Consider the following 230,686-nt stretch of genomic DNA (forward strand, 5'->3'; position numbering starts at 1 on the left):
ATGTTATTTAAAAAAAAATTTGACGTTATAGTAGTAGGAGGAGGTCATGCAGGTACTGAAGCAGCATCAGCTTCTTCTAGGATGGGGAGCTCTACTTTATTAATTACCCAAAAAAAAAATACCATTGGTACTCTATCTTGTAATCCAGCTATTGGAGGTATTGGAAAAAGTCAATTAGTAAGAGAAATTGATGCTTTAGGAGGAATTATGGCAAGATGTATTGACAAATCGGGAATTCAATTTAGAATTTTAAATTCTGCAAAAGGTCCTGCTGTTCGTTCAACTAGAGCACAAGCAGATAGAAAAATTTACAGTCAAAATATTAAAAATTTTTTAAAACAACATAATAATTTAACGATAATAGAAGAAGAGGTGAAAGATTTTATAATAGACAATTTTCACATAAAAGGAGTTATAGTAAATAATGGAATTAAATTTTTTTCTAAGTCAGTAGTTTTAACTGCAGGAACTTTTCTAAAAGGAAAAATTTGTATTGGATTAAACAATTTCAGTGGAGGTAGAATAGGAAGTAATGCTTCCACTAACTTAGCTTTGAAACTCCGAGAACTTTTTCCTATGAATATATCTAGATTAAAAACAGGAACTCCTCCTAGATTAGATGGAAGAACAATCAATTTTGGTATATTAAAACCCCAATATAGTGATAATCCTTTACCAATATTTTCATTTATTGGAAATATACAGGAACATCCCAGACAAATTCCTTGTCACATTACATATACTAATGAAAAAACTCATGCAATTGTTAAAGAAAAATTAAATTTCAGTGCAATGTATTCAGGTATAATAAAAAGTATTGGTCCTCGGTATTGCCCCTCTCTTGAAGATAAAATAGTAAATTTTCCAGATAGACTAAAACATCAAATTTTTTTAGAACCAGGAAGTTTATTTGGAATTGAAATATATCCTAATGGCATTTCGACTAGTTTACCTGAAAATGTTCAGGTTGAATTAGTAAGATCAATAAAAGGATTAGAAAAAGCTAAGATAATTTGTCCCGGATATGCTATTGAATATGATTATTTTGATCCAAAATGTTTAAAATTAACTTTAGAAACTAAACTCATTTCAGGTTTATTTTTTGCTGGACAAATTAATGGTACTACGGGATATGAAGAAGCAGCTTCGCAAGGTTTATTATCTGGAATAAACGCGTCTTTACATGCATCAGATAAAGAAGAATGGTTTCCTAAACGTAATGAAGCTTATTTAGGCGTTCTTATTGATGATTTATGTACTAAAGGAACAAAAGAACCTTATCGAATGTTTACCGCACGATCTGAATATCGTTTAATGCTCCGAGAAGATAATGCAGATTTACGTTTAACAGAAATAGGAAGAAATTTAGGTTTAATAAATGAAGAAAGATGGAAACGTTACAATCAAAAATTGAAAAGTATCAAAAATGAATCATTACGTTTAAAAAATTTTATAATAAATCCTATTTCAATAAATATTGAAAAGTTAAATAAGTTTTGGAAACTAAAATTAAATAAAAAAATTAATGCAAGGGAATTATTAAGACGTCCAGAAGTTACTTATAATGATCTAATGAAATTAAATGAATTAGGTCCAGGTATAGAAGATTTAGAAGCTATACAACAAATAGAAATTCAAGAAAAATACAAAGGTTATATTTCTCGACAAAAAAAAGAAGTTATACGATATTTAAATAAAGAAAATATAACATTATCTAAAATAAAAAATTATCATGAGGTAAAAGGTTTATCTCATGAAGTAATCTCAAAATTAAATTTTTACAAACCGTATTCTATTGGTCAAGCTTCTCGAATTTCTGGAATCACTCCAGCTGCTATTTCAATTTTACTAATTTATTTAAAGAAAACTATAATACAAAATGTTTTATAATTTTTAAAATAAAATAAATTTAATTCATATTTTAGTAAATATTTTAAAAAATAAAATACTTGTATTTTATTTTTTAAATTATAAACAATATTATAGTTAAGATTTTAAAATTTAAATAATTTTATAAGGTAATATTTAAAATGGTTTTAGAAAAACAACTTAATTTCCCTCAATATATTAATCATCATTTACATCATTTGCAATTAAATTTACGCACTTTTCAGTTATCTAATGAAAATGAAAATTTTACTAATTTTTGGTCAATAAATATTGATTCAATATTTTTTTCTTTTATTTTAGGAATGGTATTTTTGTTTTCTTTCTTTAAAATATCAAAGAATTGTATTATTAACCATGTACCTAATAAATTTCAAATAGCTGTTGAGTTAACTGTTAATTTTATTAATAAAAGCGTTAATGATGTCTTCAAAAATACACATCAATTAATTGCTCCTCTATCTTTAACTATTTTTTCTTGGATTTTTTTAATGAATTTAATGGATTTATTACCTATTGACTTCATACCTTTTCTTTTTCAGTTTTTTTTTGGACTATCAAATTTTAAAATTGTTCCTACAACTGATATTAATATCACTATTTCAATGGCGTTAGGTATTTTTGTTTTAATTATTTATTATGGAATTAAGGTACAAGGAATAAAAAACTTCTTAAAAAATTTTATAGTACATCCATTTCAGAGCCCTGTTTTTTTTATTTTTAACATTTTTTTAGAAAGTATAGAATTATTATCTAAACCTATTTCTTTAGGATTGCGTTTATTTGGAAATATGTATTCTGGGGAAATGATATTCATATTAATTTCAGGATTATTGCCATGGTGGATACAATGGGTTTTAAGTCTTCCTTGGGCTATCTTTCATATTTTAATTATTTTTCTTCAATCTTTTATATTTATGATGTTATCAATAGTATATTTATCAATGGCTGTTAAAAATCATTAGTATATATCCATTCTCTAAAAAATTATAAAGGAAGATAATATATGCAAGGTATAAATTCAGATATGATTTATATATCAGTTTCTATAATGATAGGACTAGCTGCAATAGGCGCAGCAATTGGAATTGGAGTGTTAGGTAGTAAATTCTTAGAAGGAGCAGCTCGTCAACCTGATCTTATACCTTTATTACGTACTCAATTTTTTGTAATCATGGGTTTGGTTGATGCAATTCCTATGATTGCTGTAGGATTAGGGTTATATATGTTGTTCACAATAGTATAATATTTTTATATATTTGTATATTATATCTTTACGTTATTCTAAAATAACGTAAAGATACATGTCGTTAAAAAAGGAAATATAATATGAATCTCAATGCAACAATATTAGGTCAAGCAATTTCATTTTTTTTATTTGTTTTTTTTTGTATGAAATACATATGGCCTCCTATTATATTTGCAATAAATAGCAGACAAAAAGAAATATCAAACTCTTTATTACATGTAAAAATTAAAAAACAAGAATTAGATTCCTATCGGGAGAAAATAAATAATGAGATTAATATTATAAAACTCAATATGAAAGAAATTATCAATCAAACTAATCAAAAAAAAAATAATATTTTAAAAAAAGCTAACATACAAGCTCAAGAAGAAAGAAAAAAAATTTTAAAAAAAACTGAAGATGAAATAAAGATAGCATATCAAAAATTAAAACTTCAACTCAATAAAGAAACTAGTAAAATAGCTATTAAAATTTCTGAAAAAATAATAAAAGATAACATTAATAATAAAAATGCAAAAAATATTATTGATAATTTAATTAAAGTATTAAATAGCAGGACATTATACTAATGATTATAAACAAAAGTATATCGAAACTGTATGCTCAAGCAATTTATAAATTTTCTATTATTAATAATTCACTTAGTTCTTGGAAAATCATGTTAAAGTATATGGTTTATGTATCTAATCATGAAAAAATTAAAAAAATAATTTTGAGTATGTCTTTTTTTCAACAAATCAGGGAAATTTTTATTTCTGTTTGTGGAAATAAAATTGATACACATGCGAAAAATTTTATAAAAATTTTAGTAGAAAATAAACGTTTAATTTTTTTAGAAAACATATATACAGAATTTATTTCTTTATGCGATGCTCATAAAAATATTTTACATATCACAATTGTTTCAGCTTATACATTAACTCAAAATCAAATCAATAATATTAAAATAATGTTTGGAAAATATTTGTCTAACAATATAAATATAAAATATGAAATAAATAAAAATATTATTGATGGATTTATTATTAAATATAATGATTTAGTTATCGATTTGTCTATCAAATATCAATTAAAACAACTTTTGCATTTTTTACAATATTGAGAGAAACAATATGCATTTAAATTCTAGTGAAATAAGCGAATTAATAGAAAAAAGAATTTCTGAATTTAATATAACTAATAATACATACAATGAAGGAACAATTACTTCTGTTAGTGATGGAATTATACATATTTATGGTTTATCTAATGTTATGCAAGGAGAAATGCTGTCACTAGAAAATAATCAATATGCTATAGCATTAAATTTAGAAAGAAATTCTGTAGGAGCAATAGTTATGGGTGAATATAGGTATATTTCTGAAGGAGATAAAGTTCGATGTACTGGTCGAGTGTTTGACATTCCAGTAGGTTCTAACTTTTTAGGAAGAGTAGTAAATGCTTTAGGAAAACCTATTGATGGAAAAGGACCCATTAAAGAAGAGAAATATTTTCCTATAGAAGCTCCTGCTCCTGGAGTAATTGATAGAGAAACAATAAATCATCCATTACAAACTGGATATAAGTCTATTGATACAATGGTTCCTATAGGATGTGGGCAACGCGAATTAATAATAGGAGATAGACAGACTGGGAAAACTGCTTTAGTAATTGATACTATTATTAATCAAAAATCATTTAATATAAAATGTATTTATGTAGTTATAGGACAAAAATTTTCCACAGTTTCTCATGTAGTTAAAAAATTAGAAGATAATAACGCATTAAATCATACAATTATTATTGTAGCTTCAGCTTCGGAAGTTGCAGCTTTACAATATTTAGTACCATATTCTGGATGTGCTATGGGAGAATATTTTAGAAATAATGGAGAAGATGCTCTTATTGTTTATGATGATTTGTCTAAACATGCTATAGCGTATAGACAAATTTCTTTATTATTAAGAAGACCTCCAGGAAGAGAAGCTTTTCCGGGTGATATTTTTTATTTACATTCTAGATTATTAGAAAGATCATGTAAAGTTAATGGTCATTATTTAAGCAAATTTATACAAGGTGATACAAAAAATAAAACGGGTTCATTAACAGCTTTACCCATTATTGAAACACAAGGTGGGGATGTATCATCATTTATTCCTACTAATGTTATTTCTATTACTGATGGACAGATATTTTTAGAATCAAGTTTATTTAATTCTGGAATTCGTCCAGCTATTAATCCCGGAATTTCAGTGTCTCGCATAGGAAGTGCTGCTCAATGTAAAGTTATTCAATATGTTTCTTCTGGAATTCGAACAATTTTGGCACAATATCAAGAATTAGCTGCTTTTTCACAGTTTTCCTCTGATTTAGATAAAACTACTCGTAATCAATTAATTTATGGTAAAAAACTAATAGAGTTACTTAAACAAAAGCAATATCAACCTATGTCGGTTTCAGAACAAGCACTCATTCTTTTTTCAGCAAGTCAAGGTTTTATAAATGATATTTCAATAGAGAAGATAAAAGATTTTGAAGAAGCATTAATTTGTTTTTCTAATGAAACATTCCATGAATTTATGAAAAATGTTAATATATATGGTGATTTTAATAAAGACATAAAAAATCAATTTATCAATATTATTAATACTTTTAAATCAACTCAATATTTATAACTTTCAAAATATAATAAAAATTTAAGAGAACAGACTTATGTCTGAAATAAAAGAAATTCGAAATAAAATTAACTGTATAAAAAATACACAAAAAATTACTCGAGTAATGGAGATGATTTCTATTTCCAAAATGAAAAAAGCTGAATTAAAAATGAATTCTAGACGTTCATATTTAAATATAATTAAAGAAATCATAAATAACATTTTAAATAATAATACAAGATATCAACATTTGTATTTTGAAAAAAGAGAAATAAAAAAAGTTGGAATTATTGTTGTTTCAACAGATCGAGGATTGTGTAGTAGTTTAAATACTATCCTTTTTAAGAAAATTCAAAAGTTTATTAAAATAAAAAGTTATAAAAATATTAAATGTTATTTGTCGATTTTAGGATTAAAAGGAATATCATTTTTTAAGGCATTATTTAATGATGTTATTTATTATGAAACTAATTTTGGAAAAAAACATATATTTTCAAATTATTTAAACTTTATAAATATTTTTCTAAAATATTACGATGAAAAAAAAATTGATAATTTATTTCTTTCTTATAATCAGTTTGAAAATATTTTTTTTCAAAAACCATTAATTATAAAATTATTGCCTTTTTCAAAAAAAATGATATGTAAAAAACAAATTAATCGTTGGGATTATATATACGAATCTAATCCAAAATGTTTATTGGATACGTTATTTAAAAATTATATAAAATCTCAAATATATCAAGCTATTTTAGAAAACTATACATGCGAACAAACTGTCCGAATGATAGCTATGAAACAAGCTACAGATAATAGTAAAAATTTAATTAAAGATTTACAAATCTCTTATAATAAAGCACGCCAAAATAACATTACACAAGAATTAACTGAAATTATTTCAGGTGCTTCTGCAGTTTCATTAAGTTAATCAAAAAATTAGGAGTATATTTTAAATGGCTATTGGAAATATAGTCCAAATTATTGGTGCTGTAATTGATGTTGAATTTCCTTATAATGCAGTTCCTAAGATATATAACGCACTATCTGTAAAAAACAAAGATAAAAATTTAATTTTGGAAGTACAACAACAAATAGGATCAGGAATAGTCAGAACGATTGCTATGGGTTCTTCAGATGGATTAAAAAGAGGCTTATCGGTTATAGATTTAGAACATGGAATTAAAGTACCTGTAGGTATTTCAACATTAGGAAGAATTATAGATGTATTAGGAAAACCTATAGATATGAAAGGTCCAATAGAAAATAAAAATAGTATAGAATATCGAGAAATTCATAGAGCAGCACCTGGATATGAAGAACAATTAAATTCTTATACCATCTTAGAAACTGGAATTAAAGCTATTGATTTAATTTGTCCTTTTACAAAAGGAGGAAAAGTAGGTTTGTTTGGAGGTGCAGGAGTAGGAAAAACAGTAAATATGATGGAATTAATTAGAAATATTGCTATTAAACATGAAGGATACTCGGTTTTTGCAGGTGTAGGGGAAAGAATAAGAGAGGGTAGCGATTTTTATCATGAAATGAAAGCTTCTAAAGTACTAGATAAAGTTTCTTTAGTCTATGGACAAATGAATGAACCACCTGGAAATCGATTTCGTACTGCTTTTACAGGATTAACTATAGCTGAAAAGTTTCGAGATGAAGGTAAAGATGTTTTATTATTCATTGATAATATATATCGTTATACTTTAGCAGGAACAGAAGTCTCAGCATTACTTGGTCGTATACCTTCTGCTGTTGGATATCAACCTACATTATCTGAAGAAATGGGTTTATTACAAGAAAGAATAACATCAACCCAATCTGGATCTATTACTTCTATACAAGCAGTATATGTTCCTGCTGATGATTTAACTGATCCTTCTCCAGCTACTACTTTTGCACATTTAGATTCAATCATTACACTTAGTCGTCAAATAGCATCATTAGGAATATATCCTTCTATTGACCCTTTAAATTCTTCTAGTCGTCAATTAGATCCTCAAATTGTAGGTCAGGAACATTATGATGTAGCTGTCAATGTTCAATCTATTTTGCAAAAATATCAAGAACTTAAAGATATTATTGCAATATTAGGTATGGATGAATTATCTGAAGATGATAAAATTTTAGTATCTCGAGCTAGAAAAATACAAAAATTTTTATCTCAACCATTTTTTGTAGCAGAAGTTTTTACTAATTTTCCAGGAAAATATGTATCACTTCAAGATACAATCATTGGATTTAGAGATATTCTTAATGGAAAATTAGATGATTATCCAGAGAAAGAATTTTATATGATAGGTTCTATTAATGAAATTATAAATAAATTTAAAAAGTAATATAAGTTGAGTTTAAATTATGAACTTATTATTAAATATAGTTGAACCAGAAAAGCTTATTTATTCTGAAAAAATAAAAAAAATTCAAATTTTAGGAGAAAAAGGTGAATTAGGAATTTATCCTGGTCATTTACAATTATTGTCATTTATTCGCTCAGGAGTTGTGTATTTTTTAAATCAAGATAAAAAAAAATGTTATATATATTTGTCAGGGGGATTAATCGAAGTACAACCTAGGACAATAAATATTTTAGCTGATTTTTCTTTTAAATTTTCTAAGTTAGATATGATTTCAATAAAAAAACTAGAAAAAACAATAAGAAAAAAAATAAAAAAGAGTTGTATTCAGAACCAAGAAAAAATACTTAAAAATCTTTCTTATGAACTACAAAAAATACATTTACATAATACTTTAAAAAACAATTATTAAATAATTTTAAAATAAATTCTTTAAATGAAACAATTGAATAGAATAAATGTTTTCTAGCGGCAGGGAATAAAAATAATATAATTATTCCTGTCGCAAAATTTATATATAAAAATAAAACTTATGTATTATTATTTTAATATGAATTTTATATGTCAATGTTTTTTGCTTTTAATGCATGAAATTCTATAAATAACTTTCGTGGTTCCACAGAATCTCCCATAAGGGTGTTAAATAGTTTATTAGTATGATCAATATCATCAATAGTAATATTGAGCATTCGTCTGGTTTCAGGATTCATAGTAGTTTTCCATAATTGTTCTGGGTTCATTTCTCCTAAACCTTTATATCTTTGAATAAATATATTATTTAAAGATTCATTTAACAGTTTTTGAAAAGTTTTTTGAAAATTATTAAATGAATAATATTTGTTATTTTTCTGGATATGTATATTATTTTTAATTAAATTTTGTAATTTCTCTCCAAAAGAACTTATTTTTTGATACTCATAACTATTTAAAAAATTTGATTTAAAATCATAAATTTTCTTTTCTCCATGCTTATATTGCACAATAAATAATTTACAATTTTTTTTATTCGAATTTAGTATAATATTAAAGGAATAGTTTGAGTTATTGTTAGTTTTAGAATTTAAACCATCCACAAAATTTCTAGCCCAGCTTTTTAAATAATTTTCATCATTTAACTGATCTAATTTAGGATGATAAAGAAGTTCATTTAGAATAGTTAACGAAAAATAATATTGTACTTTATCAAATATAGTTTGAATGTTTTTATATTGTAATATTATTTTTTTTAACTTTTTAGAAGAATTGGGAATAGTTTTAACATTTTTAATATCTTGTAACTTAACATTTTCTAATATCAATTTAACTTTATATTTATCCATTGTTGCATTGTCTTTAATATATTTTTCTTTTTTTCCTTGAGTTATTTTAAATAATGGAGGTTGAGCAATATATAAATGTCCACGTTTAATGATTTCTGGCATGTATCGATAAAAAAATGTTAATAATAATGTTCTAATATGTGATCCATCAATATCAGCGTCTGTCATTATAATAATACGATGATATCGCAACTTTTCTGGATTATATTCATTTTCTCCTATTCCACATCCTAACACTGTTATAAGTGCTGTAACTTCTTGTGAAGATAACATTTTTTCAAATTTTGCTTTTTCTACATTTAAAATTTTTCCTTTTAAAGGAAGAATAGCTTGATTTCTTCTGTTTCTTGCTTGTTTTGCAGACCCACCTGCAGAATCTCCTTCTACTAAATAAATTTCTGATAAAAGAGGATCTTTTTCTTGACAATCAGCTAATTTTCCAGGAAGTATTGAAAAATCTAAATGACCTTTTTTTCGAGTAATTTCTCTTGCTTTTCGAGCTGCATTTCTTACTCTTGCAGATTCCAAAATTTTCGTAATAATATTTTTAGAATCATGAGGATTTTCTAAAAAAAATTCTACTAAATGTTCATTCACTAGAGATTCCATTACAGATCTTACTTCTGATGAAACTAACTTATTTTTAGTTTGAGAAGAAAATTTGGGATCACTAATTTTAATTGATATAATAGCTGTTAACCCTTCTCTTGAATCTTCTCCTGTTATATTTATTTTATTTTTTTTAACAATTCCTTCTTTTTCAATGAAGTTATTTATTGTTCGAGTAAGAGCAGACCTGAAACCAATTAGATGTGTTCCTCCATCTAATTGTGGAATATTATTAGTGAAACAACATATATTTTCTTTAAATCCATTGTTCCATTGCATAGCAATCTCTACTCCAACTTGATCTTTTTCGGAAGAAAAATAAATTATTTTAGAGTGAATAGATTTTTTTTGTTTATCTAAAAATTTTATAAATTCTTTTAAGCCTCCTTGATGAAAATAACTTTCGCTAATGTTTTTTTTAAGATCTTGTAAACGTATTGTAACTTTAGGATTTAAAAATGATAGTTCTTGTAATCTTTTAGATAAAATATTAAAATCAAATTTAGTGATGTTCGTAAAAATAGTCAAATTTGGCCAAAATTGTATTTTGGTACCTCTTAATTTAGTTTTTCCAATAATAGACAATGATTTTTTAGGATTTCCGTTATAATATGTTTGATGATATATTTTTGAATTTCTATAAATATTTAACTCTAGTTTCTCTGATAATGCATTGACGACTGATATGCCTACTCCATGTAAACCTCCTGAAATTTTGTAAGAATGATTATCAAACTTCCCTCCAGCATGCAATACGGTCATAATAACTTCTGCTGCTGAAATACCTTCATCGCTATGAATATCGACAGGTATTCCTCTTCCATCATCTTGAATAGATACAGAGTTATCTGTATGTATTATAACTATGATTTCTTTACAAAATCCTGACAATACTTCATCTATAGAATTATCTACTACTTCAAATACCATGTGATGTAGTCCAGTTCCATCATCTGTATTTCCTATGTACATTCCAGGACGTTTTCTAACAGCATCTAAACCTTTTAAAATTTTTATATTGAGCGAATTGTATGAATTTAGCATTTTAGTTCCTAATAAATTTTAAAATGTATTCGTAATAATTTTGCAAAAATATTTTTAGCGCTTTCTTCTTTTTAGAAAATTTTGATCTTAATATGTTCTATAAGCTCAACTTATATATAAATAATAAGTAAATTGTTTTAGTATTTCACATTTTTAAAGGCATTAAAATATATATTGATTGATAGTTATAGTTTTGATTGCAATTATTTTGCTGAATTTGAATTCTAGAATTAGTATCATTTACAAATAAAGATATTTCTTTATTTTCAATTACATTTAAAATTTCTAAAATATAATGCGCATTAATAGAAATTTTTATATCAATATTAGAGTAAATTATCTCTAATATTTCATATGCTTGCTCATCATATTGATTGCTAGTTGTAATTTTTAATTGATTTTTAAAACTTTCTATGCAAATACCTCTAAATGTTTCGTTAGATAAAATTATTATTCTTGATAGTGCTTGCTGAAATGAAGAAGTATTAACAATAATTTTTTTTTTGGGTTTTTTAAATATAATAGATGAATATTTTGGAAAATTTTCTGAAATTACTTTACTAGTAAAAGTAATGTTATTTATATGTATTTGAAAATGATTATTACTCATTTTAATAAATGTTAATTCTGAAGAATTTTCTAATAATCGTAATAATTCAATTACACTTTTTTTTGGTAATATTATAGAATAAAATTGATAAGAATGCTTTAAAGGTGTTTTACAAATTGCCATACGATAACCATCAGTAGCTATAGCATACAAATGTTGATTTCGTATTTCTAATAGTAATCCGTTAAGAAAACTCCGAATATCCTGAGTAGCTATAGAAAACTGAGTATTAAAAATAATAGTTTTAAATGTATTTTGTGATATAGAAAAATTAATTTGATGTTTTATTTCTTTAAAATTAGGAAAATTTATTGAGGGTAATGTTGCAAGTAAATAACAACTTTGTTTTGAAAAAATTTTTAGTTTATCCTTTTGTAACGATATTTCTATATTAGAATTTAAAGGAAATTTTCGGCATACAGCTAATAATTTTTTTCCTGATACTGTTACACTTCCTGGTAAATATGAGACAATTTCAGAAGTGTTAACTTGAATTTCTGACTCTAAGTTAGTAGAAGTTAGAAATAGAATATTTTTTTTTATTTGTATCAAAATATTTTCAAGTATAGGATTTAAAGGATTCCGTGTAACTAGATTATTTATTTTTTGTAAAAAATGTAAAAAAATTTTTTTTTATTTCAAATTTCATAATTTTAACTTACGTAAAGTAAATTTTTGAGTGTATTTCATAAATTTTAACAGTTTTTTCTTGAAATTAATTTTATTTCATAAATATATTTTGAAGTTTAAAAATATTTGTGTTTTTAAATATAAAAATTTATTCAATATTTTGAATGTATAATAAAGTAGCAAATAAGACTTAATTAAAAGATTTTATGTTGTATTTTAAATGCATTGTTGAATTTTAAAATTATATTAAGTAAAATTTTTATTTCTTAATTGTACTTTTATGTATTATATAAAATTGATATATTAATAATAAGATTTCTAAATATTTAATTTTTAAATTTTTAAACTTTACTATGATTTAATAGAGTTAAGTTATAAAAATAATTTCATTTTTAACAAATAAACAACTAAGGATATTTTAGTAATGAAACGAACTTTTCAGCCTTCTTTATTAAAAAGAAACAAATCTCATGGTTTTAGAAAGAGAATGAGTACAAAAAGTGGTCGTCATATTTTATCAAATCGAAGATCTAAGTTAAGAAATTATTTAACTGTTTCTTCTGTTAAATAGTTTTTGAAAAATGAAATTATTTTTTAAAAAAAGAATGAAATTATTGACTACTACACATTTTAAATATGTTTTTAATAAACCTAAAAAAATAAAATTTCAAGAATTAATTATCTTAACACGCGATAATAAATTGCAATTTCCAAGATTAGGAATAAGTATATCACGAAAAGATATTAAGCATTCATGTAGAAGAAATAAAACTAAACGAATTATTAGAGAAGTTTTCAGATTAATACAATATAAATTAATTTGTGCAGATTTTGTAGTAATTGTAAAGTTATATTTTAAAAATACAAATAATATATGTCTAAAGGAAAAATTAGAAAATTTATGGTCTTATTACTATCGTTAATTTCTCAATTTTTTATTTTTTTAATTTTGTTATATCAAAGATTTATTAGTATTTTAATAGTTCCTAGATGTCGATTTACACCTACGTGTTCAAATTATGCTTTATCTGTATTACGACGTTTTAATTTAATGAAAGGATGCTTTTTAATAGTAAAAAGAATATCAAAATGTCATCCTTTTCATTTTGGAGGTTATGATGATGTACCAAAAGATTAAAAATAGAAGAGAACATTAAATATGGATGTACAACGTAGTTTTTTTATTTTTGGATTTTTTTTTATTTTATTTTTAATTTGGGAAACATGGAAATTTCAATCTCATACTCATATTAATCAATTTCATCGGCAACATTATAATGTTTATTCAGAAAAAAATTCTAATGACAATAATATTTTTGTGACAACAGATGTTTTTCATATTCAAATTAATTTAAAGGGCGGGAATATAGAAAAGACTCAATTATTGAACTTTAGAGATCAATTGAATTCCATTCAACCATTTACTTTATTAGATACTAAAAATGGTTTTTTATATCATGCGGTAAGTGGATTAATTAAGAAAAATGACTTTCAGAATAAAAATTTTAGAGAAAAACTTACTTATAGAACTGAAAAGAAATTTTTTAAATTAAAGAAAGGTCAAAATGAATTGCAGATACCTTTAGTATGGATTTCTAAGGATGGTTTAAAATATGTTAAAACATTTATTTTTAAACCAAATTCATATGATATAATTTTAAAATACGAAATATATAATAATACTAATAAAAATTTAGAAATTATTATGTTTGGAGGATTACAGCAAACTATTGCAATAACTAAAAATAAAAGTTCTGAAAATTCTTCTTTTCAAACTTTCAGAGGTGCAGCATATTCTACAGACGATTTAAAATATGAAAAATATCAATTTAATTCTATATTAAAAAAAAATGATTTAAACGTCACTACATATAATGGGTGGATAGCAATGTTACAACAATATTTTGCTACTGCTTGGATTCCAGACAATACTCAATTAAATACATTTTATACTACTAAAATCAATCATAACACAGCCGAAATCGGATTTTATTCTGATACAATTAATGTTAAGCCATTTAGTAAGAAGATATATACTTCGAAATTATGGATAGGACCAGAAATACAAGACAAAATGGCAACTTTAGCGCCTTATCTTGATTTAACAGTAGATTATGGATTTTTATGGTTTCTTTCTCAACCATTGTTTAAATTATTAAAGTTTTTAAATAGTATTGTTGAAAATTGGGGAATATCTATTATTTTAATAACTCTTATTATTAGAGGAATAATGTATCCTTTGACTAAATCTCAATATAGAATTATGAGTAAAATGAAAGAACTTCAACCGAAAATTGATAAAATAAAACAAGATTATAAAGATAATAAAAAACAAATTAGCGAAGAAATATTAATATTATATAAACAAGAAAAAATTAATCCTTTAGGAGGTTGTATTCCATTATTTATACAAATGCCTATTTTTTTAGCATTATATTATATGTTAATAAGTTCTATAGAATTACGACATGCACCTTTTGTATGGTGGATTAAAGATTTATCTAGTCAAGATCCATATTATATTTTACCTATTATAATGGGTTTTACAATGTTTCTTATTCAATATGTCACACCAAGCAATACATTAAAAACAGATTCTTTTCAAACATATACAATGTGTATTGTTCCAATAGTATTTACATTGTTTTTTTTATGGTTTCCTTCTGGGTTAGTACTTTATTATATTATTAGTAATTTTGTAACTGTTATTCAACAAAAAGTTATCTCGAATTATTTTAAAAAAAATAAAATTTCTATATGATCAATAAATTAAACAATTAGTAGATTATAATGTTAATAACATGTATTTTTTTATAAAACATTGGTTTTTAAAAGCATGATTCTCAAAAATGATACAATTGTATCGAGAGTAACACCATTAATTCGATGCAATATTGGAATAATTAGAATTTCTGGACCTTTGACATCTAAAGTATCTATTAAAATTTTAGGAAAAATTCCTTTAGAAAGACATGCGAGTTATCTTCCTTTTTTTGATATAAAAGGGAAAATTTTAGATCATGGAATTGCATTATGGTTTCCTGGTCCTCATTCTTTTACCGGAGAAGATAGTTTGGAATTGCAAGGTCACGGAAATCCAATTATATTAAATTTAATTATTTCTAACATATTATCTATTCCTAATATTCGATTATCTCGACCGGGAGAATTTTCTGAACGAGCTTTTTTGAATGGAAAAATTGATTTAATACAGGCTGAGTCCATAGCTGATTTAATAAATGCTAATTCTGAAAAAGCTGCATATGCCGCTTTAAATTCATTGCAAGGTGTTTTTTCTTCTTATATTAACAAACTTATTGATAAAATTAAAAAGTTTAGAATAATTATAGAGACATATATTAATTTTTCTGAACATGAAACAGATTTAAATTTTAAATGTGATATTGAAAAAGAAATTAATACATTAATTTCTTTTTTAAAAAATATTTTAAAAAAATCGATTCAAACTTTTATTCTTCATGAAAGTATTAAAATAGTTATATGTGGTGCACCTAATTCAGGAAAATCAAGTTTGTTAAATTCTTTATCTAAAACTAATCGTGCCATAGTTACTAATATACCAGGTACTACACGTGATATTATTTATGCAAATGTAGACATTAAAGGTATTTCTTTTAATTTGGTAGACACGGCTGGTTTACGTTTAACAGAAGATTTAATTGAACGTATAGGTATTCAACTTGCTTGGAAAGAGATTAATTCAGCTGATCATGTATTCTTTATTATTGATGGTACATCAACTTTTCATGATCAAATAAAGAATTATACTAATTTTACTAAATTTATATCTAATGAAATTAATGTTACTATTATTTTTAATAAATTAGATCTTGATAATTTTCGAGTTAATTTTGAGTATTTCAAAAATAAGAATTATATGTCTGTATCTGTTTTAACTAATCAAGGTATTGAAAAATTACGAGATCACTTATGTAATATTTTTAAAATTGATGAATTTTTTAGTAATAATGAAAATATTTTTTTAGCTAGACAACGTCATATTAATATTTTAAAAGAAGTATTAAATCACATTAGAAAAAGTAAAAAATATTGGAAAAATTTTTTTAATATTGAATTGTTGGCTGAAGATTTAAGAATTTGTCAAGATAAATTAAATTTAATTACTGGATCTTATACTACCGATCAATTATTAACTGATATTTTTTCTAGTTTTTGTATAGGAAAATAGAAAATGAAATATTTCTATTCTATAAAATAGTTCATGTGTAAACAATTGTAATATTTTTTAAAAAATATTTTGATATGTATTCAAAGAACATAAAGGTGAAATTTTGAGAAATTAGCTTATTTTTTAAAGTTTTTTATGCGATTATATAAATTTAATAAAGAGATCATAAAATACTTAATAGAATATATTTTATAGAATTTGAATAGACAACTTAATTAATCTAAATTTTTTAAATTGAAATAAAAATTAAAATAATCTTAGTTCTATTTTTGAAATTGTAAACTTCTTAAAAAACATTTATTTTAAATGTTTTTATAATTATAAATGCTAATTTTACTAGAAATATCGATATTTTAATAAAGTAAAAACTTTCGATTTTTACCTATTATTGTTTTTAGTTTGTATTTATTAAATTTTTTAAAAAATGCTTTTTTTTTTAAATTTTGAATAAATATAAAGAAAAATTTTTTAAAATATAGTTAAAATTATATGTGAATATATTTTTAAAAATTATTAAAAAGTATAATATAAAATATATCAACGAACAACAAAAAATTAACATAAACGTACAAGTCATAAAAGTAAATTCTTATTAATTCTTTAAATTTTGTTTTAATATTAGTTATCAGTGATTATTTTATATAAAATTTGAGTATATGGAATTTTATTATTTTATATCTATATGCCTGGAGGCGGAATTGAACCACCGACACGAGGATTTTCAGTCCTCTGCTCTACCGACTGAGCTATCCAGGCGTAATAAAGAGAATTCTATTAAAACATTAATAATTTAATAATGTCAATAACTTTTTAGATAAAACTAATACTTCTATGAAATATATACAAATATGTGATATTATATTTTATATATAGTTTTATAAATCTTAAAATTAAAAATTATAGCTTTTTATAATTCAATGGTTTTCACAAGATCATAAAAATAAAATTTTTTTTAATACTTGAAAGTATTAATTAAAATCCATATATTTATAACATAAAATGTTTAGAATAGGTAAAGTTTTGGAATTTGATTTTTAAAGGAGACAGTATTACATGAAAATTCGTCCATTACATGATCGTGTTATAGTAAAACGTCAAGAAACAGAATCCAAATCAGCAGGAGGAATTGTTTTAACAGGATCAGCTGCTGCAAAGTCTACAAGAGGAACAGTAATTTCTGTTGGTAAAGGTCGTATTTTAGACAATGGAAATATAAAATCATTAGATGTTAAAGTTGGTGATGTAGTTATTTTTAATGAAGGTTATGGTGCGAAAATTGAAAAAATTGATAATGAAGAATTATTAATTTTAACTGAAAGTGATATATTAGCAATAGTTGAAGATTAATTTTAAGTATGTGCTCAATAAACCACATTTTAAGTTTAAGGAAAAAATTCTATGGCTGCTAAAGACGTAAAATTTGGAAATGAAGCTCGTGTTAAAATGCTTCGAGGGGTCAATGTATTAGCTGATGCAGTAAAAGTAACTTTAGGACCAAAAGGTAGAAATGTTGTTTTAGATAAATCTTTTGGTGCACCTAGCATTACTAAAGATGGTGTATCTGTTGCTAGAGAAATAGAGTTAGAAGATAAATTTGAGAATATGGGCGCTCAAATGGTAAAAGAAGTGGCTTCCAAAGCTAATGATGCAGCTGGTGATGGAACGACAACCGCAACTTTATTAGCTCAAGCAATTGTAAATGAAGGTTTAAAGGCTGTAGCTGCAGGTATGAATCCAATGGATTTGAAAAGAGGCATTGATAAAGCAGTTATTGCAGCAGTAGCAGAGCTCAAAAATTTATCGGTTCCATGCTCTGATTCTAAAGCTATTACGCAAGTTGGTACAATTTCAGCTAATGCTGATGAAAAAGTTGGTATGTTAATTGCTGATGCTATGGAAAAAGTAGGAAAAGATGGGGTTATTACTGTCGAAGAAGGTACTGGACTACAAGATGAATTAGAAGTAGTAAAAGGTATGCAGTTTGATAGAGGTTATTTATCACCGTATTTCATTAACAAACCAGATACAGGGATTGTAGAATTAGATAATCCTTATATTTTAATGGCTGATAAAAAAATTTCTAATGTTCGGGAATTACTTCCAATATTAGAAGCAGTAGCAAAGTCTGGAAAACCTTTATTAATTATTTCAGAAGATTTAGAGGGAGAAGCATTAGCAACTTTAGTAGTTAATTCTATTAGAGGTATTGTTAAAGTAGCAGCAGTTAAAGCACCAGGATTTGGTGATCGTCGTAAAGCAATGTTACAAGATATTTCTATATTAACAGCTGGATCTGTAATTTCAGAAGAACTAGCGATGGAATTAGAGAAATCTACTTTAGAAGACTTAGGTCAAGCTAAACGTGTAGTAATAAGCAAAGATACAACCACTATTATAGGTGGAATAGGAGAAAAATACGATATTAGAAATAGAATTAGTCAAATTCGTCAACAAATTCAAGAAGCTACTTCTGATTATGATAAAGAAAAATTAAACGAGAGATTAGCAAAATTATCAGGTGGAGTAGCTGTGTTAAAAGTTGGTGCTGCTACAGAAGTAGAAATGAAAGAGAAAAAAGCTCGTGTAGAAGATGCTTTACATGCTACTCGTGCTGCTGTAGAAGAAGGTGTTGTTCCGGGAGGTGGAGTAGCTTTGGTTAGAGTTGCTGCTAAAGTTTCTAATCTTCTTGGACAAAATGAAGATCAAAACGTAGGTATAAGAGTTGCTCTTCGCGCTATGGAAGCACCTTTACGTCAGATTGTTTCTAATTCTGGAGAAGAACCTTCTGTTGTAACTAATAATGTTAAAGATGGAAAAGGAAATTATGGATATAATGCTGCTACAGATGAATATGGAGATATGATACATTTTGGTATTTTAGATCCTACTAAAGTAACTCGTTCAGCATTACAGTATGCTTCTTCTGTTGCTGGATTGATGATAACAACAGAATGTATGGTGACAGATTTGCCGAAAGATGAAAAATCTGACTTAAACAGCACTCCTTCTGCTCCTGGTATGGGTGGTATGGGTGGAATGATGTAATTTAGTAAAAATTTTAAATATATTTATTATTATTTTAATATTTCTCTCCTTTAGATGTAAAATATTAGGAGAGAAATATTTTTATTAAAAATTAGAAATGTAATTTAAAGTTTTAGTTTTAAAATTGTTAGAATATTAAAAATTAAATATTTTTTATAAATTTTAAAATTTATACATTTTGAATGTATTATGATTCATATAAAACGTTATCGAAATGCTTTTAAATTTTTATTGACATTTCAAAATATATATGATTTTAATCATAGTTAAAATTTTATAAAATTTTTATATATTTAAAGATAGAATTTTAATTTTAGATTTTATATTTAATTAGATTTCATAGGATTTATATTTTTTTTAAAATATAATATAATTTTATATTTACTTATTATTTCAAAATTTTATATATGTCTTCTGTAACTTTCCCATTCAAATGTCAACCATAAGCTGTTTCCTAGACGCATACGATCAATAACACGTTCACCTAATAATGCTTTTAATCCTCTGTAATTTAAATTTGATAACATTCCCGTTGAGCGTTTTGATGATGACCTTCTATCTACAATTTGATTAATAATGATTTTTTCATATTTTGATTCTATTTGCATTCCAATCTCATCTATCATTAATAAATCTACATTACTTAAATTTTTTAATAAAGTTTCTTCAGTTGTATCACTGTTTCCATTAAAAGTACTTTTTATATTAGACATTAAATCTGCAACAGTTATGATCAATACACTTTTTCCATTTAAAATTAAATAATTACCTATGGCAGAAGCTAAGTGATTTTTTCCAGTTCCAGGTTTCCCAGAGAAAATAAAACTCGATATATTTTTATTAAATTCTTTAGCATATTTTTTTGCAGCTCTAGCTACTTTTTTATGTCCTTCGTGTTCAATACGATAGTTTTTAAAAGAACAATTCAAATATAATTCTTTAATTCCTGATTGTCCTAAAATATGTTTTATTTTTGTTTTTTTATTTTTTTTTAAAATAGCTTCAGATGATAGTCTTCCTTGTTCTTGATTCCATGCTAGTAAGTCTTCATCATGTGTAAATTTTGGTTTAACATGTTTTGGCATTAAACATTGAAGGCGTTTTAAAAATTTTTTATTTTCGTTCATTTTTTCTCAAGAGTATTTTAGATATTTAATTAGAAATTAATATTGATATTATGGAATTTCGAATAATATAAATTTGAACATATTTTAAAATAATACTTATTTATATATTTTATTTAAAACATGAATTGAAATTTTGAGTTTTTAAATAAAATATAAATTAATAAAAAATTGTTTTATTATATATTTTAATATTAAAAAGATATTTTAATCATATTTTTTGCATATGTGAAGTTGATAATTCACTTTTTTTGTTTTTTTTTCTTTGTATAATTTCCAATTTTTTGGTATAAATATTTTTTTCGATGTATTTTCTCTTTCTATATATATTAGCGAATGATTTTTTGTATATCGGTTTTTTTCTAGTTGAATAATAGAATCTTGTAATAACGTAGTATTAAAAGGAGGGTCTAAAAATATTATGTCGTAAGATTTCCTTGCTTTCTTTAACCATGTTATAGCATGTTTGTGTATTATTTTAAAATTTTTTATATTTAGTTCTATAAGTTTTTTTTTAATTTCATATACTATTTTTTTTTTTCTATAAAAGTTACATGAGAAGCTTGACGAGAAATTGCTTCTATTCCTAATATTCCACTTCCAGAGAAACAATCTAAACATGTAGCATGAATAATTTTTTCTTTTATCCAATTGAATAATGTTTCCCGCATACGATCAGTGGTAGGTCGTATTCCAGAATTTTTTTTAATTAAAATTTTTTGTCCTCGGAATTTTCCACTTATAATTCGGATTTTATTTTTTTTCATATTTTATAAATTTTCAATTATGTAATTTAAATGAATTTTTATTTTTAAAATTTTATATATGTATTTATTTAATTATATAAATAATATATTATTTAAGTATAATTATAGGTATTTGTAAAAACAAGAAGAAATAACATAATGTCAGAAAATGACAAAAACAAGTTTAAAAAATTTTTTTCTTGGTTTCGTTTTAAAAAAAAAACTGATAAAAAAAACAAATCAAATCAGCATATTTCAAAAAAAGATATAATTTCAAAGAAGAAATCTTTAGATTTATGTTCTTCATCTGTAAGTAAAAATACTGTATTTGACAAACAAGATAAGGAATCGTTAAAACTTGATAAATTAAATGTTAAATGTTTCGAAAATAAAAAATCTTCTATAAATATTAAAAATCAAGGAAAATTTTCTCGATTAGTACAAAAATTATCAAAAACTAAAGAACAATTGGGATTTAGAATTCATAGTTTATTCTTTAAACAAGTTATAAAAGATTCTTTTTTTGAAGATATTTTTGAACAACTTATAATTTCTGATATTGGTTTAGAAACTACCAATGAATTAATTAATAGTTTAAAAAATGCAATATATTGTCAAAATTTAAAAGATAAAAAAATAGTATTATTGACTTTAAAAAAAATTATGATTGATATTTTAAAAAAAGTTGAAAAACCATTAAAAATAACACATAAAAAACCATTTTTTATATTAGTAACAGGTATTAATGGGGTAGGAAAAACATCAATTATTGGAAAGTTAGCTCATAAATTTAAAAGTCAAGGAAAGTCAGTCATGTTAGCAGCAGGTGATACATTTCGGGCAGCAGCTGTTGATCAATTAAAATTTTTTGGAGAAAAGAGTTTAATTCCAGTGATATTTCAGAAATGTGGAACAGACCCCGCTTCTGTGATTTTTAACGCATTTCAAGTAGCGAGATCAAAAAATATTGATATTTTAATAGCAGACACTTCGGGAAGATTACATAATAAAAGTAATTTAATGGAAGAATTAAAAAAAATTAAAAGAGTTATAAAAAAAATAGATATCTCAGCACCTGATGAAACAATTTTAGTATTAGATGCATGCATAGGTCAAAATTCAATAAATCAAGCTAAAATTTTTAAAGAAGCATTAGACGTTACTGGGTTAGTAATCACTAAATTAGATGGAACTTCTAAAGGGGGAGTAATTTTTTCTATAGCAAAAAATCTCTCTATTCCTATCAGATACATTAGTTTCGGGGAAAAAATATCAGATATAGATCACTTTAATAGTAAAAATTTTGTAAATGCCATTTTTTCTGAAAACATTTAGTTTTATTCAAAATTTAGGAGATTTTTTAAAATATTATAAAACCGATATATTTGAATTTAACCTTTATTGTTTAGTTTTTTAATAAATTATATGTATAAAATTATATATTACATAATAAATTATATTCTTTTAGTATGTGGATTACAAATGATTAAAAATAAAAAGATATTATCAGTAGTTTCATTAGGAAATTTAGAATCATACATAAAAGTTGCTAATTCTTGTCCAATATTATCTTTGAAAGAAGAACAATCGCTTTCAAAACGATTATATTATAAAAGTGATTTAGAAGCAGCTAAAATATTAATTTTATCTCATTTAAGATTTGTAATTCATATTTCTAGAAATTATACAGGGTACGGATTATTACAATCTGATTTAATACAAGAAGGAAATATTGGTTTAATGAAAGCAGTACGTCGCTTTAATCCAGAAGTAGGAGTAAGATTAGTATCTTTTGCTATACATTGGATTAAATCTGAAATTCATGAGTATATACTAAGAAATTGGCGTATTGTAAAAGTAGCTACTACAAAACCACAGAGAAAATTATTTTTTAATTTGCGTAAAACGAAAAAGAAATTAGGATGGTTTAACAAGAGCGAATTAGATCTTATAGCAAATGAATTAGGAGTAAAACAAAAAGATGTTAGAGAGATGGAATCTCGTATGTCAGCACAAGATGTAGCTTTACATCCTTTTTTGAATAATCATGTAAAAGGAGATAAATGTGTTAATTCAACTTTTTATCTAAAAGACAAGTTATCTAATTTTGCTAATACAGTGGAAGAAAAGAACTGGGATTCGTATACTTTTAATAAATTAAACAGTGCTCTTTTAAGATTAGATGAAAGGAGTCGTTATATTATTAATACGAGATGGTTAAATGAAAGAAGTAAAATTACTTTAAAAGAAATTGCTAATAGTTATGGTATTTCTGCAGAAAGAGTTCGACAATTAGAAAAAAATGCGATGAAAAAATTGCGAATCGCCATAGAAACATAAAATTTTAATTTAGAATACAATCTTTTTGTATTTTAAATGAATTTTATGTTAATTCTAACAGATTGATGTTTATAATTTTGCTTTTTTATTCTACCGTAACTGATTTTGCTAAATTTCTAGGTTGATCTATGTTTTTTTCTTTCATTAAGGCAGTATAATACGCTAATAGTTGTATAGGAATAGAATAAAAAATAGGAGAAATTAAATTTTCTACATACGGTAATCTAATTATATTTTTATTAGTGTTAAATTCAGCATTTAAATCTGAAAATATATAAGTTAAACCTTTTCTAACATGAATTTCCTCTATATTTAATTGTATTTTTTTTAATAAATGATTGTTAGGAGCAATGATTATAACTGGTATATTAGAATCTATCAGAGCTAAAGGGCCATGTTTTAACTCTCCTATAGAATATCCTTCTGCATGAATATAAGAAATTTCTTTCATTTTTAATGCTCCTTCCATGGCAATGGGATATAATTCACCTTTTCCTAAAAAAATAATATTTTTTCTATTAAATATTTTTTTTGCTAAGGAATGAATGATGTTTTTATATTTTAATGCTTCTTCTAATCTTTCTGGAAGCACATTAAGTGTATTTATTATTTTTTCTTCTAATTTTAAATTACTTCTTTTTAAGCTGATTAATTTAGTAACTAACATTAGTAAAATAGTTAATTGTGCAGTAAATGCTTTAGTAGATGCTACACCTATTTCTATTCCGGCATGAGTAAGTAATGAAAAATCTGATTCATATACTAAAGATGAATTGTTTGAATTACATATGGCTAATGATCCTAAATATTTAAAATTTTTTGAAATTCTTAAAGCCGTTAAACTATCAGCAGTTTCTCCAGATTGAGATAGTATTAATAACAAACTATTTTTTCTTACTACGAATTTTCTATAACAAAATTCTGAAGCAATTTCAACATCACATGATATCATAGCAAGCGATTCAAACCAGTATCTCGATACTAATCCGGCATAATATGATGTTCCACATGCTACAATATGAATGTGTTCGGTTTTAAATAGTATTTTTTCAGCATGTGAGTTTAACTCTGAAAAATAAATTTTTTTATTTTTAGTTAATCTATTTAAAATAGTATTCCGTATTGAATGAGGTTGTTCATGTATTTCTTTTTCCATGTAATGTCTAAATATTCCTTTATGTATATTATCTGATTTAATTTTAAGATATTTAATTTTTCTTGTTTTTAACATTCCATCTTTATCAAAAATAGTAACATTATAATGCTTTAATATTGCAATATCTCCATCGTGTAAATATATAAAATGTTTTGTAATTTTTGATAAAGCTAGTTGATCTGATGCAACATAGTTTTCTTTATCTCCTATTCCTATTATTAGAGGATTTCCTAATCGTACTGCTATTAATATATTAGGGTTATTTGCATCCATAACTACTATGCTATAATTTCCTTTTAATTGTTGAATAACATTTTGAATAATTTTAATAAAACTATCCTTTTTATTTATAATTTGAGTAAAATGAATTAAATGAGCAATTACTTCTGTATCAGTATTAGAAGAAAAATGATATCCTTTTTTTTTTAAATATATTTTTATGTTTTTATAGTTTTCGATTATTCCATTATGTACGACAGAAATGTTATTAGATATTTGGGGATGTGCATTTTTTACTAATGCTTTTCCATGTGTAGCCCATCTGGTATGCGCCATTCCTATTTTTCCATTTAAATTGTTTTTTTCAATAATTTTTATTAAATTATAAACTTTTCCTTTAGCTCGGAAGCGTAAAATTTTTTTGTTTTTATTAATAATAGCTAACCCAGAAGAATCATATCCTCTATATTCTAATTGTATTATTCCTTCTTTTAATATTGATATAATATTCCTTTGAGCGATAGCAGCGATAATTCCACACATTTTATACCCTATAATTAAAATTTATAATTTTTAAAGTTTTTTTTTTTGTATTTCTTTTTTTTTGTTGTAAACTAAGCTAAATTTATTAACATTTTTTGTAACTGTAGTCCCTGCTGCAATAACAGTGTGATGTGAAATGGTAATAGGAGCAATTAACTGGCAATTTGATCCGATAAAAACATTGTCTCCTATAATAGTATTAAACTTATTTTTTCCGTTATAATTACAAAAAATAGTTCCTGCTCCTATGTTAACGTGTTTTCCAACTTTAGAATTTCCTAAATAACTTAAATGTTTTGCTTTTGATTTACAATCTATTGTAGTTTCTTTAGTTTCGACAAAATTTCCTATTTGAACGTGATTGTTTAGCACTGTTCCACTTCTCAAATGAGAAAAGGGGCCAATGATACAATTATTTTTAATAATTGTTTTTTCAATAATAGTATATGCTTTAATGTAACAATTATCTCCAATTTGGCTATTTTTTATAATACACCCGGGTCCAATTTTTACGCAATTTCCTAATATAATAGTTCCTTTTAAAATTACTCCAGTGTCAATTTCTATATTTTTTCCATATTTTACTGTTCCTCGAATATGAAAGTTTTTTGGATCATGTAGTGTAACACCTGACAATAATAAATTATTAATTTTTTTTTGTTGATATAGTTCTTTAGCTATTGATAATTGAAGTTTATTGTTTATACCTTGTATTTCATGTATATGAACAGGATTAACAGAATGTATTATATTTTTATTTTTGTAAGCAATATAAATAATATCAGTAATATAGTATTCGTTGTTTGCATTTTTATTTTTTATTTTCTTCGTCCAATCTTTTAAATTTTTTCCGGTAGTAATAAAAATTCCAGAATTTATTTCGCGAATTTTTAGTTGTTTTTGGGTAGCGTCTTTACATTCCACAATTTTTATTATTTTTCCATTTTTTCTAATGATTCTTCCAAAATCGTTAGAATTTTTTAATTTAGCTGTTAATAAACTAATTGATGATTTTTTTTTAGATAATATTAATTTTTTTAGAGATTCATTAGATATTAATGGCATATCTCCGTAAAGAATTAAATAATTTTCGTCATTTTTTATAATGTTTGTCATTTGACATACAGCATGTCCTGTACCTAAAATTCTATTTTGTTTTATCCAAATTAATGTGGGATCAGTAATAATAGATTTGAGTAATTTATATTTGCTATTATAAATTAAGTAAATATTTTTTGAATTAATAGATTTTGCTAAATTTACAACATGTTGTATTATAGGTTTATCTCCTAACATATGAAGAACTTTAGGATAATTAGAACGCATTCTTCTTCCTTTTCCGGCAGCGAGAATGATAACATTTATATTTTTTTTTGACATATATTTGCTCTTGATTTTATTTTAATATTCAGTTGTAAGCTGCTTTTTAGATATTACATTTTAAAGGAATAAAATATTTAACGTCTTATTTTATCTGATTATATAGATTTAATATCTTTTATATTTAAATATTATTCATTAACAATTAGTATACATTAAGGTTTCTATGTATTATGATATTATTTCGATTGATCTTGATGGAACGCTTTTGTCTCCAGACAGTCATGTAAGTGAGTATACGAAAAATGTTATTAGAATTTTATCTAGTAAAGGAGTATATTTTGTAATAGCAACAGGTAGACATCATGTTGAAGCGAATATAATTAAAAATATTTTAAATATTCCAGCATTTTTAATTACTTCTAATGGAGCAAGAGTATATGATCAATCTGGTTCTCTAATATATAGTTGTGATATAAACGAAGACATAGTATTAAATTTAGTACGTTCATTTTTTTTCGAAAAAGATATATTAATTCAATTATATTCTCATGAAAATTGGTATGTTAATAATGTTTGTCATAGCAATGTAAATTTTTATTCGTTTTTAGGATTTCAATATAAGTTATTTGATTGCATATCTCCAATATATCAAAATATTAGTAAAATATTTTTTACTAGTAAAAATATTGAAAAATTATTGTTTTTAAAAAAGAAAATTTTAAGTAGATTTAATGGTTCTATAAATATTAGTTTTTCTAGTTTGTATTGTGTAGAAGTGATGTCTAGTAAAGTTTCTAAAGGGAATGCTTTGAAGATTATTTTAAATTTATTAAAATCATCATCTAAAAAGTGCTTATCTTTTGGTAATTCTATGAATGATAAAGAGATGTTAGAATTTTCTGAAAAAGGATGTATTATGAAAAATAGTGATTATTTTCTTAAAAAATCTCTTTCTCAGTTTGAAGTGATTGGAAATAATATAGAAGATGGAGTAGCAAAATACTTAAAAAAAACTTTTAAAATTAATTTAAAAAATTAAAGTAGTTATTTATTTTTTATAATAAAATGTTTTAAGAAGTTTACTGTTACAATTTAATTATAACATACATGCAAATGTATTAAGAGATTATACATATATGTTATATTCGGAGTTTATTAAATGAAAGTTTTTAGTCATATATTAGGTTTTCCTAGGATTGGTGTGAATCGAGAATTAAAAATTGCACAAGAGAGTTATTGGTCTGGTAAAATTTCTCAAGATCAGTTGTTATCGGTTGGAAAAAGTTTGAGAAAAAAACATTGGAAGCAGCAATTTGAAAACGGTATAGATTTCATTTCTGTGGGTGATTTTGCTTGGTATGATCATGTATTAGGAATGACTATGTTGTTAGGAAATATTCCAGAAAGACATCAATGTAAAAATGGTACTATCACTTTAGATACTTTATTTCATATTGCACGTGGTAATTCTATTAAAAATACATTAATACCTGCTTCAGATATGACAAAATGGTTTGATACTAATTATCATTATATTGTTCCTGAATTTACGCGTAATTCAAATTTTAGCTTATCTTGGATTCAATTATTAGAAGAAATTGACGAAGCACTCTTATTAGGTTATCAAGTTAAGCCAATTATTTTAGGTCCATTAACATATTTATGGTTAGGAAAAATTAAAGGTACTCATTTTGAAAAGTTAAGTTTATTAAAAAAAATTATTCCAGTATATCAAAATCTTTTATTAGAGTTAAAAAAAAGAAATATTTTGTGGGTGCAAATAGATGAGCCAATTTTAGTTTTAGAATTACCAGAAGCATGGAAAAAATCTTTTTATTTTGTTTATGAAAGTTTGTTAGGTTACAGTAAAATATTATTAGCTACGTATTTTGGAAGTATTAATCACAATCTTGATGTAATTTGTAAATTGCCTGTACAAGGTCTGCATATAGATCTAGTATCTGGAAAATGTAATTTATCTTTGTTAAATTCGCAAATTTCTGAAGATTGGGTATTATCGTTAGGTATGATAAATGGAAGAAATATTTGGCGTACAAATTTGTCTCAATGGTTTAAAAAATTATCAGAATTTTTAATTTTTAGGAATAAGGTGTGGATAGCTTCTTCTTGTTCATTGCTACATTCCCCTGTAGATGTTAAGTATGAATTATCTTTAGATAAGAAGACCAAGAGCTGGTTTGCTTTTGCTATACAAAAATGTCAAGAATTACGTTTGTTAAAAGACGCGTTAAATAACAATATTATAACTGAAATAGATTTATGGAGTCATCCTGTCCATTTTCGCTCTCAATTCAGTATCAAGAATGATACTTTAATAAAAGATAAATCAAGTAAATTTTTATCACAAGACGATAATAAAAGAAGACATCCTTATTCTATTAGATCAAAAAAACAAAAAATAAAATTGAGCTTACCAATTTTACCTATTACTACAATCGGATCTTTTCCTCAAACAAAAGAAATAAGAAAACTTAGATTTAATTTTAAAAAAGGAAATATAAGTTATGAAGAATATAAAAATGTGTTATGTAAACATATAAGATCAGTTATTTCTTTTCAAGAAAATTTAGGAATAGATGTTTTAACTCACGGTGAATTTGAAAGAAATGACATGGTAGAATATTTTAGTGAACACTTAAATGGTTTTGTATTTACACAAAATGGATGGGTTCAAAGTTATGGTTCAAGATGTGTAAAACCTCCTATTATCGTAGGAGATATTAGTCGATCTAAATCTATTACTACAAAATGGATTACATATGCACAATCTTTAACTAATAAACCAGTAAAAGGTATGTTAACTGGCCCTATAACTATTTTATGTTGGTCTTTTTTGAGAGAAGATGTGTCAAAAGAAAATATAGCTAAACAAATCGCTATAGCTTTGCGAGATGAAGTGTTAGAGTTAGAGAAAAAAGGAATAAATATTATTCAAATTGACGAACCAGCTTTAAGAGAAGGATTGCCTTTACGAAATAGTTTATGGAATCAATATTTATCTTGGGCTATTGAAGCTTTTCGATTAACGTATTTAGGTGTTAAAGATGAAACTCAAATTCACACGCACATGTGTTATTGTGAGTTTAATGATATTATGGATGCGATTGTTTTGTTAGATGTAGATGTTATCACTATTGAAACGTCTCGATCTGATATGGAATTGTTAGAATTTTTTAAAGATTTTAAATATCCTAATGGAATTGGTCCAGGTATATATGATGTGCATTCGCCATCTGTACCGAGTATTGAGTGGATGACCGAATTATTAAAAAAAGCTATTAATTACATTCCAATAAGTAGATTATGGGTGAATCCAGATTGTGGATTAAAAACAAGAGATTGGGAAACTACTCAGTTATCGTTGCAAAATATGGTTAAAGCAGCTAAAATTATTAGGAACGATTATAATTAATAATATGACTAAAAAGACGATGTTTGAAAACATCGTCTTTTTAGTCATATTATTAATTATAATCGTTCCTAATAATTTTTTATATGTTTTGTTAAAGAGTTATAAAAAAATAGGTTTCTTTTATATTAAGAATTATGTTCTTATACTATATTTATATTTACGTTTTATTAACATAAATAATTATTAATTTTGAGTCTAAACGTTTAATGATATTTTAAATATATGTTTAAGTATATTTTGTATTTTAATTTTAAATATAATGTTGTGTTAAATAAAAGATTTAATTATTTATGTTAATAAACATTAAATCTTATTCAATATTTTGACTTTGTTCTCTAATTTGTTCAATTAATACTTTAATTTCTATTACTGATGAATGAATATCGAAATTTGAAGATTTGGAAGATAATGTATTAATTTCTCGATTTAGTTCTTGCATAATAAAATCTAATTTTCTTCCGATAGGTTTATTGTTATCTAATATGGAAAAAGTTTTTAAAATATGCATATCTATTCTGTCTAATTCTTCTGAAATGTCAGTTTTTTGTATTATAAAAAATAATTCTTGATTTAGTCTATTTTGATCAATATCAATTTTTAATTCTTCTATTTTTTCTAAAATTCTTTTTTTTTGATGGTGTTTTATTTTAGTAATATTACTTCTTATAATATTTATATTATGTTTTATAAAAAATAGTTTTTCTTCTATTAGTTTTTTAAGGTGATTACCTTCGTTTTTTCTAAAGTTTAATAGTTTCTTAATGGTTTTTTGAAATAATTTTAAAATTTCAGAAGATATTTTATCTATATTGCTATTTTTTAAATTAATTACTCCTGGCCAATTCAATAAATCGATAATGTTTATTATTCCATCGGGTGCTTTTAATTTTATATATTCGATATACTTCATTAGTTGTTTAATTAAAGTTATATTAATAGAGTGAGTAGAGATAGTATATTTATTCATTTCAAATTGTAAACTACATTCTATTTTACCTCTATTTAAGTTAGATCTAATATATTGACGTAATAAAGGTTCTAATTCTCTAAATTCTTCTGACAATCTAAAATTTGTTTCTAAATAACGATGATTAAAAGAACGAATTTCGAAAGTAGCACATCCCCATGTTTTACTAATTTTTCCTTTTGCATATCCTGTCATACTATATGTCACAGCTTAACTCCGTTAAAATTAGCATGAAAAATTTGGTTTTATATATTTTGCATATTAATGGTTTAACATTTAATGTTTGAAATATCTAATTTGTGTAAAAATCATAGAAATATTATAGTTATTAACTTCTGAAATTATTTCTTGATCTCTAATTGACCCTCCTGGTTGAATTATGCAAGATACACCTTGTTTAGAAATTACGTTGATACTATCTTTAAACGGAAAAAAAGCATCTGATGCTACAACAGATTGTGTTAAATCTATTTTATTATGATTAGCTTTTATTGTAGCAATTTTTACAGCGTCTATTCTACTAGTTTGTCCTGCTCCAATACTAATTACCTTTAAATTTTTTACATATACTATAGCATTGGATTTTAAGTATTTTACAACTTTCAACGCAAATAGGGCATCTTTCATTTCCTGTATATTAGGTATTTTTTTGCTAACTATTTTCCATTTTTTTTCTTTTATATCATTGTAAGAGTTTGTTTGTACTAAGAAGTGATTATTAAAAGACTTAATGTTTAGTACATTGTTATTAATATTTTGATTAAAATATTTTAATATTCGTATATTGTTTTTTTTAGAAAGTATTTTTAAGGATGATTTAGTAATTTTTGGAGCTATAATTAATTCTGCAAATTGTTGATTTATTATTGTTTCTGCTATTTTTTCGTTAAGTCTTCTATTAAAAGCAATTATTCCTCCAAATGCTGAAATAGGATCTGATTTATATGCAGATAAATAAGCATGATAGCAATTTTTTGAAATAGCTACTCCACAAGGATTGTTGTGTTTAACTATAACACATGCTGGTTTTTTAAATTCTTGTACGCAAGACACAGCAACGTTAAAATCAGACACGTTATTATAAGAAAGAGTTTTTCCTTGAATTTGAACGAAATTGTGATTTTTAAATGAATTGACATATAATCCTGCTTTTTGATGTATATTTTCTCCATAAGCTAAATTTTGTTTTTTTTTAAGTGTGATGTTTAGATATTTTGGAAAATAATTATGTTTACTATGTTTGATTGCGTTTTGTAAACAAGAAAAATAATTAGCTATGTTGCAATCATATTCTAAAATATATTGAAACGCGGAATAAGCTAATTTTAAGCGTGTTTTATATGAGATTTTATTTTTAAAATTTATTTCTTTAATAACATTATTGTAATCTTTGATTTGAGTTATAACAGCAATATGATGATAATTTTTTATAGCAGCACGAACTATAGTGGGTCCTCCAATATCAATTGATTCAATTATATCTTGATAATTTGAGTTTTTATTTTTTAATGTTTTCAAAAATGGATAAAAATTTACAATGATTAAGTCCATTTTAATTATTTTATAGTAATTTAACAGATCTTGATCATGTGGTAGTCGTGCTAAAACACCAGAGTATATTTTATGGTGTAATGTCTTTACTCTTCCAGAAATAATTTCAGGAATTTTAGTGTATTCAGAAATATCTGTAGATTTAATTCCAACATCTTGTAATATTTTTTTTGTTCCAGAAGTAGTAAACAAATTAATTTTTTTTTGCGTAAGTGCTTTAGAAAATTCTATAATTCCGGTTTTATCAAATACGCTAATTAGTACATTTTTTATTGTTATATTTTTTTTCATATTTATGATTTTAAATTTAATTATATTGATATAATACTTTAATTTTTAAATTTTTAATAAATAAAAAAATATATTAAAAATATAATATAACTATATAATAATTATTATTAATTAATTTTAATGTTTTAAAGATTGCTTGATTTTTGTGTTTAATGATATTTTTAAAATAAAATTATATTTATTTATGTTAAACTAACATAGGAAAACGTAATTAAAAAATTTATATTTTGATTATATTTAAATGTCATTTTTTAAAGTTTATAGATATTATATAATTTTAAAATAGACATATTTTAGACTGACTTAAAATGTTTATATTCGACGATTTCAAAATAAAATATGTGATATCTTTTATATAAAAAGTATTAAGATAATATATAAAAATAAACATCTACAATGAAAGTAAACGTTTATTTTTTTATTATATTTTACAAAGTAGAATTTAACAGTTCTGATAAATTGGCAGATGCTTCTTCTGCGCTAACAGAAGTTGATAGATCAAGGTTTGCTTTTTCTTTTTGACGTTGACGCAATCTTTTTTTATGATAAGCGTACCCTGTTCCTGCTGGAATTAATCGTCCTACAATGACATTTTCTTTTAAGCCCCTTAATTCGTCTTTTTTCCCCGCTACAGCTGACTCAGTTAATACTCTTGTTGTTTCTTGAAAAGAAGCAGCAGATATAAACGATTCTGTTGCAAGAGAAGCTTTAGTAATTCCTAATAAATCTCTAGAAAATGTAGCTAAGGTTTTTTCTTCACAATTAAGAACTTTGTTAGCCATTACTAATCGAGAATATTCTACTTGCTCTCCATTTAGGAATTCTGAATTTCCAGATTGAATAATAGTTGCTTTTCTTAACATTTGTCTTACTATTACTTCGATATGTTTGTCATTAATTTTAACTCCTTGAAGACGATATACCTCTTGTACTTCATTGACAATGTATTTAGTTACAGCTTGAATACCTCTTAACCTTAATATATCGTGAGGAGACTCTGGTCCATCAGATATAACATCACCTTTTTCAATTCTTTCTCCTTCGAAAACGTTCAGTTGTCTCCATTTTGGAATCATTTCTTCGTAAGGTGGACTATTGTCGTAGGGTAGGATGATTAATCTTCGTTTTCCTTTGGTATCTTTTCCAAAAGAAACAAATCCACTTATTTCAGCTAAAATAGCCAGTTCTTTAGGTTTTCGTGCTTCAAATAAATCTGCTACTCTTGGTAATCCTCCGGTAATATCTTTGGTTCCTCCTGATTCTTGGGGGATTCTTGCTAAAGTATCTCCAGATTGGATGTGCATATTATTATCGATTTGTATTATAGCTTTACTTGGTAAAAAGTATTGCGCTGGCATTTCAGTTCCAGGTATTAGTACATCTTTATTTTTAGAATCTACTATTTTTAATAATGGTCGCAAATCTTTTCCTATTGTGGTTCTTTCTGATGTATCGAGTATAACTATAGATGTTAAACCTGTTAATTCGTCAGTTTGTCGAGTAATACTTTGTCCATCTATCATGTCAACAAATTTAACAAATCCGTTTACTTCAGAAATGACTGGAATAGTATGAGGATCCCATTTTGCTATTATTTCTCCTGATTTTACTTTTTCTCCATTTTTTTTAGCTAAAATAGCGCCGTAAGGTATTTTATAACTTTCTTTTGTTATATTAGTATGGTCTATAATTTTTAATTCAACATTACGTGAGGTAATTATTACTTTTCCTTCAGAGTTGGTTACAAATTTGGTATTATCAAGTTTTATAGTTCCAAACGTTTTAATTTGTATGTTGCATTCTGTTGCAGCTCTAGAAGCCGCTCCCCCGATATGAAAGGTTCTCATTGTAAGTTGTGTACCTGGTTCTCCGATAGATTGAGCAGCAATTACTCCAATCGCTTCTCCTTTTTCTACCATATGTCCTCTAGCTAAATCTCTTCCATAACAATAAGCACATACTCCAAAATTAGTTTCACAATTTACTACTGATCTCACTTTAATATTGTCTATAGCATTTTTTTCTAAGATATCACACCATTTTTCATTTAATAATGTGTTTCGAGGTATTAATATGTTTGAAGAAAAAGGTTTTAAAACATTATCTGTTGTTACACGACCTAAAACTTTTTCTCGTAATGGTTCTTTAACTTCACCTCCTTCTATTACAGCTGTCATAATAACACCTTCATGTGTATTGCAATTTTCTTCTGTGACTACTAAATCTTGAGCAACGTCAACTAAGCGACGGGTTAAATATCCAGAATTAGCTGTTTTTAAAGCGGTATCAGCTAATCCTTTTCTAGCTCCATGAGTAGAAATGAAATATTGTAGTACGTTTAGTCCTTCTCTAAAATTTGCTGTAATTGGAGTTTCAATAATAGATCCATCAGGTTTAGCCATTAAACCTCTCATTCCAGCTAATTGTCTTATTTGAGCTGCTGATCCTCTAGCTCCTGAATCTGCCATCATAAATATGCTGTTAAAAGATGGTTGTTTTATTATGTTCCCATGTTTATCATTAACATATTCTGCAGATAAATTGTTCATCATAGCTTTTGATACTCTTTCATTAGCGTCTGCCCAAATGTCAATAACTTTATTATATCTTTCTCCTGAAGTAACGAATCCTGATTGGAATTGATCTTGTATTTCTGCCACTTCCATTTCTGCTTCTGAAATGATATCTGTTTTTTTATTTGGAATGACCATATCATCGATACCTACTGATGCCCCAGATCGTGCAGCATACATAAATCCTGTGTACATAATTTGATCAGCAAAATGTACTGTTGGTTTTAGTCCTAGTATTCTGTAACACGTATTAAGCATCGTAGAAATAGATTTTTTTCTTAATGTTTGATTAACTATAGAAAAAGGTAGTCCTTTTGGTACAATCATCCATAAAATAGATCTTCCTATAGTAGTATTTATTACTTTTTGTTTTTTTATAAATTTTTTATCATTTACAATAATATATTCTGAAATTTTTACTTTTACTTTAGCATGTAAATGTGCTAGTCCTAACCTGTATATTTTTTCAGCTTCTTTAGAGTTTTTTAATATCATTCCCTCTCCTTTAGCATTGATTTTTTCTCGAGTCATGTAATAAAGTCCTAATACAACATCTTGAGAGGGTACAATAATTGGTTCTCCATTGGCAGGTGATAAAATGTTATTAGTAGACATCATTAGTGAACGTGCTTCTAATTGTGCTTCGATAGTTAATGGAACATGTACAGCCATTTGATCTCCATCAAAGTCCGCATTATATGCTGCACATACTAGTGGATGTAATTGTATGGCTTTTCCTTCAACTAAAATAGGTTCGAAAGCTTGAATTCCAAGTCTGTGTAAGGTGGGAGCTCGATTAAGTAACACAGGATGTTCGTGAATGACTTCGTCTAGGATATCCCATACGATAGATTCTTCGCGTTCTACCATTTTTTTCGCTGATTTAATAGTGCTTGCTAATCCTTTTATTTCTAGTTTTCCGTAAATAAATGGTTTAAATAATTCTAGAGCCATTTTTTTAGGTAAACCACATTGATGTAATTGTAAATATGGACCAACAGTAATTACTGATCTTCCTGAGTAATCTACTCTTTTTCCTAATAAATTTTGTCTAAATCTTCCTTGTTTTCCTTTAATCATGTCGCTTAAAGATTTAAGTGGACGTTTATTAGATCCTGTTATAGCTCGCCCTCTTCTTCCATTATCTAATAGTGCGTCTACAGCTTCTTGAAGCATTCTTTTTTCATTTCTAATAATGATATCTGGAGCTGATAATTCTAACAATCGCTTAAGACGATTATTTCTATTAATTACTCGACGATATAAATCATTTAGGTCGGATGTGGCAAATCTTCCACCATCCAATGGAACTAGTGGTCTAAGATCTGGAGGTAAAATGGGTAATACAGTTAGAATCATCCATTCAGGCTTATTATGTGATTGTAAAAATGACTCTAATAGTTTAATACGTTTTGTTAATTTTTTACGTTTAGTTTCAGAATTGCTGTTATGTAGCTCTTGTTTTAAAATATCACATTCTTGAACTAAATTAATATCGTTCAATAATAATTGTATTGCTTCAGCACCCATTTTAGCGTTAAATTCATCTCCAAATTCTTCTAAAGCATTTAAGTATTGTTCTTCAGTTAAGATTTGGCGTTTTTCAAGATTAGTCATTCCTTTATCAACAACTACATAAGATTCAAAATAAAGAACTCTTTCAATATCTCGTAATGGCATGTCTAATAGTAATCCAATTCTTGATGGAAGAGATTTTAAGAACCAAATATGTGCAATAGGTGATGCTAATTCAATATGCCCCATGCGTTCTCGACGTACTTTACTTTGTGTGACTTCTACTCCACATTTTTCACAAATTACTCCACGGTGTTTTAATCTTTTATATTTTCCGCATAAACATTCGTAATCTTTTACTGGTCCGAAAATCCGTGCGCAAAACAATCCATTTCTTTCCGGTTTAAATGTTCGATAGTTAATAGTTTCTGGTTTTTTAACCTCTCCAAATGACCAAGATCGGATTATGTCCGGAGAAGCTAAAGCAATTTTTATTGCGTCAAATTCATCAGTTTTAATTTGTGATTTTAAAAATTTTAATAAATTTTTCACGAATTAGTTCCTGTCGAAGTGAATATTTGAAATAAAAAAATTAATTGGTAAGAATTTTTTTAAAAATTAGGTATCAAAATTTTAATCATTTTCTAATTCGATATTAATGCCTAATGATCTTATTTCTTTTAGTAATACATTAAAAGATTCAGGCATTCCTGGCTCCATTTTATAGTTTCCATCCACTATATTTTTGTACATTTTTGTTCTTCCATTTACATCGTCAGATTTTACCGTTAACATTTCTTGTAAAGTATAAGCAGCTCCGTAAGCTTCTAACGCCCAAACTTCCATTTCTCCAAATCTTTGTCCTCCAAATTGAGCTTTTCCACCTAAAGGTTGTTGAGTAACTAAGCTATAAGATCCAGTAGATCGTGCATGCATTTTATCGTCAACAAGATGATTAAGTTTTAACATATACATATATCCTACAGTAACTGGTCTTTCGAACTTTTCACCAGTTCTTCCATCAAATAATGTTATTTGTCCAGAGGTAGGTAAACTTGCTAGTTTTAATAGTTCTTTTATTTCTTTTTCTCTAGCTCCATCAAAAACAGGTGTTGCAAGTGGCATCCCATTTTTAAAATTTTTTGCTAAACGTAATACTTCATCATCAGAAAATGTATTTAAGTTTATTTTTTGTTTAACTTTTTCTCCTAAATCAAAAGCTGTTTGAATAAAATTTCGAATAGATTCGATAGAATTTTTATTTTTTAACATTGTATTAATTTTTTTTCCAATTCCTTTCGATGCTAATCCTAAATGAGTTTCTAAAATTTGCCCTATATTCATTCTAGATGGTACTCCTAAAGGATTTAACACAATATCTACAGGTATTCCATGTTGATCGTATGGCATGTCTTCGATAGGATTGATTTTAGAAATTACTCCTTTATTTCCATGGCGACCTGCCATTTTATCTCCCGGTTGAATATGTCTTTTTACTGCTAAGTAAACTTTTACGATTTTTAAGATCCCAGGAGTTAAGTCATCTCCTTGAGTAATTTTTTTATATTGAATTTCTAATTTTTTTTCAAATTCTTTTTTAAGATCACTATATTGTAAAGATAATTGTGTTAATTTTTTTTGATTTTTTTTATTGTTTACAGAAATATTTAACCATTCTGTTTTAGATAACTGATTTAAACTTTCTATCTTAATATTAGAGCATAATAAAATAGATTGAATTTGGTTAAATAAACTTGATTCAAATGTTTTGAGTTCTTCTGTAAGATCTTTTTTAGCTTTTTGAAGTTGTATATCCTCAATTTTTAATGCTCTTTTATCTTTTTTTACTCCATCTCTAGTAAAAACTTGTATGTCAATTACTGTTCCAAACATTCCATTAGGAACTCTTAAAGAAGAGTCTTTTACATCTGATGCTTTTTCTCCAAATATAGCTCGTAGCAATTTTTCTTCGGGAGTTAGTTGTGTTTCTCCTTTAGGAGTAACTTTTCCTACTAAAATGTCTCCTCCTTTTACTTCTGCTCCAATATAAACAATTCCTGATTCATCTAGTTTAGATAATGCAGATTCTCCTATGTTAGGTATATCAGATGTAATTTCTTCAGATCCTAATTTTGTATCTCGTGCAATACAAGCTAATTCTTGAATATGAATGGTAGTAAATCTATCTTCTCGAACAACTTGTTCCGATATTAAGATAGAATCTTCGAAATTATATCCATTCCAAGGCATAAAAGCTACGCGCATATTTTGCCCTAATGCTAATTCGCCTAAATCAGTAGACGGTCCATCTGCTAATACATCTCCTTTTTCTACTTTTTCTCCTAAAGATACACATGGTATTTGATTAATACATGTATTTTGATTAGATCTAGTATATTTAGTAAGATTATAAATATCAATTCCCGCTTCTCCAGATATCATTTCGTCTGAATTAATTTTAACAATTATTCTAGATGCGTCTATATATTGTACGACCCCTCCCCTTTTGGCTATTTCTGTTACTCCAGAGTCTACTGCTACAGTCCGTTCCATACCAGTTCCTACCAAGGGTTTTTCTGATATTAACGTAGGAACAGCTTGTCGTTGCATGTTAGCACCCATCAATGCTCTATTTGCATCATCGTGTTCTAAAAATGGAATTAAAGATGCACCTACAGAAACAATTTGTTGTGTAGAAATATCCATATAGTTAACTTGATTTGGATGAAAAAGACTAGATTCACCTTTATGCCGACATGTTATTAAATCGTCAATTAAGCGTCCGTTTTTATCTAAGTTAGTGTTAGCCTGAGCAATAACAAAATTTCCTTCTTCTATGGCGGAAAGATACTCAATTTTTTTAATTACAGATCCTTTATATACTTTTTGATAAGGGGTTTCTAAAAATCCGTATATATTTGTTCTTGCATATACAGATAAAGAGTTTATTAGACCGATATTAGGTCCTTCTGGAGTTTCGATTGGACAAACTCTTCCATAGTGTGTAGGATGAACGTCTCGTACTTCAAATCCTGCTCGTTCTCTGGTTAATCCTCCTAAACCTAGTGCAGAAATGCGACGTTTATGTGTTATTTCTGATAATGGATTATTTTGATCCATAAATTGGGATAGTTGGCTAGATCCAAAAAATTCTTTTATTGCAGCAGAAATAGGCTTAGCATTAATCATATCTTGTGGAACTAATGTATCTAAATCGCTTAAAGATAACCTTTCTTTTACGGCTCTTTCAACTCGTATTAATCCTATTCTAAATTGATTTTCTGCCATTTCTCCTACTGATCTTATTCTTCTATTTCCTAAATGATCGATATCGTCAATATCTCCTTTTCCATTTCTGATATCAATTAACTTTTTAATAACATCAATAATATCTATCTTATTTAGTGTAGTTTTTCCTTGTATATTACTTCTTGATAAAGATCGGTTAAATTTCATGCGTCCAACTGAAGAAAGATCATATTTTTCTTCTGAAAAAAATAGATTTTCAAATAAATTTTCTGTGGCATCACGTGTTGGAGGTTCTCCTGGACGCATCATGCGATAAATTTCAATTAATGCACTGGAACGATCAGAGGTGGGATCAATTTTTAACGTTTCTGAAATATACGGTCCATGATCTAAATCATTAGTAAATATTGTTATAATTTCAGAAAAATTATTTAATTTTAATTTTTTTATGACTTCGATATTTAGTTTAGTATTAGCTGGCAAAATAATTTCTTTTGTTTTTACATCAAAATAATTTTTTGCTGATATTTTTCCTACGAGATATTCTTCAGGTACTTCAATAGAATTAATATTATTCTTTTTTAATAAATTGATATGTCTAGCAGTAATTCGTTGACCTTTTTTGACATACAATTTATCATTACAAAAAATATCAAAAGTTGCTGTTTCACCACGCAATCTTTCTGGAACAAGTTCCATTATGATTTTTTTTGAAAATATTTTAAATGTATTTTTTTTGAAAAATATATTAAGAATTTCTTCTGTGTTAAGATTAAGCGCTTTTAAGATAATACTTGCAGGTAATTTACGTCTCCTGTCAATTCGAATAAATAAATTGTCTTTAGGGTCGAATTCGAAATCTAACCATGATCCTCGATATGGAATAATTCGAGCATTATACAATACTTTTCCGGATGAATGAGTTTTTCCTTTATCACTATCAAAAAATACTCCTGGGCTTCTGTGTAGTTGTGATACTACTACTCTTTCAGTACCATTAATTATAAATGTTCCGTTTTTTGTCATTAATGGAATTTCTCCCATATATACTTCTTGTTCTTTAACAGTTTTTATTTTTTTCTCTACAGTTTCGCGTTCATAGATAATTAAACGTAGTTTGACACGTAATGGAGCTGAATAAGTAGATCCTCGAATTTGACATTCTTTTACGTCGAAAGAAGAATTTCCTAAATAATATTCAATGTATTGAAGTTCGGAATTTCCATTGTAACTTAAAATAGGAAATATTGATTGAAATGCGGCTTCTAATCCATATAAAGTGTTTGGATCTTTTTTTATAAATTTTTTAAATGAATCAATTTGAATAGAAAGAAGATATGGTACATCAAGTACTTTTGGGTGTTTTCCAAAATTTTTTCGAATTCGTTTTTTTTCAGTATAAGAGTAAACCATAGGGTTCCTCGATTAGTCAGTCAATTTAAGTATTATCTATTTATTAAAATAATTTTAGTAACTTGTTTATTTTTTTCAAATGTGTTTTGAACTAAACGTTTTTTACAAAATAAAGAATAATATAAGAATTGTATGACTAAACATTTTTATTGAGAACGTTAAATATAAAATGTTTCAAAACAATTGAATAGAAAGGGCTGGTGATTACTAATCACCAGCTATTAAAAAATATAATCTTAATTTTTATAATGTAAAATTTTATTTAATTTCTGATTCAGCACCAGTTTCATCTAATATTTTTTTAAGAGATTCAGCTTCTGTTTTAGTAATATGTTCTTTTATTGTAGTAGGAGCTGATTCAACTAAATCTTTCGCTTCTTTTAGTCCTAATCCGGTAGCACTTCGTACTGCTTTTATTACTGATACTTTATTTCCGCCAATAGATTTTAGTATTACATCGAATTCTGTTTTTTCTTCTGATGGTTCTGAAGTAGTAGGAGATTTAGAATTTGTTAATGTTTCTATTGATATTCCAAATTTTTTTTCCATATCAGAAATTAAATCAATAACATTTTTTACTGGCATTTCTGATATAGCTTCCAAAATCTGTTCTTTAGTTATAGACATAATATTTGTCCTTCATAATATCTAAAAAAACAATTTTTAGTATTATTTACAAAATATAAATTATATTTTATGTTTTGTTTCTTTTATAGATATAAGAGCGCGTATTAATTTTCCTATAGTTATTTCTTTTATAGTTATTATTAGTTTGTATATTGCTTCATTATATGTAAGCATGTCTGATAATATGTTTATATTAGACTGAGATAATATTTGACCTTCAAAAACAGCTCCGATAATTTTAAAGTTTTTGTTTTTTGTTGAAAATTCTTTAAATAGTTTTGCTGCGCTTCTTGGATGATCTATAGAGTAACCTATTAGTACTGGACCAACTAATAGTTTTTTTAGGCATGAAAAATGAGTACCTTTAATACCTAATTTTATTAAAGTATTTTTAAAAACTCCTAGTTTGACACCTATTTTTCGGGCTAATTTTCGTAATTCAGTGATTTCGTTTACTTTTACGTTTCTTGAATTAGCAATAACTATTGACAATGCATTTTTAGCTGTATTATGTATTTCAGTAACAATTTCTTTTTTTTTTTGAAGATTTAATATCATTAATTTAAATACTCCTAAATTTGATTAAAATTACAGAAATAATTTTATTTGTAAAAAATAAAAACTAGCAACTTTATTCATATAATTTTAAAAAATTTCAATTTTTGAGTATGTCAATAGAATAATTAAAATTATATATTTTAAAATTTAGATGATAAGTAAATATTTTCAAATATGTTTAAACTGAAAGTATTAATTATAGATATTAATTAAGAAATGAATCTTTTATTGTAAAGAATTTTTCTTTCAGAGTAAAGCAAAATTAAGTAATTACAGAGTTAAACTATTTAAGTTAATATTTACTCCTAAGCTCATGGTGGTTGATAGGGTTATTTTTTTTATGTAGGGTCCTTTTAAAGTTTTAGGTTTGAATTTTTTTAAAGATTTTATTAAAGAATTTAAATTTTCCTTTATATTTTTACTTAAGAAATTAATTTTTCCAATTGAAGTATGTATTATTCCATTTTTATCACTTTTATAATTTATTTGACCGTTTTTGGCATTTTTAATTGCGTATTCAAGATTATTAGTTACTGTACCTAATTTCAAATGTGGCATAAGACCTCTAGGTCCTAATATAGGTCCTAGTTTATTTACGAATTTCATAACTTCAGTAGAAGCAATAGCAATGTTAAAATCGATTCCATGTACTTGTATATGTTTTATTAAATCATGTAATCCCACATATTCTGCACCACATCTTTTTGCAACTTCTATATTTTCATCTTGAGTAAATACTGCTACTTTTATTAATTTTCCAATGCCATGAGGTAATATAGTACTTCCTCGTATGTTTTGATCAGATTTTTTAGAGTTGATTCCTAAATTAATAGATACATCTATACTTTCATTGAATTTAGAAACAGCAATTTTTTTAAGTAAAAGAATGCTTTCTTCTATGTCAAATATTTTTTTGTTTTTAACTAAATTATGCATAAATTGCATTTTTTTAGTAAGTTTTTTCATTTACTTTCCTTTTATAGTTAATCCTATAGAATTAGCAGTTCCTATAATAGATTTAGCCATTTTTTCAATATTAGATCCAGTCATATCAGTTTGTTTTATTTTAGCAATTTCTATTATTTGTTGATAAGTTATTTCTCCTACTTTCTCTGTATTAGGTTTAGAAGAACCAGATTTAATTCCTATTGCTTTTTTTAATAATATAGAAGCAGGTGGAGTTTTAATGATGAAAGAAAACGTTTTATCTGAATAAACGGTTATTACAGTAGGAATAGGTAATCCTTTTTCTAAGTGATTAGTTTTTGTATTAAATAGTTTGCAAAATTCCATAATATTTAAACCTTTTTGACCTAAAGCTGGTCCGACTGGAGGACTAGGATTTGCCATTCCTGCTAAAACTTGAAGTTTGATATAAGTTTGTATTTTTTTAGCCATATTGTTCTCCTAATTTTTTAAAAATTTAATTTTATATTGTTTTATAAAAATCAAGAAATATAGGTTAGTTTTTAATTAAAATGACATGTTCAATTCTTTTTCACTTGCCCGAAATCTAGTTCTACAGGAGTAGATCTTCCGAATATTGAAACTGATACTTTCAATCTATTTTTTTCATAATCAACTTGTTCTACTACTCCATTAAAATCTAAAAATGGTCCATCATTTACTCTAACTATTTCTCCAGGTTCAAATAATGTTTTTGGTCTAGGTTTATCTCCTATTTGTTTAAGTCTATTAATAATAATGTTGACCTCTCGGTCACTAATTGGAGAAGGTTTATCAGATGTTCCTCCTATAAATCCTAATACGTGAGGTATACTTCGAATTAAGTGCCAACTTGAATCGTTCATGATCATTTGAATGAGTACATATCCTGGAAAAAATTTATATTCGCTTTTTTTTTGTTTTCCTGCTTTAATTTCTACTACTTCTTCAGTTGGTACCATGACTTCTCCAAATAATTGTTCCATATTATTTAATTTAATATGTTCTCGTATTGATTTCATAATACGATTTTCAAACCCAGAAAATGCTTGTAATACGTACCATCGTTTTTGAGGATTTTTATACATATTATATCCTTAAACTAGTAAAAAATGATACAACTCGGATTAAAATATTATCTAATCCCCATAAAATTAAAGAAATTACAATAGTTACAATAATTACAATAATAGTTGTATGAAATGTTTCTTTTAAGTGAGGCCAGTGTATTTTTTTTGTTTCTTTTTTTGTTTCATTTATTAAAAATAGTATTTTTTTTCCTTGTTTAGTTAAAAAAATTATTGTAATAATTAAACTAATTAAAAGTGTTGTTATGGTTATATGAAGTAACGAAGATAAACTACTATAATAATAGTGATTAAAAAGTATCAATATTATTAGTATTCCTATACTAACCAATTTTAGTATATTTGAAATACAATGTTTTTTGTGTGGTTTTATTTTTTTAGCCATGTATTATCCTATAATATATGATATTTTAAATATGTAGTTTGTTTAGTTTATGTTGAAAATAGAAATAATTTTAAATTAACATATATAATACGAATGCTTTGAATGGAATCATATAGTTTTCTACTGTTAGTAATTTAATTTCATACAATTTAATTAGTTTTATGTGATATATGAAGAATATACTTTAGTGAAACTAAAAGTATATACGAATTTTCGTTAAATGATTTAGATTAATAAAGTGAAGAGATTTTTTGAATTTTGTTATTTATAAAAGATTTTAAACGTATTTTTTAAAAATTAATTTTATGTTTTTTATATAAATATAAATTTATAAATGTTTGTATAATTTTTTTATAATGCTGATACCCAGGATTAAACTGGGGACCTCATCCTTACCAAGGATGTGCTCTATCAACTGAGCTATATCAGCCTCAGATGTTTTAAGCGATCAGCGGGAATCGAACCCGCATCATCAGCTTGGAAGGCTGAGGTAATGTCCATTATACGATGTTCGCACATCTAATTATTTTAAAATATACACAAATTTTCTTTATGATGGTGGGAGAAGGATTCGAACCTTCGAAGTCTATGACGGCAAATTTACAGTCTGCTCCCTTTAACCGCTCGGGAATCCCACCTTTATATTTTGTATCGTTTATAATTTCTTTTGCCGGCTACCGGAATCGAACTGGTTACCTACTGATTACAAGTCAGTCGCTCTACCTTTTGAGCTAAGCCGGCTTTGTTCTTAATATATTACGTATAGATTTAATTTTATGCAATGAAAATTTAACATTAATTACATACTATTTAAATAAATTTTAATATTTTGAAAATATTTTTAATTTTTTAAGAAAACTTGTTTTTATGATTTTAGAATAGTATTCTATAAATATAAATTTTAAAAATCAAGCTATCGTGAAAAATTTATATTTGAGTTCAAGCATTAAGGACATTTTAAAATATTTAGTTCAGGATATTTTAAAAAATGATTTAATGCATTTAAAATTAGGAACATGTGAGAATAAAAAGCCTTATATTTTAGGAGTAACTGGGAGTGTAGCAGTTGGAAAAAGTACGATGTCTCATAAGTTAAAATTAGGATTGCAAAATTATTTCACTAAAAAAAATGTTTCTGTAGTTACAACAGATAGTTTTTTATTTTCTAATGAAATTTTGAGTAGTTTAGGGTTAATGAAGCATAAGGGATTTCCTGATACATATGACATTAGAAAATTAATAGATTTTTTTTTAAAAATTCAATCAGGAATTTCAAACATTGTTATTCCAGTATATTCTCATTTTTTTCAAAATGTTGTTTTAAATAGTAATAAAATGATAGAAAATTCAGATATTTTTATTATAGAGGGCTTACATATTTTAAATCCTTCTTTTTATATGACAAAAAAACGTAATTCATTCTTGTTGTCAAAGTTTTTTAATTGTTCGATTTATATAGATGCAGATGATTTATTTTTAAAAGAATGGTATCTTAGTCGTTTTTTATATTTAAGAAAAATGTCGAAATTTTATCCGGATTCTTTTTTTAATTTTTATTATAAAATGTCTTTAAATGATGCGATAAATGTTGCTAGTAAAACATGGTATGAAGTTAATTATAAAAATTTAAAAAAAAATATTTTTTTAACTCAAGAATATGCTGATTTTATTGTAATTAAAGATTTTAATCATGACATTAATTGTATAAAAATTGTTAACTAAATTTTTTAGAACGGAGTATTATCTACACTTCAAATTATTTTCTGTTTCAAAAGAATGCAGTGTTATTAAAATAAGAGGATATAACAGTTATATTATTATGTTTATGTTCATTATTAAAGAATATTATTTTTTCCGATAATATTAATTTCTTTTTCAAGAAAAATATTAAATTTTTCGTATACTTTTTTTTGTATTATTTTTGCCAAAATTAGTATGTTTTGAGAAGTACAATTATATTCGTTTACGAGTATTAATGCTTGTTTATCGTGTACTTTAGCTCCTCCAATGCGATATCCCTTTAATTGACATTTTTCAATTAACCATCCTGCTGAAATTTTTACATTTTCATTATTTTCAGGATAGTTAGGTACGTTTTTATATTTACATAAAAGTTTTTTAGCATGGCTTTTTTTAATGATTGGATTTTTAAAGAAACTTCCAGCGTGTCCTACATTTTTTAAATTAGGAAATTTTTTATTTCTAATTTTTTTTATAAAATTAAAAATTTCAAGTGCGGTGATATTTTTGTTATTAGTTTGTTGTAAACGTAGATGAATTACATTAGGAGACCATTTTTTTTTAAGTTTAATTCCTACAGATAAAATTATATAATTATGATCGTGTGTATTCTTAAAAATACTATTTCTGTATTCAAACATGCAATATTTTGATTGTATTTTTGTTATATTACAACTCGTTAAAGATAAAATTTCTACATAATCACATATATCTTTAAATTCTAATCCATATGCTCCTATGTTTTGAATTGGAGCTGCCCCTACTGTTCCAGGAATAAAGGCTAAGTTTTCTAACCCATAAATTCCTAATTTTAATGTATATGTGACTAAGTTATGCCATTTTACTCCTCCTTTAGCATTTATTAACCAATATTCACGATTTTCTAAAATTTTTATTCCTGAAATTTTATTAATTGCTACAATCCCATTATAATTTTTAGAAAATAATGTGTTACTTCCTTCGCCTAATAATATAAAAGAAGACTTTTTTTTACACATGTTCCATGTTTTAATAAGAACACGTATGTTGCTTACTATAACTATCTTTTTCGCGTATACATCAATTTTAAATGTATGGAATTTTTTTAACGATTGATTTGCATGCATTTTTGAATTTTATTTTTAATCTTTTCGTGAAACGTTACAAGTTTAGTTTTATAACATCATTGTTGAAAGATATTAAATTAGTAATTTATAGTTTTATTCTAATAAAAACGATATTTTATCTAGATTAAATCAATTAACTTCAAGATTTTAATAATATAAAAATTTCAATTTTCTATTTTGATAGGAATTATAATATGTATGTATGTGACATTCATTGTTATGAAGTATTGAATGAATACTTAGTTAATGTTCGTGAAAAAATTAACGTATCATTTGAATTATTTCCTCCTAAAGATTTAATATCACGAAAAAAATTGTTTAAAACAGTTAACAAATTAAAGTTATTACATCCAGTTTTTTTTTCAGTAACATGCGGAGCGTTTTTTGAAACAAGAAACAATACATATAATATTGCAAATGAAATTAAAAATCAAACTAATATAGAAACTGTTCCTCATCTTACATGTTCTAATATGACTAAAGATGAATTAGTAGAAATTGCAAAAAAATATTGGAATAGTGGTTTTCGTAGTATCTTAGCATTAAGAGGAGATTTTAAAAATTTTGAGAAAAAAACAGTGATGTATGCTGTTGATTTGATAAAAATATTAAAATGTGTTGCTAATTTTAATATTTTAGTTGCTGCTTATCCAGAATTACATCCTGAGTCTCGTAGCGCTGAAGTTGATTTAATCAACTTAAAAAGAAAAATAGACGCTGGTGCTAACTGTGCTATTACTCAGTTTTTTTTTAGTACTACTCATTTTTTGAAGTTTAGAGATTTATGTGTACGAAGCGGAATTACTATAGATATTATTCCAGGTATTTTTCCTATTTTCAATTTTAAACAATTATGTAATTTTTCCAAGATGAGTAATGTAACAATTCCAACTTGGATTTATCATATGTTTAATGGATTAGAAAATGATCTCAAAAGAAGTGAAATTATTGGAACGAGCATAGCTATAGATATGGTCAAAGTACTTTATAAAGAAGGAATTAGAAATTTTCATTTTTATGCGTTAAATAAGTCAAATATGGTTATTTCTATATGCCATATTTTAGGAAAAAAACTTTGTTCTGTTTAACGTTTTGTATAATTATATTTATAAATTAATATTTATGTTGTTGATTTATTTTATTAACATATTGAAAGTTAATATATGGTATTTTATAAATACTAGATATAAAATTTTGGTTTAAATTTTTGTTTTAATACAAATATTAAAATTTTAATTTTTTAAAATATATGAAATATAACATTTTAAAAAATAAATTAATATTTGTATTATAGAATTATTAGTTTATATATAAGATGTTTAAATATCTGAGTACTTATAAGAAGTATAGAATAATTATTTTTTATAAAAAGTCGTATGATTAAAACATACGTTATAATGCGCGATTTATCAGGATCATCATGAAAAACAAAAAAGATTATAAAAAAGTTGTTGTAGCCTATTCAGGTGGGTTAGATACATCGGCTATTATTCCTTGGATTAAAGAGAAATATAATTCAGATGTAATTGCATATGTTGCAGATGTTGGGCAATCTAAAAATGATTTATATGATATTGAAAAAAAAGCACTTCAATCTGGGGCATCTCAGTGTATGGTTATTGATTTAAAAGAAGATTTTGTAAGAAATTATATTTATCCTGTATTGAAAACTGGAGCATTGTATGAAGGAAATTATTTATTGGGAACTGCATTAGCTCGACCTATTATAGCTAAAAAACAAGTAGAAGTTGCACTAAAATTAGGTGCTGACGGTGTATGTCACGGTGCAACTGGGAAAGGAAATGATCAAGTACGATTTGAAACTACATATGCTGCATTAGCACCTCAATTAAAAGTTATTGCTCCTTGGAGAGAATGGGATTTACATTCACGTGAAGAATTACTCGTGTATTTAAAAGGAAAAAATATAAAAACAACTGCTACTATTGAAAAAATTTATAGTAGAGACGAAAATATATGGCATATTTCAACAGAAGGTGGAGTTCTTGAAGATCCATGGAATATGTGTAAGGAAGATTGTTGGGTTTGGACTGTAGATCCTAAAAATGCACCTGATAAACCTGAAATTATTTCTTTAACAATACAAAACGGTTGTGTAGTAGCTGTGAACGGGGATTATCTTACTCCGTTTAAGTGTTTAAAAAAGCTAAATACAATAGGATCTCGGCATGGTATTGGACGTGTTGACATTGTAGAAAATCGATTAGTAGGTATGAAATCTCGAGGTTGTTATGAAACTCCGGGCGGAACAATCATGTTTAATGCTTTACGTTTTATTGAACAATTAGTATTAGATCGAGATAGTTTTAAATGGAGGCAAATTCTTGGACTAGAAATGTCATATGTAATTTACAATGGGAATTGGTTTAGTCCTATTCGAAAATCTATTCAAGCATCAGCTGATATATTATCTTTAGAATTAAATGGAGAAGTAATATTAGAGTTATATAAAGGAACGATTACTCCTCTTCGAAAATATTCATCTAATTCTCTATATTCCAAAGATTTTGTTACGTTTGGTTTAGATGATGTATACTGTCAATCTGATGCAAATGGTTTTATAAAAATTTTTTCTTTACCTTCTAGAATACGAGCAATGAGAAAAAGTTCTCATTAATTTAACTATACTCATTGTAATGAAGATTATGTTTTAAGAAAAATGATAATTTTTCATAGTTAACGGAGTAAATATAAGATGTTATGGGGAGGAAGATTTTTACGTGATTCTGATGCTTTTTTTAAACAATTTAATTCTTCTTTAAATGTTGATTATCAATTAGTAGAACAGGATATTTTTTCTTCTATAGCATGGTCTAAAGCGTTATTGAGTGTTGATGTATTAACAGTAGAAGAACAAAAAAGAATTGAAATTGCTTTAAACTCTTTGTGGGATTTAGTTAAAAACAGTCCTACTTGTATGTTAAAAAGTGATTCAGAAGATATACATAGTTGGGTAGAAAAAGAATTAATTAAAATTGTAGGAGAAATTGGAAAGAAATTACATACAGGTCGTAGTAGGAACGATCAAGTAACTACTGATTTAAAGTTATGGTGTAAGTATAAGGTTAAAATTTTATTAAATCAAATTAAGAAATTCAAATTAGCATTAATTAAAAGTGCTGAAAAAAATCAAAGTATTATTATGCCTGGATATACGCATTTACAAAGAGCTCAACCTATTACTTTTTCTTTTTGGTGTTTAGCTTATATAGAAATGTTGGATCGAGATGAAGATCGTTTAGAAGACGTATTAAAAAGATTGAATGTTAGTCCATTAGGTTGTGGAGCTCTTTCTGGGACTACATGGAATATTGACCGAGACAAATTAGCTAAGGAAATGGGTTTTACCTCAGCTACTAAAAATAGTTTGGATAGTGTTTCAGATCGCGATTATATTATAGAATTAGCTTCAGTTGCATCTATAGGAATGATTCATTTATCAAGGTTTTCTGAAGATTTAATTTTTTTTAATTCTTCTGAATCTAAATTTGTAACGTTTTCGGATGCGATTACTTCAGGTTCGTCTCTTATGCCTCAAAAAAAAAATCCAGATTCTTTAGAAATTATTAGATCTAAATCGGGAAGAGTAATTGGATTTTTGATTAGTATTTTAGTAATTTTAAAAGGTTTACCGTTATCTTATAATAAAGATATGCAAGAAGATAAAGAAGGATTATTTGACGCTTTAAAGACTTGGAGTAGATGTTTATTAATGTCTATTTTAGTTTTAGATAATTTAGAAGTTAATTATTCTACTTGTTTAAAAGCAGCAAACAAAGATTATTCTAATTCTACTGAATTGGCTGATTATTTAGTAAAAAAAGGTGTAACGTTTCGTGATGCACATTACATAACAGGGAAAATAGTATTAGAAGCTATTCAAAATAAACTTCCGTTAGAAAAGTTACATTTAAAAGTGTTAAAAAAACATTGTAATCTTATTGAATCTGATGTATATAAGCATTTGGAATTACGGGAAATTCTTAACAAAAGAAATTCCAAAGGAGGAGTGTCTTTTAAGCAAGTTCAAAGATCTATTAAAGAGATAAAGAAAAAGTTAAACATAAAGTTGTAATCATCTTTTTAAAATCTTAATTATAAAATGTTATAATGTCTTAGTTGGAAAGTTAATATTTTATAAAAAAATTAAACAGTTTTTTAAAAACGTATTTAATATTATAAAATGTTTATGATATGTCGTAATTTGATAAATAATAAAATTTATGTTTTAAGAGTTTTATAATTAGTTTTGACATTATTACTTTAAATTTTATTATATATGTTATAACTTGAGTTAACATTAAAATGTTTTAATAAAAATTTATTTTTAAATATATGTAAATGTAATATTTAACTGATTTTTGTTAATTTTAAAAGAATTAAAACATTTATAAATTAAAATAGTGTACTATTTTTACAAAGTAAATTTTTAAAATAATAAAATAATGAGAAAATGTTATATTTATTAAAATGTTATGTACATTTATATGTATTCTATATGTATATTATTACTACAAGTTAATATATCGTATATATAATACAAGAATTAAATTATTTTAATAACTGCATAATATATTTGTATTATTTGGAGAAAATTTTGTTTGAAGAAGTTGAATTAATATGGAATCAAATTTTGTCTGAAGTTCAAATTCTTTGTGAGCGAGAAATTTTATTATTAGGGTTTTATCATTCTTATATATTAAATCACAAAAATTTTGGTACAGCATTAAGCTATATGTTGTCTAACAAATTAGGAAATAAAGTTATTTCTGCTATTTTTTTAAGAGATATAATACAACGAATATATGATGCTAATTTTGATATCATTTTTTCAGCGATAAAAGATATACAAGCAATACATGAAACAGATTTATCAGACACTTGTTATGCTATTTCATTTTTGTATTCAAAAGAGTTTCATGCATTACAAGCATATCGTATAAGTAATTTTTTTTGGAATTCCGGTAGAAAAGAATTAGCTATATATTTTCAAAACTGTATTTCATTTGTATTTTCTATAGATATTCATCCTAAATCATTAATTGAAAATGGAATTGTATTAAGTCATACTTCTGGAATTGTTATTGGAAGAAAAGCAGAAATGGAGAATCGTTTTTCTAATCCAAAATTAACAAATTTTAAAAGAACTAAAATAATAAAAGACATTCTTTGTCCAAAAATTTATTCGGGAGTAACAATAGGGTCTGGAGTAATAATATTAGGTAATGTTGAAATAGGACCAAATGTAAGTATTAGTCCAGGAACAGTAGTGTTAACATCTATATATGTTTAATAATATAGTATAGTTTTATATATTTTTAAAAGTTAAATTTATTTAATATTGTAATAGTAATTTAAAATAAGTTCAATTAGATATAAAGTAGTTATAATAGTTTTATTTTATATAATTTTTGAAATACAAAAATTTAAATAACGTTTAAAATATTAATACAAAAATGTTATTTTGAACAAATTAAAGCTTCCTTTTCAATAGGAAGCTTTAATTTGACTTAATTTTATAAAAATGTTGTTTATTTAGTCATCTAAAAAACTACGAAGGATTTCCGATCTACTAGGATGTCGTAGTTTTCGTAAAGCTTTAGCCTCTATTTGACGTATTCTTTCACGAGTAACATCAAATTGCTTTCCGACTTCTTCTAAAGTATGATCTGTGTTCATATCTATTCCAAATCTCATTCGGAGTACTTTAGCTTCTCGAGCTGTTAATCCTGCTAAAACATTATGCGTAGCAGATCGTAAATTTTCTGAAGTAGCAGAATCTAAAGGCAATTCTAATGTAGTATCTTCTATAAAATCTCCTAAATGAGAATCATCGTCTTCTCCAACAGGAGTTTCCATTGATATTGGTTCTTTTGCTATTTTTAATATTTTTCGTATTTTTTCTTCTGGAATTGACATATGTTCTGATAACTCTTCAGGTGTTGGTTCTCGACCTATTTTTTGTAATATTTGTCTAGAAATACGATTTAATTTGTTAATTGTTTCAATCATATGTACTGGTATTCTAATAGTTCTTGCTTGATCGGCAATAGAACGCGTGATTGCTTGCCTTATCCACCAAGTAGCATATGTTGAAAATTTGTATCCTCTTCGATATTCAAATTTATCGACAGCTTTCATTAATCCTATGTTACCTTCTTGAATCAAATCTAAAAATTGAAGTCCTCTGTTTGTATATTTTTTTGCAATTGAAATAACTAATCTTAAATTAGCTTCTACCATTTCTTTTTTTGCTTTTTTTGCTTTTTGTTCCCCTATAGATATTTTTTTATTAATGTCTTTAATTTGTTTTATAGTAAGTCCTGTGGTTTTCTCAATTTTAATTAGTTCTTCTATAATAGAGTTTAGTTTTTCTTTAATTGTATTAAGCTTTTCAAACCATGGATATGTTTTATATTTAGATAATTTTTTCCATATTTTTTTAATTTTTATTGTAAGAAATTCTTCGAAAATTTTTTTAGGAATAGAACAGTTTTTTAAACACAATATTTTTATAATTTTTTCTTTCGTTTGAATTCGTTGCATCATGCGTTGCATGTTTTTAACTAAAAAATCGAATTGTTTGGGAGCTAGTCTGAATTGTTTAAAAATTTCTGATAAATTTTGAATTTCAATTATTGAATCATGATGATGTCTTTTTTTATTTTTTAGTACATTTTTAGTTTTTTTGTATTGATTTTTTAATTCATGAAACTTCTCCCGAGCTAATTCTGGATCGATTTGATTATTATTTTCGTTAGTATCATCTAAGCTATCATCATCATTATTGTGAATATTTTCTTCTTCTGAAAAATTAGTTCCAATGTGATGTGAAATAGGCGAAAAAAATTCTTCTAAATTAGGATCAACAAATCCATTAATTAGGTCAGTTAGTTTAAGTTCTCCTAGTTCTACTCTCTGGTATTGTTTTAATAGATAAACAATTGATTTTGGGTATTCTGCTACAGAACATTGAACTTGATTAATTCCTTCTTCTATTCGTTTAGCTATATCGATTTCTCCTTCTCTAGTTAATAAATCTACCGTTCCCATTTCTCGCATATACATTCTTACGGGATCAGTAGTTCGTCCTAACTCAGAGTTTACATTAGATAATACTTGTGCAGCTGCTTCTACTGCATCTTCATCCGTATCTGTATGTCTTATTTCTTGTAGTATAAGATCATCAGAATCTGGTGCTTCTTCTACTACTTGAATACCCATATCATTGATCATTTGAATGATATCTTCTATTTGATCTGAATTAATTATATCATTTGGCAAGTGGTCGTGCACTTCAGTATAAGTTAGATATCCTTGTTCTTTTCCATGAGTAACTAGTAGTTTAAGTTGTAATTGTGGATTTTGCTCCATAAGATGATATCCATATTTTATTAAGATAGAGAATATATTAATTATATCGAAAACAGATTTTTATATAAATATTTTCAAATTTTTTATAAATATTTCATATAGTATTTAATTTAAAAGTGGTTATTTTAGATTTTTGATTTTAATAAATCGCATTTTGTTAATTTCTTGTTAATTAACCATAATTCATATTTTTCGTGTTTTTCAAGTCCTGTTTTTCTTTCTTTGATAATTAGTTCATTTTTTTTATTTTCTAATGTTCTATTATAAAGGTTCTTTAATGAATCTAAGAAAACTCGATGTATTTGATTTTTTGAGATCATATGATTCCAGACAGATAATTGACTCAATTTTTTAAAGATTTTTGTATTCCTATACATTTCTAGAATTTGACCAGTGTTAGAATTAGGAAACATAATACATTTTTTTACTAAATCTAAAAATATAATAGATCCTATTGAATTAAAACTTTTTAAAAACTTTGTTGATGGAATAGTATGTGCTAATTTCGGATTTTGTAGTAGAAGTACGACTAAAATACGTATAGTTATTTGTTGCGTTTTTTTTTGATTTTTATTTTCCTTAAAAAGTATCTGATGCGATTTTACAGTATGTAATTTTTTTAAAATGTTTAAATCTGGAATACCTATTCTATTTCCTAACTTGTGAAGTAAATGTATTCGTGTAATTTTTCCTGGAATTTGATTTATTAGAGGAATTGTTTTAGAACCTAAGTAAAAACGTTCATTTATTGAGCTTAGATCTATATTTTCAAATAGTTTTTTTAGCAAAAATTCTGATAATGTTGTAGCATTTTTTATGCGTTTTGCAAAATTTTCTTTTCCTTCTTTTCTTATAATTGTATCAGGATCTTCACCATGAGGTAAAAATATAAATTTAATATATTTTCCATCTTGAATATAAGGAAAAGTCATTTTTAAAGTTCTCCAAGCAGCTTTTTCTCCTGCAAGATCTCCATCATAGCAATATATAATAGTATCTGTAGTTCTAAATAGTAGTTGTATTTGATGATTTGTGATAGATGTTCCTAACACAGCAATTGAATAATTAATATTAAATTGATAGAGTGTTATGACATCTAAATATCCTTCGACTACTAATATTTTTTTTGGTTTTGGATTGTGTTGTAAAATTTCGAACAAGCCATATATATTTCGACTTTTTTGAAATATTTCTGTTTCAGGAGAATTAATATATTTAGGAGTACTTTTATTGATTGATCTTCCTCCAAACCCAATGACTTTTCCGTTTTTATTTCTAATTGGAAAAATTATTCTTTCTTGTAATCGATCATATTTATATCCGTTTTTATTAATTAATAACATGCCTACATTAATTAGTTCTTGCAACTTAAAATTATTAGAGGTTATTATTTTTTTTATGCTATTTAACTTTTTAGTAGAAAATCCTATTTTAAAAAACTGAATCATAGATATACTAATTCCACGACTTTTTAAATATTTATATGCATATTGTTCTTTAAATATGTTTTTATGATAGATATTAGATAAAGTTTCTGTTACGACATATAAATTATTACGTTTTTCGTGACTAAAAAAATTGGAAAGATATTTTTTTTTATATGGAATGCTTAGTCCGTTAATATTTGCTAGTTCTTCAATACTTTCTATAAACGTTAGTTTATCGTAATGTATAAGGAAGTCGATTGCGTTTCCGTGTACATTACATCCAAAACAATAATAAAATTGTTTCTCACTGTTTACAGTAAAAGACGGTGTTTTTTCTTGATGAAAAGGGCAATGTGTATTGTAATTTTTTCCAATTTTTTTGAGAGGTATTCTAGTTTTTATTACATCAATAATATTAGTTTGATGTAATAATTCGTTAATAAAGTATTTTGGAATTATTCCTTTCATGCCATTTTAAGAGTATTATATTATGACCGAACTTAAATACAGTACGGTCGGTTAGTTAATTTATATTATGACAATTAAAATTAATACATTCGAATTCTTTTTAGATTTTCTCTAGAAAGTTTTTTAGTTAAACGTTTAATTGCAGATGCTTTTGCTCGTTTCCGTTTAGTAGTAGGTTTTTCATAAAATTCTCTTCTTCTAATTTCTGATAAAATTCCAGCTTTTTCGCAAGATCTTTTAAATCTTCTTAAAGCTACATCAAAAGGCTCATTTTCGCGTATTTTAATTATTGGCATAATTATATAAGTTCCTTTATTAAATTTTAAATTTTTAAATATATACAAAATAAAATTTGTTAAGAAGATATTAACATTATATTTAAAATTATATGTAAAGTATTATAATTATATGTTTTATAAAATAATTTAAATTAGTTTTAATTTATATTTATATTTTTTGAAAAATAAAATAGTAAAATATAATTAAATATAAAGTATATTAAGTTTTAAATATGAATATATTAAGGTAAAAATATATATGCGAGTATTAGGAATTGAAACATCTTGCGACGATACTGGAATTGCAATATATGATAGTGTTAAAGGAATTATTGCAAATAAGCTATATAATCAGTCTTATTTTCATAATTTTTACGGTGGTGTAGTTCCTGAATTAGCTTCCCAAAAACATCTTGAGGTTTTAGCTACATTAATCAAAGATATGTTAAAAGAATTTAATGTTAATAAGTATTCTATAGATGGAATTGCTTATACAGCTGGACCAGGATTAGTAGGTTCTTTGTTAGTGGGAGCATCTTTATCTACTGCATTAGCTTTTTCTTTAAGTATACCTACTATTTTAGTGAATCATATGGAAGGTCATTTATTAACTCCTATGTTGGAATTTAAAAAACTTAAATTTCCATTTGTTGGATTGTTAGTATCTGGAGGACATACGCAATTAGTAAATGCATTCGGTATTGGAAAATATGAGTTATTAGGTACATCATTGGATGATGCTGTAGGTGAAGCGTTTGATAAAGTAGCTAAATTATTGGGATTAAGTTATCCAGGAGGTCCTAGTTTATCTAAATTAGCAAAATTAGGAAAATCTGGTCGTTTTCATTTTCCAAGACCTATGATAAATCAAAAAAATTTAGATTTTAGTTTTTCTGGTTTAAAAACTTTTGTTTCTAACGTTATTAAATTGCACAAGAATAATTTTCAAACTAGAGCAGATATTGCTAAAGAATTCGAAAATGCAGCTACAGATATTTTAGTATCAAAGAGCAAAAAAGCTTTGAAACAGTTAAATTATTCTACTTTAGTAGTATCTGGAGGGGTAAGTTTAAATTCAAATTTAAGAAAGAAAATTAATATTATGATTAGTGATTTTCAAGGAAAAGTATTTTATCCCAGATTAGATCTATGTACTGATAATGGAGCAATGATAGCATATGTAGGTATGCTTAGGTTAAAAAAGTTTAGTAATTTTGATTTAAAAATTTCTGTACATCCTAAGTGGTCTATTACTGATGTAGATCCAGTGTAGTACATTAGGTGAATGTGTAAATGTTTTGTATGTGCTATATAAAATATAATAATTAATATTTAATTAATGAAAAATAGATTAGATACAATTTAACAATTTAGTTTTTATTATTTGTAGTTTTTGATGTATTTTTTTAAATCTTGAATAGTTAAAATTGGGATTTTATGTACTTTAGAAAATATAATAATTTCAGATAATTTTGACATAGATCCGTCTTTATTGACTAGTTCACATAATATTCCAGCAGGTTTAAATCCTGCTAAAGTAACTAGTTCTATTGTTGCTTCTGTATGTCCAGATCTTCCAAAAATACCATTTTTATGTGCTTGTAATGGGAATACATGACCAGGTCTATTGAGATCTTTTGGTTTTGCATTGTCTTTTATAGCTGTTCGAATAGTAGTGATTCTATCTTTTGCAGATACTCCGGTTGATATTCCTTGAGAAGCTTCTATAGTTACAGTAAAATTAGTTTTAAATTTACTAGTGTTATTTTTTACCATAAATGGTAATTTTAATTGTTTTCGTTTAGATTCAGTAATACACAAACATACTATTCCACTTCCGTATCGAATTGTTAGTGCCATTTGTTTTATAGTCATTACTTCTGCTGGAAAAATTAAATCACCTTCGTTTTCGCGATTTATATCGTCTAAAACTATTGCTCCATTTCCTAATTTAAGAGATTTAATTGCGATTTGAACGCGTTTTTGTGGAGTAATAGAAAAAAAAGAATTATACATTTTATTTCAGCCTCATTAATGGTAATAATGTTATTTTAAATTAGAATGATTGCATGAGAAGTATAATTGAAAATTGTTTTATTGTATATTTTAATACATTATGATTTTTGTTTAAAAACAAAATATTTGTATATTTTTAAAATATTGTTAATAATTTTTGATTAATATATTAAAAGGTTATTTATGAAAATATATTTAGTTGGAGGTGCTGTTCGAAATAAATTATTACATATCCCTATTAAAGATAGAGATTGGGTGGTTACTGGAGCTACTCCAAAAATGTTATTAGATTTGAATTTTAAACAAGTAGGAAAAGATTTTCCTGTCTTTTTGCATCCTAATAGTAAAGAAGAATATTCATTGGCAAGAATTGATAAAAAGACTGGAGTAGGGTACACAGGGTTTACATCATACTTTTCTAAGAAAACTACTTTAAAAGAAGATTTAATACGAAGAGATTTAACGATTAACTCTATAGCTCAAGATAAAAATGGAATTTATATTGATTTTTTTGGTGGATTAAAAGATCTTAGAAATAAAATTTTGCGTCACATTTCTTTTTCTTTTTGTGAAGATCCTTTAAGAGTATTTAGAGTAGCACGATTTTCTGCAGAATTCAATCATTTTGGTTTTCAAATTGCAAAAGAAACTATGCAACTTATGACTAATATGGTCAAAAATAAAGAATTATTGTACTTAACTAAAAGTCGAATTTGGAGAGAAACAGAAAAAGCATTAAAGACATCTAATCCTCATGTATATTTTCAAATTTTATATTATTGCGGCGCTTTATCTTTAGTTTTTCCGGAAATTAATATGGTGTGTCAGTTTGAATTTCAAAAAATTTTTAGATATTTTAAAAATTTTTATTTTAAGTTTAATTTTTTTTTCGAAATTGCAAGGATATCTAATTTAATTTTTGATGTAGATATTAAGTTTTCTTATTTATGTAATATAATTTGTCGATTTCAAGAACAAAATGTTTGCGATTTTTTATTTGAAATATATGATAAATTTTCAAATCAATTTGTGAAAAAAATATGTAAACGTTTATATATTCCTTCTTATATAAAAGATTTGTCTGTTATTTTTTCTAGTTGCTTCAAATTTTTACGCATTATTCATTTCCAATCATCAAAAGATATTATTATTTTTTTTAATAAAACAGATGTGTGGAGAAAGCCTATTAGAATTAAAAAGTTATCTATTTTAATTAATTTATATATATGTAATTTTGAGAATAAAAAACTTCAAAATTCATGTCAAGGGAAGTTTCTTAAGAATGCTTTTAATATTGCTAATAAAATTTCTATTAAACCAATTTTACATCTAGGATTTATAGGAATAGAAATACGAAACGAGTTGGATCGTTTAAGAATTATTGCAATTGATGAGTGGAGACGTAATTTAAATAATTTAGAAATTTAGAAAGGTAATAATACAGGATAGTGAAATTCGATAAATAATAAATGGTATAAAAGAACAAACGCTAATTTTTTTCAAGCATTTTTTTATAAAAATTGCAGATGTAATAAAAGAGGATAACCAACCTATTAAAAAAAAAGTAATATTATGTAATGTTATAATTTGAAGATTATTATATAAATCTAAAATTATAGCTCCAAAAGAAATTGGAACGGATATAATAAAAGAAAAATAAGTTGCTTGAAGTTGACTTAATCCTATTAAAATACCTATAGAGATAGTAGAACAAGATCTAGAAACTCCTGGCCATAAAGCTAGACATTGAAAGCATCCTATAACACATGATTGTAGTAAACTTATATTTTTATTTTTATTTTTTGTATTTTTCTTAAATATTTCTGACAGAATTAGTAATGTAGAACCAAAGATAAGTGGAAAAAATATATTTTTAAGATTGAAAAGTTGTTGTATATGTTTATGAAGAAACAATTCTATTAATACTATTGGAATAGTACTAATTACAACATGAAGGTATGATAAATTACTTCGAGAATTATAGTTGTCGTTTTTTTTGAAAAATGAATAAAATAATTCAATAAAAGTATTTTTAAAATATAGAAGAATAGATAGAGATGTTCCAAATTGTATAAATGAATTTAACATTTTTACTTCGTGCACTTCTATTTTAAAAAATTTAGAAAAAATGATTATGTGACTAGTTGATGAAATAGGAAAAAATTCTAGTATTCCTCCTATAATTCCTAAAAAAATAGTAATAAATATATGATAAATAGTAGTTGTATACATGTTTATGTTGTTTGGTTATAAAAGTTTTATGAAATTTTAAAAATTAAATTAAAATAGGTAAAACGGATAAATCATACCGTCTTACCTATAAATCTTATTTTTCTATAGAAAAAATTACGTTTTTTCCGGCAATAATTTGACCTGATTTTTTGTGTATTTTTTTAAATAATTCTATATTAGATATAATTACAGGTGTTATTATAGATTTAGCTGTTTTTTTTAAGAAAGGTAGATCTAGGTTAATAATAGGATCTCCTATTTTTACAGTTTGATTTTCTTCAGCAAGTTTTTTGAATCCAGATCCTTGTAATTTTATTGTATCTATTCCAAAATGTACAAAAAGTTCTATATTATGTTCATGTGATTTTATTGAAAAAGCGTGCAATGTTTTAAATATTTTTGCAATAGTTCCATTGATAGGAGATAGCATAATGTTGCTAGTAGGTAAAATAGCAATTCCATCTCCTACTATTTTTTTTGAAAATACAACGTCTGGTACTGTTTCAAGATTAACAATATTTCCTGACAACGGAGCGAAAATATTTATTTTTTTTTTATTGAAAAGATTAGAAAATAAATGCATATTGCTTCCTGTTAATAATTTTTTATTAACTTTGTATAATAAATTCATTAATAATTTTTGTTATTTCTTTAGATGTTGATTGAGATAAAACACGTTTTGCTAGGTATGTAGTATCTTCGAAATTGGTTTTTCGAATTATATTTTTAATTTTTGGAATTGTAGATGCACTCATACTAAATTTGTCTAAACCCATTCCGAGTAACATAGCTGTAGCTTTTTCATCACCAGCTAATTCTCCGCACATACTTGTCCATTTTCCAGCGTTGTGTGAAGCATTAATAACTCTCTGAATTAAGTTTAATACTGCAGGATTCATAGGATTATATAAATTTGAAATTAAATCGTTTCCTCTGTCGACAGCTAAAGTATATTGTGTCAAATCATTACTTCCAATGCTGAAAAAATCAACTTCTTTTGCCAAATGTTGTGATATTATTGCAGAGGCCGGAGTTTCTATCATTATGCCTATTTCTATTTTAGAATCGAATGGTATTCTTTTATTTTTTAATTTGAATTGTAATTTTTTAAGTTCTTCTTTTAAATTTTGTATTTCTTCTACGGAGATAATCATGGGAAACATAATTTTTAATTTTCCAAAAGCAGATGCTCTTAACACTGCTGTGAGTTGAGCATGTAAAATTTCTTTTTTATCCATTGCTATGCGTATAGCTCTCCAACCTAAAAATGGGTTATCTTCTTTTGGAACATTCATATATGATAAATTTTTATCGCCTCCTATATCCATGGTTCGTATAATTACAGATTTGTTTTGCATTTTTTTTGCTACAATTTGATACGCATTAAATTGTTCTTCTTCACTAGGAAAAGAATTTCTATTCATAAACAAGAATTCTGTTCGATATAATCCAATGCATTCGGCTCCATGTTTTTTAACATTTACAATATCATCGATTGTTCCTATATTAGCTCCAATTTCTACACGATGACCATCTACTGTAATTGCATGTAAATATTTTAATTTTTTTAGCTTATTTTTTTTATATTCGTATTCTTTTTTTGCTTTTTTAATTTCTTGAACTTTAGAAAAGTGTGGATTAATAAATATAATATTATTAACTCCATCTAATATTAAAAAATCGTTGTTTTTTACTTTTTGTGTTATATTTTCAGTTCCGACGATAGCTGGTATTTCTAAAGATCTAGCTATAATAGAGGTATGTGAAGTTTTTCCTCCTAAGTCTGTAACAAATCCTAGTATTTTATTTGGATTTATTTGGGCGGTTTCTGAAGGTGTTAAATCTTTGGCAATTAAAATGACAGGATTTTGAATATAACTGAGATCGATGACACTTAAGTTAAGAATATTTTTAATCAATCTGTTACCAATGTCTCTTATGTCTATTGCTCTATTTTTTAGGTATTCATCGTCTAATTTTTCTAATATTTTAATTTGTTTTTCTATTACAATTTGAGTGGCATATTCTGCTGATAAATTTTTATTTTTAATTAAAGATAGTACATTTTTTTTTAATTCTTCATCATCAATTAGCATAATATGTGCTTCAAAAATATCTTGTTTATTGTTTTTAAAAGTTTTTCCAATTTGATTTTTTATGATTTGAAGTTGATTTATAGTTTTGCTTTTTCCTTTTGAAAATTTTTCAATTTCTTGACATATTTTGTCACATTTAATTTTATTTTTGTTAATAAAAATTTTTTCTTCTTGTAGTAGTAGTACATTACCAAATGCAATTCCTGGTGATGCTAAAATTCCTGAAATCATAATATTACCCTTAATATAACAATATTTTATATTTATAATAGTTATTTATTGGTCTCAGGTAATATTATATTAATCATTATATGTTATCCGGAAGTATTATTGTACTTCCGGTAAAGTTATACTGTGAATAATATTTAATATTTTAAGACATAAATATTTTATTTAAGCGTTTTTATAAATTTTTCTAAGTTTTCTACTGCTAATTTTTCGTCTATACCGTTTGCTGAAATTGTAATGAGACTATTTTTTACTAAACCTAATGTTTGTAATTTAAATAAACTTTTTGCATTTACAGATTTTCCATTCGAGGTAATAAAAATTTCTGAAATAAATTTTTGTGCTTCTTTTACTAAAAGTGCAGCTGGACGTATATGTAATCCATGAGGATTATTAATTGTAACTTCTTTTTGAAACATTTTTCTCCTTGATTTCATGTTATCTTTATTAAATAAAATTAGTATATAACATTGTAAGTATTTTATTGATTTAGTTACACATAAATGCGTTGTTTGTAGATGTAGTTAAGTTAATAATAATTTTTTTATTTTCATTTGTCATTAAGTATTAATTAATATTAATTAAAAGTTATTTATTATATGAACGTTTATTTGAAATTATATAATATAATTCATTAGATTATATCATTCATAACAAGAATGTTTTTTAAAAAGATTTCAATTTTAATTATGTTTATATAAAAATAATATTTTAAAATTAATAGCATAATTATTATAAATTTTAAAGTTTCATAATATGATTTATGAACATAGCTTGTTATTTATTTTTGTTTTGAATTTTAGATTAGATATAGTTTTGAACTTTGTGATTTGAAACAGTTGAGAAAATTATCTATTTTATTGTTTGAAATTTTATATTTATTATTTTAAGCGGATATAATGCATCGTGTTGAACAATAATTATATATAATTTTCTACAATAAGTGAGTTATTTAAAATGTTTATTTTTATAAATAACTTTGTTTTTAATATATTTAAAATATTAAAATGTAAATGTCATGTTAAATAAAAGGATATTTTCTCGAGAGTTTTTGCTTTAAATTTTATTAAGTTTTTCATAGTAATATAAAACATAAATTTTAAATTTGAATATTTTGAGTATTTCAAAATTTAAATTCATCAATAGTTTTTATATTTTAGATATTTTAATGGGTTTGTATGATATTTATTAAAAGTTATATATTAAAATTACGAGAAAAAATTCGTTATTATAATTATTTGTATTATTCTTTTAGTTCGCAAAAAATTTCTGATTGCAGATACGATTATTTAATGAAAAAACTTCGTTATTTGGAAAATAAATATAAACATTTTTTATTTATGAAAGATTCTCCAACTTTTCAAGTAGGTTCTTTGTGTGCTTCTGATTTAAAAACATATAAACATATTACCCCTATGTTATCTTTAAACCATGTATTTTCTATTCGAGATTATTTAAATTTTTATAAAAAAACAAAAAAAGTTTTGAAAAAACAAATAATATGTTTCTGTTGTGAATTAAAGTTAGATGGATTAGCTTTAAATTTAGTTTATGAAAAAGGAAAATTAGTCATAGCTATGACAAGAGGAAATGGAATTTTAGGTGAAAATGTTACAGATAATGTTAAAAAAATTTTTTCTATTCCTAAAAAATTAGTTGGAAAAGATGTACCTGAAAAAATAGAAGTACGAGGAGAAGTTTTTATGTTAAAAAACGATTTCATAAGATTAAATAATATAGCAGTTCGTAGTCAAATGAAAAAGTTTTCTAATACTAGAAATGCTTCTTCTGGATTATTGCGTCAAAAAAATTTAAAAAATATTTTTATGAATAATTTAATGTTTTGTTGCTATGGATATGGATATTGTTCTGGTAATGACGATATTTTAAATCATTATGATAAATTACAAAAATTACATAGTTGGGGTCTTCCGATTAGTGGATATAACTGCGTATTTAATTCCAATTATGATATTTTAAATTTTTATAATAAAATTGAAAGTATACGAAGTTTTTTAAACTTTAATATTGATGGAATAGTTATTAAGGTGAATTCTATTCCTTTGCAAAATAAGTTGGGTTATACAAGAAGAGCTCCAGTTTGGGCAATTGCATTGAAATTTTTTGATCAAGAAAAAACATCTAAAATATTAAAAATAGAATATAAAATTGGAAGAACAGGAGTGATTACTCCTATAGCAGTAGTAGATCCTATTTGTATATCTGGAGTAATAATAAGGAGGATTTCTTTATATAATTTTCATGAAATTAAAAAGTTAGGAATTCGATTAGGAGATATTGTCAAGATTAAACGTTCCGGGGATGTTATTCCTAAAATTATAAGTGTTGTACGTAATTGTTCTAATGATGTTCAAGATATTGTTTTTCCTCATTTATGTCCGTCTTGTCGATCTAAATTGAAAATATATGATAAACGTATTAAAATTCGTTGTATAAATAATTTAAAATGCAAAGAACAACTTAAGAAAACTTTATATTATTTTTGTTCTAAATCTGGATTAAATATTTTGGGATTAGGTTTTAAAACTGTTAGTAAGTTAGTAAACAAAAATTACGTTAAAAATTTCTCGGATTTTTTTAATCTTCATGAAAATGCTTTAATTACATTAGATGAAGTTGGAAAAAAAAATGCATCTAATATTATTGATGCTATTCATAATTCTAAAAACATTACTTTTTCTAAGTTCTTATGTGCTCTTGGAATTGATGAAATAGGAACGGTAAAGTCAGATATTCTTTCTAAACATTTTTTGTCTTTAAGCAATTTGATGAATGCAACGTTTAGTGAAATTTGTTCGTTAAAAGGAATCGGTTTTATAGCATCAAGGAATATATTTAATTTTATAAATGATGAAAGTAATAAGAACGTTATTTTGAATTTATCAAAAAGTTTAAATATATCTTCAAGTTACGATAATGTTAGTTATGTCAGAAAAAGTTCCAATCCATTTTTTAAGAAAAAAATTGTTTTTAGTGGAACGTTAAATAAGTTTTCTCGTTCCCAAGCTGTGGATATAATAAAAGAGTTAGGTGGAAACGTTATGTCCAATGTTTCGATAAAAACCGATTATATTGTTATTGGTAAAAACCCTGGATCTAAATTCTTCAAATCTAATATTTTAAATATAAAAGTAATATTAGAACAAAATTTTCTAGAGATAATCAAAAATTATTTGTAAAATTTAAAATGGGTCGTGCAGGATTTGAACCTGCGACCAATTGATTAAAAGTCAACTGCTCTACCAACTGAGCTAACGACCCTTATATAAAGTGTTTTTGTAGGTGATGACGGAATCGAACCGCCGACAACCTCCGTGTAAAGGAGGCGCTCTACCAACTGAGCTAATCACCTATATGTCATTATATATATTATTGTAAGGAATAGAAGTACAGAGTCAATCTTTTTTTATAAAATTTGCTGTTTATTTTGTATTTTTACTTTAATTGAAATGTTTTAATATCTGTAAAGGTAAAATATGTTAGTTATAACAAGATTTGCTCCAAGTCCTACTGGTTGTTTACATATCGGAAGTGTTCGAACTGCATTATATTCTTGGTTGTTTGCTAGAAGTAACAACGGAAAATTCATTTTACGCATTGAAGATACAGATGTTAAACGTTCTACAAAAAAATCAATTTTAGAGATAATTGAGAATTTAAAATGGTTAGGATTAGATTGGGATGAAGGTCCTTATTATCAAAGTACGAAAATTGAATATTACAAAGGTATTATTAATTCTATGATTACATCAGGATTAGCATACAGATGTTATTGTACTAATGATAGATTAAAAATTTTAAGAAAACGTCAATTTCTGAATGGTGAAAAACCTAAATACGATAAAAAATGTAGAAATATTATATATAAAGATTATCATAATGTGGAACATGTAGTCCGATTTTGTAATCCATTAAATGGAGAAGTATCATTTTATGATGGGATTAGGGGAAAAATATCGTTTCAGAATAGTGAATTAGATGATGTTATTATTCAAAGAACTAATGGCATTCCGACATATAATTTTTGTGCAGTAATAGATGATCGAGATATGAATATTACACATGTTATTAGAGGAGAGGATCATATTAATAATACTCCTCGTCAAATTAATATCTTTCGTGCGTTAAATGCTAAATTTCCTAAATATTCGCATGTTTCAATGATATTAGATGTACAAGGTAAAAAATTATCTAAAAGACGAGATATAGTTGGTATATCAGAATATAAATCTCAAGGTTATCTACCAGAAGCATTGTTAAACTATATTGTAAGATTAGGATGGGCGTATAAAAATCAAGAAGTTTTTAGTATTAATGATATGAAGAAATTATTTAGAATAAAAGGAGTTAATAAATCTCCCAGTCGTTTTGATTTAAACAAATTATTATGGTTAAATCGCATTTATATTAGAAATTCTCCTAAACATGTTGTTAAAAGATATCTTGAATATCAATTTAAAAAAGAAGGAATTGACTATTCAAATGGATTAGATTTAATTGAACTTATAAGTTTATTAGGATTCCGGTATAGTACTTTGAAGGATATGGTTTTTCATTCTCGTTATTTTTATGATGATAATATTGTTATAAATGAAGAATTTGCTAAAAAATATTTGACAAAATCTTCTATGACTATTTTAGAATATGTATATAGTAAAATTTCAAGTATTGAAACATGGAATTTAGAAAATTTGTCAATGATGATACATACTATATCACATGAATTAAGTATAAATTTTAAAGAATTATCTATGCCTCTTCGTGTAGCTATTACTGGTGATATTTTTTCACCTAGTATTCATATTGTTATATATGGTGTAGGAAAACAAAGATCTTTGTCAAGAATTCAAACTGCAATGTTGTATGTTCGAAAAAGAATATGTTAAAAATAGTATTGATGTTTAGTTGATATCGAGAAATTTTAAAAAAGTTTTTAAAATAGCAATAATGTTATGTATAACATATTTTATGTTCATATATTTTTTAAAAATAATATCTATGTGTGTATATATTGATAAAAGTAATGGGGTTATAGCTCAATAGGGAGAGCTTTTGCATGGCATGCAAACGGTTAGCGGTTCGAATCCGCTTAACTCCAAAATTAAAATTAGTGACAATATTTTAAAATCTATAAAATAAAAATGTTATTGTTTTGAGAATTTTTCGTATGATTTATAATTTAAGATTATTAACTATAAATTAAATAGTTGATATTATTAAAATTAATAAAACTTTTTATAAATTAATAATTTAAAATTATTTAAATATTGAATTTATGTGAAGTGTTAAATTTATAGGAATGTTTTATTAAGTTGAATACAAGAGTTCATAATTAGTAAGTTCATAAAAACAATGCCTTGTAAGTTCTAATATATTAAATGCTGAAATATAAACATTTAATATATTAGTATGTATTATTGTGATTAATTTTAATTAAAAACTAAATTTGCAAGTTCATCATTTCTTGACAACCTGATGTGATCTTATTTCGAATTTGCATAAGTGCTTCTAGAGATAAAAAATTTTTTTGAAGTGTAACTAAAACATCATTTAAAGTTGAATGTGGATTGTCATTTTTTTCTAGATCTTGAGATTCATTCTCTGTTTTTTTTTGATTTAGATGAAGTAAATTAAATGCATCTTTTACATAATCTGTGAAATTTTTGGATACTTTTTTGTTATCATCTTCAGAACGTTTTGTATGCATTAAAGAATCAAGAGCAGTTATTATTTTAATACTGTCTTCCATAGTTTCAATAAACATTTTTTTCTCTCAAAAAAGTAATATGAATATGATGAATATTAACATAAGTTTCGACAGGATAAAACGTTTTAAATATTTTTTTGACTTATTATAAAAAATAATGTTATTAATTATTATTTTTATATAATGAATATATTTTATTAGGTATGTAGTTAGAAATTGTTAATAGTTTTTAAAGGAATATAGTTCATGAATGTTGATTTGAAAAATAGTTCGAATTTACAGAATAAAAATAAAAAAAGTCATCTTTTATCTTATTTTACATCTAATCTTCGTATTGTTATTATAATTTTTTCAATATCTTTAATAATACTATTATATGTATTTTTTTTTAAATCTTCTAATTATCATGCTCTTTACAATAATTTATCTAAAGAGGACGAACGATTAATTATTTCTCAATTAAAAATAATGCATGTTCCTTTTAAATTTGACAATGATCATAGTATTCTTATGGTTCCAGAAGAAAAATTACAAGAAGTTAGAGTGAATTTATCTGAACAAGGACTTCCAAAAAGCAATAGTATTGGATTTGAACTATTAGATCAAGAAAAATTTGGAATTAGTCAATTTAATGAGCAAATAAACTATCAGAGAGCATTAGAAGGAGAGTTGGCTAGAAGTATACAAAAATTAAATAATATTAAAACAGCAAGAGTACATATAGCTTTTCCTAAACCTTCTTTGTTTGTACAGGATAAGAAGTTTCCTTCGGCTTCTATCATTATAGAGGTAAAACAAGATTCAGATATTGAAGTGGATCAAATAAATGCTATTTTGCATATGGTATCTTCAAGTATATCTGGATTGTCAATTGAAAATATTTCTATTATTGATCAAAAAGGGAAATTATTAAATAGTAGTGATTCGTTAAATAGTAATGTTGATAATACGAAGCTAAAATATTATGATTTAATTGAAGAACATTATAAACAGAGAATTGAAAACATTTTAATACCTTTATTAGGTTTAAATAATGTACATGCTCAAGTTACTGCACAAATTAATTTTGATAAGAAAGAAAGTACAGAAGAAAAATATAAACCAAATTATGCTAATGATAGCAAGTCTATTCGGTCTCATCAGAGTACTAAAAATATAGAATTAAATGAGAAATATACAGATAATTCTATTTCTCCTAATTCTTTTTCTGGAAAGTTAAAGATTCTATCGGAGAAATTGTCGTCTGATTCTTATAATTCAGATAATTTTTCTTCTAAATCTTCAACACTGAAGAATGAATCTAGTAAAAATGTTAATAATTCATTAACATTACCAAAATCAAGTACTAATCAAGACTATATTGTTAATTATGAATTAGATCGTACTATTACACGCACAAAATTACAAATGGGAGATATAAAAAGATTGTCAGTTGCTGTAGTAATAAATTATGTTCGTAATAAGAATGGAGATTGGGTATCTCTAAGTTCGAATCAGATAAAAAAAATAGAAAATTTAATTCAAGCAGCGATTGGATTTTCTTCAAAACGAGGAGACTTTATTTCTATAGATAGTGCGCTATTTGTGAAACCATCTATTTATGTTCATGAAGATGTTTCTTTTTGGAAACATTCTTTATTGTTAAATAATACATTGGAATACGGACTGATATTAGTTTTTTTAATAATGTTGTTATTATTATATAAAATATTTTTTTCCAAAAAGAATTTTCAAAAGAACAATTTACATAATGCTCATGATAAGAATGTATTCAATAATGATAAGAAAAAATTTGATATAGAACAAGATAGTTTTAAAAAAATATTAATGGAGAAAGGGTTCGGAGATATTTCTACAAGAGATACACATGCTATAGCTATGATTATTAAAAAGTGGATGAGTGGTGATAAAAAATGATGATTTTAAATGGTATTGAAAAAAGTGCTATTTTGTTGATTTCTATTGGAATAAATCAGGCAGTTAAAATATTAAATCAGTTATCTCATTCAGAAGTTCAATCCCTTATTAAATGTATGTTTAATTTGGGAAATGTTTCTTGTTTAGCTATTGATCAAGTGTTGTTTGAATTTAAAAAAAAATTTTCTTCTAATAATTCTACTACTTTAATAGATAAAAATTATGTCGCTTCTTTATCTAAAAAGGTATTAGGAGACAAAAATACAACAATGTTATTTAACAAGATCAAAGATAACAAAGATATTGTTTATGGGATTAAGCAATTAAATGCGATTGATTCTAAAGATATTTTTAAATTACTCAAAGATGAACATCCTCAGATCATTACCACAATATTAATATATTTAAATAGAAATAAATCATCAGAAGTTTTATCTTATCTAGAAAAGTCATTAAGTTTTAATATTATTTCTAGAATAGTTCAATTTTCTGGTTTAACTAGATCAGGAGAGCATGAATTGGTTAAAGTTATTAATTATTTGTTAAATAATTATCAAAAAGACATATATAATAAAAAAGGGACTGAAATAGTTGTAGAATTATTAAAATTAATGACATATGATCAAGAAAAACGTATTATTAGTGAAATCGAAAAGTATAATAAAAAATTATCAGATTTTATAAAGTCTAAAACTTTATCATTTGAAGACATTAAAAATTTTAATGATTCTTGTATTCAACATTTAGTTAAACATGCTACTCTTGATGAATTGTTAATAGCTATGAGTACATCAAGTGAATTATTAAGAGAAAAAATTTTTAAAAATGTTTCTAAGAAAGATGCTGATTATTTACGTAATAATCTTGCTAAAAAAAATTCTATATTACTTAATGATGTTAAAAAAATTCAAAATAATCTATTAGACATAATTAAAGGTTCTTTAAGATAAATATGTATAAGAGGTATTTATGTATCAAAAAATGTCAAAATCCACTTGGAAGAGATGGTATCCTAAAGAAGCTCAAAAAAAAGATAAAAAAATAATAGACGATATTTCAAATAAAGATGATAGGAAATATAATAAAAAAAAATTCAAGAAAAAAGAACTAATTTAATTACTGATGTAAACAAAAAAAATAATTTTGAAATTAATAATATTGATTATGAAAATGGTTTTCAAAAAGGAGAAAAAGAAGGATTTTTAGCAGGATTTAATAAAGCGCTATTAGAGTTTAACAAAAAAAATAGTTTGTTATTGGATCAAATAAATAATCTTGTTTTAAGTTTTGATAAAGCATTAACAAAATTAGATGGTGTTATTTCTTCTAATTTAGCATTTTTAGTGATGAGTATTTCTAAAAAAATTATAGAAAGTACGTCATGTTATGATGATAAAAGTCTACTAAAAAAAATAAAAAAGTTATTTAAAGATGAAAAAATTGTATTTAGCAAACCTAAATTATTTATTAATCCTTATGATAAAGAAATAGTTGAAGAATATTTTAAAACAATTTTTTTAAAGTATGGGTGGACAATTTTTTATGATAAAAAAGTATCTAAAGGAGGTTTTATAATATATTCGAAAAATACTATATTGGATTCAACTATGTCAGGGCGTTGGATCGAGTTGTGTAAATTGGTTTTTAAAAAGGAAGAATGATGAACTTACGATTAGAAAAATGGTTAGAAAAGACATTAATTTATGAAAAAAAAGCAACTCATCTTCCTAGTATAGTACAATATGGACGTTTAGTAGGATTCAATGGATCTATTTTAGAGGTCAGTGGTTTACAGTTATCTATTGGATCGATTTGTTATATAGAAGTAGATTTAGGAAGTCATGATATCGATGAAGTAGAAGCTGAAGTAGTCGGATTTAAAAATAACATATTGCTTTTAATGCCTTTAGAAAATATATCTAATGTTATTTCGGGATCTAGAGTAAGACCAAAATTAATAAATGGTGTGAATTATATTGTTAATACATTACCGATATATCAAGGATTATTAGGAAGAGTATTGGATAGTTTAGGAAGGCCATTAGATAATTTAGATATAATTAAAGAACATAAAAAAAGTTTATCGCATTCTATAGTAAATCCTTTACATAGGGCTCCTATTGTGGATGTTTTGGACACTGGAGTTCGTGCTATTAATGCATTATTAACTATTGGTAGAGGTCAAAGAATTGGATTGTTTTCTAGTTCTGGATTAGGAAAAAGTGTGCTTCTTGGTATGATGACGAAATACACTGAAGCTGACGTAGTTATATTAAGTTTAATAGGAGAACGTAGTCGAGAGGTAAAAGAATTTATTGAGAGTGTTCTTACTCGAGATGCGCTTAAAAAATCAGTTGTTGTTGCATCTTCTGCTGAATTTTCTCCTTTATTACAAGTCAAAGGAGCTAACTATGCTGTTCGTATTTCAGAATATTTTCGAGACAAGAATTATCATGTTTTATTAATAATGGATTCTTTAACACGTTATGCTATGGCTTACAGAGAAATAGCATTATCTGTGGGAGAATTACCTGCTTCTAAGGGTTATCCTCCTTCTGTTTTTTCTAGGATGTCTTCTCTAATAGAAAGATCAGGAAATGGAAAAAAGAAAGGAGGATCTATTACAGCTTTTTATACAGTTTTAACTGAAGAAGAAGAAAAATATGATCCTATTGCAGATTCAGCGCGATCTATTTTGGATGGGCACATTATATTATCTCGAGAATATGCCGAATCTGGTCATTATCCTGCTATAAATATTGAAGCTTCTATTAGTCGAGTTATGTCTAACGTTGTGGATTCTGTTCATGATTCTAAAGCTCGTTATTTAAAAAAGTTATTATCATGTTATCAGCGCAATCGTGATTTAATTAGTGTAGGTGCTTATGTTTCAGGTACTAATTCTGAATTAGATATAGCTATATCTCTATTACCTAAAATAGAAAAATTTTTACAACAAGGTATGCATGAAAAAAGTACTTTTTCTGAATCTAAAAAAGATTTGTATGCAATTTTTAGTTAAATAAAGGATCTTAGAATATGTTCAAAAATAAAAAATTTGTTGATTTGTTAGAAAATATTGATAAAAAAAAAATTTACAATTATCGATGATTTTAGAAAAAATCATTTTAAATAAAAAAAAAGTTCAGGAACAGATAGATTTATTACTAAAATACAAGGATGAATATTTTGTTAAATTAAATCTTAAGATGTGTTCTGGAATTTCCGGTTTTGAACTAAAAAATTATGATAATTTTATTAGTTCTTTGGTACATGGAATTAAGAATCAAAAAAAGATTATAGAAAGATATAAACAGCAATATAGTGAATATTTTAATTTATGGAGGAAAAATCAATGTAGATTAAAGATGTGGAATATAATGCACTTAAAAATTTTAAAACATAATTTAAAATTGATTCAATTAGATGAACAAATACAGCTTGATGAACATGTTCAAAAATCTTTTTTTAAGAAAAGGTAATTTATTACTATTATGTTAAAAATTATAAGTATAGTTACAAATACTTTATTTTGTAAAAATAAAAGTTCTTTTTTTAGATTAGATTTAAAAAAAAAACTAATTTTTCTGAAAGATTCTTAAAAAAAAATATTGTTCTCGATAGGATAAATGTTTTAAAATATACATCGAGACACGAGAAAAAAGTTAAAGATTTTCTAGGTGTTTTTTTGAATGTTTATAAAATTAGAAAACGGAAAGACAATTTCCAAAGTGACAATGTTTTATTATATGATTGTGTTTTTTATAAGGATTATTTTTGTTCTTTTAAAAGAATTATAAAAAATGATAATACAAAAAGTTTTTTTTCTGGTTTAAAAGCATACAATGATATAAAAAAACATGTTGGTAACTTGTTTAAAAAAGATGTAATAAAATTTAATAAAATAGCTGTTAATATATTAAAAAAATGTTCTAATCTTTTTCTGATGTCTAAAAATTTATATAGGTCCATAGTATATAGCTTTTTGAAAATAGCCACTTTTTCAAGCTATACTATTGATTGTTTAAAATCAAAAAATGATTTTAGTCAATTTTTATTGAATTTAAAACTTTCAAAACTTTTAAAAAATTTTTTTAAAAAAAAAATATGTTGTGATGAAGAAACTGGTGATATATTTAACTTTTTTCCAAAAATATGTTGTTCTACATATCTAAAACAAAATATTCCTAAGCAAAATGAAAAATTTTTTTTATTTCATCATAAAGATGCAAATTTAATTCAAGATAGTTGGATATACAATATTCATAAAAAATTATTGACATTTTTTTTTAAAAGTAAAAAAATTATAGAGTTATTTTTTAATTCACAGTATTTAGGATCATTATTTATACGATTAAAAGTAAAACGAAATCAATCAATTAAATTAGATTTAGTTTCTGATAATAAAATTTTAAAAAAAATGTTAGAATCTGATGTTTCTAACTTTAAAAATACTGTCTCTAAGTCCGGACTTAAGTTTAAAGATATTACTATTCAGACGAAAAATTTCAAAAAACATACTGTTTCAAAAAATAATTATGATTTTTATAATAGAGCTGTAAATCTTAATAATTTTTCTAAATTTAAACAACAAAATGATAATTTTTGTAGATTATTATTGTCAGAGTTTTGTTCTCCTATCATAAGTAAAGAAAGTATCGATATTTATATTTAATAAGAAATAATGTGTCGTATGTATTATAATATAATTTATGTGCTTTACTTATTGCAACAATTTATTGTTAGTTTAATTTGAATTAATTTTTTATATATTTTAATATAATTTGAGAGATATATTTATTTTTAGGGTGTTTTGATGATAAGTAATGTTATTTTAAAAACTAAAAAAAACGATATAGCCTATAATAATATAAATAAATTTTTTAAAGTTCATGTTTATGATTCTGGATTAGATTATTATACTATGTATCAAATAAAAGAATCTTTAAAAGACATTTCTATTTTTTTTTCAAAACAAGTTCTTTTAGATTTTTTAGATATTTTAGATGTTAAATTTGATATTAAATTGTATAGCATTCAATTAAAAAAATATAATTGTGAACAAGATTATTTCAAAGATTCAACGTTGGTAAATATTGGTAATCTTTCTACTTTTTCAGAGATAGGGATAATAGGATTTTCTGACAAGATCATAGAATCAATAATAGATGTTCTTTTTGGGGGTAAAAATATACTTCAAGATTGTAGTAATAATTCTTATACATTAAAAAAGTATGATGTAAAAATTATAGAGAAGATTATAGACATAATTAAAAAATCATATTGTATGTCTTGGAAGAAAAAACATGGGATAGATATAGAATTTTCTAATTTTCGTCTAGTAGAAAAAGCACATCTTGATAGTATTATTCCAAATAATAGCATTTTTCTATTTACTATTTTTAAAATAAAATGTGGAAATAAATTAGGATTTTTAAATATTAGTTTGTCGTTTTCGTTTATTAAAAAATTTAAAAATGAATTGTTAGAAAAGCATAAAAATAAGATTTTTTTTGAAAAAAAGCATGTAGATAAAATTTCATTAAAAATGATATATAATTTAAAAATAAATTTAGATGTTAAGTTAGTTGGTCTTTCTCTTTTATTATCTAAAATTTCATTTTTAAAAATTGGTGATATTATTTTTATAAATACTCCAGAAAATGCTTTAGCATTTTCTAATAATATACCTGTAATATCAGGGAAATATAAAATGTATAAAAATAAATACGTTTTTTTTGTTAAGAATTTTTTAATTTAAGATTATTGTAGGAATATAACTTATGAATAATAAAAAAAGTATAACTGGTACTAATAATGTAGATAATGTGGACATGTTAGAAGACATACATTTGAGTAAAAAAAAAATATTAAAGATGAAAATAATACTATGAATTTAGAAAAACCTATACAAAATTCAAATAATTTAAACTTTGTTATCGATATTCCAGTAGATGTTACTATTGAGTTAGGTAAGATAGAGGTATCAATTAAAGATCTTTTAAATTTAAGTAAAGGTTCTATATTATCTTTAAATAAATATTCAGGAGAACCGTTAAATATATTAGTAAACAAATTTATTATTGCTAAAGGAGAATTAGTTATTGTAGAAGAAAGATATGGAATTCGTATTACTAGTATTGTTGATAATTCGCATGTTTTAGATATTACGAATTAATATATTAAAATATTGTGAGAAATTATTTATGGAAAATATGTTTCAATTTACTTTTAAGAATGCAATTTTTTCAAAAATGGGAGTTCTTTTTTTTAAAATAATTGTAATTTTATTAATATTAATTTGGATATTAAGAAAAATTGGTATTGAAAAAAAAATTATAAATAATACATCTATAAAAATTTTAGAAAAAGTGTCAATTGGATCTGGAGAAAGCATCGTCATTGTTAATTTAAAAGAAATTAGATTAGTAGTCGGTGTAACTTCAAAAAATATTTCTCTTTTGTATACGTTGCCTCCGGTAAAAAATGAGAAATATTAGTAAAAATTAAAATATTCATGATTAATGTGGAAATTTATTAAATATTGTGAGACAAAAATGATTTTTCGAATGATATTATTGTTTTTATTATTGTTTTCTCCTGTAGAAAGTGCAAATATTTCTAATTTTTCTATGCATTCTTTACAACATGAGGTAGAAAATTGGTCTCTTCCGTTACAAATGATGATTTTTTTAACATTGTTGACATTTATCACTCCTATTGTATTGATGATGACTAGTTTTTCTAGAATCATTATTGTGTTTAGTTTACTACGAAATGCTTTGGGAACTCCATATTCTCCTCCTAATCAAATTTTACTAGGTTTATCTTTATTTTTAACTTTTTTTATTATGGCTCCAGTATTTGATAAAATTTACCAAGATGCTTATTTACCATTTAGTGAAGATAAGATTAGTATTAGTTCAGCTCTGTCAAAAGGTATTCAACCTCTTCATGAATTTATGATTAATCAGACTCGTACAAATGATTTGGCTTTTTTTTCAAAATTGGCTAATATTTCTAGCTTTTCAAGTAAAAGAGAAGTTCCAATGCGTGTTTTATTACCTTCTTTTGTTACTAGCGAATTAAAAACAGCTTTTCAAATTGGGTTTACTATTTTTATACCGTTTTTAATAATTGATCTAGTAGTAGCTAGTGTTCTTATGGCTTTAGGGATGATGATGGTACCTCCTTCAACAATATCATTACCTTTTAAGTTAATGCTATTTGTGTTAGTAGATGGATGGAAATTATTAATTGCTTCTTTAACTCAAAGTTTTTTTCATTAAATTTAAATTTTAATAATTATATTTATAATATATAAAATAATTTTATATTTTTAAGATTTTATACATATTAAGTTAAGGAAATTTATGACAGTAGAATCTGTAATGACTCTTTTTCAAGAAGCAATGAAAGTAGCTTTAATGCTTGCTTCTCCTTTATTGTTAACTGCATTATGTAGTGGTTTAATTATTAGTATCTTACAAGCTGCTACCCAAATAAATGAACAAACTTTATCATTTATTCCTAAAATTATTACAGTTTTATTATCTATCACAATTTTTGGTCCATGGATGCTTGCTTTAATCATAGATTATACTCGATCTTTGTTCAATAATTTATCTTTTATAACAAATTAATTGATGATAAATTTTAATGTTAATGATTTAATATTTACTTTTTATAATTTTTTATTTTTAGTAGTTCGCGTGTTATCTTTTGTTATTGTTGCTCCATTATTTGGAGATAGTTCTATTCCTAAAAAAATTAAATTATTTTTTTCATTTGTTATTAGTTGGTGTTTTACATTTTTTGTTCCTATAACAAATTTAAATTTATTATCTATAGATGGGTTTTTAGTATTAATAGAGCAAATAATTATTGGTACTTCTTTAGGATTTATTGTGCAATTGATGTTTTCTACAATAAAGATATCTGGAGAAATTATAAGTTTTCAAATGGGTTTATCGTTTTCGTCTCTGATAGATTGGAATACTCATTCCAATATATCTGTTTTATCTCGTCTTCTTTATATGTTTTTGTTACTTTTGTTTTTAGAATTCAATGGTCATCTTTGGATGATATCGGTATTATTTGATGTATTTTTGAAAATTCCCATTCAAATAGTGGAGTTTGATTCAAGTTCATTTTTTAAAATTTTAATAATTTCAAAGTTTATATTCGTTGATGGTCTTATGCTAGTATTTCCAATGGTCATAATTCAGTTAATGTTAAATGTTTCTATGGGTATTTTAAACAGAATCGCTTCTCAAATTTCTATTTTTTCTGTTGGGTTTTCTTTAACTTTACTGATAGGAATGTATATTTTTTATTTATTCATTCCCATATTTCCTCTTATTTATAATGATATATTTAATCGTGTAGTATTTTCGTTATCTGTGTTTTTGAAGACATATCTATAAAATATATTTTAAAAATATTTATTGTTAAATAGCTAAATTAATGTTAGACGCATAACATATCAGTGAATTATATTTTATGTTTTTAATTATATTTATATCAATTTGAAAATATATTTAGACTATAATTTAAATGTATTTTTTAATAATATAGTTTTAAATATTGAAGTATTTAAATATATTTAAGGTATTATAAAATGCTAATTTATGGATAAGAGATATTTTAATATAATTTAGCATTTTATAATTTCAAAAGTATTTTATATTAAAATAAAACTATTTTATTTTTTCTTCTTGATACCATACATGTTTTTTAATAATAGGATCATATTTTTTTAATTTTAACTTTTTAGTTACAGTTTTTTTATTTTTTGTTGTGGTGTAGTAATGTTTACTACCTGATGAAGACGTTAGTTTAATTTTATTTCGAGAACTTTTTGACATGTTTGTACGCTCTTTTTTTAAGTAGTAGTGTATTTTTTAAAACCCTATCAATTCCTAATTTATCCATGCATCGCATTCCTTTTGCAGATACTTTTAATGATATAAATCTATTTTTTTTTGTGTCCCAAAATTTATGTAAATGTAAATTTGGAAAAAATCGCCTTTTAGTAGCGTTCATAGCATGTGATCGATGATTTCCAATCATTGGTTTTTTCCCAGTTATCTGACAAACTTTTGACATAACTAAATCACCTACTTAAGTTGATAATAAATTCTTAAATTTTATTTATAATGATATTATAAGATGTTATTCAATAGAATTGAATATTAATTTAATTTTATATTTCTAAAATTAGAAAAACATTTTTATTAAATTTTAGAAATTATAAATTACATTTTATTAATAAGGCTTGCTTTGTGAATTTTTTAAAGCGATTTTTTATATTTATAATTTTACTATTTTCATCTTTTTTTTGTAGTATGTTATTTTTAATTTATAGTAATTATGGACTAAAAATTATGTATAACTTAGTTCATTATTATATACCAGAATTTAAAATAAAGAAAATAATAGGAAAATATAATAATTTTATATTGGAAGACATTAGATATTTATCTAATGAAAGAAGTTTTTTTATTAAAAAAGCATATTTAAGAATAAGTTTTAATTTTTTTAAGCGTTTCTTTATTTCTATAGATAAAATTTTATTTTTAGGGTGTGATATATATGTAAAACACTTTTCTTTAAGTATGTCACAAAAAAAAAATTTTATTTTCAATAAAAAATTTATGTTTTTTTTTAAAATACCTATTGTTCTAAAGGACGTAAAAATTAATAATTTTTCTTTTTTTACAAATAATATTATTTTTAAGATAGATAATTTTTCTGGAGAATACGTTTGGAATGGAATAATGTTAAAATGTTTACATAGTGAAGCTAATAATGTTTATTTTAAAAAACATAAATTTTCAAACAAGAAAAATATAGAGTTTAAGAGATTAAAAATAAAACGTAACGTTAGTTTAAATTTAAATTTTAAAGAAATTTTGAATTATTTTAAAAAATGGAGTTTTCATTTTCCTATAGATATAAATTTAGGATCTTTTTACAGTAAGAATGTTTATTTTTTTGATGAGAGTAGTTTTAATTTGCATAATTTTCATGCTATTTTTAATATTATTAATAATAAAATTTCTGTAAGAAGATTATGTTTTTTAAATTCTAATATGAAATTTTGTATATCTGGAGTATGTGACGTTAATAAACACTTTTTAACTAATGTGCGTATATATTATTACAGCTTAGAAAAATTATATAAAAAAGAAAGTGTTATTATTTGTGTTAATGGTTTTTTATTTAAGAAATTAGATATAATTTTTAATCTTTTAGGGTTTTTAAACGCTCGAGTTTACGTTAAAATAGAATATAAAAAGTACAATTCTATTTTAAATATGGAACTTTTTGCTCCATCTTTAATATTAGTGAAAAATAAAGAAAAATATACGTTATTGGAAGATATAAAATTTAAAATTATGGGAAATTCGTTGAATTATAAATTTTTTGTTGATGGAATTATTAATTTTAATTTTTTTATTCCTATAAAAGTAAGTTTATTAGGGTCTAGTAATTATTCAACGATATATATCAAAAAATTTAAATGTAAGTTTTTAAAAAAAAGCACGTATTTTAGTAGTTTTTTGGGTTTATTTAACAAAACAAGATATTTTAGTTCGGTTATTTCAAATCAAGATAAGAATGTTTTGTACAAAAAATTTATGATAAAGAAAATGACAAATAATTTTTTAAAATTGAGAAAAAATAATGATTTGATGTTAGATATAATGGTTTTACTTCAAAAAAATTCTTTTACAACGTTTAATACTAAGTCATATTTTTTCTTTTTTAAAAGGTTTCAACAACGCATATTTTCTTTATTTAACCATTTTATTCTGAAAAGAAATTTGGAGGTTACAAACAATTTTGAAGAAAAAACTCATGTTAATGTTGTTTTTGAATTAAAAGAACTAAATAATTTTTTATCTAATTTTTCTGGATACCTTCATGGAAATTTAGAATTTTTTAATTTTAAAAAGAATTATAAATATTTAATTAACGTTGTAGGAAAAAATTTAGTTTGGAACTATTTGAATATTTCTAATATTTCATGTTCAGTAGTTTTTGAAAAAAGTAATAATAGTTTATTTAAAGTTCAATTAGAAACGAAAAATTTTTTTATTTTAGATTTTCATATTTCTTTTTTTTCTTTGGAGTTAAGTAACTATCAATATAGCCATAATCTTATTATTAAAATATTTAAAGAAAATCATTTTTTTTATTTTAGATTATACGGAATATTAAATCCTATTTCGAAAAGTCAAATAGAAATTATAAAAAAAATTAGTTTTTTTACACCGTTTTATCATTTAAGTTACAATAAAATATTTATTGTTTTTCAAGAAAAAAGAATGATATATTTTTTTAGAAAACTATTTTTTGTTAAAGATGATAGATTTGAAAAGTTTATAATATGTTTTTTTAGAAATATAGTTAATAAAGTTTCTGGAAATCAAAAAAATAATATTGAAAATTTTTTTAAGCATTGGAAAAATTTGTTTCTTTTTAATAAATTTATTTCGTATAAAGTTACGTTGCGATTAAATTATATTTCTCATTTTAAAAAGTGGACATTAAAATTGGATTGTAAAGAAAAATCATTTTTAGGAGTTCATCATATATGTTTAGCCAGTATAGACCTTAGAGAAATTGATAGGAAATCTGTTATTTTTGGAAACATTGTTTTTAGAAATTTTTCAACTACGTTATTAAATGTTTTTGCGTTAGATATAAAGCATTTTTTTGGATTATTAAATGGAAATATATGTTTTAAAAGTACTACGAATAATTTGAAACTTTATGGAAACATATTAATTAAAAATTTTTGTATAAGCGATTTTTTACATTTTAAAAGTATACGATTTAATGATTTAATATTAATTATTAATAGTAATGGTTTTTTATTTAGTAGTTTTATAAAACTTGAAAGTTTTTTAAAGATAATATTTCAATTAGAAATTTTAAATTTATATATTTAGGATACAAAGATGTGCAAGATTTTTAAATATATTATTTTGATATTTAATATTAATTATAGTAAATTTTATTTGTATATATCATAGGATATCTATTTAAAGATATCCTATACTTAAAACATAAAATTTTTGATACAATATTTGTATTTTAGTTTTATTTTTAAAGTATAAAAGTTATAACTTTTTTTTGGAATAAAATATATAAATAACAAGAATTAAATTATTTCTTATAAAAATTACATGTTATTTGATTTTATATAAATATATTTTAAAGTTTGTTTAATGCATTTAACAGTTACATGGCCATGTTATAATTTTTATGAAGTTAAATTTTTTATTTTTTTAAAGAAGATAAAATTTCTTTATATGCACTATCTTTTTCTTCCCATCCTATTATCTTGACCCATTTATTTTCTTCCAGATCTTTGTAATGTTTAAAAAAATGTATGATTTTTCTTTTTAGCATATTTGGAAAATGATTTATATTTTTTATATGAGAGTACTCTGGACAAATATTTATATTAGGAATAGCTATAATTTTATTGTCTGTTCCAGATTCGTCTATCATTTTTAAAATCCCTATTGGTCTACACTGTATTATTGAATTAGGTATTATAGGATGTGGAGAATGCACCAAGACATCTATAGGATCTCCATCAGAAGATAAAGTTTTATTAATAAATCCATAATTACAAGGATAAAACATAGAAGTAGGAATAAATCTGTCTACAAATAAACATCCTGAATCTTTGTTTATTTCGTATTTTACTGGATATGAATGTGATGAAATTTCAATAATTACGTTTATATTATATGGGATATGTTTTCCAGAAGATATTTGTTTTATATTCATTTTGCTCCTGTTATATATTTAATAGTATGTATATTTTAATTTTGAACGCTTTAAGTGTAGTATTATTTTAATTATTTTCAGTGTATTATAATAAGCTAATTTAGTTGATTAATAAAAGAAATATGAAAGTACAACATAATTTTTTTTTAAAAAATAAAGAAATTAAAAATATTATTGAATATATACTTAGTTTCGTTAAAACTCGATTAGCTACTGCTGAAGTATTGGTATCTCATAATGTAGGTGTTAATTTTGGAATAAGGAACAAAAATATTGATCATGTTGAATTTAATAATAATAATTTTTTAAAAATTACGATTTATAAAAACAATAGGACAAGTACAGTTTCATCTACAAATTTTAATATATCTGAAGTTAATAAAATAATTAACTTTTCTATAGATTCCATCGATTATACTTCTGTAGATGTATATTCAGGTTTACCTGATTTAGAATTATTGGCAATCGGGAATTTAGAGGATCTTAATTTATATCATTATTGGAAATGGGATATAAATCACATTACTAATTTGATGTTAGAAGGTGAACAAGAAGCTTTTAAAATAGATAAAAGAATTATTAATACGGAAGGATCTAATTTTAGTAGTTGTATGAGTATGATAGTTTTTGGAAATAGTCATGGTATGTTAGAAAGTTATAATACTACTTTATATTCTATGTCTAATTGTATGATTTCTAAAGAAAATGACGATATGCAAAGAGATATGTCTTATACAATTTCAAGAGATATTAATGAATTAGTATCTTTTAAGAAGATAGGAGTGCAAGCTTCTAAAAAATCTTTATCTAGATTGTGTTCTAAAAAACTTTCTTCGAGAAGTAGTCCTATTATTTTTTCTTCAGAGCTTGCTTCAGATTTTTTTTCTTATTTATCGCAAGCTATCAATGGTTATCATGTATATAATCAATCTACATTTTTATCAAACAGTTTAGAACAAAAAATTTTTCCTCATTGGTTAAGTATTGAAGAGCGCTCTGATATAAAAAAAGGATTGGGATCAAAATGTTTTGATTCGGAAGGTGTTCGAACATTTTCTAAAATGATAGTTCAAGATGGTTTTTTAAAAACATGGTTGTTAAATAGTTATTCGGCTAGAAAAATGAATTTAGTTAGTACTGCAAATTCCGGAGGAATTCATAACTGGTTAGTGTTAGGTATTTCTAATATGAATTTAAACGAATTGTTAATGTTGATGTATAAAGGCATTTTAATAACAGAATTATTAGGTAATGGATTAAATTTAATTACAGGGGATTATTCGTGTGGAGCAGCTGGATTTTGGATAGAAAGAGGTTGCATACAATATCCTGTTAGTGAAATTACAATTTCTGGAAATTTAAAAGACATGTTTAAAAATATAATATCTATAGGATGTGATATTGATAAAAGGCATAAAATATTGTCAGGATCAATTTTATTACCTTCTATTCAAATATCTGGTTTGTAAATATCAAAATATGCATAATATTTTGAGCTATAAAGTTTTATATTCATTTAAAATTTTTAATAAATTAATTTCATTTACAAAAGTCGACCTATAAGCCGGGTTCTGTATTTGATAGTCATTTATCTAGAATGATAATCGCTTATCATTTCAAGCAGCCTACCCGAGTATATGTATGTGTATTATAAAGGGCAAGTAAATTTATACTCTATTTGGCTTTGCTCCAGGTGGAAGTTTGCCGTGCCATACTAATTACTAAGTATGCGGTGAGCTTTTACCTCGCCATTTCACCCTTTCCTTTTAATAATGTAACAAAAAATATAAAAGGTGGTATTCTTTCTGTTGCACTAGTCGTAAGCTTTCGCTTCCCAGACGTTATCTGGCACCTATAATGCCCTTTTGGAGCCCGGACTTTCCTCTTCTATGGTTTTTTCTTAATACTAATATCATAATCATAGCAGCGACTATCTGGTCGACTTTTATAAAGATATTTAATAATTTTATTACAGATAGTACTTATTTATATTATACAATAAATTTTTTAAGATATTAACAACAATTTATTTTTTAGAAATTTTTAATAAATTATACGAAGTTTAGTTAAAGTATTAATTTTGTTTTTTTAAAGATTCAAAATTTTTTAAATTATACAATTAACTCAAATTTGTTATTTTAAGATTTTGTTTTTAAACCATAAGTTAGTACTATATATAGTAAGTGTAAAAAATTTTAAAACTTTATATTTTAAGGTTTTATAAAATTGTAATAATATATCAATTACGAATTGATTTTCTAATAATTTATACAAATTTTAAAATAATTCATTATTATATAGTGAATAAAGATTTTAATATTCCGATTCTAAGTAAAATATGCACAATTTTAGAAGAAATATTTTATAAATAATATTTAAAATAATTTAATAAAACTATTTTTTAAAATATAACTTATTATTTTAAACAAGATGTGGGATATTTTAAATTGATAATTTACTAGCATAAATTATTGATTTTTATTTTTGTTTGACAAACAAGTAGATACGTAAGTTTTAAAGCAATCTTAAAGTTTTATAAGTATTAAAAATATCTAATTGTATAAAGTTGTTATTATCATAATTTCTATATTGTAAAAACATATTGGTAAAAAGAAATATTATTGGAGCTTATTTGTATTTCATCATTTCGGTTTTTATTATTGTATAAGTAGATATAAATGTTTTTTGAAATTTATTTAAAGACACAGTTTTGAAGTGATTTTGTTAGTTTAATATATCGTTGCATAGTTAGTATGGTCTTTAATATAGCTATGTATTTTATATAAAATAATATGGATAACAATTAGTGTCATGAAAAGGGTTGTTATTACTGGATTAGGAATTGTTTCTAGTATTGGAAATAATAAATCAGAAGTATTGTATTCATTATTACATGTTAAATCAGGTATTTCATTTTCGGAAGAAATGAAACAGTATGGAATGCGTAGTCATGTATGTGGGAATATAAAACTAGATACTTCACAATGTATAGATCGTAAAATTATGCGATTTATGAATAATGCATCAATATATTCTTATGTATCTATGGATGAAGCTATTAGAGACTCTAAGTTAACTCCTAGAATATATCAAAAAAATTCTAGAGTTGGAATAATTGTTGGATCTAGTTCAGGATCTTTTAGATATCGGGTAAGTAAAACTAATGGTTTACAAAATAAGTTAAAAACTATTGGCCCTTATGCGGTAATTAAATCTATGTTTTCCAATATATCTGCTTGTTTATCTACTGTGTTTAAAATATATGGAGTAAATTATTCTATCAGTTCAGCGTGTTCTAGTTCTGCTCACTGTATAGGAAATGCAATGGAACTTATACAAATTGGAAAACAAGATATAGTGTTCGCTGGCGGAGGTGAAGAAATTAGTGTAGAGTTGGCTTGTGCATTTGATGCTATGGGGGCACTGTCAACTCGTTATAATTTTAATCCTATTGTTTCATCTAGAGCATTTGATATACATCGAGATGGATTTGTAATTTCTGGTGGAGCAGGTATAGTAGTTTTAGAAGAATTAAATTTTGCATTATCTCGATCTGCTCGAATATATGCAGAAATTATTGGATATGGTGCATCTTCTGATGGATCTGATATGGTTATACCTTCAGGGAAAGGAGTAGTGCGATGTATGAATTTAGCGATGAAAGATATAGATAAAGTGTCTATTGATTATATAAATGTACATGGCACATCTACTAAATTAGGTGATTTAATAGAATTAAGTGCTATTAAAGATGTTTTTAGTGGTTTTAATTTGCCAATTATTTCATCGACTAAATCTATTACTGGACATGCTTTAGGTGCCTCAGGAGTACAAGAAATAATTTATAGTATATTAATGCTACAGAATAGTTTTTTAGTTCCAAGTATTAATATTATAAAACTAGATCCTAAAGCTAGAAATAGTAATATATTAACTAATATTTTAAAAAAAAATATTTCTATTATTATGTCAAATAGTCTTGGATTTGGGGGTACTAATGTATCTTTAGTCATAAAAAGATATTAACAAAGTATTTCAGTAAGAAGTAAGAATGTTGTTTATGCAAAAAATGTTTTTAATATATTTAAATACATTCTGAAATAGTATAAGTTTGTTTTGAGATATATATTCATGGAGTATATTTAAAAGTGAATTAATGAATTTTTATGTATTTGTAGAATTTTATATAATTTATAACATGCAAAATTTTTTCTATTGTATGAAAATTTTAACATATAAAGTTTAAATTTATATATTTTATAGAATTTTATTTTTAATTTTTAGGTTATCAGAATAATTTTAAAATATAACATTAAGTTTATTGTATTAATATTGGTTTGAATTTAAATTTTGAGAGATTTGTTAATTTTAGTTTTATTTTTTATTACTATTAATGGAAAATATATGTGGCGTTTTTCGGATTCTTATTTCAAAAAATACATCATATTATTTTGATATATAATACAATGGTATTTAAAACATTTTATAAGGAATAGAATATATTGAACCAGTTAGAATCACTAAAAAAATATAGCAAAATTGTGGTAGACAGTGGAGACATTGAGTCAATAAAAATTTATCTTCCGGAAGATACTACTACTAATCCTTCTCTTATTTTAAAAGCAATTACTATGCCTTTTTATGAGAATATTATTTGTGATGCTATTTTATATGCAAAAAGAAAAGGAGGTTCATACGAATGTCAACTATTGAATGCAGTAGATCAAGTATCTGTTATGTTAGGTTTGAAAATATTAAAAATTATTTCTGGAAAAGTTTCTACTGAAGTTGATGCACATTTGTCATTTAATACTGATTTATGTATTGAAAGATCAAAAAAAATTATTTCTATGTATGAAGAACATGGAATTAGTAGATCTAGAATATTAATAAAATTAGCAGCTACATGGGAATGTATTCAAGCTGCAAAAGAATTAAAAAAACATAATATTAATTGTAACTTAACTTTGTTATTTTCTTTTGCACAAGCTAGAGCTTGTGCTGAAGCTGAGGTGTTTTTGATTTCTCCTTTTGTTGGACGTATCTATGATTGGTATCAGTCTAAATCGTTAATACCAAAGTATTCAGCTAATTTAGATCCTGGGGTGATTTCAGTCCGAAAAATATATTTTTATTACAAAGAATATGGGTATAAGACAATTATTATGGGGGCTAGTTTTAGAAATATTCAACAAGTATTAGAATTATCTGGTTGTGATTATTTAACTATTTCTCCTGATCTTTTAAAAGAACTAACAATAAAAGAAGGTTACGTTTCAAGGAAGCTATGTGATTCTAACGTTAAAAAAATACCTACTAGTGTATTGTCTCGAAGTGATTTTTTATGGTTACATAATGAAGATCCCATGGCGGTAGAAAAATTATCTGAAGGAATACGTCAATTTGGAATAGATCAAAAAAAGTTAGAAAAAATAATAAAAGGTAAAATGTAAGTAGTGTTTTCCAATGTTTTTATAAACGTAATTTTTTAATATTTATAGTTTCATTAGTTTTAATTATATGTTTAAGGAATAGGGTCATGTCTTCAAGAAAAGAGTTAGCTAATGCTATTAGATTTTTAAGTATTGACGCGGTACAACAAGCACAATCAGGACATCCTGGTATGCCTATGGGAATGGCTGATATTGCTGAAGTTTTGTGGAGAGATTTTTTAAAACATAACCCATGTAATCCATTTTGGGGAAATAGAGATCGTTTTATTCTTTCTAATGGTCATGGATCTATGTTGCTATATAGCTTATTACATCTTACTGGATATGATTTATCAATAAGAGAGTTAAAAAATTTTAGGAAGTTAGATTCAAAAACTCCAGGACATCCTGAAGTAGGACATACGTTAGGTATAGAAATTACTACTGGTCCATTAGGACAAGGATTAGCAACTGCAGTAGGAATGGCAATAGCCGAGCGTACTTTAGGTGCAACTTTCAATAAGCCTCCTTATAATATAGTAGATCATTACACTTGGGTATTTGTAGGAGATGGATGTTTGATGGAAGGTATATCTCACGAAGTATGTTCATTAGCTGGAACTTTAAAATTAGGAAAGTTGATTGTATTTTATGATAAAAATGATATATCAATCGACGGCAACGTTTCTAATTGGTTTTCAGATGATACAAAGAAACGTTTTGAATCTTATAATTGGCATGTTATTTCTAATATAAATGGACATGATTCTAATGTTATTTCTAATGCAATAACAGAATCTATATCAGTTAAAGATAAGCCTTCTTTAATCATTTGTGAAACTATTATAGGTTTTGGTTCTCCTAATAAGTCTGGAACAAAAGAATCCCATGGGGCTCCTTTAGGAGAATTAGAAGTAAACTTGACGAGAAAAAATTTAAATTGGAATTTTCCTCCCTTTTTTATACCTTCAAATATTTATGAAAGCTGGAATTTTGTAACTCAAGGGAAAATATTAGAAGATAATTGGAACAAAATTTTTATAAAATATAAAAAAGAACATCCTGTATTAGCTAGTGAATATATTCGACGTATTCAACGTATTTTACCAGATACATGGGATACAAGTTGTAAAAAATTTATTAATGAATTATGTTGTGATACAAATAATATAGCTACTAGAGTAGCTTCTCAAAACTCTTTAGAATTCTTTGGTAAATTGTTACCAGAGATGATAGGTGGTTCTGCTGATTTAGCACCAAGTAATCTCAGTATGTGGTCTGGATCAAGATCTATTAAAGATTGTTTTTTTGGAAATTATATTCATTATGGAGTACGTGAATTTGGAATGACTGCTATTGCGAATGGATTATTTCATCATGGAGGGTTTATTCCTTATACTTCTACATTTTTGGTTTTTTCTGATTATGCAAGAAATGCTATACGAATGGCTGCATTAATGAAAACACAGCATATTTTTGTTTATACTCATGATTCTATAGGATTAGGAGAAGATGGTCCTACACATCAACCAGTTGAACAGTTAGTTACTTTACGTTTGATTCCTAATTTAAGTGTGTGGAGACCATGTGATCAAATAGAAACTACAATAGCTTGGAAGTTAGCATTAGAAAATAGGTGTGGTCCTACAGCTTTAATTTTATCTCGTCAAAATTTGTTACAAATATCTAGAACAGAAGTAGAAATAAAAAATATTTCTCGAGGTGGATATATTTTAAGAAGTAATAGTTCTAATGCTAATCTTGATGCAATTATTATTGCTACTGGATCAGAAGTTAGTATTGCTATTTCTATTTATTCTGAATTAGTAAATATAGGTTATTATATTAGAGTTGTTTCAATGCCATCTACTGATGTGTTTGATCGACAAGACGAAAGTTATAAAGAATTAGTATTTCCAAAATTAGTTACTAAACGAATTTCGATTGAAGCTGGGATAACTGATTTTTGGTGTAAATATATAGGATCGAGTGGTTTGTCTATTGGGATAAATTCTTTTGGAGCATCAGCTCCTTCTGATAAATTATTTGAAAAATTTGGATTTAGTACAAACGTTATTATAGATAAAATAGTAAAATTTTTAAAATCTTAAGATTTCTAGTTTCTTTTAAATAATTTTTATTATTTTATATTTCATGGGGTTATTATTAACCCCTTTCAACTTTATGATATAATTATTTATGATGTTAATTTGAAAAATTCTTCGTGTAAAATAATGTAATTTAGTTTACACTAAATAATTGAAATAATAGAGATAAACTGTGTTTTATAAGGAACTTTCGTGATTGATCGTGTTTTAAATTTAACAAAACAACTTGTTTCTATTCCTTCAATTAGTCCAATGGATTTAGGATGTCAAAAAATAATATCTAAACGATTAATTAGTTTAGGGTTTTCTATTGAATGTATGGATTTTCATGATACATACAACATTTGGGCATATAGAGGAAAAGGCGTTACTTTAGCTTTTTCTGGACATACTGATGTCGTTCCTATTGGAAATGACAAAAAATGGAAATTTTCTCCTTTTGTCCCTACGATACATAAAGGTTTTTTATATGGTCGTGGTGTATCCGATATGAAGGGAGCATTGGCAGCGATGATTGTTGCAGTGGAGACTTTTGTTAAAAAATATCCTAATCATTCTGGTCGAATAGCTTTTTTGATAACTTCTGACGAAGAATCTAAAGCTACATACGGAACTAAAAAAATAGTTGAAAATTTAATTTTTAAAAAAGAAAAAATTGATTATTGTTTAATAGGAGAACCGTCTAGTGTTAGATATTTAGGAGATATTATTAAAAATGGTCGACGTGGTTCTTTGTCAGCATGTTTATATATTCATGGCGTTCAAGGACATATTGCATATCCTGAATTAGCAGATAATCCTATTCATAATGTATTACAATTTTTATTAAATCTTTTATCTGTTAGTTGGGATAATGGTAACAAATATTTTCCTCCAACAGGTTTTCAAATTTATGAAATTCACTCTAGCTCTAATAGTGATAACATGATACCTGATACATTGTTAGTTAAATTTAATTTTCGTTTTGGAAATTCTATTTCTATTGATTTGATTAAAAATAAAGTGGAAAAATTACTAAATAACTCTAATGTAAAATATAATATACAATGGAAATTATTTGGTAAGCCTTTTGTAACTAAGCCTGGTGTTTTGACGGATGTAGTTAAAAATGTTATTCACAAAAAATGTGGGATTATTCCGAAATTATCAACTACTGGTGGCACTTCTGATGGGCGTTTTATTAGAAAAATTAGTCCTCAGATATTAGAATTAGGATTGATTAATAAAACTATACATCAATCTAATGAAAATGTTAAAATTTCAGATTTAAAGTTATTAAGTGTTATATATGAGGAAATAATTAAAACTTTGCTTTTGTAATTTTAAAAAGATTTTAGTTTGAAATAACAGAGTATTAAATATTTTAACACCCTGTTTTTTAAAATTTGAATTAATTTCAATCATTTAATTTGTGTTATATTATATATTTTCGAATTTTTTAAAGTACTTTTAATTATTTATTCGAAAGCTGCATATAAGTTTATGTTTTAAAGTTTGTTTTTAATTAAAGTTTATAGTTCTAGAGTGATTTTATTATATGTATTTCTTAAAAATATACATAGTCATTCTATTTTAAAACGTTAAGGAATTTAAAGATTTTTCAAGCATTAAGCGTGTTTTTTTAGAAATAGGAGTTAATGGTAATCGCAGTGTATTTGTTTTAATTAATCCAAGTCTTTTGGCTAACCATTTAACTGGAATTGGGTTTGGTTCTTTGAAAAGGCTAAGATGTAATGGCATTAAACGATTATTTAGTAATCGTGCTGATAAAAAATCTTTATTTAAAGCAAAATTGCATAATTTAACCATTTTTTTTGCTGCTACGTTGGCAGTAACTGATATAACTCCCTGTCCTCCTAATTGTATGAAATCTAATGCTGTTGCATCATCTCCACTAATTAATAAAAAATCATCGTTAGCTAAACTTTTTATTTTTTGAACTCTAGATAAATCCCCAGTAGCTTCTTTAACTCCTATTATGTTATGAAATCTTGATAACTTAATTATTGTTTCCGGAATGAGATCACAGCCTGTTCGTATGGGAACATTGTATAAAATTTGAGGTAGATGCGTATTTTTTGAAATTGCTTTAAAATGTTCATATAGTCCTTTTTGTGTAGGACGATTATAGTAAGGAGTAACAGTTAAACATGCAGATATTCCGGATGATTCAAATTTTTTAGTTAGAAGAATAGCTTCTGATGTTGAATTTGAACCTGTTCCAGCTATAATGGGAATTCTATTTTTAGATATTTTGAGTGTGAGCATGATTACTTCAATATGTTCTTCTTGGCTTAAGGTTGCTGATTCTCCAGTGGTTCCAACAGATACGATTGCATTGGTTCCACTTTCAATATGATAGTTAATTAATTTTTTTAAGCTTGTTTGACAAATATTTCCTTTTTCGTCCATTGGTGTGATAAGTGCAACAATACTTCCTTTAAACATTTTTAATTTCTCTTATTAATTCTTTGAGTTTTTATAAAAAATTGATTTTTTAAATAAAATAGATTTTTTCTGTTAAATAGTATTTTACTTTTAAAAATTAATTTTCAAAGTATTATATCATTTATTGTTTATTTTCGTTAAAATATTAATTTTAAAGAAGTATTTTAATTTTTTATTATATATAGGATATTTATTTGTTATATGTCTTTATTTATCAATTTTGTTTAATTGAAGATTTAATAAGTAAAAATATTTTTTTATAATAGAAGTAGATAATTTTTAAAATATTATTTTCATTAACTTTTAATGTATTTTAGACAAATATAATTTTTTATAACTCGTAACTAACTATGTTGATTATATGTGTTTTAAATGTATTATAAAAATTTTTTGTTGTTTTTGAAAGTATCAAATAATTTTATTTTTTAATTTAAATTTTTAATGAGGTAGCTTGTTTTTTAAGTTTTTTATAAGAAATAATATTCTTAAAATTTTTAATATAAAAATATTTATTTTGTTTTTGATTGTTTGCATTGTGCACGATATCTTAATAAATGATCCATAATTGTAATAGCTATCATGGATTCTGCTATTGGAACAGATCTTAATCCTACACAAGGATCGTGTCTTCCCTTTATAATAATTTTTTTTTCTTTTCCGTCATGATCAATAGTTTTACCAATTTTTGCTATGCTAGATGTTGGTTTTAAAGCTATTTTTGTTATGATATCTTCTCCATTGCTAATTCCTCCTAATATACCTCCTGAATGGTTGCTTAAAAATCCGTCTTTGTTCATTTCATCTCGATGTTGGCTTCCTTTTTTGTTAATTACTGAAAATCCTTCTCCAATTTCTACACCCTTTACAGCATTAATACTCATTAGTCCATGAGCTAGGTCAGCATCTAGTTTGTCAAAAACAGGTTCTCCTAACCCTGAAGGAACATTCTTAGTTATTATTGTAACTTTAGCTCCAATAGAATCTCCTTCTTTTTTTAGATTTCTTATAAGTTGATCTATATTTTTAAGTTGAGAGACATCTGGGCAAAAAAATGGGTTTTTTTCAGTTTCATCCCATGATTTTAATTTACATGTAATGTTTCCAATTTGTTCTAAATATCCTCTAATAAGGATTCCATAATTTAGAAACAGATATTTTTTGGCTATAGCACCTGCAGCAACTCGCATAGTTGTTTCTCGAGCAGATGATCTACCTCCTCCTCGATAATCTCTAATTCCGTATTTTTTTTGATAAGTATAATCAGCATGTCCAGGTCGAAACAAAGATTTTATGTTTTCATAATCTTTAGGTCTTTGATCAGTGTTATTTATTATTAAACCAATACTAGTTCCGGTTGTAATTCCTTCAAAAATTCCAGATAGTATAATAATTTGGTCTTTTTCAGATCGTGGAGTAGTATATCTAGATTGCCCTGGTCGTCTTCGGTCTAATTCTTTTTGTATGTCATGTTCTGAAATTTTTATTCCTGGAGGCATGCCATCTATTATGCATCCTAGTGATATTCCATGAGACTCTCCAAATGTTGTTACTTGAAAAAGTTTACCTATAGTATTTCCAGCCATTTTGTTTTTCCTTTTTTTTACATAAATTATTTTAAATTGAATCGTTAACTTTCAAAAGTTAGTTTAAACGTTTGTAGAAAATATATCAATTTTAAGTAAGAATTTATTTTTAATTTAATAAATTATTATTTTTAAGATTTTATATCTTATTTTAAATTATATTTTGTACATTTAATAAATAGTTTAAATTATATTTGAAATCATGTAATATTTTTAAAATTTAAACAATTTTATATTTTCAAAGATAACTTTAATTTTTAAGGATATAAAATCCACAGGATTGAAATTTTATTTATTAATTTTTATAAAATAATTAATAACTAATATTACATATCTATTGTAATGGTAACTTATAAAAATGAGTAAAAATAATTTATTAAACTCTCAAGATTTGTTGTTATTTTACGAAAAGTTAGCTGGTATCAAGAAAATTAAGCAAGATACTATTTTTCATTCAAGACGTCATAATATTAAACAAAATATTGCATTGAAAAAGAATGTTTGTGAGCAAGATGCTCATTGTCATTATTTTTCTTGCAATGAATCAACAATTTTGATTAATACAGATCCTGTTTATTATATTAGGAGTAACATGTATTTCAATGAATTGAATAAACTTAAAATGGGAATGTATATTCCAGATATTGTTTTAGATGTACATGGTTTAACGCAATATCAGGCCAAAAGAAAGTTAGGAGAGTTAATTTATATTTGTTATAAAGAGAAACTTTTTTGTGCTAACGTTATTCATGGACATGGAAAAAATATTTTAAAAAAACAAATTCCATTATGGTTATCAAAACATCCTAATATCATTGCTTTTCATGCAGCTCCAAAAACATTGGGTAGTAACGCAGCTATTCTTATATTAATTGACATTAATATAAATTAATATTTTCAAAAACGTCGGTTGTTTTATATTAGTTTTAATTTAGCATAAATTAGCTATATTTTATTTTGAAATATTATTAATACAGTTTAATATGGCTAAATACAATTTAGAAATATGTTTACATTTTATATATTTTGAAATGTTAAATATTATACTATGTAATGTCAAATAATTTATGTTTTAGTTATTCGTTATGATTTAAAATCTTAGTTTTAAATTTTAGCTGAAATATTTTTCACACTGACCTTCAAAAAATTAGTATTTCATATTTTAAACTTTTTAATAACAAATACTTTAAAGAGTACTTTACATATTCATAATATGTATAAATTACATTTAGAATAATATTTAAATAGTCTTAAAATGAATTATAGAGATAAATTTATGTATTAAAATATGTAATTATATAATAAATTTATAAAAGGATGAAATATGATTCATAATAATCGTTTGCGTATAGTAATGCAAAAAACTGGAAGATTAAGTAGTGATTCTAAAGATTTACTAGGTCGTTGTGGTGTAAAAATTAATTTATACAAGCAGAAATTAATTGCTTTTTCTGAAAATATGCCAATAGATGTAATGTGTGTTCGAGATGATGACATTCCTGGATTGATTATGGATGGTGTTGTAGATATAGGTATTATTGGGGAGAACGTGCTAGAAGAGGAGGTATTAAGTCGGAAAATAAGACTAGATAGTGTAGATTATATAAAATTAAAACGTTTAGATTTTGGATCGTGTAGGTTATCTTTAGCTATACCTATTAATAAAAAATACACGGATATTAGTTGTTTAAATAATTCTAGGATAGCGACTTCATATCCTCATTTATTAAAAAGGTATTTTGATAAAAATAATCTTACATTTAAATCATGTATGTTGAATGGATCAGTAGAAGTTGCTCCTCGTGCTGGATTGTCCGATGCTATTTGTGATTTAGTATCTACTGGAGCTACGCTAGAAGCTAATGGTTTGCGTGAAGTACAAGTGATATTTAAATCTAAGGCCTGTTTAATTTGTAAAATAGGAAATATTTCTACTGAAAAGCAAGAAGTTATTAATACTTTAATGACACGTATCCAAGGTGTTATTAAGGCTAGGGAATCTAAGTATATCATGTTACATGCACCTATAAAAAAGTTAAAAGAAGTTATTAATTTGTTACATGGTGCTGAACGTCCTACTATATTAAAGTTAGCTGGTGACAATACTCGAGTAGCTATGCATATGGTTAGTAGTGAAACATTATTTTGGGAAACTATGGAAAAGTTAAAATTATTAGGAGCTAGTTCTATTTTAGTTCTGCCAATTGAAAAAATGATGGAGTAATTACATGAAAAAAAATTTAAAAATTTTTTATTGGAATGAATTTAATATTCAAGATAAAGAAAAAATATTGTCTAGACCTATATTACATAATCTTACTGTTTTACAAGATCAAGTTAAGAAAATTATTCTTGATGTAAAAATGTTAGGTGATAAAGCATTATATAATTATACACATGTTTTTGATAAAATAAGATTGAATCAAATTAAAGTCAGCAAATCAAGTATTTTGAATTCAGAATTACATATAGAAAAAACAGTTAAGCATGCTATTAAAACATCTTTTGAGAATATTAAAAGATTTCATTCTTTGCAAAGTGTAAAAGATATTGATTTAAAGGTTAATAAAGATATCTTTTGCCAACAAATAATTAGACCAATTAAATCAGTGGGATTGTATGTTCCAGGTGGTTCTGCTCCACTTGTATCCACAGTTTTAATGTTAGTAGTACCGGCTATGGTTTCTGGATGTAAAAAAATAGTACTCTGTTCTCCCCCTCCTATTTCACAGGAAATATTATACGCTAGTAAAATTTGTGGTATTCAGGAGATATTTCAAATTGGTGGTGCCCAAGCAATAGCAGCGTTAGGGTGTGGAACTAATACAATACCGAAAGTTGATAAAATTTTTGGACCAGGTAATGCGTTTGTTACAGAAGCGAAACGTCAAGTTAGTCAAATGTTTTATAACGTAGGTATTGACATGTTAGCTGGCCCTTCTGAAGTGTTGATTATTGCAGATAAAAATGCTAATTTTGAATTTATTGCTTCTGATTTATTATCTCAAATGGAACATGATAATTATTCTCAAGCAATATTAGTGACATATGATCAGAGATTGGCTAAAAATGTGTTAAACGAAATTAGTAAGCAAATAAAATCTTTACCAAGATATAAAATTATTATGCAAGCATTAAAAAATAGTAAGATAATTATAACTCAAGATTTATATCAATGTTTTGAGGTATCTAATTTATATGCTCCTGAACACCTTATGATTCAGTGTGAACATGCACAAGATTTCTTGAAATATGTCATTAGCGCTGGTTCTATATTTTTAGGAAATTGGTCCCCCGTAGCTGTAGGAGATTATGCAATTGGTACCAATCATGTTTTACCTACTTATGGAAGTGCTAATGTTTATTCCGGGCTTAGTCTTATTGACTTTCAAAAAAGAATTTCAGTACAAAAATTAAATCAGAAAGGATTAAAAGATATTTCTTCCACTGTTTTGTCTTTGTCTACAGTAGAACAATTAGATGCTCATAAAAATTCGGTAAAAATAAGATTATCTTTACCTTCAAATGAGATATAATTATGAATATTAAAAAACTAGTTCGAAAAAGTATATTAGAATTGATACCTTATCAATCAGCAAGACGAATAGGAGGAGAAGGTAGTATATGGCTTAATGCAAATGAGTGTCCGATGTCTAGTAATTTTCAAATAGGTGACGTTTCTTTAAATCGTTATCCAGAATGTCAACCTAAGAAATTATTATCATGTTATTCTTCATACGTAGGTATTAGTCAAGAGAATATACTCATAACACGTGGTGCAGATGAAGCTATTGAATTATTGATAAAAACCTTTTGTGAACCAAAATGTGATAAAGTAATTTTTTGTCCTCCAACTTATGATATGTATAAAATTAGTGCAAATATAATGGGTGTTAAAAGTTATCAGGTACCATTGTTAGATTTTTCCTGGCAATTAGATATAGATAATCTTATACAATATATTGGAAACTTTAAACTTATATATATATGTCGTCCTAACAATCCTACTGGAAATTTAATTTCTCTTCGAGATATTACTTTTTTGTTAAAAAAAACTCTAGGAAAAGCATTAGTAGTTGTTGATGAAGCTTATATTGAATTTTCTTTAGAAAATAGTTTAGTAGTTTTAACAAATATATATCCTAATTTAGTTATATTAAGAACATTATCTAAATCTTTTTCTCTCGCTGGATTAAGATGTGGTTTTATAGTAGCTAATGTTAGTGTAATAAAGTTTTTGCTAAAAGTTATAAGTCCCTATCCTGTTTCTATTCCTACTACAAATATAGCTATTCATTTTTTGAGTAAGAAAAACATTAGCATAATGAAAAAAAGAGTTTGTAATTTAAATTTAAATAGATTTTATCTGATAAATCAATTAAGTGTAATGAAACATTGTATTGATCATATCTTCGATAGTGTTACTAATTATATTTTAATCCGATTTTTTAATTCTAAAAAAGTATTTGAAGCATTTTCTAATGAAGGGATTATTGTTAGAGATCAATCTAAAAAGTTAAATTTAAAAAATTGTTTAAGAATATCTATAGGAACTAAAAAAGAATGTCTAGAAGTTATACGTATTGTTCAAAAAATTAATGATAAATGTATGATAGGTAAATAATAACATGAAAAAAAAAGTTTTATTTATTGATCGTGATGGAACTCTGATTTCAGAACCTATTTCTAATTTTCAAGTGGATAGTATTAGTAAATTAGTTTTCGAAAAAAATGTTATTTCTGCATTATCTGAGCTTAAGAAATGGGGATATACATTTGTTATAGTTACTAACCAAGATGGATTAGGTTCTAAAAATTTTCCTTTTTCTAATTTTTTTATTCCACACAATTTTATGATAAATGTTTTTTTTTCTCAAGGTATAATATTTGAAGATGTTTTAATTTGTCCTCATGAAGTAAAGTTTGATTGCGATTGTAGAAAACCCAAAGTAGGTTTAGTAAAACATTGGTTAAGTAATAATAGATTAAATAAAAAAAATAGTTATGTTATTGGAGATCGCAATTCAGATATGGATTTTGCGAAGAATATAGGATTACTGGGATTTCATTATGGTAAAAATAGCTGTACGTGGGATACGATAAAACTTAAATTGATAAAAAGAAATAGGTATGCATATTCTATACGAAACACAAAAGAAACTAACATTAAGATAGAAGTATGGTTAGATGAAGAAGGCAATAATTTAATTGATACTAGATTAAATTTCTTTAATCATATGTTGGAACAAATTGCTATTCATAGCAATATTAGAATAAAAATAATTTCTAAGGGTGATGTAGACGTGGATGATCATCATACTGTTGAGGATGTAGGAATTGTTTTAGGGGAAGTTTTAAATCAGGCGTTAGAGAGTAAAATAGGATTAAACAGATTTGGATTTGTTTTGCCTATGGACGAAAGTATCGGATATTGTTTATTAGACATTTCTGGTCGTCCTTTTTTAAAATTTGAATCATATTTCAAATTTCAGCGTGTAGGAGATATAAGTACAGAAATGATAGAACATTTTTTTAGATCTTTAGCATTTTCTATGAAGGTTACTTTACATTTAAAAAGTAAAGGAGATAATGATCATCATCAAGCTGAAAGTTTGTTTAAAGCATTTGGAAGGACATTAAGGCAAGCTATTCACTTAAATAATGATAGTACTATACTTCCTAGTTCCAAAGGATTGCTATGATGAAAGTTGTTATAATTAATACTGGATGTTCTAATTTATCTTCTATAAGGTATGCCATTCGTAGATTGGGATATGATCCAGTAATAAGTGTTTCTAAAAAAGAAATATTAAATTCTGATAAACTTATAATACCTGGTGTAGGAACAGCATATTCAGTAATAAATAAGTTAAAAAAGTTAGATTTATTAGATTGTATTAAAATGTTTAAAAAACCATTGTTAGGAATTTGTTTAGGAATGCAATTATTATCTATTTTTAGTGAAGAATCGCATGGTACTAATATGTTAGGCATCATAAAGTCTTCTGTTTATCGTTTAAATTCCAATTTTTTACCGTTACCTCATAATGGTTGGAATGATGTAGAGATATGTAAAGAAAATGTATTATTTAAAAATATTGAAAATAATTCTAAGTTTTATTTTTTGCATAGTTATGTTTTTTATTTAAATAAGTATACTATAGCAAAAACTTTTTATAATGTTTATTTTAGTGCTTCAATACAAAAAGATAACTTTTTCGGAGTACAGTTTCATCCTGAAAAATCTGGAAAATTAGGTTCGAAATTGTTAAAAAATTTTTTGGAGATAAAATATTGATTATACCGTCTATAGATATAATTAACGGGAAAGTAGTTAGATTGTATCAAGGAAAATATAGTTGTAAAACTATTTATAAAAATAAAATACGTGATATTATTTCAGATTATTGTTCGAAGGGTATATCTCTTATACATTTAGTAGATTTAGATGGAGCATCAAATCCTAAAAAAAGACAAGTGCATATTATACAAGATATATTGTCTAATTTTAATATTAATTTGCAGGTTGGAGGAGGAATACGAAGTAGTGAAGATTTGAGAGTTTTGTTTGAATTGGGTGTAAAAAGAATAGTAGTTGGGTCTTCAGCAATACATACTCCTGATAAAGTAGATTATTGGTTGAAGAAATATGGTAGTAATAGAATTGTATTAGCTTTAGATTTAAAAATTGCAAATAATGGATGTAAAGAAGTAGTAATAGATGCTTGGAGATGTTCTTCTGGAAAAAATGTAGAAACTTTAATAAATAGGTTTACATTATCTGGTTTAAAATACGTATTATGTACAGATGTATTACGTGATGGAACATTATTTGGACCTAACTTTAATTTATATAGGGATCTTTCTAGTACTTTTAAAAATATTCATTTTCAGGCATCTGGAGGAATAGGATCTTTAAAAGATATTATATTGGTCAAACAATCTGGAGTAAGAAGTGTTATTGTTGGACGTGCTTTGTTAGAAAAAAAAATTAATTTAATAGAGGCGATTAAATGCTGGCAAAACGGATAATTCCATGTCTAGATGTTAAATCGGGGTTAGTAGTGAAGGGTATTAAATTTCGAAGTCATGAAATTGTAGGAGATATAATTAAATTAGCACAATACTATGTTGATCAAGGAGCTGATGAATTAGTTTTTTATGACATTGAAGCATCTTCAAATAATCAAATAGTAGATAAAAAGTGGGTTTTAGAAATAGCAAAAATTATAGATATTCCATTTTGTGTAGCAGGAGGAATTAAGACTGTTCAGGATGTTGAAAATATCTTATCTTGTGGTGCAGACAAAATTTCTATTAATTCTCCAGCGTTATCTAATCCCAATTTGATAAGTCAGATTTCTAAGAATTTTGGAAAACAATGTGTAGTTGTTGGGATAGATTCTTGGTTTGATCAAAAAAGTAAGAGTTATCAAGTGTATCAATATACTGGGAATGAAACTAAAACAGTAAAAACAAAGTGGAGTACTATTGATTGGATTAAGACAGTACAAGAGTTAGGAGCTGGAGAAATAGTTTTAAATGTGATGAATCAAGACGGAATGTGTCGCGGATATGATTTGAAACAACTTACTTTAGTGAGGGATATTTGTTCTATTCCGTTAATAGCTTCTGGAGGTGCAGGAGAATTAGAACATTTTTATGATGTTTTTTATGTATCTAAAGTGGATGGTGCTTTGGCTGCTTCTGTATTTCATAAAGACAAAATTAATATAAGAACATTAAAAAAGTTTTTAATTCAAAAAGGTTTAGAAATAAGATTATGTTAAAAGAGATTAATGTTGGAGACATAAATTGGGAAAAAGTACATGGAATGCTTCCTGTCATAATTCAAAATAATGCATCTTGTGAAGTTTTGATGCATGGAATTATGAATCAAGAAGCTTTTTTAGCAACAAAAAAAAGTAGTTATGTTACTTTTTTTTCACGTACTAAACAACGATTATGGACAAAAGGAGAAAAATCTGGAAATTATTTAAAAGTAAAACATATGATTCTTGATTGTGATCAAGATGCATTGCTTATTTTAGTAAATCCTAAAGGTAATACGTGTCATTTAAACAATACAAGTTGTTTTAAACTTTCTATCCTTCCGAATTTCATTTTTTTTTATTCTTTAGAAAATATACTAAAACATAAACATTTAAATTTTTCTAAGAATTCTTATACTTCCAGTTTACATAATATGGGAATTAATAGAGTGTCTCAAAAAGTTGCTGAAGAAGCTATAGAAACAGTTATTTCGGCTATAACAAAAAATAGAATAGAATTAGTCAATGAAGCTACTGATTTAATTTATCATTTGTTAATTTTGTTACATCATTGTAATTTAGATTTTTTTTCAATTATCACTAATTTAAAAAAAAGAAGACATCTTAAACATAATTTCAAAAGTGCTAAATAGTTTTTCATTATATTTTGATAATTTCTTATTATACAATAAGTGTTGGTAGTTTTATATATGTTAAACTTAATCAGGATGGAATGTAAAAAGTGGAAAAGAAACAAGTAGGTGTTTTAGGAATGGCAGTTATGGGTCGTAATTTAGCTTTAAATATAGCGCGTAATGGATATACTGTTTCTATATTTAATCGATCTTCTAAAATTACTAAAGATTTTGTCTTAAATAATGCTAGCAACAATATATTTCCTTTTTTTTCAATTAAAGAATTTATTCTTTCACTTGAAAAACCTAGGTGTATTATTCTAATGATTAAATCAGGTTTAGCAATTGATTTAGTAATTACTTCAATGAAACAGTATTTAAGTAAAGGAGATATTATTTTTGATGGGGGAAATACTTTTTATAAAGATACTATTCGAAGATATAATGAATTGCTAAAAGATGGATTAAACTTAATAGGGGCAGGTATTTCAGGTGGTGAATATGGTGCATTGTATGGTCCTTCTATAATGCCTGGAGGATCAAAGCAAGTTTACAATTTTATTTTTCCTTTGTTAAAAAAAATTTCAGCAAAATTTAAAGGAAAACCTTGTGTTAGTTATATCGGCTTAGATGGATCAGGTCACTATGTTAAAATGGTGCATAATGGTATCGAATATGGTGACATGCAATTAATAGCAGAATGCTATTTTTTAATTAAGAATTTGTTAAATGTAGATAATAAAGAATTATCTAATATATTTTCCAATTGGAATACAGGTGAGCTAAATAGTTATTTAATATCTATTACGAAAGATATTCTAGTTAAGAAAGATTCTGAGAACAATTATATAATAGATTATATCTTAGATGAAGCTAGTAATAAAGGAACGGGGACATGGGTAACCAAAAGTGCATTAAGTTTAAACGAACCTTTAACTTTAATTACTGAATCAGTTTTTTTTCGTTATATTTCATCGTTAAAATCACAACGTTTATTAGCTTCTAAAGTTTTATTAGGACCTAAAATTCATAATTTTTCAAATTATGATAAATCAGATTTAATTGAACATATTAGAAAAGCTCTTTATCTTGGCAAGATTATATCTTATTCTCAAGGATTTTCGCAATTAAACAGTGCTTCTAAAAAGTATAACTGGAATTTAAAATGTTCAGAGATAGCGAGAATATTTCAATCTGGATGTATTATTCGTGCAAAATTTTTAAAACATATTAGTAAAGCATATCTAAAAGATAGATGTATTATTAATCTACTTTTGAGTTCTTATTTCAAAAATATTGCTAATAATTATCAAAATTCGCTAAGATATGTTGTTTCTATTGGAATTCAATGTGGTATTCCAATACCTGCATTATCATCAGCAATTACATATTTTGATTGTTATAGATCTGCATGTTTACCTGCTAATTTAATTCAAGCTCAAAGAGACTATTTTGGAGCTCATACTTATAAAAAAGTTGGTAGTACTAGTTTTTTTCATACTGATTGGATCAAAAATAGTATTTAATTAAGAATTTTAAATAATATATTTTATTTTAAAATGTTTAAAGTTGGGCTATATTCAGCCTTTAAATAATTAAATTAGCATTTTAAATTTTTTGTTTACAATAAATTTCATAATTTAGAGTTTTTCTAATTATATTTTGTATGATTTATAATTTTTTCATGTTAATAATGTTTTTATATAATTAGAGTGTATTTATTAAGATAGTGCATAATTAAGAATACCATAAGGTTAATTAAAATGAGATTGAGCGACAGAGACATTGAATTATGGTTAAAAAAAAAGAAATTAATCATTGCCCCGACTCCATGTAGAAAGTTTATCAATGGAATAACAGTCGATGTTCGTTTAGGAAATCAGTTTTATACTTTTTGTAAAAAAAAAAACGATGTATTGATTTAAGTAAATCGAAAACTGATATTGCTTTAATATTAAAAGAAATTATGAACAGAAAAAAAGTGGTATCTAGAAACGAAAAATTTTTTTTGTATCCTCAATCATTAGTGTTGGCAGTTACTTTTGAAAAGGTTATTATTCCAGATAATTTGGTTGGATGGATAGATGGACGTTCTTCTTTAGCTCGTTTAGGATTAATGGTTCATGCGACTTCTCATCGTATAGATCCGGGTTGGAGTGGAAATATTGTATTAGAATGCTTTAATTCTGGAAATATGATATTGTCGTTGTGTCCAGGAATGTTGATAGCTGCTCTAAGTTTTGAAGTATTATCTAGTCCATCATTGAGACCATATAATTTGAGGAAAAATGCTAAGTATTTTGGTCAAAGTGGAGTTACGTTAAGCAAAATATATGAAGACTAAATAAAATTTTGTAATATTTTTATTATAATATAATATTTTCAAAGCTTTGTATTGTTAAAATATAATTTTAAAATTAATAGATATTTTAAAATTGTAATTAATAGTTTGATGTAACTTTTATAAAATATTAATTTTAACAGTATATATTTAAAAAAATTGTTATATAATAAATTACTTATTTCAAGAATGTTATTATTATGACAAAAAAAAATTTTAGTAACTTGTGCGTTTCCATATGCTAATGGTCCAATCCATATTGGGCATATTTTAGAACATATTCAAGCTGATATTTGGGTGCGTTATCAAAGAATGAAAGGTCATGAAGTGTGGTTTATTTGTGCAGACGATGCACATGGCACTCCTATTATGTTAAAATCTAGCCAGCTCGGAATAGAACCAGAAAAAATGATATCTTCTGTTAGAAGCGAACATATTAGAGATCTTTTAAGATTTAATATAAGCTATGATAATTATCATTCTACTCATAGTTCAGAAAATCTATTTTTTTTAAAGAAAATATATTATTGTCTAGAAAGAAAAGGATTGATAAAAAGAAAAGTTATATCTCAATTTTTTGATTATGAAAATAATATGTTTTTGCCAGATCGTTTTATAAAAGGATCGTGTCCTTTATGTTTTTCTGTAGAACAATATGGCGATCATTGCGAAAAATGTGGAAGAACATATTCTTCTTTAGATTTAATAAATCCTGTATCTGTTTTATCGGGTATTAAACCTATATTAAAAAAATCATTACATTTTTTCTTTAATCTTCCATATTTTAGTGTCATGTTAAAATCTTGGATTACCTCTGGAGTATTAGAGCAATCTGTAGTGAATAAAGTGATGGAATGGTTTAATTCTGGATTAAAAGAATGGGATATTTCTAGAGATAGTCCTTATTTTGGTTTTAACATTCCTGGATTTGTGAATAAATATTTTTACGTTTGGTTAGATGCTCCAATTGGATATATTAGTGCGTTTAAAAATTTATGTAGTACAAAAACTGATTTAGTGTTTGATGAATTTTGGAAAAAAGATTCAGATACTGAATTATGTCATTTTATAGGAAAAGATATTGTATATTTTCATAGTTTATTTTGGCCAGCTATATTGGAGGGAAGTAACTTTCGAAAACCTACTAAGATTTTTGTGCATGGACATGTAACTATAAATGGATTTAAAATTTCTAAATCTAAAGGATTAGTAATAACAGCAGATGATTGGTTGAAAAATTTAGATTCAGATAGTTTAAGATATTATTATGCCTCTAAAATTTCTGGAAAAGTAAAAGATATTGAAATTAATAGTAGTAGTTTTTTAAATAAATTTAATTCTGATATTGTTAATAAAATAGTTAATTTAGCGTCAAGAACGTCTAATTTTTTACTTAAAAATTTTAATTGTTCTTTATCTCACAATATAGATGATAAACATCTATATCATACGTTTATTCAAGGAACACAAAAAATTGAAAATTATTTTGAAAAAAATGAGTTTAGTTTAGCTATTATTCTTATTATGAAATTTTCAGATATGGCTAATAAATATATAGATGAACAAAAACCATGGATATTAATTAAAAATATTAAAAATTTTAAGAAATTACATAGCATATGCACTATGTCAATAAATTTATTTAAAATATTAATGACATGGCTTAAACCTATTGTTCCTGATTTAGCTAAAAAAGTAGAATCTTTTTTGAGAGTGACATTGGTTTGGGAAAATATTAATATTCCTCTTTTGAATCACAAAATTTCTGTATTTGATTGTTTATGTGAAAGAATCAAAGATGTTCAAGTAGAATTTTTATCTAAAAATAAATAATTTTGTAATTTTAAGTGATTTTTGACGTTTTATATAGAATTAGTTAATTTTATTATTTATGATTGTTTGTCAATTTTATTAATCCATGACAAATTCCATGTACTTTTAATGTTTTTTTGATGTTGTTTAGAACTCGTAAATACTCCTAATGCACTTATAAATTTATTATTATAAAATAGCAAAGGAATGTTATTTCTATTCCAGGAGGCGATCTTATTTTCTTTCCACATTTTTTTAATTAATTTAGCTTTTTTATTGCTATGAATTGAAATTTTTCCTGAAATTTGAAATCGTATATTTACTAATTCATTTTTTTTAGGACAAGGTAATGTTGTTCCGTATTTATTTTGAGTAATATATCCTAGTTTATTAGGAAGTTTAAGATTTTTCCAAGGAAAATACCACATTAAGATCATTTTTTTAATGCAAGGCATAGTATGTGTTATATATAATTTATATTGATATTTTTTTATTTCATAATTACTTATTTGTATTTTTGCTTGAGAGTTTATTTTAGATAAAATAATTTCATAATATATATTAGTTATTATTTTATGTGAAGGGACGACAAAATTATTTTTTTTGATCCACATTCGGAGTAATAAATTTCTAATGCTTGGTGACATAGTGTTAAAATTTTTAATATTTAAAATAGATTTAGATACAAGACATTTTTGAAGTTTTTTATTTATAGTTGAATCTAAGATATTTTTTTCTTTTTTTAGTATTGATATACTTTTGGCACATTTGTTTATAAAATTTGGCCATTTTGTTTCGATCAGTGGAAATATTTTTTGACGTAAAAAATTTCTGTCATAAGATAGGTCATAGTTACTTTTATCTTCGATCCAAGGAATTTTATTTTTTATCATCCAATTTTTTATTTCGGATCGAGTTATGTTTAACATTGGTCTTACGATGACATTTTTGTTAAATAGTTTTCTTTTGTTTGGCATGCCACTTAGTCCAGAAATTCCACTTCCTCTTTTTAAAGATAAAAAAAATGTTTCACATTGATCATCTAGGTTATGCGCTATTAAGATAATTTCTTTAGGTAAAGCTTCATTAAATATTGTTTTATAACGTTGCAATCTAGAAGCTGCTTCTATTCCTATTTTTTTTTTGTTTATTGTAATTTTCTTTATTAGGATGGGAATATTATATTTTTCACAGGTTTTTTTGCAATGTTGGCTCCATGAACTTGAATATTGATTAAGTTGATGGTTGATATGAATTGTTCTAAATTGAAATTGAGGTCTAATTTTTCTAATTTTTAAAAGTTGGTGAAGTAAGAAAGTTGAATCTATACCTCCGCTATATGCTAATAAGAAGTTTAGATTTTTGAGTTTCTTTATACCTTGTATAATCATAAATATAATAAAATTATGTTATATAATTTAAATTAATCTTGAATTTTCTGTGTCCGAGTGGATTTGAACCACTGACTTCTACCTTGTCATGGTAGCACTCTTTCCAACTGAGCTACGGACACTCTTCCAATAAGACTTATTTATCTTTATCTATATATTATAATTAGTTTTTATTATTTGCAATAAGAATATGCGTTAAGAAGGTTAATTTTATATTTTTTTAAAGTTACAATGTAATGATAATATTCTTAAAAAGGTCATTAAAGACGATGATATTAATGAAACAAAGATTCCAATCCAAAATCCAATAGCACCTATTCTTGGAATAATTGTATCAGTTACTGCTAATAGATAACCTATAGGAAATCCTAATATCCAGTAAGATATGAGAGTTATAGTAAAAATTATATTTGTATCTTTATAGCTTCTTAAAACTCCGTTACCTATTATTTGAAAAAAATCAAAAATTTGATATGCTGCAGAAATTAATAAAATTTTTTCCGCTAGTTTAATAACATTCTTATCTATGGTGTACCAAGCTATTATATTTTTATAATATAATATAATAAAAACGGATATTATAGAGGATAAAATTAGTCCTATAATTTGTGCTGAGATAATAGTAATAGAAATTTTTTTAAAATTTTTCTGCCCTAGATAAAATCCTATTCTAATACTAGTTGCAGTTCCTATTGATAAAGGCAAAATAAAAATAAACGAGCTAATGTTTAAAACTATTTGATGTGCAACGATTTGTGTAATATCTAAAGATGCTATTAATAATGTAATTAATGTAAATAATGTAACTTCAAAAAATAATGATGAAGCAATAGGAATTCCTATTTTTAAAAAGTTTTTTATTGTTTTAAGATGAGGAAGAAATCGTCTACATTTAAAATCAAGAGGACTATGTATCAATAAATCATTTCTAGTGATTATTTTCATCATTATAAACATAAACCAATATACAACAATAATTGATAAAGCACATCCAACGTTGTTAAAGTGAAATAATGCTATTTTTTTATAAATTAATATATAGTTTATTGTTATGTTGAGAATCAGTCCTAATATGCCTACTATCATAGCAGGTTTAGGTTTTAAGCATCCTTCGCATTGGTTTTGTATAACTTGAAAATATAAGTATCCTGGAGTGCTCCACAACAATATTTTGATGTAGTTAATGCTTTTTTGTTCTACAATTGAATTAATGTTATGTATTAAACTAGTAATATAATGAATGTTCCATAAAATACTCATAATTATTATAGAAATAAATGTTGCTAACCAATATGCATTAGTAATTTGATGTGAAATTTCTTTTGTTTTTCCTGATCCATTCATATATGAGATGATAGGAACGAGAGATAATAATAATCCATGTCCAAATAAGATTATTGGATACCAAATTGATGTTCCAATAGATATAGCGGCTATTTCAGAATGACTTAAAGATTTCGTCATAATGCTATTAATAAATCCTATACTCATTTGTGATATTTGAGCTAACATAATGGGAATAATAATTTTGAATAGCATTTTTATTTCTTGTAAATACTCTTTCATTTATAACCTTGATTTAACAAAAATTACATTCTTAAAAATTGTAAATGTAAAATTATAATTTTTTAAAATTTGTAGTTATATATATCATGATAATATGTTAATAATATATTTTAGTTTTTAATTTTTGAACGATCTAATATTAGAAATAGTAATACATAGGTGTTTTATAAAAATAATTAATTTTATAGTTTGAAAATATTTATCAAAATAAAAGTAGTAACTTAATAATAATTTTTTAAATTTTATACTAAGGATCTTATGTTTACGGGGATTATTCAAGATATTGCGACGATAACTTTAATAAAAAGATATGAAAATTTTTTTCAGTGGACGTTAGAATTGCATAACATTAATGTACAAACATTATGTTTAGGTTCTTCGTTGTCTTGCAACGGATGTTGTTTAACTATTAAAAAGATTGAAAAAAAAAATACAATCAGCTTAGATATTATACAAGAAACTCTGAGAATAACTAGTTTGAGGTCTTTCCATGTAGGGGAGAATATTAATATTGAAAAATCTATGAAGTTAGGAGAAGAAATAGGTGGTCATTTAGTTTCTGGACATGTTATAACAACAGCTACAATATTTAAAATTATAGCATCTAGTTATAATAAAGAATTATGGATGATTTTGCATGATTGTGAAATTATGAAATATATTTTTTGTAAAGGATTTATATGTGTTGATGGTATTAGTTTAACAGTAGGAAATATTGTAAATAATACGTTTTGTGTATTTCTCATTCCGGAAACGATATTGAGGACTACTATTGGACATAAAAATATTGGTGATATAGTAAATTTAGAAGTAGATTATTTTTCTAAAATTATTGTAGATAGAATTAGTAATTAATATTAAATGTTTTTAAGGTTTTTCATTTGCACGTTTTGAATACAACGTTTATACTTTAAAAGTATTGGATATAAAAAAATTAGCTTTTAGTTGTATAGATTTAAATAACTAAGAAATAAATTTTTTATTGTATGACATGTAAACACGTAGTTTAAAAAATTTTAGAGCTATATTATATAACATATGTAATTATTAATAAAACAATGTATTGATAAAATATGTATTTATAATTAATTTAATATTATATTTTAAATTTTGACATATTTATCATAAGAATTTATATTTAATTTTTTGATGATTTTATAATTTAAGTTTATTTCGAATTTTATAGTACAAAATTTTACAAAATTATTAATTATGTAAACCATTTTGATTTAAATCATATTTGATTACAAGTGAATTTTAGCATATCACTTAATAAATTTAACATTCAATATTAATAAAAAATCGTAAAAATATAAAATATAGGTAAATAATGGATTATTTTTCGTTTTTTTTGGGAAATTTATTAGTTAATAATTTAGTTTTAGTTCAATTTTTAGGTTTATGTCCTTTTATGGGAACTTCTAAAAAATTTGAATCTGCAATAGGTTTAGGGTATGCAACTATTTTTGTAGTAACATGTGCTTCTGTATTATCGTGGATAATAAATTTTTATATTCTAATTCCATTGGGTTTGGTTTGTCTCAGAATTATGACTTATATGTTTATTATTTCTTCTAGTGTACAAATTACTGAAATAGTAATAAAGAAAGTGAGTCCTATTTTATACAGAATATTGGGAGTGTATTTACCTTTAATAACAAGTAATTGTTCGGTATTGGCTATTCCTTTGTTGCATGCAAAAATGAATTTTAACTTTTTAGAATCTATTTTATATGGATTTAGTTCCTCTGTAGGTTTTTTTGTAGTTTTAATAATATTTTCTAGTATAAGAGAACGTTTACTATCTTCAGATATTCCTTTACCTTTTAAAGGAAATCCGATATCTTTAATTACTGCAAGTTTGTTATCTGTTGCTTTTATGGGTTTTAATGGTTTGATAAAAACATGATGGCGTTAATAATATATTCAATATCTTTTTTTGGTATCTTGAGTCTTTTTTTAGGATTTTTGCTGAAATATATTTCAGAAAAATTTAAAATAAATTCTAATCCTATAGTAGAAAAAATAGAAAAATTGTTACCTCAAACTCAATGTTCACAATGTGATTATCCGGGGTGTTATGCTTATGCCAATGCTATTGGAAATAATAATGAAAAAATAGATAAATGTATTCCAGGTGGCAGTGAAGTAACGTTAAATATAGCTAATTTGTTAGGTTACGATGAGTCAGAATATAATTCTATAGGTATTTTTGAAAGTGTATATCCTAACATCGTAGTAATTGATGAAAATAATTGCGTTGGTTGCTCTAAATGTAGATTAATTTGTCCTGTAGACGCTGTAGTAGGGTCTTATAATCTTATGCATACGATATTACCGAAGATATGTACAGGATGTAATTTATGTATATCTTTATGTCCTACAAATTGTATTAAAGAAAAAACAGTAATTTATGACTATATTAGTTAATTTTTTATTTAAGATATCATGTAAATGTATTAATAATTTAATTTTTGTTTGCAAAAAATATATATTTTATTTAAAAAAATTTTTGTTTTTAAATAAATTAAATAGTTTTTATGGTGGAATAGATTGTATTTCTATGAAAACTGATAAATCTTCTTCTCAGTTAAATTATTTGACTCTTCCAAAAAAATTTCTTGTTTTAGTGGATAAGAAAGTTGTTTTAAATAAGAAAATTGTAGTTAATTTAGGACAAACAGTTTTGCGTGGTCAAATTTTGGCATTAGGATTAAAGGATATAGCTCCTATTCATTCTCCTACATCTGGAACAATTGTTGACATTTACAAAAAACAATTTAATTTTTTTTCAAACAAATGGTTTGGAATTATTGATATAAAATCAGATGGATATGATAAATGGATTCATCGTATTTCAACACGTGATTATAAAAATTTAAGTTGTAATAAACTTATTAAATTAATTTATGACTCCGGAATTATCGGACTAGGTGGTTCTGGATTTCTTTCTTCTAAAAAATTAAAATGTGCATTAAAATCGAAAATTTTGCATACTTTGGTAGTGAATGCAGCTGAAAGTGAACCATACATTACTTCAGATGATTGTTTAATAAAGAATTTTTCTGATGAGATTATACAAGGATGTCAAATTATTAAATGGATTTTGAAAGTTAAGCGTGTCTTAATTGCTATAGAAGACGATAAAACTATTGCATATATAGCAATAAAGAAAAGTATGCAGCATCTTCCTGATTTTAATGTGCAAAAAATAAAAAGACGATATCCATCTGGTAGTAGTAAACAATTAGTTAAAACGTTATTTAATAAAGAAGTTCCTTTAGGAAAACATGCAATAGACTTAGGAATAATTATTTTTAATGTTGCTACTATTTTTTCAATTAAAAGAGCGGTATTAAATGGTGAACCTTTAACTGAAAGAATAGTAACTCTTTCTAATATTGATCTTTCGTTTCAAAAGAACATTTTAATTAAAATAGGTACTCCAATTGATTATGTATCTCAGGAATACAATATCGATATAAAGAGAAATCATTGTATTGTTGGAGGTCCGATCACTGGAGTAATAATTGATGATTTGAAATTTTCTGTTCTAAAAACTAGCAATAGTATTTTATATTCAAAATCAACTTTTAAAGATAATGTTGTTGAACGTCCATGTATTCGATGTACGGCATGTTCTGATGCGTGTCCGATTTCTTTGTTGCCAGAACAGTTATATTTTTATAGTAAGTCTTTTAATCATGACAAGTCAAAAAAATATCATATTAATGAATGTATTGAATGTGGAATATGTGAGCAAGTGTGTCCTAGTGATATTCCTCTTTTAACATATTTTAGAAAGGAAAAATTAAAATTAAGTGAAATGATTTTCAAGAAAAATATATCTAAGAAATTTAAAAAATTATTTATGTCTCGTCAAAAAAGGTTATATTCTTCAGGTTTAATGAACGAAAATATAATGTATTCTGGTCATATATTAAATGAAAGAAACAGAAAAAATACTATTAAATACAAACTGGTTGAAAAAACATCTTTAAAAAAGATGAAACGTGTAAGAAAAAAAATACTTGAAGCTTCTATTAATAGAGCTATGTTGAAAAAGCATTAAACAATAAATTTTAAAAAATAAAATATGTTAATATTTTATATAAATTATTAATATTCAAGAACAATCAATGAATTATAAATATATTAAAATTAGTAATATTTATAAATGCAAAAGTACTAGTAATATAATGTTATTAGTAGTATTAGCTATGGTTCCTGGAATTATAATGGAATGTTATTATTTCACAATTGCGGTATTAGTTCAAATACTCGTGTCTGTTTCTGCATCAATATTGTTTGAAGTATTTGTTTTAAAGCTTCGTAAGAAAAATGTGTATTTTTATATTTTGGATTATTCTTCAGTGGTAACTGGAATATTATTAGGGCTTAGTTTGCCTGTATTTTCTCCATGGTGGATTTCAGTTATAGGTTCATTTTTCTCCATTGTAGTTGCTAAGCAACTATATGGGGGTTTGGGAAATAATGTATTTAATCCTGCAATGTCTGGATATGCAATATTGTTAATATCATTTCCTACTTTTATGACTAATTGGTCTTTTCAGAATAATTTAGCTTTGATCGATATACTAAGTATTAAAGATATTATATCAATTATTTTTTTTACTAATTTAAAAGATTATTTTGATGTATTGTCTGAATTTTTGAATTTATCTTCTTTTGTAACTCAAGCTACTCCTTTAGAACAAATGAGAATAGATAATAAAAATATTATGTTGAATTTTTCTACTTTATCTTCATGTTATAAAGACATGGTAATTTATCATCATTGGATATTAATAAATATAAGTTTTTTCATCGGTGGTCTTTTTTTATTGATAAAAAAAGTTATTTGTTGGAGAAATTCTTTGAGTGTTTTATTATCATTATTTTTGTGTTGTTCATTGGATTTTTTCTTTTTCAAGCATAGCAAAATATGTCCATTAATTCAATTATTCTTAGGTAGTACTATGATAGGGGCTTTTTTTATTGCAACCGATCCGGTTACGACTTCTATTACTAAAGTAGGGCGTATAATATTTGGAATATTTATTGGAATGTTAATTTGGGTGATTCGGACATATGGTGGATATCCTGACGCTATATCGTTTTCTATATTAATAGCTAATTCTATCGTTCCTTTACTAGATTCGTATACTCAATCTCGTATTTATGGAAAACAATAAGACATTATATGTTAAACAACAATAATTCTATTATAATAAAGTTATTTTTTATTTCTATTTTTTCGGTAAATAGTGTTATTTTAGTATATATATTTACTAAATCTAAAATAATTTTTCAAACAAACAATTATCAAAAAAAAGTTTTAGATGCTGTTCTTCCTAAAAAGTTTTCTAGAAATTCAAAAATTTCATGTTATTTAATACATAATAAGCTTTTAGGAGATGATAAAGATCATAAATTTTGGACAGTTAAAAAAAATAAAAATTTAATAGCAGTAATCTTTGAAGCTATTGCTCCGGATGGATATTCAGGAGATATTAAAATAATTGTGTCTTTAAATTTAAATAATACTATTTTAGGAGTACGTGTATTAGAACATCATGAAACTCCAGGATTAGGTGATAAAATTGACATTCATATTTCCGATTGGATTTCTAAATTTTCTGGTATAACTGTTTTGGGGCAAAATGATCCCCATTTCCTTTTAAGGAAATATGGCGGAGTGATTGATCAGTTTACAGGAGCAACTATTACTCCGTTGTCGATTATTAATGCTATTAAACGAATAGTTAATTTATTTAAAGAAACAACATTTAAAAATTTGAATTTTAAACATTGTGAACCTTATCATGAATAGTTTTATTAAAATTTTGAGTTATGGAATATGGAAAAATAATTCATTGCTAGTACAACTATTAGGATTATGTCCTATTTTAGCAGTAACTACAAGTGTTATTAATGCGCTAGGATTAGGAATTGTTACTACACTTGTTTTAGTTATTACAAATGTAATAGTATCTATGCTTCGATTTTGGATACCTAAGGATATACGAATTCCTATTTATATCATGATTGTGAGTTCTATTGTGAGTTGTTGTGATATGTTAATTCATGCATATTCAATAAATTTATATCGTTCTTTAGGTGTGTTTATCCCTTTAATTATAACTAATTGCGTCATATGTGGACGAGCTGATTCTATAGCTATTAATAATTCTGTATGGATTTCATTGTTAGATGGATTGTTTATAGGTTTAGGATCTACTATAGTGATGTTTTTAGTAGGTTCTATTAGAGAAATTTTTGGAAATGGAACACTATTTTTCGGTTCGGAATATTTATTAGGATCATGGTCTAAGGTTCTTTATATAAAAGTTATTAATATTGATCACATTTTGTTATTTTTTTTATATCCATCTGGGGCTTTCATGATTTTAGGATTTGTTTTAGCTGGGAAAAACTTTATAGATCAAATGATTAATTCTAATTTACATAATGCATATTTAAATCGATCTTTATTAAAAGAGAAAAGTAATAACGTTGAAAAATATTCAATTAAATAAAATTTTGTCAATTTTTTCTAAAATTAATCCTGATCCAAAAATAGAATTAAACTTTTCTTCTGAATTTGAATTGTTAATTTCGGTAATTTTATCAGCACAATCTACTGATCGCATGGTAAATAAAGTTACTAAAAAGTTATATATATTAGCTAATACTCCTGAGTCTATTTTGTCACTTGGATTAGAAAATTTTAAATTCTATATTAAAGAATTAGGTTTATTTAATAGAAAATCTATTTATATTTTTAAAACTTGTGATATTTTAATAAATAAATATCAAGGTAAAATACCAAATACCATTTCTGATTTATTGTCTCTTCCTGGAGTAGGAAGAAAAACTGCTAATATTATTTTAAATTATGTTTTTAAAAAAAATACTATTGCAGTAGATACTCATGTACTTAGGGTATGTAATAGGATAGGTTTTATTAAAGAGAAAAGAGTTTTTTTTGCAGAAAAAAAATTGCTTGAAATAGTTCCAAAAAAGTTTAAATTGTATTTTCATAATTGGTTTGTTTTGCACGGTCGTTATGTATGTAAATCTAAAGTTCCAAATTGTTCTGAGTGTTTTATCAGTAATTTTTGTCAATTTAATAAAAAATGTATGTAAATTTTTATTAACATTAAAATGTTAAATGTTAACTGTTTATAGTGATGTAAAAATTTTGTATACAAATTTTAAAGTGCATATAATATGTTTTAAGAGCGAGTAATGTTAATAAAATAGTTTTTGAAAAATGTAATATGAACAGTGGAGTTTTTGGATTTTAAAGTTAAGTTTTTAAAATAGTAAAATATTTTAATATGATTAAATTCAATAAATAGTTAATATAAATAGTTTTATTTTAAAATAGTTTTGATTATTATTTTAACAATAGTTTTTTAAATTATGTTTTTAATATGAAAGGAATTGTATGACTCAAGTTAACTTGGTATATGAGCTTAAAAAAAGAGATTTGATAGCGCATCTTACTAGTGAAAAAAAATTGATGTCTATACTTTTAAATAGAAATATTTCTTTATACTGTGGTTTTGATGTGACTGCAGATAGTTTACATGTAGGTCATATTTTGCCATTACTTTTTTTAAAGAGATTTCAAGATGCAGGGCATAAGCCTATTGTTTTAATAGGTGGTGCCACTAGTTTAATAGGAGATCCTAGTTTTAAAACTTCTGAAAGAAAGTTGAATCCAATAGAATTGATTGATAAATGGAGTACTTCTATTTTTAATCAAATTTCTTTATTTTTAGATTTTCATTGTAATGCTTTTAGTGCAAAAATAATAAATAATTATGCATGGTTTAAAGACATATCTTTATTAAATTTTTTACGTGATATAGGAAAATATTTTTCTGTGAATAAAATGATTTCTAAAGATGCAGTTAAAAGACGCATTAACCGTTCAGATGTAGGTATTTCATTTACAGAATTTTCGTATAATTTGTTACAGGCTTATGATTTTTCTATTTTATATAAAAAATACAATGTTATTTTACAAATTGGAGGATCAGATCAGTGGGGAAATATTATATCTGGAGTTGATTTAATTCGAAGGTTGTACAAAAATGAAGTATATGGTTTAACATTGCCGTTATTAACTCAGAAAAATGGAACAAAATTTGGAAAAACAGAACAAAATACTATATGGTTAGATAGAAAAAAGACTAGTCCGTATGTGTTTTATCAATATTGGATTAATACATCTGATTGTAATGTACAAAAATTTTTAAAAATGTTTACCAATCTTAATATATCAGAGATAGATGAAATAAAACATTCTTGTAACAGTATAGAATTAAATAAATCTAAGGTATTTTTAGCAGATTATTTAACAAACATAGTTCATGGAAAAGAAGGAGTTAAAGCTTCTAAACGTATATCATCATGTTTATTTTATGGCGATTTACATAAAATGAAAAAATCAGATTTTTTTCAATTAGAGCAGGATGGTATTCCTTCAATTAGAATATCAAGTATTAGGGATTTACAGCAAGTTTTGGTTGATTCTGGTTTAGCCTCTTCTCGTACTCAAGCGAGAAATATGATTGCTTCACGCGCTATTTCTGTTAATTATGTTAAGCAAGATAATGTTATGTACGTTTTTTCAAATCGTGATATTTTATTTGGAAAATACACTTTAATTTCTAGAGGAAAAAAATACTTTTGTTTAATATGTTGGATTAAATAAATCAATATTACATATCTTTGTATGTGTTAGAAAAAGATAATTTTTATATGTTAAAGCTTTCTCCGCATCCGCAAAAATCTTTAATTTTTTCATTTTTAAATTGAAAGTTATAATTTATTCCTTTTTTAATATAATCTATTATCGTTCCATCTAATATTGATAAAAATTTTTGGTTTATAAGTATCAATATTGTTGGAGATACAAATATAATGTCAGAAAGGTTTGTTTTCTCTATTAGTTTCATATGGTATTTCATTCCAGCACATCCTGAATTTTGTATTATTAATTCAATTCCTATTTTTTTGTTCTTCTTTATTAGTTTGTACATTTGTTTTTCAGCTCTATAACTTATTTTTATTCCTTTTATTGGGTTTATGATGGTTTTTGTTTTTGGAAATAGTGTAAAGTAATAGTTTTTTTTCATGTTTTATTTTATGGAATTCTATAAATGTAATAGTGTAGTGTTATTAGTTTTTATTTTTATAATAAAATAATTTCAGAAAATATTAAATATTGCTAAAACGTTTAGAAGTATTTAAACATATAAATATATATAATTAAATAGTATAATAATTTTTATTTACATTATTTAGTAAAATTTTAAGTTTAAGTATCATAATCTATGTAGTTTTTAAATTAAACATAACTTTTTATTGTGTATTTGATATATAAATATTTATATACAGAAAAATTAATTTGTAAATTTGTTCGGAAATATTTTAATAATTTCATTATTATGTATTTTTAAGGTATGATATTTGACTATCTGATAGTATATCACTTATGTAATGATTAAGAAAATACAAAGGTATAATATTCGTATGCAAAATAAGCGAGAAAGTATAGATTTACCTCAAACTATTTTTTCTCTAATATTTATTTTAATTATGATATTTTCTAGTCTGTGGATAATGCGTCCGTTTTTTTTAGGGTTTGCTTGGGCTAGTATGGTTGTAATAGCAACTTGGTCTATTTTTTTAAAATTACAATTTTTACTATGGAAGAGTAGAGCATGTGCTGTTGTAGCAATGATTATTATTTTATTACTAATTTTTATTATTCCTATTGTGTGTTTAGTAAATAGTTTAATTGATAATAGTTCTGCAATAATTAGTTGGTTAAGTTCAGATAATTTACAATTTCCGGATTTTAATTGGTTACGAGATATCCCTATTGTTGGTGATAAGTTGTTTTTTAGTTATCAAAAACTTTTAAATGAGGGTGGTTCTGAATTGATTGCTAAAATGCAACCATATATGGGAAAAACTACTGAGTTTTTTGTAGTTCAGGTAGGACATTTTGGAAGATTTGTTATACATTTAATTTTGATGTTAATTTTTAGTTCTTTGTTATATTGGAATGGCGAGAAAATGAGAAATATTATTAGACATTTCGCATTGCGTTTAGGATCTCGTTCTGGGGATGCAGTAGTACTTTTAGCAGGGCAAGCAGTTAGAGCAGTAGCATTAGGTGTGGTTGTCACTGCATTAGTACAAGGTATGTTAGGAGGAATAGGATTAGCAATTTCTGGGATTCCGTATTCTTCTTTATTAATGATGTTAATAATTATTTTTTGTTTAATTCAATTAGGACCATTACCTATTTTAGTACCAGCAATCGTATGGTTGTATTGGAATAGTGATACTACATGGGGAACGGTTTTACTTATTTGGAGTTTTGTAGTTTGTGTTTTAGATCATATATTACGTCCTATGTTAATACGTGTTGGTGCAGATTTTCCAACTGTACTAATATTATCTGGAATTATAGGGGGTTTAATTGCATTTGGGATGATTGGTTTATTTATTGGACCAGTAGTTTTAGTGATATCATATCGTCTAATATCGTCTTGGATGGATGAAATTCCAGCTCCTAATTCTTTTTCAAAAGAATCGGTAAAATATTTTTTGCTAAGAAGTAAAACTAAAAAAAAGAATTAATAGTATTTGTGTAATTGTATTATTAACATAAAATAATATATTTTAATTTTGTTGGTATTATGTTTTTCAGGTGTTTGATTTAAGTATATTTAAAGTATTAAAATTTTTAAAATATGTTTTACAACATTTAAAAAATTTGTTTTTTAGAAGAAAAGTAACATATATGTATGGGTTCTTGTTTTAGTATTAAAACAAAATTAGTATCGTTTTTTGATATGATTTGAAAAATTTTGTTAGGAGTTTATGGTTAATATTTATTAGTTATAATTTATAGTACGAGGTATATTTAGAAAAAATATGAAGAAGACAGATGAGTTAAGAACAATACGGATTGATCCATTGATTACTCCATTCGAGTTAGCACAAAAATATCCTATTACTTCTGATATTATGGATACTGTTATCAATGCTAGAAAAAATATAGCTAATATTATGACAGGAACAGATTTGCGATTATTGGTTGTAATAGGTCCTTGTTCTGTTCATGATCCTTTAGCTGCAGTTGAATATGCTAAAAAATTAAATGAATTGCGTAAAAAATATTCTTCTCGTCTTGAAATAGTTATGCGTACTTATTTTGAAAAACCCCGTACTGTAATAGGATGGAAAGGATTAATTTCAGATCCTGATTTAAATGGTAGTTTTCGCGTAAATCATGGTTTATCAATTGCTAGAAAATTATTATTAGATATTAATGAACTCGGATTACCTGCTGCAACTGAATTTTTAGATATAGTAATTGGTCAATTTATAGCTGATTTAATTAGTTGGGGCGCAATAGGAGCACGAACTACTGAAAGTCAAATTCATCGGGAAATGGCATCTGCATTATCTTGTCCAGTAGGGTTTAAAAATGGTACTGATGGAAATATAAGAATTGCAATAGATGCTATTCGCGCTGCCAGTGTAAAACATTTATTTTTAGCGCCTGATAAACATGGGCAAATGACTATAAATCATACTAGTGGTAATCCATTCGGTCATGTGATTATGCGCGGTGGAAAGTCTCCAAATTATCATGCTAGAGATATAGATTTAACTGTGAGATATTTACAAGAATTTAATTTGTTAGAATATTTAATGATTGATTTTAGCCATGGAAATTGTTTAAAGCAACATAGACGTCAATGTGATGTAGGGGAATCTATAGCTAAGCAAATAAGAGATGGTTCTACAGCTATATTCGGTGTTATGATTGAAAGTTTTATAGAAGAAGGTTCTCAAAAAGTTATTGATAAAAAACCATTGATTTATGGAAAATCAATTACAGATCCTTGTTTAGGATGGAATGATAGTGTACGTCTTATTAAAAAATTGTCAAATGCTGTAAATAGTCGATTTTAATTTTAAGATACTAATTTAGAGAATTTTATTGGTATCTTTTTATTGCGTTGCAAAATAAGTTAGCTTTAAAGTTAATTTTTAATGTTCTTGATGTCTAATAGTGTATTTTTATTTGATTTTTTGTTTTAATTAAGGTTATATGTAATATTTTCTTCTTGATAAATATATAAAATAATGCAAATAAAGTGAAGGATTTTAAATGCCTATTATTACACTATCTGATAAACAGAAACTGATATATGAAAATTCCGTTTCAGTATTAGAAGTAGTAAAAAAAATCGCTCCTTATTTGGAAAAAAAATATTTTTGTGCTTATGTAAATGGTGTTTATTTAAGTAAACATGCTGTTATAGATTGTGATGTTGATATGAAAATAGTTTGTGACGATGATCTAGATTTGTTGAACAGTATTAGAAATACTTGCAATTGTATTTTAGGATATGCTGTAAAAGAATTATGGCCAGATTCTAAAATTTGTAATAGCTCTATTACGGAATCTGGATTTTGTTGCGATATAGACGTGAATTTTTCGTTTAAACACAAAGATTTAGTTTTATTAGAAACTCGTATGTTAGATATTTGCAGAAGAAAATATGATATTTATATAAAAAAAGTGACATGGAAAGAGGCTTATAAAACGTTTAAAAGTTTTTCAGAAACTTATAAATTATTAACTTTGAAGAGTTCTTATAATATTAAAAAAACTATTTCTTTGTGTTTTCATCAAAAATATGTTGATTTTCAGGTTGGAATTCCAGTTTCGAACGTGTTTTTTTGTCGTTTTTTTAAATTACAAAAGTTCTCTGGTGTTTATTGGAATGGTGTAAAAGAAAACAAAATTTTACAAAGAATTTGTGGAACAGCTTGGGCTACATCAGACAAATTGAAACATTATTTAGAACATATAGTTCAATCTAAAAAGAGAGATCATAGAAAAATTTCTAAGAAGTTAAATTTATATCATATTCAGGAAGAATCTCCAGGTATGATTTTTTGGCATCAAAATGGTTTAATTATTTTTCAAGAATTGAAAAAATTTATACGCGAAAAATTAAGAGAATACCATTATCAAGAAGTTCAAACACCGTTAATTATGAATAAAAAAATTTGGAAAGATAGTGGTCATCTAGATAATTATAAAGATTTTATGTTTATGACACATTCAGACAATCATATATACGGGATTAAACCTATGAATTGTCCTGGCCATGTTCAGATCTTTAATAATGTTGTGAATTCTTATCGTGATCTTCCTATTCGTATTTCAGAATTTGGGAGTTGTCATAGAAATGAACCTTCGGGTTCTTTGCATGGATTACTGAGAATAAGGAATTTTACACAAGATGATGCTCATATTTTTTGCAGAAAAGATCAAATTCAAGTTGAAATTAGCAATTGCATTAAAATGATTTATGATGTGTATAAGGTGTTTGGATTTAGAAAAATTTTGGTAAAATTAGCTACTCGTCCGAAAAGTAGAATTGGTAGTGATTCAATATGGGATCGAGCTGAACATGATTTAGCTACATCGTTAGAGCAAAATAGTATACACTTTGAATATCAAAGTGGAGAAGGGGCTTTTTACGGACCGAAAATAGAATTGTCATTGTTAGATTGCTTAGGAAGAATTTGGCAATGTGCAACTATACAATTGGACTTTTACTTACCAATTAATTTAGGTGCTTTTTATATAGATAAAAATAATAAAAAAAAATCACCAATAATAATTCATAGAGCGATACTGGGTTCAATTGAGCGATTTATAGGTATTTTGATAGAAGAATATTCTGGAAACTTTCCAACATGGCTAGCTCCAATTCAGGTTGTTTTAATTAGCGTAAATAGAAGTCATATAAAATATGTTGAAACATTATTTAACAGTTGGAATCTTTTAGGAATACGCGTTAAGTTAGATATAAGAGATGAGACAGTTGGTTTTAAAATTCGAGAGCAGATATTGAAAAAAATTCCATATTCTGTGATTTGTGGTGATAAAGAAGTTTTAACTAATAAAATTACTTTTAGAACTAGATTTGGAAAAGTTTTTTCATTAGTTGATATGCAATATTTTATTAAAAGATTAAAGAAAGAGATTATTAATCGAACATTACGTTATTGGGAGGAATAAAGTATTAAAGTCGGAAAAAGAATACAAATAACAAAACCAAATCGTATAAATCATGAAATTCGTGCTTATAAAGTACGTCTTACTGATTTTCATGGAAAACAAGTTGGAATTGTAACTTTAGAAGAAGCTTTAAGTAAAGCTAAGGAAGTAGGAGTAGATTTGGTAGAAATAAGTCCAAATTCTGAACCACCAGTGTGTCGTATTATGAATTATGGAAAATTTTTGTATAAAAAAAGCAAATTAATTAAAGAACAGAGAAAAAAGCAAAAAGTTATTAATATAAAAGAAATAAAAGTTCGTCCTGGAACTGATGAAAGTGATTATCAAGTTAAGTTGAGAAATGTAACTCGTTTTTTAAAAGATAGTAACAAAGTAAAGATTACTTTACGATTTCGTGGACGTGAAATGGTTCATCAACAGATAGGAGTTAAAATATTAAATCGTATTAAAAACGATTTAGAAAATATATCTATAGTAGAAATGTTTCCATCTAGAATTGAAGGTCGTCAAATGATTATGGTTTTAGCTCCTAAGAAAAAATGATAATTTTTATATAGTATGCATATACATTTATATTAAATTAATAATGGTTTGTTTCTTTTTGAGATTTGTTTTATTTATATAAAATTGGAATATTTTCATGCCTAAAATTAAAACTTTGCGTAGTGCATCTAAACGTTTTCAAAAAACAGCATCTGGAAAATTTAAACGTAAGCAAGCTAATTTACGACATATTTTAACAAAGAAGTCTTCAGATCAAAAACGTCATTTGCGTTTTAAAGTAACAGTATCGAATAGAGATAATAGTAGGGTTCGACTTTTTTTACCTTATTTGTAAATTGGTTTATAAAGTATAGTATTAAGAAAAAGGAGAGCATGATATGGTTCGTATCAAACGTGGAGTAGTTGCTCGTGCTCGTCATAAAAAAATATTAAAACAAGCTAAAGGTTATTATGGTGCTCGATCAAGAACTTACAGATCAGCCTATCAAGCTGTGATTAAAGCAGGACAATATGCTTATCGTGATCGTCGTCAAAAAAAGCGACAATTTAGGAAATTATGGATTTCTCGTATTAATGCAGCAGTACGAGAAAATGAAATGTCTTATAGTAGATTTATATACGGTTTAAAAAAAGCATCAATAAATATTAATAGAAAAATGTTATCTGAAATAGCTCTATTTGATAGAAACACATTTAATTCGTTAATACAAAATTCGAAAAGTGCATTGTAAAAAGTTTATGGTCAGGAGGGAGTAATTAATCTCTCCTTACTTCAGAAATATTTTGTGTTAAGTAGTAAAAAACGTTACAATTTAGGTACATTTAGAATAGTATATTTATGTATTTTTTATAATTTTGTACTATTTCAAATGATTTCTAACACAAAGAATTTTGGTATGTCCAAAAATTATGTTTTAAAATTTTATATAAACTTTAATAATGAATTTTCAGTATAGCACAAGGAAAAAATGGTGTTTAACTTTTCTAAGTTAGTAAATACAGTAAAATTAGAAATAAAAAGTATTAAGACATTACAAGAACTAAATGTATTAAAAACTAAATATTTTGGAAAAAAAGGCTATATTCCTTCGAAAACATTGTTATTAAGAGACATATCTTTAAATGAAAGAAAAAAATGTGGAGTTGTTCTTAACAGATTTAAAGCTTATTTAAAAGTTAAAATTAATAAACTTCAGAAAGAATTAGAGACATTATCTAATAATACATTATTAAAAGAACATTTTTTTGACATATCTTTATCTGGTCGTTTCAATAATTTAGGTACATTACATCCTATAACTAAAATAATTAATGAAATAGAAAATTTTTTTTTAAAATTAGGATTCAAAATAGTTAGAGGTCAAGAAATAGATGATGACTATCATAATTTTGATGCTTTAAATATTTTAAAGAATCATCCATCAAGGACTAATCAAGACACTTTTTGGTTTGATTCTCATCGTTTGTTGCGAACTCAAACTTCTAATATGCAAATTAGATGTATGAAAGATATGAAATTGCCAATTAAAGTGATTATACCAGGAAAAGTATATAGAAATGATTCTGATAGGACTCATACTCCTATGTTTCATCAAATCGAGGGATTAGTAATTGACAAGAACATAAATTTTTCTAATTTAAAATGGATTATCCAATTGTTTTTAAGCTATTTTTTTCATAAAAATATTAATATTCGATTTCGTCCATCTTATTTTCCTTTTACTTTTTTATCTTCTGAAGTAGATATTTTTGGAGATAGTTTTAAATGGCTAGAAATTTTAGGTTGTGGTATGGTACATCCAAACGTACTAAGAAATGTTGATATTGATTCTAATATGTATTCTGGGTACGCTTTTGGATTAGGAATAGAAAGAATTGCTATGTTAATTTATGGAATTTCAGATATTCGTATTTTTTTTGATAATGATTTAAAATTTCTTAGACAATTTAAATAAAGTGAGTTTAATACGTTATGGAATTTAGTGAGAGATGGTTACGAGAATGGGTGAATCCTGCCATTAATGTTAATTCATTATGTGATCAAATAGTACAATTAGGTTTAGAGATTGAAAAAATTACTTATGTTTCAAATGTATGTTCAAATTTAATTGTTGGAGAAGTGATCAAAGTTTTAAAAGATTATTCTAATATCAAATTGTTGTTAATAAAAATAAAAATTAAAAATAATCAATATATTAAAGTTATATCAAGAAATTTTAATTTTATAAAAGGTATGAAAGTTATTATAGCTGTTAATAATTCTAAATTATTTAATTATAATTTTTTAAAATTGGTTCAGTTAAATAAATTGAGATGTGATGGAATAGTTTGTTTTTGTGAAGATGTCGGGTTAATAAATTTAGATGATTGTGCTATTATACTTCCATCAAATTCTGTAATAGAAAAGGATGTATGTGAATATGTTACATTAGATGATAATGTTATTAAAATTAGAAGCACCCCTAATCGTTCTGATGCGTTGAGTATATTAGGAATAGCTCGAGATATTGCAGCATGGAATGATTTACCACAACCTCGCTTGAAGAAGTATTTTAATTTAACACGTAGTTCGAGTGATTTAAATATTTCTATTAATATTCCAGATACATGTTGGCGTTTTTTTGGACGAACCATAAAAAACATTAATATAAAAAGAAATACACCGTTTTGGATGAAAGAAAAACTTATACGTTCTTCTTTGAAATTATCTAATATTGTGATTAATATCATTAATTATGTATTGATAGAAATAGGTCAGCCATTATATATTATTGATTTAGATTGCATTTTAAAAAAAATTATTTTAAGAAAATCTTATAAACATGAGCGTTTCGTTAATTCTAATAATGAAGAAGTTTTTATTGATGACGATGTAATAGTGATTTCAGATGAAGAAAAAATATTAGCTTTAGGTGGCCATATTAATTCGTTTGATTCAGCTATAGATTTAAATTCAAAAAATTTATTTTTAGGTTGTAGTTCTTATTACAGTTCTAATATCTTTGAAAGATCTTTTAATTATGGATGTAAAAATATTTTTACAGAGCGTTATGAGCGAGGTATTGATTTTGGTAATCAAAAAAAAGCTTTGGAGTATGCTACTTATTTAATTTTAAAACTTTGTTGTGGAGAAGCTGGAAAAATTGTAAAAAGAGTAGAAATTTCAAAAGTACCTTGTAAAAAAAGTATTAAATTGTATAAGAAAAAAATACGAAACATATCCGGATTTGTTATTAGTGATGCATTAATTGTAAGAAATTTAGTAAAGTTAGGATTTAAGGTAATTTTTTGTGGTGAGTATTGGGACGTTTTTGCTCCTAGTTGGAGATCTGATATTACAATAGAAGAAGAAGTTATTGGTGAATTGATACGAATGTTTGGATATCAAAATGTTCCTTCAATTCCTATGTCAACATATTTTAATATTTCTCGAGAGGATAAAGTTTATAATGCATTAAATAGAGCTAAATTGCTTTTAGTTGACAAAGGGTATCATGAAATTATTACATATGGATTTGTTGATCCTGAGCTTCAAAAAATGTTTTTTTCTAATATAGATCCTTTATATATATCTAATCCAATTTCTAAAGATATGTCTTCAATGAGAGTGTCTTTATGGATGGGATTGTTGTCAACAGTTCTTTATAATCAAAGTAGACAAGAACATAGATTTAGGTTGTTTGAGAGTGGTTTATGTTTTATTTCAGATTCTAGAGAGAATTTAGGTGTTAAACAAGTTTTATATTTTTCCGGTCTGTTGAGTGGAAATAAAAATGAGTTGCATTGGGGAATGTCAAAAGATAAAGTTGATTTTTTTGATTTAAAAGGTGATATAGAATCTATTATGGATTTATTTGGTCAGGCGAAATTTTTAGAATTTAAAAAGCATAATTGTTTAGGGTTATGTTCTAAAGCAAGTGTAAAAATTTATTTGAAAAAAAAAATAATTGGATTTATGGGAATAATTAACCCTATGTTACAAAAGAAATTACGTTTAAAAAATGAAGTAATGGTTTTTGAGCTATTTTGGGGTGATATTTCTTTTTCAAACAATATCAATATAAGAAATTTTTCTATGTATCCTAGAAGTTTTAGAGACATTTCTGTTATTGTAGATGAAGAAATTTCAGTAGGAAATATTATTGAAGAGTGTAAAACGCTTTTTATTAAAAATATTGTAGATATATATTTATTTGATATTTTTAGAGGAAATGACATAGGAGTTGGAAAAAAAAGTTTAACTTTTCGATTGGTTTTAGAAAATAGAGAAAAAACTTTTAGAGAAAAAGACATTTCAGGTATTTTAAAAACTTGTATTGAAGTATTAGAGTTAAAGTTTAAAACAACAGTAAGAAAATAAATATATTGTCATTTTAAAGAGTACTTGACGTATACGAAGTTACTAGTTTAAAGTTTTATTAAGATTCTTAAAGTATAATTTGAATTTTGTATAAAATATTTTATTTAGAGTATATGAAAAGTAAAAGTAGTTTATATGTATAATATATTTTTGAAGTATAAACAAGAAATTTTGTGTTTTAAAAAAAATGTTTTACAAACTATCATTTAGTTGTTGTTTAAAGAATGATTCATAATTAGAGTTTTACTTCAATATTTCCAAGTTAATAAAATTATAAATTAATTATTTTATTTTAAGCTCAGGCATATCTTACATTTTTGAATACTTCCAAATATATAATCGAAAAAATAACTGTTTTGAATTTTTATATTGCTAAATGTTAAATGTTTCGTTGTCATCTAATTCTATAATATAAGGAGAATTTTGTGAACTTTTTAATTTCTGAAGCTTTTGCTTCAAATAGTGATGTTTATCAAGGAAATGTATATTCATTAGTTTATATGCTATTATTTTTTTTATTTGTTTTTTATTTTACGATTATTCGACCTCAAAGAAACAAACTTAAAGAGCATAAAACTTTGATTAGTTCTCTTTCTTTAGGTGATGAAATATTAACTACTGGTGGAGTTGTAGGAAAAATAAAAAAATTTATAGAAACGGAGTATATTGTATTAGAATTAAATCATAATGTTAAAATATTAATAAAAAATGATTATGTCTTATTAATCTTACCTAAGGGTACTCTTAATAATATTTAAATTTTAAAGTTATAAATAGGTTTTTTAATATATGTTAATTCGTTCGTCTGAATTCAGGTTATTTTTAATAGCAATGATATTATTATTAGGACTAATTTATGCAGCTCCTAATTTATTCCAAAATACTTTATCAATACATATATATTTTAAAGAAAGCAGTAATATTTCTCATATACGTATATTAAAAGTTTTTGATATACTTAAAAATGAAAAAATTAAATATATTGCTTTTAAAAAAAGAGATAAAGACGCGTTTTTGTTTTTTGATCAAATCAATGAACAATTACGAGCATACGAAAAATTAAGAAAAGCGTTTTTAAAAGATAAGGGTTCTGTATTTTTTGATTTTAATGCTGATTATCCGAATATATTCAAAATTTTTAACGCTAAACCAGCTAGATTAGGATTGGATTTAAAGGGTGGTACCTACTTTTTGCTAAAAGTGAGTTCTAACTATATTTTAGAGCAATGTCAAAAAAATATAATAAAGTATTTTTTAAATTATAGTTTTAATAATGATTATAAAGGTTTAAAGATTGAAAAGATTCAAAATTATGGAATTCGATTGAGTGCTAGTAAATTTTCTATATTAGATAGAGTGCAAAATGATATTAACTTGAATTACCCTGATGTATCTCTTAGTAGAACGGCAGATGGTTTTTTATATATAGATTTTTCTAAAAAATATTTAAAGTCAGCTATGAAATCAGTTATACATCGTAATATATATATATTAAAAAGTCGTATACATCAATTAGGTATTGGAGAACCGATTGTACAACAGCAAAGTTTTGATTCTATTATTGTAGAATTACCTGGATTTAATGATAATTTGCAAGTCAAAGAAATTCTTAGTTCTAATACTATGATAGAATTTCATTTAGTTAATAATAATTATAAAGGTATTTCTATTTTAAAAAATACTAATTATATTCCAAATAGTTCAAAGTTATATTGGATTGATTCTGATAATCCAATTTTATTGTATAAATCTGCATTTATTACAGGAGAACATATTATAGATTCCAGCTATTTGATAAATGATCTTAATCAAATTGAAGTAAATGTTATATTGAGTAGAGAAGGTGGAAAGATAATGTCTGATATAACAAAAAATAATATAGGAGAATATTTAGCTATATTGTTGTTAGAACATGTTGGTTCTACTCATGGTATAAATAATAAGAATGTTTACTTGGAAAAAAAAGAAAGTGTCCTTAATGTGGCAAAAATAAATTCTATATTAGATAGTTCTTTTAGAATTGTAGGAATACGTAGTATTCCTGAAGCAAAGAAATTATCTATTTTGCTTAAAACTGGATCGTTTTTATCCCCTGTACAAGTTGTAAAAGAAACTGTCATTGGTTCTTCTGTTGGAAGAAACAATATGAAAAATGGAATTTTAAGTTGTATAATAAGTATTATATTATGTATTTTAATAATGATAATAAGATACAAAAAATTTGGAATAATTGCCTCTATTGCGTTAGTTTCTAATTTATTATTAATAATAGCAATAGTTTCTATATTACCTGGAATAGTGTTAACTATGCCTGGAATATCTAGTATATTGTTGATGTTAGCTTTTTCTATTGATTCTAATGTATTAATTAATGAGCGAATACGAGAAGAAATAAGAAATAATATATATATTCGTGAGGCGATTAATAGAGGATATATTCGAGCATATTATAGTATATTTGATGCTAATGTTACTATGTTAATTATATCCATAGTTTTGTATATTATTGGTACCGATATTATAAAAAATTTTGCAATTATTTCCATGGTTGGTATTTTTACTTCTCTTTTTAGTTCTTTATTGGTTACCAGAACTATAATTCAAGTTTTTTATAGTGGGAAAAGAATTAAAAATTTATTTATGTAAAGGTGAATTTGTGCCTTATTTATATTATTTATTTATTTTAAAAAAAAAGGAATTAGTATATAATTTTTTGCATTGGAAAAATTATTCTTTTTTTATTTCAGTATTATGTTTGTTTTTTTCTATTGTAAGTATTGAAATGTACGGATTTAATTGGAATATTGATTTTACAGGTGGTTTTATTTTTCAAATTCGTTTTGATAATTTAGTAGAACTTAATGATATTTCAAACGTTTTAAATGACGTTGGATTATATACAAATCAAATTAGTTATTTTGGGGGATTGGATGAAGTTATAATACGTTTTCCTTATTTTTCAAATATTTCTATAACAGATTTGTTTAATAAGATTTTTATATCCTTAAATAGAGGTTTAAAATTTAAGTGTCATATTATTTCTTCAGAATATGTTGGTCCAAATGTTGATGAAAACTTATTAATATTTTTCTTTTTATCTTTGTTCATGTCTATTCTATGTACTTCTTTTTATATTTTTTTTAGATTTTCATGGTATTTATCTATTGGGATTATATTATCATTATTTCATGATTTATTGTTAACATTAGGTTCTATTTCTTTTTTATATATTGAAGTGAGTCCAATTGTTATAGTATCTTTATTGTCTATTATAGGATATTCAATAAATGATAGCATTGTTATTTCTGATCGAATTCGTGAAAACAGTAAAAAGTTTAAAAATTTATCATTTTTTGATATTTTAAATTTATCTTTAACTCAAACATATGTGAGAACAATAATAACTTCGGCTACTACATTTTCAGTAGCAGCAGTATTGTATTGTTTTGGAAGTGAAATGATTAAAAATTTTTCTCTTATAATGATGATTGGCATATTTTTTGGAACGTTATCTTCTATCTATGTTTCTTCTTCTTTATCTTTTCAACTATACAATATGAAACGATTTAAAATTAAAACGTAATTTAATTTAGTATAAAAATGAAAAATCTGCAGTATTAAGGAACAGTTCTTTTATTTTGTTTAAAATAGTTAATCTATTTATTTTAATTAAATTGTTTCGATCTTGTATTTTAACTTTTTTAAAAAAATTCGAAATTGGTTCATTAAAATTGTTTAATTCAATGAGCATAGATGTATGATCGTTTTTGAAATGAGAGTTTAACATTTTTTTTTGTATATTAAATATTAGTTGTACTATTTTTTTTTCTTCTATTGTTTTTATTAATTTAAAATTTATTTCATCGTATAAAGACGATATTTCTTTAAAAGATTGTAATATATTAGAGATTCGTTTATGAATAGTGATCAATGATGTAAAAATTTTTGAATTATGTATGTTTGAAAGAGTTTGTATTCGAATTTCAATTTCGACCAAGTTTGTAATGTTTGTTGCTAATACTGATTTGATAATATTAGAACTATATTTTTTTTTAATAAATATAAAATATAGTTTTTTTAAGATAAATTCTTTTAAATTTTTTAAAATGATATGTTTTTTTACAATTTTTTTATATATATTTAGTGATTTCTCTAATAGCTCTGACATTTCAATAAATATTTTTCTTTTTAAAACGATTTTTATGATTCCTATAGCTAATCTTCTTAAAGAAAATGGATCTTTGTCTTTAGAAACAAGATTTTTTTCAATTATAAATAAACCTACTAAAGTGTCAATTTTATCAGTTAATGCTAAAGAAAATGAAATAGGATTAGATGGTATTTTGTCATTAGAAAATCTAGGAAAATAGTGTTCTTTTATAGCTTCAGAAATATCTCTTTTTTCATTATCTTTTAGTGCATAATACATTCCTACTATTCCTTGCATTTCAGGAAATTCAAATACCATATTAGTAACTAAATCACATTTGCATAAAGTTACTGCTTGAATACAATCTTGTAAATCAGCTTTAGTGAATTGTACTATCCAGGATATTAGTTCTTTCATTCTTTGAATTTTATTAAAAATAGATCCTAAAGAATTTTGAAAAACAATATTTTTTAATAAAGATTGATATTCTTTTAGCGGTATTTTTGTATCTTTTTTGAAAAAAAATGTTGCATCAGAAAATCGAGAATTTAGTATGTTCTCATTTCCAGATATAATTCTATGAGGGTCTTTTGTTGCGTTGTTCGAGATAATAATAAAATTATTTGTAATTTTTCTATTTTCTTTGTTATATATAGAAAAACATTTTTGTTGATTTTCTATAATATATGTTAAAATTTCATATGGCAAATTAAGAAATTTTTTATCGAAACTACCTAAAAAAACCGCAGGCCATTCTACTAATGATGTTATTTCATCTAAAAATAGGTTGTTTATTTTTAGAAATCCTTTAATATTTTTGACAATGATTTCAGATTCTGTTTTGATTTTTGTTTTTCTTATATCGTAGTCAGCAATTACTCTAGCGTGTTGAAATAGTATTTCTGGATATTGATTAGCATGAGAGATGTCAATTTTTTTGTCTTTTGTGAAAATATTCCAAAAAAGTGATCTATTTGAACTTAGTCCTAATATTTTTCCTTTTATAATTTTTTCGTCTAGTAACATAACTATATTTCGTATAGGACGAGAAAATTGCATTTTTGTTGAATTCCATTGCATAGAATTAGGAACAGAGATATGTTTTATAGAATTTATAGTTATTTCTATTAATTTTTTTTCAATTGTTTGGTGTTTTAAATAGTATTCATATGATATCCATTCTCTTTTTTTTTCTATTATTCGAGATGTTTGATCTATTGTAATTCCTATTTTTTTCATCCAACATTTAGTTGACTGAGTCGGATTACCTAAATTATCGAAAGCATTAGAAATAGAAGGTCCTCTATGGTTTTTTTTAATTTTTTTTATGTTTGTATTTAATTTTTCTATTTTTATAGCTAGTCTTCTTGGAGTTGAAAAGCATGATATTTTAGAATACTCTATATAATTTTGACTTAACAAAGATATTATATTTTTTTTGAGACATTCTATTGTAATCAGAAGTGATTTCGGAGGTAGTTCTTCTGTTCCAATTTCTAATAAGAATGTTTTGTTCATATTTTTCCTTTTAAATGTTATTATGAAATTTAAAAAATTTTTAATGTTTGTTCAAAGTATGATATTTTTTTGCAATATTTTTAATAATAGTTCGAATGTTTAAAATATGCTGCTGTCGTTCGGTAGTAGAAAAAGTTTTTTTTGCGTCTAATAAATTAAAATAATGTATCCCATATAATGCTTGTTCATATGCTGGAATTAACAAAGGAGATGAAAAATTTATTATATTTTGTGCTTCTTTCATATGAATATTAAATAAATTGAAACATACTTTAATATTAGAATATTCAAAATTAAATATGGAATTTTCTAGTTCGTTTTTAAGAAATAGGTCTTTATAAGTATTTTTTTTTCTATTTGTATCCCAATTTAGATCGTATATATTATTTTTGTTTTGTATATGTAAAGCCATTCGTTCTAATCCATATGTAATTTCGACAGATATTGGAGTACAATTTAAACCCCCCATTTGTTGAAAATAAGTGAATTGTGTGATTTCCATTCCATTAATTCGTACTTCCCATCCTTTACCAGATGCTCCTAACGTTGGATTTTCCCAATTGTCTTCCATAAAGCGTATGTCGTTAGACTTTAAATCAATATTTAATTGTTCTAACGATTCTAAATATAAATTTTGTATATTATCTGGAGCAGGTTTAATAATTACTTGAAATTGATAGTAATGTTGTAGTCGATTAGGGTTTTCTCCGTATCTTCCATCAGAAGGTCTACGACACGCTTGTACATATCCAAAAGAAGTAGGTTGAGAATTAAGTACTCCAAAAAATGTTTGATGGTGGAAAGTACCAGCTCCTACAGGAATGTCTAATGGTTGGAGGATAGTACAATTTTTATCATTCCAATAATTTTTTAATGTGAGAATTATTTGATAAAATGTCGTTAAATCACTCATTATATACTCTATATAGTTACTTGTGTATGATATACTTGGATGTTTTAAAAAATTTTAATTAATTAAGTTTTCTAAATGATATTTAGTATTAAGTATTTTGACACTTTATAATGATATTTGCTTCTATATAAAATATAATTTAGTGTCAGAACTAATTAATATTGTAAATTTTAAAATAGGTATTTTAAAATTTTAGGTTTTATTATTTTATAGTTTCTTGTTAATTAACATAAAATAGAATAAATTTTTTGAATATATTAATATTAAAGAATTATTAGTTTAAATTAACGTTTAGTATTAACAATTTTCAATATCTCTTTAAATTTTAATAGGTTTAAATTTTAGTTATATTGGAAAATTTTATGTTTAAGTTTTTTAAATATCTTAAAATTTATTTTTATAATTTTATATTGAAAAGTTTAATATATTTATAGGATAAAAAATGAAATATATAGGAGCTCATGTTAGTATATTAGGGGGTTTAGATCAAGCTGTTATTAGAGCAAAAAAAATAGGGGCAACTGCTTTTGCTTTATTTACTAACAATCCTTTACAATGGATTAAAAAAGAATTAAAAAAAAAGATATAATAAATTTTAAAATTGCATGCAAAAATTTTAATTATTCATCAAATCAAATTTTACCTCATAGTAGTTATCTAATTAATTTAGGAAGTCCTTTTAACGATAAATTAAAAAAATCTAGATTAGCTTTTATTGATGAAATACTAAGATGTCAAAAGTTAGGATTAAATCTTTTAAATTTTCATCCTGGAAGTCATTTACGAAGAATTAGTGAAGTGCAATGTTTAGAAAGGATTTCTGATTCTATTAATTTGGCATTAAATAATACTAGAGATGTTAAATTAATTATTGAAAATACATCGGGTCAGGGAACGAACGTAGGTTATTCTTTTGAACATTTAGGTTTTATTATTAATAGAATTCATGATAAATCTCGTATTGGAATTTGTTTGGATACATGTCATATGTTTTCTTCTGGATATGATTTACGTACAGAATTATCATGTAATAAAGTGTTTAAACATTTTAAGAATATCATAGGATTTAGTTATTTATGTGGTATGCATTTTAATGATTCTAAATCAATATTAAATAGCCGCCTAGATAGACATCACAATTTAGGAAAAGGAGAAATTGGAAAATTAGCTTTTATTTGGATTATGAGAAACATTAAATGTGAAAACATTCCTATTATATTAGAGACTAAGGATAAATTTTTGTGGAAAGAAGAGATAATGTGGTTAAATTCATTATAGAAACATATAGTTATTAAGTTTTAAAAATATTTAATAAAAATTTTTAAAATTACAAATTGTAAAATGTCATTTTCATAGTTTTTGTAGTATTATAAAAATAATTTATTTGATTTATAAATTTGATAGCTAATGATCACTATCCACGCTACTAAGCGAAAAAAAATTGGAACAAGTTCGAGTAGATGTATTCGTTTGAATAACAAAATTCCAGCTGTGATGTATGGACCTTTGTGTCCTAATGTTTTTATAGAATTATATCATAATGTAGTTTTTAACATAATTTTAAATTGTGATACGTATAAAAAAAAATTATTACTAATAATAGATCATATACAACATATTGTCAAAGTACAATCTATTCAACGACATGTATTTAAACCAAATATTATACATATGGATTTTTTTAAAGTACCAAATAAGTAAAATTAAGCTATTTAAATTCTCGGCACGTATGGCATAGTTTCTTAAAATTAAGTAAAGATATACGAGTAATTTACATATAACAAATACATCGTGCCGATGAAAGTTACAAAACAAGTTTTTTATAAGTGTGAAGTGGTTATAATATTATGTGCAATTAGAAATACTAAAAATTTTACTGTTTTTCTATTAGAAGTTCTTACAAGTTTATTTATTATTTACAATAATAATTAATTTTTAGAAGTAATATATAACTAAAAAGTTTATTATACTCAATGTTATACTTACAATGAATAGATAAATTAGTAATTTAATATTAAGAATTTCGTTTATTTGGACATCATTATTTTTTCTTTTTTTAAATATTTTCCATATTAACCATATATTAATCCAAATTAATATAATAAAAGAACAAATAAAAAGTTTGAAATATGGATTTTCTTTTTTAGGAATAATATTGACAATTATCCCAGTTATAATTCCTGGAAAAAAATATATGGGAGGCCATAATACACAACCAAAAATTGTTGAGGCAAAAAATTTTTTAATAGATATGTTCAACATTCCACAAACCATAGGGATTAACGGTCTCGTAGGACCTAAAAATTTTCCTATTAATATAGTAATAGAAGTATACTTATTTAAAGTATTATTTATTTTTTTTAAAATTGTTTTATTTCTTTTTAAGAGATAACAATTTTTCAATTTTTTTTTAAATTTAAATCCAAAATAATATGAAATTACATCACCACATATACAACCAATAAATCCAGCTATCCAAGCTGGATAAAAACTTATTTTTCCATTTCCTATGAGTGTACCTAAAGTTGCCATAATAACTATTCCGGGCAAAAATAAACCTACTAACGCTAAAGATTCTAAGAATGCTACTATAGTTATAATTGGTAAAGAATACATAATGGATTGTTGTATTAAGTACAAAAACCAGTCTTCCATATTTTCTCATTATTTTGTTTTCGAAATATGTAATTATGATAGAATTGAGTGAAACATGAATAATTTTAAAAAATATTTAAACAATTTTTTTTTAAATATTTTAGTATTAATAAGTAGTTTTAATTATCTTTTATTAACGAAAATTAAATGTTTTAAGTGTTTTTATTAATATAAAATACAGTTTTTAATCTGTATAAATTTTATTAATTGTTGTTTTATATTTTTAAAATTAACTATATATTACTTATAGTATATAAAATTATTTATTTTCTCAAGAAATATTATTGATAAATTTTTAATATTTTTAATTGTATTAAAGTTAAATATAAAAATAAAATATGTCATTCATATGATGTTTAAATGTATTTAAGTAGTATAGTTTTATTTTTAAATAGAGAAAATTTAAAATTTTTTACATTAAAATAGATATCACAAGAAGTTACGTATTGTATTTATAATTTATAAAATTCAATCAAAGTTTAAAATGTTATGTATAAAAAATATATTTTAGTATATAAATTTTAAAAGCTATTAGCATAAATGATATGATTAAATTAAGAAACAATATATATAAGTCTAAAAAATTTTTGGGACAAAATTTTTTAATAGATAAATGTGTTATTAAACATATTATTTCCAGAATTAATCCTCAAAAGAAAGATGTTATGATAGAAATTGGGCCTGGATTGGGTGCATTAACATATGATATTTCTAAATTTCCATGTAAGTTGTTCTTAATAGAATATGACAAAGATTTAGCTTATAAATTATTTTTGTTTTATCGAGATATGAGCAATGTAAAAATTTTTTCAGAAAATGCTTTAAAGTTTGATTTTTTACGTGTACGAAAAAATTTTGAATTGATAAGAATTTTTGGAAATTTGCCGTATAATGTTTCAGTAGCATTGTTATGCTATTTTTTTACATATTATAATATTATTTTTGATATGCATCTTATGTTTCAAAAAGAGGTAGCAGATCGTTTATTAGCAGTGCCAGGTACTAAAAATTATGGAAGATTGAGTGTTATTTCTCAATATTTTTATAATATAACAAATCTGTTGGATGTATTTCCCAGATCTTTCCGACCTATTCCGAAAGTTAATTCAAACTTTTTAAGATTTACTATTCATAAAAAAAACAAAAATTTTGTCAAAAATGTAAGTAACTTACAAAAGATTACTACGTTAGCTTTTAGTAAAAGAAGAAAAATGATAAAAAATAGTTTATTTGAGTTGTTTAGTGAAGATGTTTTGACTAGTTTAGATATTGATCCTAAGTGTCGTGCTGAAAACTTATCAATAACACAATATTGTATATTATCGAATTATATAAGTTAATTTTTATAATAATTATTTTAAAGTGTTCTCAGTTTGTCTATTGCTTTTGTTAATAAAAACATGTATAAGAGGTAAAATTATATGAGTACATATCTTATTGGTGATGTTCATGGATGTTACGACGAATTAATGGAATTGTTAGAAAAAGCGTCATTTGATGAAAAATTAGATTATCTTTGGTTTACTGGAGATTTAACAAATAGAGGTTCTAAATCTCTGGAAGTATTACGCTTTGTTTCTAATTTAGGTATTCGTGCACGTGTTGTCTTAGGTAATCATGACATTAATTTAATTTCTATGTATGCTAATGTGAAACATAAAAAACTTGAAGATGAAATTATTTCTAGAATTTTAAAGGCTAAAGATATTGACTATTTGATTTATTGGTTGCGGAAGCAATCTTTTTTACAGATTGATGAAACAAAAAAAATTATTATGGTTCATGCTGGTATTCATCCTTTTTGGAATATTGATGCAGCTCGAACGTATTCTAAGAAATTAGAGTCTTTTTTGCATAATAAAAACTATGACAAATTATTGAACGGAATATTTGATAATAATTCAATAAAATATATTGATAATTCATTTAAAAAATTAGATCGTTTAAGTTTTAGTTTAAATGTATTTACAAGAATGAGATATTGTTATAATAATGGAACATTAGATATGAAAGTTAAAACATCACCTTCTTTAAATACTTCTGCATCATTATTACCATGGTTTTTGATAAATAATATAAGTTTAAAAAATTATTATGTATTTTTCGGACATTGGGCTTCTTTAAAGAGTAATTTAACTCCTTTAAAAATTATTCCTTTAGATACCGGGTGTTGTTGGGGTGGATATTTAAGTATGTTTCGATTTGAAGATAAAATGTGGTTTAATCAATCATCTTATATAAAAAAATATATGTAATTTTTAAATTTTTTTATTTGAATTTCGTTTTAAAATTTGAAATTGAAATTTATATTTGTTTTTTTGATTTATTATTGTGTGATTTTCTGAAAATATTTTTTTCCAACCTATATGTTTATATCTCGGAAAATAAGTATCTCCTATAAAACGATTGTTTATTTTCGTTAAGTAAAGTTTAGTAACAAATGGTAACATTTGAAGATATATTGTTTCTCCTCCAATAATCATTATTTCATTTTTATTAGTTGCTATTTTAATTGCTTTTTGAATAGAATTTACAAAAAATACATTTTTAAAATTTTTTATTTTCTGATGAGTCAATACTATATTCTGTCGCATTGATAGTCCAGGTTTAATAGAGTTCCATGTTATTCTACCCATTATTATACTTTTATTTAACGTATGTTTTTTAAACCATTGTAAATCTAATGGCAGATTCCAAGGTATAACACCATGATTACCAATTACAAAGTTTTTTGACATTGCAGCGATTATACTAATTTTCATATTGTATTTTTAAAATTTAATTCAGTGAATTAAAATAAATTATTTCTTTAAAATGGTTTTATGCCTATCTTGTAAAGATATTATATTTTTAATAGGACAGATTTCAATAGCCATCACTGTAGCAAAAGCTCCATTTAATGTAGTATCGTAATGCACTCGGTATTGCAAAGCACTTTGGCAGATTGTTTTAGAATCAGTAATTGTGTGATTGCAATCACTAGTATTTATTATATATACATATTTACCATTTTTAATTCGGTCTTGTACATGAGGTCTTCGTTCATTTACTTTGTTTACTATTTTAACATTTATTCCGTATTTTTTTAATATTTTTGCAGTACCTAATGTGGCATCTATTTTAAATCCTATTTTTTTTAGTTTTTTAGCTAAATTCACAATTTGTTTTTTATCGCTATTTTTGACAGAGAGTAAAACTCTTCCAAATTTTTTAATGTTTATTTGTGAGCTTAACATTACTTTTGAAAATGCTTCAGAAAAATTTTTTCCCATTCCCATTACTTCTCCTGTAGATTTCATTTCTGGTCCAAGTATAGGCATTGATCCTTGAAATTTATCAAAAGGTAATATAACTTCTTTTATTGAGTAGTATGGTGGAATAATCTCTTTTGTATAACCTTGTTTTGATAAAGTTATTCCTGTCATAACAAGCGCAGCTATTTTAGCTAAAGCTATTCCTGTAGACTTAGAAACGAAAGGAACTGTTCGTGCTGCTCTAGGATTAACTTCTAATATGTATACTTTTTTATTTTTTATTGCAAATTGTACATTAATTAGTCCTTTTACAGATAGTGAAAAAGCTAGTTTTTTAACTTGAGATCGAATAATATTTAAAGTTTTTTCGTCTAAAGTACGTGTTGGAAGAGAGCATGCTGAATCTCCAGAATGAATTCCAGCTTGTTCGATATGTTCCATTATTCCTCCAATTAGTACGTTTTTACCATCGCAAATTGCATCTACATCTATTTCAATTGCATTATTTAAATAGTGATCTAGAAGGATAGGATCTTTATTATTATGAGGTACCGTAGTTTTAAAATATTCTTTTAAAGCGTGTTCATTGTGGATTATTTCCATCGCTCGTCCACCTAAAACATAAGATGGTCTAATCATAATTGGATATTTAACAACCTTAGATTTTAAAATAGCATCATGTAAATTTGTTGCAGTTTCATTAGCTGGTTGCATTAATCCTAGACTAGATACAACGTTTTGAAAGTGTTGTCGGTTCTCTGCTTTATCTATGGAATTGGAATTAGTTCCAATAATAGGAACTCCTTCTATTTCGAGTTCTTTTGCTAATTTTAATGGAGTTTGTCCTCCGTATTGTATAATAATTCCATTAGGTTTTTCTATTCTTGCTATGTTTAATACTGTTTCTAATGTTATTGATTCGAAATATAGTCTATTTGAAATGTCGTAATCAGTAGATACAGTTTCCGGATTACAATTGATCATAATGGTTTCAAATCCATGTTTTTGTAGTGCTAGCGATGCATGCACGCAACAGTAATCAAATTCTATTCCTTGTCCTATCCTATTAGGTCCTCCTCCTATGATAATTATTTTTTTATTATTATGAGTTGGATGAGATTCACATTCGTCTTCCCATGTAGAATACATATAGGCTGTTTCGCTTTCAAATTCAGCTGCGCAAGTATCAATTCTTTTGTATACTGGATGCAAATTTAAATTATATCGTATATTTCTAATTTCTCTTTCAGATTTATTAGTTAGAATAGAAATTCTTAAATCTGAGAATCCCTTTCTTTTAAGAGATTTTAGATGAGAATAACTGATATTTTCTATGTCTAAAGTTTTTATTTTTCTTTCTATTTCTATTAGTTCTTTAATTTGATTCAAAAACCATTTGTCAATTAATGTTAATGCAAAAACTTTATTCAAGGATATTCCTAATCGGAATGCATCTCCAATATACCATAGTCTATCCGGACCTGCTTCTCGTAGTTCATAATGAATTTTTTTTATGTTGTTTAATGTATGTTCTTTAATTTTTTGATCGAATCCACTTGCACCAATTTCTAATCCTATTATAGCTTTTTGAAGAGATTCTTGAAAAGTTCTTCCAATCGCCATGACTTCTCCAACAGATTTCATTTGTGTAGTTAATCTATCGTTACATCCTAAAAATTTTTCGAAATTAAATCTAGGTATTTTAGTGACTATATAGTCAATAACTGGTTCAAAAGATGCCGTAGAATTTGGTCCTATTAAATCATTATTTAGTTCGTCTAAGGTATATCCTACAGCTAGTTTGGCTGCAATTTTTGCAATAGGAAATCCCGTAGCTTTAGAAGCTAATGCAGACGATCTAGATACGCGAGGATTCATTTCTATAACTATCATTTTTCCATTATTAGGATTTATAGCGAATTGTACATTAGCTCCTCCAGTTTCTACACCTATTTCTCTTAAAATAGATATTGATGCGTTTCTCATTATTTGGTATTCTTTATCAGTTAAAGTTTGCGCAGGAGCAACAGTAATAGAATCACCTGTGTGTATGCCCATAGGATCAAGATTTTCGATTGAACATACAATGATACAATTATTGTTTTTATCTCTTACAACTTCCATTTCATATTCTTTCCAACCTATTAAAGATTCATCTATTAATAATTGTTTTGAAGGTGATAAATTTAATCCTTGTATACAAATATTTTTAAATTCTTCATAATTATACGCTATCCCTCCTCCACTACCACCCATAGTGAAAAAAGGTCTAATAATTACTGGAAATCCTATCTTTTTGATAATTTTAGTTGCTACTTCTAAATTGTTTACGACTTTAGATGTTGTAGTACATAGTCCTATTTTTTTAATAGATTTTGCAAAAAGTTTTCTATCTTCTGCTTTTTTAATAGATTTAATAGTAGCACCTATCATTTCTACTTTAAACTTTTTTAGTATTCCATGTTTGTCAAGGTCTAAAGCACAATTTAGAGCAGTTTGACCACCCATGGTTGGTAATATGGCATTAGGTTTTTCAGTTTGTATGATTTTTTTAACTATTTTCCAGTGAATAGGTTCAATATATGTAACATCGGACATTTCAGGATCTGTCATAATAGTAGCTGGGTTAGAATTTACTAAAATAATTTTATATCCTAATTCTTTTAAAGATTTACAAGCTTGAGCACCAGAATAATCAAATTCACATGCTTGTCCTATGACTATAGGACCTGATCCTAGAATTAAAATAGATTTTATATCAGTACGTTTTGGCATTTTTCCTCTTGATTTTTAATGTCATAATAATGATTTTTTATAAAATCTGTGAATTTTTCAAAAAGTGACAAGGAATCGTGTGGTCCTGGACTAGCTTCTGGATGACCTTGAAAACTAAATGCATTTTTGTTGATTATTTGTAATCCTTGTATACTTCCATCGAAAAGAGAAATATGAGTAATTTGAATGTTTTTAGGAAGGTTGATAGGATTGACTGTAAAGTTATGATTTTGAGAAGTAACGATGACAGTATTAGAAATTAAATTTTTTACAGGATGATTTCCGCCATGATGTCCAAATTTCATTTTTATTATTTTTGCTCCGCTAGCTAGAGCTAATAATTGATGTCCTAAGCAAATTCCAAAAATTGGAATGTTAATTTTTAAAAATTTTTTAATTGCTTGAATAGCATAATAACATGATCTTGGGTCTCCTGGTCCATTGGATAAAAATATTCCATTTGGTAATAGTTTTAAAGCTTCTTGAGCAGATGTTTGTGCTGGAACAATTGTTAAATAACATTTTTTATTAGATAGCATGTTTAATATATTTTTTTTTATTCCAAAATCGTATACTACGATATGAAATTTAGATTTTTTAAGGGATGGAATTATTGTATTTGGTTTAATATGAGTATTATTTTGGTTCCACATGTAGGTGATTTTAGTGCTTATTTTTTTTGCTAGATCTGTTTTATTATGGTTGTCATATGTTTTAAGTTGTTTTAGAATTTTAGAAATTTTAAATGGTTTTTTAGTAGTAATACAACCGTATTGAGATCCTGATTGTCTAAGTATTTTAGTTAATTTTCGAGTATCAATTTCAGAAATAGCTACAGTTTTATGTTTAAATAAATATGTTGATAAACTCGTTTCACTTCTGTAGTTACTATAAACAGTTGAAAGATCTCGAATAATCAATCCCTTGGCGTGAATCATATCAGATTCACAGTCATATTTATTTACTCCAACGTTTCCTATGTGTGGATAGGTGAAAGTGATAATTTGATTTAAATAAGAAGGATCTGTCAAAATTTCTTGATATCCGGTCATAGAGGTATTGAATACAATTTCACCAAAAGTTTCTCCTAGTACACCTATTGATTTACCGTAAAATATAATTCCGTTTTTTAGAATTAAAACAGCTTCTGGAAAAGATGAGATTGTTATACTCAAAATGTTATGTTCTCCGACAAGAATTTTAAGTTTAATATATTTTATTTTGTGAAAATTATTGTATTTTTAGTATATCACGCATATGGAATAATCCTGTTTTTCGCTGTGATATTAGCCATTTTGCAGCTTTTAATGCTCCTTGAGAAAAAGTTGATCTATTAGTAGCTTTATGTATTATTTCAATTCGTTCTCCTAAATTTGCAAAAATAACTGTGTGTTCTCCTATTATATCACCTCCACGTATAGTGGAAAAACCGATTGTATTTTTTTTTCTTTTTCCAATTATTCCTTTTTTTCTGTAGACTTCTGTTTTTTGAAAGTCCCAATTCATTTCATTGGATATTATTTTTCCCATATGTATAGCTGTTCCAGAAGGAGCATCTTGTTTTTCACGGTGGTGGGCTTCGATAATTTCGATATCAGAATTTTTTCCTATAGTAATAGCTGTTTTTCTTAGAAGATATAACATTAAGTTAATTCCAATACTATAATTTGAATCAAGAACAATGCCTATTTTTTTGGATAATTCTTTAATTATTTCGATATCTGTATCAGATAGTCCTGTAGTTCCTATTACAATTTTTTTTTGGTTTTCAGAACAAACTTTTAAGTTATTTATTGTATTTTTAGGGTTAGTAAAATCTATTAGAATATCAAAATTATCTATTTCTTTTTTTAAAGAATCATTGATAAAAACATTAGTTTTTTTTATTCCTATTATTTCCCCTATATCTTGTCCTATTAGAGTGTTACCTTTTTTTACTATAGCAGATCCTAAAGTGATACATGGATGGTTTTTTTTGTATATTTCTTTGATTAAACTCACCCCCATTTTTCCTAAAGCACCTGAAATAGCAATTTTAAATATTGTATTTTTCATTTTAGTTCCTTTTAAAAATTTATTAACCGCATTTTAGTTTTTTTAGATCTTTAGGAAGGTGAAATTTAATATTTTCTTGTATTCCTACCATTTCTTGTATTTTATTTTTTTTATTTTTGTTATTTATTTTTTGTATCACTTTTTCGATGATAGTATTTGGTGTAGAAGCTCCTGCTGTTATTCCAATAGATTCTACTTTTTCAATCCATTTTATATTATTTATTTCTTTTTCAGAATCTATTAAGATAGAATATTTGATTTTTTTCTTTGTTATTTGAAATAATTGATTTGAATTAGAAGAGTGTTTTGAACCTACAACAATAATAGAATCAGATATTTTTAGAAGATTTTTTACTGCTATTTGTCGATTAATGGTTGCATAACAGATATCAGATTTTTTAGGTTTTATAATTTTAGGGTATATTTTATATAGTTTTTTTATAATGGGATTAATTTTTTCAAAAGATAGTGTAGTTTGAGTCATAAGCATTAATTTTTTTGGATTTCTTATTTTTAATTTTAAAACGTCTCGTATTGATTCTATGAGATAAATTTTTTTATTTTTATTAGTATATTGCCCAAGTGTTCCTTCTGTTTCTGGATGTTTTGAGGTTCCTATAAGTATGGCTTCAAAATTTGATTTACTAGCATAGGATACTTCTTTATGAACTTTTTTTACAAGTGGGCAGGTAGCATCGATGATTTTTAATTTTTTTTCTATAGCTTTTTTATATATGTATTTAGATGTTCCATGAGCTGAAAATATTAAAATTGATCCTTCTGGAATAGAGTTTATGTTTTTATTAAAAATAACTCCCATTGATTCTAAATTTTTTATGACGTGCGTATTATGTACTATTTCATGATTAACATAAATAGGTTTTCCATAAGTTTTTAACGCAATAATAACAATGTTAATCGCGCGTTTTACCCCTGCGCAAAATCCTCTTGGATTGGCTAAAAAAATATTCATATGTATTGTGTTATTTAATGGTTTTTATTTCGTTTTTATAACTATTATATTTTATGTATGGAATGTATAAATATTATATTATTACATTTCCTATTTTTTTTTAGAGAAATTTATATATAATAGTGAAATACAACCTAAAAAAATACTGATGTCAGCTATATTAAAGGTAGCAATATGCCAATGTTTAAAGTGAATATCAATAAAATCTATTACAAAACCGAAATACAATCGATTTATTAAATTTCCAATAGCCCCACTTATGATTAAAATGTATGGAAAATTGTAACAAATGTGATCATATAAAGTGAAAGATATAATTTTAAATAATATGATAATAGTTATGGTATTTATTAAAGATAAAAAATATTTATGTTCTTTACTTATATTAGAAAACATACTAAATGCTAATCCATAATTATGAATTCTAAAAATGTTTAACATTGAGTTTATAGATTTTATTTCGAATAATTCGTAATTATTAATTACCCATATTTTACTAAAAAAATCTAGTGATATTATTATACTAGAAATACTTAACAATATGATTGTATTTAAAACTAATGATTTTTTCATTATAAAAATTTACGTTGTTCGCCTGATCCTGAAATATTTAAAGTACATCGTTTACATATTTCTAATGTAAGATCGATGTTTTGTGTGTTTGGAATAATATGCCAGCATCGTATGCATTTTTTTCCACTTAATTTTATGACATGTATTTTAAGATTTTTTATTAGTTTACTGTTTATAGCATAATTTGGGGCAGAAGAGTAACTTTTTATTCGAATTTGAGAAGTTAGAAATAAAAATTTTAACTCGTTTTTTAATAATTTTAATTGTTTTTTGGTGTCATTATCTACGTATAATGTGATTAATGCTTCTAAAGAGTTTCCTAATTTTTTGTGTTTTCTAGCGTTTTCTAAAATTTTGTTAACTTCAGATTTAATAATTATTAGTTCGTTCCAGAATTTATTATTCATTGTATTTTTTTCATCTAAATGAAATAATTTGTCGAACCATTCTTCAGTAAATATAAATTTATTTTTTTTTCCTGGTAAATAACTCCATAGTTCGTCTGCAGTAAAAGATAGAATAGGTGCAATCCATCTCACTAATGAATGTAAAATTAAATACATAGCGCTTTGACAACTTCTTCTCGAAATACTTTTTGATTTTGTTAAATATTGCCTGTCTTTTATTATATCTAGATAAAAAGAACTCATTTCTATGGAACAAAAATACATTATATGTTGTACTACATCATGAAAGTTATAAGCTTTGTAACTATTAATTACTTTTTTTTGAGTGTCAAGAGTTTTGCTTACTGCCCATTGATCTATTTTTAACATGTTTTGAGAAGATATTATTTCTATTTCAGGATTAAAGTCGTATAGGTTTGAGAGAAGAAATCTGGCTGTATTGCGAATTTTTCTATATATTTCTGATACTTGTTTCAGTACTACTTCAGAAATAGAAAGATCTTTAGAATAATCAGTAGAAGCTACCCATAATCTTAATATGTCAGCTCCTAATGTTTTGACTACATAGTTTGGATGGATGGTATTTCCAATTGATTTGGACATTTTTTTTCCTTTTTCATCTACTACAAATCCATGAGTAATAACTGTTCGGTATGGAGAAATAGAATGGATAGCAGTAGATATTATTAAAGAAGACATAAACCACCCTCTGTGTTGATCTGATCCTTCTATATACAATACATTAGAAATATTTGTATTACATATTTTTTTTTCGTATACATCAGAAATCATTATAGAACCAGATTCAAACCAAATGTCTAAAATATCTGTTACTTGAATGTAATCTTTTGATGTATTTTCTAATAAAGTTTTTGGATTTATATTAAACCAAGCTTGAATTCCATTATTTTCTATTTTTTTTACAACTTTTTTAATAATCAGAGATAACTCTGGGTGAAGATCTCCTGTTTTTTTATGAAAAAAGATAGGAATAGGTACTCCCCAAGATCTTTGTCTAGATATACACCAATCGGGTCGGTTAGATATCATGTTGATCATATTATCTTTGCTCCAATTAGGAATCCATTTAACTTTTTGTATTTGTTTTATACAATTTTTTCTTAAATTCTTATGACTCATGTTTATAAACCATTGTTGAGTAGCTCGAAAAATAATTGGTGTTTGGTGTCTCCAACAATGTGGATAATTATGCGTGAGATTTTCAGATTTTAATAAAGAATTATTTTTTCTTAATAGTTTGATTATAATTTTTATAGAATTAAAGATATTAATTCCATCTAGTTTAGGATGAATATTAAGAATATAATTTCCGTTTCCATGAATTGTTTTTGTTGTACTAATTTTGTATTTTTTACTAATTTCATAATCTTCGTTTCCAAATTCTGGAGCTGTGTGTACAGCACCTGTTCCTAAATCTAGAGTGACGTATTTTGATAATATGATAGGGACATTTTTATTTAGGAAGGGATGAAAACATTTTATATTTTCAAGAAATTTACCAGATATTGAACTTAGAACTTTCCATTTTTTAATTCCGAAATTTTTTAAATTTTTTTGAACTAATTTTTCAGCTAAAATTAATATTTGATTTGGTGTTTCAATAAGTTGGTAATGGTAATCAGGATTTAACGCAACAGCTTTATTTGCTGGTAAACTCCAAAGTGTAGTTGTCCATACTACTATATATACGGGATGATATAAATCAATGTTTTTAAAAATTTTATTGATATCATTATCACAAATTTGAAACTTTATAAATGAAGAAATAGATGATTTTGGATAATATTCTACTTCTGCTTCTGCTAATGCTGATTGGCAGTTAGTACACCAATTTACTGGTTTAAAATCTTTGTAAATGTAACCTAATTTAATCATTTTAGAAAGATTTTTTAAGATTTTTGCTTCGTTTTTAAAATCCATTGTTAAGTATGCATTGTTCCAATCTCCTAATATTCCTAATCTAATAAATTCTTTTTTTTGATTATCAACTTGGTTTTTAGCATATTCTCTACATTGATTTCGAAAAGTATTTAAATCATTTTTATTTTTGTAATTCAAATTCATTTTTTCAATTTTTTGTTCGATAGGAAGTCCGTGGCAATCCCAAGCAGGAGTATAGGGAGCGTCATATCCAGACATATTTTTTGATTTAATTATTATATCTTTTAAAATTTTGTTAACTGCATGTCCGATGTGAATGTTTCCGTTAGCATATGGAGGACCGTCATGTAAGAAGAATTTTTCTTTTTTTTCTTTAGTTTGTCTGATTATTTTATAAATATTGTATTTTTTCCATTTTTTTAAGATTTCTGGCTCTTTCTTAGATAAGTTTCCTTTCATGGAGAAATCAGTATGTGGTAAATTTAGAGTTGATTTGTAGTCAGTCATTTTTTTCTCTTTTGTTTAAAATGTTTTATAATGTGATATCAAAATGTTTTTTTAAATATAAAATAGCTATATTAACATCATTTTCGATTCTTGTTTTTAAATCTTTTAGGGAAGTAAAAAGCATTTCATTTCGAATTTTTTTAATAAAAGTGACTTTTATATATTCTCGATATAAATTTATTGATATGTTTATTAGATGTACTTCAAGTTTGTTTTGTGTTCCATACATGGTAGGTTGATGGCCGACATTTGCTACTCCAAAGAAGGTTTTTTTTAAAGAATAAATAAATGTTTTTATTATAAACACTCCATGAACAGGAGATATATCATTATATAAAATAATGTTGGCTGTTGGAAACCCTGTTATTTTAGTTCCATATTGTTTTCCATATGTTACTTTTCCAGATATGCTAAAAGATCTTCCTAATAGCGTTTTAGCTAATTTTAGGTTATCATTTTGTAATGCTTTTCTAATAGCTGTGCTGCTTATTTTAGTGCCTTGTATTGAAAATATATTTTCAACATGAACTTTGAAATTGTAGAGTTTTCCTATGTTTTGCAATAAAGAAATGTTTCCTTTTCTTTGAGCACCAAATACAAAATTTTTTCCTACAAATAAAAAACAAGTATTTAATTTCTCAACTATTATTTTTTTAATGAAATCTAAAGGATCTATTAGAGAGAAATAGTAATTAAAGTATATGCATAAGATTGTATCTATGCCCCATTTAGATAGGTATTTTATTTTTTCTCGGAATTTCATAAGTCTTACAGGAGGATTATCAGAATGAAAAAATTCTTTTGGCTGTGGTTCGAATAAAATAATGGTTATTGGTTTATTTTCTTCTTTTTTTTTATTGCAAATTAATGTTAACAATTTTTGGTGTCCAAGGTGCATCCCGTCAAAATTTCCTATTGTTAGAATACAAGGACTAGTTTGAAATTTTAAGTTTTTTATATTTCGTATTATTTTCATGGCATTTAATAAAATATAGTGTTTAATATATAAAAGTATTGTAAAAATTGTTTGTTGAAGAAGTTAGTTTAGCTTACAATAATATATAGAACGTGACGAGTATATTTTATAATATAAAATACATTAATTAAAAAGCTTTAATTATATTAAACAACTTTGTATAGGAGGAAGTATGTGCTATGGCTAATTTAAAATCAGCTAAAAAAAACGTGATTAAGTCTGAGAACAAGAAACGTTATAATTCTAGCAAAAGATCTAAAATAAAAACATTTATAAAGAAAGTAAATTTTGAAATACTTTCAGGAGATAAAGAAAGAGCTAAATTAGAATTTGAAAAAGCACAATCTATTTTGGATAGATATGCTACGAAAGGTTTGATACATAAAAATAAAGCAGCAAGACATAAATCTCGATTGGAAAAGAAAATCAAGTTATTAGTTTAAGTTTAAATATGTGATTAAATTTTGTAATTTGCTTCCATAAAACTTATATAGAAGCAAATTTTTTAAAGTTTATTTAGTAAGATCATCAAAAAATCTTCTCACTCCTTCGAAAAATCGTTTTGATTGAGGGCTATTTTTGTCGCCCTTAAAACCTGCAAAACTTTCTCCTAATTGGTATAAAAGATGTTTTTGTTTTTCGTTAAGATTAATTGGTGTTTCTACTATTACTCGACAAAGTAAATCTCCTTTTCTATTATTTCTAATAGATTTTACTCCTTTTTCTTTAATTCTAAATAGTTTTCCTGATTGCGTTTCAGATGGAACTTTTAATTTTACTTTTCCATCTATTGTTGGTACTTCAATTTCCCCTCCCAAAGCTGCCATAGAAAAATTTATTGGTACTTCGCAATACAAGTTGTTTTCTTCACGTTTGAAAATTGGATGTTTTTTTACCTTTATTTGAACATATAAATCTCCAGGATTAGCTCCATTTTCACCTGCTTCTCCTTCATTATTAAGACGAATGCGATCGTCTGTATCAATTCCAGGTGGAATTTTAACTGATAAAACTTTAGATTTTTCTATTCTTCCGCGTCCATGGCATGTGTAACATGGAAATTGTATGAAAGTTCCTTTTCCCCGACATTGAGGGCAAGTTTGTTGAACAGTGAAAAATCCTTTTCTCATTTGTATTTGTCCCTTTCCGAAACATTTTTGACAATTTTGAGGTTTAGATTTGGATTGGGTACCATACCCGTAACATGATGAGCAAGTTTGTAAAGTTGGAATACGTATATTTTTTGTTGTTCCTCGAACTGCTTCTTCTAAAGTGAGTTGCATATTATAGCGTAAATCGGATCCTTGAGAAGGTGTTTTAGTTCTATTTCCTCCAAATATATCTCCGAATACATCACCAAAGATATCGCTAAAATCAGAACTAGTGCTAAAAGTATGAGTAAACGTATTAGTATTTGGATTTCCTTGTTCAAAAGCGGCATGTCCGTATTGATCATATGCAGCTCTTTTTTTTGTATCAATTAGAACTTCATAGGCTTCTTTGATTTTTTTAAATTTTTCTTCGGCTGTTTTATTTCCTTGATTTCTATCAGGATGATACTTTATAGCTAGCTTTTTATATGCTGTTTTTATATCTTTTTCATCAGATGATTGATTAACTCCTAAAATTTTATAATAATCTTGTTTTGACATTCGTTCATTTCCTAGTTTTAATAATTTTTCACGAGTATAATAAGATTTTTTTACACTCGTGTTTTAGTTCATTTTCAACGGTTTTAAGAGATTTTATTTCTTGGAATCTTTTACTTCTTCAAATTCAGCATCAACAACATTTTCTTCAGGTTTAGAATCAGTGTTGTTCTTTTCAGAGAAATTAGATTGTGAAGGTTCTTGAACATGTTTTACTAGTTTAGACGAAAGTTTAAGTAAATTTTGTATTTTTTCTTCTATTTCAGATTTACTTTCTCCTTTCAAAGCTGTATCTAATTCATATAAAGATTTTTCAATATCTTTTTTATCTTGTTCGGAAATTTTATCCTTAACATTTTGTAATTGTTTTTTAGTGCTGTGAGAAATTTGATCTCCTTGATTTCTTGTTTTTATTAGTTCTTCAAATTCTTTATCTGCTTCAGAATTTGCTTCTGCATCAGAAATCATTTTTTTAATCTCAGTTTCGTTTAATCCAGATGATGCTTTAATTGTGATCTTTTGTTCTTTTCCTGTGTTTTTGTCTTTTGCTGATACATGAAGAATGCCATCTGCATCTATATCAAACGTTACTTCAATTTGTGGTATTCCTCTTGGAGCAGGTTGAATTCCATCTAAATTGAATTGTCCTAATGATTTATTATCGGTTGATCGTTTACGTTCTCCTTGAAGCACATGTATTGTAACAGCTGATTGATTGTCTTCTGCTGTTGAAAATGTTTGACTATGTTTAGTAGGAATAGTTGTATTTTTGTTTATTAGTGTTGTCATTACACTACCCATTGTTTCTATTCCTAAAGACAAAGGAGTAACGTCTAGTAATAGAACGTCTTTTACTTCTCCGGACAATACACCACCTTGTATTGCGGCACCAACAGCTACTGCTTCATCCGGATTAACATCTTTTCTTGGTTCTTTATTAAAAAAGTCAGCTACCTTTTTTTGAACTAGCGGCATTCTTGTTTGACCGCCTACTAAAATAACATCATTAATATCTGAAATAGATAATTTTGCATCTTTTAATGCGGTTTTTAATGGTTGTATGGAACGAAGTATTAAATCTTCTACTAAAGATTCTAATTTAGATCTTGTTACTTTTATATTTAAATGTTTAGGACCGTTAGAATCTGCTGTAATATAAGGTAGATTTACATCAGTTTGTTGGGCAGAAGATAGTTCAATTTTTGCTTTTTCTGAAGCTTCTTTTAATCGTTGCATAGCCATAGGATCTTTTCTTACATCAGTTCCCTGGTCTTTCTTAAATTCTTCAGATAAATAATTTATAAGGCGACTATCAAAATCTTCTCCTCCGAGATGAGTATCTCCGTTGGTAGCTAATACTTCGAAAGTTTTTTCTTTATCTACATTATCTATTTCTATTATAGAAATATCAAATGTTCCTCCTCCTAAATCATATACTGCTATGATTTTATTTCCTTTGTCTTTATCTAAACCGTATGCTAATGCTGCAGCTGTAGGTTCGTTGATGATTCTTTTTACATCTAACCCTGCAATTTTCCCTGCATCTTTAGTGGCTTGTCTTTGGGCATCATTAAAATAAGCAGGAACTGTGATAACTGCTTGTGTAACAGATTCTCCTAAGTAATCTTCTGCAGTTTTTTTCATTTTTTTTAATATTTCTGCAGAAATTTGAGGAGGAGCAAGTTTTTCATTTTTTACATTTATCCATGCGTCTTCATTTTCAGATTTAATAATTTTATATGGCATTATTTTAATATCGCGTTGTACTTCTTCATCAGAAAATTTTCTTCCCATTAAACGCTTTATTGCAAATAATGTATTATTGGGATTAGTTATAGCTTGACGTTTAGCTGGTTTCCCTACTAAGATTTCTCCATCTTTAGTATACGCAATGATTGAAGGAGTGGTTCTATCTCCTTCAGAGTTTTCTAATACTCGTGTTTTATTTCCATCCATAATTGCAACACAGGAATTAGTAGTTCCTAGATCAATTCCAATAATTTTGCTCATTATCTTCTCCTATTGAATATATGAAATTTGATAGAATAATTAATTTATATAAAATATTAGCTTTTATAATAAATGTTTTAAAAATATCTTAAAATTATATGTCTAGATAATAAATAGATGGGGTCAATTTTTTTATCATCAAGTCTTTGCGAGAACTAATTTGAATATTAATTATTATATTGAATTTAAATAGAAAGTTTATGTTTTTTAGTTTAATATATGTTTATTTCATATGATATATTGATATCTTTAATAATACTATGAATTTTATAGATATTTTGTGCAACTTTCAATATTGGAATTTTTTGATATATTGCTTATTATCTTGTGGATTATGTTTTTCAATATTATTATTAAGTTCAATATTAGGTGGAAAATCTCGATCTAGATATAAACATACCCCGTTTGAATCTGGAATAATACCAGTTGATGAACTACCTTTGAATATATCTATTAAATTTTATTTAGTAGCAATTTGTTTTGTTTTATTTGATATTGAGTCATGTTACTTATATCTCTGGTCAATATGTATTGCTCAAGTAGGATGGTTAGGTTTTGTAGAAGTTATATTTTTTATTTTATTTTTATTGTTTGGATTAATTTACTTAGTTCGTTTAAGTTTGTTAAATTGGGAGAGTCCTAAAGATTTTTAGAAGAATTTTAATATTGATTTTCTAAAAGTGAGTTTCGTTATGAAATATACATTAACTAGAGTAGATAATGAAAATGCAAATAAAAATTATCCTGCTCAAACGCAAAAAATTGTATCTGATCCTGTTCAAGATTATATAAAGAAAAACGTTTATATGGGTAAAATTAGTCAGTACATTCATAGTTTAGTTAATTGGGGAAGAAAAAATTCTTTATGGCCTTATAATTTTGGTTTGTCTTGTTGTTATGTCGAAATGGTTACTTCTTTTACTTCTGTTCATGATATTTCAAGATTTGGTTCTGAAGTTTTGCGTGCATCTCCAAGACAAGCTGATTTTATGGTGATAGCTGGTACACCCTTTATTAAGATGGCACCTATTATTCAACGTTTATATGATCAAATGTTAGAACCAAAATGGGTAATTTCCATGGGTGCTTGTGCTAATTCTGGTGGAATGTACGATGTTTATTCTGTAGTACAAGGTGTAGATAAGTTTTTACCTGTAGATGTATATATTCCTGGATGTCCACCTAGGCCAGAAGCATATATAGAAGGATTAATGTTATTACAAAAATCTATATCTAAAGAACGTCGACCATTATCATGGATAATAGGAGAACAAGGTGTATATCGTGCTAATATGCCTTCAGAGAAAAGTCAACGTAGGAAAAATTATATTTCTATCAGAAATCTTCGTTCTCCAGATAAGATTTAAAAAATATTATATAAATTTTTTAAAAATTATGTGTGTTTTTATTTAATTTAGTATGTCTGATGATTCAATTACATAAAATATAAAGTTGTCATTTAATTTATGAAAAGAAATATTTTAGAAAGTAATAATGTGGAAGTAAAACATGCTTCTAAGGATCACATTCATAATACTATTGTAACGGAATTATTTGAAAATTTTGGAAAAGACAAATTTACTCTTCAGTCAACTTTAATGGAAATTCCTGTATTGTGGATAAACAAACATATTTTGCTTAAAGTAAGTAAGTTTTTATTAAAAGTTTTGAATCCTTATACAACGTTGTTTGATCTTCACGGAATAGATGAGAGATTTCGTTCTTGTCGTTCAAACTTGCCATTAGCTGATTTTTCAGTATTTTATCATTTTATTTCTTATTCTAGAAATAGTGATATAATGTTAAAAGTAGCACTGTTTAACCATGAATTAAATTTGCCTACATTAACGGGATTATATCCGAATGCTAATTGGTATGAGTGTGAAACATGGGAAATGTTTGGAATTGTTTTTAATAATCATCCTCATTTAACTCGTATTATTATGCCAAAAACTTGGAAAGGATATCCGTTGCGAAAAGATTATCCGTCTAGGGCGACTGAATTACATCCTTTTGTTTTAAATAAATGTAAAGAAGATTTAGAGATGGATTCTTTGCGATTTAAACCGGAAGAATGGGGTATGAAAAAACATAGTAAAAATAATAATTATATGTTTTTGAATTTAGGACCGAATCATCCTTCTGCTCATGGAGTATTTCGTATTGTTTTACAATTAGATGGAGAAAAAATTATTAATTGTGTTCCAGACATTGGGTATCATCATCGTGGTGCTGAAAAAATAGGAGAACGTCAAACATGGCATAGTTATATTCCATATACAGATCGAATTGAATATCTTGGTGGATGTATTAATGAAATGCCTTATGTATTGGCAGTAGAAAAATTAGCTGGAATTACGGTACCTAAAAAGGTAGAAGTAATACGTATTATGTTGTCAGAGTTGTTTAGGATTAATAGCCATTTATTGTATGTTTCTACTTTTATTCAAGATATAGGTGCTATGACACCAGTTTTTTTAGCTTTTACTGATCGTCAAAAAATTTATGATATTATTGAAGCTATTACTGGATTTCGTATGCATCCTGCATGGTTTAGAATTGGAGGAGTAGCACATGATTTACCGAAGGGATGGGATACTTTGCTAAAAAACTTTTTAAAATGGATTCCAAATAGATTAAATAAATATATCAATGTTGCTTTGAAAAATAGTATTTTAATAAGTCGATCAAAAGGAATAGCTGAATATAATAAAGATGAAGCTCTTAAATGGGGTGTTACAGGATCTGGATTACGTGCCACTGGGTTAGAATTTGATGTTCGAAAACAAAGGCCTTATTCGGGATATCATAATTTTGAATTTGAAATTCCTATAGGAAGTGGTATAAGTGATTGTTATTCTAGAGTTATGTTAAAAGTAGAAGAAATTTGGCAAAGTATTATTATTTTAAAACAATGTTTAAAAAATATGCCTGATGGACCATTCAAAGCAGATCATCCTTTAACTACTCCTCCTCCTAAAGAACGCACGTTACAACATATTGAGACAATGATTACTCATTTTTTACAAGTTTCATGGGGTCCTATTATACCACCTAATGAAAGTTTTCAAATGATTGAAGCATCTAAAGGAATAAATAGTTATTATTTAATTAGTGATGGTAGTACTACAAGTTATAGAACTAGAATAAGAACGCCTAGTTTTCCTCATTTACAACAAGTACCATCGGTCATTCGTGGGAGTTTAATATCAGATTTAATAGTTTATTTAGGAAGTATTGATTTTGTTATGTCTGATGTTGATCGTTAAGTTAAAAACATGTCAAAAAAAATATTATATAATGATAATTCTATGTTAAGCAGTGAAGAAAAAGTAGAAATATTAAACAATAAGAATAATTATGAAGATCCGCGTGCCAGTTCTATAGAAGCATTAAAAATAGTTCAAAAGAAAAGAGGTTGGATTTCAGATTTTGCTATTTTTGAAATTTCGAAAATACTAGGAGTTTCTGAGGTTGATTTAGAAGAAATTGCTACATTTTATAGCCAAATTTTTAGAAAACCAGTAGGACGAAATATAATACGTTATTGTGACAGTGTTGTGTGCTATATGTATGGTTGCGAAGATATAAAATCTTGTTTCGAAGATAAACTAAATATTTCTATTGGTGAAACGACAAAAAATTTTGATTTTACTTTACTGCCTATTGGTTGTTTGGGGAACTGTGATAGAGCTCCTACTATAATGATAAATAACGACATTTACTCTTGCGTTACAGAAAGTTTGATAATTAAACTATTGGAATCGTATAAGTGAAAAAAATATTATGTACTCGAGAAACTCATCCATTAACTTGGTGGTTAGGCAAGAAAAATGATGTGGTATGGATTGAAGAGTATAAAAAGAAAGGAGGTTATTTAGCTTTTGAAAAAGCGATTAAAACTATTGAACCTAAAAAAATTATAGATATTATAAAAGATTCAGGATTAAAAGGACGTGGAGGAGCAGGGTTTTCTACGGGAGTAAAGTGGAGTTTAATGTCTCAGGATAGTAGTAATAGTGTTCGTTATTTATTGTGCAATGCTGATGAAATGGAACCAGGAACATATAAAGACAAATTTTTAATGGAAAAAATTCCTCATCAATTAATAGAAGGTATTTTAATTAGCGCGTTAGCATTAAGAGTGACTGTAAGTTACATTTTTTTAAGAGGTGAGTACATTAATGCTGAATATGTTTTAAGTAAAGCTATCTATGAAGCTAAGAGAAACAAATATATTGGAAAAAATGTTTTTAAATCAGGTTTAGATTTTGAAATTGTTTTACATAGTGGTGCTGGTCGTTATATTTGTGGAGAAGAAACGGCATTAATCAATTCTTTGGAAGGTAAACGAGCTAATCCTAGATTTAAACCTCCTTTTCCTGCTTTTATAGGGGCATGGGGAAAACCTACTTGTATTAATAATGTTGAGACTTTATCTAATGTTCCATCTATCGTTTTTAATGGTGTAGAATGGTATAAAAATTTGTCAAATAGTTTAGATTGTGGTACTAAGATGATGGGATTTTCGGGAAAAGTTAAAAATCCTGGATTGTGGGAGTTGCCTTTTGGAACTTCAGCTCGCGAAGTATTAGAAGATTATGCGGGTGGTATGCAGGATGGATTTACACTTAAAGCATGGTTACCAGGAGGAGCAAGTACAGATTTTTTGACGCATAAACATATTGATGTTCCTATGGATTTTTCTAGTATTCAAAAGTTAGGGAGTAGATTAGGAACTGCTGTTTCTATGGCAGTTGATCATACCATTAATATAGTATCCTTAGTAAGAAACATAGAAGAATTTTTCTCTCGTGAATCTTGTGGATTATGTACTCCATGTCGAGATGGTTTACCATGGATTGTTTCTATTTTAAGATCTTTAGAAAAAAAAGAAGGACATGAGAATGATATTAAAATTTTAGAAAGTTTGTGTTTTCAATTAAGTCCAGGAAAAACGTTTTGTGCACATGCTCCTGGAGCCGTTTCTCCATTGAGAAGTGCGATTAAATATTTTCGTCCGGAGTTTGAAAGTTGTATTAAAAATTCATCGTCAATTATCAATGTCAAATGCATAGAAGGTATTCAATTAAATGATATTTCTAATAATTAGTTTGATGATATAGTGCAATGTTGTGGAATAGTTATTGTATATCAACATAACTTAATTTTATCATATAAATAATATGCAATTTGAAATTACCAAATGAAAATGAAGATTATTTTATGGCTACAATTTTTATAGACAATAAAGAATATAATATTTGTGATTCAAATAATTTATTGCATGTGTGTTTATCGCTTGGTTTTGACATACCTTATTTTTGTTGGCATCCTGCGTTAGGTAGTATAGGTATATGTCGTCAGTGTACCGTAAAACAGTATCATGATTTTAAAGATACATCTGGAAAATTAGTAGTATCTTGCATGACTCCTATTACAGATGGATTAATAGTTTCTATTCATGATAGTGAAGCAGTAGAGTTTAGAAAGAATATTATTGAATTGTTAATGACTAATCATCCTCATGATTGTCCTGTTTGTGAAGAAGGTGGAAGTTGTCATCTTCAAGATATGACCGTAATGACTAAACATTATATTAGAAAGTATAGATTTGAAAAAAGAACTCATAAGAATCAAAATTTAGGTCATTTTATTAAGCATGAGATGAACCGATGTATTTCTTGTTATAGATGTGTTCGTTATTATAAAGATTATTCTGATGGTACAGATTTTGGAGTTTTTGGAATTAGTAATAACGTTTATTTTGGAAGGTTTAAAGAAGGTTCTTTAGAGAGTGAGTTTTCTGGAAATTTAATAGATATTTGTCCTACTGGAGTATTTACTGATAAAACTCAATCAGAAACATATACAAGAAAATGGGATTTACAATATGCTCCGAGTATTTGTCAACATTGTTGTATTGGATGTAATATTAGTGTAGGTGAAAGGTATGGAGAAATATGTAAAATAGAAAATCGATATCATCGTAATATTAATCGTTATTTTTTATGTGATTTAGGGAGATTTAGTTATGGGTATTCCAATTTAAAAAATAGGCCACGATGGTCTATGAAGCGCAAAAGTAATGGGAAGTGGGATACTATAGAAAGTATAAAAAAATCTATTAAACTGGTTTCTGATAGTTTAAATGCTTCGTCAAAAATTATGGGTATTGGTTCTAGTCGTGCTAGTTTAGAAAGCAATTATGCTCTTCAAAAATTGGTTGGACAAGAAAATTTTTCGATAGGAATATTACAAGATGAGTTAGATTGTGTGGAATTAATAGGGAAAATTTTAAAAGATAGTGGCATTTATACACCTACATTAAGAGAAATAGAAAAAAACTATGATACGATTCTCGTTATAGGTGAAGATATTACGCAAACTTCTCCTATGATGGCTTTATCAATTCGTCAATCGATAAAAAGGAAATCTAAAATAGTTAAATCTTTTAAAAATGTTCCAAAATGGCATGCGTTAGCTTTAAAAAATCTTCCTAAAGATAAGAAAAATAAATTATTTGTTATAAATGCATATTCTACTAAATTAGATGATATTTCTGAAATACATGATTATTTTAAAATCGACGATCAGGTACAATTATGTTTTCAAATAGCTCATGAGATTGACAAGGATTTTTTTAATTGTAGCAATTTAAATGAATCTGAAGCAGGAGTAGTAAAAAAAATTGTTGTAGCTTTATTATCATCTAAAAACCCTCTTATTATTTCAGGTTCTCATCATAATTGCACAGAGTTAATTCAAGCTGCATATAATATTGCAAAAGCATTAAAAAACGTAAATAAAAAAGTTGGTTTAGTATTATTAACGTCAAATTCTAATAGTTTAGGAGTTTCTCTGTTAAAAGGAATATCATTAGAAGAAGTTGTAAGTAATTTGTCAAAAGAAGATTATAATTCTTTAATTATTTTAGAAAATGATTTATGTCGTTATCTGTCTAAGGCAGAAGTTTTAAAATTATTCAATAATATTAAAAATGTTATAGTTATTGATCATCTTAATACTGATACAATGAGAATGGGAAAAATAACTCTTCCGGCTACTAATTTTTTTGAAAGTTCGGGAACTATAGTAAATTATGAAGGACGAGCACAACGGTTTTTTCAAGTTTATGATGCTAATTTTTATAATAGTTCGCATCTTTTAAATAGTTGGATGTGGTTACATTTGATACAATGTAAGTTGTATAAACAATCTAAGTTTTGGAATACATTAGATGACGTTATCGAAAGTATGTGTTCTGAAAACGATGATTTTAAAAAATTAAAATTTATAGCTCCTCATGCATCTTTTACAGTTCTTGGACAAAAGTTAGCTAGATCTTCACATCGTTCTAGCGGTCGAACTTCTATGCGGTCTCATATTAACGTTCACGAAATTAGTCAACCTGAAGACAAAAATTCTATGTTTTCTTTTTCTATGGAAGGATGTCAACAGATTTATAAGCATTCTTCATATATACCTTTTTTATGGATGCCTGGTTGGAATTCCATACAAGTATTAAATAAATTTCAAAAAGAAATAAACAGTAAATCATATTGTTGGAATTCTGGAATGAGATTATTTTTACATGATTCAAATAAATCTATGCCTTGGTTCAAGAATTTATCTTTTACCACTGTTAAAAACGTTAATTATTATGTCGTTCCATGTTATTTTCTACTAGGTAGTGAACAATTGTCGCAATTTTCTCCTGTGATACAAAAAAATATGGTACATATTTCAGGAATTATGAATAAAGAAGATGCAAATAATTTATCTATTCAATCTGGATCAAAAATAAATTTTATTTGTTGTGAAATTAAATTCACAATAACTGTGCATGTATCTTCTAAAATACAATCGAAACAATTAGGTCTACCTTTAGGAACTTTAAATTTTCCTTTATGTTTAAATAGAAAAAAAGTTGTAGAATTATGTAAGATAATTGTATGATACATTTTTAATAATTTTGTGAGAAAAGATGTGTCAGTTTTTAAATCGATTTTGTTATTATGTATTGTTTTTTTTTGTGCCGCAATTATGAGTATATTTGAGCGTAGAATACTAGGTTTATTGCAAAATCGTTATGGACCTAATAGAGTTGGATGGCATGGGATATTACAAATAGTTGCAGATATGATTAAAATACTTTTTAAGGAAGATTGGATTCCTATATTTAGTAAAAGAGTAGTGTTTGTTTTATCTCCGATTTTTGGATTTATTTGTTTATTACTAGTTATGGCAATAATACCGTTTAGTCACGATTTTGTATTAATAGATTTAAACATAGGTATTTTATTTTTCTTAATGATGGCGTCTTTGTCAGTATATTCCGTACTATTCGCGGGTTGGTCTAGTAACAATAAGTATGCATTGTTAGGAGCTATTCGCGCTACAGCACAAACTTTGTCTTATGAGATTTTTTTAGGACTTTCTTTAATGGGAGTAGTAGCTCGCGCACAATCGTTTAATGTAATTGATATTGTTAATAGTCAAGTTTCCATATGGAATTGCGTTCCTCAATTTTTTGGATTAATAACGTTTTTGATAGCAGGTTTGGCACTATGTCATCGACATCCTTTTGATCAACCTGAATCTGAACAAGAATTAGCAGATGGCTATCATATTGAGTATTCAGGAATGAAATTTGGTTTGTTTTTTATTGGTGAATATATCTCTATTATAGTAATTTCTAGTTTAATTGTAACTATGTTTTTTGGAGGGTGGTTGGGATTTGGATTTTCTTCAATAATCTGGTTTCTTTTAAAAACTGTGGTTTTTATATTTTTTTTCATTTTAATTAGAGCTTCTTTACCTAGGCCTCGTTATGATAAAATAATATTATTTGGGTGGAAATTTTGCTTTCCTTTAACTTTGATAAATTTAGTTTGTACTGCTGCTTTTATATTATGTAACGTTTAGTAAAGGATTAATGATATGAGAATTTCAGAAGTAGTATATTTTTTGTTTAGTCAAATTCGAAGTATTTGGTTAACTTTTACTAATATTTTTTCAAAGCGAGAAACGATAATGTATCCAGAACAACCTATTTATCTCCCTCCAAGGTATAGAGGTCGTATTATATTATCGCGTACTACAAAAGGAGAGGAACGATGTGTAGCTTGCAATTTATGTGCAGTAGTGTGTCCTGTGGATTGTATTTCGTTGAAAAAGTCTACTTTAAAATCTGATAATCGTTGGTATCCAAAATTTTTTCGTATTAATTTCTCTCGATGTATATTTTGTGGATTATGTGAAGAAGCTTGTCCAACTGCTGCTATTCAATTAATTCCTGATTTTGAACTTTCAGAATACAATAGGCAAGATTTAGTATATGAAAAGGAGGATTTATTAATTTCAGGACCTGGAAAGTATTCTGATTATAATTTTTATAATTTTTCAGGTGTTAACATTCAAGGAAAAGAGAAAGGTGATTTAGATTATGAACGTAATCCTATTGATGTTAAAACGTTATTACCTTGAGGAGTATTGACGTGGAATTATCTTTTTATAGTTTTGGATTAATGTCAGTTATATTTACTATATTTTCAATTTTTAGCAAAAATCCAATGTATTCGTTAATTTTTTTGATAGCATCTTTTTTATCTACATCAGGTGTTTTTTTTTCATTGGGAGCGTTTTTTGCAGCGGCGTTAGAAGTAATAATTTATGCTGGTGCTATAATGGTTTTGTTTGTATTTGTTATTATGATGTTTAATTTTAAAAATTCTACTTCTTGCTCTATAGCATTTAATCTGCCATTTGTTAAATTGATAATGATAATTACATTTTTTATGATATCATTCTGTGGTTTATTTTTTTTATTATATAATTTAAATAGTCAATATATATTTAATGTGGTTATTAATACACGCGAGATAGGAATAAAATTGTTTCAAGATTATGTTTTAATTATTGAATTAATATCAATGTTGTTATTAACTGCGTTAGTAGTAGCGTGTCATATTGGAAGAGAAAAAAAATAATGTGAATAGTTTTATTTATTTTAGGATTAGCTTTTATGATTTCTTTATTTCATGGTCTAATTTTATCTTCAATTTTATTAATGTTAGGTTTTTTGTCTTTAATAATTCATAAAAACCTTTTATTTATGTTAATTAGTTTAGAAATTATGATTAATGCAGTGTCTCTAGCATTAGTAACAGTAGGTAGTTATTGGAATCAGGTAGATGGACAGATAATGTATATTTTGATTTTGACTGTGGGTGCTTCGGAGTCAGGAATAGGACTGGCACTTTTAATTCAATGTTATCGAAAACTTAAAACTTTAGATGTTGATAAGTTAAGTGAGATGCATGGATGAATATTATTTATATTATCACTTTACTTCCCTTAATTAGTTGTGTTGTATTACTTTTTTTTAAAAAATTCTTTACTGATTTCAAAGTTGTAATATTTTCGGTAGGATCTATTTTTGTATCTACATTGTTTTCAATATATTTAATTCAAGTTTTTTTTCATCAGAATGATGATGTGTACTTTAAGAAGTTATGGACTTTTATATATGTAGATAATTTTAAAATTAATTTTGGATATCTGATAGATGGTTTATCGCTTACCATGTTAATGATGACAACCTTTATAGGTTGTTTAGTTCATCTATTTTCTTCTTGGTATATGAGATTTAAAACTGGGTTATCAAATTTTTTTGCGTATATGAATTTATTCATTTTTAGTATGATTGTATTAATATTATCAGATAATTTAGCATTTATGTTTTTGGGATGGGAGGGAGTGGGTGTATGTTCTTATTTATTGGTAGGATATTATTATAATAATATTAATGCTAGTTATGCTGCTTTAAAGGGATTTATTATTACTAGAATTGGAGATGTTTTTTTATTATTGTCAATATTTTTTATTTATAAAGAATTTGGTACTACGAATTTTGAAGAGCTAAAATTAATTTTAAAAATGTCTACAATAGATGAACATATAGTATCATTAAAGTTAATTACTCTTTTTCTATTATTCGGAGCTATAGGAAAGTCTGCTCAAATTCCATTACATACGTGGTTAGTAGATGCTATGAAAGGTCCAACTCCAGTATCTGCGTTAATACATTCTGCTACTATGGTAACTTCTGGAGTTTATTTAATTGCAAGAACTCATTTTTTATTTTCTCTGAATCCAGAAGTATTGTATATTTTGGGAATAATAGGTAGTTTAACAATAATAATATCCTGTTTTTCAGCATTAGTTCAAACTGATATAAAGCGTATATTAGCGTATTCTACGATGAGTCAAATAGGCTATATGTTTATTGCGTTAAGTATGCAAAATTGGATAATTGCTATTAAGCATTTAGTATCGCATGCATTTTTTAAAGCGTTAATGTTTCTTGCTTCTGGTTCTATCATTATTTTATCGAAGAATGAAAGAAATATTTTTAAAATTAGTGGGTTAAAATTTCAAGTTCCTTTAATAATATATATATCTTTTTTAGTAGGAGGAGCTTCTCTCGCTTCATTTCCATTTGTTACGTCAGGATTTTATACTAAGGAAAGTATTTTGTTGTTTGCTTGGGAAAACAATTTCTTATTTTTTTTCGTAATTAGTATTTTAGGCTTATTATTGACTACAATATATACATTTAGAATGATTTTTGTAGTTTTTCAGAAATGTAGAAAAAAAAATTATATGTCTCTTAGAGAGATGAATCATAATTTACCTTTAATTTTATTAATGATATTTTCTACTTTTATTGAGTCTTATATAACTTTCCCACTATCTCATGTTTTTTCAGAACAAGAAGAAAGTGCGTACTCTAATTTTTATTTGACAATGATATGCAGTTGCATATCCTTTTTTGGTATATTTCTATCATATTATTTATGGGTAGTGAATACGAGAATAATTAGCAATATTTTATATACTAAAATAGGAATTTTTGTCAATCGATTTTTCTTTAATGCTTGGGGATTTGATTATATATACAATTTGTTGTTTGTACAGCCGTATCTTTACATTTCTAAATGTTTAATATGTGATCCTATTGGAAGTATTTTAAATTATTCTAAAAATTTATTTCATGTTTTTTATCGTTTTCATATTTATATATATAATGGACATCTACGAGTGCATTTGTTATGGATAATCGTTGGATGTGTTATGTCTTTAACAACTACATTTTTTTAAATTAATAAGTCAAATTTATGTAGTGTTTCAGGTAGTAACTAAAATTAATTATTTATTTTATAAATTTATTGTTAATTTTTTTTAAATAAGTGAACTGAAATTAGGAATATAATTAGCATGATACTACCTATCTTTATTATAATTCCATTTTTAGGTGGAATTATATGTTGGTCTTTAGATCAGTATGGTATAAAAATTTCTCATTACATTGCATTGATATTTTCAAGTATATTATTTTTACTGTCTTTTTCACTTTTGTTTTATGATTTAACAATTTTTGTTTCTCATTCATATGAATCTTGTTGGAATTTTGAATATGAAATTCCTTGGATGCCAAGGTTTGGAATTTCTTTTCATTTAGCCGCTGATAGTTTATCGATTTTAATGTTAGTTTTAACTAGTTTTTTAGGAATAGTATCGATTTTGTGTTCTTGGAATAAAATTAAAAAAAAAATTGGATTTTTTTATTTAAATTTATTATGGATTTTAAGTTTTTCTATAGGAATTTTTCTTTCTGTTGATCTTTTTTTATTTTTCTTTTTTTGGGAAATAATAATTTTTCCATTGTATTTTTCAGTTATATTATGGGGATATAAGATTGATAATAAAAGTACATGTTTAAAGCGATATTCAGCTGCGAACAAATTTTTTGTATATTCTCAATTGTCTGGTTTAATTTTATTATTTTCTATATTACTATTAGTTTATTCTTGTTATATGTCTACTAATGTTTTGAGTTTTAATTATGATATTTTGAAACATGTATCTTTAAATTTATGTATGGAAACTTATATTATGATAGGTTTCTTTTTAGCTTTTTCCATTAAAATACCTATTGTTCCTTTTCACAGTTGGCTTCCGGATTTTCATACATATTCGCCTATATTAGGTTCTCTAGATATTTCTGGAATTTTGTTGAAAACAGCTATTTACTCCTTATTGCGATTTAACATTGTTCTTTTTCCACATGCTTCAGCTAATTTTTCATTTGCTTTTATGTGTTTAGGAGTTGTTACTATTTTTTATTCTATATTCGTAGCGTTTTCTCAAACTGATATTAAACGTTTAATTGCTTACATGTCTATATCTCATACGGGTATGTCTTTAATTGCTATCTTTAGTGCTAGTCAAATAGCATATCAAGGAGTGATAATTCATCTTATTTCTTACGCTATTTCTACTTCTGCTTTATATTGCCTTGTAGGTCAGTTATTTGAGAGGACTTATACCCGTGATATGAATAACATGGGTGGCTTATGGTCTAAAATTAATTGGATACCTAGCTTTTCTTTATTTTTTTCAATAGCAAGCTTAGGAATTCCGGGAACAGGTAATTTTGTTGGAGAATTCATGATATTTCTTGGAGCATTTAGTAATAATATGTTATTAGTTATTATATCTTCTTTTTCTTTAGTTTTTACAGCATTATGTGCATTAATTATGATACAAAGAACGTATTTCGGGTCTTGTTTTCAACAAGATATAATAGTTAATTTGAAACCTGTTTCTTTCCGAGAAATTTTTATTTTAATATTATTATTAATAATTTTACTTCTAATTGGAGTTTTTCCAAGTACAATTTTAAGAATATCTGAAATTCCTTTAAATAATATTCGAACTGTTTTTTTTAATTTTATTTCAATTGCAAGGTTATAATTTTCGATGATAATTAATTCAGAACAGTTAGTAGTTTTATGCCCATTATTTATTTTATTATTAACTGTAACAACGATACTTTTATCTATTTCATATTATCGTGATCATTTTTTTATTTTTTTATGTTCTATTTTAGGATTAATATTTTCTTTATTTTCTTTGTATATAATTAAAAATATTATACCTATAGACATCACTATTCTGTTTCATGTAGATAAGTATTCTTTATTATATATTTCGATAGTTATTTTATCGAGTATTTTTTCTTGTATGTTTTCATATTTTCAGTTAAAAAATTTTTATGGAAAGTGTGAAGAATTTTATTTGTTATTATTACTTTCTACGATTGGTTGCATTGTATTAATTATTTCTAACCATATGTTTTCTTTGTTTATTGGAATGGAATTAATATTTTTGCCTACTTTAGGACTTATTTCATATTCATATGACAAAAAGTATTCTTTAGAAGCAACTTTAAAATATATGATTTTATCTTGTTCAATATCGGTATTAGCATTGTTCGGAATTTCTTTAATATATTCTATTTCAGGTAGTTTAACGTTTTGTAGTTTAATATATGAATTAGTATCCTCTGTTTCGCATTCAAATAGTATTTTATTGTGTGGTTTAGGATTAGTTATTTTAGCTTTTTTATTTAAGTTATCTATATTTCCGTTTCATATTTGGATTGTGGATGTTTACGAGGGAACTCAATCATCAATATTAATGTATTTTTCTACTGCAATAAAAATCGCAGTATTTAGTTTATTTTTTAAAATATTTGTTTTTTTAGCATATTTTCATGTGGAATTCTTTAATGTTTTGTTGAAATATCTGTCATGTTTATCTATTTTATTTGGAAGTATAATGGCTTTATTTCAAACTAATTTAAAAAGATTTTTAGGATATTCATCTATTTCTCAATTTGGATATGTATTGATACCATTGTTATCTTCTCAAAATTTTAATTTTGCTTTAGAGGCTACTGGAATATATTTAATAGGTTATTTTTTGTCTAGTATGGGTGTTTTTGGAATAATGAGTCTTTTATTTGATTCAAATAATAAGCATAAATGTGACTTGATTGATTTTTATAGTGGATTATTCTGGAAAAGTCCAATTTTAGCAGGCATTTTTAGCGTAGTGTTATTTTCTTTTTCTGGACTTCCTATAACTGTTGGTTTTTTTGGTAAATTTTATTTATTATCAATAATTATAAAAGAACATTTTTGGTTTTTAGGTATCGTGTTTTGTATAGGATCTATTTTAAGTATATATTCGTATCTTAAAATAGTTACGCGTTTATATATATGTCCTGGAAAGAATGTTCTTTATAGAGAGAAGATAATTGTAAATGTTAATAGAAAAAAGTATGTATTATTTTTGTTAGCGATATCTTTTTTAATATTAATGTTAGGAATTTATCCTAGTATGATAATTAACATAATTTCTATGTCTGAACCTACTTTATTTGTTAAGATTTAGTAATTTTATTTTATGTATAGAGGAAAATATTATTAAAATTTTTCTTTGTTTTTACATTAAATTGTACATTTTAACATTTAAAACTTTATTTTAGTATAATGTTTTAATAAAATATTTAATTATTGATTCTTATTAGGAAAAGCTTGAATATATAATATATGAATAAAAATATGATGAAATCTTTTTATGAATGGATAAATTATATTCAAAAGTTTAATTTAGATACGCAAAAAAGTAATTTTAAAAATGTTACTTATGTTGCTAAAAAATTAGGAATATCAAAATTAAATACATTTATTTATATAGTAGGAGGAACTAATGGAAAAGGAACAACATGCTATGTATTAGAGACGATATTGCTGAAACATGGATATAAAGTGGGACTATATACTTCTCCACATTTACTTCGTTATACTGAGAGAATACGCATTAATGGATGTGAATTAAATAAAAGTTTATATGTCGCTTCTTTTATTGATATTGAACGTGTTCGTGGTGCGTTGCCTTTAACTTGTTATGATTTTATGACTTTATCTGCTTTATATTTATTTAAAAATAGTCAATTAGATGTAGTTATTTTAGAAGTTGGATTAGGTGGAAGATTCGATGCTACAAATATTGTTACTCCTAATATTTCTGTTATTACCAATGTAGATTTAGATCATATAGATATATTAGGAAGTAATAGACATTTGATTAGCATGGAAAAAATTGGAATTTTAAGAAATAATAAAATAGCAATAATTTCTGAAAAAAAACTACCTAAAATTGCAAAAAAAATCATTAAAAAAAATAAAGTAAAAGTTAGATTGGTAAATCGAGATTGGTTTTATAAAAAGTATGACACTACGTGGTCGTTTATTAATAATGATTATTATTGTTTAAATCTACCTCTTCCACAAGTTCCTCTAATAAATGTTGCTACCGCGTTAGCAGCTGTTTCTGAATCTAAAATTTCTTTAAAAAATTTTATTATTAAAAATTGTCTTAAAAATTTTTTTATTCCTGGACGGTTTCAAATAGTATCTTGTTATCCGAAGATTATTTTAGATGTAGCACATAATGGTCATGCTGCGAATTATTTGCTAAAAAAATTAGTTAACATGAAAAGAATTGGAAAAATATATGTTATAATAGGAGTACTAAGAGAAAAAAATATATTTAAAATTATAACTCCATTAATTTCAATAATAGATTTTTGGTATTGTGTTAAATTAAAAACACATCGTAGTATTAATCCTGAAGAAATGGCACAATATTTACCAAATAATTCTTATGAAGTATGTGTAAGTCTTGAAGATGCTTGGAATAAAGTTCAGGGTTTTGTAAATGTTAATGACATTATTTTAATATACGGATCTTTTTTTGCAGTGAGAGAAATGTACAAAATTTTAAAAATTTAAAAAACTTACAATAAGTTTTCTACTTTATAAAAAAATTAAATCTATAATGAATATCATAGACTATGTTTCGATAATAATAATTTTTGCTTCTGCTGCTATAAGTTTTTTCCGTGGATTTTTTCAAGAAATTATATCTATTTTTATGTGGTTTATAGGAATATATACTTACATTAAATATTATTATATATTTTCGTTTTTTTCAGTTTATATTAATAATAAGATTATTAAATGTATAGTTAACTTTTTGTTTTTTTTCACTTTATTTTTAGTAATTAAATCTATATTAAGTTATTTAGTAGCTATTTTTATTAAACAGTTTCATCTTTTTTTTATAAATCAAATATTGGGAATATTATTTGGAATTATAAGAGGTGTTTTTATTATTTGTGCAGTTTTGTTTTTTTTAGAATTTTCATCTAAATTTATAAATAGTATGAGTTTTAAAAGTTCATTATTAATTCCTTATTATAATTATTTTACAAGAATATTTTTAAAATTCTTCATAAAAAATATTTTTATGTAAGAAATTCAGTTAATATAAATATTTTTATAAAATAAAGGTACTTATATAATATTTAGACAAAATTTATTTTTTAAATGTTTTGAGTACAGTAAATGTGTATTTATTGCACTCAAAATATTATAAATTTTAAAATTTTACACGTTAGTGTTCAAACATAGCAGATATTGATTCTTCATTACTGATTCTTCTGATAGCTTCTGATAACATTCCAGATAATGTTAGCGTCCTTACATTAGAAAGCGTTTTAATATTTTTTAACAATGGAATTGTATCACAAACTATGACCTCATCAATGGTAGAATTTTTTAAATTTTCTGCAGCATTTCCTGAAAAAATGGGATGTGTTGCGTAAGCGAATACTCTTTTAGCTCCTCTTTCTTTCAGAGCTTCAGAAGCTTTGCATAATGTTCCTCCAGTATCAATCATATCATCTACTAAAATACAATCACGATTATCAACATCTCCAATGATATGCATAACTTGTGATACATTCGTATTTGGTCGTCTTTTATCGATAATAGCCATGTCTGTGTCATGTAATAATTTTGCAATCGCTCTAGCTCGCACTACTCCTCCTATATCTGGAGAAACAACTATAGGGTTCTTAAGATCAATTTGTAACATATCTTCTAATAAAATTAAACTTCCAAATACGTTATCTACAGGAACATCGAAGAATCCTTGAATTTGCTCAGCATGTAAATCTACTGTAAGTACTCTATCTATACCAATACTGGAAAAAATATCTGCTATTACTTTTGAAGTAATAGGAACTCGAGCTGAACGTACTCTACGATCTTGTCTAGCATACCCAAAATAAGGGATTACAGCTGTAATTCTTCCTGCAGATGCTCTTCTTAAAGCGTCAACCATGACTATCAGTTCCATAAGGTTATCATTTGTAGGATAACATGTTGATTGAATGATAAATACATCATTTCCACGAACGTTTTCGTTAATTTGAACGCTAGTTTCACCATCACTAAATTTCCCTATTGATGCATTTCCTAAATTCATACAAAGTTTAGTAGCGATAGATTGTGCTAAATTGGGTACTGAATTTCCAGAAAATAGTTTCATATCGGACATAAAATAGCCTTAGTATTTAAGATATATCTTCAAATTTATAGAGTATTAAAATTTTATGTAATAACTTCCTTAACATTATCGCAATTGTTTGTGTAATATAGAAGTGTTGGTACTTTTTGTAACGAATCCATATATATTAGGTGGTAATATAGAAAGAATTTCTTTTGCTTGTTGTTCTGAATTGAATTCAGAAAATACACATGATCCTGTTCCTGTTATACGAGAAGGTGCATATTGAGATAACCATGTAATTAAAGTATTAATTTTAAAAAATTTTTTTTTACAAGGTGTTCGAAATCATTTTTAAATGGAATAGATAATAAGGAATAAATATGTTTTTTGGAAGAGTTTTTTTTAAGTTTCAGGAAAGAAAAGATTTTTTTAGTAGAAATATTAATTTTTGGATAAGTTATTAAATACCATTTTCTCTCGACATGAATAGGATATAGTATATTTCCTGTTCCTTCTGCTAACGCTGTTTTTCCCATTATGAAAAGCGGAATATCAGATCCCAAACATTTTCCGAAATTAGCTAGTTGTGTTAATGTAAATTCTGTTTTCCATAGTTTATTTAATACTAGTAGTATGGTTGCAGCGTTTGAAGAACCCCCCCCTAATCCACCTCCTATAGGTATATTTTTTTTTATATAAATGTTAGCTCCTACTTTTTGAGAATAATTTTTTAGTATTTGTGCTTTTTTCTTAAGTAGTTTCGCTGCGCGAATTATTATGTTTTTCGAATTTGGTATGTTTGGTATACGTGTTAGTAGGTTGATATTTCCAAGTGTATTAGAAGATATATAAATTATATCTCCATAATTTAATAATTGAAAGAATGTTTGTATGTCGTGATAGCCATCAGAACGTAATTTTGTTACGTATAAAAAAAGATTAATTTTAGCGGGAGAGTGCCACCCAATAGTTTTCATTTGTTTTAAAGTCCAGTTATTAGTTTTTAATTTTAATATACTTTCTTTTATTATTAATTTTAATTTAATTACATATTGTGTTTTATATCGTGAGTTTTAAGTTTTTAACTGAATTGTGTAGATATAGTAGTTAAAGTTATTTTATGTTTATATTATTAAATATATATGTTTATTTTTAATTTATAGTAAGATAATTTGTTTTTGTAAAGGTAGTTATCAAAATTTTAGATTTTTGGAATTTAGATAGAATTTTTAATTATAAATTAATATTTGTGTTTCTGTTGTAGATGATTTTAAGAATTTTTTTAAAATATTGTTTTGAATTGCATTTAATAGATTAAATTTGTAAGTATCATTAAATATAATATAAAGGCATTTTAACTAAAGTTTGCAGACGTTTTATTTCAATTTAGAAAGAGTTATAAATATTTATTTTGTATTTTTGAGTTCTCAAATACTAGGAACTTTTGGTGTATTGTAGATGCTAATAGGATGTATGATATATAATAAAGCAATATTATAGTAAATAAAATTTCAAATTTTTTATTGAGTAAAGATATATTTATAGGATGTTTGAATATGGAGTTTGTTTGATAAGTTTTATAATTACTTAAAGTTGTTACATATAACTTGATTAAGAATAGTATTTAATAAATGTAATATATGTTATTAGTATTTCAATGAGACATTCTAGATTTAAAATAATTTATATTGATTTTAATAAGTATTATAAAATTTTTAAGGACGTTTTAGCAAAATATCAATTAATATAAGTTTTAATTAAAATTTTAGAACATTTAAAAATATAACACGTTTTTAAATTTGTAAAAACAAGTTGTTTATGTAATGTTTTATATAGGCTAATTGGGAGGTATATTGATTAATGAAAAATTCTATTTTGAAGAAATTAGAAATTTTACATGAGAGATATGAAAAATTAGAGTTAATGTTATCTGATGTTAATATCGTTTCTGATCAAAAAAAATTTCGTAAATTGTCTCAAGAATGTTTAAAGTTATCCAATATTAATAAATGTTTTGAAAGTTGGAAGGAGAATGAGAATAATAGAAAAAAAATTTCTTGTTTATTAAACGATCTTGAATTGCATGATATAGTTAGAGAAGAATTAAAAGTAGTTTTTTTGAAAAAAGTTGAGTTAGAGAGTAAACTACAAAAGTTGTTGTTACCTAGAGATCCTTTTGATAAAAATAGTTGTTTTATTGAAATAAAGGCGGCAACAGGTGGCAATGAAGCGGCTATATTTGCTGGAAATCTATTTAAAATGTATATTAGATATTCAGAAATTCGTCATTGGAAGACAGAGGTCATTAGTATGAATTATGGAGACAAAGGTGGATTTAAAGATATAGTGATCCAAATTACTGGAAAAGGAGTATGTTCAAGGTTAAAATTTGAATCTGGAGGTCATAGAGTACAGAGAGTTCCTAAAACAGAATCTCAAGGACGTGTACATACTTCAACATGTACAGTAGCTGTAATTCCTGTAATACCTCAAAAAGAACTGAAAAACATAAATTTGAATGATTTAAGAATTGACACTTTTAGATCTTCAGGAGCAGGTGGACAACATGTTAATACTACAGATTCTGCAATTAGAATAACTCATATTCCCACGGGTCACGTTGTTGAATGTCAGGATGAACGTTCTCAGCATAAGAATAAAACTAAAGCGTTATCTATTTTAGTTTCTAGAATTCAAGCAGAAGAATTTTCTAAACGTCAAAAAGAAGATTCGATTATGCGTCGTAGCTTATTTGGAAGTGGAATGCGTTCAGATAGAAATAGAACTTATAACTTTTCAAAAAATAGAGTAACTGATCACAGAATTAATTTAGTATTATATTCTTTAAGTGAAATATTAAGTGGAAAATTGGATTTGCTTATTGATCCTATTATTCAAGAATATCAAGCTAATTATTTATCAAATATTTCTAAAGATTTTTCAGTATAAATGAATATTAAATTGTGGTTAAATATAGCAGTATTAAAATTGAAGTTATCTGGATGTTGTAGTCCTAGACTAGATGCCGAGGTATTATTAAGTTTTGTTCTTAGAAAAGATGTTAGTTGGATAATTAGATATAGTTCTTTTAAAATACTTGGACATGATTTAAATAAGTTAAATAATTTATTAAAACGTAGATTAAATGGTGAACCTATTGCGTATTTAGTTAAAAAAAAAGAATTTTGGTCTTTGTCTTTTATTGTATCTAAGTTTACGTTAATACCTCGTCCAGAAACTGAAACGTTAGTTGAATGTACTTTAGAAAGATTAAATAATGCTAATTATATAGATATTTTAGATTTAGGAACAGGGTGTGGTTGTATAGCGCTAACATTAGCTAGTATGAATCCAAATTGTAATTTTATAGGAGTAGATTGTTCGAAAGAATCAATAGATGTAGCCAAAGAAAATGCAAGAGTTCTAAAATTTAAAAATGTTAAGTTTTTTCAGAGTTTTTGGTTTTCTCTTATTAAGAAAAATTTTGATGTTATTGTTAGTAATCCACCTTATATTAGTTTGAATGAAATAAGTGGTTTAGACAGAGAATTATTGTTTGAACCTTTTTTAGCGCTAATTTCTGCAGATGATGGATTAAGTTCTATTCATTATATAATAAAAAATTCTAGAAAATACTTAAGAAATATGGGATGGCTATTAATAGAACATAGTTGGATGCAAAGGTCACGTGTACAAAAATTGTTTAAAAAATATAATTTTACTAATATAATGACTTATCGAGATTATTCTGGTAATGATCGAGTTACAGTTGGACAGAAGATAGATTTAAAATGAGATTAATTGTTACATAATTATATATTGATATTGAAGAAATTATTATTTTTTAATAATATGATAGTTTTATATTGATATAAAATTAAATTTTTATGTTTTATTTTTTTTTGATATCACAATAAATGTTTATAAATGATTAATTAATTGGAAATTATATGACATCTTTTTTTGATTATAACGTTTCTAAGTCGCCTTTATGTGATTTTCTTGCAAATATATTGAGTCTTATTCGACCAGATTTTCCAACTCGTTTTGTGGTCAAGGAATTACAAAACAAGGTGGATGAAGCTGAATTGTACATAGCTACTGAAAAAGAAATATATTCTAAATTAAAAAAATTGATAGAATTATTTTATGGTCGTTGGAAATTTGGTGAAGCTACTGGAGTTTACAAATTATCTGATGTGTTATGGTTAGACAATGTTTTACAGACTCGAAAAGGTACCGCAGTATCGTTAGGAGTAATATTATTACATATTGCTCAAAAACTTTGTTTGCCTCTTATGCCTGTTATTTTTCCTACTCAACTTATTTTACGTGTAGATAAATTTGACAAAAGAATGTGGCTAATCAATCCGTTTAATGGAGAAACATTGGATGAGCATGTTTTAGAAGTATGGTTGAAGGGTAATATAAGTCCTACAGCAGAATTGTATAAAAATGATTTAAATAAAGTTAAACATGAAACAGTTATTCAAAAAATGCTTGACTCTTTAAAAAACGCTTTGATAGATGAAAAAAAAATGGAATTAGCTTTAAATGTTAGTAATGTATTATTAAAAATAAATCCTAATGATCCTTATGAAATACGCGACCGAGGATTAATATATGCTCAATTAGAATGTAATCATATTGCATTGACAGATTTAATTTATTTTGTAGAACATTGTCCCGAAGATCCTATTAGTGAAATAATAAAAGTTCATATTCATTCTATAAAAAAGAAGAACGTTGTTTTACATTGAAAGTTTTATGAAGAGACAACATTTTTATAGTTTTAACTTCATATTAAGTTATTTGAAATTTTTATATTTACTTTTAATATCGTACGATTATATAAGTTATAATTTTTGCATTTGTATGTTTTATAAGCGAAAAAATTATTTAATAGTATGGTTGTGTATTAGGTGTTATTGGAGTTTGGCGTTTATGTAAAGTATTGATATAATATTTTTCGATGATTAATTTACTCTTTATATTAATTTTTTTTCCTTCTAAATAAGAATCAATATCATGATATGTTATACCTAATATTTCTTCGTCCGTTTTATATGGATGTTTGTCTTCCAGGTGAGCTCTTGGTGGTTTGAGATAAAGGTGAGATGGACATTTTAGTTCTTTTAGTAAAGATCTTCCTTGTTTTTTATTTAATTCAGAAATCGGATTAATGTCTGATCCTCCATCTCCATATTTTGTAAAAAATCCAGTAACAGCTTCAGAAGCGTGGTTAGTTCCAATTACAATACCATGATGTATACCAGCAATGCTATATTGTATTTTCATTCTTTCTCTAGCTTTATTGTTTTCGTGTACATTTTTAGATACGTATATTCCTGATTGTTTTAAAGATTTTTCAGTACTTAGTACAGAATTTTTTATATTGATGTTTAATATTATTTTTGGTTGAATAAAATTTATTGAATCTTGACAATCTTGTTTGTCTATTTGTTTTCCATATGGTAAACATAATAAAATGAGTTTATATATATTTTTTTTAAGAATTTTATTCAGTTCTTGTATAGCTAATTGGCAAAGTTTTCCGGTTAGTGTAGAATCTTGCCCACCACTTAATCCTAGAACTAGTGTCGTTATGTTTTTATGTTGTAATAAATATGTTTTTATAAAATTTAATATTCTTCGAATCTCGAATTTTGGATCAATAATAGGTTTTACACCTAAAATTTTAATAATTTTTTTTTGCAAACTCATATTTTATTTTTTGAAATATGTTCATATTTTGTAAGGTAAGATTATATCTAATATCTTTCAAAAGAACAAATTTAATCTTATATTTTAAATATTAAAATTTTATATTTATAAATACTTAAATTTCAATATCTTTTTAATGGCAAATTTTATAAAATATTTAACTATATACAAACAAGATATATTATTTAGAGTTAGAATAATTATGTCTAATATTTTTGCATTAACGTTAAATTGTGGTAGTTCTACGTTAAAGTTTTCTGTTGTAGATTTTAAAAAAAATAAAGAATTGATATTAGGAATGGCTGATTTTTTATGTTCTTCTGGAGTTTCTATTTTATGGAAAACTAAAACTGGTAAGTATAATGATATTTTACATAAACAATCTAATATTGAAGAAATAATTGATTTTATTTCTTATAATATTTTAAAAAGTAACATTAAAATATTTAATAATATTGTGTGTATAGGTCATAGAGTAGTTCATGGTGGATCAAAGTTAAGAAAATCAGTTATTATAGATAAAAAAATAATTAAACATATTGAACATGCTTCCATTTTTGCTCCTTTACACAATCCTATTAATTTATTAGGAATACAAGCTTCGTTTAATATTTTTCCTCATTTAAAAAAAAAAAATGTAGCTGTTTTTGATACGGCATTTCATAGTACGTTACCTAAAAGATCTTATTTATATGGAATTCCTTATGGTTTTTACAAAGATTACGGTATTAGAAGGTATGGAGCACACGGAATAAGTTATTCGTATGTTACAAATCGTTCTTCCGAAATTTTAAAGATTTCAAGACATCGATTAAATATTATTGCTTGTCACCTAGGAAATGGTGCATCAATAGCTGCTATTCGCAATGGTGTTTGTCTAGATACTTCTATGGGTTTGACTCCTTTAGAAGGATTAATTATGGGTACTAGAAGTGGTGATATAGATCCTTCTATTATCTTTTTTATGTATAAAAAATTAAAGATGAGTATTAAAGAAATTGAAAATATTTTGATTAAAAAATCAGGATTATTAGGGATAAGTGAATTAAGTAGTGATTTTCGGATTTTAGAGAGTAATTATTTGTCATGTGAAAAAGTAAAATTATCAATCGAGGTATTTTGCTATCGTTTATCTAAATATATTGCTTCATATACTACTTTAATGCAAGGGAAGTTAGACGCTATTGTTTTTACTGGAGGTATTGGGGAAAATTCTTGCTTAGTTAGAGAGATTACTATATCTAGGTTATCTATTTTAAATTGTAACATTGATATTAAGTTAAACACATCTATGATATCAGGAAAAGAAGGTTTTATTAATTCAAAAAATAGTATTTCTATATTAGTTATACCTACAAATGAAGCATTGGTAATAGCTAAGGAATCCGTGTTATTATTTAAAAAGAGTATTTAAAGTATAATTGTTTAAAATAATGAAAATATAAGATGGTGTTTATTTATTTTACGGAGTTAATTTTGAAACGAGTCTTAATGTTAATTCCTATAGGATTTAATGTAGGGTTAACAACCACAAGCATAGGATTAATACAAAAAATTCAACAAAGTAATCTTAAAGTAAAATTTTTTAAACCAATTTTTAGTAATCTCAATTTTAAAGGTTACATTGATCATACTACAAAAATTTTACGAAATATGAGTTCTGTTGCATGTCTTAATCCGATTAAAGTTAGAAACTTAAATGATTTTTTAACTCAGGAAAGTCGACAAAATATTTTAAAAAATGTTTTATTAGAAATAGATTCTGATAAGAGAAAATACGATGTTTTGATTTTAGAGGGAATATGTTTACGATATTCAATTTTATTATCAAGTATAATAAATTATGAAGTAGCACAATCTACTAATGCAGAAATTATTTTTATGTCTACTGTAAGAAAAGATAACATTGTTGATATAAATAATATCATGAATATTATTAAAGAGTATTTTTTAAAAAAAAAATGTATTAGTGTTAAAGGAATTATAATCAATGAATTTGCAACACTGCAGTTTGATTTTTTTGGAAATTTTATAAATTATTTTAATATGTTTAATACTATAGTAAAAAAAAATAAAAATAATAGCATTGATTATAATATATTTTGTAAAAATTATGGTGTTTCATTATTAGGATATATTCCATGGCATTCGAAGTTAATAGAGAAAAGTTTAGATGATATATCTCGTTATTTTAAAGTTTATCCTATTAACAAATGTAATTTAAGTAATATATCTGTTCGGTCTATTACTATATATCATAAAAATGATATTTTAAAAAATAGTAGAAATGTTTTATCTCATGCAATATTAATAATTTCTCCAGATCATTTACATGATTTACATGGAATATCGGAATATGTAGATCAAAGCAATGATATTAGCGCTTTATTTTTTACAAATAGTTATGAAATTGATGTAGATGCAATTAAGTTACATTTCAATATTAAAAAAATGTGTGTTCCTATTTTTTTTATGAAATGTAATTTGTTAAAAATGATTGATTTATTTAGAAAAATTTCTTTTAAAATGTCTTGTAAAAATTTTAAAAAATTTAAATTAATACAAAATTATGTTTCTAAATATATTCGTCACGATTTAGTTACTTTTATAAAAGCGCAATGTGTATATAAATATCAAAAATCTCCAGCACTATTTATTTATAATTTGCAAAATTTAGCAAGAAGAAATAAAAAAACGATTCTTCTTCCTGAAGGAAATGAATTGCGAATTATTAAAGCAGCTTCTATTTGTTCGGATCAAAATATAGCAAATTGCATATTATTGGGAAATTCTAAAGAAATTATAACTATTGCTAAATTGAATAATATTAATTTGAAGTCTGATATAGAAATTTTAAATCCAGAATTAATACGATATAAATATGTTGAAAGGTATTTAGAATTACGTCGTAAACATAAAATTACTACTTTGCAGGCGAGAAAAGATCTTAAAAACAATTCTATTTTGTCTACTTTAATATTAGAATCTAACCAGGTAGATGGATTAGTTTCAGGATCAGTAAATACTACTTCTGACACTATATTACCTGCTTTACAATTAATTAAAACATCTCAATATGCTTCTTTAATATCGTCTGTTTTTTTTATGTTACTTCCAGATCACGTATTATTGTATGCAGATTGTGCAATTAATCCTAATCCTAATGCTGATCAATTAGCAGAAATTGCAATTCAATCTGCTAATACTGCTATATTATTTGGAATATGTCCTAAAATAGCCATGTTATCTTATGCAACAGGGTGGTCAAGCAATAGTAAAAAAGTAGAAAAAGTTAGAAAAGCTACAGATATAGTAAAAAAAATGTGTCCTAATCTTATTGTAGAGGGTCCTATTCAATATGATGCAGCTATAGATAGTATAGTTTCAAAATTAAAATGTTTTAATTCTGTTATAAAGGGTACTGCAACAATATTTATATTTCCTGATCTTAATTCTGGGAACATCGCATATAAAGCAGTACAGAGATCTACTAATATTATTTCAATTGGTCCCATATTACAGGGGATAAAAAAACCAGTAAATGACTTATCTCGAGGAGCTTCAGTTCAAGATATAGTATATACCATTGCTGTGACTTCTATACAAGCTGAATAAATAAAATTTTTAAAATAAAATTGTATTAATTTAGTATAAAAGATAAGTATATAATTTATATATTGTTAGATATTTATTGCATAGTTTATATTGCCATGAGCAAGTATTTTAAATGTTATTAATAAATTTTTAAGAGAAGTATTAATTTTTAATCATTATTTTTATTAATTTAATTTTATAAAATCTATAAAGTTTTTTTTGATATTAATATAAATGTTAATTTGTTCAATTTAAGTATAATTAGGAATTAAATTCGTATAAATTCATAATTAAAAATAGTAAAGTTTTATTATAAGTTCTAAGTAGTATAATCTAAAATTATTTTATAGTTTAAATTTGTTAAATTCAGAATTTTTGATGTCAGAATCAATTTGACCCACTAAGTATGAACTAACAGAAGTTTCTTGTGGAGCCACTTGGACATTATCTGAAATTAACCAAGAATTTATCCATGGGATAGGGTTAGAAGTAGTTAAAAATGGCATAGGAAGTCCAACTGCATGCATTCGGATATTAGTAATATACTCTATATACTGTGATAAAATTTCTTTGTTTAATCCTAACATAGATCCATCTTGAAATAAATATTCTACCCATAGTTTTTCTTGTTCCGAAACTAGAATAAACAAATTATAACATTCGGTGTAACATTCTTGGACAATTTCAAACATTTCTTCTTTATTATTTTTGTTTCTTAATATGTTTATGATATGTTGAGTTCCAGTAAGGTGTAATGCTTCATCTCTAGCGATAAGTCTAATTATTTTTGCGTTTCCTTCCATAATTTCTCTTTCTGCAAATGCGAAAGAACATGCAAAACTTACATAAAATCGAATAGCTTCTAATGCATTTACACTAATTAGACATAAATATAATAGTTTTTTGAGTTCGTGTAAGTTAACTAATATTTTTTTTCCATTAATCAGATGTGATCCTTCACCTAACAAATGCCAATAACTAGTCATTTTAATAAGATTGTCATAATATTTTGAAATATCTTGAGCTCTATTAGATATATTTTTGTTATTTACTATATCATCAAATATTATAGATGGAGTGTTAATAATATTTCTTATAATGTGAGTATATGATCTAGAATGAATAGTTTCTGAAAAAGACCATGTTTCTATCCATGTTTCTAACTCAGGGAGAGAAACAATAGGTAGGAAAGCGACATTAGGGCTTCTTCCTTGAATAGAATCTAATAAAGTTTGGTATTTTAAATTACTAATAAAAATATGCTTTTCGTGGTTTGGAAGATTTTGAAAATCAATTAAATCTTTAGATAAATCTACTTCTTCTGGTCTCCAAAAAAAAGATAGCTGTTTTTCTGTTAATTTTTCGAAAATTTCATATTTTTGTTGATCGTATCTAGAAACGTTTACGGGTTGTCCAAAAAACATTGGTTCAAAAAGTGGATCGTTTTTCTTTTTAGAAAAAGTAGTATATGTCATGTTATGTCTCTTGTATAAGAATAAATATGTTAAAATTTTGTTAAAATGAGATTTAAAGTCTATATTTTACAAGCTCCGTTATTACAATTATTGTTACTATTTAAAGTTAAGAATTCACTTTGATTGTCTTTTGCGTCATCTCTCGTATTTTGATAATACAGTGTTTTTAATCCTAATTTATAAGCTATTAATAGATCGGTTATTAATTGTTTCATCGGAATCTTTCCATTAGGAAACGACTTAGGATCATAATTAGTATTAGTAGAAATAGATTGATCTATGAATTTTTGCATAATACTAGCAAGTTGTAAATATCCTATGTTATTTGGCATATTCCATAATAACTCATAATATGATTTTAATCTCTTATATTCAGGAACAACTTGGCGTAGCATTCCGTCTTTAGATGCTTTTATGCTGATAAATCCTCTAGGAGGTTCTATGCCGTTCGTGGCATTAGAAATTTGAGAAGATGTTTCTGAGGGCATTAATGCTGATAATGTGGAATTTCGTAATCCGTATTTTTTAATTTTTCTTCTTAAATAATTCCATTTTAGATGTAGCGGTTCGTTGCAAATATTATCTACTTCTTCTTTATATGTGTCTATAGGAAGTATACCTTGATAATATGTTGTTTGGTTAAACCAAGCACATGCTCCCTTTTCTTTAGCTAATTCGCATGATGCATTTAATAAATAATATTGTATTGCTTCAAATGTTTTATGTGTTAGAGAGTTAGCACTTCCATCTGAGTAACGTACTTTATTTTTAGCTAAATAGTATGCAAAGTTAATAACTCCTATTCCTAATGATCTTCTTGATAGTGCAGATTTTTTAGCTCCTTCAATAGGATAATTTTGATAATCTAATATTGAGTCTAATGCTCTAACGATTAAATTTGATAGTTCTGATAAATCATGAAGGTTTTTTAAAGAACCTAAGTTAATAGCGGATAAAGTACAGAGAGCAATTTCTCCATTTACGTCATAAATGTCGTTTAAAGGTTTAGTAGGTAATGTAATTTCTAAACATAGATTAGATTGTTTTATAGGTGCTAATTTTGGATTAAATGCACTGTGTGTATTGCAATGATCAACGTTTTGTATATATATTCTTCCAGTTGAAGTTCTTTCTTGCATCATCAAAGAAAACAAGTTAATTGCTTTTATTTTTTTTTTTCTAATATTGTTATCTTTTTCATATTGAGTATATAGAAGTTCAAATTTTTTTTGATTAGAAAAAAAAGCATTGTATAAGTTTGGAACATCTGACGGACTGAACAAAGTAATATGCTGATCTAATATCATTCTTTGATACATTAATTTGTTAATTTGTATTCCATAATCCATGTGTCGTACTCGATTTTCATCTATCCCTCTGTTATTTTTTAAAACTAATAAATTTTCTACCTCTAAATGCCAAATAGGATAGAATATCGTAGCAGCGCCACCCCGTACACCTCCTTGAGAACATGATTTTACAGCGCTTTGAAAATGTTTATAGAATGGAATGCATCCAGTATGAAATGCATCACCTCCTCTAATAGGACTTCCTAAAGCTCTAATTTGCCCTGCATTAATTCCAATTCCAGCGCGTTGAGAAACGTATTTTACAATTGCGCTAGTAGTAGCATTTATAGAGTTTAAATTATCAGCACATTCTATTAAAACACAAGAGCTAAATTGTCTGGTAGGTGTTCTTAGTCCTGCCATTATTGGAGTAGGTAAAGAAATTTTAAAAGTAGAGAGTGCATCATAAAAATTTTTGACGTACTTTATTCTTATTTTTTTAGGATATGTATGAAATAAACATGCTGATATCATTATGTACAAAAACTGAGTACTTTCATAAATTTTTTTGGTAACCCTATTTTGTATTAAATATTTACCTTCTAATTGTTTTATCGCTGCATAAGAAAAATTCATGTCACGGTCATGTCTGATAAAAGAATTCATCTGTGTATATTCTGTTTTAGAATAATCTTTTAATAAATGTTGATCGTATTTTCCTAGTTTTACCATTTTTTTTACATGTTTATATAAGATTGGGGGATTAAATTGACCAAAAGCTTTTTTTCGAAGATTAAATACAGATAGTCTAGCAGCCATATACTGATAATCAGGTGAATTTTCAGAAATTAAATCTGCTGCAGCTTTTATAATGGTTTCATGTATAATAGTGGTTTTTATATTGTTATAAAACTGAATTTTAGATTTAAGTGCAACTTGGGATACAGAAATATTTTCAAGATCTTTTGCAGCCCAATTTAGCACTCTATGAATTTTATCGAAATTTATTAATTCTTTTTGCCCATTTCTTTTTGTGACTAGTAATATTTGATTCATTTTTTTCTTCTAATGTTTAAATTTATTTGTTTGGGTTATTTTAAAATAAATGTTGCTCTATTTCATATTGTAATTATAAATAGTGATTTAGTTAACAATACTTAATATAAAGATTATAGAACAGCAAATTCTATTTAATTTTAAAGTCATAAATTAATGTATAATTATTTAATTTTTTAATATGGTGTCAAAATATTAAAACTAATGTTTAAAATATATTTATTTGGAATTTTAAATACGTTTTATTAAATTGATAAATTATAAAAGTGGTTCGTTAGCTTTTTGAACAGCTACTACTTTTTCTTTTTCAGAAGTTCTAATTAAAATAACGCCTTGCGTATTTCTTCCAAGTACTCCAATTTCTGATATTCTAGTTCTAACTAATGTTCCTGCATTAGTGATAATCATAATTTGATCTTTTTCTATAACTTGCATAGCTCCAATCATAATTCCATTTTTCTTAGTTATTTTTATAGCAATTGTACCTCGAGTGGCTCTAGATTTTATTGGAAACTCGCAAATTTCTGTTCTTTTTCCATATCCGTTTTCGGTAACGATTAATATATTTCCGATTTTTTTTGGAACTACTAAAGAAACCACTTTATCTTGTCTTTTTATAGAAATTCCTTTCATTCCAGAAGTATTTCTTCCCATTGTTCTTACAGACTTTTCAGAAAAATGAACAGCTTTTCCTGCTGCAGTAAATAGCATAATTTTATCTTCCCCATTGGTAAGAGATACTCCAATCAATTCATCGTCATTTTTTAATTTAATAGCAATTATTCCTGTAGTTCTCGGTTTTTTAAACTCACATAAATTAGTTTTTTTAACCATGCCTTTAGAAGTAGCCATAAAAATGTTTATACTATCTTTATACTCAGAAATTGGCAATATAGCTGTAATTCTTTCTTTAGCACTAAGTGGCAAAAGATTTACTATAGGGCGTCCTCGAGCATTTCTACTAGCTTCAGGCAATTGATATACTTTCATCCAATATATAATTCCACGACTGGAAAAACAGAGAATTGTATCGTGTGTGTTTGCTACTAGTAAACTTTCTATAAAGTCTTCTTCTTTTGTTTTTGCAGCAGATTTTCCCTTCCCACCTCGTTTTTGTGCTTCATAGGTAGATAAAGGTTGATATTTTACATATCCAGAATGTGATAAAGTAACTACTACGTTTTCTTGATCTATCATATCTGCAATATTGATATCTTTATAACTTCTAATAATTTGTGTACGTCTTTTATCTCCAAAGTGATTTTTAATTTCAATTAGTTCTTTTTTCATGACTTTGATTAGTTTGTTGGTATCTTGTAAAATATTTTTTAATATTGTAGAGGATTTTTGGAGATTTTCGTATTTTTCAACAAGTTTTGAAAATTCTAAATGAGTAAGTTTTTGAAGGCGTAATTTTAATATTGCGTTTACTTGTATGGGAGTTAGAAATATATTAGTATTTTTTTCGAATTGAGATTGAAAAATGTTAGATTTTAAAAAAATATTTTTTGATTTTTCTACATTTTTTAAATTTTTTATTTTCCAACTTTTGGATAACAATGATTTTTGCGCTTCCAATAACGATGTAGAATTTTTAATTAATGTAATAACTGTATCTATATTATTTAAAGAAATAATTAATCCTTCAAGAATATGTATTCTTTTTTGGACTCTTTTTAGATCAAATAAACTACGTTTGGTTATAATTGTTTTTCGATGAGATATAAATTCGTGTAGAATATTTTTTAATGACATAACTTTAGGTTGTCCACGAGTTAAAGCAACCATATTGATTCCAAAAGAGATTTGTAGTTGAGTAAGAGTATATAATCTGTTAAGAATTATTTCTGGTTTAGCTTCTTTTTTTGTTTCAATTACTATTCTCATTCCTTCTTTGTCTGATTCATCTCTTAAACTACTTATTCCTTCAATTTTTTTATCTTTTATCAATTCAACTATTTTTTTAATAACTCGTGATTTATTAACTTGATAAGGTAGTTCGAAGATGACTAAAGATATTTTTTTGGTTTTTTTTTGAATTTCTATTTTACTTCTAGCTCGGATATGAATTTTCCCCTTTCCTGTTTGGTAAGCTTCTGTAATTCCTTTACATCCATTAATTATTCCAAATGTTGGAAAATCGGGTCCTGGGATATATTCCATAAGTTTTTTTAATGTGATATTATTATCGTTAATAAGAGCAAGACAACCATTTATAACTTCATTTATATTATGAGGTGGAATGTTAGTTGCCATTCCAACTGCAATGCCTGACGAACCGTTTACTAGTAGGTTGGGTATTTTTGTAGGTAGAACTTCAGGAATTTTTTCTGTTCCATCATAATTAGGAAGGAAATTTACTGTTTTTTTATCTAAATCGCTTAATAATTCATATGCTATTTTAGACATTCTTATTTCAGTATATCTCATTGCTGCAGCAGAATCTCCATCTATTGATCCAAAGTTTCCTTGTCCGTCAATGAGAGTATATCGAAGTGAAAATGATTGAGCCATTCTTACTATAGCGTCATATACAGCGGTATCGCCATGTGGATGATATTTTCCAATAACGTCTCCAACTATTCTAGCAGATTTTTTATAAAGTTTGTTCCAATCATTGTTTAACGTTTTCATTGCAAATAATATTCTTCTGTGAACTGGTTTTAATCCATCTCTTACATCTGGTAAAGCACGACCAATGATTACTGACATAGCATAATCTAAATAAGAATCTTTAAGTTCGTCATTAATATTTGTTTTTATAATTTCTTTTGCAATTTTTTTCATAGTTAAATATTCTATTTTATTAAATCAAGAGTATAATAATATTATTTAAGTTAAATGGAAATTAGAAAAATATCACTTTATTAGAAGATTGTAAGTTTAAGATTTTAATAAAATGATATTTCCTTTATTTTGTATATTTAGTAGTATAATTAATGTAATAAATGTTTTAAATACATAAGTTTTTTAAGACATTAAAATGTAAAGTATTAAGAAAAAGTATTTTATAGTTATATTTTGAATATATTTTAAGAATTTTTGTTCTTTAATATATTTAGTTTTCTAAATATTAGTTTCAAAGATAAATTTAAGCTAGCATAAAATGTTACTTTACAATATCATATGATGTATGCGTTTTTAAGATTAGAACTAGTTTTTAAAATTTGTTTTAAAGTATATATTTTATGTTAAATATTATTGGATTTGTTTTATAATAAATATTTTAAATTATTTCCACGATAAATCAATTTTTTAAAGATTTTAAATAAATACAATGTAAAATATTATTTTAATTAGTATTTAAATACGCATAAATAATAATTTTTAACATATATTAATGGAGTTTAATATGAGTAATGATGAACAAAAATTAATAGAAAATTTGTTTTCTCGATTATATCAAACTGAAATTAAAACTTCTAATCGAGATAATGTAGCTGAACAATTAATAAAAGATCTATTAAAAAAACATCCAAATTCGCCATACTACATGGCACAAACAATTTTAATTCAGGAAACTGCAATAAAAAAATTAAATGAGAAAATTTCTTTGCTCAATAGTGACAATAATATCAAAACAAAAGAAGATAAAAAAAATATATCTGGTGGTTTTCTATCCAATTTGTTTGGAACTAAAAAAGCTAAGCATTCTTCAAACGAATTAAGTTCAGATAGAACTTCAAATAATTTAAAAGATCAAGTAAAAGATTCTCATCTTCATTCATTTCCAACTCAATCTAGAACTAGTATTACCCCCCAAGGTGGAATAGTGGGTAGCAATTCTAATGGATTTCTTAGCGGAGCATTACAAACTGCTGCAGGAGTAGCCGGTGGTGTTGTTATGGCTAATATGTTAATGAATCTTTTTCAACATAAAAAACCTGAAGAAGAAATAATGGATGCAGCATCGGCTCACAATATTGGTTCTTTTCATGACGTTAATCCTAATTCTTTAGAAAATGATTCTGTTCATAATCAGCATATTAGTGGTGGTGATCCAATTCACAAAGATGATGACGACGACGATGATGATAATGATGATAATGATGATGACAATGATGATGATGATTCATATCAACCTGATTGTGATTCTTCTGTGGAAGATAATAGCGATAGCGATGATGCTTCTGAAGATGACGATTTTATATAATAATTTAAAATTTCAATTCTATAAGTTATTTTTAAATAAATAAAACCAGCGATAAATTTATTTTTTGCTGGTTTATGTAAAACTTTGATTTTAGATTAATAATTTATAGAAAATATATTTATGAAATATTATGTAAGCTTCTTAAGTATTTTTTAACTCCACTAGAAGTGGCTTCCATGCTAGGCTTTCCAGGTTTCCAATTAGCTGGACACACTTCTCCATTTTGTTCATGAAGGTGTAAAGCATCTATCATTCTTATTATTTCGGGGATGTTTCTTCCAAAAGGAAGATCGTTAATTACTTGATGGCGAATTATTCCCATTTTATCAATTAAGAAGGAAGCTCTGAGTGCTACACCTAATGAGGGATGTTCTATTTCGTATAATTTTTGTATTTCTCTTTTTATATCGGATACCATAGTATATTTTATTAATCCAATACCTCCTTGATTAGGATCAGTATGACGCCATGCACGGTGTACATATATTGAATCAATAGATACTCCTATTATTTCGGTGTTTCTTTTTTTAAAATCAGGTAAATATTGATCAAAAGCTATGATTTCTGAAGGGCAAACGAATGTAAAATCCATAGGCCAAAAGAATAAAACAGCAGTTTTTCCACGAATATAATTTCTAAAATTAAAATTATTTATGATTTCATCATTACATAGAATAGCTGGTGCAGTAAAATCAGGAGCAGAATAGGTTATTAACATATATATGTTCTCATTTTGTATAATTATGTAATTTTTAATTTATATAAAATTTTACTAATGAATATATTGAATTGTATTTTGAAAATTTATTTTTTAAAAATATATTATATAGAAAAATTTTATTTTAATATATAGGATAATATTTTTAATAGGAAGAGATTTTAAAATATTTATATGAAAAATCATATTATAAGTTGGAAAGATGTATTAAGACAAGAAAAAAAAAATCTTATTTTATTCATATTATTAAATATCTTTCTAGAATAAGAAGAATAAAAACGATTTATCCCCCTAAAACTGAGGTATTTAGTGCTTTTTCGTTAACTAAATTTTCTAATATTAAAGTGGTTATTATTGGACAAGATCCGTATTGCAATAAAGGTCAGGCGCATGGATTGGCGTTTTCTGTTAAAAAAAATGTTAGAATTCCACCATCTTTGTTAAATATTCAAAAAGAGTTAATTAATGATATTGGAGTTAATTTTCTTTTTAAACATGGTTGTTTAAATAATTGGGCATCTCAAGGAGTTTTTTTGTTAAATTCTATTTTAACTGTAGAGTCAGGTAAACCAGGTTCTCATTTTAAATTAGGGTGGGAATTGTTTACAGATACAGTGATAAAAATAATTAACGCATATCATTTAGGAGTTGTTTTTTTATTGTGGGGATCTTATGCTAAGAAGAAGTTAAAAAACATTTGTTCTCAACGACATTATGTTTTATTGGCTTCGCATCCATCACCATTATCGTGCTATAAAGGTTTCTTTGGATGCCGCCATTTTTCAAAAACAAATTTTTTTTTAAAAAGACAAGGAAAGTCTGAAATTAATTGGTTTTTATAGTTTTTTGCAACGTAGTTATATATTGTTCTGAATATTTTAGAATATTAATATTTTAGAATTTGCAATATATTTTATTGTTTTTGAATTTTTACTGTAGCTTTTCGTATTATTTTACCATGATATATATAACCATCTTTAATTATTTTGGAAACATAACAATTTTTAGTGTCGTTTAAATTTTGGTTGGATTCAGTTTGGTGCAATAATGGGTTAAATTCTACATTTATTTTTTTTTCTGCTGTTAAATTAAATTTTTCAATTGTATTTGATAATAATTTTAAGGTTAATAAGATTCCTTTAATTACTTTGTTATTTTTTATTTTAAGTGCATGTACTGTATTTTTTATATTTTTAAAATCGTCTAGTATAGGAATTAGATTTTTACAAAAAAATTCCAATTTTGTATGTTGTATTTTTTTTATTTTTTTTTCAGTTTCTTTCTTGATATTTTCAATTTCAGCTTGCTCCCGCAATTGTATTTCCATTGTACTTTTTTTTATATCAGATATACGTTTGTTTAATTCATGAATGTCATTTAATTTATAGTTTTGATTATTGTCGTTTTCAATTTTTTTTATATTAGAGTTATGATGTTTAACATTTTTTTTTGATTGTATATTTTCATTGTCGTTACTCATATATATATTCCTATTTTATTTTGTTTTTATTAATTTTTACTTAACATAGAGAATGTTAAAATAACTTAATATTGTTGCGTTAGTTAATAAATAATAATTTTATTATAGAGGAAGTAATTTTGTGAAACAACATTTTCGATGCATTGGAATAATTGGATATCCAAGATATTCTAGTGCATTATCTACGCATAAAATTCTTTATAGCTGGTTAAAGAAAAATTATTTTGTTATTGTAGAAGATAAATTAGCGGATAAGTTAGATTTTAAAGATATTCAAAAGGATTCGTTATCTAACATTGGCAGACAATGTGATTTAGTAATAGTAGTGGGAGGTGATGGAAATATGTTGCATGCAGCTCGTGTTTTCTCTGGATATAATATTAAAATTATAGGAGTGAATAGAGGACATTTAGGATTTTTAACTGATTTAAATCCTGATACTGTATTAGAACAATTATTCCTTGTCTTGTCTGGAGAATATATTCAAGAAAATCGTTTTTTATTAGAAGTTAAAGTTATAAAAAAAAATGGATTATTTTTTGTGGGAAAAGCTATTAATGAAATAGTGTTACATACTGAACATGTAGCTCACATGATTGATTTTAAAGTATATATAAATAATAATTTTGCTTTTTCTCAACGTTCTGATGGTTTAATTATTTCTACTCCTACAGGATCTACCGGATATTCTCTTTCAGCTGGAGGTCCAATATTAGTTTCTTCTTTAGAAGCTATCGTATTAGTCCCTATGTTTCCTCATACTTTATCCTCTCGCCCTTTAGTAATCAACAGTTCTAGTACAATTTTTTTGTGTAATATGAAAACTACATCGGAATTGAAAGTTAGTTGTGATAGTCAGATTATAATACCAGTAGGAAAGAACGATGTAGTTTCTGTTAAGAAAAGTAATGATCTCTTGTGTTTTATACATCCTAAATCTTATAATTATTTCGAAGTTTTAAGTTCTAAACTTAGTTGGTCAAAATAATAGAATTATAAGATTTTTAAAGACAGAGTTTTTAAAATTAGTTATTATTTTTTGGATTATATTAATGAAGACATATATAAAAAATTTTATATAACGTATTTTGGAGCTGGCGGGAATCGAACCCGCGTCCAAAATTTCTACGACTTTAGTGACTACATGTATAGTCTATTATTTTTAAGTACTCTATGATCTTATAGACATGTCATAGATTTTGCTTATTAAATATTAATTTAAGAATATAAGCTTATCTTAAATTAGTAAAAAGTCTCTTTTTTGCTGTCTCTATTATCTTTATTTGAAAGAGAAAAAATAAAGAAAGAGAGCTTTAATGCAGTTTATTAAGCTGCTAAAGCGTATGGTTTTTGTTTTGCTATTATATTTTTTGGTTTTTTAACGAGGCAAACCATCCTCGACATGCACTTTAGTTTTCAATAATTTTGTCAAATCCAAAATCAGCCCCTTTTTCTTATTATATAATAAAAAAATATTATTATCTAGTAGTTAAGTTTTAATTAGTTTTTTATATATAATAAATATATAATTTTATATCTAAATCTAATTTAGAGGCGTATAGGAATAAAAAATGAATGTCATAAAAAAAATTCAATCTCAAATTAAAAATAATCCTATATTAATTTATATGAAAGGTACCCCGTCTTCTCCTAGTTGTGGCTTTTCTGCTCAAGCGGTTCAAGCGTTGTTGTCATGTGGCGAAAAGTTCGCATATATAGATATTCTTAAATATCCAGATATTCGAATGGAATTACCAAAATATGCTAATTGGCCGACTTTTCCGCAATTATGGATTAATGGAGAACTTATAGGAGGATGCAATATAATTTTAGAATTATTTGAAGGCGGAAAATTAAAAAATTTAGTTATGAAAGCTTTAAATAAAATTTAAAATAGTTTTAAAAAGTTATTCTTTTGTTATTTATAATTAAATTGGGTTATAAATTAGATATTTAAAAATTTTTACTATTTTAAATTTTTATCGATAGCATTTTAATTTTTGGGTGGCCATCCACCCAATTTTTTCCAACGATTCACTATTTTGCAAAATAAGTTAGCTGTTTTTTTTGCATCGTATAAAGCTGAATGTGCTTGGTTATTATCAAATTTTAATCCAATAGCTTTACATGCTTTCGCTAGTACGGTTTGTCCTAATGCTAATCCACTTAATGTAGCTGTATCAAAAATAACAAAAGAATGGAAGGGATGATTTTTGATTTTATTTCGTTTGATAGCAGCCATAATAAAATTATAATCAAATATTGCGTTATGAGCTACAATAATACCTTTACTACATCTTTGTTGTTTTATGTTTTTGTTAATAAGTGTAAAGATAGAGTTTAGCGCTTCATATTCATTTATAGCTCCTCGTAAAGGACTAAAAGGATCAATTTTATTAAAATTAATAGCATTAGGATCTATTATCGATCCTAAAAAAGGTTTTATATGATAGTGTAAAAGTGTTTCTTTTTTTAGTAATCCCAAGGAATTAATTTTTAGTGTAATTACAGCAATTTCTAAAAGTGCATTAGTTTTTGAATTTAATCCTGAAGTTTCGATATCTATTACTACAGGATAAAAGGTTCGAAAACGTTTTCTTAAGAAATAATTTGTTTTATCTTTATACATTAGACTCTCATTTTGTATTAAAATATATTTAATTTTTTATAATATTTTGTATAATATTAAATTAAATTTATTACGTTTTTAAAATTTTTTAAGATATAATGTATAATATTAAAATAAGAGATTATTATTATAGAATTATATTTTATTTTAGTAGTAAATATTATATATATTTTAAATATAATTTTAGTTAATACATTAGAACACTAGGACTATACAATGAGTTATATTTTACCAGCACTTTCTTATTCTTATGATAGTTTGGAACCTTACTTAGATCAACAAACAATGAAAATTCATCATTTAAAGCATCATCAAGCATACATTAATAATACTAATGAAATATTGAAAAATGAAGATAAAGCGTATATGAACATGCCTATTAATAGTTTAATTTCTCAATTAAGTATAATAGATGTGAAAAACAAGATAGGATTGCAAAATAACGCAGGTGGGCATGCTAATCATAAATTATTTTGGACTATTTTAAAACTTGGTACTACTTTATCAGGTAATTTAAAAATAGCCCTTGAAAATAATTTTGGGTCTATTGAAAACTTTAAAAGAGAATTTGAAAGAATTTCTGTAAATCACTTTGGTTCTGGTTGGATTTGGTTAGTTAAAAAAAATAAAAAATTAATAGTTGTTTCTACAAGCAATCAAAATAATCCATTAATGGGGGAAGAGATATCTGGAACATCGGGTTTTCCTATTTTTGGTTTAGATGTTTGGGAACATGCTTATTATTTAAAATATCAGAATAATCGTATTAATTACATAAAATCTTTTTGGAATGTAATTAATTGGGATAAAGCTAATGAAAGATTTGAAAAAAAATAAAATTTTAATTTTATGAATATATTAGTTGATTATAATTATTTTAATATTGATATATACATTTAGTTAGGAATATTTTAAAAGAGTAAAATTTTGAAAAATGTTAAATTGATAGTCGGATTGTCCAATCCAATTATTCAGTATAATCAAACTCGACATAACATGGGTGCTTGGTTTATTCAAAATTTAGCTAAATTTCACAATCAAATTTTAAAAAAACATGATAAGTTTTTAGGATATATAGGGAATTTTACTTATTATAATTCTAAAGTATATTTATTAATACCTAATATATTTATGAATTTAAATGCTCAATCTATTTTAATAGTTTCTAAATTTTATAAAATTATGTTAGATGAAATTTTAGTAGTTCATGACGAGTTAGATTTAAAACCGGGTTCAATGAGATTAAAATTAGGTTTTGGTCATAATGGTCATAATGGGATAAGAAATATTATTAATGTAATTTCAAAGAAGAATGGTTTTTTAAGAATTCAAATTGGAATTGGACGTCCTCATGGATCAAAAAAAATTTCTGATTTTGTTTTATCATCTCCTTTATTAGAGGAAAAACAATTAATTGAAAGATCCATTCTTGATGCTGTAAAAATAACTAACATGTTAATAAAAAAAAATTGTTTTTCAGTGCAACATCTTAAAAAGTTAAATCAAATGATTAATTTAAGATAATTATAAAATATAATTAAATTTAAAGTTTTTTATGAGGTTGGTATTTTATGGGGTTTAAGTGTGGTTTAGTAGGTTTACCTAATGTAGGTAAATCAACTATATTTAACGAATTAACAAGTTTAAATGTTCCAGCACATAATTTTCCATTTTGTACTATTAAACCTAATGTTGGAACGATGTTTATTCCTGATAGTCGTTTGAATAAAATTGCTAGTATAGTCAATTCTAATCGTGTTATTCCTACGTGTATAGAATTAGTTGATATAGCTGGTTTAGTAAAAGGAGCACATAAAGGAGAAGGATTAGGAAATAAATTTTTAAGTCATATCAAACAAACAGATTTAATTATCCATGTAGTGCGAGGTTTTAAAAACAATGCTATTACTCATGTTTACGGAAGAGTAAATCCTATAGACGACATTGAAATAGTTAACTTAGAATTAATATTTTCCGATTTAAATACTTGTATAAAAAGAATAGATAAAATTAAAAATAATAATATTTTTAACAAAAATAAAACACACCGAGAATTAGAAATATTGAATCGTTGTTTAATGTTTTTAAAAGAAAATAAATTTTTAAAATTTTTAAATTTAACTCCAGAAGAAATAAAAGTTCTTAATCATTTGCAATTAATTACATTGAAACCTATGATTTATGTCATTAATATGAATCATCATATTGATGATAATGATGTATTTTTTAAAAATATATCTAATATTTTTAAAAATAAACATTTTAAATTTTTATATATTCATATGAATTGTAAAAATAAAAATTCTTTACAAGAAAACAAGGTTGTTAAAAATTTAGAATTACCATTAGGAAAGTCTGGTTTAAGTAATATTGCTAAGTTAGGATATGAGATTTTAAAATTAAAAACATTTTTTACCGCTGGAGAGAAAGAAGTGCGTGCATGGACGACAAATAGTGGAATTAAAATTTTTGAATCAGTTAAGTGTATTCATACAGATTTTAGTAAAGGTTTTATTCGAGCTCAAGTAATTTCGTATCTTGATTTTATACAGTATAATGGTGTTAAAAACGTTAAAAAAGCTGGTAAAGTAAAATTAGAAGGAAAAGATTATTTTATTAATGATGGAGACATTATTAATGTTTTATATAAGATATAAAGATTTATTATTTTTAATATAAAAGTAAAATACTTTATAGAAGATTTTCATACAAAATACGCATTTTGTATACAGAGAAATATTTTTCTCTATATACAAGTACAATTTTGTTATTTTATTAAAAATTTTCTCAATTCATATAGATTTGGGGAAATATTATGCGAAAACATAGGTAATTTAATGCGGCTAGATAATTCAATAGGTAAAGTTAGAGTTATGTTTAAGATTTTTTCTACAGTATTTTTAAATTTTGATGGGTGTGCAGTTCCTAAAAATAGTCCAAATTCTTCATTTTTTATTTTCTTTTTTAACACATCATATGCTACTGCTGCATGAGGCTCTGAAATATATCCTTTTTGTTTTAAATCTATTAAACTTTCTTGTGTTGATATTTCAGATGTGCTTCCAAATCTTAATTTTTTTAGTGACCATGATTTTCTTTTGAATAGCTCTTCTATTCGTGGCCAATTGTTGGGTTGGCTTATATCCATAGCATTAGAAAGTGTTGATATAGTATTTTTTGGAATCCAAGCGCCTGTTTCAAGAAATCTTGGAACGGTATTGTTAGAATTAGTAGCTGCTATAAATGATTTTATAGGAAGACCCAAGGATTTTGCTAGTAAACCTGCAGTGATATTTCCAAAGTTTCCACAAGGTACAGATATGACTAGATTTTTTTTTTGTATAGGTGTGAGTAAAGAAAAGGCTTCAAAATAGTAACACATTTGTGCAAATAGTCTACTTACATTGATGGAATTGGCGGAATTTAATCCTATTGATTTTTTGAGATTTTCATCTTGAAAAGCTTGTTTCACAAGATTTTGACATTCATCAAAGCTACCATTTACTGAAATAGTAACTATATTTTTTCCTAATGTACAGAATAGTTGTTCTTGTAATTTGCTGATTCTTCCTTTAGGATAAAGAATAACAACTTTGACATTTTTCATTTCATAAAAAGCATGAGCAACAGCAGCTCCCGTATCTCCAGAAGTAGCTGTTAAAATTGTTATAGTCTCGTTTTTTTTGTAATTTAAAAAAGATATGACTTGAGCCATAAATCTTGCTCCAAAGTCTTTAAAGGCTAATGTAGGACCATGAAAAAGTTCGAGGCAAGCTATATTTTTTGTAATTGGAGTTATTTTTGGAGTAGTACGAGAGAATGCTGCATCGATTTGTTTTTTTATATCAGAAGAACAAATTTCGTCTCCTATTATAATAGATAATAGTTTTTCACTGCGTTCTAAGAAATCCATTTCTAATAATTTTGAGAGTTCTTTATGTGAAATAGTAGGTAACTTTTTTGGAAAGAATAATCCTTGTTGATTTCCAAGTCCTAATTTTACAGCTTCAGAAAAATTTTTTTCTTCTTTTTTATCTTTGAGATTATATAGTTTCATATATTATCCTATTTGACGTGTTCCTATAGTGTCTAATTTACATATGTGAACAAATCCCTTTTTTGTTTGAAGGTAATTCTTGTTTAGCCATGTTTTTATTTTTTGAGCTTTTTGTAAATTGTCAGATATAACGAAAATAGTTGGCCCTGATCCTGATATTCCACATCCTATAGCTCCTATTTTTTTAATTTCTTTTTTTGTTTTTAAGAAATTAGGTATTAATTTAATTCGATATGGTTCAGCTATGATGTCTTTCATAAGTTTTGAAGTTAATTGTGGTTGTTTGGTATGCAAAGAATGAATAAATCCAGCTAAGTAACGACTATGTTTTATACACACATCCTTACTGTATTTTAGGGGTAATATCGTTCTTGCATCTTCTGTTTTTATTTTAATTCCAGGCCAAGCAATTATCCAAAACCAATTTTTAAACATTGGTAATTTTTGACAGATAATATTATTGGTGTTAATTATTAATTGTAATCCACCTAAAAAGCATGGTGCAACATTGTCGTAATGTATGCTTCCAGATATCTGACCTTCTAATTTTCCCATAAGCAATAGTAATTCAGAGTTTTTTATTGGATTATTAAAATATGTATTCATAGCTGTAATAGAGGCTACTACAGAACAAGCACTTGATCCTAATCCAGATCCGATGGGCATGTTTTTTTCAAGAATTATAGTAATAGGAAGATTTTTTTTTAAAAAAGAGCAAAAATAATTCCAACATTTCCAAACTATATTACTGTTAATATCAATAGGTAATTGATTTGAAAATGCTCCTTTATTTATTAAATTAAAAGTTTTAGAAGGAACAATAGTTACAGTATCTCCTAAACATGATCCATCTATTGGTGTAATAGCAGCGCCTAATACGTCAAATCCAACTCCTACATTTCCAATGGACGCAGGAGAATAAATTTTTACCATTATTCAAATTCCTTATTTTATAATAATATACGTAATATATCAGAAAACACTCCTGCTGCAGTGACGACTTTGCCTGCTCCGTATCCCCTTAATACTAGTGGAATGGGATTATAATATTTGCTATAAAAAGCTAATGCGTTTTCTCCATTTTTAATTTCATATAATGGGTCTTGTTTGTTTACTTCATCTATTTTAACTTCACATGATCCTTGTTTATTGATTATTCCAACAAACCTAAGAGTTTTTCCATTTTTCGCAATTTTTTTAATACGATCGTAGAAAACTTGATCTAGGTCTTGTAATTGAGTAATAAAATCGTTGGAATTAGAAATATGATTAAATTTTTCAGGTAATATAGGATTAATTTTAATATCTTTTAGTTCTAAATTTAGTCCAATTTCTCGAGCTAGTACTAATAACTTTCGAGCTACATCTATTCCAGATAAATCATCTTTTGGATTAGGTTCAGTAAATCCTAGTTCACGTGCTTGTTTCGTTGCTTCAGATAATAATATATTTTCTTCTAATTTTCCAAATATAAATGATAGTGATCCTGATAAAATTCCTCTAAAATGTATTAGTTTGTCTCCTGCATAAAACAAATGTTTTAAATTTTCTATTATTGGCAATCCAGCTCCTACATTAGTTTCATATAGAAATTTTTTATTAGAATGTAAAGCAGAAGATCTAATATTTTTATAATATTGCATGTTAGATGTATTGGCTTTTTTATTAGATGCTACAATATTAAATCCGCTTGTGAGTAGTTTAGCATATTGGTCTGCTATTTTTTGATCAGAAGTACAATCTACAATAATAGGATTTATTAAATTATTATGTTTAGATAAAGAAATTAAGTCGTTAATTTTAAATGGCTCTTCAGTGATAGAAAAGCTTTCTTTCCAATTATTTAAGTTAATTCCATTTTCTACATTTTTAAGTATTTTTTTTGAGTTTGCTATTCCGCATATTTTTAAATTTATGTTTTTTGACTTTAACTGATATTGTTGTTTTTGTAATTGATTTAATAAAGTATTTCCTACACCACCAATGCCTATAAGGAACAATTCAGCGGAATAAAAGTTGCGATTTTTAAATAAAATATCATGTATTGCTTTAGTTCCGGATAATATATGATTATTGTGTATTACTATTGAAATAGAATTTTTCGATAATTCTTGCGAAATAGAAAATATTTTTATGTAAATTTTAGATAACTTTAAAAATATTTTATGGAAAGAATTTTTTTGCGTTGTTATCCCTGATCCTATGATAGATAAAATAGCTAAATTTTTTATTATTTTTATAGGACGGAGAAGTTTATTTTTTAGTTCTAGATGAAATTCATTTTTTAATACATTAAAGGTTTTTTCCATGTAATTTTTAGATATGCAAAAATTAATGCTAAATTCTGGAGAGCATTGTGTTACTAGTATAATTTCAATTTTATTTAGGGACATAATAGAGAAAATTCTTGATGTTATTGAAATCATATTGTTTTCTTTATATTTTTCAATGCAAAACATGATTATATTATTAAGATGAGTAATTCCTTTTATTGAAGTTACAGTATCGTTAGAATTTTTATGTATTATTGTTCCATGAGAACTTGGATTTTTAGTGTTTTTAATTAGGCAAGGTATCTTAAATTCTGAAAGTGGAGCTATAGTTTTCGGATGTAAAACGTTTGCTCCAAAATAAGACAATTCTATAGCTTCTTGATATGAAAGTGCTTTAAGTAATTTTGCATCTTTTATATATTTAGGGTCACATGTATATATTCCATCAACGTCTGTCCAAATTTCACATATTTTTCCTTTTAAACATACAGATAAAATAGCTGCAGAGTAATCGGATCCATTTCTTCCTAAAACTACCAATTCATTTTTTTTATTTCCTGCTATAAATCCAGCCATTAATATAATATGATTTTTAGGTATATTTATAGAATGAATTCTTGAAGTTGAAATATAGATGTCAATAGTAGAATCTAAATAACCTCCTGTAGCTAGAAGATTTTTTTTTGGGTTAATAATTGTAACTTCATGAGAATTAGATTTAAGAATATTTTCCATAATAATGACAGATAATAATTCTCCATAACAAATTATTTTAGCACGAATGTTATCAGGACATTGTTCTAATAAGTTTATTCCATTAAAAATGCGTTTTAATTTTAAAAATTTATTTTCGATAATCTCTGTTACTAATTTGTGTGGAAAATTGTTATTTTTTTGATGTATGTTAGAAATTAATTCAGAAAAAATTTTTTTTATTTCATAAATTTCACATGATATAGATTTTTTTTTAATTGAGTTTTCAATTATATTAATTAAAAAATTAGTAATTTTTTCTGGTGCAGATAGTACAACAGCCACTTGTTCGTTTTCAAAACTTTTTTGAATAATTTGTGAAGAACGTAAAAACATTGTTGCATTTGCTAATGAAGTTCCACCAAATTTAAGTATTTTCATATTTTAAGTTGTTCCTGGAATAATATATAATAAAAGCCCACACTTCGTAAAAGGGTAAGCTTTTATATGCATATAGCTTAAGTTGATTTTCAATACGTTTTCAAATATAAATATATTTTTACATAGTCATGAATATCGAATTTTTAAATATATGAGTTATGTTAAATAGTAATCTTGGTATAAAATATATTGAATAGGTATTTTATGTGATAAATTTAATATTTAATATATTATCATATCTATAATAAAAATATTTTATATATTTTCTATTATAAAATTATAATTTTAATTTTTGTTTTATAAGAAACATTATTGTAGCTTAGGAATGATATAATGAAAGAATAATGTAAGATTATAATATTTTTATAAAATTTGTATGTGTAATTAAATAAATTGTATTGAAAAGTTAATTAATATTATTGAATTCTATAGATTTCTTATATAATCATGTTTTTGATAGTAGTTAATTTGTATTTTATGATCAAAATTAATTAGAAAATTGATTGCTTTCATGGTTAATTATAGATATAGCTAATTTTAGGTATAATAATAAAATTTTTAAAATATTAAGTGTGGAACATCTATCCAGGCATGTTACGATAATTAAAATAGTGTCGTTTTATGTATTTATCTAAATATTAATAATATAAACGTTATAATTATTTTTAATTGTATTTTATTTGATTTTAAGTTTTAAAGATTTTTAAAATATAAGTTATATTGAACTATATTATTAAACTTTACAATATTTTTGATTTTAATATTAAAGAGTTTTTTTAAACAAATATATTTTAAGTGAAACGGGAAGAGTCCCGTTCACTGAGATATTACATAACATATTTTCATCCTAACATTTGTTTCTTTCTAATTTCTGATAATGTTTTGCAATCTATGCATAAATTGGCTGTAGGTCGTGCTTCTAATCTTTTTATCCCAATTTCTACTCCGCATGAATCACAATATCCAAAATCGTTTTCTTCGACTTTTTTTAAAGTTTTTTCAATTTTTTCTATTAATTTTCTTTCTCTATCTCTATGTCTTAATTCAAAATTAAATTCTTCTTCTTGTACAGCTCTATCAATTGGATCTGGAAAATTGGTAGTTTTTTCTTGTGTGTATAGTTTTTGTTTAGGAACGTCGCGTTTTAATTGAGCAGCCCAAGCAAGAAGAATTTTTTTAAAATGACTTATTTGTTTTTCGTTCATATATTTTTCATTTTTTGTGTTTTCATAAGGTTGCACTCCTGCCATGAACAAGATACTTAAAGAAGATCTTTTTTTATTTTTTTCTTTGTGCATGATATATATCCTTTAAATACACTTTATTTTAGATAAAAAGTATTACAAGTGAAAAATTTTTAGCTGTATTTATATTGTTTGGTGTACACATGAGGTATTACATGTTTATTTGTTGGAGATTATGTATATTTATTTTATATTTTTGATAAATCAATATTATCAAAATATAAATTTATTGCAAATTTTATACTTTTTAAAATTATTTGTTAAAATTATTTTAAATATTTTAATTAAAATAGATTTAATAATGATTTTTAATAGTTAGAAACGTAATAAGAAATTTAGTACTGCAGTTTGGAGAAATTTAACATGAATACAACAATTAAACAAAAAAAAATCGCATTGGGAATTGAATATCAAGGAAGTAATTATCATGGTTGGCAATATCAAAGATTAGTTCCAAGTATTCAAGAAAAAGTTGAATTAGCACTATCGGTGATAGCTAATCATGCAGTTAAAGTTTATTGTGCAGGGAGAACAGATGCAGGTGTGCATAGTACTGGTCAAGTAATACATTTTTATACTTCTTCAGAGAGAGATTATAAAGCATGGACTATTGGAGTAAATTGCTATTTACCTCAAGATATCTCTATATTATGGAAAAAAGAAGTATTAGAGTCTTTTCATGCGCGTTACAGTGCTTTATCACGTAGATATCGTTATATAATTTATAATTATAAATGTCGTTCGTCTATTTTTTTAAAGAGATTTTATAATTTTTATAAAAAATTAGATGTGTTTAAAATGAATCGTGCTGCTCAATATTTGGTTGGAGAACATGATTTTACATCATTTCGATCTATTAATTGTCAATCTAGTACTCCTGTTAGAAATATTATGTTTATAAAAGTTTTTAGTTTAAATAGATTAGTTATAATAGATATCATAGCAAATTCTTTTTTATATCGTATGGTACGTAATATTGTTGGATGTTTAATTGAAGTAGGAATATCTAAATATAGAGAACATTGGATAAAAGAATTATTATTATCTAAAGATAGAAAGCTAGCGTCTTCAACAGTAAAGTCTGAAGGATTGTATTTAGTAGAAGTAATTTATCCGAATATTTTTAGGATTCCGAAATTACAAGTAGGTCCTTGTTTTATAGATCGAGTAATTTAGAAATTAGAATTAAAATATACAATTAATATTTTATTTTAAATTGTAAGTAATATATTTAATATTAACATTTTAGTCTGTTTATTCTATAAATTTGTATATGTAAAAAATTTTGATTTTGCTTTTTTTATTTTATTTATTTTAGGTGGACATATAAAGTTATATTTTATTGTAATAATTTTTTTTTTGAAAGATTTAGTAATAATTTATTATAAAAGATTTTTTAAAGGTTTTTTAGAATGTATAAAATGAATATGAAATATAATATTACTTTGTTAGCAAAAATATTTTTTTTTGTGATGATATCGTATGGATTTTTTTTATATTTTAAGATTAATTTTCTTATCAATAAAAAAATGCGTCTTTTTCCTGTTTTTATATATAGCAAGGTGATTACTTTACAACCTGGAAATAGTTATTCTCAGAAAGAAATAATATCTATGTTAAGAAATATTCAATATAAATATGTTTCTGTTTTGAGAAGTTCTGGAGAATTTATTACTGAAGGAAAAAATGTAATATTGATAAGACGATCTTTTGATTTTCCAGATGGAAGAGAAGAAAAAATTTGTGTAAAGTTATTTTTTAATGGAAATAAATTAATAAAAATAAAAAACTTATATAACAACCGAAATTTTAGTTTTTTGAGATTAGATCCTAAATTAATTATGATATTACGATCTTTAAATGGAGAACAAATGTTGGTTTTACCTAAAAAATGTTATCCTTCTGAATTAATAAATATGTTATTAACTGTAGAAGATCGATATTTTTACATTCATCATGGCATTAATGTTTATTCTATTATACGTGCTTTTTTGATTAATATTCGTTCAGGTTATATTGTTCAAGGTGGTAGTACTCTTACTCAGCAATTAGTAAAAAATTTGTTTTTAACTAATACTAAAACGTTGTGGAGAAAAATAAAAGAAATATATATGGCACTAGTAGTAGATTGGAAATTTAGTAAAGATAAAATTTTAGAAGTGTATTTAAATGAAGTATATTTTGGACAAGATAGGAACAAGCAAATAAGAGGGTTTCCATTAGCTAGTTTATATTATTTTGGTCGATCTATAAATGAGTTAAGTCTTGACCAATGTGCATTGTTAGTAGGGATGATAAAAGGAGCTTCATTATATAATCCTTGGAAAAATCCTATGATAGCATTAAATCGTCGTAACGAAGTATTATATATATTGTTTAAACAATGTATTATTAATAATAAATTATATCGTTCTCTTATATCTAAACCATTAATTGTAAAATCTAGAAAAAATATTGTTTCAGATGAAAATTCTTTGGTACAAATTATTCAAAAAGAATTAAAAAGAAAATTAGAAAACAAAACAGAAAATTTATTAGGTATAAAAGTTTTTACTACATTAAATCTCGTTTCTCAGGCTTATTTGAATCATCCTATAAAAATTATTATAAATTTTTTAAAAAAGTAATATTTTAAAATTTATATATAACAAGTTTCAATGTGTATGAAAATAACATTGATGAATATATTAGTTTATTTTATTAATAATATTCTATAATTAATTTAAATATATAATTAGGATTGAAATTATTATAAGCATCAATGTAATTAGATTGTATTAGTACTAAACGTTTTTAATTTTTTGGATTTTTCGAATTAAATTCGATAGAAATTTTTAGATGTTTTGATTTAAAAGTAATAGAAGATGTAAATAAAATATATTTTTTAAAAAATAGTTTTAAAAAAATAAGTATAAAACGTATACATTAATATATTTCATTTTAACAAATAGTACTATAATAATTTATATATTTGAAATAAAATATTGTTTTATTAAAAACAAAACGTCATATGTTTAGGAAATTAAAAAATTGATTCAAAAGTGTTATTAAATAAAATAGAGGTAAAAAATGATTTAATTAATATTCGGATTTTAGAATTGATGATATATTGATTAAGAACTATGGATTTAAAAAAATAGCAATAAATTTACGGAATTTTATAGATTGTGAAAATTACATAAGTTTATTATCGTGATTTGAATTTTATAAAATCTAAGTTGTAATTTTTATATTTCTTATTAATGCGAGTGTATTAAATTTTGATTTAAAAAATATAATATAATTTAAATATTAGTGATATATTATCATTTTATCATGAAGTAGAAGTAAAATAAGTTTTATTTTTGAACTTTAAGATTTTATTCAATATAATAATGATTCAAGTTTTTCAAATAATCTTTAAAATATAAAGGTATTAATTTTATAAGTTTTTAAAATTTTATATATTTGTATTTCTTATTATTTCATAATAAAAATTAATTTTTTAAAAAGTTGATTAGTGTTTAACATATAAAACTAATGAATAGAATCTTTATTTTGATTTTATAATTTACGAAGATTATAGTTATGAGTAACATGTTTTATTAAAATGTATTTTATATTATTTTAGATGAATGAACCGTTGTACTAAATATGTTATATGTAAATGTATAATATTGTTTAAGAGCTATTAACATAGTTTTGTATATTTTGGTGTCATTTATTTTGGATAGTTAATAAGTTGATATATAAAATATTTTAGTAGTATCATAATAAAAATAATAAATTTATGTCTATTTTAGATTGCTTGAAATTTTAATTTAATTTTTTTGATACATAGTATTTTAATTTTTTGTTTTTAGATATGAGACTAGATGAATATAATAATCAAGTTTTTGAATAAATTATTTAGTAATCACAATGATCGAATAATAACTAAAATTCAGAAAAAAATAGATTACATTAATGATTTAGAATATAAATTTTCAAAGTTATCTGATACGCAATTACGAAAAAAAACTGTTTTATTTCGAGAACGTTTAAAAAAAGGTTGTGAGTTAAATAGTTTATTATCTGAAGCTTTTGCTTTAGTAAGAGAAGCAAGTAAAAGAGTTTTTGGAATGCGTCATTTTGATGTGCAATTATTAGGTGGAATTGTATTACATTATGGATGTATCGCGGAGATGAGAACAGGTGAAGGAAAAACGTTAGCTGCAACATTACCTGCATATTTAAATGCTCTTGAAGGTAAAGGTGTTCATATTGTTACTATGAATGATTATTTAGCTAAGAGAGATGCTGAGAATAATGCAATATTATTTAATTTTCTTGGTTTGACTGTTGGACTGAATATTTCAGGAATGTCTTCTGAATTAAAAAGACAAGCTTACTGGTCTGATATAACATATGGTACTAATAATGAATATGGATTTGACTACTTAAAAGATAATATGGTTTATTGCAAAAGAGATAAAGTTCAGAGAAGTTTAGAGTTTGCATTAATCGATGAAGTGGATTCTATTTTAATAGATGAAGCTCGTACACCACTAATAATTTCTCGAGATTCAAATAACAGCTCAAAACTATATTCTAGAATTAATAATATTATTCCAAAATTAATATTTCAGAAGAAAGAGGATTCGGATACGTATTCTGGAACAGGAGATTTTTTTGTTGATGAAAAACAACGTCAGGTAAACTTAACTGATAGAGGTTTAGAAAAAATTGAGAATTTTTTAGTTAAAGAAAATTTAATCAAAGATAAGAAATCTTTATACTCGTCTAAAAATATAGTTTTGATGCATTATGTTATAGAAGCTTTAAGAGCACATAACTTGTTTTTTAAAAATGTAGATTATATTGTAAAAAATAAAAATGTAGTGATTGTTGATGAACATACTGGTCGTATCATGGAAGGAAAAAGATGGTCTGATGGTTTGCATCAAGCAATAGAAGCTAAAGAAAAATTAAACATTAAAAGTGACAGTCATACATTAGCATCCATTACATTTCAAAATTATTTTAGATTATATCAAAAGTTATCAGGAATGACTGGTACTGCTATCACAGAAGCATCTGAATTTAAATTAATTTACAATTTAGATACAATAGTTATACCAACAAATCGTCCTATGATACGTAATGACATGCCTGATGTTATATATATGACAGAATCAGAAAAAATTGATGCTATTATAAAAGATATTCAAGCATGTATTAAACGTAATCAGCCTGTTTTAGTAGGAACAATATCTATTGAAAAATCAGAGTTAATTTCTAATCGTTTGATAAAGTTAGGTATTAAGCACAATGTTTTAAATGCTAATTTTCATTCTAGAGAAGCTAAAATTATTGCTCAGGCTGGGAAATTAAAGGCAGTAACTATTGCTACTAATATGGCTGGTAGAGGGACTGATATAGTATTAGGAGGAAGTTTAGATTTTAATCTAATTAAAAAGAAAAAACTAAATAAAGAACAAGTGCAAAACTTAAAACATCAATGGAAAATTCATCATGATCTTGTATTAAAATCGGGGGGGTTACATATTATTGGAACAGAAAGGCATGAATCAAGAAGAATTGATAATCAATTGAGAGGAAGATCAGGTAGACAGGGTGATGTTGGATCTTCTCGATTCTATTTATCTATGGAAGACTCGCTTATGCGTATTTTTTCTTCTGATCGTATTATCAAAATTATGAAAGCATTAGGAATAAAACATGGAGAAGCTATTACTCATTCTCTTATTACTAAAGCCGTTTTTAATGCTCAAAAAAAAGTAGAAAATCGTAATTTTAATATTCGAAGACAATTGTTGGAATATGATGATATTGCGAATGAACAACGTCATATTATTTACTATCATAGAAACTATGTACTGAATTCCGAGAATATTAGTAATGTTATAGAAACAATTACTCGTGATGTATTTACTGAAATTTTTAATAAATATATTAAAAAAGATTCATTAAAAGAAACTTGGAAAATTTCTAAATTAGAATCGTGTTTATATAACGATTTTAATTTGTTTTGTCCTATCTCGACATGGTTGCATGACGATGAAACATTGTATGAAGAAGAATTAACTCAGAAAATTTTAAAACATGCCAGTATAAGTTATGAAGAAAAAAGACGGGTTATTGGATTGGATAACATACAAGAGTATGAAAAGTCAGTTATGATTGAAATATTGGATATGCTTTGGAAAGAACATTTATCAGATATGGAATATATTCGTCAAGGTATTCATTTAAGAGGTTATGCACAAAAAGATCCAAAACAAGAATATAAAAAAGAATCATTTTTTATGTTTTCTAAAATGTTAAAAATATTAAAATATGAGGTAATTTCTGCGTTGTTTAAAATTGACATAACGAATCGAGATAAGATAAGTTTTTAAAAATATTTTCTAAAACGTTATGAAGAATAAAAAAATAAACATTTAGAAGAATAATACAACTATAACATTTTTATAAAATTTCTAAAATGTATTGTTTTATCTATTTAAAAAAATTCCTTTATGTTGTGTAGTAACTATTTTATGTTTTGATATGTTTTTAGTTGACATTTCAGAGTAATAATTATTTAGTTTTTCAACGCAGAATTTTAAAGAATTAATAGTACTATCATTATTTATTATGTCATTTGCTATTGATAATCTTTTTAATCTAGTGGTTTGGGAAGTAATAATTAATTTAGCTTGTATTTTACTGATTTTATCTCTTTTTATAGTTCTAAGGAATTGTTGTTGTATAGGTGTATCAACTAATAATATTCTATTAGAATATTGGTAGAGTTGCATTTCTATTAGTAAGGGAATGACTAAAAGGATCCATAAACATTTTTTTGGTTCTTTAATTTTTTTTTCCATGTTTTTTATGATTTCTGGATGTAATAGTTGTTCTAACCATAATTTTTCCTTTTTATAAAGGAACATATAGTTTCTTAAGTATTTTCTATTTATCGATTTATCTATATTTAAGCATTGAGATCCATATCTTTTTACGATATTACTGACTATAGTTTGATTATGAGTTAAAATTTCTTTTGCAATTACATCAGTATCAATAATTTTAACGCCAATCTTTTTAAATAGATTAGAAACAGTGGTTTTTCCGCTACCAATTCCTCCAATGAGAGCGACAGTATAGGTCATAGAGTTTAAATTTTAAGTTATAGTTAATTTATAAAAATTTTTAAATATTTTAATTATGAATTAATATAATTAATTGTAAACTATTTCTATAGTAATAGTAAATATAATTTAATTATATATATAGAGATTATTAATTTATGCGTATTGAAGAAGATATAAAATTAGGGTTTAAAGACGTTCTTATCCGACCGAAGCGTTCTATATTGAAAAGTCGATTACAAGTAGATCTCAATCGAAGTTTTGATTTTAAGAATTCCAATCAAAATTGGATTGGTATTCCTTTAATTGCTTCTAATATGGATACAATAGGAACTTTTTGTATGGTTAAGACTTTATCATCTTTTCATATATTAACAGCAGTCCACAAGTATTATTCATATAAATGTTGGAAAGATTTTATTTACAGTGTTTCTGACACTGTATTAAAATACGTTATTGTGTCTACTGGAACTTCAAAAGAAGATTTTATAAAGTTGAAAACTATTTGTTCTTTATCTTCTAAATTAAAATTTATTTGTATTGACGTAGCTAATGGTTACACAGAACAATTTGTTTCTTTTTTGAGAAAAGTCCGAGATCATTTCCCGGAAAAGATTATTTGTGCAGGTAATGTAGTAACTGGAGAAATGGTTGAAGAATTAATTCTGTCTGGAGCTGACATAGTAAAAGTAGGTATTGGTCCTGGATCTGTATGTACGACACGTATTAAAACTGCTATAGGATATCCACAATTGTCTGCTGTCATTGAATGTTCGGATGCTGCTCATGGATTAGGTGGAAAAATTATAAGTGATGGAGGTTGTGTTGTTTCAGGAGACATAGCAAAAGCGTTTGGAGCTGGATCTGATTTTGTCATGTTAGGTGGTATGTTAGCTGGACATAGTGAATGCGAAGGGTCGATTTTTGAAGAAAATAAAAAAAAATATATGATTTTTTATGGAATGAGTTCTAAATCTGCAATGGATCGTTATACTGGTGGTGTAGCTGAATATAAAGCTTTAGAGGGGAAAGTAATAAAATTACTATTTCGAGGATCAGTTAATACCACTATATGTGATATTTTAGGAGGGTTACGTTCTACATGTACTTACGTAGGAGCATCAACGTTAAAAGAATTAACTAAGCGCACAACATTTATAAAAGTTTCTGAGCAAGAAAATAAAATATTTAATGGACAAGAAATATAGGATTAAATATTACAAGTGGTATGTTAATTAAAATAAAATAGTTAAAATTTAAACATTTAAAATTATATTTCATATATTTAATTTTTAACATTAGCATATTAAACTTGTAATGTTTTGTTTTAAAATATTATAAATTAATATTTTGCTTAATTAAATAGTTAAGTTTTATTAAAATAAATAATTTAAATTCAAATTAGTACAAAGTTATCTTCGTGTATGGTTTTGTATTTTATAATTTAACAATTAGACTTAAATCATTAAAATTATATGTTTTATTTTAAGATTTTTAAAATTTATATTGATGTTTTGTAAAGTAGGTTAGTAATAATTTGTTTACATAATTTATAAGGAAATGTGTATATGACAGAGTTGTTTTTAAATGATATTGATCCTGTGGAAACGGATGATTGGATACAAGGAATTAATTCAGTCATTCGTGAAGAAGGTATTGAGAGGGCTAAATTTATTGTATATTCTATTATAAAAAAATTAGGTAAAGAAAACATAAAATTTATAGAGAATAATATCATTAGTGATTATGTAAATACTATATCTGTTTCTGAAGAGTCTGTATATCCAGGAAATTTATTTTTAGAAAAGAAAATATGTTCTGTAATAAGATGGAACGCAATAATGATTGTATTGAGAGCTTCTAAAAAAAAGTTGGATTTAGGAGGTCATTTATCCTCTTTCCAATCAGCTGCAATAATTTATGAGGTATGTTTTAATCATTTTTTTCAAGCTTGTAATAAGAAGTCAAGTGGTGATTTAGTTTATTTTCAAGGTCACATTTCTCCAGGAATTTATGCTAGAGCATTTGTTGAAGGAAGGTTAAACAAAAAACAGTTAGATAATTTTAGACAAGAAGTAAATGGTAATGGCCTTCCTTCTTATCCGCATCCAAAATGTATGCCAAATTTTTGGCAATTTCCTACAGTATCTATGGGGTTAGGTCCATTGTGTGCTATTTATCAAGCAAAATTTTTGAAATACTTAGAAAATAGAAATTTAAAACATACATTTAATCAAAAAGTATATGCCTTTTTAGGAGATGGAGAAATGGATGAACCAGAATCTAAAGGAGCTATTTCCATTGCTTTTCGTGAAAAGTTAGATAATTTGATTTTTGTAGTAAATTGTAATTTACAAAGATTAGATGGCCCTGTTATAGGAAATGGGAAAATTATTAATGAATTAGAAGGTATATTTAAAGGAGCTGGTTGGGAAGTTATTAAGGTAATATGGGGTAGTGAATGGGATAAATTATTAAAAAAAGATGTAACTGGAAAGTTAATACAATTAATGAACGAAACTTTAGATGGTGATTACCAAACGTTTAAATCTAAAAATGGAACTTATGTGAGAAAACATTTTTTTGAAAAATATAAAGAAACTAAAAGTTTAGTTCAAGATATGACAGATGAAGAAATATGGAATTTAAATCGAGGAGGACATGATTTTAAAAAAGTTTATTCTGCTTTTAAGAAAGCACACGATGTTATAAACAAACCAGTAATAATATTAATACATACTATAAAAGGATATGGACTAGGTAACATAGCGGAAGGAAAAAATATTGCTCATCAGATTAAAAAGATTAATATTGAAGATATAAAATATATTCGAGATAATCTACGTATTTTAATAAAAGATGAAGATCTTAGTTCTTTTCCCTATATTTCTTTTGATGTTAATAGTGAAGAATATGAATATCTTCATAATAGAAGAAAAAAATTAGGAGGATATCTTCCATCACGTTCGCCTTTTTTTGCTGAAAAGCTAAAACTTCCTCATTTGAACGATTTTAATTCACTTTTTATTGAGCAAAAAAAAGAAATTTCTACTACTGTAGCTTTTGTACGTATATTAAATATCATTTTAAAGAACATTAATATCAAAGATAGGATAGTTCCAATTATTGCAGATGAAGCACGCACATTTGGAATGGAAGGATTATTTCAAAAAATAGGAATTTATAATTCTAATGGACAAAAATATGTTCCTCAAGATCAAGATCAATTTTTATATTATAAGGAAGATCAAAAAGGTCAAATTTTACAAGAAGGAATAAGTGAAATGGGTGCTTTTGCTTCTTGGTTGGCAGCAGCTACTTCTTATAGTACTAATAATTTTCCTATGATTCCTTTTTATATTTATTATTCTATGTTTGGATTTCAAAGAATAGGAGATATGTGTTGGGCGGCAGGTGATCAACAAGCTAGAGGATTTTTAATAGGAGGTACGGCAGGGAGAACAACATTAAATGGAGAAGGATTACAACATGGAGATGGTCATAGTCATGTTCAAGCGTTAACTGTTCCTAATTGTATATCATATAATCCTGCATATGCTTATGAACTAGCAGTAATTATTCATAATGGTTTAAATAGGATGTATGGAGATTTTCAAGAAAATATATATTATTATATAACTACATTTAATGAAAACTATAAGATGCCAGCTATTCCTATAGGATCAGAAGAAGGTATTTGCAAAGGTATTTACAAGCTAAAAAGTATTGGAGAAACAAAAATTAAAGTTCAGTTATTAGGATCCGGTTCTATTCTAGAATGTGTTCTTAAAGCTTCTTTGATTTTATTTCGAGAATATGATATTAGTTCAGATATTTATAGTGTTACATCTTTTACCGAGTTAGCTAGAAATGGACAAGATTGTGAAAGATGGAATTTATTGCATCCTACAGCTAAAAAAAGAAAAGTTCCTTATGTTTCGAAAGTAATGAATGAATTTCCAGCTATTGCTGTGACAGACTATATGAAAATTTTTGCTGAACAAATTAGAGCTTATCTTCCTGGAACAAGTTTTCGTGTTTTAGGAACAGATGGATTTGGACGTTCTGATAGTCGAAAAAATTTACGAAGTTATTTCGAAATTAATGAATTTTATATAGTTATTGCTGCTTTAGTAGAATTGTCTAAATTTGGTAATTTTGATAAAAAAATTATTGAAAATGCTATTCATCAGTTTGATATAGATGTAAGAAAAGTAAATCCGAGGTTAGTATAAAAATAAAATGGATATTGAAATTAAGATTCCTGATATTGGTACAGATGTAGTTGAAGTTATTGAAATATTTGTAAAAGTAGGTGAAGAAGTAAAAAAAGATGATTCTTTAATTACTGTTGAAGGGCAAAAGGTATCAATGGAGATTCCATCTACTCACTCTGGAAGAGTTCAGTCTATTTTTGTAGAAATAGGACAAAAAGTACAAACTGGTTCGTTAATTTTAGTTCTTTCATCTCTTAATGAAAATTATATACTATGTGATGATAGTAAAAGTACTTGTTTGAATAACTTAACATCCAACGATAAAGGACATTCTGAAGTCTATACAAATTTAAAAAATAGTATTGATGAACAAGAAGTATTAGTTCATGCAACTCCTATTATTCGAAAATTAGCTAGACAATTAAATGTTAATTTAAAGAATATTATAGGTAGTGGAAGAAAAGGTAGGATTACAAGAGAAGATGTTATGTTACATGTAAAATACCGATTAAAAAAAGAAAAAGATCATGTTTTTAGTAAATCTAATTTTAAAAAGATTCCTTTAGAGTTGAATTTGACAAATATTCAAGTAGTTTCCAGTAAGCATGTATTTAAAAGTTGGTCTATTATTCCACATGTAACACAATTCGATGAATCTGATATTACGAATTTAGAAAAATTTCGAAAAAATTATAATCTTAAGTTGCATTCGAAAGGTACAAATTTAAAATTAACTATTTTAGTTTTTGTAATTAAGATAGTAGCTAAAGCATTAAAAATTTTTCCAAAATTTAATAGTACACTATGTCCTAATACTAAGAGAAAGTTAATTTTAAGCAAAAATATTAACATAGGAATTGCAGTAGATACAAAAGATGGATTATTAATTCCTGTTATACGTAATGCTGACAAAAAAGATATATCTGAATTAGCATTTGAATTAAATTGTTTTTCTAAAAAAGCTAAATCAAAGATGTTAAATGTTTCAGATACGACTCATGGGAATTTTACAATTTCTAATTTAGGAGGTATCGGTGGAGTTGGTTTTACTCCTATTATCAATTATCCAGAAGTAGCAATTCTTGGTGTATCTAAGTCTGTAATTAAGCCGAGTTGGAATGAAAAAGAATTTATACCACGTTTAATGTTACCTTTTTCATTGTCTTACGATCATCGAGCTATTGATGGAGCAGAAGCTGCTCGATTTACTAATTGTATTAGTGAAATGTTATCAGATATTAGGTTGTTGATGTGTTAAATTATTTTTAGGTTGATATGTAATGTTCTGTAGTTTACTAATGATATTTTGTAAAATATTTTGTTAAAATTGAATATTAAGATAATTTTATTAAATAGGTATATAAATATGTCATGTGAACAAATGTATACTCAGGTAGTGGTGATTGGATCTGGTCCTGCAGGATATTCTGCTGCCTTTCGGTGTTCAGATTTAGGATTGAATACGATTTTAGTGGAAAAATACAATAGTTTAGGAGGAGTTTGTTTGAATGTTGGTTGCATTCCTTCTAAATTTTTATTGCATATTTCTAAAGTTATAAAAGAATCTCAAAATTTGTTTAATTTAGGTGTGACATTCTCACAACCTATTATTGATATAAACAAAATACGTCAATGGAAAGATAAGATTGTTAATAGGCTTAGTTCTAGCATTAGAAGCATGGCAAATAAGAGGGATGTAAAAGTTATTTCTGGACACGCGAAGTTTTTAAATAAGAATAGTATTTTGGTAGAAAAAGAAAATAAACGTATGATTATTTCTTTTGAAAACATAATTTTGGCAGTAGGTTCGAATACTAGAAAGTTAAATTATGTTTCTTTTGATGATTCCAGAATATGGAATTCTACTACTGCATTGTCGCTTCCTAGTATACCTAAAAACTTATTGATTATTGGATCAGGAATAATTGGACTAGAAATGGCCACTGTTTATAGTACGTTAGGATCTAAAGTAGATGTTATAGATAATTCACATGAATTATTATCTTATTTAGATCGAGATGTAGTAAAAATGTTTTACGATGCAGTAAAAAAAGATTTTAACATTTTTTTAAATTCTAAAATTGAAAAAATTATATCTGATAAAAAAGGGTTTTTAGTTTCAAGAAATCAAAATGATAATATTCAAAATGCTAAGTTGTATGATGCTGTTTTAGTATCAGTAGGAAGAGAATCAAATTTGAGTTCATTAAATATTGATAATATAGGATTAAACATTAATAGTAATGGATTTCTTGAAGTCAATGAACAGTTACGTACTAATGTGTCTAATATATATGCTATTGGAGATGTTACAGGGCAGCCAATGTTAGCACATAAAGGAATTTATCAAGGACATATAGCAGCTGAAGTAATTTCTGGAAAGAATCATTTTTTTAGTCCTTATGCAATTCCAAGTATTTTATATACAGATCCAGAAATAGCTTGGGTAGGAATAACAGAAAAAGAAGCAATTCGAAATAATATAAAATACGAAAGTGCAGTTTTTCCTTGGAATTGTTTAGGAAAAGCAATTTCTTCGAATTTTTCTTGTGGAATGACTAAGTTAATTTTTGATCCTAAATCTAAAAAAGTTATAGGTGGCTCTGTAGTTGGAAATAGTGCCGGTGAACTTTTAGGAGAAATTGGGTTAGCGATTGAAATGGGATGTGACGTAGAAGATATTGCATTGACTATTCATGCTCATCCTACTTTGTATGAATCTATAAATTTATCAGCGCATGTTTTTCAAGGAACTATTACTGACATACTTAATTTAAAAAAGAACAATATTTGAAAATTAAATAATTTTTTTTAGATACCATGATGTATTTTAAAAAAATAAAAATTTTAGATAGATTGGTGAACTGTTTAATTTATTTAATATTTAAAGTTCTGAATATCCATGTGTTTTACAGTTTGTTTTAAAGTGTAGTAACATTTGAACCGTGCATAAAATACATATTAATTTTGTTAATATTTAAATATAAAAATTATTTTAATTTCTTAATGATTAGAAATCATAAAAATTGTTACTTACTTTATATATAAATATTTTAACAAATATTGGATAATTTTTAAAAATGTTTTATTTTCTAAGCAAATAAATTTTTTGAAGTCTAATACGGAATTATTATTTGAGAAATCCGATATAACTTTAATAGTTAGAAAAGGTTTATTGAATTGATAACATACTTGAGCAATTGCTGTTGATTCCATGTCTACTGCGATTGCTTTTGGAAAGCATTTTTTTAGTCGCTTCTTGTATGATTGTTTATCAACAAATGAATCTCCGCTTATTATAAGTCCTTTGTAATAGCAAATTCTTAATTTTAATAAACATATTTCTATAAATTTTGTTAAATAGTTATTTACTAAAAATTTTTTAGGAAAACCTTTGATTTGTCCTAAATCATATCCAAAAGCAGTTAAATTAATATCGTGATAGCACGTACTATTAGGAAGTATTATAGCACCAGGTTTTAGTTGTGTACTTAAACTTCCAGCTGTTCCAATATTAACTATAAAATCTATTTTATAAATTTGTAGTAATATAGTACATGTTGTACTAGCTAAAACTTTTCCTACTCCTGATTGAATTAATATAACTTTAATCTCATTAATTTTTCCTATATGAAATTCTTTATTGTAGATTACTATTTTTTTATAAAAATGAATATGTTTATATAAGAACATAAGTTCTTTTTTTAAAGCCCCAATAATTCCGATAGTAATTTTTATTGTATTTTTTTTCATAATATATAAGGTGTTTTTAGTTAGTATTAATTTTTATTACACACTAAATGAAATTCCGCAACTGCAAGTAGTTTTTGCTTTTGGGTTGTATACAATAAATTTAGAACCGTTTAAATTTTCTTGATAATCTATTTCACCACCCATTAGATACTGTAAGCTAATAGGATCTATTATAACAGATGCTCCTAATTTAGTAATAACTGTATCATCATTATATTGATTTCTATCAAATTTAAAATTGTATTGAAATCCACCGCAACCTCCTCCAGTAATATAAATTCTTAGTTTCAGATTAAATATTTTAGATTTCTTAGTCATATAGTTAATTTTTTTGATAGCTTCATTGGAAAAAGATAATGGAAATGTAGAAAATTTTTTCATATTACGTTGCTCAATTTAAAATATTTCTTGATTTTTAATTTATATTCGTTAAGTAATAAATTTAATTTAGTGTTCACATGTTTTATTTTTTGTTATCAAATTATAAAATATTATTTAGATTTTTTTCTTAAAAAAGTTGGAATATCTAGATAATTAATATCGTTATTATTTGATAACATATCGTTGATATGCTTTTTTGTTTTAGTGTTAATTTTGTGTTTTGGTACATCAAAAAACGTGTCCTGTTTTTCGAACTCAATATTAAATAAAGATTTATTAGAGTATACGTGTTTAGAATATTGTTTATATGTCGATATTTTTTCGATTCTAATCCCTGTTGCTATTACTGTTACTCGGAGCGCATCATTCATTTCTGTATCTAGTGATGTTCCGATTACTACAATTGCATTATCTGAAGAAAATGATCTTATAATGTTTCCTATTGTTTCAAATTCATCTAGTTTCATATTTAGTCCTGAAGTGATATTTACTAATACCCCTTGAGCACCAGATAAATCAATGTCTTCTAGAAGAGGGCTTGAGATAGCAGTTTCTATAGCCTCTTTAGCTCGATTTTCTCCTGAAGAAACTCCTGTTCCTATCATAGCTAATCCCATTTCGGACATAATCGTTCGTATGTCTGCGAAATCTACATTAATTAGTCCAGGTTTAGTTATGAGTTCTGCTATTCCTTGAACAGCTCCTTTTAAGATATTGTTAACTGAACTAAATGCATCTAACAAAGAAATATTTTTGTTAAATATTTTTAATAATTTTTCATTAGGAATGGTTATGAGTGAATCAACATATTTAGATAGTTCTATTATACCTTGATTAGCATGAATCATTCTTTTTTTTCCTTCGAAATTAAAAGGTTTGGTGACTACAGCTACTGTTAGGATACCTAGTTTTTTTGTAATTTCTGCAATTACGGGGGCAGCACCTGTACCTGTTCCTCCTCCCATACCTGCTGCTATAAAAATCATATCTGCATCTTCTAACGTAGATTGTAATTTTTCTTTATCCTCTTCAGCTGCATGTTGACCTATTTTAGGGTTAGCTCCAGCTCCTAGTCCTTTTGTTATATGGTTTCCTATTTGTATAGTTTTTTTAACTTTTATCTTTTGTAGTGCTTGTATATCAGTATTAATAGCAAAAAATTCTACACCTTCAATTTTTTCTTGTATCATATATTCTACTGCGTTTCCTCCACCGCCTCCTATACCTATTACTTTAATAATTGCGTTGTTATTTTTTTCTACAGGTTCAAACATAAGTTGACATCCGGTTTTTGTTTTTGTTATTATAGTGCTTTTTTTATCCAATTGTTAAAAGAATTAAACCATTTTTTAAAAATATTTTTAGACATTTTATTTTTTTTATAATTTTGATAATGTTGTTTACCATAGTAAAGTAATCCTACTGCAGTAGAATAGTTAGATTTTTCAATATTGTTTACTACGTTTCCATTTTTTTCAGGTCTTCCTATTCTTATAGGCATATTAAAAATTTTTTTAGCATTTTGTGTTAATAATTTAATTTTTGAAGCTCCACCCGTGAAAACTATTCCTGCTCCGAGCTTGTAGTAATTTTTTGATTCTTGTAGCTTATCTTGTATATTTAAAATTTCTTTATTTATTAAATTTAATAGTTCGGTATACCTCAGTTCAATAATTTTTATTAGTGAACATTGTTCAAATGTTTTAACGGATTTGTTATCGATTTGAGCTATTTCAATTTTTTTGTGTATATTTTGTGAAGAAGGAATTTCAGCTAATCCATATTGAATTTTTATTATTTCAGCTTTTTTAAAAGGAATATTGAGTGCATAAGCAATGTCATTTGTTACAGAGTTTCCAGCATAAGGAATTACACAACTATACTGTAAAGTTCCATTTACATACATAGAAATGTCTATTGTTCCTCCACCAATATCTGCCATACACACACCTAATTTTTGTTCGTCTTTTGTTAATACTGCCTGACTTGAAGCTAGTCCTGAAAAAATCACACGATTAACTTTTATTCCACAAGTTTCTACTGCTTTAAGAATATTTTTTTTTACTTCAGTAAGACATGTAATTAGATGAACTCGTGTTTTTATTCTTTTTCCTGATAACCCAATTGGATTGTGTATTCCTACATGGTGATCAATAGAATATTCTTGTGGAATAATATGTAAGATATGATGTTTATTTCGAATTCGAACACATTTTGCTGTATGTATTACGTTTTTGACATCCTGTATAGTGACTTCATGTTTAGATATAGGTACAATTCCTACTTCATTTTGACAGCTAATATACTTATTAGATATTGCTAAATATACAGAAGAAACGTGATAATCTGCCATGTTTTCTGCTTGATGAATGGATTTTTTAATGCATTTTACAACTGATTTAAAATCATTTATAATTCCTTTTATTATTCCAAGAGAAGGGCAAATACCTATTCCTACAACATTGATAATACCATCTGTTACGATTTCTCCTATTAGAGTAATAATTTTTGTAGTTCCAATTTCTAATCCGACTATTAATTTTCTATTTTTTTCTTTTATCATGATTACTAATCGACCTATAATTTATTGTATCCGTTTATTGCTACGTTTGACTTGTATCTTATTTCAATTGTATTTAATTTTCTATTTTAACGTTTTTATTGTCTTTTTTAAAAACTTTAAACGTTCATTGATCTTTTCAATCTCATAATGTTAATTACACTTAATTTATCTAAAATTATTTCAATATTCTTATTAGTATATAATTTCCGAAAATTTTAAGGTGTTATGAAAATAGGTTTTAATTGAAGATTATTTATTTTTAATATTTTCATTATTGTATTGGAATTCTTTAGAAAGATTTTTTTATTATTATCGAATCTGTATAAGTGTAAAATATTTTTAATATTTATTTGACTTTGGTTAAAATTCTTGTGTTATCTAATATATAATCATTATTTTAATATACAATAGGAGTAGAATTTTCTATATAAGTTAATAATTTATTTGTATTTAACATGTGTATTGTAACATTTCTCACGAAAGGAAGTTTTTTTAGTGTATTTTTTGAAAAACATTGTATTTCATGTTAGTTTTATATAATTTTTTAGAGATAAAATAAAATTTTTAATTTTTTCCATTTAAATATCCGGACTTACCGTGAATAATTAAACGAGGTATTTTTTAGAAAGTATTTCAGAAGATCTTATTAGTATAAAATTACTAAAAATTATAAAAATAACTAAACATAGTATTGAAACACATTTTAATATTTTTGACGTTATTTATTACATAATAATTTAGATTTCATGTTTTTAGTTTTTTATTTAAATTTATTAATTAGTTGACTCTAAAATTTTCAAAACTAATTCATTAAAGGAAATTCCAGCTTCTTTGGAAGCTATAGGCATTAAGCTATGTTTAGTCATACCAGGGCAAGTGTTAATTTCTAGCAACCAAAATTTTTTATTATGATCTATTATTAGATCAATTCTTCCCCATCCTACGCATCCGAGTATTTTCCATGCTTTTTTAATTATGTTACTAAGTTTTATTTCTTTTTGTTTTTCTAATCCGCTAGGGCAAAAATATTGTGTTTCTTGAGACTTATATTTAGATTCATAATCATAAAAAGTATTCTTTGAGTGTATGCGAATAGATGGTAGAATTTTATTGTTTAGAATCCCTACGGAATATTCTTGACCGTATATAAATTTTTCAATTAAAATATCATTATCATACTTAAATGCTTTTATACATGCATCATATAAATAATCGTATGAATTGACTAATGAAACTCCAATACTAGATCCTCCCGTGTTAGGTTTTACAATGATAGGTAAATTTAATTTTAAGACATCATGTTTAAGGCAGTTTTTAGATATTTTTTGAAATTTTTTTATGTTGATAAAATAATAAGGTACAATAGGTAAATTAATACTTTTCCATAATAGTTTTGTTTTCATTTTATCTATTGAAATAGCTGATGATAAGATTTTACTTCCGGTGTAAGGAATTTTTAGATATTGTAAAATTCCTTGTATAGTTCCATTTTCCCCTTCATTTCCGTGAAGAGCAAGAAATGCTTTTTTAAATTCTTGATTGGATAATTGAGTTATTGGATAATGTTTTGTATCTATAGGATATGCATTTATTTTAGATTTTAATAAGCTTTTTAATATGTTTCTTCCAGATAATAAGGAAATCTTTCGTTCTTGAGACGTTCCTCCAAATAACACTGCTATTTTTTCTTTCATGATAGTTTTCTATATATTAAAATTTTTTATGATATGTTTTTTTACTATAATATTAATATTTCCTGCTCCTTGTATCAAGAGTAAATCGTTTCCTGATAGTTTACTTTTTAACATTTTAAACATTTTTTTATGTTCTAATATTAAATTAACGGACTCTTTTTTGTGTTTATATAATTCTTTGTATAAAGCGAAACTATCTGATCCTAAAATCACATTTTCGTTAGCAGAATAAAGATTTAATAAAAATAATTCATCTACTTTCTTTAAAATTTTTATAAAATCTTCAAATAAATAATGTGTTCTTGTATATTTATGTGGTTGAAAAATCATTATTAACTTTTTTTTGGGCCATCCTGATCTAGCGGTGTTGATACTTTCTAAAATTTCATTAGGATGGTGTCCATAATCTTGAATAATAATTATTTTGTTTTTTTTGTTTTTCGGATAATTTATTGAAACATTTCCTAATAGTTCAAATCTACGTTCAACTCCTTTAAAATTTTTTAATGACGTAAAAATATTAGTATTACTAATTTTTGTTTGAATAGCAACAGCTATTGCTGCTGCTGCGTTAAGGGCATTATGTTTTCCGGGGATGTTTAAAATTATTTTTAATATTTGCTTATTATTTTTTACTATTTTAAAGTGACTAGAAAATTTGTTTTGTTTATATTTATTTATTTTTATATCTGAATCTTCGCTAAATCCGTAAGTAATGACATTGCATTTTATTAATGACATAATGTTTCTAATATTTTTATTATCGATGCATATTACTGCTGTTCCGTAATTTGGAAGATTTTGAATAAATTTAATGAAAGTGAGTTTTAAATTATTAAAGTTTCCGTTATAGTTTTCTAGGTGATCATCATTTATATTAGTTATTACAGCAATTATTGGTTTTAAATATAGTAGTGAAGCATCACTTTCATCTGCTTCTACTATGTAGTAAGGACTTTTTCCTAATTTTATGCTGTTGTTAAGTTCTTTAAGATATCCTCCAGTAATTAATGTTGGATCTAGAAAACTATTATGAAATATGCTAAATATAATTGAAGAAGTAGTAGTTTTTCCATGTGTTCCAGATACTGCTATTCCATATTTATATCTTATTATTTCTGACAGCATTTTTCCTCTTGACATTATAGGAATATTTAAAGATTTTGCTTTTATAATTTCAGGATTAGAAAGTGATATTGCACTAGATGTTACTACAATATGTACATTTTTAACATTTTTTTTAGAATGATTAAAAAATATTTTTGCTCCTAAACTAATTAGTTTTTGTGTAATATGAGTAGGTACTAAATCGGAACCGCTTATGTTATAACCCTGCTTTAGTAAAATTTCAGCTATTCCACTCATTCCTATCCCACCAATTCCAACAAAGTGAATATTTGTAATGTAATGCGTTTTAGAAGTGAGTAAATTAAATTGATATGTTTTATTATTTTTTATAATATCATTCATATATATATTTATGTATTACTTTATTTTTAATTTAATTAGTCAATATTATTGGAAATTGAAGCTATATTGTTAATTATCTTAACAATTTTTTTAACAGAATTGATTGTTAATTTTGAATGTATTTTTTTTGACATTTTATTAATTATTTTTCGATTTATATTGTTTAAGATTTTAACAATTTTATGACTCTTAAAAGAATTTTGTTCTATTATTATTGCTCCTCCTTTTAATTTTAACGGATAAGCATTCCAATATTGATGTTTATCTTTGTGAGGATAGGGAATAAATATAGCAGGTAAACCAATATATTCGATTTCACTTACAGTAATAGCACCAGAACGACAAATAACCATATCTGCCCAAGAATATGCTTTTTCTATATTTTTTATAAAAGAATTTAATTTATATGGAAAAATTTTAAATTTTTTATAATTTCTTAATGTTTCAACTTTATTGTTTTTTCCTACTTGGTGCCAAATTATAATTTTATTTTTTAAAGAAAAAGCAATTTCAGGAAGTGTAGAATTAAAAATTTGAGCTCCTTGACTTCCACCTAAGACTAGTATTCTAAGTGGTCCTGTTCTATTCTTGAAACGATTTTTAGAATGAGAAAAATTGATTATTTCTTTTCTTAATGGATTTCCAACTGTTTGTGCATTTGATATTGTTCCTGGAAATGCTTGCATAGTTTTAGTAGATAGCTTTGATAAAAACTTATTAGATAAACCTGCTACTCTGTTTTGTTCATGAATCAAAAATGGTATTCTATATAAAGTTGATATTATTCCTCCTGGAATGGAAATGTATCCTCCCATTCCTAATATTATATTAGGTTTGATGCATTTTATGATACATCTAGATTGGTAACAAGCTCGAAGGACTTGAAAAGAAAATTTAATTAAACTAAAAAATTTTTTTTTTATTGAATCTATATCAATAAATTGAATTGGAATTTTATTTTTTGGTATTATTATGGATTCAAGTCTATTTCTTGTTCCTAACCAAAATACATTCCAATTTTTTTGTATTAATTTTTTAGCAATGATTAATCCAGGGAAAATATGTCCACAAGTGCCACCTGCTATAATAATAATTGTTTTTTTTTTCATTGAGAGCCTTGATAAATTTTTTTGCTCATTCGTGTTTCAAAATCAATACGTAAGAGTATAGAAATTGCAATTGATATAGTTACTAAGCTAGATCCACCATAACTAATAAGAGGAAGGGTTAAGCCTTTAGTAGGTAATATTCCAATAGTAGTACTAATGTTAATCAAAGTTTGAGAAATAAACCAGATTCCAATAGAAAAAGCAAAATATCCGGAAAAAAAATTATTATTTTTTAATGCTTTTTTTCCAATTTTTATTGCACGAAAAGCAAGAAATAATATCATAAATAATATGATACAAGATCCAAAATATCCTAGTTCTTCTCCAATTATGGAAAAGATAAAATCAGTATGTGCTTCTGGTAAATACTCTAATTTTTGAATAGATTTTCCTAACCCTACTCCAAATATATTACCTCTTCCTAGAGCCATTAATGATTGTGTTAATTGATAACCTGATCCAAATGGATCTTTCCAAGGATTCCAAAAAGATAATATTCGTTTATTTTGATAGGGTATAGAGGCAGTTAATACAATAATAATTACTATTCCTAATACAAATATAGGAATGAATTTCCAAATTTGTGCTCCAATAATAAATAGTAAAGATAATATAGTAATAAAATATATAATAACTGTCCCTAAATCGGGTTCTATTAGTAACAATATAGATATAATAGAGATAATTCCTATGGGTTTCAAGAATCCCCAAAAACTATTAATAATTTCGTGATGTTTTCGAGATACATAGTCAGAAAAATAACATAATATAGCTATTTTAGACACTTCCGAAGGTTGTATATGAATTGAACTTGATCCAATCCATCTGAGAGAACCATTAATAGGGGTGCTTACTATTAGAACCAGTAATAAAGAAATAATAGAAATTAGAAAAAGTTTTATGCTGTGTACTTTCCAAAAACGTATAGGTATTTGAAGAAATATATTTGTTAAAAATAAAACTATTATTAGGTATAGAATTTCTTTCTTAGCAAAAAATAATAAATCTCCATGTATACGATTAGCTATAGAAATTGAAGAGGAAGTTACCATAACTAGTCCAGTTAGTAATAAGCAAATAGTACACCATACTAATTTGGAATCGTATACAGTTTGTTTTTTGAATTTCGCGTTTTTTTTAAGAATATTTATTTTTGAAAATGAACTTTTTAATTTCATTAATGTAGCTCTTTTATTAATTTTATAAAAGTATTTCCACGTTCTTTAAAATTAGAAAATTGATCTAAACTACTACAAGCGGGAGACAATAACACTATATCTCCAGGTTTTACTATTTTTGCTATAAAATATACAGTATTATTTAATGTTTTTAAACGTATTGATTTTTCGGGACATAACTGAAACAATATGTTTTTGCTCATACCATAACAGTAAATTTTTATTTTTTTATTCTTAAGATAAGGTATTAATAAAGAAAAATTAGCTGATTTTCCATCTCCTCCTAAGATCAGTCTAATCTTTTTTTTTGCGTATGGTAAAATGTTTTCTATAGCTGATTTTGTACTTCCAATATTAGTGGATTTAGAATCGTTTATCCATGTTACATCATTTCTTTTACATATTATTTGAAATCTATGAGGTAGTCCTGAAAAATTTTTCAAAGCTTTTAAGCTAATTTCAATGTTTATTTTAAACTTATGAACAATTGATAGTGCAGATAATGCATTAACGTAATTTTGTTTACCTGATATTTTTAAATGTTTAGTATTTAATAGCTTTTTAGATTTATAAAACAACCAATAATTTCCAGACTTTTCTTTTAAGTGGTAG

The 230,686-nt window shown here is 25.4% G+C and carries 184 protein-coding genes, 9 tRNA genes, 2 other RNA genes and 5 pseudogenes (1 of these 200 cut by a window edge); 119 read left to right on the plus strand and 81 right to left on the minus strand.

Going from position 1 to position 230,686, the window contains the following annotated elements:
• From mnmG to atpC, 9 genes are all read left to right on the plus strand, one after another.
• Positions 1-1,890, plus strand: a complete 1,890-nt coding sequence (gene mnmG / locus U0T63_00005; GenBank protein XBC39242.1) for a tRNA uridine-5-carboxymethylaminomethyl(34) synthesis enzyme MnmG — start codon at positions 1-3, stop codon at positions 1,888-1,890.
• A gap of 140 nt (positions 1,891-2,030) precedes the next feature.
• The gene (gene atpB / locus U0T63_00010) at positions 2,031-2,852 is read left to right on the plus strand and encodes a F0F1 ATP synthase subunit A (protein ID XBC39243.1); all 822 of its coding nucleotides are present in this window, start codon (positions 2,031-2,033) and stop codon (positions 2,850-2,852) included.
• Between the two features lie 41 nt (positions 2,853-2,893).
• On the plus strand, positions 2,894-3,133 hold the full coding sequence (gene atpE / locus U0T63_00015; protein ID XBC39244.1) for a F0F1 ATP synthase subunit C: 240 nt from the start codon (positions 2,894-2,896) through the stop codon (positions 3,131-3,133).
• An 83-nt stretch (positions 3,134-3,216) separates the two neighbouring features.
• Positions 3,217-3,705: a F0F1 ATP synthase subunit B gene (locus U0T63_00020; protein ID XBC39245.1), complete on the plus strand. Its 489-nt coding sequence runs from the start codon at positions 3,217-3,219 to the stop codon at positions 3,703-3,705.
• Positions 3,705-4,238 (plus strand): ATP synthase F1 subunit delta, encoded by a 534-nt coding sequence (gene atpH, locus U0T63_00025; protein XBC39246.1) that lies wholly within the window; start codon positions 3,705-3,707, stop codon positions 4,236-4,238. Before U0T63_00020 ends, atpH begins: the two co-directional genes overlap by 1 nt.
• A gap of 10 nt (positions 4,239-4,248) precedes the next feature.
• On the plus strand, positions 4,249-5,790 hold the full coding sequence (atpA, locus tag U0T63_00030; GenBank protein ID XBC39247.1) for a F0F1 ATP synthase subunit alpha: 1,542 nt from the start codon (positions 4,249-4,251) through the stop codon (positions 5,788-5,790).
• A gap of 37 nt (positions 5,791-5,827) precedes the next feature.
• Positions 5,828-6,700, plus strand: coding sequence for an ATP synthase F1 subunit gamma (gene atpG, locus U0T63_00035; GenBank protein XBC39248.1), 873 nt, complete (start codon positions 5,828-5,830; stop codon positions 6,698-6,700).
• 25 nt (positions 6,701-6,725) lie between these two features.
• Positions 6,726-8,114: a F0F1 ATP synthase subunit beta gene (gene atpD, locus U0T63_00040; GenBank protein XBC39249.1), complete on the plus strand. Its 1,389-nt coding sequence runs from the start codon at positions 6,726-6,728 to the stop codon at positions 8,112-8,114.
• Between the two features lie 19 nt (positions 8,115-8,133).
• Positions 8,134-8,544 (plus strand): ATP synthase F1 subunit epsilon, encoded by a 411-nt coding sequence (gene atpC, locus U0T63_00045; protein ID XBC39250.1) that lies wholly within the window; start codon positions 8,134-8,136, stop codon positions 8,542-8,544.
• Between the two features lie 145 nt (positions 8,545-8,689).
• Here atpC and gyrB read toward each other — a convergent pair whose 3' ends face one another.
• Positions 8,690-11,104, minus strand: a complete 2,415-nt coding sequence (gene gyrB, locus U0T63_00050) for a DNA topoisomerase (ATP-hydrolyzing) subunit B (GenBank protein ID XBC39251.1) — start codon at positions 11,102-11,104, stop codon at positions 8,690-8,692.
• 145 nt (positions 11,105-11,249) lie between these two features.
• Positions 11,250-12,341 carry a DNA polymerase III subunit beta gene (dnaN, locus tag U0T63_00055; GenBank protein XBC39511.1) on the minus strand — a complete coding sequence of 364 codons (1,092 nt, stop codon included), beginning with the start codon at positions 12,339-12,341 and terminating at the stop codon, positions 11,250-11,252.
• A gap of 427 nt (positions 12,342-12,768) precedes the next feature.
• Here dnaN and rpmH point away from each other — a divergent pair, with 427 nt between their 5' ends.
• The 5 genes from rpmH to mnmE all read left to right on the plus strand — a co-directional run bounded on the left by rpmH (position 12,769) and on the right by mnmE (position 16,554).
• Positions 12,769-12,915, plus strand: coding sequence for a 50S ribosomal protein L34 (rpmH, locus tag U0T63_00060; protein ID XBC39252.1), 147 nt, complete (start codon positions 12,769-12,771; stop codon positions 12,913-12,915).
• Between the two features lie 34 nt (positions 12,916-12,949).
• A complete protein-coding gene (gene rnpA / locus U0T63_00065; protein ID XBC39253.1) occupies positions 12,950-13,267 on the plus strand; it encodes a ribonuclease P protein component in 318 nt (105 codons plus the stop codon).
• Positions 13,246-13,482: a membrane protein insertion efficiency factor YidD gene (gene yidD / locus U0T63_00070; GenBank protein XBC39254.1), complete on the plus strand. Its 237-nt coding sequence runs from the start codon at positions 13,246-13,248 to the stop codon at positions 13,480-13,482. Before rnpA ends, yidD begins: the two co-directional genes overlap by 22 nt.
• 21 nt (positions 13,483-13,503) lie before the next feature.
• The gene (gene yidC / locus U0T63_00075) at positions 13,504-15,105 is read left to right on the plus strand and encodes a membrane protein insertase YidC (GenBank protein ID XBC39255.1); all 1,602 of its coding nucleotides are present in this window, start codon (positions 13,504-13,506) and stop codon (positions 15,103-15,105) included.
• Between the two features lie 75 nt (positions 15,106-15,180).
• Complete coding sequence (mnmE, locus tag U0T63_00080) at positions 15,181-16,554, plus strand: tRNA uridine-5-carboxymethylaminomethyl(34) synthesis GTPase MnmE (GenBank protein ID XBC39256.1); 1,374 nt, start codon at positions 15,181-15,183, stop codon at positions 16,552-16,554.
• A gap of 683 nt (positions 16,555-17,237) precedes the next feature.
• Here mnmE and U0T63_00085 read toward each other — a convergent pair.
• Positions 17,238-17,310 (minus strand) — tRNA-Phe (locus U0T63_00085).
• A 297-nt stretch (positions 17,311-17,607) separates the two neighbouring features.
• Between U0T63_00085 and U0T63_00090 the strand changes: the two genes are divergently transcribed.
• The gene (locus tag U0T63_00090; protein XBC39257.1) at positions 17,608-17,901 is read left to right on the plus strand and encodes a co-chaperone GroES; all 294 of its coding nucleotides are present in this window, start codon (positions 17,608-17,610) and stop codon (positions 17,899-17,901) included.
• Between the two features lie 51 nt (positions 17,902-17,952).
• A complete protein-coding gene (gene groL / locus U0T63_00095) occupies positions 17,953-19,599 on the plus strand; it encodes a chaperonin GroEL (GenBank protein XBC39258.1) in 1,647 nt (548 codons plus the stop codon).
• A gap of 401 nt (positions 19,600-20,000) precedes the next feature.
• Here the strand turns inward: groL and dnaC are convergent, their stop codons facing one another.
• From dnaC to U0T63_00110, 3 genes are all read right to left on the minus strand, one after another.
• Complete coding sequence (gene dnaC, locus U0T63_00100; protein ID XBC39259.1) at positions 20,001-20,726, minus strand: DNA replication protein DnaC; 726 nt, start codon at positions 20,724-20,726, stop codon at positions 20,001-20,003.
• A gap of 204 nt (positions 20,727-20,930) precedes the next feature.
• Positions 20,931-21,344: an RsmD family RNA methyltransferase gene (locus U0T63_00105; GenBank protein ID XBC39260.1), complete on the minus strand. Its 414-nt coding sequence runs from the start codon at positions 21,342-21,344 to the stop codon at positions 20,931-20,933.
• Complete coding sequence (locus tag U0T63_00110; protein ID XBC39261.1) at positions 21,251-21,490, minus strand: RsmD family RNA methyltransferase; 240 nt, start codon at positions 21,488-21,490, stop codon at positions 21,251-21,253. Before U0T63_00110 ends, U0T63_00105 begins: the two co-directional genes overlap by 94 nt.
• 138 nt (positions 21,491-21,628) lie before the next feature.
• Here U0T63_00110 and ftsY point away from each other — a divergent pair, with 138 nt between their 5' ends.
• Both ftsY and rpoH read left to right on the plus strand, forming a co-directional pair.
• The gene (gene ftsY, locus U0T63_00115; protein ID XBC39262.1) at positions 21,629-22,804 is read left to right on the plus strand and encodes a signal recognition particle-docking protein FtsY; all 1,176 of its coding nucleotides are present in this window, start codon (positions 21,629-21,631) and stop codon (positions 22,802-22,804) included.
• A gap of 147 nt (positions 22,805-22,951) precedes the next feature.
• On the plus strand, positions 22,952-23,809 hold the full coding sequence (gene rpoH, locus U0T63_00120) for an RNA polymerase sigma factor RpoH (GenBank protein XBC39263.1): 858 nt from the start codon (positions 22,952-22,954) through the stop codon (positions 23,807-23,809).
• 85 nt (positions 23,810-23,894) lie between these two features.
• Here rpoH and glmS read toward each other — a convergent pair whose 3' ends face one another.
• A complete protein-coding gene (gene glmS, locus U0T63_00125; GenBank protein ID XBC39264.1) occupies positions 23,895-25,727 on the minus strand; it encodes a glutamine--fructose-6-phosphate transaminase (isomerizing) in 1,833 nt (610 codons plus the stop codon).
• A 30-nt stretch (positions 25,728-25,757) separates the two neighbouring features.
• Complete coding sequence (glmU, locus tag U0T63_00130) at positions 25,758-27,107, minus strand: bifunctional UDP-N-acetylglucosamine diphosphorylase/glucosamine-1-phosphate N-acetyltransferase GlmU (protein XBC39265.1); 1,350 nt, start codon at positions 27,105-27,107, stop codon at positions 25,758-25,760.
• Between the two features lie 166 nt (positions 27,108-27,273).
• Between glmU and U0T63_00135 the strand changes: the two genes are divergently transcribed.
• A complete protein-coding gene (locus U0T63_00135; GenBank protein ID XBC39266.1) occupies positions 27,274-28,089 on the plus strand; it encodes a Cof-type HAD-IIB family hydrolase in 816 nt (271 codons plus the stop codon).
• 120 nt (positions 28,090-28,209) lie between these two features.
• Entirely contained in the window at positions 28,210-30,483 is a 2,274-nt protein-coding gene (metE, locus tag U0T63_00140; GenBank protein XBC39267.1) for a 5-methyltetrahydropteroyltriglutamate--homocysteine S-methyltransferase, read from the plus strand.
• Between the two features lie 310 nt (positions 30,484-30,793).
• Here metE and U0T63_00145 read toward each other — a convergent pair whose 3' ends face one another.
• The 14 genes from U0T63_00145 to U0T63_00210 form a co-directional block, all read right to left on the minus strand.
• On the minus strand, positions 30,794-31,657 hold the full coding sequence (locus U0T63_00145) for a YicC/YloC family endoribonuclease (protein XBC39268.1): 864 nt from the start codon (positions 31,655-31,657) through the stop codon (positions 30,794-30,796).
• A gap of 69 nt (positions 31,658-31,726) precedes the next feature.
• A complete protein-coding gene (purH, locus tag U0T63_00150; protein XBC39269.1) occupies positions 31,727-33,292 on the minus strand; it encodes a bifunctional phosphoribosylaminoimidazolecarboxamide formyltransferase/IMP cyclohydrolase in 1,566 nt (521 codons plus the stop codon).
• Positions 33,293-33,720: 428 nt separating this feature from the next.
• Positions 33,721-37,932, minus strand: coding sequence for a DNA-directed RNA polymerase subunit beta' (rpoC, locus tag U0T63_00155; protein XBC39270.1), 4,212 nt, complete (start codon positions 37,930-37,932; stop codon positions 33,721-33,723).
• Positions 37,933-38,013: 81 nt separating this feature from the next.
• On the minus strand, positions 38,014-42,042 hold the full coding sequence (gene rpoB / locus U0T63_00160; protein XBC39271.1) for a DNA-directed RNA polymerase subunit beta: 4,029 nt from the start codon (positions 42,040-42,042) through the stop codon (positions 38,014-38,016).
• 258 nt (positions 42,043-42,300) lie between these two features.
• Positions 42,301-42,669, minus strand: coding sequence for a 50S ribosomal protein L7/L12 (rplL, locus tag U0T63_00165; protein XBC39272.1), 369 nt, complete (start codon positions 42,667-42,669; stop codon positions 42,301-42,303).
• A gap of 60 nt (positions 42,670-42,729) precedes the next feature.
• On the minus strand, positions 42,730-43,227 hold the full coding sequence (gene rplJ / locus U0T63_00170) for a 50S ribosomal protein L10 (GenBank protein XBC39273.1): 498 nt from the start codon (positions 43,225-43,227) through the stop codon (positions 42,730-42,732).
• 270 nt (positions 43,228-43,497) lie between these two features.
• The gene (gene rplA, locus U0T63_00175) at positions 43,498-44,193 is read right to left on the minus strand and encodes a 50S ribosomal protein L1 (GenBank protein XBC39274.1); all 696 of its coding nucleotides are present in this window, start codon (positions 44,191-44,193) and stop codon (positions 43,498-43,500) included.
• Positions 44,194-44,625, minus strand: coding sequence for a 50S ribosomal protein L11 (rplK, locus tag U0T63_00180; GenBank protein ID XBC39275.1), 432 nt, complete (start codon positions 44,623-44,625; stop codon positions 44,194-44,196).
• Positions 44,626-44,714: 89 nt separating this feature from the next.
• Entirely contained in the window at positions 44,715-45,260 is a 546-nt protein-coding gene (nusG, locus tag U0T63_00185) for a transcription termination/antitermination protein NusG (GenBank protein ID XBC39276.1), read from the minus strand.
• A 1-nt stretch (position 45,261) separates the two neighbouring features.
• Positions 45,262-45,645: a preprotein translocase subunit SecE gene (gene secE, locus U0T63_00190; protein XBC39277.1), complete on the minus strand. Its 384-nt coding sequence runs from the start codon at positions 45,643-45,645 to the stop codon at positions 45,262-45,264.
• Positions 45,646-46,002: 357 nt separating this feature from the next.
• Positions 46,003-46,075 (minus strand) — tRNA-Thr (locus U0T63_00195).
• Positions 46,076-46,088: 13 nt separating this feature from the next.
• Positions 46,089-46,160 (minus strand) — tRNA-Gly (locus U0T63_00200).
• A 41-nt stretch (positions 46,161-46,201) separates the two neighbouring features.
• Positions 46,202-46,283: transfer RNA gene (locus tag U0T63_00205), tRNA-Tyr, on the minus strand.
• A 30-nt stretch (positions 46,284-46,313) separates the two neighbouring features.
• Positions 46,314-46,386 (minus strand) — tRNA-Thr (locus U0T63_00210).
• Between the two features lie 177 nt (positions 46,387-46,563).
• Here U0T63_00210 and coaA point away from each other — a divergent pair.
• On the plus strand, positions 46,564-47,367 hold the full coding sequence (coaA, locus tag U0T63_00215) for a type I pantothenate kinase (protein ID XBC39278.1): 804 nt from the start codon (positions 46,564-46,566) through the stop codon (positions 47,365-47,367).
• 113 nt (positions 47,368-47,480) lie between these two features.
• On the opposite strand, the gene murB is transcribed toward coaA, so the two are convergent.
• Positions 47,481-48,491, minus strand: coding sequence for a UDP-N-acetylmuramate dehydrogenase (gene murB, locus U0T63_00220; protein ID XBC39279.1), 1,011 nt, complete (start codon positions 48,489-48,491; stop codon positions 47,481-47,483).
• 194 nt (positions 48,492-48,685) lie between these two features.
• Here murB and metF point away from each other — a divergent pair, with 194 nt between their 5' ends.
• From metF to cysE, 4 genes are all read left to right on the plus strand, one after another.
• Positions 48,686-49,579, plus strand: coding sequence for a methylenetetrahydrofolate reductase (gene metF / locus U0T63_00225; protein XBC39280.1), 894 nt, complete (start codon positions 48,686-48,688; stop codon positions 49,577-49,579).
• 332 nt (positions 49,580-49,911) lie between these two features.
• The gene (locus U0T63_00230; GenBank protein ID XBC39281.1) at positions 49,912-51,129 is read left to right on the plus strand and encodes an argininosuccinate synthase; all 1,218 of its coding nucleotides are present in this window, start codon (positions 49,912-49,914) and stop codon (positions 51,127-51,129) included.
• A 78-nt stretch (positions 51,130-51,207) separates the two neighbouring features.
• Positions 51,208-52,587, plus strand: coding sequence for an argininosuccinate lyase (gene argH, locus U0T63_00235; protein ID XBC39282.1), 1,380 nt, complete (start codon positions 51,208-51,210; stop codon positions 52,585-52,587).
• 522 nt (positions 52,588-53,109) lie between these two features.
• Positions 53,110-53,805, plus strand: a complete 696-nt coding sequence (gene cysE / locus U0T63_00240; protein ID XBC39283.1) for a serine O-acetyltransferase — start codon at positions 53,110-53,112, stop codon at positions 53,803-53,805.
• A gap of 242 nt (positions 53,806-54,047) precedes the next feature.
• On the opposite strand, the gene rpoD is transcribed toward cysE, so the two are convergent.
• The 3 genes from rpoD to rpsU form a co-directional block, all read right to left on the minus strand.
• Positions 54,048-55,886, minus strand: coding sequence for an RNA polymerase sigma factor RpoD (rpoD, locus tag U0T63_00245; GenBank protein ID XBC39284.1), 1,839 nt, complete (start codon positions 55,884-55,886; stop codon positions 54,048-54,050).
• A gap of 125 nt (positions 55,887-56,011) precedes the next feature.
• Positions 56,012-57,781 carry a DNA primase gene (gene dnaG / locus U0T63_00250; protein ID XBC39285.1) on the minus strand — a complete coding sequence of 590 codons (1,770 nt, stop codon included), beginning with the start codon at positions 57,779-57,781 and terminating at the stop codon, positions 56,012-56,014.
• Between the two features lie 80 nt (positions 57,782-57,861).
• Entirely contained in the window at positions 57,862-58,077 is a 216-nt protein-coding gene (rpsU, locus tag U0T63_00255) for a 30S ribosomal protein S21 (GenBank protein ID XBC39286.1), read from the minus strand.
• A gap of 241 nt (positions 58,078-58,318) precedes the next feature.
• Between rpsU and tsaD the strand changes: the two genes are divergently transcribed.
• The gene (tsaD, locus tag U0T63_00260) at positions 58,319-59,332 is read left to right on the plus strand and encodes a tRNA (adenosine(37)-N6)-threonylcarbamoyltransferase complex transferase subunit TsaD (GenBank protein XBC39287.1); all 1,014 of its coding nucleotides are present in this window, start codon (positions 58,319-58,321) and stop codon (positions 59,330-59,332) included.
• A 107-nt stretch (positions 59,333-59,439) separates the two neighbouring features.
• On the opposite strand, the gene ribB is transcribed toward tsaD, so the two are convergent.
• Positions 59,440-60,075: a 3,4-dihydroxy-2-butanone-4-phosphate synthase gene (gene ribB, locus U0T63_00265; protein ID XBC39288.1), complete on the minus strand. Its 636-nt coding sequence runs from the start codon at positions 60,073-60,075 to the stop codon at positions 59,440-59,442.
• Positions 60,076-60,258: 183 nt separating this feature from the next.
• On the opposite strand from ribB, the gene U0T63_00270 reads away from it, so the two are divergent.
• Positions 60,259-61,503 (plus strand): tRNA CCA-pyrophosphorylase, encoded by a 1,245-nt coding sequence (locus tag U0T63_00270; GenBank protein ID XBC39289.1) that lies wholly within the window; start codon positions 60,259-60,261, stop codon positions 61,501-61,503.
• Here U0T63_00270 and U0T63_00275 read toward each other — a convergent pair.
• From U0T63_00275 to U0T63_00290, 4 genes are all read right to left on the minus strand, one after another.
• Positions 61,492-62,307 (minus strand): undecaprenyl-diphosphate phosphatase, encoded by an 816-nt coding sequence (locus U0T63_00275; protein ID XBC39290.1) that lies wholly within the window; start codon positions 62,305-62,307, stop codon positions 61,492-61,494. The genes U0T63_00270 and U0T63_00275 overlap by 12 nt on opposite strands.
• A gap of 94 nt (positions 62,308-62,401) precedes the next feature.
• Positions 62,402-62,890 (minus strand): PTS glucose transporter subunit IIA, encoded by a 489-nt coding sequence (gene crr, locus U0T63_00280; protein ID XBC39291.1) that lies wholly within the window; start codon positions 62,888-62,890, stop codon positions 62,402-62,404.
• Positions 62,891-62,915: 25 nt separating this feature from the next.
• Positions 62,916-64,634 carry a phosphoenolpyruvate-protein phosphotransferase PtsI gene (gene ptsI / locus U0T63_00285; protein ID XBC39292.1) on the minus strand — a complete coding sequence of 573 codons (1,719 nt, stop codon included), beginning with the start codon at positions 64,632-64,634 and terminating at the stop codon, positions 62,916-62,918.
• A gap of 158 nt (positions 64,635-64,792) precedes the next feature.
• Positions 64,793-65,050, minus strand: coding sequence for an HPr family phosphocarrier protein (locus U0T63_00290; GenBank protein XBC39293.1), 258 nt, complete (start codon positions 65,048-65,050; stop codon positions 64,793-64,795).
• Positions 65,051-65,809: 759 nt separating this feature from the next.
• On the opposite strand from U0T63_00290, the gene ligA reads away from it, so the two are divergent.
• Positions 65,810-67,831: an NAD-dependent DNA ligase LigA gene (gene ligA / locus U0T63_00295; protein XBC39294.1), complete on the plus strand. Its 2,022-nt coding sequence runs from the start codon at positions 65,810-65,812 to the stop codon at positions 67,829-67,831.
• Between the two features lie 9 nt (positions 67,832-67,840).
• On the opposite strand, the gene U0T63_00300 is transcribed toward ligA, so the two are convergent.
• Positions 67,841-67,913 (minus strand) — tRNA-Lys (locus U0T63_00300).
• Positions 67,914-67,931: 18 nt separating this feature from the next.
• Positions 67,932-68,004 (minus strand) — tRNA-Val (locus tag U0T63_00305).
• Between the two features lie 124 nt (positions 68,005-68,128).
• Between U0T63_00305 and gltX the strand changes: the two genes are divergently transcribed.
• Entirely contained in the window at positions 68,129-69,538 is a 1,410-nt protein-coding gene (gltX, locus tag U0T63_00310) for a glutamate--tRNA ligase (protein ID XBC39295.1), read from the plus strand.
• A 139-nt stretch (positions 69,539-69,677) separates the two neighbouring features.
• A tRNA-Ala gene (locus tag U0T63_00315) sits at positions 69,678-69,750 on the plus strand.
• A gap of 342 nt (positions 69,751-70,092) precedes the next feature.
• Here U0T63_00315 and U0T63_00320 read toward each other — a convergent pair.
• Positions 70,093-70,416, minus strand: a complete 324-nt coding sequence (locus U0T63_00320) for a flagellar hook-basal body complex protein FliE (protein XBC39296.1) — start codon at positions 70,414-70,416, stop codon at positions 70,093-70,095.
• Positions 70,417-70,605: 189 nt separating this feature from the next.
• Here U0T63_00320 and fliF point away from each other — a divergent pair, with 189 nt between their 5' ends.
• The 13 genes from fliF (at position 70,606) to fliR (ending at position 80,702) form a co-directional block, all read left to right on the plus strand.
• A complete protein-coding gene (fliF, locus tag U0T63_00325) occupies positions 70,606-72,276 on the plus strand; it encodes a flagellar basal-body MS-ring/collar protein FliF (GenBank protein ID XBC39297.1) in 1,671 nt (556 codons plus the stop codon).
• Positions 72,273-73,226, plus strand: coding sequence for a FliG C-terminal domain-containing protein (locus U0T63_00330; GenBank protein XBC39298.1), 954 nt, complete (start codon positions 72,273-72,275; stop codon positions 73,224-73,226). Before fliF ends, U0T63_00330 begins: the two co-directional genes overlap by 4 nt.
• A 19-nt stretch (positions 73,227-73,245) precedes the next feature.
• Positions 73,246-73,392 carry a hypothetical protein gene (locus U0T63_00335; GenBank protein ID XBC39299.1) on the plus strand — a complete coding sequence of 49 codons (147 nt, stop codon included), beginning with the start codon at positions 73,246-73,248 and terminating at the stop codon, positions 73,390-73,392.
• A 140-nt stretch (positions 73,393-73,532) separates the two neighbouring features.
• Positions 73,533-73,937, plus strand: a complete 405-nt coding sequence (locus U0T63_00340) for a FliH/SctL family protein (GenBank protein XBC39300.1) — start codon at positions 73,533-73,535, stop codon at positions 73,935-73,937.
• Positions 73,937-75,298: a FliI/YscN family ATPase gene (locus U0T63_00345; GenBank protein XBC39301.1), complete on the plus strand. Its 1,362-nt coding sequence runs from the start codon at positions 73,937-73,939 to the stop codon at positions 75,296-75,298. Before U0T63_00340 ends, U0T63_00345 begins: the two co-directional genes overlap by 1 nt.
• Positions 75,299-75,383: 85 nt before the next feature.
• Entirely contained in the window at positions 75,384-75,758 is a 375-nt protein-coding gene (locus U0T63_00350; GenBank protein ID XBC39302.1) for a flagellar FliJ family protein, read from the plus strand.
• A gap of 206 nt (positions 75,759-75,964) precedes the next feature.
• Complete coding sequence (locus U0T63_00355) at positions 75,965-76,951, plus strand: hypothetical protein (protein XBC39303.1); 987 nt, start codon at positions 75,965-75,967, stop codon at positions 76,949-76,951.
• A 141-nt stretch (positions 76,952-77,092) separates the two neighbouring features.
• Entirely contained in the window at positions 77,093-78,037 is a 945-nt protein-coding gene (locus U0T63_00360; GenBank protein ID XBC39304.1) for a hypothetical protein, read from the plus strand.
• 129 nt (positions 78,038-78,166) lie between these two features.
• Positions 78,167-78,454, plus strand: coding sequence for a flagellar motor switch protein FliN (gene fliN, locus U0T63_00365; protein XBC39305.1), 288 nt, complete (start codon positions 78,167-78,169; stop codon positions 78,452-78,454).
• A 28-nt stretch (positions 78,455-78,482) separates the two neighbouring features.
• Complete coding sequence (gene fliO, locus U0T63_00370) at positions 78,483-78,776, plus strand: flagellar biosynthetic protein FliO (protein XBC39306.1); 294 nt, start codon at positions 78,483-78,485, stop codon at positions 78,774-78,776.
• A gap of 57 nt (positions 78,777-78,833) precedes the next feature.
• A complete protein-coding gene (fliP, locus tag U0T63_00375) occupies positions 78,834-79,565 on the plus strand; it encodes a flagellar type III secretion system pore protein FliP (protein XBC39307.1) in 732 nt (243 codons plus the stop codon).
• Between the two features lie 84 nt (positions 79,566-79,649).
• Positions 79,650-79,919, plus strand: coding sequence for a flagellar biosynthesis protein FliQ (fliQ, locus tag U0T63_00380; GenBank protein ID XBC39308.1), 270 nt, complete (start codon positions 79,650-79,652; stop codon positions 79,917-79,919).
• A gap of 3 nt (positions 79,920-79,922) precedes the next feature.
• Positions 79,923-80,702, plus strand: coding sequence for a flagellar biosynthetic protein FliR (gene fliR, locus U0T63_00385; protein ID XBC39309.1), 780 nt, complete (start codon positions 79,923-79,925; stop codon positions 80,700-80,702).
• A gap of 273 nt (positions 80,703-80,975) precedes the next feature.
• On the opposite strand, the gene rpmG is transcribed toward fliR, so the two are convergent.
• Together rpmG and rpmB are read right to left on the minus strand one after the other, a co-directional pair.
• A complete protein-coding gene (gene rpmG / locus U0T63_00390; protein ID XBC39310.1) occupies positions 80,976-81,143 on the minus strand; it encodes a 50S ribosomal protein L33 in 168 nt (55 codons plus the stop codon).
• Complete coding sequence (rpmB, locus tag U0T63_00395; protein ID XBC39311.1) at positions 81,121-81,384, minus strand: 50S ribosomal protein L28; 264 nt, start codon at positions 81,382-81,384, stop codon at positions 81,121-81,123. Before rpmB ends, rpmG begins: the two co-directional genes overlap by 23 nt.
• A gap of 278 nt (positions 81,385-81,662) precedes the next feature.
• On the opposite strand from rpmB, the gene U0T63_00400 reads away from it, so the two are divergent.
• Positions 81,663-84,236 carry a hypothetical protein gene (locus U0T63_00400; GenBank protein ID XBC39312.1) on the plus strand — a complete coding sequence of 858 codons (2,574 nt, stop codon included), beginning with the start codon at positions 81,663-81,665 and terminating at the stop codon, positions 84,234-84,236.
• A 331-nt stretch (positions 84,237-84,567) separates the two neighbouring features.
• Here U0T63_00400 and ppa read toward each other — a convergent pair whose 3' ends face one another.
• Complete coding sequence (gene ppa, locus U0T63_00405) at positions 84,568-85,086, minus strand: inorganic diphosphatase (protein ID XBC39313.1); 519 nt, start codon at positions 85,084-85,086, stop codon at positions 84,568-84,570.
• A gap of 122 nt (positions 85,087-85,208) precedes the next feature.
• Here ppa and pmbA point away from each other — a divergent pair, with 122 nt between their 5' ends.
• A complete protein-coding gene (pmbA, locus tag U0T63_00410; protein ID XBC39314.1) occupies positions 85,209-86,555 on the plus strand; it encodes a metalloprotease PmbA in 1,347 nt (448 codons plus the stop codon).
• A 75-nt stretch (positions 86,556-86,630) separates the two neighbouring features.
• Here pmbA and rnpB read toward each other — a convergent pair.
• Positions 86,631-87,032, minus strand: an RNA gene (gene rnpB / locus U0T63_00415) — RNase P RNA component class A.
• An 865-nt stretch (positions 87,033-87,897) separates the two neighbouring features.
• Between rnpB and U0T63_00420 the strand changes: the two genes are divergently transcribed.
• From U0T63_00420 to dapE, 4 genes are all read left to right on the plus strand, one after another.
• A complete protein-coding gene (locus U0T63_00420) occupies positions 87,898-89,112 on the plus strand; it encodes a beta-ketoacyl synthase N-terminal-like domain-containing protein (protein ID XBC39315.1) in 1,215 nt (404 codons plus the stop codon).
• A gap of 476 nt (positions 89,113-89,588) precedes the next feature.
• Positions 89,589-90,539 (plus strand): transaldolase, encoded by a 951-nt coding sequence (gene tal / locus U0T63_00425; protein ID XBC39316.1) that lies wholly within the window; start codon positions 89,589-89,591, stop codon positions 90,537-90,539.
• An 86-nt stretch (positions 90,540-90,625) separates the two neighbouring features.
• Positions 90,626-92,629: a transketolase gene (gene tkt, locus U0T63_00430; protein XBC39317.1), complete on the plus strand. Its 2,004-nt coding sequence runs from the start codon at positions 90,626-90,628 to the stop codon at positions 92,627-92,629.
• A gap of 189 nt (positions 92,630-92,818) precedes the next feature.
• Positions 92,819-93,946, plus strand: coding sequence for a succinyl-diaminopimelate desuccinylase (gene dapE / locus U0T63_00435; GenBank protein XBC39318.1), 1,128 nt, complete (start codon positions 92,819-92,821; stop codon positions 93,944-93,946).
• A 252-nt stretch (positions 93,947-94,198) separates the two neighbouring features.
• Here the strand turns inward: dapE and dapA are convergent, their stop codons facing one another.
• Complete coding sequence (gene dapA, locus U0T63_00440) at positions 94,199-95,074, minus strand: 4-hydroxy-tetrahydrodipicolinate synthase (GenBank protein ID XBC39319.1); 876 nt, start codon at positions 95,072-95,074, stop codon at positions 94,199-94,201.
• A gap of 509 nt (positions 95,075-95,583) precedes the next feature.
• A complete protein-coding gene (gene aroC / locus U0T63_00445; GenBank protein XBC39320.1) occupies positions 95,584-96,657 on the minus strand; it encodes a chorismate synthase in 1,074 nt (357 codons plus the stop codon).
• 358 nt (positions 96,658-97,015) lie between these two features.
• Between aroC and smrB the strand changes: the two genes are divergently transcribed.
• The 12 genes and pseudogenes from smrB (at position 97,016) to metG (ending at position 109,238) form a co-directional block, all read left to right on the plus strand.
• Positions 97,016-97,549 carry an endonuclease SmrB gene (gene smrB / locus U0T63_00450; protein XBC39321.1) on the plus strand — a complete coding sequence of 178 codons (534 nt, stop codon included), beginning with the start codon at positions 97,016-97,018 and terminating at the stop codon, positions 97,547-97,549.
• Between the two features lie 432 nt (positions 97,550-97,981).
• Entirely contained in the window at positions 97,982-98,881 is a 900-nt protein-coding gene (gene hisG / locus U0T63_00455; protein XBC39322.1) for an ATP phosphoribosyltransferase, read from the plus strand.
• A 4-nt stretch (positions 98,882-98,885) separates the two neighbouring features.
• The gene (gene hisD / locus U0T63_00460) at positions 98,886-100,193 is read left to right on the plus strand and encodes a histidinol dehydrogenase (GenBank protein ID XBC39323.1); all 1,308 of its coding nucleotides are present in this window, start codon (positions 98,886-98,888) and stop codon (positions 100,191-100,193) included.
• The gene (gene hisC / locus U0T63_00465) at positions 100,190-101,281 is read left to right on the plus strand and encodes a histidinol-phosphate transaminase (GenBank protein ID XBC39479.1); all 1,092 of its coding nucleotides are present in this window, start codon (positions 100,190-100,192) and stop codon (positions 101,279-101,281) included. Before hisD ends, hisC begins: the two co-directional genes overlap by 4 nt.
• 4 nt (positions 101,282-101,285) lie before the next feature.
• Positions 101,286-102,359 (plus strand): bifunctional histidinol-phosphatase/imidazoleglycerol-phosphate dehydratase HisB, encoded by a 1,074-nt coding sequence (hisB, locus tag U0T63_00470; GenBank protein XBC39324.1) that lies wholly within the window; start codon positions 101,286-101,288, stop codon positions 102,357-102,359.
• Positions 102,359-102,955: an imidazole glycerol phosphate synthase subunit HisH gene (gene hisH, locus U0T63_00475; GenBank protein XBC39325.1), complete on the plus strand. Its 597-nt coding sequence runs from the start codon at positions 102,359-102,361 to the stop codon at positions 102,953-102,955. Before hisB ends, hisH begins: the two co-directional genes overlap by 1 nt.
• The gene (gene hisA, locus U0T63_00480) at positions 102,952-103,689 is read left to right on the plus strand and encodes a 1-(5-phosphoribosyl)-5-[(5-phosphoribosylamino)methylideneamino]imidazole-4-carboxamide isomerase (protein XBC39326.1); all 738 of its coding nucleotides are present in this window, start codon (positions 102,952-102,954) and stop codon (positions 103,687-103,689) included. Before hisH ends, hisA begins: the two co-directional genes overlap by 4 nt.
• The gene (hisF, locus tag U0T63_00485; GenBank protein XBC39327.1) at positions 103,671-104,447 is read left to right on the plus strand and encodes an imidazole glycerol phosphate synthase subunit HisF; all 777 of its coding nucleotides are present in this window, start codon (positions 103,671-103,673) and stop codon (positions 104,445-104,447) included. Before hisA ends, hisF begins: the two co-directional genes overlap by 19 nt.
• Complete coding sequence (gene hisIE / locus U0T63_00490) at positions 104,441-105,082, plus strand: bifunctional phosphoribosyl-AMP cyclohydrolase/phosphoribosyl-ATP diphosphatase HisIE (GenBank protein ID XBC39328.1); 642 nt, start codon at positions 104,441-104,443, stop codon at positions 105,080-105,082. The genes hisF and hisIE overlap by 7 nt, the downstream gene beginning before the upstream one ends.
• An 89-nt stretch (positions 105,083-105,171) precedes the next feature.
• The gene (gndA, locus tag U0T63_00495; GenBank protein ID XBC39329.1) at positions 105,172-106,590 is read left to right on the plus strand and encodes an NADP-dependent phosphogluconate dehydrogenase; all 1,419 of its coding nucleotides are present in this window, start codon (positions 105,172-105,174) and stop codon (positions 106,588-106,590) included.
• 237 nt (positions 106,591-106,827) lie between these two features.
• Positions 106,828-107,408 (plus strand): annotated as a pseudogene (dcd, locus tag U0T63_00500) (dCTP deaminase).
• Positions 107,409-107,618: 210 nt separating this feature from the next.
• On the plus strand, positions 107,619-109,238 hold the full coding sequence (metG, locus tag U0T63_00505; protein XBC39480.1) for a methionine--tRNA ligase: 1,620 nt from the start codon (positions 107,619-107,621) through the stop codon (positions 109,236-109,238).
• Between the two features lie 56 nt (positions 109,239-109,294).
• On the opposite strand, the gene tilS is transcribed toward metG, so the two are convergent.
• The 3 genes from tilS to U0T63_00520 all read right to left on the minus strand — a co-directional run bounded on the left by tilS (position 109,295) and on the right by U0T63_00520 (position 112,174).
• The gene (tilS, locus tag U0T63_00510) at positions 109,295-110,608 is read right to left on the minus strand and encodes a tRNA lysidine(34) synthetase TilS (GenBank protein ID XBC39330.1); all 1,314 of its coding nucleotides are present in this window, start codon (positions 110,606-110,608) and stop codon (positions 109,295-109,297) included.
• A 48-nt stretch (positions 110,609-110,656) separates the two neighbouring features.
• Positions 110,657-110,730, minus strand: a tRNA-Val gene (locus tag U0T63_00515).
• 88 nt (positions 110,731-110,818) lie between these two features.
• The gene (locus U0T63_00520; protein ID XBC39331.1) at positions 110,819-112,174 is read right to left on the minus strand and encodes an MATE family efflux transporter; all 1,356 of its coding nucleotides are present in this window, start codon (positions 112,172-112,174) and stop codon (positions 110,819-110,821) included.
• A 258-nt stretch (positions 112,175-112,432) separates the two neighbouring features.
• Here U0T63_00520 and U0T63_00525 point away from each other — a divergent pair, with 258 nt between their 5' ends.
• From U0T63_00525 to tyrS, 9 genes are all read left to right on the plus strand, one after another.
• Positions 112,433-113,029 (plus strand): riboflavin synthase subunit alpha, encoded by a 597-nt coding sequence (locus U0T63_00525; protein XBC39332.1) that lies wholly within the window; start codon positions 112,433-112,435, stop codon positions 113,027-113,029.
• 475 nt (positions 113,030-113,504) lie between these two features.
• Positions 113,505-114,083: an electron transport complex subunit RsxA gene (gene rsxA / locus U0T63_00530; GenBank protein ID XBC39333.1), complete on the plus strand. Its 579-nt coding sequence runs from the start codon at positions 113,505-113,507 to the stop codon at positions 114,081-114,083.
• Entirely contained in the window at positions 114,080-114,604 is a 525-nt protein-coding gene (locus U0T63_00535) for an RnfABCDGE type electron transport complex subunit B (protein XBC39334.1), read from the plus strand. The genes rsxA and U0T63_00535 overlap by 4 nt, the downstream gene beginning before the upstream one ends.
• 82 nt (positions 114,605-114,686) lie before the next feature.
• A complete protein-coding gene (rsxC, locus tag U0T63_00540; protein XBC39335.1) occupies positions 114,687-116,246 on the plus strand; it encodes an electron transport complex subunit RsxC in 1,560 nt (519 codons plus the stop codon).
• Between the two features lie 67 nt (positions 116,247-116,313).
• Positions 116,314-117,369 (plus strand): RnfABCDGE type electron transport complex subunit D, encoded by a 1,056-nt coding sequence (locus U0T63_00545; GenBank protein ID XBC39336.1) that lies wholly within the window; start codon positions 116,314-116,316, stop codon positions 117,367-117,369.
• Positions 117,370-117,377: 8 nt separating this feature from the next.
• On the plus strand, positions 117,378-118,007 hold the full coding sequence (gene rsxG, locus U0T63_00550) for an electron transport complex subunit RsxG (protein ID XBC39337.1): 630 nt from the start codon (positions 117,378-117,380) through the stop codon (positions 118,005-118,007).
• Positions 118,000-118,713 carry an electron transport complex subunit E gene (locus U0T63_00555; GenBank protein XBC39338.1) on the plus strand — a complete coding sequence of 238 codons (714 nt, stop codon included), beginning with the start codon at positions 118,000-118,002 and terminating at the stop codon, positions 118,711-118,713. Before rsxG ends, U0T63_00555 begins: the two co-directional genes overlap by 8 nt.
• A complete protein-coding gene (nth, locus tag U0T63_00560; protein XBC39339.1) occupies positions 118,691-119,323 on the plus strand; it encodes an endonuclease III in 633 nt (210 codons plus the stop codon). The genes U0T63_00555 and nth overlap by 23 nt, the downstream gene beginning before the upstream one ends.
• A gap of 304 nt (positions 119,324-119,627) precedes the next feature.
• Complete coding sequence (gene tyrS / locus U0T63_00565) at positions 119,628-120,902, plus strand: tyrosine--tRNA ligase (GenBank protein XBC39340.1); 1,275 nt, start codon at positions 119,628-119,630, stop codon at positions 120,900-120,902.
• Positions 120,903-120,945: 43 nt separating this feature from the next.
• Here tyrS and U0T63_00570 read toward each other — a convergent pair whose 3' ends face one another.
• Positions 120,946-121,326, minus strand: a complete 381-nt coding sequence (locus tag U0T63_00570; GenBank protein XBC39341.1) for an iron-sulfur cluster assembly accessory protein — start codon at positions 121,324-121,326, stop codon at positions 120,946-120,948.
• A gap of 397 nt (positions 121,327-121,723) precedes the next feature.
• Here U0T63_00570 and ydiK point away from each other — a divergent pair, with 397 nt between their 5' ends.
• The 11 genes from ydiK to secF all read left to right on the plus strand — a co-directional run bounded on the left by ydiK (position 121,724) and on the right by secF (position 134,761).
• Positions 121,724-122,842 (plus strand): AI-2E family transporter YdiK, encoded by a 1,119-nt coding sequence (ydiK, locus tag U0T63_00575; protein XBC39481.1) that lies wholly within the window; start codon positions 121,724-121,726, stop codon positions 122,840-122,842.
• A gap of 297 nt (positions 122,843-123,139) precedes the next feature.
• On the plus strand, positions 123,140-124,186 hold the full coding sequence (locus tag U0T63_00580) for a 3-deoxy-7-phosphoheptulonate synthase (protein XBC39342.1): 1,047 nt from the start codon (positions 123,140-123,142) through the stop codon (positions 124,184-124,186).
• A 199-nt stretch (positions 124,187-124,385) separates the two neighbouring features.
• Complete coding sequence (thrS, locus tag U0T63_00585) at positions 124,386-126,314, plus strand: threonine--tRNA ligase (protein XBC39343.1); 1,929 nt, start codon at positions 124,386-124,388, stop codon at positions 126,312-126,314.
• Positions 126,315-126,317: 3 nt separating this feature from the next.
• The gene (gene infC, locus U0T63_00590) at positions 126,318-126,857 is read left to right on the plus strand and encodes a translation initiation factor IF-3 (protein XBC39482.1); all 540 of its coding nucleotides are present in this window, start codon (positions 126,318-126,320) and stop codon (positions 126,855-126,857) included.
• Positions 126,858-126,954: 97 nt separating this feature from the next.
• Positions 126,955-127,152: a 50S ribosomal protein L35 gene (gene rpmI, locus U0T63_00595; GenBank protein ID XBC39344.1), complete on the plus strand. Its 198-nt coding sequence runs from the start codon at positions 126,955-126,957 to the stop codon at positions 127,150-127,152.
• A 43-nt stretch (positions 127,153-127,195) separates the two neighbouring features.
• Complete coding sequence (rplT, locus tag U0T63_00600; protein ID XBC39345.1) at positions 127,196-127,549, plus strand: 50S ribosomal protein L20; 354 nt, start codon at positions 127,196-127,198, stop codon at positions 127,547-127,549.
• A 240-nt stretch (positions 127,550-127,789) separates the two neighbouring features.
• Positions 127,790-128,773 (plus strand): phenylalanine--tRNA ligase subunit alpha, encoded by a 984-nt coding sequence (gene pheS, locus U0T63_00605; protein ID XBC39346.1) that lies wholly within the window; start codon positions 127,790-127,792, stop codon positions 128,771-128,773.
• Positions 128,774-128,790: 17 nt separating this feature from the next.
• Positions 128,791-131,178: a phenylalanine--tRNA ligase subunit beta gene (gene pheT / locus U0T63_00610; GenBank protein XBC39347.1), complete on the plus strand. Its 2,388-nt coding sequence runs from the start codon at positions 128,791-128,793 to the stop codon at positions 131,176-131,178.
• A 425-nt stretch (positions 131,179-131,603) separates the two neighbouring features.
• Positions 131,604-131,936 (plus strand): preprotein translocase subunit YajC, encoded by a 333-nt coding sequence (gene yajC / locus U0T63_00615; GenBank protein ID XBC39348.1) that lies wholly within the window; start codon positions 131,604-131,606, stop codon positions 131,934-131,936.
• A gap of 31 nt (positions 131,937-131,967) precedes the next feature.
• Positions 131,968-133,824, plus strand: coding sequence for a protein translocase subunit SecD (gene secD / locus U0T63_00620; protein XBC39349.1), 1,857 nt, complete (start codon positions 131,968-131,970; stop codon positions 133,822-133,824).
• A gap of 10 nt (positions 133,825-133,834) precedes the next feature.
• A complete protein-coding gene (gene secF, locus U0T63_00625) occupies positions 133,835-134,761 on the plus strand; it encodes a protein translocase subunit SecF (protein ID XBC39350.1) in 927 nt (308 codons plus the stop codon).
• A 6-nt stretch (positions 134,762-134,767) separates the two neighbouring features.
• Here secF and glyS read toward each other — a convergent pair whose 3' ends face one another.
• Both glyS and U0T63_00635 read right to left on the minus strand, forming a co-directional pair.
• Positions 134,768-136,846 (minus strand): glycine--tRNA ligase subunit beta, encoded by a 2,079-nt coding sequence (gene glyS, locus U0T63_00630; GenBank protein ID XBC39351.1) that lies wholly within the window; start codon positions 136,844-136,846, stop codon positions 134,768-134,770.
• Positions 136,847-136,886: 40 nt separating this feature from the next.
• A complete protein-coding gene (locus U0T63_00635; GenBank protein XBC39352.1) occupies positions 136,887-137,759 on the minus strand; it encodes a glycine--tRNA ligase subunit alpha in 873 nt (290 codons plus the stop codon).
• A 442-nt stretch (positions 137,760-138,201) separates the two neighbouring features.
• On the opposite strand from U0T63_00635, the pseudogene nfo reads away from it, so the two are divergent.
• Together nfo and rplY are read left to right on the plus strand one after the other, a co-directional pair.
• A pseudogene (gene nfo, locus U0T63_00640) lies at positions 138,202-139,037 on the plus strand (deoxyribonuclease IV).
• A gap of 129 nt (positions 139,038-139,166) precedes the next feature.
• A complete protein-coding gene (rplY, locus tag U0T63_00645) occupies positions 139,167-139,460 on the plus strand; it encodes a 50S ribosomal protein L25 (GenBank protein XBC39353.1) in 294 nt (97 codons plus the stop codon).
• A 234-nt stretch (positions 139,461-139,694) separates the two neighbouring features.
• Here the strand turns inward: rplY and U0T63_00650 are convergent, their stop codons facing one another.
• A complete protein-coding gene (locus tag U0T63_00650; protein ID XBC39354.1) occupies positions 139,695-140,414 on the minus strand; it encodes a DedA family protein in 720 nt (239 codons plus the stop codon).
• 545 nt (positions 140,415-140,959) lie between these two features.
• Between U0T63_00650 and rsmA the strand changes: the two genes are divergently transcribed.
• Together rsmA and U0T63_00660 are read left to right on the plus strand one after the other, a co-directional pair.
• Positions 140,960-141,754 (plus strand): 16S rRNA (adenine(1518)-N(6)/adenine(1519)-N(6))-dimethyltransferase RsmA, encoded by a 795-nt coding sequence (gene rsmA / locus U0T63_00655; GenBank protein XBC39355.1) that lies wholly within the window; start codon positions 140,960-140,962, stop codon positions 141,752-141,754.
• A gap of 81 nt (positions 141,755-141,835) precedes the next feature.
• Positions 141,836-142,669 (plus strand): symmetrical bis(5'-nucleosyl)-tetraphosphatase, encoded by an 834-nt coding sequence (locus U0T63_00660; GenBank protein ID XBC39356.1) that lies wholly within the window; start codon positions 141,836-141,838, stop codon positions 142,667-142,669.
• A gap of 3 nt (positions 142,670-142,672) precedes the next feature.
• On the opposite strand, the gene U0T63_00665 is transcribed toward U0T63_00660, so the two are convergent.
• From U0T63_00665 to ribF, 8 genes are all read right to left on the minus strand, one after another.
• Entirely contained in the window at positions 142,673-143,176 is a 504-nt protein-coding gene (locus U0T63_00665) for a dihydrofolate reductase (GenBank protein XBC39357.1), read from the minus strand.
• A 39-nt stretch (positions 143,177-143,215) separates the two neighbouring features.
• Positions 143,216-146,443 (minus strand): carbamoyl-phosphate synthase large subunit, encoded by a 3,228-nt coding sequence (gene carB / locus U0T63_00670; GenBank protein XBC39358.1) that lies wholly within the window; start codon positions 146,441-146,443, stop codon positions 143,216-143,218.
• Positions 146,422-147,612, minus strand: a complete 1,191-nt coding sequence (gene carA, locus U0T63_00675) for a glutamine-hydrolyzing carbamoyl-phosphate synthase small subunit (GenBank protein ID XBC39483.1) — start codon at positions 147,610-147,612, stop codon at positions 146,422-146,424. Before carA ends, carB begins: the two co-directional genes overlap by 22 nt.
• A gap of 61 nt (positions 147,613-147,673) precedes the next feature.
• Positions 147,674-148,498 carry a 4-hydroxy-tetrahydrodipicolinate reductase gene (gene dapB, locus U0T63_00680; protein XBC39359.1) on the minus strand — a complete coding sequence of 275 codons (825 nt, stop codon included), beginning with the start codon at positions 148,496-148,498 and terminating at the stop codon, positions 147,674-147,676.
• Between the two features lie 22 nt (positions 148,499-148,520).
• Complete coding sequence (ispH, locus tag U0T63_00685) at positions 148,521-149,471, minus strand: 4-hydroxy-3-methylbut-2-enyl diphosphate reductase (GenBank protein XBC39360.1); 951 nt, start codon at positions 149,469-149,471, stop codon at positions 148,521-148,523.
• A gap of 90 nt (positions 149,472-149,561) precedes the next feature.
• Complete coding sequence (lspA, locus tag U0T63_00690) at positions 149,562-150,044, minus strand: signal peptidase II (protein XBC39361.1); 483 nt, start codon at positions 150,042-150,044, stop codon at positions 149,562-149,564.
• Positions 150,044-152,860, minus strand: coding sequence for an isoleucine--tRNA ligase (gene ileS / locus U0T63_00695; GenBank protein ID XBC39362.1), 2,817 nt, complete (start codon positions 152,858-152,860; stop codon positions 150,044-150,046). Before ileS ends, lspA begins: the two co-directional genes overlap by 1 nt.
• 25 nt (positions 152,861-152,885) lie before the next feature.
• Entirely contained in the window at positions 152,886-153,836 is a 951-nt protein-coding gene (gene ribF / locus U0T63_00700; GenBank protein ID XBC39363.1) for a bifunctional riboflavin kinase/FAD synthetase, read from the minus strand.
• Positions 153,837-154,015: 179 nt separating this feature from the next.
• Here ribF and rpsT point away from each other — a divergent pair, with 179 nt between their 5' ends.
• Positions 154,016-154,279 (plus strand): 30S ribosomal protein S20, encoded by a 264-nt coding sequence (rpsT, locus tag U0T63_00705; GenBank protein ID XBC39364.1) that lies wholly within the window; start codon positions 154,016-154,018, stop codon positions 154,277-154,279.
• 69 nt (positions 154,280-154,348) lie between these two features.
• Here rpsT and dnaJ read toward each other — a convergent pair whose 3' ends face one another.
• Positions 154,349-155,488, minus strand: a complete 1,140-nt coding sequence (gene dnaJ, locus U0T63_00710; protein XBC39365.1) for a molecular chaperone DnaJ — start codon at positions 155,486-155,488, stop codon at positions 154,349-154,351.
• A 93-nt stretch (positions 155,489-155,581) separates the two neighbouring features.
• Positions 155,582-157,495: a molecular chaperone DnaK gene (dnaK, locus tag U0T63_00715; GenBank protein ID XBC39366.1), complete on the minus strand. Its 1,914-nt coding sequence runs from the start codon at positions 157,493-157,495 to the stop codon at positions 155,582-155,584.
• Positions 157,496-157,755: 260 nt separating this feature from the next.
• Between dnaK and ndhC the strand changes: the two genes are divergently transcribed.
• From ndhC to folC, 14 genes are all read left to right on the plus strand, one after another.
• Complete coding sequence (gene ndhC, locus U0T63_00720; protein XBC39367.1) at positions 157,756-158,148, plus strand: NADH-quinone oxidoreductase subunit A; 393 nt, start codon at positions 157,756-157,758, stop codon at positions 158,146-158,148.
• 39 nt (positions 158,149-158,187) lie between these two features.
• Positions 158,188-158,862 carry an NADH-quinone oxidoreductase subunit B gene (locus U0T63_00725; GenBank protein ID XBC39368.1) on the plus strand — a complete coding sequence of 225 codons (675 nt, stop codon included), beginning with the start codon at positions 158,188-158,190 and terminating at the stop codon, positions 158,860-158,862.
• A 99-nt stretch (positions 158,863-158,961) separates the two neighbouring features.
• Positions 158,962-160,764, plus strand: coding sequence for an NADH-quinone oxidoreductase subunit C/D (gene nuoC / locus U0T63_00730; GenBank protein ID XBC39369.1), 1,803 nt, complete (start codon positions 158,962-158,964; stop codon positions 160,762-160,764).
• A 9-nt stretch (positions 160,765-160,773) separates the two neighbouring features.
• Positions 160,774-161,271 (plus strand): NADH-quinone oxidoreductase subunit NuoE, encoded by a 498-nt coding sequence (gene nuoE, locus U0T63_00735; protein XBC39370.1) that lies wholly within the window; start codon positions 160,774-160,776, stop codon positions 161,269-161,271.
• Positions 161,268-162,608, plus strand: coding sequence for an NADH-quinone oxidoreductase subunit NuoF (gene nuoF / locus U0T63_00740; GenBank protein XBC39371.1), 1,341 nt, complete (start codon positions 161,268-161,270; stop codon positions 162,606-162,608). The genes nuoE and nuoF overlap by 4 nt, the downstream gene beginning before the upstream one ends.
• Positions 162,609-162,721: 113 nt before the next feature.
• A complete protein-coding gene (nuoG, locus tag U0T63_00745) occupies positions 162,722-165,454 on the plus strand; it encodes an NADH-quinone oxidoreductase subunit NuoG (protein ID XBC39372.1) in 2,733 nt (910 codons plus the stop codon).
• Positions 165,455-165,457: 3 nt separating this feature from the next.
• Positions 165,458-166,423 carry an NADH-quinone oxidoreductase subunit NuoH gene (gene nuoH / locus U0T63_00750; protein XBC39484.1) on the plus strand — a complete coding sequence of 322 codons (966 nt, stop codon included), beginning with the start codon at positions 165,458-165,460 and terminating at the stop codon, positions 166,421-166,423.
• A 15-nt stretch (positions 166,424-166,438) separates the two neighbouring features.
• Positions 166,439-166,984, plus strand: coding sequence for an NADH-quinone oxidoreductase subunit NuoI (nuoI, locus tag U0T63_00755; GenBank protein ID XBC39373.1), 546 nt, complete (start codon positions 166,439-166,441; stop codon positions 166,982-166,984).
• An 11-nt stretch (positions 166,985-166,995) separates the two neighbouring features.
• A complete protein-coding gene (locus U0T63_00760; GenBank protein XBC39374.1) occupies positions 166,996-167,487 on the plus strand; it encodes an NADH-quinone oxidoreductase subunit J in 492 nt (163 codons plus the stop codon).
• A 35-nt stretch (positions 167,488-167,522) separates the two neighbouring features.
• Positions 167,523-167,825: an NADH-quinone oxidoreductase subunit NuoK gene (nuoK, locus tag U0T63_00765; GenBank protein XBC39375.1), complete on the plus strand. Its 303-nt coding sequence runs from the start codon at positions 167,523-167,525 to the stop codon at positions 167,823-167,825.
• Complete coding sequence (gene nuoL, locus U0T63_00770) at positions 167,822-169,660, plus strand: NADH-quinone oxidoreductase subunit L (protein ID XBC39376.1); 1,839 nt, start codon at positions 167,822-167,824, stop codon at positions 169,658-169,660. Before nuoK ends, nuoL begins: the two co-directional genes overlap by 4 nt.
• Positions 169,661-169,777: 117 nt before the next feature.
• Positions 169,778-171,316, plus strand: a complete 1,539-nt coding sequence (locus U0T63_00775; GenBank protein XBC39377.1) for an NADH-quinone oxidoreductase subunit M — start codon at positions 169,778-169,780, stop codon at positions 171,314-171,316.
• A 6-nt stretch (positions 171,317-171,322) separates the two neighbouring features.
• Positions 171,323-172,801 carry an NADH-quinone oxidoreductase subunit N gene (locus U0T63_00780; protein ID XBC39378.1) on the plus strand — a complete coding sequence of 493 codons (1,479 nt, stop codon included), beginning with the start codon at positions 171,323-171,325 and terminating at the stop codon, positions 172,799-172,801.
• A 173-nt stretch (positions 172,802-172,974) separates the two neighbouring features.
• The gene (folC, locus tag U0T63_00785) at positions 172,975-174,204 is read left to right on the plus strand and encodes a bifunctional tetrahydrofolate synthase/dihydrofolate synthase (protein XBC39379.1); all 1,230 of its coding nucleotides are present in this window, start codon (positions 172,975-172,977) and stop codon (positions 174,202-174,204) included.
• 664 nt (positions 174,205-174,868) lie between these two features.
• Here the strand turns inward: folC and U0T63_00790 are convergent.
• Both U0T63_00790 and ispE read right to left on the minus strand, forming a co-directional pair.
• Complete coding sequence (locus U0T63_00790) at positions 174,869-175,816, minus strand: ribose-phosphate pyrophosphokinase (protein ID XBC39380.1); 948 nt, start codon at positions 175,814-175,816, stop codon at positions 174,869-174,871.
• A 75-nt stretch (positions 175,817-175,891) separates the two neighbouring features.
• Positions 175,892-176,745, minus strand: a pseudogene (gene ispE, locus U0T63_00795) (4-(cytidine 5'-diphospho)-2-C-methyl-D-erythritol kinase).
• Between the two features lie 883 nt (positions 176,746-177,628).
• Here ispE and prfA point away from each other — a divergent pair.
• The 3 genes from prfA to sirB1 all read left to right on the plus strand — a co-directional run bounded on the left by prfA (position 177,629) and on the right by sirB1 (position 180,528).
• Positions 177,629-178,717, plus strand: coding sequence for a peptide chain release factor 1 (gene prfA, locus U0T63_00800; GenBank protein ID XBC39381.1), 1,089 nt, complete (start codon positions 177,629-177,631; stop codon positions 178,715-178,717).
• Positions 178,718-179,563, plus strand: a complete 846-nt coding sequence (gene prmC / locus U0T63_00805) for a peptide chain release factor N(5)-glutamine methyltransferase (protein XBC39382.1) — start codon at positions 178,718-178,720, stop codon at positions 179,561-179,563.
• Positions 179,564-179,718: 155 nt separating this feature from the next.
• Entirely contained in the window at positions 179,719-180,528 is an 810-nt protein-coding gene (sirB1, locus tag U0T63_00810; GenBank protein XBC39383.1) for an invasion regulator SirB1, read from the plus strand.
• Between the two features lie 139 nt (positions 180,529-180,667).
• Here sirB1 and nadE read toward each other — a convergent pair whose 3' ends face one another.
• Entirely contained in the window at positions 180,668-181,492 is an 825-nt protein-coding gene (gene nadE / locus U0T63_00815) for an ammonia-dependent NAD(+) synthetase (GenBank protein XBC39384.1), read from the minus strand.
• Positions 181,493-181,694: 202 nt separating this feature from the next.
• On the opposite strand from nadE, the gene U0T63_00820 reads away from it, so the two are divergent.
• Together U0T63_00820 and pta are read left to right on the plus strand one after the other, a co-directional pair.
• Positions 181,695-182,906 carry an acetate kinase gene (locus U0T63_00820; protein ID XBC39385.1) on the plus strand — a complete coding sequence of 404 codons (1,212 nt, stop codon included), beginning with the start codon at positions 181,695-181,697 and terminating at the stop codon, positions 182,904-182,906.
• A gap of 62 nt (positions 182,907-182,968) precedes the next feature.
• Positions 182,969-185,107 (plus strand): phosphate acetyltransferase, encoded by a 2,139-nt coding sequence (pta, locus tag U0T63_00825; protein XBC39386.1) that lies wholly within the window; start codon positions 182,969-182,971, stop codon positions 185,105-185,107.
• A gap of 323 nt (positions 185,108-185,430) precedes the next feature.
• Here the strand turns inward: pta and nrdB are convergent, their stop codons facing one another.
• The 3 genes from nrdB to gyrA all read right to left on the minus strand — a co-directional run bounded on the left by nrdB (position 185,431) and on the right by gyrA (position 191,693).
• Positions 185,431-186,561, minus strand: a complete 1,131-nt coding sequence (gene nrdB / locus U0T63_00830) for a class Ia ribonucleoside-diphosphate reductase subunit beta (GenBank protein XBC39387.1) — start codon at positions 186,559-186,561, stop codon at positions 185,431-185,433.
• 59 nt (positions 186,562-186,620) lie between these two features.
• Entirely contained in the window at positions 186,621-188,906 is a 2,286-nt protein-coding gene (gene nrdA, locus U0T63_00835) for a class 1a ribonucleoside-diphosphate reductase subunit alpha (protein ID XBC39388.1), read from the minus strand.
• Positions 188,907-189,164: 258 nt separating this feature from the next.
• Positions 189,165-191,693 (minus strand): DNA topoisomerase (ATP-hydrolyzing) subunit A, encoded by a 2,529-nt coding sequence (gene gyrA, locus U0T63_00840; GenBank protein XBC39389.1) that lies wholly within the window; start codon positions 191,691-191,693, stop codon positions 189,165-189,167.
• Positions 191,694-192,258: 565 nt separating this feature from the next.
• On the opposite strand from gyrA, the gene U0T63_00845 reads away from it, so the two are divergent.
• Complete coding sequence (locus tag U0T63_00845) at positions 192,259-193,059, plus strand: DUF2076 domain-containing protein (protein XBC39390.1); 801 nt, start codon at positions 192,259-192,261, stop codon at positions 193,057-193,059.
• A gap of 118 nt (positions 193,060-193,177) precedes the next feature.
• Here U0T63_00845 and U0T63_00850 read toward each other — a convergent pair whose 3' ends face one another.
• Positions 193,178-193,777 (minus strand): redoxin domain-containing protein, encoded by a 600-nt coding sequence (locus tag U0T63_00850; protein ID XBC39391.1) that lies wholly within the window; start codon positions 193,775-193,777, stop codon positions 193,178-193,180.
• A gap of 174 nt (positions 193,778-193,951) precedes the next feature.
• Between U0T63_00850 and ung the strand changes: the two are divergent.
• Positions 193,952-194,619 (plus strand): annotated as a pseudogene (gene ung, locus U0T63_00855) (uracil-DNA glycosylase).
• A gap of 71 nt (positions 194,620-194,690) precedes the next feature.
• On the opposite strand, the gene grpE reads toward ung, so the two are convergent.
• Entirely contained in the window at positions 194,691-195,257 is a 567-nt protein-coding gene (grpE, locus tag U0T63_00860; GenBank protein ID XBC39392.1) for a nucleotide exchange factor GrpE, read from the minus strand.
• A gap of 121 nt (positions 195,258-195,378) precedes the next feature.
• Between grpE and nadK the strand changes: the two genes are divergently transcribed.
• Entirely contained in the window at positions 195,379-196,245 is an 867-nt protein-coding gene (gene nadK, locus U0T63_00865; protein ID XBC39393.1) for an NAD(+) kinase, read from the plus strand.
• 100 nt (positions 196,246-196,345) lie between these two features.
• On the opposite strand, the gene ssrA is transcribed toward nadK, so the two are convergent.
• Positions 196,346-196,705: a transfer-messenger RNA gene (ssrA, locus tag U0T63_00870) on the minus strand.
• Positions 196,706-196,828: 123 nt separating this feature from the next.
• On the opposite strand from ssrA, the gene grxD reads away from it, so the two are divergent.
• Positions 196,829-197,149 (plus strand): Grx4 family monothiol glutaredoxin, encoded by a 321-nt coding sequence (gene grxD, locus U0T63_00875; GenBank protein ID XBC39394.1) that lies wholly within the window; start codon positions 196,829-196,831, stop codon positions 197,147-197,149.
• A 101-nt stretch (positions 197,150-197,250) separates the two neighbouring features.
• On the opposite strand, the gene rnt is transcribed toward grxD, so the two are convergent.
• Complete coding sequence (gene rnt, locus U0T63_00880; protein ID XBC39395.1) at positions 197,251-197,886, minus strand: ribonuclease T; 636 nt, start codon at positions 197,884-197,886, stop codon at positions 197,251-197,253.
• Between the two features lie 216 nt (positions 197,887-198,102).
• On the opposite strand from rnt, the gene U0T63_00885 reads away from it, so the two are divergent.
• From U0T63_00885 to ychF, 3 genes are all read left to right on the plus strand, one after another.
• A complete protein-coding gene (locus tag U0T63_00885) occupies positions 198,103-198,723 on the plus strand; it encodes a Fe-Mn family superoxide dismutase (protein ID XBC39396.1) in 621 nt (206 codons plus the stop codon).
• 90 nt (positions 198,724-198,813) lie between these two features.
• Positions 198,814-199,410 carry an aminoacyl-tRNA hydrolase gene (gene pth / locus U0T63_00890; protein ID XBC39397.1) on the plus strand — a complete coding sequence of 199 codons (597 nt, stop codon included), beginning with the start codon at positions 198,814-198,816 and terminating at the stop codon, positions 199,408-199,410.
• Between the two features lie 47 nt (positions 199,411-199,457).
• On the plus strand, positions 199,458-200,543 hold the full coding sequence (ychF, locus tag U0T63_00895) for a redox-regulated ATPase YchF (protein XBC39398.1): 1,086 nt from the start codon (positions 199,458-199,460) through the stop codon (positions 200,541-200,543).
• Positions 200,544-200,653: 110 nt separating this feature from the next.
• Here ychF and thrC read toward each other — a convergent pair whose 3' ends face one another.
• From thrC to dksA, 4 genes are all read right to left on the minus strand, one after another.
• Positions 200,654-201,943: a threonine synthase gene (gene thrC / locus U0T63_00900; protein ID XBC39399.1), complete on the minus strand. Its 1,290-nt coding sequence runs from the start codon at positions 201,941-201,943 to the stop codon at positions 200,654-200,656.
• 3 nt (positions 201,944-201,946) lie between these two features.
• Positions 201,947-202,876 (minus strand): homoserine kinase, encoded by a 930-nt coding sequence (gene thrB, locus U0T63_00905; protein XBC39400.1) that lies wholly within the window; start codon positions 202,874-202,876, stop codon positions 201,947-201,949.
• 17 nt (positions 202,877-202,893) lie between these two features.
• The gene (gene thrA / locus U0T63_00910; GenBank protein ID XBC39401.1) at positions 202,894-205,350 is read right to left on the minus strand and encodes a bifunctional aspartate kinase/homoserine dehydrogenase I; all 2,457 of its coding nucleotides are present in this window, start codon (positions 205,348-205,350) and stop codon (positions 202,894-202,896) included.
• Positions 205,351-206,192: 842 nt separating this feature from the next.
• On the minus strand, positions 206,193-206,648 hold the full coding sequence (gene dksA / locus U0T63_00915) for an RNA polymerase-binding protein DksA (GenBank protein XBC39402.1): 456 nt from the start codon (positions 206,646-206,648) through the stop codon (positions 206,193-206,195).
• 309 nt (positions 206,649-206,957) lie between these two features.
• Here dksA and truA point away from each other — a divergent pair, with 309 nt between their 5' ends.
• From truA to secA, 3 genes and pseudogenes are all read left to right on the plus strand, one after another.
• The gene (gene truA / locus U0T63_00920) at positions 206,958-207,770 is read left to right on the plus strand and encodes a tRNA pseudouridine(38-40) synthase TruA (GenBank protein ID XBC39403.1); all 813 of its coding nucleotides are present in this window, start codon (positions 206,958-206,960) and stop codon (positions 207,768-207,770) included.
• Between the two features lie 251 nt (positions 207,771-208,021).
• Entirely contained in the window at positions 208,022-209,221 is a 1,200-nt protein-coding gene (locus U0T63_00925) for a transglycosylase domain-containing protein (GenBank protein XBC39404.1), read from the plus strand.
• A gap of 1,233 nt (positions 209,222-210,454) precedes the next feature.
• Positions 210,455-212,965, plus strand: a pseudogene (secA, locus tag U0T63_00930) (preprotein translocase subunit SecA).
• A 105-nt stretch (positions 212,966-213,070) separates the two neighbouring features.
• On the opposite strand, the gene coaE reads toward secA, so the two are convergent.
• A complete protein-coding gene (gene coaE, locus U0T63_00935) occupies positions 213,071-213,730 on the minus strand; it encodes a dephospho-CoA kinase (GenBank protein ID XBC39405.1) in 660 nt (219 codons plus the stop codon).
• 137 nt (positions 213,731-213,867) lie between these two features.
• Between coaE and U0T63_00940 the strand changes: the two genes are divergently transcribed.
• The 4 genes from U0T63_00940 to lpdA all read left to right on the plus strand — a co-directional run bounded on the left by U0T63_00940 (position 213,868) and on the right by lpdA (position 220,720).
• A complete protein-coding gene (locus U0T63_00940) occupies positions 213,868-214,917 on the plus strand; it encodes a GMP reductase (protein ID XBC39406.1) in 1,050 nt (349 codons plus the stop codon).
• A 360-nt stretch (positions 214,918-215,277) separates the two neighbouring features.
• Positions 215,278-217,944, plus strand: a complete 2,667-nt coding sequence (gene aceE, locus U0T63_00945) for a pyruvate dehydrogenase (acetyl-transferring), homodimeric type (protein ID XBC39407.1) — start codon at positions 215,278-215,280, stop codon at positions 217,942-217,944.
• A 7-nt stretch (positions 217,945-217,951) separates the two neighbouring features.
• The gene (locus tag U0T63_00950) at positions 217,952-219,184 is read left to right on the plus strand and encodes a 2-oxo acid dehydrogenase subunit E2 (protein ID XBC39408.1); all 1,233 of its coding nucleotides are present in this window, start codon (positions 217,952-217,954) and stop codon (positions 219,182-219,184) included.
• Positions 219,185-219,292: 108 nt separating this feature from the next.
• Complete coding sequence (gene lpdA / locus U0T63_00955) at positions 219,293-220,720, plus strand: dihydrolipoyl dehydrogenase (GenBank protein XBC39409.1); 1,428 nt, start codon at positions 219,293-219,295, stop codon at positions 220,718-220,720.
• Between the two features lie 239 nt (positions 220,721-220,959).
• On the opposite strand, the gene U0T63_00960 is transcribed toward lpdA, so the two are convergent.
• The 9 genes from U0T63_00960 to murD form a co-directional block, all read right to left on the minus strand.
• Entirely contained in the window at positions 220,960-221,679 is a 720-nt protein-coding gene (locus U0T63_00960) for a 5'-methylthioadenosine/adenosylhomocysteine nucleosidase (protein XBC39410.1), read from the minus strand.
• Between the two features lie 36 nt (positions 221,680-221,715).
• On the minus strand, positions 221,716-222,060 hold the full coding sequence (gene erpA, locus U0T63_00965) for an iron-sulfur cluster insertion protein ErpA (GenBank protein ID XBC39411.1): 345 nt from the start codon (positions 222,058-222,060) through the stop codon (positions 221,716-221,718).
• A 110-nt stretch (positions 222,061-222,170) separates the two neighbouring features.
• A complete protein-coding gene (gene ftsZ / locus U0T63_00970; protein ID XBC39412.1) occupies positions 222,171-223,334 on the minus strand; it encodes a cell division protein FtsZ in 1,164 nt (387 codons plus the stop codon).
• 29 nt (positions 223,335-223,363) lie between these two features.
• Positions 223,364-224,623, minus strand: a complete 1,260-nt coding sequence (gene ftsA, locus U0T63_00975; GenBank protein ID XBC39413.1) for a cell division protein FtsA — start codon at positions 224,621-224,623, stop codon at positions 223,364-223,366.
• A gap of 773 nt (positions 224,624-225,396) precedes the next feature.
• Entirely contained in the window at positions 225,397-226,317 is a 921-nt protein-coding gene (locus U0T63_00980; protein XBC39414.1) for a D-alanine--D-alanine ligase, read from the minus strand.
• Between the two features lie 9 nt (positions 226,318-226,326).
• The gene (murC, locus tag U0T63_00985) at positions 226,327-227,787 is read right to left on the minus strand and encodes a UDP-N-acetylmuramate--L-alanine ligase (GenBank protein XBC39415.1); all 1,461 of its coding nucleotides are present in this window, start codon (positions 227,785-227,787) and stop codon (positions 226,327-226,329) included.
• Between the two features lie 35 nt (positions 227,788-227,822).
• A complete protein-coding gene (gene murG, locus U0T63_00990; protein ID XBC39416.1) occupies positions 227,823-228,896 on the minus strand; it encodes an undecaprenyldiphospho-muramoylpentapeptide beta-N-acetylglucosaminyltransferase in 1,074 nt (357 codons plus the stop codon).
• Positions 228,893-230,074, minus strand: a complete 1,182-nt coding sequence (ftsW, locus tag U0T63_00995; GenBank protein ID XBC39417.1) for a cell division protein FtsW — start codon at positions 230,072-230,074, stop codon at positions 228,893-228,895. The genes murG and ftsW overlap by 4 nt, the downstream gene beginning before the upstream one ends.
• Positions 230,074-230,686, minus strand: the 3' end of a protein-coding gene (murD, locus tag U0T63_01000) for a UDP-N-acetylmuramoyl-L-alanine--D-glutamate ligase (protein ID XBC39485.1). The gene runs 692 nt beyond the window's last position; only the last 613 of its 1,305 coding nucleotides appear in the window; its start codon lies off the right edge, out of view — the gene reads right to left on this strand; the stop codon is at positions 230,074-230,076. The genes ftsW and murD overlap by 1 nt, the downstream gene beginning before the upstream one ends.

Source organism: Buchnera aphidicola (Nurudea shiraii) (genome assembly GCA_039829955.1).
Lineage (GTDB): Bacteria > Pseudomonadota > Gammaproteobacteria > Enterobacterales > Enterobacteriaceae > Buchnera_B > Buchnera_B aphidicola_AY.

What these genes read in the sequence shown, in the direction of transcription:
- mnmG (XBC39242.1), top strand. Translation starts at nt 1, where the DNA reads ATGTTATTTAAAAAAAAATTTGACGTTATAGTAGTAGGAGGAGGTCAT.
- atpB (XBC39243.1), top strand. Translation starts at nt 2,031, where the DNA reads ATGGTTTTAGAAAAACAACTTAATTTCCCTCAATATATTAATCATCAT.
- atpE (XBC39244.1), top strand. Translation starts at nt 2,894, where the DNA reads ATGCAAGGTATAAATTCAGATATGATTTATATATCAGTTTCTATAATG.
- U0T63_00020 (XBC39245.1), top strand. Translation starts at nt 3,217, where the DNA reads ATGAATCTCAATGCAACAATATTAGGTCAAGCAATTTCATTTTTTTTA.
- atpH (XBC39246.1), top strand. Translation starts at nt 3,705, where the DNA reads ATGATTATAAACAAAAGTATATCGAAACTGTATGCTCAAGCAATTTAT.
- atpA (XBC39247.1), top strand. Translation starts at nt 4,249, where the DNA reads ATGCATTTAAATTCTAGTGAAATAAGCGAATTAATAGAAAAAAGAATT.
- atpG (XBC39248.1), top strand. Translation starts at nt 5,828, where the DNA reads ATGTCTGAAATAAAAGAAATTCGAAATAAAATTAACTGTATAAAAAAT.
- atpD (XBC39249.1), top strand. Translation starts at nt 6,726, where the DNA reads ATGGCTATTGGAAATATAGTCCAAATTATTGGTGCTGTAATTGATGTT.
- atpC (XBC39250.1), top strand. Translation starts at nt 8,134, where the DNA reads ATGAACTTATTATTAAATATAGTTGAACCAGAAAAGCTTATTTATTCT.
- gyrB (XBC39251.1), bottom strand. Translation starts at nt 11,104, where the DNA reads ATGCTAAATTCATACAATTCGCTCAATATAAAAATTTTAAAAGGTTTA.
- rpmH (XBC39252.1), top strand. Translation starts at nt 12,769, where the DNA reads ATGAAACGAACTTTTCAGCCTTCTTTATTAAAAAGAAACAAATCTCAT.
- rnpA (XBC39253.1), top strand. Translation starts at nt 12,950, where the DNA reads ATGAAATTATTGACTACTACACATTTTAAATATGTTTTTAATAAACCT.
- yidD (XBC39254.1), top strand. Translation starts at nt 13,246, where the DNA reads ATGGTCTTATTACTATCGTTAATTTCTCAATTTTTTATTTTTTTAATT.
- yidC (XBC39255.1), top strand. Translation starts at nt 13,504, where the DNA reads ATGGATGTACAACGTAGTTTTTTTATTTTTGGATTTTTTTTTATTTTA.
- mnmE (XBC39256.1), top strand. Translation starts at nt 15,181, where the DNA reads ATGATTCTCAAAAATGATACAATTGTATCGAGAGTAACACCATTAATT.
- U0T63_00090 (XBC39257.1), top strand. Translation starts at nt 17,608, where the DNA reads ATGAAAATTCGTCCATTACATGATCGTGTTATAGTAAAACGTCAAGAA.
- groL (XBC39258.1), top strand. Translation starts at nt 17,953, where the DNA reads ATGGCTGCTAAAGACGTAAAATTTGGAAATGAAGCTCGTGTTAAAATG.
- dnaC (XBC39259.1), bottom strand. Translation starts at nt 20,726, where the DNA reads ATGAACGAAAATAAAAAATTTTTAAAACGCCTTCAATGTTTAATGCCA.
- U0T63_00105 (XBC39260.1), bottom strand. Translation starts at nt 21,344, where the DNA reads ATGTTTAGATTGTTTCTCTGGAAGTGGAATATTAGGAATAGAAGCAAT.
- U0T63_00110 (XBC39261.1), bottom strand. Translation starts at nt 21,490, where the DNA reads ATGAAAAAAAATAAAATCCGAATTATAAGTGGAAAATTCCGAGGACAA.
- ftsY (XBC39262.1), top strand. Translation starts at nt 21,629, where the DNA reads ATGTCAGAAAATGACAAAAACAAGTTTAAAAAATTTTTTTCTTGGTTT.
- rpoH (XBC39263.1), top strand. Translation starts at nt 22,952, where the DNA reads ATGATTAAAAATAAAAAGATATTATCAGTAGTTTCATTAGGAAATTTA.
- glmS (XBC39264.1), bottom strand. Translation starts at nt 25,727, where the DNA reads ATGTGTGGAATTATCGCTGCTATCGCTCAAAGGAATATTATATCAATA.
- glmU (XBC39265.1), bottom strand. Translation starts at nt 27,107, where the DNA reads ATGTCAAAAAAAAATATAAATGTTATCATTCTCGCTGCCGGAAAAGGA.
- U0T63_00135 (XBC39266.1), top strand. Translation starts at nt 27,274, where the DNA reads ATGTATTATGATATTATTTCGATTGATCTTGATGGAACGCTTTTGTCT.
- metE (XBC39267.1), top strand. Translation starts at nt 28,210, where the DNA reads ATGAAAGTTTTTAGTCATATATTAGGTTTTCCTAGGATTGGTGTGAAT.
- purH (XBC39269.1), bottom strand. Translation starts at nt 33,292, where the DNA reads ATGAAAAAAAATATAACAATAAAAAATGTACTAATTAGCGTATTTGAT.
- rpoB (XBC39271.1), bottom strand. Translation starts at nt 42,042, where the DNA reads ATGGTTTACTCTTATACTGAAAAAAAACGAATTCGAAAAAATTTTGGA.
- rplL (XBC39272.1), bottom strand. Translation starts at nt 42,669, where the DNA reads ATGTCTATAACTAAAGAACAGATTTTGGAAGCTATATCAGAAATGCCA.
- rplJ (XBC39273.1), bottom strand. Translation starts at nt 43,227, where the DNA reads ATGATATTAAATCTTCAAAAAAAAAAAGAAATTGTTACTGAAATACAT.
- rplA (XBC39274.1), bottom strand. Translation starts at nt 44,193, where the DNA reads ATGAAAAAACTTACTAAAAAAATGCAATTTATGCATAATTTAGTTAAA.
- rplK (XBC39275.1), bottom strand. Translation starts at nt 44,625, where the DNA reads ATGGCTAAAAAAATACAAACTTATATCAAACTTCAAGTTTTAGCAGGA.
- nusG (XBC39276.1), bottom strand. Translation starts at nt 45,260, where the DNA reads ATGTATAAAAATCCTCAAAAACGATGGTACGTATTACAAGCATTTTCT.
- secE (XBC39277.1), bottom strand. Translation starts at nt 45,645, where the DNA reads ATGGCTAAAAAAATAAAACCACACAAAAAACATTGTATTTCAAATATA.
- murB (XBC39279.1), bottom strand. Translation starts at nt 48,491, where the DNA reads ATGCATGCAAATCAATCGTTAAAAAAATTCCATACATTTAAAATTGAT.
- metF (XBC39280.1), top strand. Translation starts at nt 48,686, where the DNA reads ATGTATGTATGTGACATTCATTGTTATGAAGTATTGAATGAATACTTA.
- U0T63_00230 (XBC39281.1), top strand. Translation starts at nt 49,912, where the DNA reads ATGAAAAACAAAAAAGATTATAAAAAAGTTGTTGTAGCCTATTCAGGT.
- argH (XBC39282.1), top strand. Translation starts at nt 51,208, where the DNA reads ATGTTATGGGGAGGAAGATTTTTACGTGATTCTGATGCTTTTTTTAAA.
- rpoD (XBC39284.1), bottom strand. Translation starts at nt 55,886, where the DNA reads ATGGAGCAAAATCCACAATTACAACTTAAACTACTAGTTACTCATGGA.
- dnaG (XBC39285.1), bottom strand. Translation starts at nt 57,781, where the DNA reads ATGAAAGGAATAATTCCAAAATACTTTATTAACGAATTATTACATCAA.
- rpsU (XBC39286.1), bottom strand. Translation starts at nt 58,077, where the DNA reads ATGCCAATAATTAAAATACGCGAAAATGAGCCTTTTGATGTAGCTTTA.
- tsaD (XBC39287.1), top strand. Translation starts at nt 58,319, where the DNA reads ATGCGAGTATTAGGAATTGAAACATCTTGCGACGATACTGGAATTGCA.
- ribB (XBC39288.1), bottom strand. Translation starts at nt 60,075, where the DNA reads ATGTATAATTCTTTTTTTTCTATTACTCCACAAAAACGCGTTCAAATC.
- U0T63_00270 (XBC39289.1), top strand. Translation starts at nt 60,259, where the DNA reads ATGAAAATATATTTAGTTGGAGGTGCTGTTCGAAATAAATTATTACAT.
- U0T63_00275 (XBC39290.1), bottom strand. Translation starts at nt 62,307, where the DNA reads ATGTATACAACTACTATTTATCATATATTTATTACTATTTTTTTAGGA.
- crr (XBC39291.1), bottom strand. Translation starts at nt 62,890, where the DNA reads ATGCATTTATTTTCTAATCTTTTCAATAAAAAAAAAATAAATATTTTC.
- ptsI (XBC39292.1), bottom strand. Translation starts at nt 64,634, where the DNA reads ATGATTTCAGGAATTTTAGCATCACCAGGAATTGCATTTGGTAATGTA.
- U0T63_00290 (XBC39293.1), bottom strand. Translation starts at nt 65,050, where the DNA reads ATGTTTCAAAAAGAAGTTACAATTAATAATCCTCATGGATTACATATA.
- ligA (XBC39294.1), top strand. Translation starts at nt 65,810, where the DNA reads ATGATATTTATTAAAAGTTATATATTAAAATTACGAGAAAAAATTCGT.
- gltX (XBC39295.1), top strand. Translation starts at nt 68,129, where the DNA reads ATGTTAGTTATAACAAGATTTGCTCCAAGTCCTACTGGTTGTTTACAT.
- U0T63_00320 (XBC39296.1), bottom strand. Translation starts at nt 70,416, where the DNA reads ATGTTTATTGAAACTATGGAAGACAGTATTAAAATAATAACTGCTCTT.
- fliF (XBC39297.1), top strand. Translation starts at nt 70,606, where the DNA reads ATGAATGTTGATTTGAAAAATAGTTCGAATTTACAGAATAAAAATAAA.
- U0T63_00330 (XBC39298.1), top strand. Translation starts at nt 72,273, where the DNA reads ATGATGATTTTAAATGGTATTGAAAAAAGTGCTATTTTGTTGATTTCT.
- U0T63_00335 (XBC39299.1), top strand. Translation starts at nt 73,246, where the DNA reads ATGTATCAAAAAATGTCAAAATCCACTTGGAAGAGATGGTATCCTAAA.
- U0T63_00345 (XBC39301.1), top strand. Translation starts at nt 73,937, where the DNA reads ATGAACTTACGATTAGAAAAATGGTTAGAAAAGACATTAATTTATGAA.
- U0T63_00350 (XBC39302.1), top strand. Translation starts at nt 75,384, where the DNA reads ATGATTTTAGAAAAAATCATTTTAAATAAAAAAAAAGTTCAGGAACAG.
- U0T63_00360 (XBC39304.1), top strand. Translation starts at nt 77,093, where the DNA reads ATGATAAGTAATGTTATTTTAAAAACTAAAAAAAACGATATAGCCTAT.
- fliN (XBC39305.1), top strand. Translation starts at nt 78,167, where the DNA reads ATGAATTTAGAAAAACCTATACAAAATTCAAATAATTTAAACTTTGTT.
- fliO (XBC39306.1), top strand. Translation starts at nt 78,483, where the DNA reads ATGGAAAATATGTTTCAATTTACTTTTAAGAATGCAATTTTTTCAAAA.
- fliP (XBC39307.1), top strand. Translation starts at nt 78,834, where the DNA reads ATGATTTTTCGAATGATATTATTGTTTTTATTATTGTTTTCTCCTGTA.
- fliQ (XBC39308.1), top strand. Translation starts at nt 79,650, where the DNA reads ATGACAGTAGAATCTGTAATGACTCTTTTTCAAGAAGCAATGAAAGTA.
- fliR (XBC39309.1), top strand. Translation starts at nt 79,923, where the DNA reads ATGATAAATTTTAATGTTAATGATTTAATATTTACTTTTTATAATTTT.
- rpmG (XBC39310.1), bottom strand. Translation starts at nt 81,143, where the DNA reads ATGTCAAAAAGTTCTCGAAATAAAATTAAACTAACGTCTTCATCAGGT.
- rpmB (XBC39311.1), bottom strand. Translation starts at nt 81,384, where the DNA reads ATGTCAAAAGTTTGTCAGATAACTGGGAAAAAACCAATGATTGGAAAT.
- U0T63_00400 (XBC39312.1), top strand. Translation starts at nt 81,663, where the DNA reads ATGTATAACTTAGTTCATTATTATATACCAGAATTTAAAATAAAGAAA.
- ppa (XBC39313.1), bottom strand. Translation starts at nt 85,086, where the DNA reads ATGAATATAAAACAAATATCTTCTGGAAAACATATCCCATATAATATA.
- pmbA (XBC39314.1), top strand. Translation starts at nt 85,209, where the DNA reads ATGAAAGTACAACATAATTTTTTTTTAAAAAATAAAGAAATTAAAAAT.
- U0T63_00420 (XBC39315.1), top strand. Translation starts at nt 87,898, where the DNA reads ATGAAAAGGGTTGTTATTACTGGATTAGGAATTGTTTCTAGTATTGGA.
- tkt (XBC39317.1), top strand. Translation starts at nt 90,626, where the DNA reads ATGTCTTCAAGAAAAGAGTTAGCTAATGCTATTAGATTTTTAAGTATT.
- dapA (XBC39319.1), bottom strand. Translation starts at nt 95,074, where the DNA reads ATGTTTAAAGGAAGTATTGTTGCACTTATCACACCAATGGACGAAAAA.
- aroC (XBC39320.1), bottom strand. Translation starts at nt 96,657, where the DNA reads ATGGCTGGAAATACTATAGGTAAACTTTTTCAAGTAACAACATTTGGA.
- smrB (XBC39321.1), top strand. Translation starts at nt 97,016, where the DNA reads ATGAGTAAAAATAATTTATTAAACTCTCAAGATTTGTTGTTATTTTAC.
- hisG (XBC39322.1), top strand. Translation starts at nt 97,982, where the DNA reads ATGATTCATAATAATCGTTTGCGTATAGTAATGCAAAAAACTGGAAGA.
- hisD (XBC39323.1), top strand. Translation starts at nt 98,886, where the DNA reads ATGAAAAAAAATTTAAAAATTTTTTATTGGAATGAATTTAATATTCAA.
- hisB (XBC39324.1), top strand. Translation starts at nt 101,286, where the DNA reads ATGAAAAAAAAAGTTTTATTTATTGATCGTGATGGAACTCTGATTTCA.
- hisH (XBC39325.1), top strand. Translation starts at nt 102,359, where the DNA reads ATGAAAGTTGTTATAATTAATACTGGATGTTCTAATTTATCTTCTATA.
- hisF (XBC39327.1), top strand. Translation starts at nt 103,671, where the DNA reads ATGCTGGCAAAACGGATAATTCCATGTCTAGATGTTAAATCGGGGTTA.
- hisIE (XBC39328.1), top strand. Translation starts at nt 104,441, where the DNA reads ATGTTAAAAGAGATTAATGTTGGAGACATAAATTGGGAAAAAGTACAT.
- tilS (XBC39330.1), bottom strand. Translation starts at nt 110,608, where the DNA reads ATGATTATACAAGGTATAAAGAAACTCAAAAATCTAAACTTCTTATTA.
- U0T63_00520 (XBC39331.1), bottom strand. Translation starts at nt 112,174, where the DNA reads ATGAAAGAGTATTTACAAGAAATAAAAATGCTATTCAAAATTATTATT.
- U0T63_00525 (XBC39332.1), top strand. Translation starts at nt 112,433, where the DNA reads ATGTTTACGGGGATTATTCAAGATATTGCGACGATAACTTTAATAAAA.
- rsxA (XBC39333.1), top strand. Translation starts at nt 113,505, where the DNA reads ATGGATTATTTTTCGTTTTTTTTGGGAAATTTATTAGTTAATAATTTA.
- U0T63_00535 (XBC39334.1), top strand. Translation starts at nt 114,080, where the DNA reads ATGATGGCGTTAATAATATATTCAATATCTTTTTTTGGTATCTTGAGT.
- U0T63_00545 (XBC39336.1), top strand. Translation starts at nt 116,314, where the DNA reads ATGAATTATAAATATATTAAAATTAGTAATATTTATAAATGCAAAAGT.
- rsxG (XBC39337.1), top strand. Translation starts at nt 117,378, where the DNA reads ATGTTAAACAACAATAATTCTATTATAATAAAGTTATTTTTTATTTCT.
- U0T63_00555 (XBC39338.1), top strand. Translation starts at nt 118,000, where the DNA reads ATGAATAGTTTTATTAAAATTTTGAGTTATGGAATATGGAAAAATAAT.
- tyrS (XBC39340.1), top strand. Translation starts at nt 119,628, where the DNA reads ATGACTCAAGTTAACTTGGTATATGAGCTTAAAAAAAGAGATTTGATA.
- U0T63_00570 (XBC39341.1), bottom strand. Translation starts at nt 121,326, where the DNA reads ATGAAAAAAAACTATTACTTTACACTATTTCCAAAAACAAAAACCATC.
- ydiK (XBC39481.1), top strand. Translation starts at nt 121,724, where the DNA reads ATGCAAAATAAGCGAGAAAGTATAGATTTACCTCAAACTATTTTTTCT.
- U0T63_00580 (XBC39342.1), top strand. Translation starts at nt 123,140, where the DNA reads ATGAAGAAGACAGATGAGTTAAGAACAATACGGATTGATCCATTGATT.
- thrS (XBC39343.1), top strand. Translation starts at nt 124,386, where the DNA reads ATGCCTATTATTACACTATCTGATAAACAGAAACTGATATATGAAAAT.
- rpmI (XBC39344.1), top strand. Translation starts at nt 126,955, where the DNA reads ATGCCTAAAATTAAAACTTTGCGTAGTGCATCTAAACGTTTTCAAAAA.
- rplT (XBC39345.1), top strand. Translation starts at nt 127,196, where the DNA reads ATGGTTCGTATCAAACGTGGAGTAGTTGCTCGTGCTCGTCATAAAAAA.
- pheT (XBC39347.1), top strand. Translation starts at nt 128,791, where the DNA reads ATGGAATTTAGTGAGAGATGGTTACGAGAATGGGTGAATCCTGCCATT.
- secD (XBC39349.1), top strand. Translation starts at nt 131,968, where the DNA reads ATGTTAATTCGTTCGTCTGAATTCAGGTTATTTTTAATAGCAATGATA.
- glyS (XBC39351.1), bottom strand. Translation starts at nt 136,846, where the DNA reads ATGAACAAAACATTCTTATTAGAAATTGGAACAGAAGAACTACCTCCG.
- U0T63_00635 (XBC39352.1), bottom strand. Translation starts at nt 137,759, where the DNA reads ATGAGTGATTTAACGACATTTTATCAAATAATTCTCACATTAAAAAAT.
- rplY (XBC39353.1), top strand. Translation starts at nt 139,167, where the DNA reads ATGATCACTATCCACGCTACTAAGCGAAAAAAAATTGGAACAAGTTCG.
- U0T63_00650 (XBC39354.1), bottom strand. Translation starts at nt 140,414, where the DNA reads ATGGAAGACTGGTTTTTGTACTTAATACAACAATCCATTATGTATTCT.
- rsmA (XBC39355.1), top strand. Translation starts at nt 140,960, where the DNA reads ATGATTAAATTAAGAAACAATATATATAAGTCTAAAAAATTTTTGGGA.
- U0T63_00660 (XBC39356.1), top strand. Translation starts at nt 141,836, where the DNA reads ATGAGTACATATCTTATTGGTGATGTTCATGGATGTTACGACGAATTA.
- U0T63_00665 (XBC39357.1), bottom strand. Translation starts at nt 143,176, where the DNA reads ATGAAAATTAGTATAATCGCTGCAATGTCAAAAAACTTTGTAATTGGT.
- carB (XBC39358.1), bottom strand. Translation starts at nt 146,443, where the DNA reads ATGCCAAAACGTACTGATATAAAATCTATTTTAATTCTAGGATCAGGT.
- dapB (XBC39359.1), bottom strand. Translation starts at nt 148,498, where the DNA reads ATGAAAAATACAATATTTAAAATTGCTATTTCAGGTGCTTTAGGAAAA.
- ispH (XBC39360.1), bottom strand. Translation starts at nt 149,471, where the DNA reads ATGAATATTTTTTTAGCCAATCCAAGAGGATTTTGCGCAGGGGTAAAA.
- lspA (XBC39361.1), bottom strand. Translation starts at nt 150,044, where the DNA reads ATGAAAAAATCATTAGTTTTAAATACAATCATATTGTTAAGTATTTCT.
- ileS (XBC39362.1), bottom strand. Translation starts at nt 152,860, where the DNA reads ATGACTGACTACAAATCAACTCTAAATTTACCACATACTGATTTCTCC.
- ribF (XBC39363.1), bottom strand. Translation starts at nt 153,836, where the DNA reads ATGAAAATAATACGAAATATAAAAAACTTAAAATTTCAAACTAGTCCT.
- rpsT (XBC39364.1), top strand. Translation starts at nt 154,016, where the DNA reads ATGGCTAATTTAAAATCAGCTAAAAAAAACGTGATTAAGTCTGAGAAC.
- dnaJ (XBC39365.1), bottom strand. Translation starts at nt 155,488, where the DNA reads ATGTCAAAACAAGATTATTATAAAATTTTAGGAGTTAATCAATCATCT.
- dnaK (XBC39366.1), bottom strand. Translation starts at nt 157,495, where the DNA reads ATGAGCAAAATTATTGGAATTGATCTAGGAACTACTAATTCCTGTGTT.
- ndhC (XBC39367.1), top strand. Translation starts at nt 157,756, where the DNA reads ATGAATTTTATAGATATTTTGTGCAACTTTCAATATTGGAATTTTTTG.
- U0T63_00725 (XBC39368.1), top strand. Translation starts at nt 158,188, where the DNA reads ATGAAATATACATTAACTAGAGTAGATAATGAAAATGCAAATAAAAAT.
- nuoC (XBC39369.1), top strand. Translation starts at nt 158,962, where the DNA reads ATGAAAAGAAATATTTTAGAAAGTAATAATGTGGAAGTAAAACATGCT.
- nuoE (XBC39370.1), top strand. Translation starts at nt 160,774, where the DNA reads ATGTCAAAAAAAATATTATATAATGATAATTCTATGTTAAGCAGTGAA.
- nuoG (XBC39372.1), top strand. Translation starts at nt 162,722, where the DNA reads ATGGCTACAATTTTTATAGACAATAAAGAATATAATATTTGTGATTCA.
- nuoI (XBC39373.1), top strand. Translation starts at nt 166,439, where the DNA reads ATGAGAATTTCAGAAGTAGTATATTTTTTGTTTAGTCAAATTCGAAGT.
- nuoK (XBC39375.1), top strand. Translation starts at nt 167,523, where the DNA reads ATGATTTCTTTATTTCATGGTCTAATTTTATCTTCAATTTTATTAATG.
- nuoL (XBC39376.1), top strand. Translation starts at nt 167,822, where the DNA reads ATGAATATTATTTATATTATCACTTTACTTCCCTTAATTAGTTGTGTT.
- U0T63_00775 (XBC39377.1), top strand. Translation starts at nt 169,778, where the DNA reads ATGATACTACCTATCTTTATTATAATTCCATTTTTAGGTGGAATTATA.
- U0T63_00780 (XBC39378.1), top strand. Translation starts at nt 171,323, where the DNA reads ATGATAATTAATTCAGAACAGTTAGTAGTTTTATGCCCATTATTTATT.
- folC (XBC39379.1), top strand. Translation starts at nt 172,975, where the DNA reads ATGAAATCTTTTTATGAATGGATAAATTATATTCAAAAGTTTAATTTA.
- U0T63_00790 (XBC39380.1), bottom strand. Translation starts at nt 175,816, where the DNA reads ATGTCCGATATGAAACTATTTTCTGGAAATTCAGTACCCAATTTAGCA.
- prfA (XBC39381.1), top strand. Translation starts at nt 177,629, where the DNA reads ATGAAAAATTCTATTTTGAAGAAATTAGAAATTTTACATGAGAGATAT.
- prmC (XBC39382.1), top strand. Translation starts at nt 178,718, where the DNA reads ATGAATATTAAATTGTGGTTAAATATAGCAGTATTAAAATTGAAGTTA.
- sirB1 (XBC39383.1), top strand. Translation starts at nt 179,719, where the DNA reads ATGACATCTTTTTTTGATTATAACGTTTCTAAGTCGCCTTTATGTGAT.
- nadE (XBC39384.1), bottom strand. Translation starts at nt 181,492, where the DNA reads ATGAGTTTGCAAAAAAAAATTATTAAAATTTTAGGTGTAAAACCTATT.
- U0T63_00820 (XBC39385.1), top strand. Translation starts at nt 181,695, where the DNA reads ATGTCTAATATTTTTGCATTAACGTTAAATTGTGGTAGTTCTACGTTA.
- nrdB (XBC39387.1), bottom strand. Translation starts at nt 186,561, where the DNA reads ATGACATATACTACTTTTTCTAAAAAGAAAAACGATCCACTTTTTGAA.
- nrdA (XBC39388.1), bottom strand. Translation starts at nt 188,906, where the DNA reads ATGAATCAAATATTACTAGTCACAAAAAGAAATGGGCAAAAAGAATTA.
- gyrA (XBC39389.1), bottom strand. Translation starts at nt 191,693, where the DNA reads ATGAAAAAAATTGCAAAAGAAATTATAAAAACAAATATTAATGACGAA.
- U0T63_00845 (XBC39390.1), top strand. Translation starts at nt 192,259, where the DNA reads ATGAGTAATGATGAACAAAAATTAATAGAAAATTTGTTTTCTCGATTA.
- U0T63_00850 (XBC39391.1), bottom strand. Translation starts at nt 193,777, where the DNA reads ATGTTAATAACCTATTCTGCTCCTGATTTTACTGCACCAGCTATTCTA.
- grpE (XBC39392.1), bottom strand. Translation starts at nt 195,257, where the DNA reads ATGAGTAACGACAATGAAAATATACAATCAAAAAAAAATGTTAAACAT.
- grxD (XBC39394.1), top strand. Translation starts at nt 196,829, where the DNA reads ATGAATGTCATAAAAAAAATTCAATCTCAAATTAAAAATAATCCTATA.
- rnt (XBC39395.1), bottom strand. Translation starts at nt 197,886, where the DNA reads ATGTATAAAGATAAAACAAATTATTTCTTAAGAAAACGTTTTCGAACC.
- U0T63_00885 (XBC39396.1), top strand. Translation starts at nt 198,103, where the DNA reads ATGAGTTATATTTTACCAGCACTTTCTTATTCTTATGATAGTTTGGAA.
- ychF (XBC39398.1), top strand. Translation starts at nt 199,458, where the DNA reads ATGGGGTTTAAGTGTGGTTTAGTAGGTTTACCTAATGTAGGTAAATCA.
- thrC (XBC39399.1), bottom strand. Translation starts at nt 201,943, where the DNA reads ATGAAACTATATAATCTCAAAGATAAAAAAGAAGAAAAAAATTTTTCT.
- thrB (XBC39400.1), bottom strand. Translation starts at nt 202,876, where the DNA reads ATGGTAAAAATTTATTCTCCTGCGTCCATTGGAAATGTAGGAGTTGGA.
- thrA (XBC39401.1), bottom strand. Translation starts at nt 205,350, where the DNA reads ATGAAAATACTTAAATTTGGTGGAACTTCATTAGCAAATGCAACAATG.
- dksA (XBC39402.1), bottom strand. Translation starts at nt 206,648, where the DNA reads ATGCACAAAGAAAAAAATAAAAAAAGATCTTCTTTAAGTATCTTGTTC.
- truA (XBC39403.1), top strand. Translation starts at nt 206,958, where the DNA reads ATGAATACAACAATTAAACAAAAAAAAATCGCATTGGGAATTGAATAT.
- U0T63_00925 (XBC39404.1), top strand. Translation starts at nt 208,022, where the DNA reads ATGAAATATAATATTACTTTGTTAGCAAAAATATTTTTTTTTGTGATG.
- coaE (XBC39405.1), bottom strand. Translation starts at nt 213,730, where the DNA reads ATGACCTATACTGTCGCTCTCATTGGAGGAATTGGTAGCGGAAAAACC.
- U0T63_00940 (XBC39406.1), top strand. Translation starts at nt 213,868, where the DNA reads ATGCGTATTGAAGAAGATATAAAATTAGGGTTTAAAGACGTTCTTATC.
- aceE (XBC39407.1), top strand. Translation starts at nt 215,278, where the DNA reads ATGACAGAGTTGTTTTTAAATGATATTGATCCTGTGGAAACGGATGAT.
- U0T63_00950 (XBC39408.1), top strand. Translation starts at nt 217,952, where the DNA reads ATGGATATTGAAATTAAGATTCCTGATATTGGTACAGATGTAGTTGAA.
- lpdA (XBC39409.1), top strand. Translation starts at nt 219,293, where the DNA reads ATGTCATGTGAACAAATGTATACTCAGGTAGTGGTGATTGGATCTGGT.
- U0T63_00960 (XBC39410.1), bottom strand. Translation starts at nt 221,679, where the DNA reads ATGAAAAAAAATACAATAAAAATTACTATCGGAATTATTGGGGCTTTA.
- erpA (XBC39411.1), bottom strand. Translation starts at nt 222,060, where the DNA reads ATGAAAAAATTTTCTACATTTCCATTATCTTTTTCCAATGAAGCTATC.
- ftsZ (XBC39412.1), bottom strand. Translation starts at nt 223,334, where the DNA reads ATGTTTGAACCTGTAGAAAAAAATAACAACGCAATTATTAAAGTAATA.
- ftsA (XBC39413.1), bottom strand. Translation starts at nt 224,623, where the DNA reads ATGATAAAAGAAAAAAATAGAAAATTAATAGTCGGATTAGAAATTGGA.
- U0T63_00980 (XBC39414.1), bottom strand. Translation starts at nt 226,317, where the DNA reads ATGAAAGAAAAAATAGCAGTGTTATTTGGAGGAACGTCTCAAGAACGA.
- murC (XBC39415.1), bottom strand. Translation starts at nt 227,787, where the DNA reads ATGAATGATATTATAAAAAATAATAAAACATATCAATTTAATTTACTC.
- murG (XBC39416.1), bottom strand. Translation starts at nt 228,896, where the DNA reads ATGAAAAAAAAAACAATTATTATTATAGCAGGTGGCACTTGTGGACAT.
- ftsW (XBC39417.1), bottom strand. Translation starts at nt 230,074, where the DNA reads ATGAAATTAAAAAGTTCATTTTCAAAAATAAATATTCTTAAAAAAAAC.